Here is a 227,820-nt window from a genome sequence, read left to right on the forward strand (position 1 = left end):
TCGACCAACGCCTCCGCGAGGTGGGTGGGCACGGGACGCCCGAGGGCGGCGGCGAGGTGGGCGGAGACCTCCGGCCGCTCGAGCGGCCCGAGCACCACCGGCGCCCGGTGGCGGCGCAGCGCGGCGACCAGCCGCCGCAGCGCCGGGGACTGCGGCCAGGAGCGGTGCGCTACGACGACGTGCGCCTCCCCCGACTCCGTGAGCTCCCGCAGCCAGTCGAGCGCGTCCTCGCCCAGCTCGTGGGCGTCGTCGGCGAGCACCGCGCACCTGGCCGGCAGCGCCTGCAGGTCGTCGTGCGCCCCGCGGACCTCTAGCCCGCCCGACCGGTACGCGGCGGCGAGCTCGGCGAGCAGCGCGGTCTTGCCCGAGCCCCCGGGACCGGTGATGTCCACCACCAGCCGCTCGTCCGGCCGGCCGGCCGCCTGGCTGCGCAGCGCGGCGACTGCGCTGCGTGCGGCCGGCGACGGCCCTCCGGGGCGCGGCACGGTGTCCACCGGGCTCATCCGGCAGCTCCGTCGGACGACGTGGTCGCGCCGTCTTCGGACGGCGCGGTCGAGGTCCCTCCGGTCGGCTCGCCCGTCGCGCCCCCGCCGCCGTCCGGTGGAGGCGTCTGCTCCGCCGGCGGCTGGTCGATCGTGTGCGTCGGCTCGGGTGTGGGCTCAGGGGACGGAGTCGGCGTCGGCTCGGGTGTGGGCTCGGGGGACGGAGTCGGCGTCGCCTCCGGCGTGGGTGTCGGCGGATCCGTGGTGGGCGGCGGGGTCGTCGGCGGCTCGGTAGTGGGGCCGGCGCTCGGCGACGACGGCTTGGTGGTCGGCGTCCCGCCGTTCGCCGTCGCCCCGTCCGTCAGCTGCCCGGTCGCCGGGCCGCTCGGCGCGAGGTCGCCGTCGGCGCTCGCCTCCTGGGGCGTGCCGGTGCTCTGCGGGGCGTCGGTGGTCGGGTCCTCGGCCTCCTTCGTGCGGTCCTCCCGCTCGGCGGCCCCAGAGGTGCGCTTCGACGAGCCGGTCGTCTCATCGGAGGTGGGCGCCTGCGCGGCCGCCGCGCCCGGCGCCCCCTGTCGCAGCTCCTTCAGGGGAAAGGTGCGGTCGAGCGCCTCCTGGATCGCCGTCGGCGCCTCGCCGGCCACCGCCGTCCCGAGGGTCAGGCCCACCACGACGGCGGCGACGGCGGCCACCCGCCTGCCGGCCCGGCGTCCGGGATGGTCTGGCTGCTGCGGCATCTCGAACGTCGTCCGGCCGCGCGCGAAGGCGGCCACCTCGACGTCCGGGGCTGCGGGGGCGTCGTGCCCGTCGCCATCGGCCGCGACCTGGCCGCCCGGGACGGCGACGAGGGTCGGGGCCTGGGATGCTTCGGCCGCCGCGGCCAGGGGCGCGGCAGCGGCCAGCGCCGCACCGAGGGAGATGCTCGCCTTGGGGTCGGCGTCGATGGCGATCGGGCGGCCGAGCTCCTCGGAGAGCACCTGCGCCACCAGTGGGATCCGCGAGGAGCCGCCGATGAGGAGGATGGTGCTGAGGTCCTCGGGGTCCAGCTCCGCGGTGTCCAGCGCATGCCGGAGCATCCCGACCGTCTCCCGCACCGCGGGGCCGATCATCGCCTCGAGCTCGGCCCGCACGATCCGGACCTGGCCCTGCGCGCCGGGGACCAGCACCGGCACGCTGGCCTCGACGTCGTCGGACAGCGCCTCCTTGGCCTCCGTGCACTCGCGCCGCAGCCGGGTCAGGGCGAGGCGGTCGTCGGGGTCCGTGGGGTCCAGGCGGGCGAGCGGCTCGCCCACGCTGGCGGCCACGTGCGTGAGGACGGCCTCGTCGAAGTCGGCGCCGCCGAGGCGCTCGATCCCGTCCGGGCGGCCCAGGATCTCGAAGGCGTCCGGGCCGGTCTTGCGCAGGAGCGCGACGTCGAAGGTGCCGCCGCCGAGGTCGTACACGGCGATGGTGGCGCCCGTGTCCACCCGCTCCTGCGAGGCGTAGTGCAGGGCGGCCGCCTGCGGCTCGTTGATGAGCTCGGCGTCGGCGAGACCGACCGCGGCGAGCGCCTGACGCACGAGGGAGAGCTTGTAGGGCCCCCAGCCCGCGGGGTGCGCGACGGCGATCGCGTCGGGCGGCGCGCCCTCCTGCTCCCCGGCGCGGTCGACCACCCACCGGGCGATCGTGGCGAGGATGTCCTCCGGCGCGACGGCGAGGTCGCCGACCATCACCGGGACCGGGTCACCGATCCGCCGCTTGAACTCCCGCACGACGCGGTCAGGCGCGGCGGTGCCGCGCCGTTCCGCCGCGTCGCCGACGAGCACCTGGCCGTCGGCGCCGACGAAGACAACCGACGGCACGCTGGCGGCGCGAGCGCCGAGGTGGAGGGACTGCGGGGGCGTCGCGTGCCCGGAGGTCTGTCGGGCCACGGACGCTGCGACGAAGCTCGTGCCGATGTCGATGCCCAGCGCGTAGGACATGGACCCCCATCTTTCCCCTGGTCCGCACTGACCGGGCCTGGCCCGGGACATTCAGGCTACGTCGACACGTGTCGCGCGCACACCCGAGATCGGGGGGTGAAGGGCGCACATATCGGACGCTTTGGGAAGCGGAAGAATGCCGTTCGGAAATATCCGCAGGTAGCCCGCGTTACGGACATGTTTCGCGGCCATAACCTTCTTGTTACGGCCCGGAAATTTTCACCCCTACCGGGCGGCAGGGTGAGTTAGGGGTCACCCCTCGGGGCACCGCGGCCCGGTTACCTAGGCTGGCGGCGTGACGACGCTGCTCCTCGCCTCCGCCTCGCCCGCCCGCCTGAGCACCCTGCGCTCGGCCGGCATCGAACCGCTCGTGGCCATCTCCGGGGTCGACGAGCCCGCCCTGCTCGCCGCCGCGGCCGACGACGCCGCACGGAGCGGCAGAGGCGCCGTCCCAGCCGCGGAGCAGGTGCTGCTCCTCGCCCGGGCCAAGGCCCGGGACGTCCGGGCCGGCGCGCCCGAGGCCGGCCAGGCCGACCTGGTCCTCGGATGCGACTCGATGCTCGAGCTCGACGGGCCCGGCGGGCCCGAGGTGCTCGGCAAGCCGGCCGACGCGGCCGACGCCGTGGCCCGCTGGCGGCGCATGCGCGGGCGCGCCGGCGTCCTGCACACCGGGCACTGGATCATGCGCACCGGGGACGCGACCGAGGTGGGGGCGACGTCGTCGACCGTCGTGCGCTTCGCCGACCTGACCGACGCCGAGATCGACGCCTACGTCGCCACGGGGGAGCCGCTCGCGGTGGCGGGCGCGTTCACCGTCGACGGGATCGGCGGGCCGTTCGTCACCGGCATCGACGGCGACTACCACGGCGTCGTCGGCGTCAGCCTGCCGTTGCTTCGCGAGCTCCTCGCCGACCTCGGCGTGGCGATCACCGACCTGTGGTCGCCCCGGCTCAGAGCCGGGCGATGACGTCGTCGAGCATGGCCTCGGTCAGCTTCCCGGTGAAGGTGTTCTGCTGGCTCACGTGGTAGCTGGCCAGCAGCCGCACCTGGCGCCCGTCGGGCGTGACCAGGTCCGCGCGGGCACCGTGACCGAACCGCGGCTTGGGGCGGGGCACCGTCCATCCCAGGCGCCGGGCGCTCGCCAGCGCGGCGTCCCACCCTATCGCCCCGAGCGCCAGCATCGACCGCAGGCCGGGCGCCGCCAGGGCGAGGTCGCGGTCGAGCCACTGCCCGCACGTCGCCCGTTCCTCCGGGGTGGGCCGGTTGGCCGGCGGCGCGCACCGCACGGCAGCGACGATGCGTACGCCGCGCAGCTCCAGCCCGTCGCCACTGGCCCGGCTGGTCGCCTGGGTCGTGTAGCCGGCCCGGTGCAGCGCGGCGTAGATCCAGTCCCCGCTGCGGTCGCCGGTGAACATCCGTCCGGTGCGGTTGGTGCCGTTGGCGGCCGGCGCCAGGCCGACGACGAGCACCTGGGGTCGCGGGTCGCCGAAGCCGGGGCCCGGCCGGCCCCAGTACGGCTGGTCGGCGAACGACGCGCGCCGGCCGGCAGTGGCCACCGCCTCGCGCCACGCGACCAGCCGGGGGCACGCCCGGCACACGGACACCCGGGCGTCGAGGGAGGCGACGTCGGCCGCGGTGGCGGCGAGGGCGGCCACCTCCCCCGCGCTCGTGGCGACGGGCGTTCCCGGCCCCGCGGGGTCGCCCGGCCAGCCGGTGCCGGGCGGCACCGGCGAGGGGAAGCGCTGGCCGGTGATCGGGTGCGGGAGCTCGGGCTGTTCGGGCACGCGGCCATCCTCCCAGCCGCTCCGTTTGTACCGGTGCTACAACGACACCGGCGATGTGACGCGTCGCACGCCCGAGAGTTGTCGGGACCCCACAACCGCCGCCGAGGCCCGTTGGCAGGATGATCAGACTTGAGCGGCGCGGGCAGGTCGGAGTGGGACCAGCCGGGCACACCCCGCTAACGTGGCCCGGTCGGGCCGCGCGATCGCGCGTACCCGACGCCTGCCGCGCGGCCCCCCGGCCGCCCAGGCACCGAAGAGCCCGCACCGGCGGGCCCGAGAACCAGGAGCGTGGAATGACGGGCACCTCGAGGCAGCCGGGCAGCACGCGGCGGCTGACCAAGGTGCTCATCGCCAACCGCGGGGAGATCGCCGTCCGGGTGGCCCGCGCGTGCGCCGACGCGGGCCTGGCCACGGTCGGGGTCTACGCCGACTCCGACCGCGACGCCCTGCACGTCAAGCTCTGCGACGAGGCCTACGGCCTGCAGGGCCAGCGCGCCGCCGAGACCTATCTCGACGCCGGCAAGCTGCTCGACGTCGCACGCCGCAGCGGCGCCGACGCCGTGCACCCCGGCTACGGCTTTCTCTCCGAGAACGCCACGTTCGCCCAGGCCGTGCTGGACGCCGGCCTGGTGTGGATCGGTCCCCCGCCGGCCGCCATCGACGCCCTCGGCGACAAGGTCACCGCCCGGCACATCGCCCAGAAGGTGGGGGCGCCGCTGGTGCCCGGCACCCCCGACCCGGTCGCCGACGCCGACGAGGTGCTCGCCTTCGCCGACGCGCACGGGCTGCCCGTGGCCATCAAGGCCGCGTTCGGCGGCGGCGGCCGCGGCCTGAAGGTGGCGCGCACCCGCGAGGAGATCCCCGAGCTGTTCGACTCCGCCGTCCGCGAGGCCACGGCCGCCTTCGGGCGCGGTGAGTGCTTCGTCGAGCGCTTCCTCGACCGGCCCCGGCACGTGGAGACCCAGTGCCTGGCCGACGAGGCCGGCAACGTCGTCGTCGTCTCCACCCGCGACTGCTCCCTGCAGCGCCGCCACCAGAAGCTCGTCGAGGAGGCCCCCGCGCCGTTCCTCACCCCCGAGCAGGAGGACCGGCTGGTGCGCGCCTCGCAGGCGATCCTGCGCGAGGCGGGCTACGTCGGCGCCGGCACCTGTGAGTTCCTCGTCGGCCAGGACGGCACCATCTCCTTCCTCGAGGTCAACACCCGGCTGCAGGTCGAGCACCCGGTCAGCGAGGAGGTCACCGGCATCGACCTGGTGCGCGAGCAGCTGCGCCTGGCGGCCGGCGAGGAGCTCGGCTACACCCAGGTCGCCACGCGCGGGCACTCCATCGAGCTGCGCATCAACGGCGAGGACCCCGCTGCCGGCTTCATGCCCGCCCCCGGCACCATCGCTTCGCTCACCTGGCCGTCCGGGCCGGGCGTGCGCGTGGACAGCGGCGTCGTCGCCGGGGACTCCATCTCCGGCGCCTTCGACTCCATGCTCGCCAAGATCATCGTCACCGGCGCCACCCGCACCCAGGCCCTCGAGCGCGCCCGCCGGGTGCTGCGCGAGACGGAGATCGTCGGCCTGCCCACGGTGCTGCCCTTCCACCGCTCGGTGCTCGGCGAGCCCGACTTCGTCGCCGCCGACGGCCCCGAGAGCTTCCGGGTGCACACCACCTGGATCGAGACCGACTACGCCGAGAAGCTGCGCCAGCTGCCCAAGGCCGCCCCGGTGGCCCCGGCGCCGGCGCCCGCCGAGGAGGCCGGCGAGGCCACCGAGCGGGTCGTCGTCGAGGTGGCCGGCAAGCGCCTCGAGGTGGTCATCCCCGCCGGCCTGGGCATCTCCACCGGGCCGCGCGGCGCCGCCCGCCGGCCCGGTCGCCGGGCCGCCGCCCGCTCCGCCGGCTCGGCCGGGACCAATGGCGCGGCGCTGTGCTCCCCCATGCAGGGCACGATCGTCAAGGTCGCCGTGGCCGACGGCGAGCTGGTCGCCGAGGGGGACCTGGTCGTGGTGCTCGAGGCCATGAAGATGGAGCAGCCGCTGGTCGCCCACCGTGCGGGCCGGGTGCACGGCATGGCCGCCGCCGTGGGGCAGAACGTCGCCACCGGCGCGGTCATCTGCCAGATCGACCCGCTCGACGACGAGGCCTGACGGGCAACATCCGCCGCGGCAACGTCTGAGGGCCTCCAGCGCCGCGACCCCCCGAAGCCCTCCGACCCGACGCTCCTCCACGCGAGCGAGGCCAGGGACCTGGCGAGCCGATGCCCAGCACCACCCGCGTCCGCGCGGATCGCGCCACAAGCGGGGCCCATGGGACGTGGCGGCGGACGGCGACCTGCGCGGACGCCCCGGCACACAGTCACACCAGCACCACTTGCGGCGCGATCCGCGCGGCCCGGGTGTGCGAGGCTGGGCCGGTGACCCTGCACCGCCCACCCGACGCCCGGGTGCACCGCCAGCCCGGTGACGGCTGGGTGGAGTGCGCCTGCGGCAACCAGCACTGGGGGCTCAACGGCGCCGCCGGCCTGCTGCTGTGGCGGAGGGGCGCGGCCGGCACCGAGCTGGTCCTCCAGCACCGCGCGCTGTGGTCCCACCACGGCGGCACCTGGGGCCTGCCGGGCGGGGCGCTGGGCGACGGGGAGTCGCCGGTGCGCGGCGCCGTGCGCGAGGCGGCCGAGGAGGCCGGCGTGGTGCCCGCGTCGCTGCGGGTGCGGGCCTCGCGGGCGCTCGCGCATCCAGACTGGGCGTACACCACCGTCCTGGCCGAGGCCACGGCCCCGTTCACGCCCCATGTGGCCGACCCGGAGAGCCTGGAGGTGCGCTGGGTCCCCCTGGCCGACCTCGAGAGCTACGAGCTGCTGCCGGCCTTCGCCGCCGCCCTGCCCGAGCTGCGCACCATGCTGCGGCGCCTGGTGCTCGTGGTCGACGCCGCGAACGTGGTCGGCTCCCGCCCCGACCGGTGGTGGGCCGACCGGCTGGGCGCGACCACGCGGCTGCGCGACCACCTCGCCGCCCTCGCCGGCGCGGGGCTCCCGGCCGGCGACCTCAACCTGCCCGGGCAGCGCTGGTACCCGGAGATCGTGCTCGTGACCGAGGGCCAGGCGCGGGGCGTCGAGACCGCCGACGGCGTGCGGGTCGTCGCGGCCCAGGGCAGCGGCGACGACGCCGTCGTCGCGACCGTGGCCGAGGCGCTCGACGGCGGGGACGGCGCGGCGCACCTGCACGTCGCGGTCGCCACCGCCGACCGTGAGCTGTCCCGGCGGGTCACGGCGCTCGGCGCGCGCACCGTCGGCCCGCGCCTGGTGCGCAACTGATCACACACGCCGGGCGCTCCCCGCTGGGTCCCGCGCCCGCCCCTTAGGCTGTCGGCCATGACCGAGCGCACTGCCTGGGCCTTCGGGCTGGCCACCATCACCGACTCCGGCGACACCCTCGACGTCTGGTACCCCGCCCCCGCCCTGGGCGCCGCCCCGGACGGCGCCGAGCCGCCCGCCGGGCTGGCCGGCGCCGAACGCGCCGACGCCGTCCGCCAGGTCCGAATCGCGGTCGTGCGCACCGAGATCGACCTCGACGCCGCGCCCGCCTCGACCGCCGACGCCTACCTGCGCCTGCACCTGCTCTCGCACACGCTCGTCGCGCCGAACAGCATCAACCTCGACGGCGTCTTCGGCGTGCTCCCCAACGTCGTGTGGACCTCCGCCGGGCCGTGCGCGGTCGAGGGCTTCGAGGCGACCCGGGTGCGCCTGCGCGCCGAGCTCGGCCACGTGACGGTGCACGGGGTGGACAAGTTCCCCCGCATGGTCGACTACGTCGTCCCGGCCGGCGTGCGCATCGCCGACGCCGACCGCGTGCGCCTCGGCGCCCACCTGGCCCCGGGCACCACGGTCATGCACGAGGGCTTCGTGAACTTCAACGCCGGCACGCTGGGCCGCTCCATGGTCGAGGGCCGCGTCTCCCAGGGCGTCGTGGTCCACGACGGCGCCGACATCGGCGGCGGCGCGTCGATCATGGGCACCCTCTCGGGCGGCGGCAGGCAGGTGATCTCCGTCGGGCCGCGCTCGCTGCTCGGCGCCAACGCCGGCCTGGGGATCTCCCTCGGCGCGGACTGCGTCGTCGAGGCGGGCCTGTACCTCACGGCCGGCACCAAGGTGGCGGTGCTGAGCGGCGGCGGCACGCGCCCGGAGCGGGGGCAGATCGACGAGCCGCCGGTCGTCTCCGCCCGCGAGCTGTCCGGCCAGGACAACCTGCTCTACCGCCGCAACTCCCTCTCCGGCGCCGTCGAGGCGATCCCGCGCAAGGGCACCGGGGTGGAGCTCAACGCCGCCCTGCATGCCTAGACACCCCCCGCGAGCGTCCCGGCCCGGCCGAGCCCGGCGCACCCGCACCGGCCGGCGCGCCGGGGCCGTCCCGCGCACGTCCGCCCGCGCGCACGGCTGCGCCGGCACCGCCGTCGCCGTCCTCGTCGGGCTCGGGCTCGCGATCACCGCGGTGGTCCTGGCCCTCAACGCGCTCGTGACCTCCCCGGCGTCGGGCGACTGCGTCGTGACGCTTCAGGACGGCTCCCAGCAGACCCTGGAGGCGGACCAGGCCGACAACGCCGCCCTGTTCGCGGCCGTGGCCGCGCACCGCGACCTGCCCGCGCGGGCGGTGACGATCGCGATCGCGACCGCGCTGCAGGAGTCGAAGATGCGCAACATCGACTACGGCGACCGCGACTCCGTCGGGCTCTTCCAGCAGCGCCCCTCCCAGGGCTGGGGCACCGTGGAGGAGATCATGGACCCGGTCTACTCCACCAACGCCTTCTACGACGTGCTGGTCACGGTCGAGGGCTGGGAGGACCAGGAGATCACCGACGCCGCCCAGGACGTCCAGCGCTCGGGCTTCCCGGACGCCTACGCCCAGCACGAGACCCGCGGCCGGGCGTTCGCCACGGCCCTGACGGGCTACTCCCCCGCGACCCTGACCTGCCATCTGGCCCCCGTCGAGGAGGCCACCGCTGACGGCGCAGCGGCGGCCGGCGGGGACGGCGCGGCCGTCGCCCCGGTCGCCGGGGCCACGCCACCCGCCCGCCTGGCCACCATCCAGGCGCGGCTGCAGCGCGACTTCGTCGAGATCTCCTCCCAGGTGCTGCCCGCCGGCGTGCTGCAGGTGGACGCCACCTCCCTGCCGCCGGGCCGGGACGCCGCGCCCGAGCGGCGCGCCTGGGCGGTGGGCCACTGGGCGGTGGCGACGGCGAGCGCCACGGGCGCCCGGGTCGTCGCCGTGGACGGGCGGGTCTGGTTGCGCGACGCCGGCGACGACGCCACCTGGCTGCCGGTGGCCGACGCCGGCCTGCCGGCGGGGCTGCGGACCGCCGTCGACGCCGCCGGACCCGGTGCCGTGCTCATCGGCTGAGCCGCCGTCGCCGGACGACGACCCTCCGGCGACCGCGAGGTGCCGCGCGCCGGCGGCCTCCCAGGTGGCCACGTCGCACGACGGAGTCACCCCACCAGCTCCGCGGCCACCTGGACCGCCGTCAGCAGCCCCACGGCCGCGAGCAGCACAGCGAACGCGGCCGTGAGGACCTGGGGCCGGGCCCGTGCGGAGACGCGCGCGCCGAGCTGTCCGGCCAGCACGGACGCGGCCGCGAAGGCGGCGACCAGCGCCCAGTCCACGTCCGCACCGGCGCCGAGGCGGGCCCCCAGGCCGACCGCCGAGCTGACCGCGATGACGAGGAGCGAGGTGCCCACCGCCTCGCGCGTGCGGAACCCCAGCGCCAGCGTCAGCGCGGGCACCACCGCGAACCCCCCGCCCACGCCGAAGAACCCGGTGAGCAGCCCCACGACCGCCGCCCAGAGCACCACACGCAGCGCACGCCGCCACGCCGGACGCCGGAAGAGCCGGGCGTCGGGCGCTGGGTTCCCGCCCCGCGCCCGGCGCAGCATCAGGATCGCGACCACCATGAGCAGAGCCGCGAACCCGGCCATGAGCACGATGCCGTCGAGCAGCAGGGACAGCATGGTGCCGCCGACGGTGGCGGCGACCGCCAGGACGGCGAAGACCGCGCCCTCCCGCCATCGGACGTGTCCGGCGCGCACGTGCGGCAGGAGCGAGGTGGCGGACGTGGCGCCGACGATCACCAGCGAGCTCGCCGCCGCCACGTGGGGGTCCTGGTCGAGGAGGTAGACGAGGGCCGGCACGGTGAGGACCCCGCCGCCGCCGCCGAGGGTGCCGACGACGAGCCCGACGACGACGCCCACGATGACCGGCAGCGCGAGGGTCTCCAACTTCGGGCCCTTTCTTTGGGGGAGGGGCGCCCGGCCGGCGGGTGGCGGCGGGGACGGCACCCCGGGCGTGGCTATCCTGCCGAGGAGGAGGTGGCCCGTGGACGCATCGCCCACGACCGGAGCAGGCGCGATTCGGGTGCCGAGCACGGCGTACCTGATCAAGTCGGCCGAGGCGGTGAACCGGCAGCACATCGACCGCATCCTGCGCTCCAGCCCCCTGACGGTGACGCAGTGGGTGGCGCTCGGGGTGCTCGAGCACCGGCCGCTCTCCTCCGCGCAGCTCGCGCGCCGCTCGTTCGTCACGCCCCAGAGCGTGCAGGACGTCGTGAAGGCCCTGGAGACGAAGGGCTTCGTCGAGCGGCGCCGCAGCGACGTCAGCCGCCGTGAGCGGCTGATCTCCATCACCGAGAGCGGCGTCGCCGCCCTGCGCGCCGTGGAGCCCGACATGGCGACCCTGGACGCGGCCATCACCGCCGACTTCTCCGACGCCGAGGTGGAGATGTTCCGGGCCCTGCTGGTCCGCGCCCGCGCGTCGGCGTCCACCTTCGCCCCGGGGCGGCGGAGCGAGGTCCCGATCGGCGCGGACGGCGTCGGCGAGCCCGCCTGAGGCCACGTCAGCGAGCCGGGACGGGCCCGCCGGCGTCGGCGTGGCGGAGCGCGCGGACGGCCTCGGACCCCGCCCGAAAGGGGATGACGTCGAGGTCCGCCGGCACCAGGTAGTGGCCCCCGAACTCCGCCCGCCCGGCCTCCCACACCGATCGGGGACTGTTGCCGGGCACGAGGTGGTGCAGGGCGAGGGCGCGCGCCCCGGCCCGGGTGGCGACACGGACGCAGTCCTGCACGCTGGTGTGGGAACCGAGATGGTGGTCGACGGCGGCCCGCACGGCTTCCTCGGGCACGCCGGGCCGGTCCCGGTGCACCCAGGCGGTGTCGATCGCCTCGTGCAGCAGCAGGTCCGTGCCGCGGGCCAGCCGCACGAGGTTCTCGCACGGCGCCGTGTCCCCCGAGATGGTGACCGAGCCCTCCGCGGTGTCGAACCGGAACGCGAACGCCGGCGCGATGGGGGCGTGCCGGACCAGGGTCGCGCGAACCGTGACCAGCTCGTCGGCGTACACGACGAACGGTTCCATGTCCGGCGTCGGGGCGTCGTTCGGGTGGAACCCCGAGCCCGCCGGGATCTGGATGTCCCCGGGGTCGAAGTACTCGTAGGGCGACGGGCACAGGGTGTCGAAGATGCGGTCGTTGAGGTCCGTCGCGAAGGCCTGCATCAGGGCGGCGAACGTGGCCGCCGTCCCCGGCGTCGGCGCCTCGGGGCACAGGGGCCGGGGCGCCCGGCCGGCTCGGGGGGACACCGGTGGCAGCGCCCCACGGTCGCCCGGACCGAGGATCTTGATCCGCTGCCCGGCCCGGAGCTCGTACAGCCCGAAGACCGCGAGGGAGCCGAGATCGACGACGTGGTCGGAGTGCAGGTGGGTGAGGAACACCGCCCGCACCGACGCCAGCGGCACCTCGGCGCGCATCAGCTGCTCCCACGCCCCACGACCCAGGTCCACCAGGTAGGCGGCGTCGCCGACCAGCACGGCGGTGGCGATGCCCGCGCGCGGGGCTGGACCGCGCCACCACATCGGCCCGCCCGCCGTCCCCAGGGTGACGACGCGGGGGTTCAGCCCCGAAGTCGTGCCGTTCTGTGCCATGTCGTGCTCCTCCTGCTCCTCGTGAACCTCCGCGGCCGGGACGACGCGGCGGCGGTTCCGCCCGGACCGCCGACGTGTCGTCGCTCAGGCCCGCGCGGCGGTCGGCTCGGCGTTCGGCCCGGCCGTCGGCGCGACGCCGGGTGCCGGCTCGTGCAGCGTCGCGCGATAGGACTCCCGCGCGCGGTAGAGGCAGAAGCCGCTGACGATGCAGACGGCGATCATCATCGCCGCGATGTAGGACGGGTCGCTCCCGCCGCCGAGCGCGAGCAGGCTCGCCGCGCTCAGCGGGGCCAGTCCGGCGCCGAGCGTCGAACCCAGCTGGTAGCCCAGCGAGGCACCGGTGTACCGGGCGCCGGTCCCGAACGCCTCCCCCATGAACGCGGCCATGGGGCCGTACATCGAGGCCTGGATGATCGGGTTGCCGATGATGAAGGCCAGGAGGATCAGCACCGCGCTGCCAGAGGCCAGCATCTGGAGCATCGGGTAGGCGAACAGCGCTCCGGCCACCGCACCCGAGATCATCACCGGTCGCCGGCCGACCTTGTCCGAGAGGGCGGCGAACGTCGGGATGGTGAAGATGTGCAGGAGCGTGCCCACGGCGTGGAACAGCAGCACGGTGGTGCGGTCGGCGCCACCGACCGTGACCGCGAGGGTCACCGCGAAGGTCGCCAGCAGGCTCTGGAAGAGGAACGCCGCCGAGCTGCCCAGGGCCAGGAGGGCCACGCTGCCCCGGTGGTGACGCAGCACCGTGAGGATGGGAACCTCTCGCTTGCCCGCTGCCTGCGCCTTCTCCTGCTGGGCCTTCTCCTGAGCGAAGACGGGGCTCTCGGACACGCTCATGCGGACGAACAGCCCCACGACGAGGAGGACCGCGCTGAGGAGGAACGGCACGCGCCACCCCCAGCCGAAGAACTGGTCCTGCGGCAGCGTGGAGAAGCCCGTCATCACCAGGGTGGCGAGCAACGCGCCGGAGGGTCCGCCCATGTGCGTGACGCTCGCGGCGAACCCGCGGCGCCCGGACTCGGAGTGCTCGAGGGTCATCAGGGCCGCGCCGCCCCACTCCCCGCCCACGGCGACGCCCTGGAGCAGGCGGAGGAAGATGAGCAGCAGCGGCGCCCAGTTGCCGATCTGGTCGTAGGTGGGGAGCAGGCCGATGAGTGTGCTGGCCACGCCCATCAGGGTCATCGTGATGACGAGCATGGACTTACGGCCCACACGATCGCCGAAGTGGCCGAAGATGACGCCGCCGAGCGGGCGGGAGACGTAGCCGATCGCGAGGGTCCCGAAGGACGCGATGGTGGCCACGGCGGGGTCCATGTTGGCGAAGAACAGGGGCCCGAACACGAGGCTGGCCGCCAGTCCATATAGCAGGAAGTCGTAGTATTCGACGACGCTGCCGAGGTAGCTGGAGAACAGGACCCGCCGGCGGTGCGCCCTGATCTCGGCCTCCGTCGTCGGGATGGTGGTGGAGGGAGAAGTCCTCATCGAGACGTTTCCTATCCTCGGGTCGGGCGAATGCGCAGATGGTTGACGGAACTGCCTGCTGGAGCCGGTACCGCGCAACGCCGCGCCCGTCGTACCGGGGTGGTCGGGGAGGTCCTGACCGGCTCTGGCCTCGGACATCCACCGTTCTCAAGAGTGAGGCACGCCACTGCCGGCAGTCAAGAGAATCGATCAGGTTTCCTTATTACGGCTGGGCGGTCGTTCGTGCGTGCGTGGTCCCTCGCGAGCGCGGGCCGGCGCCGCCGGTCCGGGGTCGTCAGGTCACGACAGCCGCTCGAGCACCATGGCCATCCCCTGGCCGCCGCCGACGCACATGGTCTCCAGGCCGATCGCCCCGTCACGCAGCTGCAGGGAGTTGAGCAGGGTGGCGGTGATCCGCGCGCCCGTCATCCCGAACGGGTGCCCCAGCGCGATGGCACCCCCGTGGACGTTCAGCCGGCCCTCGTCCACGCCGAGCTCGCGGGCCGAGGCGATGACCTGGGCGGCGAAGGCCTCGTTGATCTCGACGAGGTCCACGTCGGCCAGGCTCATCCCGGCGCGGGACAGCGCCTGCCGGGTGGCCTCCACCGGTCCGAGGCCCATGACCTCCGGGGACAGGGCGCTCACCCCGGTCGAGACGATCCGGGCGAGCGGCGTCAGCCCCAGGTCGGCCGCCCGCGTGTCGCTCATGACGACGAGGGCGGCGGCGCCGTCGTTGAGCGGGCACGCGTTCGCGGCGGTCACGGTGCCGTCCGGCCGGAAGGCCGGCTCGAGCCGGGACACCGCCGCGAGGGTGGTGCCCGGCCGCGGGCTGTCGTCCGCGGCGACGACGGAGCCGTCGGGCAGGGACACGGGCGTGATCTCGCGCGCCCACACCCCGTCGGCGGCGGCCTGCTCGGCGCGGTTCTGGCTGCGCACGGCGTAGGCGTCCTGCTCCGCGCGGGAGACGCCGGCCACCTGGGCCACGTTCTCCGCGGTGAGCCCCATGGAGATGTAGACGTCCGGCAGCTCACCGCGCTCGCGCGGGTCCTGCCACCGCGCCCCGTCGGCGGCGGCGGCCGCGGTCCGCGCCTCCGCGGCGGCGAACACCGGGTTCTTGGTGCCGGGCAGCCAGTCGGCGGTGCCCTTGCCGAACCGGCTCACCGTCTCGACGCCTGCGGAGACGAACACGTCCCCCTCCCCCGCCCTGATCGCGTGGAGCGCCATCCGGGTCGTCTGCAGGCTTGAGGCGCAGTACCGGTTGACCGTGGCACCCGGGACGGTGTCCAACCCGGCCAGCACGGCGACGACCCTGGCCATGTTGTAGCCCTGCTCCCCGCCGGGCAGCCCGCAGCCGAGCACGAGGTCGTCGATCTCGGCCGGGTCCAGGGCCGGGACCTGGTCCAGCGCCGCCCGGACGACCTGGGCGGCCAGGTCGTCCGGGCGCACGTCCCGGAGCGATCCCTTGTTGGCCCGCCCGATCGGGGACCTGGCGCCGGCGACGATGACGGCCTCCGGCATGGGTGCTCTCTCTCCGCTGTGACGGGTCAGCCGACGAAGGCGCTGATGCCGGTGATGGCGCGCCCGACGACGAGCTGGTTGATCTCGTTGGTGCCCTCGAACGTGTAGATGGCCTCGGCGTCGGCGAAGAACCGGGCGACGTCGGTGTCCAGGGTGATGCCGTTCCCGCCGGCGAGCTCCCGTGCCAGGGCCACCGTCTCGCGGGTGTGGCGGGCGATCCAGCCCTTCGCCAGGGCGGCGTCGGCGTCCCGGTAGCCGCCGGCGTCCTGCAGCTGGCTCAGGCGCACGGCCATGCCCAGGGAGGCGGTCAGGTTGCCCAGCATGGTGGCGAGCTTGTCCTGGACCAGCTGGTACCCGGCGATGGGCCTGCCGAACTGGCGCCGGGCGGCCGTGTAGCGCACCGCCGCCTCGTAGGCGCCGGCCTGCGCACCGGTGGCCAGCCAGGACACGTCCGCGCGCATCGAGCGGAGCATGCGGTTGACGTCCTTGAAGGAGCCGACGTTCTGCAGCCGCCGGCTCTCGGGCACCCGGACGCCGTCGAGCGTGATGTGCCCGTTGTTGACGATCCTCAGGGCCATCTTGCGCTGGATCTTCTCCACGGTGACCCCGTCGGCGTGCCGGTCCACCAGGAAGGCCTTGACCTGCCCGTCCGCCTCGTCACGGGCCACGACGGTGATGAGGTCGGCGTACTCCGCGCCGCCGATCCACCGCTTCGCGCCGCTGATCACCCAGCCGTCGCCGTCGCGGCGGGCCGTGGTCTCCAGCCCTCGCGCGACGTCGCTGCCGTGGTCGGGCTCGGTGAGCGCAAAGACGCCCTTCGTCGCCCAGCTCCGGACGCCGGCGTCGAGCTCCTCGACCTGCTCGGGGCTGCCGCCGAGCAGGATGCTGTTGCGGAACAGGGTCGCCTGCGCGCCGTAGAAGACGCCCACGGAGACGTCGGTCCGGGCCAGCTCCAGCATGCGGAAGCCCTTGTACAGGGCGCTCGGCTCACCGGCCAGCTCCGGCGGCGCCATGAGCTCCAGCGCCTCCAGGGGCTGGCGGATCTCGTCCGGGAACTCCGCCCGGTCCCAGTAGTCGTTCACCAGAGGCTTCACGTCGCGCTCGAGCACGGCGTGCAGCCGGGCCAGCACCGTGCGCTCGGCGTCGCTGAGGAGGGCCTCGTAGTTGTAGGGGTCGATCCCGGCGTACAGCCGGGTCTCGTGGGCCGTCGCTGTCATCACTCCCGCCTCACTCGTAGAACCGGAACAGGGTCGTGGCCGCGACGGCCGGCTTGCCGCCGCCCTCGACCTCGACGACGTTGTCCAGGGTGATCTGGAAGCCGCCGGGGACCTCGGCGACGTCCCTGACGGTCGAGCCCATGCGCACCCGGGAGCCGACCCTGACCGGGGACGGGAACCGGACCTTGTCGAGGCCGTAGTTGACCTTGGTCCGCACCCCGTCCACCTGGAGCAGCTCCTCCGACATGGGGATCATCAGCGACAGGCTGAGGTACCCGTGGGCGATGGGCGCCCCGAAGGGACCGTCCTTGGCACGCTCGGGGTCGGTGTGGATCCACTGGTGGTCGTCGGTGGCGTCGGCGAAGAGGTTGACCTGGTCCTGGGTGATCTCGCGGTAGGCGGAGAAGCCGAGGTCGGTCCCGGCCAGGCCGGGCAGGTCCTTCAGGCTCACGGTGGTGGTCATGCGGTCTCCTCGAGGGTAGTGCGGATCAGGTGCTTCTGGAGCTTGCCGGTCGCGGTGCGCGGGAGCTGGTCGACGAACACGACATCCTTGGGGATCTTGTAGCGGGCCAGGCGACCCTCGAGGGCGGCGACGACGTCCTCGGGCGTGAGCCGCGCCCCCTCCGCGAGGACGACGTAGGCGTGCCCCACCTCGCCCCACCTGGGGTGGGCGACCCCGATGACGGCGGCCTCGGCCACGCCCGGGACGTCCAGGAGGGCGTTCTCCACCTCGGCCGGGTACACGTTCTCCCCGCCGGAGATGAACATGTCCTTCAGGCGGTCCTTGATGTAGACGTAGCCGTCATCGTCCACGGTTGCCAGGTCGCCGGTGTGGTACCAGCCGTCGACGATCGCCTCCGCCGTCGCGTCCGGGCGGTTCCAGTACCCGCGCATGACGTTGGGCCCCTGGGCGATGACCTCCCCGATCTCGCCCGGTGCGACGTCCGTGCCGTCGGGGCGCACCACGCGTCCCTCGACCCAGAAGTGCGGCCGGCCGGCGGAGCCCGACTTACGGAAGGCGTCCTCCGCCAGCAGCAGGAAGATGCCGGGCGCCGTCTCGGTCATGCCGAAGCCCTGCTGGACCGCCACGCCCCGCTCCGCCCACGTGCGGAGCATCCGGTCCGGCAGTGGCGACCCGCCGACGAGGACGTTGCGCAGGCTGGTGAGGTCCGTGCCCGCGAAGTCCGGGTGCAGCGCGAGGGCGTCCATCATGGCCGGCACGGCGAACATCGAGGTCACGCGCTCCGCCTGGATGGTCCGGAGCACGGCCTCCGGCTTGAACGCGTGCTGGATGATGACCTTCCCGCCCTTGAGGAACGTCGGCATCGTCATGGTGTTCAGGCCCGCGACGTGGAACAGCGGCGCGACGGCGAGCATCACCTCGTCGCGGGTGAAGTCCGTGTCGACGAGCGCCTGGAAGTACTGGAACGTCAGCGACCCGTGGGTGTGGGTGGCCCCCTTGGGCCGGCCGGTGGTGCCGGAGGTGTACATGATCATCGCCGGGTCGTCCCACGTGGTCGGCTCGTCGATGACGTCGGTGCCGGCCGCGGCGATGACCTCCTCGAGGGCGAGGGCGCCCGGGGCGCCCGCCGCCTCGCCGTGCTCGACGGCAACCCACGTGTGCACCGCCTCCAGCCCCGCGAGCTGGGCCGCGTGCCCGGCGTGCTCCGGGCCGTAGACGACGACCGACGCGCCCGAGTCGGCCAGGATGAACTCGACCTCCCGGACGGCGAGCCGGGCGTTGACGATCACCCAGACGGCACCGAGCTGGCCACAGGCGAAGAAGGTCTCCAGCAGGGAGGGGTGGTTGAACCCGACGTAGGCCACGCGGTCGCCCTTGTGCACGCCGGCCGCCCGCAGCGCGTTGGCCAGCTGCCGGGTGCGTCGTTCGACGTCGGCATAGGTGTCGACCCGGTCCCCGTAGACGAGGGCGGTCCGCCGGGCCCCGTTCTTGACCCGCCGGGCGGGCCAGGACCCGATGCCGAGATCACGCACGGCTCTCGACCTCCTCCGAGCTCCCGGCCGGCGGCGTGTCCGTGCCCAGCCCGAGCAGCCGCGCGGCGTTGTTCTTGAGGATCTTCGGCCGCACCTCGTCCTTGATCTCGAGCGCGTCGAAGTCCCGCATCCACCGCTCCGGCGTCAGGAGCGGGAAGTCCGAGGCGAAGAGCACCTTGTCCTGGAGCAGGGAGTTGGCCTGCTTGACCAGCGCGGGCGGGAAGTACTTTGGCGACCAGCCGGACAGGTCGATGTAGACGTTGCCCTTGTGGGTGGCCACCGCTATCGCCTCGTCCTGCCACGGCACGGAGGGGTGGGCCATGATCAGGTCCATCCGCGGGAAGGTGGCCGCGACGACGTCGAGCAGCATGGGGTTCGACAGCCCCAGCTTGATGCCGTACCCCCCGGGCATCCGGGCGCCGATGCCGGTCTGCCCGGTGTGGAAGATGGCCGGCAGGCCGTACTCCTCGATGACGGCGTAGATGGGGAAGTACCGCTCGTCGCCGGGGTCGAAGTCCTGGAGCGAGGGGTGGAACTTGAACCCGCGCACGCCCAGCTCCTCGACCTGCCTCCGGGCCTTGTCCGCCGCGCCGTCCGCCTTGGGGTCGACGGACCCGAAGGGGATGAGCACGTCGTTGTTGCGGGCGGCCCCGGCGGCGATCTCCTCGGTGCTGTTCGGCGCGTGCCCGAGCGCGGTCGTCGCGTCGACGGTGAAGACGACAGCGGCCATGGAACGTTCCCGGTAGTACTGCGCCGTCTCGTCGATGGTCATCCGCTCGGTCGGCGCCTTGAAGTACTTGGCCGCGGCGTCGAGGACCTCGCCCGGGAGCGAGAGGTGGCCGTGGTGGTCCTTCTCGACGTGCACGTGCGTGTCGATCGCGACGACCCGGGCGGCGTCGACGGCGCACTCGTAGCGGGTCATCGCTGCTCGGCCTTCTGCTCGCTCCGAGGCTGGGCCTGCTGGGCCGCCGCCGGGCCTGCCTTGTCCGACGGGGGCTGCGGCACGGGCTGGCCCACGGTCTGCAGCGCCTGGCCGAAGAGGGAGTCGAAGCCCTCGGTGAGGTCCTCGTAGGACCAGCCGCCGTCCTGGAAGGCGGTGACCACCTCCTGCGGGTGCGACCACAGCGCCAGCCGGTCCCCGCCCACCCCGACCGCCTGCCCGGTGATGCCGGCCGCGGCGTCGGAGGCGAGGAACGCGACCACGCCGGCGACGTCGTCGGGGGTGCCGAAGCCCAGCACGCGCCGGGCGAACGGCGGCATCTGCTCGCCGCGCGCGGCGGCGTCGACGAACTGCTTGAAGAACGGCACGGTCTCCGTCATCGCGGTGGCCGCCACGGGGATCACCGCGTTGGCGGTGATGTTCGCCTTCTTCAGCTCCAGCGCCCACGTGCGCACCATGCCGACGATGCCGGCCTTCGCGGCGGCGTAGTTCGTCTGCCCGAAGTTGCCACGCTGGCCCGTCGGCGACCCGATGCAGATGATGCGCCCGCCCTCGCCCTGCTCGCGCAGGTACGTCGCGACCTCGCGCACACAGGTGAAGGTGCCGCGCAGGTGGACGCCCACGACGGTGTCGAAGTCCTCGTCCGACATCTTCCACAGCACCGTGTCCCGCAGGACGCCGGCGTTGGACACGAGCACGTCCAGCCGCCCGAAGCTCTCCACGGCGGCGGCGACCAGGGCCTTGGCCGTCTCGGCCGGGCCGACTGGCGCCACCACGGCCGCGGCCTTGCCCCCGGCCTCGGTGATCGAGGCGACGGCAGCGTCGGCGGCGGCCTGGTCGACGTCGTTGACGACGACGCTCGCTCCTTGGCGAGCCAGCTCCTGCGCGTACGCCAGCCCCAGCCCACGACCGCTGCCGGTGACGATGGCGACCTTTCCGGTCAGGCTCATGTTCACTCTCCTCGTCCTCTTCGACGTCGCCCGCAGCGACCGCGGCGTCACCCTCGAGCGCCGGTGAGCCCATGTGACCACAGTTCATTGTGATCGTCAATCATTGATCTTCTCAACGGAGGGTGGCAGGATCTCACCATGCAGCCGTCAGAGGTCCTCGTCGCCGAGGAGACGCCGTTCGACAACATCGGCCTCCTCCTCTCCCTGGCGAGCGCCCAGGGCGTGGCCGCGGCGAACGCCGTGCTGCGCCCCCGGGAGCTGTCCTCCCGGTCGTACTCGCTGCTCGAGCTGCTGCACCACGCGGACGCCGTCAGCCAGCGCGGCCTGGCCGACGCGCTCCGGCTCGACCCCAGCCAGATCGTCTCGCTCGTGGACGGGCTCGAGCGGCGCGGGCTCGTCGAGCGCCGCCCGAACCCGGACGACCGCCGGCAGCGGTCCGTGGTCCTCACGGACGCGGGCCGGGACGTGTTCGGGGAGGCGCGCACGCTCGTCGCGGAGTCGCTCGACGAGGTGCTCTCCGGCCTGTCCCCCGAGGAGCGCGGTACGCTGCGCGCCCTCCTGCAACGCGTCGTGCGGCACGGTGCCGCACGCCCCGACAACGCCAGCTAGCGGCCACCCCGGTCGCTCGGAGAAAGGTTGACGCGATGCGCACGAAGACGTGTGTTCTCTCGGCCGGGCTGCTCCTCGCCGTGGCCGCGTGCTCCACCCCCGGCAACGGCGGCACGGCCGACGGCCAGGACGACGGCGGCGAGGCCCCCGGCGGTGGGGGCGGCGGGACGACGGAGATCACGGTCGGCGTCCTGCCCATCGTCCCGACGGCCGCGCTCCAGCTCGGCATCGAGCAGGGCTTCTTCGAGGAGCGCGGCCTGGACGTGACCCTCGAGACGGGGCAGGGCGGCGCGGCGCTGGTGCCGGCCGTCGTGGCCGGCGAGCTCCAGTTCGCCACGTCCAACCCGTTGTCGATCATGGTCGGGCAGTCCACGGGGCTGCCCGTCGAGGTGGTCTCCGGGTACGCGCACGCCAAGCCCGAGGGCGACGACATCACCGGCGTCTTCGCGATGCCCGACAGCGGGATCGCCTCGCCGGCGGACCTGGCGGGCAGGACCGTCGGCGTCAACACGCTCGGCGGCCAGGGCGACGTCACCATCCGCGAGGTGGTGCGCCAGGCCGGCGGGGACCCGGACAGCATCCAGTTCGTCGAGCTGCCGTTCCCCGACATGCCCGCGGCCCTCTCGGGCGGGCGGATCGACGCCGCCTGGGTGCCGGAGCCGTTCCAGACGGTCGTGCAGGACAACGGCGCCCAGCTCGTGACGTGGAACTACCAGGAGGCGGCGCCGGGGCTGCAGACCCTCGTGATGGTCACCAGCTCCCAGTACGCCCAGCAGGAGCCCGACGTGGTCGAGGACTTCGTGGCCGCCGTCGAGGAGTCGACGACCTACGCGCAGGAGAACCCCGACGAGGTGCGGGCGATCCTGCCGGAGTTCCTCGAGATGGACCCGGCGCTGGCCGAGCGGGTGCTCATCGAGGACTTCGACGCCCAGCTCGACCCCGAGCCGCTGCAGCGCCTCGCCGACCTCGCCGAGGAGGACGGCCTGCTGGAGCAGCCGGTGGACCTGGAGGAGTTCCTGCCCCAGCAGTAGGGCGGAGGCTGCGCGGCCTGGCGGACAGAGGATTCGGAGCTGCCCCGGACGTCTTGCGGAGGCCGCCGGCCGGGGGCCGCAAGGGCCGCAGGGACGCACCCCGGACGTCTGGCAGAGGCCGCAGGCCGAGGGGTCGCAGCCCGCAGGGACGCAGGCAGAAAGGAGACGGCGACCGCCGCGGGGCGGTCGCCGTCTCCGTTGTTGCTCGTGCCTAACCGGCGTTCGTGCCTACCGGCCGGTGTCCCGGTCGCGGCCCGGGCGCCGAGCCTCCGGGCCGCGGGCGGGCCTCAGCGCTCCCCGATCGGCACGTACGGCCGCTCGGGCTCGCCGGTGTAGACCTGGCGCGGACGGCCGATCTTCGTCGTCGGGTCGGCGATCATCTCGCGGTACTGGGCGATCCACCCGGGCAGGCGGCCCAGGGCGAACAGCGGGGTGAACATCTGCGTCGGGAAGCCCATGGCCTTGTAGATCAGGCCGGTGTAGAAGTCCACGTTCGGGTAGAGCTTGCGCTCGATGAAGTAGTCGTCGTGGAGGGCGATCTCCTCCAGGCCCATGGCGATCTCAAGGAGCTCGTCGTTCTTGCCCAGCCGCTCGAGGACGTCGTGGGCGGCCTCCTTCACGATCGCCGCCCGCGGGTCGTAGTTCTTGTAGACCCGGTGGCCGAAGCCCATGAGCCGGACGCCGTCCTCCTTGTTCTTGACCTTCGTCATGAACTGCTCGACGGTGTCCCCGCCGCTCTGGATGCGGCTGAGCATCTCGAGGACGGCCTCGTTCGCGCCGCCGTGCAGCGGGCCGGAGAGGGCGCCGACGCCGGCGGCGACGGAGGCGTAGATGTTGGCGTGCGAGGAGCCCACCATGCGCACCGTGGAGGTGGAGCAGTTCTGCTCGTGGTCCGCGTGGAGGATGAGCAGCATGTCGAGCGCCTTGACGATGGCGGGGTCGACGTCGTGGCGCTGGTAGGGCAGGCCGAAGGTCATGCGGATGAAGTCCTCGATGTAGGACTTCGACGCGTCGGGGTACAGCAGCGGCAGCCCGGTGGCGCGCTTCGCGATCGAGGCGATCATCGTGGGGACCTTCGCCATGAGGAGCACCGTGGAGAGCTCCATCTGGTACGGGTCCTTGGGGTCCAGCGTGTGCTGGTAGTAGGTCGCCAGCGCCGAGATGCCCGACTGCAGGATCGCCATCGGGTGGCCGTTGGCGGGGAAGGCGGTGAAGAACGCCTTGAAGTCCTCGTGCAGGATCGTGTGGCGCTTGATGCGCCGGGTGACGGCCTCGAGGGTCTCCGCGTCCGGCAGCTCGCCGTAGATCAGCAGGTAGGCGACCTCGAGGAAGGTGGAGCCCTTCGCCAGCTGGTCGATCGGGTACCCGCGGTAGCGCAGGATGCCCTTGTCGCCGTCGATGTAGGTGATCGCCGACGTCGTCGACGCGGTGTTCATGAAGCCCGGGTCGAGCGTGACCAGGCCGGTCTCCTTCAGCAGGGAGGAGATGTTGATCCCGTCGTTGCCCTCGACCGCCTTGACTCGGTCGAACCGGAGCGCCTTGCCGTCCACCTCGAATGTTGCTGCCGCGCTCTGCTCGGCGATCGACATATGTGTCCCCTCCTCGGGATGATGTTGGGCCCTCGGTCCGAGCGCCTCGTTGCGTCTCCCGGAGCGCCCGTGCGGCTCCGGGAGAGGGTGATCCGTCACACAAAGATAGGCCATGCGGGCGGCAGACCGAGACCCTTCCCAGCCAGCGGACCCGCATCGCGGCATGACGGCTTCCACAATATCGGGCAAAATACGTCGGTCGTCACACGGGTGGACGGCGGCGCAGCCCAAGCTCGGCGGGGCGCCTCCCCCCGGGCAGGGCGGCACGCCCTGAGGCCAGCGGGCCGCCGTCGCGCAGCCGGCGCACGGCGGTGGCGATGCGCTCGTCGGTGGCGGTCAGGGCGATGCGGACGTACCCCTCCCCCGCGCCGCCGTAGAACGTTCCCGGCGCGACGAGGAGCCCCCGGTGCGCGAGGGCGTCCACCAGGTCCCACGAGCCGACCTCCGGCCGCCCGGCGGCCCGCACCCACAGGTACAGGCCGGCCTCGCTGGCCGGGTCGAGCTCGAGCCCGGCGCCCCGGACGGCCGCCAGCAGCGCCTCGCGGCGAGCCCGGTAGCGCTCCCGCTGGGCGGCGACGTGCGCGTCGTCGGCCAGGACGGCCGCCATGGCGGCCTGCACGGGGGCGGGCATGATCATCCCGGAGTGCTTCCGCACCTCGGTGAGCGGCTTGACGATCGCCGGGTCCCCGGCGACGAACGCGGCCCGGTAGCCGGCGAGGTTCGACTGCTTGCTCAGCGAGTACAGCACCAGCAGGCCGCCGTGGTCCCCTCCGCTGACGCGCGGGTCGAGGAGCGACGGCACGCCGCCGGTCGCCCAGGGCTGGGCCCAGGGCAGCTCGGCGTAGCACTCGTCGGAGGCCACGACGGCGCCGCGCTCCCGAGCCCAGGCCACCACGGCGGCAAGCTGGTCGGCACTCAGCACGTGCCCGTCGGGATTGCCCGGGGAGTTCAGCCACACCAGCCGCGCGCGGTCCGGCCAGGTCGCCGGGTCGGCGTCGACGGCGACGGGCGTGGCTCCCGCCAGGCGCGCGCCGACGTCGTAGGTCGGGTACGCCGCGCGGGGATGCAGGACGACGTCGCCCTCCCCCAGGCCCAGGAAGGCCGGGAGCAGGGCCACCATCTCCTTGGAGCCGAGCGTCGGCAGCACGCCGTCGGTGCTGAGACCCGGCGCGCCGCGGCGGCGGGCGAACCAGGCCACGACGGCCTCGCGCAGCGCCAGGGTGCCGACCGTGAGCGGGTATCCGGGTGCGTCGGCGGCCGCACGGAGCGCGTCCTGCGCGACGGCGGGGGTGGGGTCGACCGGGGTGCCGACGGAGAGGTCGACGATGCCGCCGGGGTGCGCCGCGGCGCGCGTCTTGGCGGGCGCCAGGGAGTCCCAGGGGAAGTCCGGCAGCGCCCGGCCGTACAGCGGCACGCGCTCAGGCCTGCGGCGGCAGGGCGGCGATCATCGGATCGTCCTTGTCGATGACGCCCATCTTGGCGGCGCCACCCGGCGAGCCGAGGTCGTTGAAGAACTCGACGTTGGCGCGGTAGTAGTCCGACCACACCTGGGGCAGGTCGTCCTCGTAGAAGATGGCCTCGACCGGGCACACCGGCTCGCAGGCGCCGCAGTCCACGCACTCGTCGGGGTGGATGTAGAGCGAACGCTTCCCCTCGTAGATGCAGTCGACGGGACACTCGTCGACGCACGCCCTGTCCTTGACGTCCACACAGGGCTGGGCGATCACGTAGGTCACGGGAACATTCCTTCCTCTCACGGCGCGGCGGCGCCTATGGCGACGTCGGCCTTCAGTATCCCGCAGTCCTGCGGAGAGCACGAACCCGGCCGGGGGGCGGGACGCGGACGGCTGCGGAGCGCGGGTCCGGTCCGGCGCGCCGCCTGCCACCGCGGGTTGCGCCCGGCACGGGGTCCTGGGGCAGGCTCGGTCCGTGACGACGGAACATGGACCCGACCGGCCGCCCGCGCTGCCGTGGATGCGGTGGCGCGTGGGCGAGCGGGTGGTGGTGCGCTACCGGGTGGAGGGCGGCTTCTCCGACGCGCTGGGCGACCTGGTCGAGATCCGGCCGGACGGGGTGGTGGTGCGCACCCGCCGGGGCGACGTCGAGGTGCCGGCGGCCGTGATGGTCACCGGCAAGCGCGTGCCGCCACCGCCGTCGCTCTAGGGCTCAGGCCGGGACGTCCGCCGGCGTGCCGAGCGCGGCCAGCGCCTCGCCCGTCAGGCGGTAGGTCGACCACTCCTCCTGCGGCCGGGCGCCCAGCGACTCGTAGAAGGCGATGGACGGCGCGTTCCAGTTCAGCACGCTCCACTCCACCCGCGCGTAGCCGCGCTCCACGGCCAGCTCGGCCAGCGTGCGCAGCAGCGCCTTGCCGAGGCCCCGGCCGCGGGCCTCCGGCCGGAGGTACAGGTCCTCGAGGTAGATGCCGTGCACGCCCTCCCACGTGGAGTAGCTGAGAAACCACAGGGCGAAGCCCTGCACCTCTCCCCCGTCCTCGGCGACGTGCGCGAAGACGGCCGGCGCCTGCCCGAAGAGGGCGGCGTGCAGGCCCTCGGCGGTGAGCTTCACGGCGTCGGGCTCGCGCTCGTAGGTCGCGAGGTCCCTCACGAGCTGGACGATCGCCGGGACGTCCTCCGGCGTGGCGCGGCGAATGGTCATGGCCGCACCCTAGACGACGGCGCCGGACCGGTCCGGGTCGGCCCGCGGGCGCCGGCTCGGTCCGGGGTCACCCCGCAGGCGCCGGCTCGGTGCTGGGCGACGGGCTCGGCGCGGGCTCCGGGGTGGCCGACGGCTCCTCCCCGCAGACGACCTTGTGCCACGGCTGGTACGTCCAGGTCCACTTCTGCGTCTCCGGCGCCTGCCCGGCCCGCGAGCGCTCCCGGGTGACGGTCACGGTGAAGCCGGGCTTGCCGCCGGACTCGGCGACGCAGCCGTCGGCCGGGTTGTAGACGGTCGTGGGCTGGGTGATGTTGTAGTGGTCGGACGTGGTGATCTCGACGTCCCAGACCTTCGTGCTCCACAGGCGGGTGTGCACGCGGTCGGAGGTCACCCAGGCGTGGATGAGGATCCCGTAGTCGGTGTTGTTGCGCCAGACCATGTCCGTCTGGCCCTCCCACAGGGTCGCCTCGCGGCCGGCCGGGTAGCGGTCGAACCACCGCGAGTGCGGCTTGTGGGTGACGTCGTCCATGCCGGAGATGAGGCCGACGTTGAACAGGTTGGCGGACAGCTGGGACAGCCCGCCGCCGAGCGCCGTGGTGGAGAAGCCGTCCTCGACGACGCCGGAGGAGACGAAGCCGTTCGCCTCGGTGATCGGGCCGAGCGCCTCGAGGAGGGAGAACTCCTCGCCGGGCATGACGACGATGCCGGTGACCTTCTCTGCGCCGACCTGCAGGTTGCGGGTACGGACGGGGTCGTAGGGCATCGGGGTAGAGAAGTCGGCGATGATCTCCTTCACGCCCAGAGCCTCGGCCTCCTCGGTGGTGAAGTCGGGCTCGGCGTCCACCAGGGCCACCTCGGCCGTCCGGTTGCTCGAGGTGCCCGCCTCGGTGACCGCCGCGGCGAGCTGGTCCGGGTCCAGTCCCCTGCCGTAGGTGGCCGGCACGATCTCCGGCTCGGCATCGGCGTTCAGCACGATCTTCGCGTCCTCGCCGGCGACGCCGATCTCCGGGTTGGCCGCCCGGACGGCGTCGGACAGCACCTTGCCGTCCATCTGCAGCCGGAGGGTCTCGCCGTCCGGCACGAAGCTGGCGGCCGAGGCGAGCGCCTCCGGGGTGAGCTCGGCGAGGTTGCCCTCGACGCTGACGGCCACGGGGGCCGACACGAGAGGCTGCGCCAGGTTGGTCAGCGCCTCGTTCACGGCCTCGGAGCCGATGGTGGGGGCGACCTCCTCGGTGGGCAGCTGCAGGGGGCGCTCGGCGGAGAGCCACTCCTGGGTGACGAACGCCTGCGCCGCGTCGCGGTCCACGGCCTTGCCGGGGGCGGGCTCGGTGACCTCGGGCGTGGCCCCCTCGAAGGCGATCGCGCCCTGGACCGGTGCGACTTCCAGCTCGCTCGCCGCGCTCTCCAGCGCGCCGGCCAGGGCGGCCTCGTCCACCGTGGAGACGGCGGGCACCTCGCCCAGCCCGAACAGCCGGCCCCAGACGACGGTGGGGTCGAGGGTGAAGCCGGTGAGCCCGTCGAGAGTGGCGTCCACGTCGAGGGCCAGCCCCGTGGAGGCCGGGTCGATCGTCGAGATCGTCTCCCCGCCGATGGAGACCGGCACCGGCTCGGTCTGGAGGGACGCCAGCTCGGTGGTGAGCGTCTCGCGCGCCTGCGCCTCGGACTGCCCGCCGATCGGCACGCCGGCGACGACCGTGCCGCTGGGGACGCGGCCGCCGAGGAACCAGGCGGCGGCGACGTAGGCGACGGCGACGACGGCGACGACGGCCGCGGCGATGACGAGGCCGCGCTTGCTGCGCCTCGTGGGCTGCTCGGCGTCGAACTGGTCCAGCGGGGAGCCCAGGGCCATCGCTTCCTCCTGCTCCGGGCTCAGCCGTTCGGTCGGGTCGCCGGCGGCGGCGTGCTCGTCACCGGACCACCGGGCGGCTTCGGGCTCGGGGTGGGCCCAGGACCACGCCTGCGTCCCGGCGTCCGCCGGGTCCGCTGTGGCCGGGCCGGCAGCGGGCCCCGCGGCGCGGTCCGGCTCGGTCACGGGCTCATCCTCGGGGCGCAGCACGACGGTCTCGTCGGCGGCCGGGGATCCGGGCGCGGCGTCGTCCCCCCGGAGCGCGGCCTGCGAGACGGGCGTGGTCTTGTCGGCAGGCGTGGTCTCGTCGGCAGGCGTGGTCTCGTCGGCAGGCGTGGTCTCGTCGGCAGGCGTGGTCTCGTCGGCAGGCGTGGTCTCGTCGGCAGGCGTGGTCTCGTCGGCAGGTGTGGCGGCGGCGTCCGGTGTGGCGGGCGCGGCGACGTCGTCGGGCTCCTCGCCGGCACGCGGCCCGTCCTCGGGGCCGGTGCCGGGGTCGGGCACCGCGGCCGTCTCGTCACCGCGGCGCGCGGCGAGCACGGCTTCGAGGTCGGCCATGGCGCCGGACCGCTCGGCGCCGCCGTCGCCCTCCCGGGCGGACGGGCTGCCGTCCGGCTGCGACTCCCGGCCGGCCTTGAACTCCTGTGCCACTCGCTGCCCCTTCATCCCCCGCTACGTGCCCAGGCGCACGACCTCAGAATGGTAAGGCGATCCCGGCCCACGATCGGGTCGTACGCGGACCGAAACCGTTTTGTGACCGTGTTGCCGCGCACACGGCACCGGCGGGACGCCTCACTCCAGCGGTCTGATGCGGCCGAGGTGGTGCACCAGCGCCCCGGTGCCCGTGCGCCCGAGCGTGGCGGCGAGCACCTCGCCGACGACAACGTCGTGGTCCCCCGCGGTGCGGATCCAGGCCGTGCGGCACTCGACCCAGCCCTGGGCGGCGTCGATCAGCGCCGCCCCGGTGTGCGGGCCGCGGTGGTGCGGCACCCCGATGAGCTGGCCGAACGCTGGTCGCCCCGGCATCGCGAGCCGCTCGGCGGCGACGGCGGCGGAGGCGTCCACGATGCTGATCGCCCAGTGGTCCACCTCGTCCAGCGCCTCACGCAGGCGGGCGTCGGTGTAGACGCAGAACAGCACCATCGGCGGCCGCAGCGAGACCGACGCGACCGCCGTCGCGGTCATCGCGAGGTCGAGGCTGCCGCTACGCAGGGAGACCACCGTCACGCCGCCCGCCAGGCGGCCCATGGTCGCGCGATAGCGCTCGACCAGCTCCTCCTCGGGCGGGCCCGCCGCCACGGGATCATTCATCGCCGACGGCGCCCGCCCGGCCGTGACGGCGCGCGGCCCCGGCGGGCCGGTCGGCGTACCAGGACGGCGGCGTCAGCGCGACGAGCGCCGTGACCAGCGGCAGGCCGATCAGCCACCCGAAGCTGATGGGCTCGTCGGTGACGAGCACGTCCCCGCCCGGCCCCAGGTACGTCATCGCCTGGCTGGCCAGCAGCCCGGCGAGGCCGTAGGCGACGGCGCCAGGGGCGTCGCCCGTCGCGCGGGCCGCCACGGCGCCGACGGCGACCGCCACCAGGGCGAGCAGCAGCCCGGCGGGCAGGTCGTACCCCTCCCAGCGGTGCACCAGGGTGCCGCACACGGCGACCACCAGGCCGAGGAAGCCCGAGGCCAGCAGCAGTGGCGTCGAGCCGGGAGGTTGCGTCCTGCTCACCCAAGCATCGTGCCACCGAGGAAGGCCGCGAGGCGCGCGGCGCCGGCCCGCCCGGCGAGCCGGTCCTTGACGTCCAGGCCCGCGAGCCCGACGACGCCCAGCGGTCCGTACCGCTCGGACAGCGGGATCGGATCCGTCCAGGCGTGGTGCACGGGTTCCACCGTCAGCTCCTCGACGCGGTCGAAGCCCGGCGCCAGGTGCAGGCTCGCGGTCCCCGTCAGCGGCAGCAGCAGCCCGTTGGTGACGGCGTACCAGCCGTGCGCCGGCGCGTCGCGGTCGTGCTCGTCCCGCTCGACGAGGTGGACGTTCTGGACCTGCGTCCGGTGGGCCCGCAGCGCGGCCACGACGGCCGGCAGCACGGGCGTGGTGTCGATCGTCAGGTCCACCTTGGACGGCGGGTACACCAGGGACGGCATCTCGCCGTCGGCCGGGATGGTGGCGAGCGCGTCGCCGCGCACCCCGAACAGCGGCCTCCGGGCGAGCACCTGCTCGAGCCAGCGCAGCGCGGCGCGGAACCGGGGCTCGGACTCGACCACCCACACCACCACGGGCACCTGCCACGGCTCGGTGCCGACGAGGGGGTCGTCGGGCGCGTCGAACGGCGCGGCGTCCCCGGCCAGCTCGACGGCCCGCATGGTGACCTGGTGGGCGTGCACGTGGTCGGGGTGCCCGTAGCTGCCGTGCGGCTCCTCCGTGACGACCACCTGCGGGCGGGTCCGGCGCACGAGCGCGGCGAGGAGCCGGGCGGCCACCTCGACGGGGACGTTGCTCAGCGCGTCCGGCCCGGCGTCCGGGAGCGGCCCCGCGACGCCGGTGCGCAGCCACACCATGCCGGAGTCGGTGAACCGGGCGGGGCGCTGGCCGGCCAGGCCGGGGAGCCGGTCGAGGAAGACGGGCGCGCGGGCGCCGAGCCGGGCGCACGCGCGCGCGAGCTCACGCTCGCGCTCGTGGGCCAGTGCGACGTGGTCACCCTTAAGGTGCATCAGCTCGCGCGGGATGACGTCGCCGAGCTCGCCGCGCGTGGCCGTCACCACGGTGACCGGCACCCGGGCGCGGGCGGCGGAGGCGAGGAGCCCGCCGGCGCCGAGGGTCTCGTCGTTCGGGTGCGCGAACACCCCAAGCAGTCCGCCTGTCGCGACCCCATCATCACGTGTCGACGTCATGCACCCATCATTGCCCCTCGCGGGCACCGCGCCAGCCGATCGGCGGGGCGTGTCCGCACGGACCGATCGGACCCCGCGCCGTGGCCGCGTCCCCCGCCGCGCCCGTCCGTCCCGCCGCGCCCCGTAGGTTCCGCCGTGGCCGCGTCCCCCGCCGCGCCCGAAGGTCCCGCCGCGCCCGTCCGTCGCGCCCGTTCGTCGCGCCCGTTCGTCGCGCCAACCGCCGAGGGCCCCTCGACACCTCGACGGCGCCTCCTGGTGGCCCTCGGCGAGTCGAGGCGCCCTCGGTGGGACTGCGCCGGGGCGCACGACGGCCCGCCCCTCGGAAGCCACGACGGCCCGCCCCTCGGAAGCCGCGACGGCCCGCCCCCGAAGGGGCGGGCCGTCGTCGAGAAGGCGTGCGCCGGACGGCGCCGGGACCTCAGACCGACGCGGTGGCGCGGCGGTTGCGCGAGGCGACCTTGTACCGCTCGTTGGAGTCCAGGATGACCTTGCGGATGCGCACCACCTCGGGGGTGACCTCCACGCACTCGTCCTCGGCGGCGAACTCCAGGGACTCCTCGAGGGTGAGCTTGCGCGGCGGGACGAGGCTCTCGAAGTTGTCCGCCGTGGAGGAGCGCATGTTCGTCAGCTGCTTCTCCTTGGTGATGTTGACGTCCATGTCCTCGTTGCGGGGGTTCTCGCCGACGACCTGGCCCTCGTACACCTCCGAGGTCGGCTCGACGAAGAAGGAGCCGCGCTCCTGCAGCTTGATCATCGCGAAGGGCGTCACCGCGCCGGCGCGGTCGGCCACCATCGAACCGGTGGAGCGCATCTCGATCGTGCCCTGCCACGGTTCGTAGCCCTCGTGGATCGAGGAGGCGATGCCGGTGCCGCGGGTCTCGGTGAGGAACCTGGTGCGGAAGCCGATGAGCCCGCGGGCCGGGACGACGAACTCCATGCGCACCCAGCCGGTGCCGTGGTTCGACATGGTCTCCATGCGGCCCTTGCGCTGGGCCATGAGCTGGGTGACGGTGCCGAGGTACTCCTCGGGCACGTCGATGGTCATGCGCTCCATCGGCTCGTGCTTCTTGCCGTCGATGGTCTTGGTGACCACCTGCGGCTTGCCGACGGTCAGCTCGAAGCCCTCGCGGCGCATCTGCTCGACGAGGATGGCCAGGGCCAGCTCGCCGCGGCCCTGGACCTCCCAGGCGTCGGGCCGGTCGGTGGGCAGCACCTTGAGGGAGACGTTGCCGATCAGCTCGCGGTCGAGGCGGTCCTTGACCTGGCGGGCGGTGAGCTTGTGACCCTTCACGCGGCCGGCGAGCGGGGAGGTGTTGATCCCGATGGTCATGGAGATGGCGGGGTCGTCCACGGTGATCAGCGGCAACGGGCGCGGGTCCTCGGGATCCACCAGGGACTCGCCGATGGTGATGTCCTCGATGCCGGCGACGGCGACGATGTCGCCCGCGCGGGCGCTCTCGGCGGGCACCCGATCGAGGGCCTCGGTGCGCAGCAGCTCCGAGACGCGCACGGTCTTCATCGTGCCGTCCTGGCGGGCCCAGGCGACGGTCTGGCCCTTCTGCAGCTCGCCGTTGTGGATGCGCAGCAGCGCGAGGCGGCCCAGGAACGGCGAGGCGTCGAGGTTGGTCACGTGCGCCTGCAGCGGCGCGCCCTCGTCGTAGGACGGGGCGGGGATCTTCTCGATGATCGTCTCGAACAGCGGCTCGAGGTTCTCGTCCTCGGGCAACGCGCCGTCGGCGGGCTGGGTCAGGCTGGCCCGGCCCGCCTTCGCCGAGGCGTACACGACCGGCACGTCGAGGATGGCGTCGAGGTCGATGTCCGGGACCTCGTCCGCCAGGTCGGACGCCAGGCCCAGGAGGAGGTCCTGAGCCTCGGAGACGACCTCGCTGATGCGCGAGTCGGGGCGGTCGACCTTGTTGACCACCAGGACGACCGGCAGCTTCGCGGCCAGCGCCTTGCGCAGCACGAACCGCGTCTGGGGCAGCGGCCCCTCGGAGGCGTCGACGAGCAGCACGACGCCGTCGACCATCGACAGGCCGCGCTCGACCTCGCCGCCGAAGTCGGCGTGGCCGGGGGTGTCGATGACGTTGATGACCAGGCCGTCCTCGAGGCCGGCGGCCTGCGCCGCCGGGCCGCGGTAGTGCACCGCGGTGTTCTTCGCGAGGATGGTGATGCCCTTCTCGCGCTCGAGGTCGCCGGAGTCCATGGCACGCTCGTCGACGTGCTGGTGCTCGCCGAAGGCACCGGACTGCCACAGCATGGCGTCCACCAGGGTGGTCTTGCCGTGGTCGACGTGGGCGACGATTGCGACGTTGCGCAGATCCGAGCGCACAGGCATACGCAGAGCTCATTTCATCAGTGAGGGCGGGGCTGTCCGCTCACGGCGACGCGACGCATCTGCCCGGGCGGGCCGGGCGCCGGAAATGGCACCGATTGGCAATTCTACCGGGCACATGCCGTTTCCCGGCACCCCCGGCCGTCGCTGTGTGCCCAGGTTCACGCCCGGGCCCCGCGTTTCCGAGCTCCTGCGGGCGCGGCGACCGGCCCGGTCACACCGGAACGGCGGGGCGCGCGGGGACGCCACGGCGCCCGGTGCGCCCGCGACGACGCGGCCTTTTTCGGGCCCGACGCCGCCACAGGTCCGGCCGTGACGGAATGGTGCTCGGCGGCTCTTGACGAACAATTGGCTCATGGCTCCGACCGTCGTCTTCCGTCCCACCTCCAGCCGCGTCTACGCCGTCGTCTGCTGGGTGGTGGCCGCCGTCGTCCTCGGGGCGTTCGCGGCCAACGGGGGGCCGGCCGAGCTCATCAGGTACGGCGCGCTCCCGCTGGCGCTGGCGACGTTCGGCTGGGCGGTGTTCTGGCAACCCCACGTCACGGTGCGCGACGCCGGTGTGGAGGTCGGCAACGTCTTCAGCACGGTTCACCTGCCCTGGACGGCGATCCGCGGGGTGGAGACGCGCTGGGGCCTGAAGGTGCTGACGAGGACGAAGGGCTACGCGGCGTGGGCGGCCCCGCGCGCCGGCCGCAGCCGGCTCCGCAGCCGGCAGGAGACCGACGCCGCGGCTGCCGGCCGGCCGACCTGCGGCGCCTCCCCCGGCGGTGACGTCATCCGCTCGAACGGCGACGCCGACACGGTGGCGGCCTTCATCGACGACCGGCTGGGGCAGGTGAGGGACCCGCAGGGCCCGGCGGCCGGGACGCCCGGCGCCGCACGGGTCACCGGAATGGGGCCCATCCCGGGCCGGGACGTCCCGGGCCCGGACGGCGTGCGGGCCAGCTTGAACACGCCGGCGATCGTGCTGATGGTTGGCAGCATCGCCCTGGCCGTCCTGAGCTGGGTCCTGGGCTGACCGCCAACCCGTCATGAGCCCGATCGGCGAGCCTTTGTCAGGCTATTCCTGACGAAGTCCCACCGGTGGCGCGACCCAGGGCCCCGTCTGGAGAACTCCGATGGCCACCCGCGGTCAGCGCAAGCGGGCGCCTCCGGAGTCAGCCGGCGGCGGCGAAGCCCCAGTTCTCCGGCCGGGTGCTGCTGAGGCCGGTGGCGCCGAAGTTGGCGAGCTCCGCCGTCGTCGCAACCAGCTGCGGGCGCTGGTACAGCGGCAGCGTGTGCGCCGAGGCCCAGATGAGCTCATCGGCGCGGTCCGCCAGCCTCAGGCGCTCCTCCTGGTCGGGCTCGGTGGCGATCTGCTCGATCAGCGCGTTCAGCTCGGGGTTGTCCAGCCGCGCGTAGTTCAGCGGCGCCATCTCCGGGTCGCCGTAGACCGCGGCGAGGCCCTGGAGCGGGAACGGCGAGCCGTACCAGCTGAAGGCGATCATCTCGAACGCCCCCGCGCCGAGGGTCTCCGTGAACGCCGCCTCGGCGACGTGGTCGAGCTCGACGTCGACGCCGACCTCGCGCAGCTGCGCCTGGACGAGCAGGGCCTCGTTCTCCGAGACCGGGACGCCGGAGAAGACGGTGAACCGCACGGTCAGCGGCTCGCCGTCGCGCTCGCGGATGCCGGTGGCCTCGTCGAGCTCCCAGCCGGCGGCGTCGAGGTCCGCGGCCGCGCGGGCGGGGTCGTAGGCGTAGTCGCCCGCGTTGTCCTCGTAGCCCTCCTGCCCGCGCATGAACACGTGGTTGTCGAGGACCATGTGCAGCTCCTCGGGCAGGCCCGCGAGGCTGGAGGCGGCGATGGCCTCCCGGTCGACCGCCCGGACGATGGCGCGGCGCACCTCGGGCTCGGCGAGCGCGCCGGCCGTGGTGTTGAAGGTCAGGTGGCGCCAGTCGGTGCCGGCGGCCTGGCGGACCTCCGCGCCGGGGACCGCCCGGGCGAGCTGGTAGGCGTTGGGGTCGGCGCCGACCTCGAACACGTCGAGCTCCCCGTTCTGGAAGGCCGTGGCCGTCGCCTCGGCCCTGAGCGCGCGCATCTCGATGGCGTCGAGCATGGGCTCGGGGCCCCACCAGTTCTCGTTGGGCACCAGGGTGATGGCCTGCTGGGCCTCGTCGATCTCCTCGACGGCGAACGGCCCGGTGAACCACTCCGCCGGGTACTCCGCCCAGCCGGCGTTGAACGTCTCGGCGTCCTGCACGCCCTCGGCGGGGAGCACCGTGGAGAGCATCGCCTCCCAGTCGGGGAAGACCGCGGCGAAGGTGACCACCACGTCGAACTCGGTCTCGCCCTGGGCGACCGACTCGACCTGGGAGAAGGCGGCGGGGTTGGCGCACTGGAACTCGGCCGACCCGCTGCACGCCGCGACCGTGGCGGCATAGTCCTCCCAGGTGATGGGCTCGCCGCCGTTCCACACCGCCTCGGGGTTCAGGTGCAGCGTGACCACCTGACGGCCGTCGGTGACCTCCTCCTCCACGCCGGCGAGGTAGTTCTCGTTGGGCGAGGGCACGCCCTCGCCGTCGAAGTCCCAGTTCGTCACGCTCAGCGGCCCGCGGACCTCGTTGAAGGAGGGGTGGGAGCCCGCCGTGTGGAGGGGGTTCCACTGGTCGGGCAGCTCCCCGACGGCGCGGCGCAGCACGCCGCCGGGCTCCATGTCCTCCCGGGCCGTCGCGTTGACCTCGAAGAGCTCCCCCTCGCCGTCGAGGACGACGCCGGCGGAGGGCCCGGCGGTGGAGCCCGGCCGGCTCTGCCGCTCGTCAGGGTCGGCGCTGCACCCTGCCAGCGCCAGCGTGCCGGCGACGGCCAGCGCCGCCAGGCTCATCATCTTCCGCACGTACGTCCTCCGCATGCCCATGGGGGCGCCCGCGACCGGTGGAGGCCGGCCGCCGGACATTCCCCGGGGGCTACTGAACCACTGTGTGCCCCCTGGACGGGGGACGCCCCGGCGGGGCGTTGTGCCGCGTGGCGCGGTCGGCGCGGTGAGGCCTCACCGGCGCCGGCGCACGGGGCCGGTGGCAGGGGCAGCGTACCGGTGACACGGGGATATCAGCTCGGACCGCCACCGGATCGAGACGCGTGGCCCCCGAAGAGGCTTCTCGCTCCGCTCGGGCACGACCCCGCGCGGTCACGACCCCGCGAAGCGCTTCGCCCGGTGCCGCGCCCGGGCTCAGCGCTCCGTGTGGTGGCAGGCGGCCTCCTGCCGCTCGCCCACCGCCCGCAGCGGCGGGTCGGCGGCGCGGCACGCCTGCTGCGCCGCGTCGTCGAGGCGGCGGAAGAGCGGGCAGCGGGCGCGGAAGCGGCACCCCGCCTTCGCGGCGAGGGCCGCGTCGTCGTCCGGGAGGACGATCCGCGGCCGGTGCCGCTGCGCGGGGTCGGGGACGGGCACGGCGGAGAGCAGCGCCCGGGTGTAGGGGTGCGCCGGCCGGTCGAACACCCGGCGGACCGGCCCGGCCTCGACGATGCGGCCGCGGTGCAGGACGGCGACCCGGTCGGCCAGGTGGCGCACGACCGGCAGGTCGTGGGAGACGAGCAGGTAGCTCAGGTCCAGCCTGGCGCGCAGGTCGGCGAGCAGGTTGACGATGCCCGCGCGGACGGAGACGTCGAGGGCGGAGACCGGCTCGTCCAGCACGAGCAGGCGCGGGGAGAGCGCGAGGGCCCGGGCGACGGCCACCCGCTGGCGCTGCCCGCCGGAGAGGTGCCGCGGGAAGCGTGCGGCGAGCTCGGGGCCGAGCCCGACCAGGTCGAGCAGCTCGGCCACGCGGCGCCGGGTGCCGGGCCAGGTCCGCCGGTCGGCGCGTAGCGGCTCGGCGACCAGGTCGTGGACCGTCATGCGGGGGTCGAGCGCGGCGTCGGGGTCCTGGTGCACGAGCTGGACCTCACGGCGCAGCTCGCGGCGCGAGGCCCGGGTGAGGCGGGCGACGTCGGAGCCGAGCACGGTGATGGTGCCGGCTTGGGGGGCGCGCAGCTCGAGGATCTCCCGCGTCGTCGTCGTCTTCCCGCTGCCGGACTCCCCCACCAGCGCCAGCGCCTCGCCGGCACGGACGTCGAAGCTGATGCCGTCCACCGCGGTGACCGCCCCGGCGCGCCTGCGCCGCGGGCCGCGAACCGGGTAGTGCCGGACGAGACCGGTCACCCGCAGCACCTCCTCCCGCTCCTCGCGCGGTCCGCGCCGCGCGGGCGCGGTGGGCGCCGGGGCGGGGAAGAGGTCCTCGGGCGCCGCACCCGCCGTCTCCGTGAGCCGGTGGCACGCCGCCCGGCGGCCGGACCCGCCCGGCTCGTCGGGCACCGGCGCGAGGGACGGCTCCGCCTCGCGGCAGGTGTCGGTGGCCAGGGGGCACCGGGGCGCGAAGGGACACCCCGGCACCTGGTCGAGCGGCGACGGCGGCGCCCCCTCGACCGGGGTCAGCACCGCCGCCCCGGGCCGGGGCAGCGCACCTACCAGGCCCAGGGTGTAGGGCATACGGGGCCGGGCGAGGATCTCCGCCACCGGCCCCACCTCGACGACCCGGCCGGCGTACATGACCGCCACCCGGTCCGCCATCGACGCGACGACGCCCAGGTCGTGGGTGACGAGCACCAGCGCGGCGCCGGTGGCGTCGCGGGCCGCCCGCAGGGCGTCCACGACCTGCGCCTGGACGGTGACGTCGAGCGCGGAGGTGGGCTCGTCGGCGACGATGACGTCCGGGTCGTTCGCCATCGCCATGGCGATCACCACCCGCTGCCGCATGCCGCCGGAGAGCTCGTGCGGGTACGCGCGCGCCCGGTCCTCCGGCCGGTCGATGCCGACCGTCGCCAGCAGCTCGACGGCGCGCCGCCGGGCCGTCGCCCGGGGCACCGGGCGGTGGGCCCGCAGCGCCTCGACGATCTGGTCGCCCACGGTGTGCACCGGCGTGAGCGCGGAGAGGGCGTCCTGGAAGACCATGGCCAGGCGGGCGCCGCGCACGGCGGAGAGCGCGGCGTCGTCGCGGCCGACCAGCTCCTCCCCCGCCAGGCGCACGGAGCCGCGCACCCGGGCCCGCTCGGGCAGCAGACCCAGCAGGGCGAGCGCGGCCGTCGTCTTGCCGGCGCCGGACTCCCCCACCACCGCCAGCACCTCGCCGGCGTGCACGGCCAGGTCCACCCCGCGCACGGCGTGCACCTCGCCGTCCTCGGCGGGCAGGCGCACGTCGAGGCCGGCGACCTCGAGCACGGGGGCGCTCACGCGCGGCCGCCCTCGGCCGGGTCCAGCGCGCCGCGCAGGCCGTCGCCCACGAGGTTCACGCACCCCAGCAGCGCCACCAGGGCGGCCGCGGGGGCCAGGAAGACCCACGGGAAGGTGGTGGCGGTTCGCTGGCCCTCCGCCAGCAGGGTGCCGAGGGAGGTCTCCGGCGCCTGCACGCCGAAGCCGAAGTACGACAGCGACGTCTCCGCCAGCACCGCCGAGGCCACCGCGAGGGTGGCGTCGACGACGAGCAGGGAGGCCAGGTTGGGCAGCACGTGGCGGGCGATGATCGCGGCGGCGGGCACGTTCATGTACCGCGCCGCCGCCACGTAGTCGAGCTCCTTCAGGCTCAGCGTCATGGCGCGCACCACGCGGGCGGAGAGCATCCAGCCGAACCCGCCGAGCACGAGGACGAGCAGCCCCACCGAGCCCGGCTCGCCGCCGGCGCGCACCGTCAGCACCGCCACGAGGATGTAGCCGGGCACGACCAGCAGCAGGTCGATCACCCACAGCACCACCCGGTCGAGCAAGCCGCCGCGGTAGGCCGCGACGGTCCCGACGACGGCCGCGACCGCCGTCTGCAGGGCCCCGGCCCCCAGGCCGACCAGCAGCGAGGTGCGCAGGCCCTCAAGGGTCAGCGCCAGCACGTCGCGGCCGGACTGGGTGGTGCCGAGCCAGTGGCCGGCGCCCGGGGGCTCGAGGAACGCCGCGGTGTCGACGGCGCGGTGGTCCCACGCCAGCACGGCCGGCCCGGCCGCGGCCACGGCGGCGAGGGTGAGCAGGCCGAGCAGCCCCGCCGTCGCCGAGCGGTCCCGCAGGAACCGGCGCGCGACGACGCGGGCGCGGCCGGCACGCCCGGGGGGCGGCGGGACCGGCGCCAGCGGCGGAAGGGGCGCGGTCACGGCAGCCGCACCCGGGGGTCGAGGGCCGCGGTGAGGAGGTCCGAGAGCAGGGCGCCCGCCAGGACGCACACCGCGCCGAAGGCGGCGACCGCGACGGTGCCGTGGACGTCCTGGGCGGCGATGGCCTCCACGGCGTAGGCGCCCATGCCGTGCCAGCCGTAGACCAGCTCGATGAAGGCCGACCCGAGCACGAGGCCGGCCACCGAGAAGGCGAGGTAGGTGCCGGTGGGGATCAGCGCGGTGCGCAGCGCGTGGCGGCGCACCGCGGTGCCGCGCCGCAGCCCCTTGGCGCGGGCCGTGCGGACGTAGCTCGCGCCGACGGTGTCCAGGACCAGGTTGCGCTGGACGCGCGCGAAGAACGCCGCCTGCCCGGCGGCGAGCGTGAGCGTGGGCAGGAGCAGGTGCTGGAGGCGGTCGCCGAGCGGGGCCAGCGGCCCGTCCCCGTGGCGGCCGGTCTCCCCGAGGAACTCGAACAGCTGCACCCCGGCGGCCTGGTTCGCGCGCACCGCGAGGATCTGCAGCACCACCGCGAGCACGAGCGTCGGGGTGGAGAGGACCACGAGGGACGCGATGGTGACCGCCCGGTCGGCGGCGCGCCCGTGCCGGGCGGCCGCCCAGGCGCCGAGCGCCACACCTGCGACGGTGCCGAGCACGCAGCCCAGGCTCACCAGCCGCAGCGACACCCACACCCGCGTGCCGACCTCCTCGTTCACGCTGCCGCCCGCGGGGGTGCGGCCCCAGTCCCAGTCGGTGAGCACCCCGCCGAGCCAGGCCAGGTACCGCTGGGCCAGCGGGACGGCGTCGCTGAGGTTGTAGGCCCGCAGGGTGGCCTCGACGGCGGCCGGGTCCAGGGGCGGGTTGCGCAGCTCGTAGAGCGAGCGGGGGTCGAGCGCGGTCGCGGCGAGCGCGTAGGCGAGGGAGACGGCCAGCACCAGCAGCACCGCGTAGCCCAGCAGCCTGCGGGCGAGGTACCGGAGCATCGACCGCCCTCCGTGGGTCCCGGGACGCCCGCCAGGTTACATGCCGGTGGCGGTCCGGAAGCCGACCGGCGGCGGCGCCGTGGCGGCCGGGCGCGAGCAGGCCCCGGTCCGGCTCACGCCGGCCCCGGGGCCTGCTGGGGACGGCGCCGCCTCAGCGCGCCGGTCGGGTCAGTTCACGTCCTGCGGGCCGGCGAGCTCCAGCTCCAGGCTGGCGCCCGGGATGGCCGCGAGCAGCTCGCGGGTGTAGGCCTGCTGCGGCCGCTCGAAGACGTCGTCGGTCGTGGCGTGCTCGACGATCCGGCCCTTCTCCATCACCGCCACCGAGTCGGCGATCTGGCGCACCACCGCCAGGTCGTGGGTGATGAACAGGTAGGTCAGCCCGAGCTCGGCCTGCAGGTCGTTGAGCAGCGTGAGGACCTGCGCCTGGACGAGCACGTCGAGGGCGGAGACTGCCTCGTCGCACACCAGCAGCTTGGGCTGCAGCGCCAGGGCGCGGGCGATGGCCACGCGCTGGCGCTGGCCGCCGGAGAGCTCGTTCGGGTAGCGGCGCATGGTCGACTTCGGCAGGGCGACCATGTCCAGGAGCTCGGCGACCCGGTCCGCGCGGGACTTCTTGTCACCGATGTCGTGCACGCGCAACGGCTCCTCGATCGTGCGGAAGATCGAGTACATGGGGTCCAGCGAGCCGTACGGGTTCTGGAAGATGGGCTGGACCTGGCGACGGAAGTCGAACAGCTCGCGCTTGCCGAGCCTGCCGACCTCGGTGCCCTCGAAGATGACCCGGCCGTCCGTGGGCTCGAGCAGGTTGAGCATGATGTTCGCGACCGTGGACTTGCCGGACCCCGACTCGCCCACCAGCGCCATGGTGCTGCCGCGCGGGATCGCGAAGGAGACGTCGTCGACGGCCTTGAAGGTCCGGCCGGCGCCGGGCACGGCGCCGCGCAGGTGGAACTCCTTGGTCAGGTTCTCCACCTCGACGATGTGGGGGGCGCGGGCGGCGGCCTCGACGTCGGCGAGCAGCTCGGGGCTGTCCTCGCCGCGCTCCTTGGCGCTCTGGATGCGCCGGGAGGCCAGCGACGGCGCCGAGGACACCAGCCGCTGGGTGTACGGGTGTTGCGGGTCGGAAAGGATCCGCCGCGCCGGGCCGGACTCCACCACGCGCCCGCGGTGCATCACCACGAGGTGCTCGGCGCGCTCCGCGGCGAGCCCGAGGTCGTGGGTGATGAACAGGACGGCGGCGCCGAGCTCCCGCGTGAGGTGCTCGAGGTGGTCGAGGATCTGCCGCTGCACGGTCACGTCGAGCGCCGAGGTCGGCTCGTCCGCGATGAGCAGCTTGGGGTGCGAGGCGAGGCCGATGGCGATGAGCGCGCGCTGGCGCATGCCGCCGGAGAACTCGTGCGGGTACTGCTTCGCGCGGCGCTCGGCGTCGGGCAGGCCGGCCTGGGAGAGGACCTCGTGGACCCGGTCCTTCGCCTCCTTGCGGTCCATGCCGTTGGCGACCAGCGCCTCCTTGACCTGGAACCCGATCTTCCACACCGGGTTGAGGTTGGACATCGGGTCCTGGGGCACCAGGCCGATCTCGCTGCCGCGCAGTGCCTCGATCTCCTTGCGGGAGGGGTGGGTGATGTCCTTGCCCATGAACTTGATGGACCCGCCGACGACCTTGCCGGTGCCCGGCAGCAGGTCGATGACGGCGTGCGCGGTCGTGGACTTGCCCGAGCCCGACTCGCCCACGATGGCCACGGCCTGGCCGGGGTAGACGGTCAGGTTCGCGCCGCGCACCGCGGGCACCATGCCGGTGCTGGACCGGAAGGCGACCTCGAGGTCGCGGATCTCGAGCAGCGGCTGGCTCGGGTCCACGGCGGTGGACACTGCGGTCGTCGTGTTGCTCATCGCGCACGCACCTTCGGGTCCAGGGCGTCACGCACGGCGTCACCCATCATGATGAAGCCCAGCACCGTCAGGGCCAGGGCACCGGCCGGGAAGAACAGCACCGCCGCGTTCGACCGCAGCGACTGCTGGGCCATGGAGATGTCGCCGCCCCACGAGACGATCGACGGCGGCAGGCCGATGCCGAGGAAGCTCAGCGTGGCCTCGGCGACGATGAACGTGCCGAGGGACACCGTGGCGTAGACGATGATCGGTGCGGCGGCGTTGGGCAGGATGTGCCGGGCCAGAGCGCCGAACTTGCTCACGCCGAGGGACTTGGCGGCCGTGACGTAGTCGTTGTTCTTCACGCTCATGACCGAGCCGCGCGTGATGCGCGCGATCTGGGTCCAGCCGAACGAGGCGAGCACCGCGACCACCGTGAGGGTGTCCCGGTTCTCCTGGAACAGCTGCATGATCACGATGGCGGCGAGGACCAGCGGGATCGCGAAGAAGATGTCGGTGAGGCGCGAGAGGATCGTGTCGAACCAGCCGCCGAAGAAGCCGGCGATCGAGCCGACGACCACACCGATGATCACCACGGCGATGGTCGTCAGCACGCCCACGCTCACCGACGCACGGGCGCCGTAGATGACCCGCGAGTAGATGTCGCAGCCCTGCCGGTCGAAGCCGAACGGGTGGCCGGGCGACGCCTCGCCGAAGCTGTTGCCCAGCTCGCAGAAGCGCGGGTCCTGGGAGGTGAACAGGCTCGGGAACGCCGCGAGCGTGCACACCAGCACGATGATGACGGCCGAGACCCAGAACAGCGGGCGACGGCGGAGCTTCTGCCAGGCCTCGCTCCACATGCTCGACGGCGCGCCGGTGTCCGACACGGCGTCGACGGCGCCGAGGCCGGTCTCGTCGAGCTGGGCGAAGAAGTGCTCCTGGTGCCGGCGGACGGCGAGGGGCTCGGGCCCGCGGCCGGGGCCGGTGTGGACGATGTCAGGCATAGCGGATCCTCGGGTCCAGGACGGCGTAGAGCAGGTCGACCACCAGGTTCGCCACGATGTAGATCAGGACGAGCACCGTGGTGAGGGAGACGACAGTCGCGGACTCACCCTGGAGGATGGCCCGGTACAGCGTCCCGCCCACGCCGTTGATGTTGAAGATGCCCTCGGTGACGATGGCGCCACCCATGAGGGTGCCCAGGTCGGCGCCCAGGAAGGTGACGACCGGGATGAGGGAGTTGCGCAGCACGTGGACGGTGATCACGCGGGGCCGGGACAGGCCCTTGGCCGTCGCCGTGCGCACGTAGTCCGCCGTCATGTTCTCGGAGACCGAGGTCCGGGTCAGGCGCAGCACGTAGGCCAGGGAGACCGCGCCCAGCACGACGGCGGGCATCAGCAGGCTCCGGAACGTGGGGTCGCCGCCCACCGTGGTGGGCAGCAGGCGCAGCTCCACGCCGACGACGAACTGCAGCACGAAGCCGATGACGAACGTGGGGACCGCGATGACCAGCAGGCTGAGCACCAGTGCCGTGGCGTCGAAGATGCTGCCCTTGCGCAGGCCGGCGACCAGACCGAGGATCACGCCGAAGATGGCCTCGAAGACCAGCGCCATCAGGGCGAGCCGGAACGTGACCGGCAGCGCCTCCTTGATGACGTCGAAGACCTCGCGGCCGGAGAACGTCACGCCGAAGTCCAGCGTGAAGATGCCCTGCAGGTACAGCAGGTACTGCACGATGAACGGCTCGTCCAGGTTGTAGCGCTGGCGGATCTGCGCCTGCACCGCCTCGGGCAGCCCCCGGTCACCACCGAGCGCGGCCACCGGGTCGCCGGGCAGGGCGAAGACCATGAAATAGATCAGCAGCGTGGCCCCCAGGAACACAGGGATCACCTGCAGGACCCTGCGCCCGATGTACCGGAGCATCAGGTCGCCTCCTCGTTTGAGTTCACTTACGACAGACGGGTACGGCTCGTTCGCGGCCGGTCCACTCACCGCGTCCCGCTGGCAGGCTCACGTCGATCGGTCGGTCAGGTTCTCACGGCCGGACGTGCGTCGCGTGCGCGCCGTACGACTTTACGCCGTCACGCACAAAACACGAACACGGGATAAACCACGGTGGGGTTCTCGCCCTGGAAAAGGACGGGGGCGGGACCGCGAGGTCCCGCCCCCGTCCGTCAGGCGAGGAGAGCTAAAGGAAAGCTCACTCCGCCTTGGTGATCTCGTGGAAGATCGGCACGCTGTTCCAGCCGAACTCCACGTTGTCCACCGTCTCGGCGGAGCCGCCGGTGACGTTGGAGTACCACAGCGGGATCGCGGGCAGGTCCTCGAAGAGGATCTCCTGCGCCTGCTGGTACTTCGCGTTGGCCTCCTCGACGGACGGCGCCGCGTTGCCCTCGGTGATCAGCTTGTCGAACTCCGGGTTGGAGTAGTTGCCGTCGTTGGAGCCGGCGTTGGTGAAGTACAACGGGCCGAGGAAGTTGTTCAGGCCCGGGTAGTCCGCCTGCCAGCCGGTGCGGAAGGCGCCGGTCATCTTGTCGGCCGTCACGTCGGTGCGCAGGTCGGCGAAGACGGCGTAGGGCGTGCCCTCCGCCTCGATGCCGAGGACGTTGCGGAGGGAGTTCACCGTGGCGTCGACCCAGGCCTGGTGGCCACCGTCGGTGTTGTAGGCGAGGGTGAAGGTGCCCTCCCACGGCGAGATCTCGTCCGCCTGGGCCCACAGCTCCTTGGCCTTCTCCGCGTCGTACTCGAGGACCTCGGAGCCGGAGATCGAGTCCGACCAGCCGTCGATCACCGGGGAGGTGAAGTCGGAGGCCGGGGTGCGGGTGCCCTGGAAGATCGTCTCGGTGATCTCCTCGCGGTTGATCGCGTGGGAGATCGCCTGACGACGGAGCTTGCCCTCCTCGTCGGGCCCGAAGTGCGGGAGGTAGCCCGGGATGGTGAAGGACTGGAAGACGGCCGCCGGCTGGTTCACCGCACGGTCGCCCAGCTCCTCCTCGAAGTCGGCGAAGGCCGAGTCCGGCACGGCGTCGAGCACGTCGAGGTTGCCCGAGAGCAGGTCGTTGTACGCCGCGTCCTGCGTCTCGTAGAACTTCAGCGTCACGCCGCCATTCTGCGGCTCACGCGGGCCCTCGTAACTCTCGCTCGGGACCAGCTCGATCTGGACGTTGTGCTCCCACGCACCCTCGCCGGCGAGCTTGTACGGGCCGTTGCCGATCGGGTTCTCGCCGAAGGCCTCCGGGTCCTCGAACGCCGCCTCGGGCAGCGGGAAGAAGGCTGAGTAGCCCAGGCGGAGCGGGAAGTCGGACTCCGGCTGGTTCAGCTTGACCGTGAAGGTCGTCTCGTCCACGACCTGCAGGCCGGTGAGCTCGGAGTCCTCCTCGTACGAGAAGCCCTCGATCGGCTCGAAGAAGTAGCTCGACAGGTGGCCGTTGCTCAGCAGCGCGCCCTGGTTCCAGGCGTCGACGAAGCTCGACGAGGTGACCGGGGAGCCGTCCGAGAAGGTCAGGCCCTCCTTGATGGTGATGGTGTAGTTCTGGTTGTCCTCGGTCTCGATGGACTCCGCGACCGCGTTGTGCGCGGCGCCGTCGGCGTCGTAGTAGACGAGGCCCTCGAACACGAGGTCGACGATCTTGCCGCCGCCGACCTCGTTGGTGTTGGTCGGGATCAGCGGGTTCTGCGGCTCGTTGCCGTTGGCGACGACGACACCGGTGCTGGCGCCGTCGGCGGCAGCCCCCTCGGTGCCCTCCTCCTCGGCAGCACCGCTGCCGCACGCGGCGAGCACGAGCGATCCGGTCAGGATCGATGCGGCCACGCCAGCCATACGCCTGGTCTTCAATGTTCCTCCTGATGAGTGAGCGGTCCGCTCGTTACCCCGGCACCGGACACGCAGTGTCGGCGGTACTGCGGCCGTCGCTGGCGCGGGTTTCCGGAACTCTAGGTCCCGGACCCGTTAGGAGGGAAATGTCTCACCGATTTGTTACGGGATCGTTATTGCCTGCGGCGTGCCGGAATCGGCAGCCCGCCGCGGTCCGAGAATGCCGGATTCCTGCCGTTTCTGGCCCGGTGTCTCCGTAATGACGCCTCGCCCGGGTCCGGCCCCAAGGCGCACCGGAGCGATCGGCGGCTTCCCGGTCCCCCGCCGACCGCTGCGTCCCGGACGGCGCACGACTGAGGCGCGGCGCGGCCCACGCATGGGTGAGGGGCGGGTCAGACCCGCCCCTCACTCCATGACCGAGGTCAGCCCTTGGTGACGTTGTACAGCAGCGGCACGCTGTTCCAGCCGAACTCGACGTTGTCCACGCCCTCGGCCCAGCCGCCCGTGGCGTTCTGGTACCACAGCGGCAGCTGCGGCAGGTCCCGGAAGAGGATCTCCTCGGCCTGCTGGAGCAGCTCGATGGCCTCGTCGCTGCTGGCCGCGGTGTTCGACCGCGTCACCAGGTCGTCGAACTCGGGGTTGGAGTACCAGGTGTCGTTGGATCCCCCGATCGCCGCTGTGGTGAACACGGGCGCGAGGTAGTTCGCCAGGCTCGGGTAGTCCGCCTGCCACCCCGCCCGGAAGGCCCCGGTGATCCGCTGGTTGTCGCGGGCGTCGAGGAACTCGGAGAACTGCGCGTACGGCTCGAGCTCGGCGTCGATCCCGAGGGTGTTGCGGAGGGAGTTGTTGACGGCGTCGACCCACGGCTGGTGGTCTGCGTCGGTGTTCGTTGAGATGGTGAACGTGCCCTCCCAGGGCTGGATCGCGTCGGCCTGCGCCCAGAGGTCCTTCGCGAGGTCCGGGTCGTACTCGAGCACCTCGTTGCCCGGGATGGAGTCCGAATAGCCCTCGATCACCGGGGAAGAGTAGTCCGTGGCGGGCGTGCGGGTACCGAAGAAGATGGCCTCGGTGATCTCCTCGCGGTTGATCGCGTGCGAGACGGCCTGGCGGCGCAGGCGGCCCGCCTCGCCCGAGAGCTGCGGCACGTACGCCGGGAAGGCGATCGTCTGGTTGAGCGCCGCGGGCTGGTTGACCGAGCGCCCGGCCAGCTCGTCCTCGAAGGTCTGGAACACGGAGGCCGGCACCTCGTCGAGGACGTCGAGGTTGCCGGAGAGCAGGTCGTTGTACGCCGCGTCCAGGTTCTCGTACATGCGGACCGTCACCCCGCCGTTCTGGGGCACGCGCTCGCCCTGGTACTCCTCGTTCGGCACGAGCTCGATCTGCACGTTATGCTCCCACGCCCCCTCCCCGGCGAGGCGGTAGGGGCCGTTGCCGATGGGGTTCTCGCCGAAGGCGGCCATGTCCTGGAACGCCGCCTCGGGCAGCGGGGAGAACGCGGTGTAGCCGAGCCGATGCGGGAAGTCGGACTCGGGCTGGTTCAGCGTCACCGTGAAGGTGCGGTCGTCGACGACCTGCAGCCCCGTGAGCGGGGAGTCCTGCTCCGCCGAGAAGCCCTGGATGGAGCTGAAGAACTCGATGTTCGCCTGCGCGTTGCTCAGCAGCGCGCCGAAGTTCCAGGCGTCCACGAAGCTCGACGCGGTGACCGGCGAGCCGTCGGAGAAGGTCCACCCCTCCTCGAGCGTGATGGTGTACGTCTGGTTGTCCTCGGTCTCGATGGACTCGGCCACCTCGTTGCGGACCGCCCCCTCCGCGTCGTACTCGACGAGCCGGGAGAAGAGCAGGTCGACGACCTTGCCGCCCTCCACCTCGTTGGTGTCGGTGGGGATGAGCGGGTTCTGGGGCTCGGTGCCGTTGACCGTCACGACCGCGTCGCCGCCGCCTTCCCCGCCGCCAGCTCCCGCGTCGTCCGCCGGTTCCTCCGCGCCGCACGCGGCGAGGGCGAGCGACCCCGCGAGGATCGATGCGGCCACGCCGGCCATTCGCCTGGTTCTCAACGTTCCTCCTCGTGGTGAGCGAGACGCTCCCGGGAGGAGAGATGCGGGCACGCGAAGGCATCGCCGACCCCGGTTCCGGAAAGGCGCCCGGTCCGGAAAAACGATAGGCAGGCGGCTTCGCCAAAATCCGGCGGACGGGTAATCGTTATGGACTCGTAATTCGAACGCGACCGGTTATTAAGTGGCCGCGTGGTATAGCGCGGAATGGTCGGATCAGGGCGCGCCCGGTCCCCGTACGTCAACCGCGCCGGCGCAGCGCCCACGAGAGGGCCAGCACGACGACGACGCCGAGGAGCTGGCCGCTCAGGATCACGCGGTTGAGGTCGAGCGCGGGCTGCCACGAGACCGCGCCGTCCTTGATGACGTAGACGCCCACGGGACGGGCGCGGACGGCGAAGCCCCCGCCCCCGCCGGACCCCTCGCCCGCGTGGGCGGGGCCGTGCGCTCCCGGCCCCGTGGCCGCCGCACCCGTCGCGGGCTCGTCCTCACCGGCGCTCTCGCTGCCGAAGCCCATGCCGCTGCCGCCCATCACCTTGGCGACGGGGATGACCGTCACGCCGTCACGCTCGTAGGGCTCCCCGAACACGCGCCGCACGTGCAGCGCCTCCCGGGCGGTCTGAGTGGGCAGGTCGATGTTGCCGCTGGTCTCCATGGCTGCCTCCTTCTGCGACACGGCCAGCCTAGGAGGACCCCTGAGTCCGCGGCGACGGCGCTCGACGGGCCCGGCCGCGTACGGCCGCTGCCGGCTACCGCGGCCGCACCTCGAAACGCCGGTTCGCCAGGCTGGGGTTGCGCTCGCGGACCTCGTGCACGCGTGCGGCGGTGAGCTCCGCGACGGCGACGCCCGGCTCCTCCGCCAGGGCGGCCAGCACCTCGCCGGTGGGGTCGGCGATGAGGCTGTGCCCGGAGCGGTGGGCGCCCGTCTGCCCGCTCGCCAGCACGTACACCGTGTTCTCGATCGCCCGGGCGCGCGCGAGCGTGACCCAGTGGTCCACCTTGCCCGGACCGGCCACCCAGGCCGCGGGCACGGCGAGCACGTCGGCCCCGGCGTCGACAAGGAAGCGAGCCATCTCGGGGAACCGGAGGTCGTAGCAGGTCATCACGCCGACGCGGAGGTCCCCGAGCTCGATCACCAGCGCCTCCGGCGAGTGGGCGGCGAGCCTGTCCGACTCCCGGTCGCCGAACGCGTCGTAGAGGTGGACCTTCCGGTAGACACCGACGAGCTCCCCGCCCTGGTTGACCGCGACCACGGTGTTGGCGGGCTTGTCCGCGCCGTCCGGCAGCCGCTCGGTCATCCCCGCGAGGACCGCCACGCGGTGCTCGTGGGCGGCGCGCGCCAGGCCGGCGACGAACGGCCCGTCGAGCCGTTCCGCCTCGGCCCGCAGGCCGGCCGCGGTCGGCCGGGGCTCCCAGGACATCGTGTACTCGGGCAGGACGACGAGCTTCGCTCCGGACCGCGCCGCCTCGGCGATGCGGCCCTCCGCCGCCGCCAGGTTGGCGGCCTTGTCCGTCGTGGCGCTCAGCTGAGCCACCGCCACCAGTGTCATCTCGTCCCCTGTCCGCGCGACCGACCGATGGACCGACTCTGCCACGTGGTGGGGACCTCCAGGTCGACCGTGCCGGCACGGGCCCCTCCCCCGCTCGCCTCCCGGCTGCCGCGCGGCGGGCTCGTCACCGCGCCCGGGCGGTCACGTCTCACCGCGACGCGGCGCACCCCGGTCGCTAGCGTGGCGTCGCATGACTCCGGCTAGCCGCGCCGCCGACGCGCTGATCAGCTTCTACCAGCACCGCATCTCGCCGAGGAAGGGCTGGAGCTGCGCGCACCGGGTCGCCCACGGCGGCCCGTCCTGCTCCGCCGCGGTCCGTCAGATCCTCGGCACCCGGGGGCTCCTGCGCGGCACGGTACCCACCATGGCCCGCTTCCTCGCGTGCTACCGCGCGGCCAGCCTCCTGCTCGCCACCCGTACAGACGTACGCGGGGTGTGCTGCTGCGGCCCCATCCCGATCCCGTTCCGCTTCTAACCGCCGGGTGATCTCGCCCTTCCGGGCGATCCCACCGGCCCGCGTACACGGATCAGGGAGCCATCAGATGCTGTGAACGCAGGACGCGGTGCCGGTGACGGCCGGCGGCTGCCTCAGCCCGCAGGGCATCTAGTTCAGGTAGTCATCCGCCTGCAGTATTGCGTGGATGAGTTGATCCGTCGTGGGTGCTCCTGCGATGCCGTCGGGTGTCACGTAGACACGGCATGGCAGCCCAGTGTCCGGGCAACAATGGGTCAAGAGGCAGTCTCCGGGACAGGGAAACGGATCGTGGCCGTTGATGCGGATCGTCGGTGAGCCGCGGAAGTTGATCGACCGAGCCTGCTCGTTGGTGGACACGCGCACGAGATCGACGGGCTCGTCGCCAAGGCCACAGTTCTCCAGCACGTGTGCGAGGCGCGAGAGCGCCACCGTCCAGCTCGGGCAACCGTCGATGTAGAGCAGCTCGATGTTCACGAGCGAGCAGTATGCACCGATCGGCATGCGCATGCGCGTGGGCCCGCCCTGGGGTCCACGTACGCCGTCAGGTGCAACGCGCCGGACGCGGCGAGGTCCAGATCACGCCACCGTCGGACAGGGCAACAACCCGCCGCAGCAGAACACCGTCACCTACCGGTGCGGAAGACCTCCGGAACGGCAGGTCTGAACGGCATCCACCTGAACGAACTCCGCCACTTCCATGCGTCCGGCCTCATGGCCGCAGGATGCGACGTGGTGGCCGTCGAGAGGGCACTGGCACAGGCGTCAGCCACGTCACGCTCAACACCTAGCTCCTCAGACGTTGAAGCGGAACGATTCCGGAGGGTTTTGGCTGTTTTCGGTCATCGTCGAACGACGACGAAAACATGCTCTGACCTGCAGAAACGTGAGTATCGGACCGTTGCGTCTCGTTGGCGGTCAACGGGCTCCGCCGGACTTCTTGCGGACTGTTTGCGGACTGCTAGGTGTCGGCTCGCCCGGTGACGGTGGCCTCGATCCAGGCAGGGGCACGGCGAACGTCCACGAAGCGAGCAACTCGAGTCGGTCGTCGCCAACGAGGCACACGCTGTCGACACGAGGCCCAGGGGTTCGCCGATGTTCGGGTCACGCCCGGGACGCCGCCGGCGTCCAGGACGTTACCCGAGCCAGCGTCGCCATCGAGAGAGCTCGGGTTCACGCGCTGGCTCCTCGCCGAGCGCGCGGGCGGCCTCGGCGACGTCGTCGGCGGTGAGGGTCGTTACGTCGGCACGGTCGAGCGAGTCCACACTCCGATCCTCGTCGCGTGTCAGACGCAGCGCCTGGCGGTTGAGCGCCTGCTCGAACAGCGTGCGGGCGAAGCGCGCGTTGCCGGACTCCTCATCATGGCGGAGGCCACCGAGGATGCGGCGGAGCGTCGCTTCGGCGCCAGGCTCTAGCGCGTACTCGTGCTGAATGAGGATGGTTGCGAAGATCGCCTCGAGCTCGTCGGTCGAGTAGTCGGGGAACCTGATCTCGCGAGCGAAACGAGAGCGGAGGCCAGGGTTCGAGAGCAGGAACGACTCCATCAGCCGGGGATAGCCGGCGACGATCACCACCAGGCGATGGCGGTGATCTTCCATGCGCTTGAGCAGGACCTCGATCGCCTCCGGTCCGAAGTCGGGCCGTCCGTCGCCCTCCGGCGCCAGCGAGTAGGCCTCGTCGATGAACAGGACGCCGTCGAGCGCCCGGCGGATCACGCGGTCGGTCTTGATCGCGGTCGCACCGACGTACTGCCCAACCAGAGCGGCCCGATCGACCTCCACCAGGTGCCCCTTCTGCAACAAGCCGACCGCCCGGTACATCTCGGCCAGGAGCCGCGCCACCGTGGTCTTGCCCGTGCCCGGGTTTCCGAGGAACACGAGGTGCTGGGTCGTCGCCACCTCGGGCAGGCCGTGGATCTTGCGGCGCGCCTGCACCTGCAGGAAGGCGACAAGCGCCTGCACCTGCTCCTTGACCGTCTCCAGTCCAACGAGCCCTTCGAGCTCCGCCTGCACCGCCGAGAGCGGCCGAACCGGTCGGGGGCGGCCGCCCAAGTGGTCATCCCCGCCCCGCAGACCGGGCCGCGGAAGTTGATCGCCCAGGCGGCCCACAGTCTCACGAAGGTCGTCGAGTGGCTTGCGGTTCGAAGCCATGCGGAGAGCCTATCTGGGCCACGGACGCGGAGGGTCGGTTGGGCGGCGGCCTGAACCGTCCCCGGATCCCCTGTCGGTCTCATGCGGGCCGGGACCGTGCTGGCCTGCCGGGTCGTCGAGCCGGACCCGTCGTGCCGGCGGTGCGGCTGCGAGGGCACGCCGTGTACCCGGCCACCCCTCCGACACCGCCGGTGGGTACGCCCATTTAGGGTCCTTCCATGGAGGCCATTCCGCTCACCGCGCTGCTCCCCGAAAGCCTCGACCCGAAGGCGTACAAGGTCCACTTCGCTGTTTGGAATCAGATCAAGCATCCGATTGACGTTCTCGCGACCAACCAGGAGGAGTGGCAGGGGTGGAACTCGTGGCGAAGCGTGAAGGACGACTTCAACCGCGAGTTCATCTTCTCGGTCGCTCAGGACAAGCACGACGCGACGCTCTGGCTTTTCGGCGGGATCTGGGAGGTTCTGGAGCGCAGGCACGAGCAGCAGGCGCACTCTTACACTGTGGCCCTGCGTGAGGACCTCATGGGTGCGTTCATCCGCCGCCTCTACATCCGCCACAAGCGGTCCGGCAGGAACATTCGCCGCACCATGGAGTCGGTGCTACCCACGATGACGGTCTCGTCGATCGTTGAGGAGCCGTTCGCCGGTGATCCTTTCCCGGGTCACGATCGGATCAATCACAGCCTCGCCGACCTACAGGCTGTCGTGAGTCAATCTCGGGCTGACTGGCGCATCGCGCTGGAGAGCATGAAGGGCGTCTACGTTATCCACGACAAGGAGACTGGGCAGCGGTACGTCGGCTCCGCGTACGGCGACACCGGCATCTGGCAACGCTGGGTGACGTACGCGGCCACGCTGCACGGCGGCAACATCGGTCTGAAGGAACTTGTCGAGGAGAGGGGTGAGGAGTACTACCGGACCAACATGCGGTTCGCGCTCCTGGAATACTGGTCGATGCGAACTGACGACTTCCATGTCCTCGAGCGTGAGTCGTACTGGAAGGACGTACTGCATGCGCGGTCGCTGGGTCACAACAAGAATTGACGTGCTTGCTGCCGAGCCAACGCCGAAAGACATGACCCAGGGTTTAGTGCATCGCTAAGTGACCGCGTGAGCTGTCCCTTTCCACGCCACAGGGTCACGTCACAGACGTCCAGTCGGTAGGACCGAGCCTGGAGATTGCGCTCAGAGACAGCCTGATCGAGACCAATAACGGTGAAATTATTGCGGACTCAGCGCGGACTGAGCGCCCCACCTCTCTGACCTCGGCAAACGCACTGGTTCACCACATTGAAGCGGAACGATTCCGCCGGTTTTTGGCTGGTTTCGGTCATCGTCGGTAGACGACGAAAACATGGTCTGACCTGCAAGAACGTGACTATCGGACCGTTGGGTCTCATCGGCGGTCATCGGCCTCCGCCGGACTTCTTGCGGACTGTTTGCGGACTGCTACGTGTCGGCGCGCTCGTTGATTACGCCCTCGATCGATCCAGGCCGGATCGGTCACTTCCAGCGAGAGCCAATCCGGGAGTCCAGCTCTCCCAAGTCAAGCCGATCGACGGATCTGCCTGGCCGCTCGACCGCCCGTGCCTGGATCATCGCCTTCTGCTCCTCGGAGACCTCGATCGGCGCCGACTCGATCGTGCTCTCGACGTACTCCACTAACTCCAGGCGCTCATCGAGGCCCGTAGCCTCGACAAGTAACTGCAGCGGGGGCTTCACCAAGCGTTGAGGTTATCCGTCCGCTGCGACATCCCGGCGGCAGCTGCCGGTCGCCGGCCAAGCCCCCGTCGCCAGGCTTCGTGCGATGGGCCATCCAGTCGCTCGCCGAGGCGCGCCAGCGCATCGTCGACGTGCGCGAGGAAACCGAGCGCGAGCGTGCCGAGCTCGAAGCACGCATCGCGGGGTCGCATCCGCGACGCCGAGCGCGGTGACGTGCGCGCCTACAACGCCGCGCTCACTGCCGGCTGGTCAGCGACCGAGCTGCGCAAGATCGAATTCCCAGAGCCGGAGAAGAAGAAGCGCGCCGCACGCGCACGGCGGCGCACGACTACAACGACCGAGACGAACGGCACCACCTCTCAGCCAATCACTGAGAGCAGCACACAGAACACGGGGGACACCGACCATGAGCGAGTCACCAGCTGAGTCCACGATCGCCGAGGCGATCGCCTCACGACCATCCACCGGGAGACCAGCCCCTCCTCCACCACGACGACGGTCGACGTAGGCCGCGGCATGCCCATCCCACTCGACCTCGACGACGAGTCCGATGAGTGAGCAGCCAGAAGCTCTCGCAGCTCGTCAGGCAGCCGTGGTCGCCGGCGCCATCCCCTACCGCCTGGAGTACGAGCCGAGCGATGACCAGGTGGCCATCGCCACCATCACCGACGGCCAGCTCGGACCCGTCGCCGACGTCAGCTGGGACTCCGACGCCGGCAACGACGCCATGCACGCCCGTTGGATGGCCGGACGCATCTCTCGCGCCTTCGCCAGGCGTCGACAACTTCGTCCCCGTCACCTACGGACCCCACGCCAACGAGCGCGCGGCCTCCTGTGCGGCGCGTTCGCCGAGTTCGGCAGCGCACACCTCGGGATCGCGGTCGACCACGAGGCCAACACTGCCCGGGTCATCGACCCCATCCTCGGCCCCGCTGATCAGACCTACGAGCTGGTGCCGCCCGCCGAGTTACATCGCCTCTGGGGTGCCGGCTCCCGCAGCCTCTCGCGAGGACCTGCTGCTGCGTTACGAGCCGCACCCGGCCCCCACCTATCCCCCGGCCTCCGACCGTGTCGCAAACACGATCGCGACCACGCTTCCCTCAGCGCGCCAGACAGAGGCGCGGGCACTGCTCGAGGACCTGACTCGACCGAAAACCGAGCACCGGACTGAGATCCCCTGCGGCGCTCCACGCCGTCAAGGCCACAGCTCCGGTGGCGCCATTAAGGACCCGCGGCTGATTGAGATACTGGTTCACGCCAGGCGGTATCCACGTCGGGTGTTCCCACGGAGTGTCGTCGGGACTCCTACTCCTCGAGCGGCTCGTTCATTTCAGTCAGGAAGGACCGGGCAAAGTCCATCCACTCCTGAGGAGTCGCGCCCTCCACCGATATCTCGAGGTACTCCCCCGGAGTCAGCCCTCTTGGCGCAGGGTTCAGTGGGCCACGGTCGTAGCCGTCGAACGGTGAGGTGCTCTTCACCGCGAAGAGAATCTCCCGCGCCTGAGACGTCCGGCCGTCGGCGGAACCACCGACCTGGAACGTACGGAAGATCTGGGTGTCCCTCGCGGGCGGCCACGTCCGCCACGCACGGTAGAAGGCTCCCTCCCACTCGTGATGGGCCCAGCGCCAGGGGCCTTTGAAGCCGACGGCGGCGAGGCCGGCAAGCAGTCCTTCTGCGGTGTTCTTGAGCTTCTGCTGCTTGTTCACATCGGGCCCTTCGGGGTTTTCATGAGCCGGCCGGGGGTGAGACTAGTGGTCCGTGTTTGAAGTGTTCTTACGGTTTGCCTTCTTGAGGATCTCATCAGCGGGCCTGGTCCAGACGAAGGGGTGGCATCGGTCGTTCCAGCCGTTGATGAAAACGCGGATCTTGGTGTTGAGATCCTTGACCGAGGCGAACGTGCCGCGGTGGATGGCCTGGCGCTCGATGATCCCGAACCAGACCTCAACCAGGTTCAGCCAGGACCCGGAGGTCGGGGTGAAGTGCACCTGCACGCGCGGGTTCGCGGCCAGCCACTTGCGGATCTCGATCCGTTTGTGCGCGGCGTAGTTGTCCATCACCAGGTGCAGCTCCTGGTCGGGGTAGGCGCGTGCGACCTGCTTGAGGAACGCGAGGAACTCCTGGTGGCGGTGGCGCGGCTTGCACGCGGCGGTGACCTTGCCGGTCGCGATCTCCAGCGCCGCGAACAGCGTCGAGGTCCCGTGCCGGACGTAGTCGTGGGTCCGCCGGGCGGGCAGACCCGGCTGCATCGGCAGCATCGGCGCGGTGCGGTCCAGAGCCTGGATCTGGGACTTCTCGTCCACGCACAGCACGACCGCGTTCTCCGGCGGGGCCAGGTACAGCCCGACCACATCGGTGACCTTCGCGACCAGCTCGGGATCAGTGGAGAACTTGAAGGTCTCCTCGCGCCAGGGCTGGACCCCATAGTCGCGCCATGCCTTGGCCACCGTGCCGTTGCTGATTCCCAGGTGCCGGCCCAGCAGCCGGCTCGACCAGTGCGTCACCCCGTACTTCTTCGGCGGCGGGGCGAGCGTGACCGAGACGATCTGACGATGGTCGATCTTCCGCGGCCGCCCCGAGCGCGGGTCGTCCTCCAACCCGGTGAGGCCCTCGCGCGCGTACCGGCCACGCCAGTCCAGCACCGTCGGGCGTGACACCCCGACCTTGTCCGCGATCGCGGTGTTCGACACCCCCTCCGCGGCCAGTAGCACGATCCGCGCTCGTTGGGCGAGCCCGGCCCTCTCACTGGAGGACCGGGTCAGCCGCACCAACTTCTCCCGGTCGCCATCCCGCAGTGCCAAGGCCGGGGCAGGTCGATTCGCCATACCCCATGCTCCCAGCAAGGCAACCGTAAATCTACTAACTACACACGACACTAGGACGAGCGTCGTGGGGTCGACGTCGTCTCGCGTTCTCAGTGTCGGGAGGTGGGAGTGGTCGACCTGGCCGGGGTCGAACATGGAGGCGGCAAGCATCTGCACCTTGGCCTGCTCAACGGCGGCGGCTACGGACTGGGCGGAGGCAAGTGCGGCGTAGAACGATCGCGCGAAGACAACGGCGGCCGTGTCGTCAATCGTGTCCGACATACCGATCACCACAGGGACCGTCTGCAGGAGGTCGTCTGCGCCCTCAAGGCTCTCGCATGCGTTCAAGACGACCAGACGAGGTGGTTCGTCCGTGGCTCCCAGAAGTTGTGCGAGGAGGGTGAAGTCGACGTCCTGCCCGTCGGCTTCGCCGGCATCGTTCTCCATCCAGACGCCGAACGCGTCAGCGTGGCCGGAGAAGTGCACGACATGGGGACGGTGGTCGTTCAATCCGTCAGTCAGGTCGCCGAAGGTTGCGGCGGGTGCGTGTTCCACGACGACGAGATCGCGGTACTTCGAGCCGCGCAACCCCTGCCTAACCTGTCGCACCTCCTGGTCAACGCGGAGCCATGCGCCTTGTTCGACGACCATCCCGTCGGGGCTCGTCACGGTGTTCGTGGTGGCGTCAGGATTCGACGTCAGGTAAAGCACTCGGAGCTGCTCGGGAGCCGGCGGGACAACCTCGACGTACCGGATAGCCGGCACCGGCGTGCTCGCCTTCGCAACAGCGCGTGCGTGGCTGAGCTCCTCGCGCCTTCGCTTGGCGTCGTTGCTCCGCTTAATGTTGTCGGCAGACTTCTGCTCCGATGCCTCAGCTGAACGCAGCGAGGTCGACTTCGTGGCGATCGTCTTCTCGATGGCCGCCATTTCCTTGCGCGCCTTGGCGACCTTGCTCTCAGCGGTGTCTGCCTTCTTCTCCTCGCGCTCGGCCGCAGCCAGCGACGACCGGACCGTGGAGGCGCTCTTGGAGCGCGCCGCCATTTCACGCTTCTTGCGAGCCGCCTCGCGCGCCGAGGTCGCGATCTTGCCCTGGGCAGCCACGATCTTCGCGTAGCCCGCCTTCTTGCCTTCCAGGGTCGCGATCTCCCGTCGGAGAGTGTCGCTTCGTGCCATCAATCACACCCACCTTTGCTGGTCAGAGACGGTATCGCCGCGATCGGCGAATTCGTCACCGCCGAGATGCCGCCCTAGGTCAGGATTTAGTTTTCTTCATCGGCTCTCTACTACCCGCAGGTGGCCCTCGCGGATGGCGGTTCGGTTTCCGGAAGAACCGCCGACCAACAGCGGCGTCAGGCCCATCATGTAAGCCTGAACTTCAGCCGGACTCAGCCCCAGATCCTCCGCAATAGTCGTTGGGCCGCGGTGGCTGTCGCGCAATTGTTGCATGACCTTAGTGAGCAGCATCGAGTTCTCGTGAGGGATCCCGTACGGCTCGCCGCGGCGATAGCCAAGGCGCGACAGGTCTACGCACACTGTGCGGTACGCCCACTCTGTCATCAATCCAAGCTCGTTCGCGCGATGCGCCATAGCCATCGCCGCCACGCTCCAGCGCTTCTTTGCTTCGATGACCTGGCGCACCGAGGCGTTGTTGAGTCCCTGAGCCAGAACGCCTGCCCTGGGCATCAGGAACGCGGCAGCGAACCGATTGGCCTCAGCCTCCGCGTCTGGCCCGTTGGGAACCCTGTCCTCACCGTGGAGGACCAAGTGACCGAGCTCGTGAGCAGCGTTGAAACGACGTCGCTCTCCCGACTTCTCACGGCTGAGCAGAATGAATGGCTGCCCGTGCCAACTCAAACAGAAGGCGTCCAAATCCTTGGTGTCGTCAGTCAGTGAGAAGACTCGAACGCCATGGGCCTCAAGCAGATGAACCATGTTGGCAATGGGTTGCTCCCCGAGCCCCCAGCGCGCCCGTACTTCCTGAGCCGCTAATTCGGGGTCTCGCCCGGTCAGGGAGGGCACATCTGGATCCGGAAGTGTAAACCTCTGCTCGATCCACTCATTGATGAGGATTGCGATGCGTCCAGAACTCAACCCGCGGTCCCGGGTGCGCGCCGTCATCTTGCTCAGTGCCCGAAAACTGACGGACTCGACGGGAATCTCCTCGAGGTCGTCGGCGGTAAGGAATGCCTCTTTGACTCCAAGGGCGTCGGCCAGCGTTTTCAGCGTCTGCGGAGCAGGGTCCTGGTGTTGATTCTCGTAGCTTGAGAGACTCACTCGGCTAAGACCGGTCTCGGCAGCAAGCCTTGTCAGTGTCCAGCCACGGCGCTTACGGGCAGCCGCCAATCGTGTGGGATTCAGCATGAGATCTGTCGTCCGCTCAACTAGCGCAGCGCGACTTCGACGTTGTACGCGTCGCCGCCGGACGGCGGCTCCTCGACCGTGACGGTGGGCAGCGGGTCCTGGCGCGAGATCTGCGGGAGGAGAATCCGCTCGCCCCAGTCGATGATGAGGCCATTCGCGATCGCAGTGGGCAGCGAGAGTTCGGCGTAGATGGTCTCGTCCGTCACTCGTTGGAGGAGGAACCAGGTGTTCTTGAGGTCAACAGGGTTGACCGCATAGTCGGGGCCGAGGTCAAGCACGCCCTGGTCGGCGTTCTGCTTGACCGCCAGCGATGTCAGGTCACCCTTGGGATACTTGGTCGACGGCTTCATCCCTGGGATGTCCACGCCGGTGAACACATCGCCCGAACTTGTGACAATGGAGAAAGCGCCGCTCGGGTGGATCGTCCGGCAAAAGTGCTTGGAGTTGTCGAACCCCCAGTTGAGCGGAACTAGCTCCTCGCGAACGTAGCGCACCGTCTTCGCATACCGCGTCGTGCCCTCTGCGGTCGGCGGCTCGAGACCGGTAGTCAGCTTCGCCTCGGCATCGGCGCGCAGCAGGGCGCGCACGAGCAGGTCCGAACTGAGACCGAGCTGGTGGAGACGACCCTCGGCGGCGTTTTCGATCGCAACTACGGTCATGATTCGGGCTCCTGGTGACGGGGAGGTCTTGACGGAACAGTACCTCATGGGAGGTCGCGAATCGTTAACCTGTCCCCGGCGTGTTGACGAGTGCTGCTGCCCCCATCAAATCTGGACGGTTCTGCGCGATAGGTCGCGATGGCGATCCAGGGGAGAGGGCAGCCCGCGCCGCGTACGCCGTGGCCGTTAGACGAACCACCAGCGGACGCTCGCCACGCCAAGAGGTGGCGTCGCCGGTCGAACGTCCCGTAAGACCCGACCGGCCGCGCGTCCCGCTATGGGGCGACGTACGGGGCCTGGTCTGCGTCCGATGCTCCTTTTGCTCGGTTCGTGAAGGAGCTCATCCTCAGCGGCCTGACTGTCACCGATCCGCTTCTGCGCTCTCGCCTGACTGCAATGCCCGATCTCCAGTTCTCACTGGGAAATCGTTGGCTCTCGACGGCCCCCACAATCTGGTCCCACCTACTACTTCGCGGCCCGTCTCAGGCCCTCCCCATCGAGCGGTACGCATGCTACGAAGGACGTAGATGGGTCGCCCGTGATCGGGCGGCCCACGCGGCATTTCTGGGGGTCCGTTGGATGTCGACGGACGTTCGCGGAGGTGGTGGTCCGGGTGCATGGCGGGGTGAAGTTCTACCGCGGCGCGGCGAGGGCCGCCCGGGCCTACGTCGAACGCGATCGGTCCCGGGCAGACGACTACTACCTCGGTGAGGGAACCGGCGTCGCCGAGCGATTCACCGCGACGCCGGAGGACGTCGAGCGCGCGGGTTCGATGGACGGCGAGACCTATGAGCAGTGGGTCGCCGGCATCGACATCGACACCGGCCGCCCGAAGGGCTGGGTCCGCAAGGACGCGCGCGCTGCGGTTCGTCGAGGTCACCGTCAACGGTCCCAAGACTTGGTCGCTGGCCGCTGCGCTTCATCCAGAGGTCTCTGCCGCGCTCGACGCCGCCCAGGACAGGGCCGCCGCGGAGATCGTCGTCTGGGTCGCCCAGCATGCGACGACGCGGGTCGGGCCGCGCGGGCGGCAGGTGCAGGTCCCGGTCGAGCGGATCGAGGCCGCGGTCATCCGGCACTACACCTCCCGTGCCGGCGACCCTCACCGGCATCTTCATCTCCAGATCAACGCCCGCGTCTACGCGGCCGGTGCCTGGCGCGGTATCCACTCCGTCGGAATCCGCGACAGCATCGAGGCGATCAACGGCATCGGCCACGCCGCGGTCGCGACCGACCCGCAGTTCCGATCGGTGCTCGCGGCGCACGGGTTGGTGCTCGAACCGGAGACGAACGAGATTCGCCAGCTGATCCCATACGTCGGGGCGTTCAGCGCGCGTACCGCGCAGATCCGGCGGAACGTGGACCGCTACGAAGGCGACTGGCGCAGAAAGCACCCCGGCGAGGAGCCAGGTCCCGGGCTGCGCGAGGTGTGGGACCGGCGGGCGTGGGCAGAAGCCCGCCCCGACAAGGTCGTCCCGAAGGACGGCCGGGAGCTCGTGGCCCGCTGGAACGGCGAGCTGCGTGCGCTCGGCTACCGCGACCCCGCGAAATCCGTTCCGCCGGCAGGGCCACGCCTAGGTTGGATCGACCGCGATGTCGCAGCAGACCTTGTCGTCTCCATCCTCGGGGCGAAGAGGTCGGCATGGAACACCGCGGACATCCGCGGGAAGACGGAGGTCCTCCTCGCACAGACCTGTCTACTCGCCGACCCGGCCGCGCGAGCCGAGCTCGCCGAGGACATCACCGCCCGGGCCGCCACCCGGTGCGTCACGTTGCTCAACCGGCCCGATGTGCCAGTGCACATCCGATCATTGAGCTCACCGCAGGTGCTCGAGGTCGAGGCCGACATCGTTGCCCGGATCGCACGCAGGGCGGCTCAGCCGGCTCGCAGGGTCCGCGTGGGCGGACGCGGCGTGGTCGCGATCGACCCGTCCCAAGCCGTCGTGGCTGGCGCCCTGGCAGGCGACGGACCACTCGTGGTGGTCGAAGGCGCCGCGGGTGCCGGAAAGACCACCACGCTTCGGTTCACTCGGGAGCTGCTGTCCCTGCGAGGCCATCGGCTCATGGTGGTGACGCCGACGTTGAAGGCCGCCGAGGTCGCAGCCGCAGAGACCGGCGCTGACGGTCACTCCGCCGCCTGGCTGATCTACCAGCACGGATGGCGCTGGGACGCCGACGGCCAATGGGCCCGCCAGCCGAACCCAGCGCTCGATCCGAGCGCCCGGCTCCGGGCCGGTGACCTGCTGCTCATCGACGAGGCCGGGATGCTCGACCAGGACACCGCCCGGGCGCTGCTCACCATCGCCGACGAGACCGGCGCACGCGTGGCGTTCGTCGGAGACCGGCACCAGCTCCCCGCCGTCGGGCGCGGAGGCGTCCTCGACCACGCGGTCTCGTGGGCGCACCCGACCGCCGTCGTCACCTTGGAGAAGGTGCACCGATTCACGGACCCCGGCTACGCGACGCTGAGTCTGCGGATGCGTAACGGTGACGACCCCGGCGGGGTCTTCGACGCCCTCCACCGCCGCGGACACATCGTGATCCACGCCTCCGACGTCGAACGCACTGCCGTCCTCGCCGACGCCGGCGCTAATGGGGATCTCGTTATCGCCGACGCGCGCGAACAGGTCGCCGAGCTCAACGCCGCCATCAGACACCACATGCAGCGCGACGGGAACGCCCGCCGGGAGGTCACCACTGCTGGCGGCGATCGGATTGGGGTCGGGGACCGGGTCGCGACCCGACGCAACGATCCCGGCCTGCAGGTCGTGAACCGCCAGACCTGGACCGTCACCGGGATCGGCAAGGACGGCAGCCTCCTCCTCCACGGCCGGGGACGGGACCGCGAGATCCCGGTCACCTACGCGACACGGTTCGTCGAGCTCGCCTACGCCACCACCGTCCACGGCGCCCAGGGCAGCACCGTCACGAACGCCCACGTCGCCATGGGCGAGCACACCGGTGCCGCGTCGGCGTACGTCGCCATGACCCGCGGCCGGCAGACCAACGTCGCTCACCTTGTCGCCGAGAATGTCGACGTCGCCCGGAACCAGTGGATCGAGATCTTCAATCGCGACCGCGCCGACCTCGGACCCGCGCACGCGCGCCGCCAGGCACGCGACGCGATCGATCGCTACGGCCCCCAGCGCTGGCATCGGCCTGTCCCGGCGGCTCGCGATCGCGGCCTCAGGCTCTGACCTGACGGCGCCCTCCGGCCCCGGCCGGGCGGGGCCAGGCGATGCCGATCTCCGCTGCCATCCGCGCGTTGATCCCGGCGGGGTCGAGCGGTGGATCCTCACGGGAGGCCCCACCCTTGGCCTCATCGATCAAGGGCTGCCACGCCGCGCGGACCGAGTCAGGAAGGTGCATGTTGGGCCAGGCCTCGACCAACAGGGCGGCGTCAACTGTCTCCAGGAGCATCTCGTCGAGGCCGCGGCACAACACCAGCTCGTAGAACTCGATCCGCTCTCTCGAATCCGAGAGATCCCAGATCTCCTTGCCGTCCGCGTATCCCATGAACGGGAAGACCTGGACGCGCGAGAAGCACAACGGCACCGGGACCTGCCACAGCCGGTTCGGCACCGCAAAATACGCGAGTACGGGGTCCTCGACGTAGACGAACTCGACCCGGCGCTTCAAAGCGAGCTCCGCGTCCGCAGCATCGAGCAACCGCTCGACCACCTCCAGCGTCGGTGACTTCCGGCGCGACTCGTACTCCGACACCGACGACTGCTGGGTTCTCGCCAGTTCCGCCAACCGGCGTTGCGACAAGCCCGCCGCCCTGCGGGCGGACTCGATCACGGTCATCGATTCCATGCGTCAATGATCGCCGATCATCGATCGGTGCGCGATGCACACCTCCTTGTTGAGGTCGGAGACACCGGCCCGCGACCCAGCCGGGTCACCTACACCGAGGAGCACTAGCCATGACCACATCACCGACTAACCCCGTCGACAACCGTCCCATCAAGAACCCCGGCGACGAGATGCTCACCCTCCAAGAGGCTTGCGCCTTTCTCCGCATCCCCGAAGGCACCCTGCGCTACTGGCGCCACCTCGGCGCCGGACCGCACAGCTTCAAGATCGGCCGCCACGTCCGCTACTGGCGCGCCGACCTCATCCGCTGGCTCACCGATCAGGCCAGCCGTCCACAGAACCACCGCTGACGCCCCCTGCCCTCCGATCTCGCAGGAACCATGGAGTCATCCCGGAAGGAGCATCATCATGGCGGGGAACATCGCCAAACGGGCCAACGGCAAGTGGCGGGCGCGGTACCGCGACGAGGCGGGCAAGGAACACTCACGGCACTTCGATCGCAAGATCGACGCGCAGCAGTGGCTGGATCGCGTCACCTCGGCGGTGGTCACCGGCACCTACGCCGATCCCCAGGCCGGAAAGATCACATTCTCGGCGTTCTTCGGCGAGTGGTCGGCCCGCCAGGTCTGGGCGCCCGGCACCGTGCTCGCAATGTCGCTGGCGGCCAGATCAACGCCCTTCGCGGGGAAGCCGATAAGTCAGGTCCGCCGCTCGGACGTCGAGGCCTGGATCAAGCAGATGAACGCTGCCGGCCTCGCCCCCGGCACGATCAAGACCCGGTACGTCAACGTCAGGTCGGTGTTCCGCGCCGCCGTCAAGGACAGGGCGATCGGCTCCGACCCGACGGACGGCGTACGCCTCCCCCGTCGACGTCGCGCGGACGTCGCCATGTCGATCCCCACCCCGGAGGAGGTGGGACAGCTCATGACCGTGGCCGACGAGCGGTTCCAGCCATTTGTCGCCCTCTGCGCGTTCGCCGGCCTGCGGCTCGGTGAAGCTGCCGGCGTTCAGCTTGGCGACGTGGACTTTCTGCGAAAGACCCTCAAGGTCTCCCGCCAGGTCCAGCGACTCAACGGCGGTGAGATCGACGTCCGAGCGCCCAAGTATGGCTCCGAACGCGTCGTCTACCTCGCCGACAACCTCGTCAACGTGCGCGCCAAGCACGTCGCCAAGTACGGCACGACGGGCAAGAGTCGCTGGCTCTTCGCCGGCGAAGAGGAGGGCCCGCCGCACCAGAACACCGTCGGGCACTGGTGGCGAAAGGCGCTGCGCGACGCCGGGCTCTCCGGGATCAAGCTGCACGACCTACGGCACTTCTACGCCTCCGGGCTGATCGCGGCCGGGTGCGACGTCGTGACCGTTCAACGCTCCCTCGGCCACTCGAAAGCGACAACGACCCTCAACACCTACGCACACCTCTGGCCCACGGCCGAGGACCGTACAAGGAAGGCAGCGGAGTCGATCATGTCCGCGTCACTCGACCCACCTGCCGCGATGCTCGACAAGGTGGCTATGGAAATGAGGGAGTGAGCCGCTAGACCATTTGGGAACAGGTCTGTCGGCGCTCCCCACTACAGTCGTGCCATGCGTCGCGGATACGTCGAGGCACACGTTTAGTTGCGAGAGTCCTTCGAGGTGGCTGCGGGCTGGCTCGGGGCACACCCGACGCTGATCGCATCATCAACACGCGCCATTGAGGCGTCTCGTTGGCTTGAGTCCGCACACATCTCCCTCGGCACTACATCGAACCGTCACTCGCGCTTTGAGGCCAGGCCGCGAGGCGCGGTCATCGCGTGGTGCCTAGACCTTGACGAAATCCTTGACCTCGAATTACACGGTCAGGTTGTCAGCGTTGCCGTCGTGCGGGCGCACACCTCGCACGCACCTGGGTCGCGCATGGGGCCGACCAGCTCGGCGGTAAGACGATCGAGCCCGTCAGTGAGGCCTCTGCGGCCATCAAGAGGATGGTCGAGGGCATCTCCCCTACTTCCGGCGCGCAACCAAGGCCTGGCCGACAGCAGGGAACGAGCGATGGCGGTGCAGGCCCTCACATTTATGCACGCGCACGGAAACCAACTCGTCCCGGAACAACTAATCGTTGAGGCCTTTCGGAACGGTTGGCCGCGACAGAGCCCGCTAGAGTTCGCGGAACTGGCATGCAGTATCAATAACGGCAAGCGCCTGCGATTCCAGACCCCGGTTGCGGCCGGCAATCCTCACGGAGTGGGCGAGCCTGTGACGGTCGGGCTGCCCGTCCGAAAATGCCCGAATACGGGCTAATCGCCTAACCCCCACCCTTCAATGAGTGGTTCATGCTATCCCAACCAAGGTCCGTGAGGCTTGGCGTTGAGCTCGGTGGCTATATACTTCCCGCGTGATTGTCCGGGCGCGGTGAACTCTTCCCAGACGGTAGGCGGACAGGCCGCGTAGTAGTGCTCCTTGCCGTCGGGGAACCGCACCAGAATGGTCTCCATCTCGGGCAGGTAGGCCTCGGCGATGATACGACTAGAACCGCCGACAGTTTGCCAATCGATCATGGTTCCTCCGTGTTGTAGGTGCCTCGCCATGAGGCGAGCGCGAGGTTGAGGTCGGGGACGTCAGGAGTTGCCCGCCAGGAGTTCAAGTCAGGGTCGTGGGCATCGGGGAAGGGATCGGGAGCGTCGACCAGACACCGCGCCGGAAGAGCGAGAGATTCTCCGGTGACAATGGCCTCACCGGTTCGCAGGGATGGTAATACGGCGGCGAGTCCAGTGACGCTGTCGGGGAGTGCGGCGCGGATCTTGGCCTGATCCGAGGAATTGCTTAGACGTAGAGCGATGATTGTCCCGCATTGCGCGAGTGCTGTGTCGGGCAGCTCGGAGGGCCGTTGGGTGACGAGCATGAGACCGACTCCGTACTTGCGTCCTTCACGGGCGATACGGTTGGCCGCATCGCGAGCCATGGCGACGGCACTGTCGCCGAGGTAGCGGTGCGCCTCTTCCAGAACGACAAGGAGGGGCCGAGGCCGGCCGATCCCGACACCGCCAGGTGGCGTGCGGACGGCGGCCTCGAAGAGCAAGTTCAGAACAACACCAATGGCCAGCTCACTCGCCTTTGCAGGTACCCCGCTGAAGTCAAGAATCGAGATCGGCCGCTCTCGACCTAGCCAGTTGGCGAGTTCCTCGACCAACGGGTCCGAGCCCGCCGGGTCGCCTAGTGGTTGCAGCAGGAACGCGAGGCGCGGATCCAACAAACTGAGCCGTAGAAGCTCTGGTGCTGAGCCGTGTAAACCGTGGAATGGTCCTTTGAATGGCGCAGCGCTTCCCGACCCATAGGTCTCGAATCTCGCGGGCGTCAGGCTCGCCGGATCACCGGGATCCTGTTCAGCAACCGTGTCAGGGTCGGTCTTGACCTGCCGCGTCTCATTGTTCTCGTAGTCCAGCTGATGCCATACCTGCTTGATGTCGAACGGGATGGGAGTGTCTGCGGTGACCGCCGTGGGTTCAAGATTCAGCCAGGTCGCCGCAGCCGCGAACTCTCTGCGAGCGGCGGCGACGAAGCCGGCGAAGTTTGTGCGCGTTGTCGGTCCGGAGGTGGTGCCGATTAGTGCAGCCAGGATGTCGTCGGCCGGGAGCGCCCAGTACGGGACGCGCAAACCCTGGTCGCCGCTGCCGAGGACCGACCGGATGGAGGCGTGTCGTTCGAAGGCGGTTGCATACTCGCCGTGAGGGTCGATCACGACGATGTTGCCCGCCTGCCAACCCTCGGAGGCGAACCCTTGCAGGAGCGCAGCGACACTGCTGGTCTTTCCGGAGCCGGTTGATCCGACGATCGCTGAGTGGCGGGTGACAAACCTGGCAGCGTCGAGGCTGACTGGCACGTCCTCAGCAGCGGAGAGCCGCCCGAGCCGAATGCGATCGGTCCCTGACGGCGGGAAGACGAGTCGGAGATCGTCGGGTGTCGAGAAGTGGACCGCGTCGTCCAAACCAGGGTAGGAGCCCACGCCACGTTGAAACCGGCCGGTGCCACGGTCAACCTCACCTAGCAACTCGATCTGCAGCCATCGTTCACCTACCTGGATCGCCTCGGTCGGTTTGGGAGGGCCGCTGAGTTCGGCGATACCGAGCATGCTCACCTGTCCGATGAGGTCGACTGGGCCTTGAGGAATTCGTACGAGGGACCCGATCTGTCCGATGGATTGCAGTCGTCCTCGGTAGATCGGCGCCACGCCCGCCAGGCCGGTATCGAGTGCGACTGTGACCTGGGCGCCCAGAACATGACGTACTCGGCCAACGCAGGTCGGGTCGATCTCAGGCATCCGGAGCCACCGCCTTGGCGAGCAACTCGGTGAGACGTTCCTCCAATTCCGCCCTGGGTGGCGAGCTCCGAGCGAGGAAGCGGCTGAGCTTGGAGAAGTCCCCCAGCTGGCACGTACCCTCGTACCAGAGGTCGTCGGGCGCCCGGTCGTCCCCGGTCCAACTGGCGCGTAGGCCACCTAGTATCGCCTCGGTGGGGCTTACGACTTGCAGGTTGGGTGTCACGGCCGCGACAGAAGCCAGCGTCTCGGGGATCGTGGAGTAGCAGAAAGCGACGAACTCGGATCGGGGCCGGCGTCGGGCTGCGTCGAAGATGAGTTCGTTGAGGTGCTCGTCGCCAAAGGCGTAGCCGCTGAGAAGCATGAGCGTCTCGGGTTCGTTCACGGCTCGCCGTAACCGGTCCTGAAGAACCACGAAGGGGACCCTGCGTGATTCGTCGTACTTAGCATCGGATGGGTAGATAGCTGCTGGCTGGATGCCAGGGACCGGTGCACCCAATCTGATCACCGACGGATGCGAGTCGGTGTTCCAGGACCAGTGCACCGAGCCGTGCAACTTCCACAGACGGACCATGAACGCAGGTAGACCCGATGCCGCCCCGGAGGCTGTCGCCTCGACGAGATCGCTGCGGAAAAGCGCCCGCAGAGCGCCCACGAACCCATCGAAGTAGGGGACACCGAGACTCTCCATTGCTGTCTCGAGCAGTAGGTCATAGTTGACGGTGAAGATCTCGACCGGGTGGTGGTAGTCAGCCCGGGCAGCCCATGCCGCCAGGCGGATCATCGGTGCTAGATCAGCGGCCTCTATGTCAAGCTTTGCCACGATCTGTCGACATATCTCGACATCAAGGCCATTGGCGGCCTGGGCGGTCAGCCCGTCCAGTTTCTCCGAACTGCCGTCTAGGAGGGCTGCCAGGCGGCGTAGGCGACTCAGAACCTGTTCCAGGCTCCGTCCCTTCATCAAGAGTTCGAAGGCAGCCAACTGGTCGCCCTTGAGCGTCTCGCGCAGGTGAGTTTCTAGGCCCTTGACGTCCGGCAGGCCGCACGACCGTGAAGCCCCTGCCCCAATGAACAGGCACACGTGCCGCGAACGTGATGCAAGCTTCTCGTTAAGGGCGTTGGCGAATCTGAGTACGTCGTGATTAGTCATGGTGGATCACGAATGACAGAGAACCGCCGGTAACCGGGACTCGCGCGCCCGCGGTGTCGACGCCCCTGAAATCTGGGGTCTGGCAGCGACTGGAAACCACCCGTCGTTTCTGGCCTACTTTTCAACCGTCGCCGACAGAGGCCTATGCGACGGCCGAGAGTGAGGCGCCGGTTCGTGCTCGGTCCAGGTGGTCGGCCATCCACCGTGTACTGGTCACGACCGACGATCGAGCAGTCTTCGTGATCTCGCGTAAGTGGTCGAGCGCGTCGGGTCAGCGTGAAGCGGTCCATTTGTGCGGCGCGTCGAGCACGCAGGACCTGCGCCTTGCCAGCTGCCGAAGGGTCACGGCGCAGACATGCCTACCGATAGCCCCGAGCGGTGGGAATGGCCCTGAACAGCCCGTTCGAGCTCATCCTGCTTGAGATTCTTGCGGACTGTGTGCGGACTGAGAGTCGCTAGCACGCCTCTGACCTGCACAAACACACCGATTCAGACGTTGAAGCGGAACTCCACCACGTCGCCGTCCTGCATGACGTAGTCCTTGCCCTCCATGCGGACCTTGCCGTGCGCGCGCGCCTCGGCGACCGAGCCGAGCTCCACGAGGTCGTCGAAGGAGATGACCTCCGCCTTGATGAACCCGCGCTCGAAGTCGGTGTGGATCACGCCCGCGGCCTGCGGCGCGGTCCAGCCCTGGTGGATGGTCCACGCGCGGGCCTCCTTCGGCCCCGCCGTCAGGTAGGTCTGCAGCCCCAGGGTCTTGAAGCCCACGCGCGCCAGCTTGTCCAGCCCGGCCTCGTCCTGGCCGGTCTCGGCGAGCATCTCCGCCGCCTCGTCGGGCTCGAGCTCGACGAGCTCCGCCTCGAACTTCGCGTCCAGGAAGATGGCCTCCGCCGGCGCGACCAGCTCGCGCAGCTCGGCCTGCATCTTCTCGTCTTCCAGCCCGGCGTCGTCGGTGTTGAAGACGTAGATGAACGGCTTGGTGGTCATCAGCTGGAAGGTCGCCAGGACGTCGGGGTCCAGGCCCGCCTGCTCCGCACCGGCCGAGACGAGCGTGCCCTCCTCGAGAAGCTTCATCGCGCCCTTGGCGGTCTCGAGCACCTCGGCGTCGGTCTTCCGGCCCCGGACCTCCTTCTCCAGGCGCGGGATGGCCTTCTCCAGGGTCTGCAGGTCGGCCAGGACCAGCTCGGTGGCGACGGTCTCGATGTCGTCCTGGGGGTCGACCTTGCCCTCCACGTGCACGACGTCGGGATCGTGGAAGGCGCGGGTGACCTGGCAGATCGCGTCGGCCTCGCGGATGTTGGCGAGGAACTGGTTGCCCAGCCCCTCCCCCTCCGAGGCGCCCTTGACGATCCCGGCGATGTCGACGAAGGAGACGGTGGCCGGGACGACCCGCTCGGAGCGGAACAGCTCGGCGAGCTTCTGCAGGCGCGGGTCCGGCAGCGGCACCACGCCGATGTTGGGCTCGATCGTCGCGAAGGGGTAGTTCGCCGCGAGCACCGTCGCGCGGGTCAGGGCGTTGAAGAGGGTGGACTTGCCGACGTTGGGCAGTCCGGCGATTCCGATGGTGAGGGCCACGTGGGCCGAGTCTACGTTGCCCGCGGTCGCCGCCCCCGGCCCGGGCCTGCCGATCGCGCCACACCGGACGCCCCGCGCTGGGATGTGGGTGCGCGGTGCGATGGTGCACGCATGGAGATGACGTCGGTGCTGCTCGTGCTGTTCGGGATGGTCGTGGGCGCGGTGACCGGGTTCGCCGTCGCCGCGGCCCGCCGCGGGATGCAGCAGGCGTCGGCCGCCGGCGAGCTCGGCGACCTGCGCGCACGCGCCGCCGCCGCGCAGGCCCGCGCCGAGCGGCTCGCCGAGGAGGTGGAGGAGCTGCAGGAGCGCGCCCGGCGGGACAACGACGTGCTGCGCGCCCTGGCGCCGGTCCAGGCCACGCTCAACCAGGTGGGCGAGCACGTCGCCCTGCTCGAGCGGGAGCGGACCGAGCAGTACACCGTGCTGACCGAGCAGCTCCACCACGCGCGGCGCTCGGACGTCGAGCTGCAGCGCACGACGGCGGAGCTCTCCTCCGCGCTGCGGTCCACCTCCGCGCGTGGCCAGTGGGGCGAGGTCGAGCTGCGCCGGGTGCTGGAGGCGTCGGGGATGATGCGTCACGTCGACTTCGTCGAGCAGCGGTCGCTGGGGGCGGCCGGCGCCCCGGGCACCCGGCGGGAGGCCGCGGGCCGGCCCGACGTGGTGGTGCACCTGCCGGGCGAGAAGTACCTGGCGGTGGACGCCAAGGTCCCCATGGACGCCTACCTCGAGGCCAGCGCCCTCGGCGACCGCGCCACCGGCGAGGAGGCGGAGCGGCGCGAGCGGCTGCTCGCCGCACACGCGCGGGCCCTGCGGGCCCACGTCGACGCGCTCGCCAAGCGCCGCTACCACGAGCAGCTGCCCGGCTCCCCCGAGCTGGTGATCATGTTCGTGCCCTCCGAGGGGCTGCTCGCCAGCGCCCTGGAGGCGGACCCGACGCTGCTCGAGCACGCGCTGCGGCAGGGCGTGGCGCCCACGTCGCCGGCGTCGCTGCTGGCCCTGCTGCGCACGACCGCGTCCATCTGGTCCGCCGAGCAGGTCACCGCCGAGGCGCGCGAGCTGCTCGAGCTCGGGCGCACGCTGTACGAGCGACTGGGCGTGGTGGCCGGGCACCTCTCGGCGCTGGGCCGCTCGCTGCGCTCGAGCGTGCAGCACTACAACAAGACGGTCGCGTCGATGGAGCAGCGCCTGCTCGTCACGGCGCGGGACTTCGAGTCCCTCGCTGGCAAGGACCTCGAGGTCGAGCCGGTGGGCAACGACGACGCCCAGGTGCGGACCTTCACCGCGCCCGAGCTGGTCGCGCTGGACGAGCGGTCGGCCTGACCGCCCGGGCGCGGTGAGCTCGGCGCCGCAGAGGCGGCGGCTCAGGCCTCCGGGGCGGTGGCGGCGCGCTCCCGGCGGGCACGGTGCGGCCGGTCGGGTCGCTCGCCGGCGGCCTTGAGGTCGGCCCGGAGGTTCTTCGGCAGGGAGAACATGATGTCCTCGGTGGCCGTGCGGACCTGCTCCACGCCGGTGTAGCCGAGGGCCCTGAGCCGCTCGACCACGTCCCGCACGAGGATCTCCGGCACGGACGCGCCCGACGTCAGGCCCACCGTCGTCGCGCCCTCGAGCCAGGCGGGATCGATCTCCTCGGCCCGGTCGACCCTGTATGCCGCGCCGGCGCCCGACTCACGGGCCACCTCGACCAGGCGCACGGAGTTAGACGAGTTGGCGGAGCCGACGACGATGACGACGTCCGCGTCGGGCGCGAGCTTCTTCACCGCCACCTGCCGGTTCTGCGTGGCGTAGCAGATGTCGTCGCTGGGCGGGTCCTGCAGGTGCGGGAACCGCTGGCGCAGGAGGTTGACCGTCTCCATGGTCTCGTCCACGGACAGCGTGGTCTGGGAGATCCAGATGACCTTCTCCGGGTCGCGCACCTCGACCTTGTCGACCTCGTGGGGGCCGTTGACGACCTGGATGTGCTCCGGCGCCTCGCCCTGGGTGCCCTCGACCTCCTCGTGACCGTCGTGGCCGATGAGCAGGATGTCGTAGTCGCTGGTCGCGAAGCGGACGGCCTCCTTGTGGACCTTGGTCACCAGCGGGCAGGTCGCGTCGATCGTGGCCAGGTGCCGCGCGGCGGCAGCGGCCTTGACGGCCGGGGAGACGCCGTGGGCCGAGAAGACGACGCGCGCACCCTCGGGCACCTCGTCGGTGTCGTTGACGAAGACGGCGCCGCGCCGGCTCAGCGTCTCGACGACGAACTTGTTGTGCACGATCTCCTTGCGCACGTACACCGGCGCCCCGTACAGCTCCAGCGCCTTCTCCACGGCGTCCACGGCGCGGTCGACACCCGCGCAGTAGCCCCGCGGCGCGGCGAGCAGGATCCGCTTGCCGTCCGGCGCCGGGACGCTCTCGATCTCGGCCGGGAACGCCGAGGCGCCGGCCAGCGAGGAGGTCTGCAGCACGGCGGGGGCGGCGAGGGCTTCGGCGGAAGTCACCCGTCCAGAGTACGTGCGGGCCGAAATTCGGGCCATTCTCTGCGGTTGGGTACCACCGTGGCGTGCGTCTCTGCCCGGCCCCTAGGCTCTGCGGGACGACTGTGACGGAAGAGGTGGCAGATGCTGGAGCTTGAGGACGTCGACCTCGACGCGCTCGCCGAGGCCCTGGCGGACACCGCCTGGGACTCCATCTGGTGGTTCGACCCGTCCACGGGCGGCCTCGAGCTCCGCCTGTCCGAGGAGGAGCGGGGCGAGCTCCAGGAGCGCGGGTGGATCGAGGTGCACTCCATCGGTTCCTCGCAGGCGTACCGCGACATCGAGGACTTCGTCGGCGGCGTGGAGGACGAGAGCGCCCGCGCCCCGCTGGCAGACGCGATCCGCGGTGCGGGCGCCGCCGGCCGCTTCATGGACGCGCTGCGCGAGGCGCCGGAGCTGAGCGAGCTGTGGCGCCGGTTCTACGCCGACCGCATGCGGCGCCGGGCGCTCGAGTGGCTCGTCGAGGAGGGGGTCGTGGACGAGGGGGCCGCCGCCGCGGCGATCGCCACGCCGGCGCCGGCGTCGGCCGGTGTCACGGGCACGGGCGCCGGGACCGGCCCCGCCGGAGCTGCCGACGCCACGTCGACCGCCGGAGCCGCCGCGCCCACGGGGACGGCGACGGCCGACCTCCCGGTCACCAGCGGTACCAGCGCCGCCACGCCCGCCGCGCGGCCCGCCGAGCCGGCTCCCGGGGCGGGCGCCCGCCCCGTGAACCTGCTGGCGGGCCCGCCCCCGGTCCTGCTACCCGAGGACCATCCCGACGTGGCGGCGCGGGCGGCGCTGGGCGCCGGCGAGGGCGCGCGGGCCGTCGCCGCGAGGCTGCCCGCCTCCAGCCTGGCGTGGGCCACCCTCGCCCGCGCCGCGCTGGACCTGGGCGACGCCGTCACCGCCTACGCGTTCGCCCGCACCGGCTACCACCGCGGTCTCGACGCCCTGCGCCGGGCCGGATGGCGCGGGCAGGGCCCCGTCCCCGCGGGCCATCCGCCGAACCAGGGCTTCCTGCTCGCCGTGCTCGCGCTGGCCGACGCCGCCGCGGCGATCGGCGAGACGGACGAGGCTGAGCGGTGCCAGGCGCTGCTTCGGGACTGCGACCCCGGGGCTCTGTCGGTGCTGGCACCCGGCCGCTGAGCCCAGCGCACGGTGCCGCCTGTCGCGACGGCGGGGTCGGCGTCGTCGCCTGCTCGGCCGGGGGTCAAGAGCCCTTGACGTGCCGGCCCGTGCGGCGCCGCCCACGACCGTCGGCGGGCGGTGAGAGGGTGGGACCCGTGACCAGCGATCACCACACCCCTCCCCCGCGGCGGCTGGCCGCCCGGGCCCTGGAGACCACAGCCGAGAACCCCTGGCCGGTCCGGCTGCTCTCCTCCAAGATCAACGACTACATCGCCCGCATGTCGCCGCTGTGGGTCGAGGGGCAGATCGTCCAGCTCAACCGGCGCAACGGCGCCGGGATGGCCTTCCTCACGCTGCGGGACACCGACGTCGACATGTCGCTGCCGGTCGCGGTGCAGGCCCGCGTGCTCAGCGCCATGTCCGCCCCGCTGGAGGAGGGCGCCCACGTCGTCGTCCACGCCAGGCCGACGTTCTGGCCGAAGCGCGGGTCCCTGCAGCTCCAGGCCGACCAGCTGCGGCCCGTGGGGGTGGGCGAGCTGCTGGCCCGCATCGAGCAGCTCAAGCGCGTGCTCGCCGCCGAGGGCCTCTTCGCCGCCGAGCGCAAGCTGTCGCTGCCCTTCCTGCCCGCCTGCGTGGGTCTGATCTGCGGCCGGGAGTCCAAGGCCGAGCACGACGTCGTGGTCAACGCCCACGCGCGCTGGCCGGCGCTCCGCTTCGAGATCCGTGAGGTCGCGGTGCAGGGTGCGCACGCCGTCCCGGAGGTGCTGGGCGCGCTGCGCGAGCTGGACGCGGACCCCGCCGTCGAGGTGATCGTGGTGGCCCGCGGCGGCGGCGCCGTCGAGGACCTGCTCCCGTTCTCCAACGAGGCGCTCGTGCGGGCGGCCGCGGCGTGCCGCACCCCGCTCGTCTCCGCGATCGGGCACGAGACCGACAGCCCGCTGCTGGACCTCGTGGCCGACTACCGCGCCTCGACGCCCACCGACGCCGCCAAGCGGATCGTGCCGGACGTCGCCGAGGAGCGGCGCCGGCTCGACCACGCGCGGCAGCGCATGCGCCTGGCCGTCACCGGCCGCCTCGCCGCCGAGCAGCGCGGCCTGGACCACCTGCGCTCCCGCCCGGTGATCGCCGAACCCCACGCGCTGGTCACGGCCCGCGAGGAGGAGGTGATCCGGCTGCGCACGGCGGCCCGCCGCGCCTTCGGCTGGCGCGCCGACCGGGCCGCCGGCGAGCTGCGCGCCGCCCATGCGCACCTGCGCGCCCTCTCCCCGCTGGCCACCCTCGCCCGCGGCTACTCCGTGCTGCGCACCGGCGAGGGCCGGGTGGTCCGCGCCGCCACCGACGTCACCGCCGGGGAGCGTCTCCAGGCGCTGCTCGCCACCGGCCGCCTGGAGGTCGACGTCGTGTCCGCCGCGGAGGGGCAGCGCGCCGCCGGGCCGCAGCCCGAGGCGGATGTCCGGAGCCTCTGAAAGACTGGCCGGGTGAGCGAGTCGAACGAGGCCGAGCAGCCGGAGGTGTCCACGCTCTCCTACGAGGAGGCCCGGGACGAGCTGATCGAGGTGGTGCGCCGCCTGGAGGCGGGGTCGACCTCGCTGGAGGACGCCCTCGCGCTGTGGGAGCGCGGCGAGGCGCTCGCCGCCCGCTGCCAGGCGTGGCTGGACGGGGCCAGGGAGCGGCTGGACGCCGTTCGCGCCCGCACCGGCGACGGCGAGCCCACCCCCGCGGGCGGGCGCGGTGGCGCCCGGCCCGGCGCGGACGCCGAGCGCGAGGCCGCCCTCGAGGACGCCGCCGCCGGCGTGCCCGAGGAGCCCGTGCGATGACCGACGAGCACACCCCTCCGGAGCCCTCGGGGGCGCGGCCGGCGGCGGGCGCGGGCAACGCGCCCTCCGGGGCCCCCGACGAGGTCACGCAGCGCTCCGCCAAGGCCCCGGCCGAGCACGACCCGTTCCGGCCCGAGGGTGACCCCGAGCTGCTCCCCGGAGCGCCTGCGACGACCACGCCGGCGTACGGCCCCGGGCAGCAGCGCCTGCCCGGGGAGCACGACGACACCGCGGCGCTGGTCATCGGCGAGGCGCTGATCGACATCGTCGAGCGCCCCAGCGAGCAGCCCAGCCAGCACCCCGGCGGCTCGCCGGCCAACGTGGCCGTCGGCCTCGCCCGCCTGGGCCGCGAGGTGGAGCTGGTGAGCTGGTTCGGCGCGGACGACCACGGCTCCCTGCTGCGCTCCCACCTCGAGCTGGAGAACGTCCGGCTGTCCGCCGCCTCCGCGCGGGCCGGGCACACCTCCGTGGCCCGCGCCCGCCTGAACGCCGCCGGCGGAGCCACCTACGAGTTCGACCTGGAGTGGGCGCCGCCGGTGCCCGAGCCGATGGTCGACCCGCTGGTCGTGCACACCGGGTCCATCGCCGCGGTGCTGGAGCCGGGCGCCGCCACGGTCGCCGAGACCGTCGCCCGCTACCGCGGCACCGCCACGATCAGCTACGACCCCAACATCCGTCCGGCGCTCATGGGCGAGCCCGCCCGGACCCGCCCGGTCGTGGAGCGGCTCGTCGCCAGCGCCGACGTCGTGAAGGTCTCCGACGAGGACCTGGCCTGGCTCGCGCCCGGCCAGGACCCGCTCGAGGTCGCGCGGCGGTGGCTCGCCACGGGCCCGGCGCTCGTCGTCGTCACCCTGGCGGCGGACGGCGCGTGGGCCGTGACGGCGGGCGGCGTCGAGCTCGCCGTGCCGGCCACGCCCGTCGACGTGCTGGACACCGTGGGCGCCGGGGACTCCTTCAGCGCCGGCGTCATCGACGGGCTGTGGGCCGCCGGGCTGCTGGGCGCCGACCGTCGCGACCGGCTGCGCGAGCTCGACGCCACGACCCTGCGTCGCGTGCTCGAGCATGCCTCGCACATCGCCGGCATCACCGTCTCCCGCGAGGGCGCCAACCCGCCCACCAGGGCGGAGCTGACGGCGGACTGAGCCACGGGCCGCGCCCGGGCCGCCGTCGCCCCGCGCATGGGACGGCCCCGGCCGGCCGCCAGGTCCTGGCGGCCGGCCGGGGCCGTTCACGTTTGGCGGGCCCTCGTCGCCGGCACGGCATCGGCCCGCCGGCGGGGCATCAGCCGGCCATCGCCTCCTGCTCGCTGGCGCGGCGGCGCGCGCGCTCCAGCGCCCGCTTCCGGTGGTTCTTCGCGTCCTCCTCGATCTGCGCCGCCCTCGCCTCGTCGCGGGTGAGGTTCAGGCCCGACTCGGGATCGAAGACGTGGATCTTGTCGGGGTCGATCCACAGGTTGGCCACGTCGCCGTCGCGGATGGGGCTCATGGAGTCCAGCGCGATGACGAGCTGGGACCGCATGCCCTCGCCCTCCAGCTCGCGGTCGAGCTCGTCGAGCTGCTTGCGCACGCGCTCGTGCACCTCGTACGGCACGTATGCGTAGAGCACCTCGCCGAGCCACTCGGTGACGTCCACGTTCGCCTGGAACGTCACTCCCCGCGCCTTCCGGTCGGCGGCCATGCCGTCGGCGTCCTCGAAGTCGTCGGGGCGGATGCCGACGATGACGAGCTCGCGGTGGCCGACGGCCGCGCGCATCCGGTCCGTGAGCGGGACGTCGGCGATCGGCAGGTGGAGCGTGCCGCCCCGCACCTCGCCCGCCAGGAAGTTCATCGGCGGGGAGCCGATGAACCCCGCGACGAAGAGGTTCACGGGCTGCTCGTACAGGCCGCGCGGGCTCGCCACCTGCTGCAGGATGCCCCGCCGCAGCACAGCCACGCGGTCGCCGAGCGTCATGGCCTCGATCTGGTCGTGGGTGACGTAGACCGTCGTGATCCCGAGGTTGCGCTGCAGCCTGGCGATCTCGGTGCGCATCTGCCCGCGCAGCTTCGCGTCGAGGTTGGACAGCGGCTCGTCGAAGAGGAACGCCCGGGCCTCCCGGACGATCGCGCGGCCCATGGCGACCCGCTGGCGCTGGCCGCCGGAGAGGTTCGCCGGCTTGCGGTCGAGGTGCTCGTCGAGCTCCAGGAGCTTCGACGCGCGGCGCACCCGCCGGTCGATCTCCTCCGCGGAGAACTGCCCCTTCTGCAGCCGCAGCGGGAACGCGATGTTCTCGTAGACGGTCAGGTGCGGGTACAGCGCGTAGTTCTGGAACACCATCGCCAGGTCCCGGTCGCGCGGGGCCTTGTCGTTGACGACCTCCTCGCCGATGCGCAGCTCGCCGGAGGTGATGTCCTCCAGGCCCACGATCATCCGCAGGAGCGTGGACTTCCCGCAGCCGGAGGGGCCGACGAGGATGACGAACTCGCCGTCGTCGATGTCCAGGGAGACGTCGTTGACGGCCGGGAACCCGTCGCCGTACTGCTTGACGATGTGTTCCATCGTGATGGATGCCATGAGGGGCTCTCCTCCTTCTGGGTGCCGGGGCCGCTCAGCCCTTGACGGCCCCCTGGGTCAGGCCGGCCACGATCTGGCGCTGGAACAGCACGACCAGCACCACGACCGGGATGGTGACGACGATCGAGGCGGCCGAGATGGCGCCCGTGGGCAGCTCGAAGTACGACGAGCCGGTGAAGAACGCCAGCGCGGCGGGCACCGGCCGGGCGGCCGAGGTCGACGTCAGCCCGATGCCGTAGACGAAGTCGTTCCAGGCGATGAAGAACGCGATCAGGGCGGTGGTGAACACCCCGGGCGCGGCGAGGGGGACGATGGCCTTGCGGAACGCCTGCCACGGCGTCGCGCCGTCCACCTGCGCCGCCTGCTCCAGCTCCCACGGGATCTGCCGGAAGAACGCCGAGAGCGTCCAGATTGAGATGGGCAGGGTGAGGGACAGGTAGGGGATGATCAGGCCCGGCCAGGTGTCGTAGAGCCCGATGTTGCGCCACAGGTTGAACAGCGGGGTGACGATCGAGACGACCGGGAAGATCGACACCGCGAGCGCGGTGGTCAGGATGAGCTTCTTGCCGCGGAAGTCGAGCCGGGCGATGGCGTAGGCGGCGAACATGGCCAGCAAGGACGCGATCGCCGTAGCGATCAGGCAGATGCCGATCGAGTTGCGCAGGGCGGGGAGGAACAGGTCCTGTGCGGCGCCGGTGGGGCTGAGGATCTGCTCGTAGTTCTCCAAGGACACCCGCGGCGGGAGGAACGTGCCCGACCGGATGTCGCTGGTGGACTTCAGCGACGTCATGAAGATCGACAGCACCGGGAACAACGCGTACACGAAGACCAGGACCGCGATGACGGTCCACCAGACCTTCTGCTTGGTGGTCAGTCCGCGCATCACTGCCCCCTCGTGCTCGACAGGTCGACCTTGAACAGCTTGACGGCGGCGAAGGAGATGAGGATGACGCACAGGAAGAGCAGCACCGACACCGCGGAGCCGAGCCCGATCTCCAGGCGGCCGATGGACTGGCGGTAGGCCAGCAGCGAGAGCACCTCGGTGTTGTTGGCGCCCCGGGTCATGATGTAGACGTTGTCGAAGATGCGGAACGCGTCCAGCGCCCGGAACAGCACCGCCACCATGATCGCGGCCTTCATGTTCGGGATGATCACCCGCCGCAGCACCTGCCAGCTCGTGGCCCCGTCGACCTTCGCCGCCTCCTCCATGTCACCGGGCACCTGGGACAGCCCCGCGAGGAGCAGCAGGGAGATGAACGGCGTCGTCTTCCACACCTCGGAGGCGATGATCACGAACAGCGAGGTGCCCTGCTGCGCGAACCAGTTGAGGTTCTCGTCGATCCCCGGCACCCAGTCGAACCAGTTGTTGACGTAGCCCGAGGTGATGTCGAACGCGTAGAACCAGGCGAAGGCCGAGACCACGGTGATGATGCCGTAGGGCACCAGGATCGCGGTGCGGATGGGACCGCGCAGGCCCCTGATCGCCCGGTGCATCACCATCGCCAGCGCGAAGCCGAGGACCAGCTCGATGACCACCGTGACGACGGTGATGAAGACGGTGACCAGCAGGTCCCGCCACCAGATGGGGTCGCTGAGCACGACGCCGTAGTTGCCCAGGCCGATGAACTCGCGCCCCTCCGGATCGGTGAGCCGGTACTGGAAGAGCGAGTCGTACACGGCCTGGAGGATCGGGTAGAGCGTGACGGCGAGCATGACGACGAACGCGGGTCCGGCCAGCCACCAGCCCAGCCGGGCCTCGGACCGCGCCCGGTCGCTGCGTCTGGCTCGCTGCCTCGTCGGCACGGGCGCCCTGGCCGGGGCTACCGGCGGGGTTGCTTGAGTGGTCACAGCAGGCTCTCCCCTCGCAGCACGCTGGTGATGAAGTTCTCGGACCGCTCGGGCGTGGTCTCCGGCTCCACCTCGTCGGGCGGGTACCAGGTCTGCTGCAGACCGGAGGAGACCTCGTTGTAGTACGGCGTCTGCGGGCGCGGGACGGCCTGGTCGAGGGAGTCCCGGATCTCCGCGTACATCGGGTACGCCTCCTGCACCTCGGGGTCCTCGTACGCCTCGGTGTGGGCGGCCGGGTTGCCGTCGGTGACCATGTACTCGGCCTGGTGCTCGGGGCGCACGATGCACTCGATGGCCTCGTAGGCGAGGTCCGCATGCCGGCTGAAGGCGCCGACGCCGAGGGCGATCCCGCCGACCGGCGGCGCCGGCTCACCGCCCTCCACCACCGGGTACGCGGTCCAGCCGAAGTCGTCCAGCACGGCCTGGTCCACCGCGCCGCTCTCCACGGCGGTGACCGTGGAGGAGTACACGAACGGCCAGTTGACCATGAAGGAGCCCTGGTCGCCTTGGAAGAGGGTGAGCGAGGCCGGCTCGTCCTCCGTGGGCAGCCCGGGCCCGCCCACGCCCGTGTCCGCGATCTCGGAGATCACCGCGGCGGCCTGGCTCCCGGCGTCGGAGGCCAGGCCCAGTTCGAGGTCCTCGGCCGGAGACTCGGGGTTGGTGAGGATCTGCCCGCCCGCCGAGGCGACCAGCGCGTTGATCCACACGGTCAGCGACTCGCCGCGCTGGCCCTGCACCGCGAGCAGCTTGTCCTGGCTCTGGGCGGCGTCGATGAGCTGCTGCCACGTCACCGGCTGGGTCATGTCGAGCCCGGCCGCCTCCGCCACGGACTTGCGATACCACAGCAGCTGGGTGTTGGCCCAGAACGGGATGGCGACCAGCTCCCCCTCCCACGTGGCGCTGTCGACGGCGCCCTGCACGACGCCCTCTGTCGTGCTCCGCGCGACGTCCTCGGGCACCGGCGCGAGGAAGCCCGGCACCGCCAGCTCCGGCACGAACGGCGGGTCCAGGCTCATGATGTCGATCGAGGCGTCCTTCGCCGCCAGGCGCCGGGCGAGCTGCTCGCGCTGCCCCGCGGCGTCGCGCGGCAGCAGCGAGGTCTCGATGACGTAGGCACCGTCCGCCTCCTCGGTGCACGTCTGCGCCAGTCGTGCCTGTCCCCCGGCGTCGGGGTTGATGTACCACGTCAGCGTGGGCGGGCCCGCCTCCGCGGCGCACGCGGAGACGGACGCGGCCACCGCGAGCCCCAGGCTCGCCCCCAAGATTCGGCGTCGTCGCACGAGTCCTCCCAAATGTGGTGACGGGCTCAGCAAACCGCCCGAGCCCGGAGTCCGCATCTCGAACGACGACCGTCGTCCTCGGCCGGTACGGGAGAGCCCGGCCGGCGCGAGAAGATAGCCTCATGAGTACTTCCCTGACCCCCGCCCAGGCCTGGCGCCGCCTCCAGGAGGGCAACGCCCGGTTCGTCTCCGACGCCATGGAGCACCCCTCGCAGGGGGCCGACCGGCGCGCCGCCCTGGCCCAGGAGCAGCACCCCTACGCCGTGCTCTTCGGCTGCTCGGACTCCCGGGTGGCCGCCGAGATCATCTTCGACCAGGGCCTCGGCGACCTCTTCGTGGTCCGCACGGCCGGGCACGTCCTGGACACCACCGTGATCGGGTCCATCGAGTACGGGGTCGACGTGCTGGGCGCGCCGCTCGTCGTCGTGCTGGGCCACGACCGCTGCGGCGCGGTCGGCGCCGCCACCCAGGCGCTGCTGACCGGCCGCATGCCCACCGGGTTCGTCCGGGCGGTGGCCGACCGGGTGATCCCCTCGCTGCTGACCCGTGCCCAGCTGGGCACCGACGGGGACGGCGACGCCGCCGGCGCGGCGGCGGAGCGCGCGTCACGGACCCTGCGCCTGCCCGACGACGACACGCTGCGCCGCGAGCACGTGCGGGCCACCGTCCAGATGCTGCACGGCTACTCGCGCTCCCTCGCGGCCGCGGTGGCCGAGGGCCGCTGCGCCGTCGTCGGCGTGGAGTACACCCTCGCCGAGGGCACGGCGAGGCTCGTGGACCAGGTCGGCGACATCGGCTGACCGGTCGCCCGTAGGGACCCGACGGCCTGCGGAGCGGGCGCCCTCCCCGCCGAGGGCGCCCGCCACCGTCAGATCTCCACGCCCTCCAGCAGCTCGGTGACCAGCGCCGAGACGGCGGAACGCTCGGAGCGGGTGAGCGTCACGTGCGCGAAGAGCTCCTTGCCCTTGAGCGCCTCGACCACCGCGGCGACGCCGTCGTGGCGGCCCACCCGCAGGTTGTCGCGCTGGGCGACGTCGTGGGTGAGGACCACCTTGGAGTTCTGCCCGATGCGGGACAGGACCGTCAGCAGCACGTTGCGCTCGAGCGACTGGGCCTCGTCGACGATGACGAACGCGTCGTGCAGCGACCGGCCACGGATGTGGGTCAGCGGCAGGACCTCCAGCATCCCGCGCGCGATGACCTCGTCGAGCACCTCCTGCGCCACCAGGGCGCCGAGCGTGTCGAACACGGCCTCGGCCCAGGGGTTCATCTTCTCCGCCTGGTCGCCGGGCAGGTAGCCCAGCTCCTGCCCGCCCACGGCGTACAGCGGGCGGAAGACGACGACCTTGCGGTGCTCGCGCCGCTCCATCACCGCCTCCAGGCCCGCGCACAGCGCCAGCGCCGACTTCCCGGTGCCGGCCCGCCCGCCGAGCGAGACGATGCCGATGCCCGGGTTGGTCAGGTGGTCGATCGCGATGCGCTGCTCGGCGCTGCGGCCGCGGACCCCGAAGACCTCCCGGTCCCCGCGCACCAGGTGCAGCGCCGCGTCGGCGCCGCGGCGGGCCAGCGCCGAGCCGCGCGGGGAGTGCAGCACGACGCCGGTGTTCACCGGTTCCACCTCGAGCGCGCCCGGGGTGGCCAGCTCGGCCAGCGGCAGCGACTCGTCGGTCCACAGGGCGGCCATCTCGGACTCGGTGAGCTCCGCCGTCGTCATCCCGGCGTAGCCGGTGTCGACCACCTGCAGCGCGCGGTACTCCTCCGCGTGCAGCCCGACCGCTGAGGCCTTGACCCGCATCGGCAGGTCCTTGGACACCACGGTGACCTCGTGGCCCTCGGCGGCGAGGTTCGCGGCCACGGAGAGGATGCGGGTGTCGTTGTCCCCCAGCCGCAGGCCGGAGGGCAGCACCTGGTCGGAGGAGTGGTTGAGCTCCACGCGCACGGTGCCGCCGTCGTCGCCCACCGGGACGGCGTCGTCGAGCCGGCCGTGCTTGACCCGCAGGTCGTCGAGCAGCCGCAGCGCGGAGCGGGCGAAGTAGCCGAGCTCGGGGTGGTGGCGCTTGGCCTCCAGCTCCGTGACGACCACGACCGGCAGGACGACGTCGTGCTCGGCGAAGCGCAGGACCGCCCTGGGGTCCGACAGCAGCACGGAGGTGTCGAGCACGTATGTGCGCAGCGCGGTGCCCGCGGGCTCCGCCACGCCGAGCTCGGCGGCGACGGCGGCACCGGATGCTGTGGTCGCCGCGGCCGGGACGGCCTCCCGGTCGGCGTGCTGCTGGGCGCTGGTGGTGGTGGGCTTGCTGCTCACGAGCGCTCCCTCCGGCGCCGTGGCGCCGTGCTCAGCTGCGCCGGGCGACCGCGCGGGGCGCGACCGGCCAGGCGGTGGTGGGGGCGGCAGGCCGGCCCAGGAAGGACCGGCGGCCCCTCCCCGTCCGCAGCTGGCTGCTGCATGGGCTGACCTCCCGGAGGACGGCTGGTGTGCCGTCCGTCACGTCGAAACTACGTGAGTGACCCCTGTCGCCGCGCGCGACACACGCCGGCGCAGGCTGGCGTCCGGAAGAATTCACCTGCCGGTAACACGGCGGCCGCCCTCGCGCGCCCTCCCGGCCGCCCCGGCGGCGGCCCCGGTGGCCTCCCCGGCGCACGCCCGGGCCCCACCGCGAGGCGCGTGGTCACCGGCCGAGGCGGCGCTCGCGCTGGGCGTAGGCGCGCAGCGCGCGCAGGAAGTCCACCCGCCGGAAGTCCGGCCAGTACACCTCGCAGAAGTAGTACTCGGTGTGCACCGACTGCCACAGCAGGAACCCGCTCAGGCGCTGCTCGCCCGAGGTCCGGATCACCAGGTCGGGATCGGGCTGGCCCTTGGTGTACAGGTGGTCGGTGATGTCGTCGACGCCGATCTCGGCGGCGACCTCCTCGATGCTCTGCCCGGCGGCGGCCCGCTCGCGCAGCAGGGAGCGCACCGCGTCGGTGATCTCGTGGCGGCCGCCGTAGCCGATCGCGACGTTCACCTGCAGGCCGCCGCGACCCTCGGTGCGGGCCTCGGCCCGCCGCAGGCGCTCGGCGACGTCGTCGGGCAGCAGGTCGAGGGAGCCCACCACGCGCAGCCGGCGCCGGCCGGCGTCGGCCAGCTTGTCGACCGCCCCGGCGATGATCTCCAGCAGCTCGGCCACCTCGGCGGGGTCGCGCTCGAGGTTGTCCGTCGAGAGCATCCAGAGGGTGACGACGTCGACCCCGGCGTCCTCCGACCAGTGAAGCAGCTCGGTGATCTTGTCGGCACCGCGCCGGTGCCCGTGCGCGGCCGGCGCGCCGAGCTCACGCGCCCAGCGCCGGTTCCCGTCCAGGATGACGCCGACGTGGCGCGGGATGTTCGCCCGGTCGAGGTCTCGCGCGAGGCGTCGCTCGTAGAGCTGGTACAGCAGTTCCGGAGAACGCATCTATCCCTCGAGACCTACGACTGGGCGCCGTGGCGACGGCGTCGCCGCGCGCAGGGGGCGGACGCCTCCGCGACCTGCAGGGGGAGGTTACCGCGCGCCCGGCGCGCACCCTCGAGCCCGTCCGGCTCGGGCGTCTGCAGCGCGTGGCGCGGCGCCGAACCTACGGTAGCGTAGGTTTGCGTGCGCGCTCCTCCGCGCGGCGGCCCGCCCGGCGCGCACGACCCGCACCGACCGACCCGGAGGTCAGACATGGCGCCCGATCCCAGCCCGGCCACCGTCGACGGCGACGGGCCGGTCGAGGCCCTGGCCAACCTCGTCAAGCCGCGGCTGCGCGGGTGGATCCACGCCGGCACCGCACCCGTGGCGCTCGTCGCGGGCGTCGTGCTCGTCGCCCTGGCGCCCACCACGGCCGCCCGGGCCTCCACCGCCGTCTTCGCCCTGACCGCGGTCGTGCTCTTCGGCACCTCGGCCGTGTACCACCGCGGCACCTGGTCCCCCCGCGCGGCGGCGGTGCTGCGCCGGCTGGACCACTCCAACATCTTCCTGCTCATCGCCGGCACCTACACGCCGCTGGCTGTCCTGCTGCTGGACCGCCGGACCGCGACCGTGCTGCTGGCCGTGGTGTGGATCGGCGCCGTGCTGGGCATCGCCGCGCGGCTGGTCTGGCTCGCGGCCCCGCGGTGGGTCTACGTGCCGATCTACGTCGCCCTGGGCTGGGTGGCCGTGGGGTTCCTGCCGGCGTTCTGGCGCACCGGCGGCCCGGCCATCGTGTGGCTGGTGGCGGCCGGCGGCCTGGCGTACACGCTGGGGGCGGTGGCCTACGCGCTGAAGCGGCCGAACCCGAGCCCGCGGTGGTTCGGCTTCCACGAGCTCTTCCACGTCGGCACAGTGGTCGGCTACGGCTGCCACTACGTCGCGGTGTACCTCTCGGCCCACGGCGCCTGACGCCCCGGCCCCTGCCGGGGCGTCAGGCGGGGCACCGCTCCGCCGGCGTGAGCCGGACAGCCGGCCCCTCGCCGTGGTGGCCACCGAGGTCCCCGCTCGGCGTGGGCCGACCTCGGCGCCTGATCATCTCGCGGCCGGACCGGCGGAGGTGCCCTGGTCGCGCGAGCGCTTCGGGCCGGCGTCGTCCGCGTGGGTCCCCTCGCCCGCCGTCGCCTCCCCGCCCGGGGCGCCCTCGCCCGCCGTCGCCTCCCCGCCCGGGGCGCCCTCGCCGAACGACGGCGCGGCCGGCCCGGCCTCCAGCGCCGCCGGCCCGGCCGGCCCCGGCGGCTGGGCGTCGATGACGCGCGGGTCGTCCGCCGGCCCCTGCCGCTCCTGGGCGGCCTCCTCGGCCTGCCGGCGCAGCCGCTCGTTGTGGTCCACCTTCCGCATGTGCCGGTTCATCGAGATGAACAGCGGGATCACGATGATGGCGAGCAGGAAGAAGCCCCAGAAGAACCCCTCGATACCCGGGGTGACCTCCCACAGCTCCATCTCGGTGGGCTGGGGGGCGGGCGACTGGGCCGTGAGGGCCGGGAACGGCGTCATGCCCCCACCCTGCCATCCTCGCCGCCCTCGGCGTCCGCGCGGGCCCGCGCAGCGGCCCGCTCACGACCGGGCGCGTCGGCCTCCCGCGGCGCCCCGGCGTGCGGCAGCGGAAGGTCCGCGGGCCGGCCGCCGGCGACGGGCAGGCCCGACGTGATCACGCCGTAAAACAGGTCGTCCTCCAGGGCGTCGGCCACGGGCACGCGGGTGCGGGCGAGCTCGAACTCCTCGAACGGCCACACCTCCGCCTCGATGTCCCGCGGCACGGCGAAGAAGAACCCGTCGGGGTCGATCTGAGTGGCATGGGCCCGCAGCGCCTCGTCGCGGCGCGGGAAGTACGCCGCGCACTCGATGCGGGCGGTGGCCCGGCGCCGGGGCCGGTCCCCCCGCGCGGTCAGCCAGCCGTCGAACGGCGAGGCCAGCCCGCGGCGGCGCAGCTCGCCGTCCACGGCCTCGATGCGGGTCACGGAGAAGGACACGTCGTAGTAGAGCTTCTGCACGGCCCACGGCTCCCCCGCCTCGGGGTAGGCGTCCGGGTCGGCGGCGGCGTCGTAGGCAGCCACGGCCACCTTGTGGCTCATGATGTGGTCGGGGTGCGGGTAGCCGCCGTTCTCGTCGTAGCAGGTCATCACGTGCGGCCGGAACTGGCGGATCTGCCGGACCAGCGCCCCGACCGTGACGTCCAGGGGCTGCAGCGCGAAGCAGCCCTCCGGCAGCGGGGGCAGCGGGTCGCCCTCGGGCAGGCCGGAGTCGACGAAGCCGAGCCAGACCTGCTCCACCCCGAGGGCGGTGGCCGCGGCGGCCATCTCCCGGCGCCGGTAGCCGGCCATGTCCCGCAGGATGTCGGTCCGGCCCTCGAGCCTGGGGTTGAGGATGTCGCCGCGCTCCCCGCCGGTGCAGGTCACCACCTGCACCCGGTCGCCCTCGGCGGCGTACCGCGCCATCGTCGCGGCACCCTTGCTGGACTCGTCGTCGGGGTGGGCGTGCACGGCCATGAGCCGTAGCGCGTGATCTGTCAACTGCTCCTCCTTCACGTCCCCGCGGGCCGCGCCGGGCCGCCGGTGGCGTGTGGGCTCGGGAATACCAGGGACAATGGTCTCGCATCGACGGACCGTCCGCGACGCCCCGCCTGGGGCGAGCGCCGGTCCGCAGGAAGGACGAGCAGTGCCCACCAGCCCCGCAGCCCCCGGCTCCAACCGTCCCGGGGTCGACCCGGCGATCATGGCCGCGCGGTACGGGGGCGCCTCCGGCGGGCGCCCCGTCCTGGCGCTGGCCGTCGCCGCAGCCGTCCTCCTCGCCGTCGGCGCCCTGGCGCTGCAGGTGGTGAGCCTGTCCAGGCCCGGCGTGAACATGGAGAACCTCGGCTTCACGGTGCACGACCCGACCCGCGCCACCGTGCGGTTCAACGTCATCGCCGAGCCGGGCAGCACCGTGCGCTGCACGCTGACCGCCCTCAACGAGGGCTTCACGGAGGTCGGCTTCCGGGAGGTGGTGGTGGGTCCGGTCCGCGAAGAGATCACCAGCCACCAGGCCGACGTGACGACGACGGAGCTGGCCACCACGGGCAGCGTGACGAGCTGCGAGCTCGTCGAGGAACCCTGATCCAGGCGGTCTGGCGCAGCGGCGCCGGGCGACTGTGGCGCGGTTCTCCCGAGCCGGGCGGCGCGGTTGGGTATACTGGTTGCTTTACACGCCGCCCCGGAGCGGCGCGCGAGGTTCGAGCGCCCGGGCGGAGACATCCCCTAGCCTCGGCCGCACGTGCGTCCGGGGCTTGACCATTTTGTGGAGGAGGAGCCGTGACGCAGGCGACCACCACCTGGCTCACCCAGGACGCGTACAACCGACTGAGCGCTGAGCTTGAGTACCTGACGACCAAGGGGCGCGCGGAGATCGCGCAGAAGATCGACGCCGCGCGCCAGGAGGGGGACCTCAAGGAGAACGGCGGCTACCACGCCGCCCGCGAGGAGCAGGCCAAGCAGGAGGGCCGCATCCAGCAGCTCACCGCGCTGCTGCGCAACGCCCAGGTCGGCGAGGCCCCGGCGGACGACGGCGTCGTCGAGCCGGGCATGGTGGTCACCGCCACCATCGCCGGCAAGGAGCGCACCTTCCTGCTGGGCTCGCGCGAGGCCGCCCCGGGGCTGGACATCGAGGTCTACTCCGAGCACTCCCCGCTGGGCGCGGCGCTCGTCGGCAAGACGTCCGGTGACACCGCCAGCTACGAGGCGCCGAACGGCTCGCGCATCGAGGTGAAGATCGGCGAGGTCAAGCCCTTCCAGGGCTGAGCAAACGACGGCGGCCCGCTCCCGACGAGGGGGGCGGGCCGCCGTCGGCGTCCGTGGCCCCGGACGGGCCGGGCCGGCGGCGTAGGGCGGGACGGGCCGCCGGGGGCCAGGCGTCAGGGCCGGACGATCGTGTAGCCCCGGCGCCGCAGCGCCTCCAGGACGCTCTCGCAGTGCTCGGGACCCTTGGTCTCCAGCTCCACGGAGATCTCCACCTCGTCCACGCCCAGACCGGCCGCGGTGCGGCTGTGCTCGACGTTGACGACGTTGCCGCCGCTGGCGGCGAGCTCGTGAAGCAACGCCGCGAGGCTGCCCGGGGCGTCCTGGACCAGCACCCGCATCTGCAGGTAGCGCCCGGCGGCCGACATGCCGTGCCGGATGATGCGCAACAGCACCAGCGGGTCGACGTTTCCGCCCGAGAGGATGACGGCCACCGGGCCGGCGAAGGCGTGCGGGTCGGCGGCCACGGCCGCGACCCCCGCCGCGCCGGACGGCTCGACGACGAGCTTGGCGCGCTCCACGACGTGCAGCACCGCGCGGGAGAGCTGCTCCTCGGTGACGGTGCGCACCTCCCTGGCGTGCTCGGCGACGAGCCGGAACGGCACCTCCCCCGGCATGCCGACGGCGATGCCGTCGGCCATGGTGTGCAGGCCGGTGCGCGGCACCGGGCGGCCCTCCGCCAGCGAGGCGGGGTAGGCGGCGGCCGCCTCGGCCTGCACGCCCACGACGGCCACGCCCGGGTCGACGGCGTGCACGGCGGCGGCGACGCCGGCGAGCAGCCCGCCGCCGCCGGTCGGGACGACGATGGTGCGCACGCCCGGCACCTGCTCGAGGATCTCCAGGCCGATCGTGCCCTGCCCGGCGACGATGTCCGGGTGGTCGTAGGGGTGGATGAACGCCCGGCCGGTCCGAGCCACCTCCTGCGCCGCGGCGTCCAGGCAGGCGGTGAGGTCCTCCCCCGCCAGGACCACCTCGGCGCCGTAGCCGCGGGTCGCCGCGACCTTGGGCAGCGCGGCGTCGACCGGCATGAAGATCCGGGCGGAGATGCCCAGCTCGCGCGCCGCGAGCGCGACGCCCTGGGCGTGGTTGCCTGCCGACGCGGCGACGACGCCGCGCGCCTTCTCCTCCGCGCTCAGCCGGGTCATGCGCACGTACGCGCCCCGGATCTTGAACGACCCGGTGCGCTGGAGGTTCTCCGTCTTGAGCCACACCGGGGCGCCGACCAGGCCCGAGAGCGTCGTGGAGTGCTCCACCGGGGTGCGGTGCACCACCGGCTCGAGGACCCGCGCCGCGTCCTGGAACGTGGCCAGGCCGAACGCCGCGCGGACGCTCATCGGTTCCCGTCCGGCGCGCCGGGCTCACCGGCCCGGTCGGCGGCCTCGCCGCCCCGCGCCGCGGCCTCGCCGCGCCCGAAGGTGGGCGCCTGAGCGTCCAGGTCCTCGAGCATCCCGACCTCCTCGCCCATGTGGGCGTAGTCCTCCTCGATGGCGGAGGTGACGGCGCCGGGTGGACCGCCGGGCCGGTTGAGGTCCGTGGCGAGCTGGGGGTACTTGTCGTGGCCGTGCAGGTAGAGCACCACGGTGTTCAGCACCGCGACCACGGGCACGGCGAACAGGGCGCCGAGGATGCCGGCGATGCCGGTACCGGCGGTCACGGCGAGCAGGATCGCGATGGGGTGCAGCGCCAGGGCGTTGCTCTGCAGCCAGGGCTGGAGCAGGTTGCCCTCGATCTGCTGCACCGCCAGCACGATCAGCAGCATGATCACGGCGGTCACGAGGCCCTGGTCCACGAGGGCGACCAGCACGGCCACCGTCCCCGACAGCAGGGCGCCCACGATCGGGATGAACGCGCCCAGGAAGACCAGCACGCCGATCGGCAGGGCGAGTGGGATGCCGAGGATGATCGCGCCCAGGGCGATGCCCACGGCGTCGACGAAGGCGACGAGGATCTGGGTGCGGGCGTAGCCGCCCAGCGTCACCCACGCGCGGATGCCGGACTCGTTGATGCGCTCCCGGGCCGTGCGCGGGGCGAGCCGGACGAACCACTGCCAGATCCGCCGCCCCTCCTTGAGGAAGAAGAAGAGGCAGAACACCGCGATGAGCGCGCCGGTGACCACCGTCGTCACCGAGCCGGTGACGTTGGCGACGCCGGAGACCAGCACGTCTGAGTTCGCCCGGACCTGGTCGGTGAGCTGGCTCATCCACTGGTCGATCTGGTCCTCGGAGATGCCCAGCGGCCCCTCCGCAAGCCAGGCCGTCAGCTCGTTGAAGCCCTGCACCGCCCGGTCGGCCAGCTCGCCGAAGCCGTTGTAGATGGAGCGCCCCGCCAGCACGAGCAGCCCACCGACGAACACGACCGCCGCGAGGATCGCCGTCAGGGAGGCCAACGCCCGCGGGAAGTGCAGGCGTCGGCGCAGCCAGCCCGCGAACGGCTCCAGCAGCACCGCGAGGAGCAGCGCCGCGAGGAACGAGACGACCACGGTCTGGAACGTGATGACGGCGTAGACGACCGCCGCGCCGGCTGCGACGATGACCAGCACGCGCCACGACCAGGCGGCCATCGCCCGGACGGACCACGGCACCGCCTCGGCGGGGTCCGTCCGGGTGCGGGCGGAGACGGCGGCCCGCTCCGTCCCGCGGCGGGCACGGACGGAGTCGCCCTGCGGGGGCTCCTGGCGCGTGGCGCTCAGGCGGGCGAGCCAGGAGGCGTTGAGGTCGGGCATGTCCCCTCGATCGGGTCGGCGTGGCGCGGAGATCCTGTGGTCACCCTACGGCCCGGACGCCGTGAGATCCTGGCCGGCGCCCGGGGAAGAACCGCGCGGCGCGCGGCGTTGACCTCGCCGGACGCACGTAGGAGGAGAAGCGATGTTCGGACTTGGCCGCAGGACCCAGATGGTGACGCCGCACGAGGCCCTGCCGGGCCGGCCGGCGCCCGCCTTCGCCGTGCCCCGCACCCACGAGGTGCTCGGCACCCCGCTGCAGGGGCCGTGGCCGGCGGGCGCGGAGGTGCTGTACGTCGCGATGGGCTGCTTCTGGGGCGCCGAGCGGATCTTCTGGCGGCTGCCCGGGGTCGTCTCCACCGCGGCCGGCTACCTCGGCGGCTACACGCCGAACCCCACGTACGAGGAGGTGTGCACGGGCCTGACCGGGCACACCGAGGGGGTGCAGGTGGTCTACGACCCCGCGCGGACCTCCCCCGAGCTGCTGCTCAAGGCGTTCTGGGAGAACCACGACTCCACGACGCCGAACCGGCAGGGCAACGACATCGGCACGCAGTACCGCTCGGGCATCTACTGGACGACCGCCGGCCAGGAGCAGGCGGCCCGGGCCACCAGGGACGCGTTCCAGGAGGTGCTCACCGAGCACGGCCACGGCACCATCTCCACCGAGGTCCGCCCGTTCGCGGACGCCGACGGAGAGCGCGGCGCCGGGCCGTTCTACTACGCCGAGGACTACCACCAGCAGTACCTGCACAAGAACCCCAACGGGTACTGCAACCACGGGCCGAACGGGATGACGTGCCCCGTGGGGCTCATCCCCGCCCAGCACGTCGCGCCGGCGCAGGTCGACGTCGCCCCGCCAGCGGCGGGCTGACCGGAGGCAGGGCGCGGCCGGCTGGCTGCCGCGACGGCCGGGGTTCGGGGGACCGCCGCTCGATCCCGGCGACGACGGAGGCGTCGTCGGTGACGGCCATGCGGAAGACCCGCACGCCCCGGCGCGCCAGCCCCTCCATCCGCTCCACCCGGCGGGCCACGGCGCGCACGGCGAACCCTGACCGGGCCCGAGCCCTCGTGCGTGCCGCCGACACCAGGCGCAGGCCTCCCGCCCCGGCCACCGCCGGCGCGGACGGGGCGGCATCGAACGTAGGGTGGCGACAGCCCGGCGGCCGTCGGGCACACCGAGACGAGAGGACGCCATGAGCGAGCTCCCCAGCGCCAGCGGCGGCTTCGGCGACAAGCCGGAGCTGACCTTCCCCGCCACCCCCGCCCCGGAGGGCCTGCAGGTGCAGGTGCTCGAGCAGGGCGACGGCGACGCCGTCCGGGCGGGTGACACCATCGTGGTGCACTACCTCGGCCAGACCTGGGGCGGTCACGTCTTCGACAACTCCTACGACCGGGGCGACACGATCTCCTTCCCGATCGGGATGGGCGTGGTCATCGGCGGGTGGGACGACGGCCTGGTGGGCCAGCAGATCGGCTCCCGTGTGCTGCTGTCCATCCCGCCGGAGCACGGCTACGGCCCGCGTGGCGTGCCCCAGGCCGGGATCAAGGGCACCGACACGCTGGTGTTCGTCGTCGACGTGGTCGGGGTCGAGTAGCCACCACCGGCGAAAGTGCGGCGGCCGCCCCCGAGGGGACGGCCGCCGCTTCTCGTCTGACGCGAGGTCAGTCGCTGCCGCGCAGGATGGCCAGCAGACGCAGGAACTCGATGTACAGCCACACCAGGGTCACGGCCAGGCCGAAGGCGGCGGACCAGGCGAAGCGGCCCGGGATCCCCTGCTCCACGCCACGCTTGATGGCGTCGAAGTCCATGATCAGGCACAAGGCCGCCAGCCCGACGGCGAACAGGCCAAGCAGCAGGCCGAGCGGGATGCCCATCAGGGTGGCGCCGCGCAGCCCCCACGGGTCGCCGGTCACGCCGGTCCACATCAGCACGATGTTCACCAGCGAGAAGAGCGCGTAGCCGACGAGCGCGATCAGGACGAACTTGGTGAGCTTGGGCGTGACGCGGACCTTGCCCGAGCTGAACAGCAGGAGCGCGGCCACGAAGGTCGCCATCGTGCCGAGCACGGCCTGGAGGACGATGCCCTCGTAGCTGGCGCTGAAGACGGCGGAGATCCCGCCGAGGAAGAGGCCCTCGGCGACTGCGTAGCCGAGGATCAGGCCGCGGCTGGGCTCGCGCTTGAACGCGTTGACGAGGCCGAGCACGAGGCCGACCAGGGCACCGCCGATGGTGAGCGCCATGTTGGCGCCCATGACGACCCAGTTGAACGCCGCTGCGACCACGATGAGGCCGAGGACCACCGCCGTCTTGACGATGACGTCGTCGTAGGTCATGCGGCCGGTGTCCGCCGGGGCGGCCGCCGGGCGCCGGTAGGCGGCCTCGAGGTCGTCCGCCCGGCCGGCCGATGGCTGCTGGTAGCCGTACGGCTGCGAGGGGGCGTAGGGCTGCTGGCCTGCGTAGGTGGTCCCCGCCTGACCACCAGGGGTGTAGCCGGGGTAGGTCGGGTAGCCCTTCGGTGTCCGCTGCGCGTTCTTGCCGAAGTAGGGACTGCTTTCGAAGACGGGATTGCTCACGGTGCTGCCTCCTGGTCGCGACCCGTCGTCCGTGGCCGGACGGGGCCGTTGTCGCTGGCCGATCCTCATCGTACGGGCGTCAGGTCCCGCCGAAGAAAACTCCTGCTACTGGCATAACGGGACGATATAGGCAGAAGTTCCCGGCGCGCCGCTCGTCGCCGACGGGACGAACGTGCCGGTCCGCCCGGATCGCGCCACAAATGGTGCTGGTGTGACTCCGGCACAGGCGTCAGCGCAGATCGCCGTCTGCCGCCGCGCCCCACGCGCCCCTTTTGTGGCGCAATCCGCTCGCGAAGTGCGGGCCGGAGCCGCGGGTGCCGTGCCACTCCTCGCCGGCGCGCCTCGCCGGCCGATGGTGGTTCCCCGCGGGGCGTCGCCTACTCCCCGACGGCCGTCCTCTACTCCCCGAGGATGAGGAGCCTCCGCTCCGCGACGGAGCCGGACCGGGTCCCACAATCACCCCCAGCGCCGATCCCTTCGCAGGTGGCAGGGCCATAGCGTGGCCACAGCACGCCGGTTCAGTGCCCTGCGGCACACCGCACTGCCCACCAGGAAAGGTCCCCATGATCGAGGCGCACGACCTCACCAAGCGCTACGGCGCGAAGACCGCAGTCGACCGCATCAGCTTCACCATCCCGCCCGGCACGGTCACCGGCTTCCTCGGCCCGAACGGCGCCGGGAAGTCCACCACCATGCGGATGATCGTCGGGCTCGACAGGCCGACGTCGGGCACGGTGACCGTGAACGGCAAGCCGTACGCGCAGCACCGCTCGCCCCTGACGGAGGTCGGCGCGCTGCTCGACGCCAAGGCGGTCCACCCCGGTCGCAGCGCCCGCTCGCACCTGCGGACCCTGGCCGCCACGCACGGCCTCTCCTCGAGGCGGGTGGACGAGGTCATCGAGATGACCGGGCTGCGGGCCGTGGCGACCAAGCGCGTCGGCGGCTTCTCCCTCGGCATGGGTCAGCGCCTGGGCATCGCCGCGGCCATGCTGGGCGACCCCCGCACGCTCATCCTCGACGAGCCGGTCAACGGGCTCGACCCCGAAGGCGTGGTGTGGGTGCGCACCCTGGTGCGCCACCTGGCCGGCGAGGGCCGGACCGTCTTCCTCTCCTCGCACCTCATGAGCGAGATGGCGCAGACGGCGGACCAGCTGCTCGTCATCGGCAAGGGCCGCATCATCACCGCGGGCCCGGTGCAGGACGTCATCGACGGCGCCACGGCGACGACGGTGCGGGTGCGCTCCCCGCGCGCCGCCGACCTGGCCACGCTCGTCCAGACGGCCGGGGCCACCGTGTCCTCGACCGAGGCGGGCGTGCTGGAGCTGCGCGGCGTCACGGCCGAGCAGGTGGGCGAGCTGGCCGCCGTGCACCAGATCGTCCTGCACGAGCTCACCCCGCAGCGGGCGAGCCTGGAGGACGCCTACATGAGCCTGACCCAGGACGCGGTCGAGTACCGCACCGAGACCACCCCCGTCGCTCTGGAGGGCGAAACCCGATGACCACCGACACGACCACCGCGCCCGCCGTCCGCGAACGGGCCGCCCGCCGGGAGCCGCTCGGACGCCTGACCTTCGCCGGCGTCATGCGCGGCGAGTGGATCAAGCTGCTCTCGCTGCGCTCCACGTGGTGGACGCTCGGCATCACCGTCGCCGTCATGGCGCTCCTGGCGCTGGCCCAGGCCGCGTCCGTCGGGTTCCTGCTCGAGGACCCGAACACCCTCGGCGGCGCGGAGCTCCACGGGGCCGAGCTCGTCATCGGCGGCTACCAGTTCGGCATGGTGACGATCGCCGTCCTCGGCGCGCTGCTGATCACCGGCGAGTTCACCTCGGGCATGATCCGCTCCACCTTCGCCGCGGTGCCCACGCGCCTGCCGGTGCTCGCCGCCAAGGCCCTCGCGCTGGTCGTGGTGACCGTGGTGGTCAGCGTCGTCAGCCTGGCCGCCGCCTACCTCATCAGCATGCCCTTCCTCGGCGACCACGACCTCGTGCCGGCGCTCGACGACCCGCTCACCTGGCAGGCGTTCGGCGGCATGGCGTTCTTCTTCGTGGCCAGCGCGCTGGTCGCGCTGGGCCTGGGCGCCGTCCTGCGGCACACCGCGGGCACCATCACCGCGGTGCTGGTGCTGCTCATGCTTCTGCCGATGATCCTGCAGTTCGTCAACATCGAGTGGGTGCAGGACGCCCTGAACTACCTACCCCTGCCCGCCGCCATGGCGTTCCTGGGCATCAGCGAGTTCTTCGGCGCCAACGACGCGCTCAGCGCCTGGCAGGGCGTGGCCGTCGTCGGCGCCTACGCCGTGGTCGCGCTGGCGGCCGGGGCGATCGCGCTGCGCAGGCGCGACGCCTGACCACGAGCGCCGGTCCGCGCCGCCGGGCGCCGCGGGAGCTCCCCGTGGCGCCCGGCCGCCGGCCCCGCGGACCGGATGGCCGACCCCGGTGCTGAGGGCGCCCGGGAGCCGGCCGCGCCCGGGAAACACCGAAGGCGCCGGCCCGCCGGGCCGGCGCCTTCGCGCGCGAGGTGCTGGTTACTGCTTGCCGGACGGCTGCTTGCCGCCCTGCAGCACCGCTGCCTTGTCGCCGGTCGGCGCGGGCACGGGCTTCTTGCCGGAGGCCACGGCCTCCTCCCAGGCGGCGCGCGGGGTGGACAGCGCGCTCAGGGAGACCAGCTCGCGGCGGAAGAAGATCGCCTCGGTCCAGTCGGAGAGGATGCGGACCTTGCGCTCGAAGGACGGCATGGCCATCACGTGGTAGCCGCGGTGCATGAACCAGGCGAGCGGGCCACGGAACTTGTAGCCCTTGATCTGGGCGACGCCCTTGTACAGGCCGAGCGAGGCCACCGTGCCGACGTTCTCGTGGCGGTACTCCTCGGGCTGCTCGCCCATGAGGACGTGGGCGAGGTTCTTGCCGAGCTGCTTGCCCTGGCGGACGGCGTGCTGGGCGGTGGGGCCGCAGTACTCCCCCGGGCCCTTGGTGAGGTCCGGGACCGCGGCGCAGTCGCCGGCGGACCAGGCGCCCTCGACGACGGTGCCGTCCTCCCTGACCACCTGCAGGGCGGCGTTGACGCGGACGCGGCCGCGCTCGTCGAGCGACAGGTCGGTGTCGCCGAGCATCGGGTTCGGCTTCACACCGGCGGTCCACACGATGGTGTCGGCCTCGAACTTCTCGCCGGTGGACAGCTCGACCTTCCCGTCGACGCAGGAGTTGAGGAAGGTGTTGAGGTGGATCTCGACGCCGCGCTCGCGCAGCTGCTCGAGGGCGTAGCCGCCGAGCTCCTCGCCCAGCTCGGGCAGGATCCGGCCGGCGCCCTCGACGATGACGAACCGCAGGTCCTCGGGCTCGATGGAGTCGTACTCCTCCGTGGCCGCGCGGGCCATGTCCTCGACCTCGCCGATCGCCTCGATGCCGGCGAAGCCGCCACCGACGAAGACGAAGGTCAGCATGCGCTTGCGCTCGTCGGCGTCCCAGGTCGAGGCGGCCATCGCGAGCTGGTTGAGCACGCGGTTGCGCAGCGCGGTGGCCTCCTCGATGTGCTTGAAGCCGATCGCGTTCTCCGCAAGGCCGGGGATGGGCAGGGCGCGGGCGACGGAGCCGACGCCGACGACGAGGTGGTCGTAGGTGACCTCGTAGGCCGGGTCGTCGGTCAGCGGCTTGATGACGGCCTTGCGCTCGGCGTGGCGGATCTCGACGACGTTGCCGTTGAGCACCGAGGTGCCCTTGAGCTCGCGGCGCAGCGAGGTCACGACGTGGCGCGGCTCGATGGAGCCGGCCGCGGCCTCGGGCAGGAAGGGCTGGTAGGTCATGTAGGGGCGCGGGTCCACCACGGCGATCTCCGCGTCGGCGCGGCCGAGGTGCTTGCGCAGGGTGGAGGCGGTGTACAGCCCGATGTAGCCACCACCGACGATGAGGATCCGGGGCGTGCGGCCGCCGTGGATCACCGGGCGCGCGTCCTCCGAGCGCGGGGCGAGTGCCTTGGCGGCGTAGGCGCCGGCACCGGCGAGAGCGGCCACGGAGGTGGTGACGGCGGCAGTGCGCAGGAAGGAAGCCATGCGGCCATCGTAGGAGCCGTCCGGAGGACCCTCTAGGCGGAAACGGGCGAAACGGGCCGTGACGCTCGCCACGGTTGCTGACGGCCGGTCAGATAACGGCCGGCTCGCGGTGGCTCCTCGGGCCCGACCTGGGGAGACACGTGCCCCCAACGGGATTCGAACCCGTACTGCGCCGGGTTTAAGCCGGCTGCCTCTGCCAGTTGGGCTATGGGGGCGCGGCCGCATGGTCGGACCAGGTCCGCGCACCGTCCGGGCGCCGCCCATCCATCCTGCCGCATGCCCGGGGTGCGCGGCGCGCGGCCGCGCCCGCGTGGACGACGGCGCGCTCAGGCGGCGACCGACAGGGCGATGCCGTCGAGGATGTCGTGCTCGCTGGTCACCACGGTCGCCAGCGACCCGCCGCCGGCGGCCACCTCGGCCTGGACGCGGGTGATCACCTCCGACCACACCAGCGCGCCGGCCCCGATGACGTCCACGCGGCCGGGGTGCATGAACCCCATCGCGGCACGCTCGGCGTGGTCCGCCCCGAGCAGCGCGGCGCATGAGGCCAGCACGGTGGCCACGGGCAGCGCCGCGCCGTCGATGGCGTGCGGGTCGTAGGCGGGCAGCCCCAGGGCGTGCGCGGTCACCGTGGTGACCGAGCCGGCGAGGCCGACGAGGGTGCGCGCCCGCCCCAGCGGGACGACGGCGGCCGCGGCGTCGAGCATGGTGCGCACGTCCGCCCGGGCCGCCTCCTGCTGCGCCTCGCTGGGCGGGTCGTCCAGGAGGTGCCGCTCGGTGAGCCGCACGCACCCGACGTCCATCGAGTACGACACCAGGGGCACGCCGTCGCCGAGCACGAGCTCGGTCGAGCCGCCCCCGATGTCCACCACGAGGTACGGCCCCGGCCGCACGGCGGGGTCGATGACGCTGGCGGCCCCGGCGAAGCTCAGCGCCGCCTCCTCCTCGCCGGTGATGACCTCGGGCTCGACGCCGAGGGCTTCGCGCACGCCGTCGACGAAGTCCTGGCGGTTCGCGGCGTCCCTCGTGGCCGACGTCGCCACGAAGCGGGTGCGCTCGACGCCGTGCTCCTCACAGAGCCGCGCGTAGCCGCGGGCGGCGTCGAGGGTGCGGGCCAGGGCCGTCGGGTCCAGCCGGCCGGTGCGGTCCACGCCCTGCCCGAGCCGGACCACCTCCATGCGCCGCAGGACGTCCGTCAGCCGCGGCGAGGAGCCGGCGGGCCCGACGTCGGCGATGAGCAGGCGGATGGAGTTCGTCCCACAGTCGATGGCAGCTACCCGAGTCACGGGACCACCCTGCCACGGCCCGGTGGCGCGGCCGCGCGGGCGCCGTCCGCCGTGGGCAAGGTCACCGGCGGCCGGCAGAGCCCGGGCGGGCGGCCTCCGCACGCGACCCGCACCGCGGGCGCCCGCCGGCCCAGCGTGCGGTGCTCCTAGGGTGGGGACCATGAGCGAGCAGGCCGCCGTCACGGCGCTGGAGGGGTCCGGGATCGGCTTCGAGATCACGCGGCACGGCCGCGTCTCCTCCCTCGCGGAGGCGGCGGCGGCGCGCGGGGTGGAGCCCTCGGCGATCGTCAAGACGATCGTGGTGCGCCGCGGCGAGGGCGACTATCTCTTCGTGCTGGTGCCCGGCGGGCGGACGATCTCGTGGCCGAAGCTGCGCTCGCTCCTGGGCGTCAACCGCATTTCCATGCCCGACGCCGCCACCGCCAAGGAGGTCACGGGCTACGAGCGGGGCACGATCACGCCGTTCGGCGCGACGACCGCGTGGCCGGTGATCGCCGACGCGTGCATCGCCGGCACCGTGTCGATCGGCGCGGGCGCCCACGGCGTCGCCGCCACGGTGGACGCGGACGAGCTGGTGCGCACGCTGGACGCGCGGGTGGCGGACGTCACCGAGCCCGAGGGCTGATCCTCCGGCGAGCCCGCCGAGGGCCTGGGGTCAGCAGGAGCAGCGGCGCGGGCTCCACATGCCCTCGAGCAGCCGCAGCGTCTCGTCACCGAAGGGGTTGATCCCCTCGCCGACGGCGAGCGTGTGCCCCAGCAGGGCGTGCAGGCACTTAACGCGGGTGGGCATGCCGCCGGCCGAGACGCCGGCGATCTCCGGGACCTCGCCGAGCTCGGCGCGCCGGGCCAGGTAGTCCTCGTGCGCGCGCCGGTACCGCTCGGCCAGGTCGGGGTCGGTGCCCAGGCGCTCGTTCATCCCCTCCATCACGTGCTCCGCCTCGAGCGTGCTGACCGCCTTCACGGCGGGCGGGCAGGTGAGGTAGTACGTCGTCGGGAAGGGCGTGCCGTCGTCGAGCCGCGGCGCGGTGCGCACCACCGTGGGCCGGCCGCACACGCAGCGGGCCGCGATGCCGACGACGCCGCGGGGCACGCGGCCGAGCTGCTCTTCCAGCACCTCCAGGTCACGCGCGGTGACGGTGGTGTCCACGGTTCTCCTCGTGCTCGACGTCCCGGCGCTCCACCCTAGGTCACTCCGCCGGCGCCCCCGGGTCCACGGGCGCCACCGGAGCCGCGGGCGCCGACGGCCCCGCGGGCGTCTCCGGCTCGGCGGGCACCGTGAGGCCCGAGGGGTCCTCCTCGCCGGTGGCCGAGCGGCCCGCCACGTTCACCGAGTCCCACGCGGCGAGGTACCACGGCGTCGCCGCCGCCCGCGCCGCGGCGCGCTCCTCGGCCTCGGCCTCCGCCTCGCTCTCCCCGCCGGTCACGGTCTCGGGGTCGACGACGACGTACGGGGTCTCCCCCGGCATGACGTAGCCGAGCCGGTCGCGCGCCTGGGACTGGACGTACCGGGGGTCCTGCCACAGCGCCAGCTGCTCCTCGAGCTCGCCGTTGCGCTCGGTGGCCTCGGCCACCTGCGCGTTGAGGGTGCGCAGCTGCTCCTGCTGGGCGACGGCGAACCGGAGCGTGGGCGCCAGCACGGCGAACGCGACGAGCGCGACGATGAGCAGGCCCAGGGCCCGCAGGGAGATGGCGGGGCTGGGCGCGTCATCGTCGCCCACCGTGAAGACGACGGCGCGACGCTCCCCCGAGGCGCCGGTTGCGGAGCCGGTCCGGCGGCCGCGCGGAGCGGTCGTCCCGCCGCGGGCCGGGGTCCCCGCCCTCCTGGTGCCGGCCCCGGCGGACGCGCTACCGGCGGCCGGGCTCTTGCGGGTCGACGCCGCCTTGGCCGCGGGCGTCGTCCTCGCGGTGCTCGCGCTGCCGGCGGGACGTCTCGGCGCGCCGGTCGCGTCACCGCCGGCCGCGGGCTTCGGCTTGCCGTCCGTCGCCCTGCCGCCGGCCCGGGCGGCGCTCCCCCGCCCCGGCGCACCGGCCTGACGGGACGCGCGCCCCGTGCGGGGCGCGGTCGGACGGCGGGCACTCATAGTCCTCATCGTCTCCCATGGCGCCCGGATACGCCGGGAGCCGCGGGGCGTGAGTCTCACACCCCGCGGCTCCTGGCTGCGGTTCCTGCGGCTGCGGTTCCTGCGGCTGCGGTTCCTGCGGCTGCGGGGCCTAGCGGGCCGCGCGCGGGAAGGCGCTGCGGCCGGCGTACACCGCGGCGTCGTCGAGCTCCTCCTCGATGCGCAGGAGCTGGTTGTACTTGCTGATCCGCTCGCCGCGGGCCGGGGCGCCGGTCTTGATCTGCCCGGCGTTCACCGCCACGGACAGGTCGGCGATGGTGGTGTCCTCGGTCTCGCCGGAGCGGTGGGAGACCATCGCGGTGAAGCCGTTGCGCTGGGCGAGGGTGACGGCGTCGAGCGTCTCGGTGAGGGAACCGATCTGGTTGAGCTTGACCAGCAGGGAGTTCGCGGCCCTGAGCTCGATGCCCTTCGCGAGGCGCTCGGGGTTGGTGACGAACAGGTCGTCGCCGACGATCTGCACGCGGCTGCCGACCTCGGCGACCAGCTGGGCCCAGCTCTCCCACTCGTCCTCGCTCAGCGGGTCCTCGATGGAGACCAGCGGGTAGTCGGCGATGAGACGCTCGTAGTAGGCGATCATGTCCGCCGGAGAGGTGGCCTTGCCCTCGAACTGGTAGGCGCCGTCGGAGAAGAACTCCGTGGAGGCGACGTCCAGGGCCAGGGCGATGTCCTCGCCCGGCTTGAAGCCGGCCTTGTCGATGGCGACCAGGATGAGGTCGAGCGCCGCGCGGTTGGACTCGAGGTTCGGGGCGAAGCCGCCCTCGTCGCCCAGGCCGGTGGCCAGGCCGCGGTCCTTGAGCACGGACTTCAGCGCGTGGTAGGTCTCCGCGCCCCAGCGCAGGGCCTCCTTGAAGCTCGGGGCGCCGACGGGGGCGACCATGAACTCCTGGATGTCCACGTTGGAGTCGGCGTGGGAGCCGCCGTTGAGGATGTTCATCATCGGCACGGGCAGCAGGTAGGCGTTCGGGCCGCCCACGTACCGGAAGAACGGCAGGCCGGCGGACTCGGCGGCCGCCTTGGCGACGGCGAGCGAGACACCGAGGATCGCGTTGGCACCGAGCTTGCCCTTGTTGGCCGAGCCGTCCAGGTCGATGAGGGTCTGGTCGATGATCCGCTGCTCGGTGGCGTCGAAGCCCAGGATCTCCGGGGCGACCGTGTCGATCACGGCGTCGACCGCGTTCTGCACACCCTTGCCCAGGTAGCGGGACTTGTCGCCGTCACGGCGCTCGACGGCCTCGAACGCGCCGGTCGAGGCGCCGGAGGGGACGGCCGCCCGGGCGACCGTCCCGTCCTCGAGCGCGACCTCGACCTCGACGGTGGGGTTGCCGCGCGAGTCGAGAATCTCGCGGGCGCCAACGGCCTCGATGCTGGCCACAGGGGACTCCTTCATTCGGTGGGAGTGGTACCCGCCCACGGTAGTACGGGCATTCCGGGACAGCGAGGGACCATTCGGCCCGCCGGAGCATCGCGGCGGTGTGACCGTGGACACCTCAGCGGGCGAGAAAGGTGGGCACCACCGCGCGATGGCCGGGCACCTCCGCACGGCTGTCGGGGCACCTCCGGCGCGGCTGTCTGGGCGCCTCCGCGCGACGGCCGAGCCGCGTCCGCGGGCGAGATCCCGCGCCAGCGAGCGGCGGGAGGCCGGGCATGGATCGGTGGCCGCGCCGAGCGGGGCGGCCCGGGTCAGCCTTGTTACGGCGCGGCGATCCAGTCGTGCTCGACGGGCGTCACGACACCCTGGACGGCCTCGCCGTAGCGCGGGTTGACCTCGATGTCCGCCTCGTTCATCGCCGTCGAGAGCTTCTCCCCCACGGCCGCCGCGTCGGGGCTGGACTGCAGCTCGGTGACGCCGAAGAGGTAGTGCCCCAGGTCGATGAACGCCTCGGAGAAGCCGTCCTCCGGGACCTCGGCGCCCTGGAGCGCCGCCTGCTGCTCGAAGAGGCCGGCGACCTCCTCGTCGGTGTAGGCGATGCCGTGCTCGGGGCCGACCTCCTGGAAGACCTGGGCCAGCATCAGGGTGGTGAGGACGGCGGACGGCGCGGTGTCCTGGCCGGTGAGGGCCTCGAACTCGAGCGTGGCGTCGCTGAGCTCGCTCTCCGTGATCCGCACGCCGTTGATCACCCCGGCGGTGCCCGGCTGCGCGGAGCAGCCGGCGACGGCCCCCGCGGCGGCCATGATCCCGAGGACGGCGACAAACCTGGAGCTGCGCGTTCCCACCGGTGAACCTCCGAGTTCTCCCGGGGCGCCTGCGCTCCGGGCTGGCTGTGCTGTGACCCGGGTCCCATCGTAGGGGTAGCCGGTGCGCCGCCCGGGACGTCGGTCCTGGTGGGGCGCGGCACCGCAGCCTCCCCCGGTGGGTCACGGACGCGATCAGCGCCCCCGCTAGGAGGCTGCTGAACAAGACGGCGTTCTTGTACCCGCGTGAGCAGAAGCGTGGGCGGGCAGGTCGCCTCACGGCCGTCTCGCGGCGGTCACAGCGCTGGGCTGGACGTCGAGGTCGGGCCTGCCCGTCGGATCCATGATGCGCCTGGCGGGCCCGTGCGGGCCGGGGCGGTGGTCCAGCCGTTCAGGCCGTGGCCACCACCCAGGCCCCGGCGGTGCGCTGCAGGCCAAGGGTGAGCAGCCGCTTGAGGTTGATCGCGGCGGCGCGGTGGTGGAGCCAGTGGTCGTTCTTGGCGATCCCGCGGTAGCGGACCTTGCGGTTGCCGCGGGTGAGCCAGGCGATGGAGCGTTCGACCATCGGCCGCCAGGTGCGGTAGGTCTGCTGGAACTCCGGCTGCTGGGCCCGGGCGCGGTGGGCGCGCTGGAGCGCCTCGTGGGGGTGCAGGTCGAGCTGGCGGCCTCTGGTCGAGGTGGTGCAGCGCGCCCGGAGCGGGCAGCCGCGGCAGCCGGCCCCGAACGTCACGCGGTTCTTGGGGCTGATCTTCCGGGTCAGCCCGTTCGGGCAGGTCACGGTGCCGGCGGCCGGGTCGACGGTGAAGTCCTCGAGCGTGAACCCGCCCGGGATGGCCGGGCGCAACGGCCAGGGCTTGATGATCGCCGTGTGCCCGGCCGCCTCCAGGGCGGCCAGCGCCTCGCCGGTGCCGTAGGCGGAGTCGGCGAGGACCTCGACCGGGACCTGCGCGACGACGGGCGCCTCGCCGGCCTCCGTGGCCTCGAGGCTCGCGGCGCTCTCGGGGTTCTCCGGGCTCGCGGCGCTCTCGGGGTTCTCCGGGCTCGCGGTGCTCTCGGTTGTCTCGGGGCTCAGGGTGGTGTCGGTGGCGAGCAGGTCGATGCCGACCGCGCCGTCGGCGGACTCGGTCCCGGCGGCCTTGGTCAGCTTGGTGGTGGTGATCAGCCCGGTGGCCGGCTCCACCACGACATGGGCCTTGAACCCGTTACGGCGCTGATGGACGGTCTTGTGGGCGTGCCGGGTCTGGGATCGACGGTGGAGATGACCCGGTCGTAGGCCACCTTGCGGGCGATGCGCCAGCGCCCGTCGGTGCCGTCGCTGCCCTCGGCGGGCTCGACGTCCTGACCGGCGACCACCGCCAGCAGCGCCACGACCTGCGCCTGGTCCTCGGGCAGCGAATCGACGTCGAGGTGGTCCAGCAGCGCCAGCGCGTCGGTGACCAACGCCGAGACGAGCTCGTCGCGGGCGGCCGGGTCGTCCCAGGCGATCCGTGGCTTACCCGGCGAGCTGTAGTCGTGCCGGGTGCAGTGCGCGGCGACCGCCTTCTTGCCGCCGGTGACCTCGCGGGCGACCCGGCGGATCGCGGCGATCAGCTGGGTCACGGTGTCCTGGGTGGCGACCGCGTCCTCCAGCACCGTGGAGTCCAGCGCCCGCTGGGTCTTGCCCGTCAGGATCCCGGTCTCCATCACCACCGCGTTCACGGCCTCGAAGATCCGGTACGGCCGCCGGCTCGCGGCGAGGCGGCGGCACCAGTACGTCAGCGTGGTCGGATGGAACGCCGGCGCCTGCACCGGCAGACCGCACGCCGCCTTCCACCGCAGGTCGAACGTGACCGCCTCGGCCGCCTCCCGGTCCGAGAGCCCATTCAGCGTCTGCAGCACCAGCACCGTGGCGACCACGTCCGCCGGCACCGACGGGCGCCCGCGCGCCGAGCGGAACAGGTCCGCGAACAACTCCTCCGGGAACAACGCCAGCCGGTGCTCGGCCAAGAACGCGTACACGCTGCCCGGCTCAAGCAGCTCACCGGCCATCGACTCCGCGTCGAACAGATCCCGCTGATCTCTCGCTCGCCCCTGCATGCCCCAAGCGTTCCCGAACCGCACACCAAGACCGGGCAGGGACACGCATTGTTCAGCAGTCTCCTAGATGTCCTGCGCCAGAAATGCACTGGATAAGTCGTAGACTGGGGTATGCCTCGTTCTGGGCGTCCCAAAGCCGAGTTGGTCTTGTCCGCTGACGAGCGCGCGCAGCTGGTGAGGTGGTCGCGCCGGGCGAAGTCCTCGCAGGCGCTGGCGCTGCGGGCGCGGATCGTGCTGGCATGCGCGGAGGGCTTGGACAACAAGACGGTTGCGGCGCGGTTGGGATGCGCGGCGGCCACGGTGGGCAAGTGGCGGGCCAGGTTCGTCGAGCAACGCCTCGATGGGCTCGGTGACGAGCCGCGGCCGGGACGGCCCCCGGTGATCAGTGCCGACCAGGTCGAGGATGTCGTGGTCGCAACCTTGGAGTCGACGCCGAAGAACGCGACGCACTGGTCGCGGGCGAAGATGGCCGAGCGCACCGGGCTGAGCAAGTCCACGATCGGGCGGATCTGGAGGGCGTTCGACCTCAAGCCGCACCGGGCCGAGGGGTTCAAGATCTCCAACGACCCGCTGTTCGTGGAGAAGGTCTACGACATCGTGGGGCTGTACCTCAATCCCCCCGAGGCCGCGGTCGTGCTGTGCGTGGACGAGAAGTCCCAGGTGCAGGCGCTGGCCCGGTCCCAGCCGGCGTTCCCGATGATGCCCGGCATGCCCGAGAAACGCACCCATGACTACGTCCGCCACGGCACCACCAGCCTGTTCGCGGCGCTCAACATCGACGACGGCACGGTGATCTCCAGCCTCCACCGGCGCCACCGGGCGAGCGAGTTCAAGAAGTTCTTGACCAAGATCGACGACCAGATCCCCGACGATCTCGACGTGCACCTGGTCTGCGACAACTACGGCACCCACAAGCACCCGACGGTGACGAAGTGGCTTGAGGCGCACCCGAGGTTCCACATGCACTTCACCCCCACCTACTCCTCCTGGATCAACCAGGTCGAGCGGTTCTTCGCCTACGTCACCGCCGACCTCCTCCAGCGATCCGACCACCGCAGCGTCCAGGCCCTCGAGGCCGACATCCGCACATGGGTCAAGGCCTGGAACGAGGACCCCAAGCCCTTCGTGTGGACCAAGACGGCCGAACAGATCCTCGACTCACTCCGAAGACTTCTTCAACGAACTACTGGCGCAGGACACTAGAAGAAGATCAACGTGTCGAGGATGGATGCCGACGAAGATGATCGCCACCCTCTTGATCGGCCCCCAGGTGAAGCCGTTGGCGGTGCGCAGGCGCTGGTTGGTGGTGCGGTACGCGAGCACCGCCGCGGACAGGATGATGGCGTCGCGGATGGGCGTCCGGTCGCCTACTTCGCCGCGGTGCCCACCGCCGCTGCTGCGGCGACGGAGCCGCCCAGCACGCCGTCGATGAGCTCGCCCACCCACTCCATGAGCGCGACGTCCTTGAGCGGCTTGCCGCCCAGCCGCGCCGTCATCGGGTAGGGCACCAGGACGGCGCGCACCGCCGGCTTGAGCACCGTGCCGGGGTAGAGCCGCTTGAGCCGCAGCTGGGCGGACTCGGCCAGCTCGACCGGCGCGAACCGCACGTACTTGCCCTGCGCGGTGATGTCCGTCAGCCCGGCCGCGCGGGCCTTCTGCCGGAGGGCGGCGACGGCGAAGAGCCGCTCGACGGGCTCGGGCACCGGGCCGTAGCGGTCGGTGAGCTCCTCGCGCACGGCGGCGATGGCGGCGTCGTCGCCGGCCGCGGCGATCTTGGCGTAGGCCTCCAGGCGCAGCCGCTCGTGGGCGATGTACTCGTGCGGCACGTGGGCGTCGATGGGCAGCTCGATCTTGACGTCGACCTTCTCGGTCTCCTTCTCGCCCCGGTACTCCGCGACGGCGTCGGAGACCATCCGCACGTACAGGTCGAAGCCCACCCCGGCGATGTGTCCCGACTGCTCGCCGCCCAGCAGGTTGCCCGCGCCGCGGATCTCCAGGTCCTTCATCGCCACCTGGATGCCCGCGCCCAGGTCGGTGTGTGCGGCGATGGTCGCGAGGCGGTCGTGCGCCGTCTCGGTGAGCGGCTTCTCCGGCGGGTAGAAGAAGTACGCGTACGCGCGCTCCCGGCCGCGGCCCACGCGCCCGCGCAGCTGGTGCAGCTGGGACAGGCCGAGCTGGTCGGCCCGGTCGACGACAAGGGTGTTGGCGTTGGAGATGTCCAGGCCGGTCTCGACGATGGTGGTGCACACCAGGACGTCGAACTCCTTGTTCCAGAAGTCCTGGATGACCTTCTCGAGCTGGTGCTCGTTCATCTTCCCGTGCGCCACCGCCACGCGGGCCTCGGGCACGAGCTCGTTGATGCGGGCGGCGGCCTTGTTGATCGACTGCACGCGGTTGTGGACGAAGAACACCTGGCCCTCGCGCAGCAGCTCCCGGCGGATCGCGGCGGCGACCTGCTTCTCCTCGTAGGCGCCCACGAACGTCAGCACGGGGTGCCGCTCCTCCGGCGGTGTGGCCAGCGTGGACATCTCCCGGATGCCGGTGATGGCCATCTCCAGGGTCCGCGGGATCGGGGTGGCGGACATGGCCAGGACGTCGACGTTCGTGCGCAGCTGCTTGAGCGTCTCCTTGTGCTCGACGCCGAAGCGCTGCTCCTCGTCGATGACGACCAGGCCCAGGTCCTTGAAGTGCACCTCGCCGGTGAGCAGGCGGTGGGTGCCGATGACGACGTCGACGGTGCCCTTGCTGACGCCGTCGCGCACGGCGGCGGCCTCCGCGTCGGTCTGGAACCGGGAGAGCGCCTTGACGGTGATCGGGAAGCCCGCGTAGCGCTCGGAGAAGGTGTCCAGGTGCTGCTGGACCAGCAGCGTGGTGGGCACCAGCACCGCGACCTGCTTGCCGTCCTGGACGGCCTTGAAGGCCGCCCGCACGGCGATCTCGGTCTTGCCGTAGCCGACGTCGCCGCTGATGAGGCGGTCCATCGGGGTGGGCTTCTCCATGTCCGCCTTGACCTCGTCGATGGTGACGAGCTGGTCGGGGGTCTCCATGTGCGGGAAGGCCTCCTCCAGCTCGCGCTGCCAGGGGGTGTCGGGCAGGAAGGCGTGGCCCTTGGTGGCCATGCGGGCGGCGTAGAGGCGGATGAGCTCGGCGGCGATCTTCTTGACGGCCTTCTTGGCGCTGGCCTTCGTCTTCGCCCAGTCCGAGCCGCCCAGCTTGTTCAGCGTGGGCGCCTCCCCGCCGGTGTACTTGGTGACCTGGTCCAGGGAGTCGCTCGGGACGTACAGCCGGTCGCCCGGCTGGCCGCGCTTGGAGCTGGCGTACTCGATGACGAGGTACTCGCGGGTGGTGGCGTCCCGCCCCGCGCCGACGGTTCGCTGGACGAGCTCGACGAACCGGCCGACGCCGTGCTGCTCGTGCACCACGTAGTCCCCGGCGCGCAGCGCGAGAGGGTCGACGACGTTGCGGCGGCGCGAGGGCATGCGGCGCATGTCCCGGGTGGAGGTGCCGGCGCGGCCGGTGATGTCGGCCTCGGAGAGCAGGGCGAGGCGCAGCCCGGGCGCGACGAAGCCACGGCCGCTGCTCGCCGTCGTCACCAGCACGACGGAGGCCGGGGGCTCCTCGGCGATCTCGTCGACGATGCGGGCGGGCACGTCGGCGGCGGTCAGCTGCTCGGTCATGCGCCGGCCCGGGCCGGGGCCCTCGGTGGCCAGGATGATCCGCCAGCCGTCGTGCACGAGCTGAGCCAGATCCTTCAGGGCCTTCTCGACGTCGCCGTTGTAGCGCTCGACGTCCCGGGCGCCGACCGCGAGCGCCGATCCTGCCGCGCCGTCGCCGTCGCCGTCGGCGTCCTCGTCGGCGAATTCCGCGAGGCCGGCGTCGGTGGGCAGCGAGGACAGCGACCACCAGCCGAGCCCGCGGGTGAGGGCGAGCGCCCGGGCCTCGGCGAGGTCGGCGAAGGAGGCGGCGCGCAGGTCCAGCGGGGTCTTGCCGCCCTGGGCGGCGGAGGCCCAGGCCGCGGCGAGGAACTCCTCGGTGGTGGAGACGAGGTCGTGGGCGCGCCGGCGGATGCGCTCGGGATCGGAGAGCGCCACGAGGGAGCCCTCGGGCACGAGGTCGAGGACCGGCTGCATGCCGTCCACGAGGGCGGGCGCCAGGGACTCCATGCCCTCCACCGCGATGCCGTGCCCCATCTTCTCGAGCATGTCCGCGGCGCCGGGCAGGTCCTCCACCAGCGCGAGCGCGCGGGCGCGGACCTTGTCGGTGAGCAGCAGCTCGCGGCACGGCGGGGCCCACAGCCCGTGCCCGGCCAGCTCGAGGGAGCGCTGGTCGGCGACGGCGAACCAGCGGATCTCCTCGACCGTGTCACCCCAGAACTCGATGCGCATGGGGTGGTCCTCGGTGGGCGGGAAGACGTCGAGGATGCCGCCGCGCACGGCGAACTCCCCGCGCCGCTCCACCATGTCCACGCGGGTGTAGGCCGCGGCGGCCAGGTCCGCGGCGACCTGCTCGAGGTCGACCTCCTGCCCCACCTCCAGGGACACCGGCTCGAGCTCGCCGAGGCCCGTGACGACCGGCTGCAGCAGCGCGCGCACCGGCATGACGAGCACCCTGATGGGCCCCGACTGCCCGCCCGCGGTGGGGTGGGCGAGGCGCCGGAGCACGGCCAGGCGCTTGGCGACGGTGTCGCTGCGCGGCGACAGCCGCTCGTGCGGCAGGGTCTCCCAGGCGGGGAAGACGGCGACGTCGTCGTCCGGGAGGTAGTTGCGCAGGGCGGTGGCGGCCTCGTCGGCCTCCCGGCCTGTGGCGGTCACGAGGACCACCGGGCGGGCCTTCTCCCCCGTCGTGATCTCGGTGACCAGCGGGGCCCGCACGCCCAGGGCGGCGGTGACCTTGACCTCGGGCGCGAGCACCGGTTGGTGCGCCAGCTCCACGGCGGAGGCGACGGCCGGGTCGGTGCGCAGCAGCGGGAGCAGTCCGGTGAGCTTCATGGGTCCTTCACGACGGCAGGCGGCAGGGGCGCGCTCGGCGTCTCCGGACGGCCGGGACAGGCAGCACGCAAGCCCCGCATCCGGGAGGAGGCGGGGTCCGCGACGAGTCTACGTTCGGCACGGCGCGGCCACATCCGGCCGTGTCGAAGGGCACATGCGGAGGGCAGATGGAGAACACCGGTGCTGCTCCCGCGGTGGTCGCTGTTACCACCGTGGGCGGCACGACGAGCAGCATGAACCACAGCGGGATGATCGAGGCGCGCACGGCCAGGCAGCCGAGGCTCACGGCCCATTGACACCCCTCTCCAGGCTCCAGAGAATTCCTGTGCCAGGGCAGAACCGACTAGGGCGTGTCTCCCAATAGTCGAGCCGTTGGGCTGAAACGCTGCGGTGGTGTCACGTTATGCCGTGCTGACGGATGCCCAGTGGGAGTTGATCGAGCCGTTGATGCCGTCCTCGGAGGGCCGTCGGGGACGGCGGTTCCGGGACCACCGCGCGGTGGTGGAGGGCATCGTCTACCGCTACCGCACCGGGATCGCCTGGCGGGACCTGCCCGAGTGCTTCGGCCCGTGGCAGACGGTGTGGAAGCGGCACCGCCGCTTCAGCGGCGACGGGACCTGGGACAAGATCCTCACCGCCCTGCTCGCGCAGGCGGATGCGGCCGGACTGGTCAACTGGGAGGTGTCGGTGGACTCCACGATCAACCGTGCCCACCAGCACGCCACGAACCTCCCGAGGGACACAGGGGGAGCTGTCGAATTACATGAAACCCGGCGAGGAGCCGCCTGATCACGCCATCGGCCGCTCCCGCGGCGGACTGAGCACGAAGATCCACCACGTCTGCGACGGCAACATGCGCCCGCTGGTGATGGTGCTCGGACCCGGGCAGGGCGGGGACTCGCCAATGTTCGAGCACCTGATGAACTCTGTGCGCGTGCCCCGGCTGGGTCCTGGGCGGGCCCGGACCACGCCGGTGCGGGCCCTGGCCGACAAGGCCTACTCCTCCCGGGCGAACCGGGCGCTGCTGCGCCGGCGCGGCATCCAGGCCGTCATCCCCGAACGCTCCGACCAGATCGCCAACCGCAAGCGCCGCGGTTCCAAGGGCGGCCGGCCCGTCACCTACGACGAAGAGGCCTACAAGCGGCGCAACGTCGTCGAACGCTCCTTCAACGTCTTCAAGCAGTGGCGCGCCCTGGCCACCCGCTACGACAAGCTCGCGCTGACCTACCGCGGCGGCGTCGTCCTGCGAGCGATCACCATCTGGCTCAACGCATTAAGAGACACGCCCTAGTGCGGTCGACCCGTTCGGCGGCTCTTCGGGTGTCTGCACGGTGCCTCATGGGAAGAAGGTCCAAGATGCCGCAGTTCATGGACGTGCACACCCACATGGTCGGAGTGACCGCCGAGGAGCTCGCCGCGGCGCACCAGGCGGACGTGGAGATCCAGGGCGACGAGGGGGTCGATTTCCAGCACGCGTGGGCAGATCCCAGGACCGGACATGTCTTCTGTCTGTCCGAGGCTCCAAGCGCCGACGCCGTTCGGCGTATCCACGAGCGGACCGGCCATCCCGCCGACGAGGTGCACGAGATCACCGTGACGGCATGACTACGCTCCGAGCGCCCGGGGCACCGTCACGACGACTGCAGGAGCGCGGCCCTGCTGGACGGACGGGCGGGTAGCTGCCCCCGCCCGCCCGGCAGCGACCCTCGTGGCCGCGGCGGCACTGCTCGGCGCTCGCTCGTCAGCTCGCGGCTCCCAGTTCCTGGAAGGTGCTCGGCGCGGACTGGCCCTCGGCGACGCCGCCCCAGACGGACCGGGCGCCGCTGTCGCCGACCCGGTAGACCTGGAAGCCCGCGGCGAGCGCGGCGACCAGCGCAAGGACCGCGACCAGGGTGCTAACGCCCCGGCTCGCGCGGGCCGCCGGGCGGTAGCCCGTGCCCGTGAGCCCCTCGCGTGCCGGCTCCCCCGCGGCCACCGGACCGCGCCGTGCCGCGCCGACGGGGGCGACGGCCTGGTGCGGCGCCCGGCGGCGTTCCCTCCGGTCGACCACGACGAGCAGCCAGAGCAGCACCGCGAGAGGCAGCACGTACCAGAACAGCTGCTGACCAAGGGCCTGGTGCGCACCGTCCGGCGGCCCCACACGCCGCATCAGCGCCAGGCCGCTCCGCGTCGCCACCGGGATCACCGCCAGCGCCGCGGTGGCGAGCAGGGCGACGACCGGGGCGTAGGGGCGCCTCCATCGCGGCACCGCCGCGACGGCGATGGTCCCGACCGCGGCGAGCGGGATCAGCACCACCACGGCGTGCACCACGAGGACGTGCAGTGGCAGACCCTGGACGACGTCGAACATGTCAGCCCCTCTCGGTCGTCCTGGGATACGCGCTGAGCCGCTGGTGGGATTGGGTGGGCTCTGTCGGCATCACCGGCGCGCCTGCAGATATCACGACTCGCACGACGCCATGGTGCTCGGTAGGCAGTACACACGACGAGACGTCCCGGGGAGATCAAGCCACCGCTCGGCTGTCAGGGCCGGCGCGGCGTCCCGGTCAGGCGTCCTGGGTGGCGAATTGCGTCTCGTAGAGGTCCGCGTACAGCCCGCCGGCGGCGAGAAGCTCGGCATGCGTACCTCGCTCGACAACCCGACCGGCGTCGATGACGGCGATCGAGTCCGCCTTGCGGACGGTGGACAACCTGTGCGCGATCACGATCGAGGTGCGCCCGATCATCGCCGAGTCCAGCGCGAGCTGGACCGCCGCCTCCGACTCAGAATCTAGGTGCGCCGTCGCCTCGTCCAGCACCACAACGCGCGGGGAACGAAGTAGCAACCGAGCGATGGCGACCCGCTGCTTCTCGCCGCCGGAGAGGCGGTGGCCCCTGTCACCGACGACGGTGTCCAGCCCCTCGGGCAGCCGCTGGATCAGCCCTTCCACGTGCGCGGCGCGAAGGGCGGCATGGAGCTCGTCGTCAGTGGCATCGGGGTGCGCGTAGAGCAGGTTGGCGCGGACGGTGTCGTGGAAGAGGTGGGCGTCCTGTGTCACCACGCCCACCGCCTCGTGCAGGCTCGCCTGCCGGACGCGGCGCACGTCCATCCCGCCCACGAGGACCGTTCCCGAGGTGGGGTCATAGAGCCGGGCGACCAGGGTGGACAGGGTCGTCTTGCCGGCCCCGGAGGGCCCGACGAGGGCCAGCATCGACCCGGCCTCCACGGACAAGCTGATGCCCCGAAGGACCTCCCCCGATGACGGAGCCGCGGGGAGGGCCGGGTCGGGCTGGCCGTCGAACCGGCCGTTCGAAGCGTGGACGACACGGGTGCCGCCCGCCGCGGGCTGAGACGTCGCCGTGCCTCCTTCCAGAGAGCGAAGGCCCACCTTGTCGGCGGCGGGGTAGGCGAAGTGGACGTCATCCAGCTCGACCGACAAGGGCCCCGGCGGGAGGTTGACGGCGTCGGTCGCGTCGGTGATGAGCGGTTTGAGGTCGAGCACCTCGAAGACGCGCTCAAAGCTCACGAGCGCGCTCATCACGTCGACCTGGACGCTACTCAGGGCCGTGACAGGTCCGTACAGACGGCCCAGCAACCCGGCGAACGCGACGAGCGTGCCGACCGTGACCTCGCCCTCGATCGCGAGCACGCCTCCGACCCCGTAGACCAGTGCCGTCGCCAGCGACGCCATAGCTGCTAGCGCGGCGAAGAAGACACGGCTGGACATGGCGGTCCGGATACCGATGTCCCGTACGTCGGCGGCCTTGGAGCCGAACTCCGCCTGCTCTTGCTCAGGTGTGCCGAAAATCTTGACGAGAAGCGCGCCTCCGACATTGAACCGCTCGGTCATCCGGTTCCCGAGCTCGGCATTGAGCTCCATGTCACGGCGGTTGAGCGCTGCCAGGCGGCGTCCCACGCGACGTGCGGGGAGCAGCAGCGCCGGCACCACCAGCAGCGCGACGAGCGTGATCTGCCAGGAGAGCACGAGCATGGTACCCAGCACCACCGCCACGGATATCACGTTGGAGACGACGCCGGAGAGCGTGGTGGTAAAGGCACGCTGGGCGCCGATCACGTCGGAGTTCAGCCGGGTGACGAGCGAGCCGGTCTGGCTACGGGTGAAGAAGGCGATCGACTGCTGCTGCACGTGAGCGAAGACGTCCGTGCGAAGGTCGTAGATGAGGCCCTCACCGATGCGCGCCGAGAACCACCGTTGAACCAGGTTCAGCGCGGCCTCCGCGACGGCGACCACAGCCACCAACCCCGCGAGCAGGACCACCAGCCTGCGGTCACCCCGGCTGACGCCGTCGTCGATGATGCGCTGCAGCAGCAGCGGCGTGGCCACTACGAGCAGGGCGCCAAAGACTACCAACAGCAAGAAGGCTGCTATCTGGAAGCGGTAGGGCCGTGCATACTCCATGACCCTCCGGGTGGTCCCGAGCTTGAGCCGGTGGTCCTTGATCGAGGAGTCTTGCCGCAGGGTGCGCGCGAAGCCGCCGGGCCCACCCATGTGGCCCCCGCCCATGCCCCCCACACTCATCGTTTTCCTCCTCCCGGCCTCGCGGGTTTGACCCGGTATCCGCCCGGCCACTCACGCGGTCCGCAAGAGAGATCTTGCGGATTGCTTACGGGCGCCGGCGCGTCAAACCCCCCGATGGTACGTCTGGCGGTGGGCACCCTTGCGCCCATGGACTTGACGCTGATCCTCGCTGCGGCGGGCATCGGGCTTGTGGTCGGCCTCACCGGGATGGGGGGCGGTGCCCTGATGACCCCGGTGCTCGTGCTCTTCTTCAACGTGCCGCCGCTGGCGGCCGTCTCGAGTGATCTGGTTGCCAGTGCCGTGATGAAGCCCGTCGGGTCCGTCGTGCACCTGCGTCATGGGACGGTGAACCTGCAGCTGGTGAAATGGCTGTGCGTCGGTTCAGTGCCGGCAGCCTTCCTCGGAGTCATCGTGCTCAAGCAGCTCGGGACCGGGGAGTCGGTGCAGGAGATCATCAAGACGGCTCTGGGTCTCGCGTTACTGATCACAGCCGCGGGGCTCACCGTCAGGGCCTACCTCCGGCTCGTCGAGAGAGCTCGACGCCGTGACGGGACGGCGCCCGCCCTGCCCCAGGACCGACCTGAGGTCCGGGTCAGAATCCCGACCACGATCGCACTGGGGGTCACCGGAGGCCTGATAGTCGGCATGACGTCCGTCGGCTCCGGCTCCCTCATCATCATCGGCCTGATGATGCTCTACCCGGGCCTGAAGGCGAGCCAGCTCGTGGGGACCGACCTCGTCCAAGCGGTCCCCCTGGTTGCGGCTGCTGCTCTGGGCCACGTCCTGTTCGGCGACTTCGACCTGGGCGTGACGCTCCCGCTGCTTATCGGCAGCATCCCGGGCGTGTACCTGGGTGCACAGCTTTCTTCCCGGCTCACTGGCGGGTTCATCCGTCGGGCGCTGGCGTTCGTGCTCCTCGCCTCCGCGCTGAAGATGCTCGGCGTCGGCAACGGGGCGACGGCGGGGGCCCTCCTGCTTGCCCTGCTGCTCGGCCCGTCGCTGTGGATGGTGGTCAGACGGCGGCACGGGTTCCCGGCGCTGGCCGTCACCGAGAAGCGCAGCTCGCAGGCGCAGCGAGCAGGGGTGGCGCGATGAGCAAGGCGGTACCGCTCGCGCTGCCCCGGCACGTTCTCCGGCCGGAGGAGCTCGCCGTCCTCGAGCTGATGCTGGGAGGACTGCTCGCCCCCGCCGATGCCTACTGCCTACCCGGTCAGGGGCCGGCGGACTGGCCGGCGCATCCGACTCTGCGCGTGCCGCCCGAAGTCGCCTCCCGCGCCACGCTGGCCGGCGGCCTGCTCCTCACCGACCCTCAGGGCACTCCTCTCGCACAGCTCCGGCCGACCGCCACCGCTCATGAGGACGGCGAGGTCTGGCTGGCGGGGCAGGCCGCGCGCGAACGCCGCGCCGAGCACGGCCCGGCGCGGCGTCGACGCATCACCGCGCCGGTGCCGTCCGAGCACGAACGACCCGCGCTGGTGGCCATCTTTCATGCAGAACCCACCGGGCCACAGGTTTCGGAACTGAGCGCGCACCCCGGAGTGCGCAACGGTCGCGTGCTCGTGGTGCTCGTGGCACTGGCGGGGAGCCCCGAGGAGCAGCGGGCCCCGGCCGTGCTCGCCACACTCGATGCCTCGATGACGCACCTGCCCGACGCAGAGGTCCGGCTACTCGTCGTCCCGGCCGAGGCCGCCGCACCCACGGTCCTGAAGCACGTGCTCACCCGTCTGGCGCACGGCGCGCAGGTGCTGACCTTTCCGACCCCGTCGGCCACGCCGCACGGGGCCGCAACCGAGGGGACCGTCGTTCTGCTGACCGGGTTGTCCGGCTCAGGGAAATCGACACTCGCGCGGGCGGTGTCCGACGAGCTCCGTACCAAGACGGACCGGTGTGTCACGCTCCTGGACGGCGACGAGGTCCGCCTCATGCTGAGCTCGGGTCTCGGATTCTCGCCGGCCGACCGTGAGCTCAACGTCCGACGGATCGGCTGGGTGGCCGCCCTCGCGGCCCGCCACGGTGGGATCGCGCTCTGCGCACCAATCGCCCCTTACGACGCCGTGCGCCAGGAGGTTCGGGCGATGGCCGAGGAGGCGGGGCGATTCCTCCTCGTGCACGTGGCGACACCCCTCGAGGAGTGTGAGCGGCGTGACCGCAAAGGTCTGTACGCCCAGGCTCGCGCCGGGCTCATACCCGCGTTCACGGGCGTCTCCGACCCGTACGAGGAGCCGGGCGACGCCGATCTGGTGATCGACACCTCCGTCACCACGGCCAAGGATGGCGCGCGACTCGTCACCGAACGGGTGCTCCAGCCAGCGCGGAGGTGAGCATCACGTGTCGGTTTTCGAGTTGCGGACACATGTTAACTGCTGGACGCTCGTCGACACCTGACGTTTATCACAAGGGACCTAGGAGCAACCCATGAGACGCGCCCTGAACTTGCTGGCCACCGCGACGACGATTGCCTGCGCCCTGTCCGGAGGCGTCGCCGCCGGCGCCGCGAAAGACCCCGTCACCGACGCCGTCAGACTCCGCTTCGACGACACCTCCTCCGAGCTCGGTGCCGCCCAGATGGCGGCGACGAACCGCGGATACGCGGAGGTTCGCGCGGAGGTACGCACGTTGAACGGTGGCGCGATGGTCTCCGCGGCTGCGCGTGACGGGCAGGGGCACGCAGTCCGCTTCCCCGCGGCCGGGGAGGATCCCTCCCCGGTGGCCGTCCTCGGCATCTGGAACACCACGAGCGATGACGCGCTCAGCCCGGGAGCGCGTAACTTCGCCTTCGGAGCCGACTTCCGCCTTGATGGGACCCTCGGCGCCTCGGAATTCGACAACGGCGACAACCTCGTCCAGCGCGGGCTCGCCGACGACGCCGGTCAGTACAAGATCGAGATCGACAAGCGGGTGCCGGCATGCTCGGTCGCCGGAACGGCCGGTCATGTCACCGTACGTTCCGAGGTGACCGTGAACACTGAGGGCTGGTATCGCGTGAAGTGCGAACGCTCGGGCAGCACGGTCTCCATCGCCGTCGGTGAGTACGGGCCAGACGGCTCCGTCAGCATGACGAAGAACTCCGTCGAGGCACCCACGGGGCATGTCGCAACGGCGAGCCCGTCCACGCCCATGACGGTCGGCGGAAAGATGACCCCGACGGGCGAGATTGCCACGTGGTCTCCGGACCAGTTCAACGGGCACGTCGACAACGTGTTCCTCCGCATGGACGGCTGATGCGGGACGGCCGTGCGAAGGATTGATCAAGGCCAACGCCACTCAGCGCGAGGTTGCGCTCGGGACCCCTCCGCGTCGCGTCCTTCTCATGCGGAGCGTTGAGTCCGGGGCAAGGGTGGCCCAGGGAGCCACGCTGCGGCCGCGGGGCGCGCGCGACCAAGCCTGGCGCGACCGGGGAACGCCTGAGATCAACCGGCGCACCGCCTCCGGACCGAAGACCTGCCGGGCCGGCGGGCTCTCCCGCCGTGTCCATGCTGACTGCCCGACCGGTCGTGGCCCCGTGCGAAGTTTGGCCGGCCGTGAGGCCGAGAGGCAGGAGCTCCTGAACAGTGGCTTGGGCGGCCGTGCAGTCGGGGCTGTGTACCCCAGCTCCCCATCGGCCGGCCCGGCTCGCCATGCCCCGAGGGCCTCGCGGCCCGGATTCCTCGACCGGCAACTCGACGTCGACGTCGCGGCTCCTACCGATCGCTGAGCCCGGGCAACCGAAGATCGGGACGCAAGACAACCAGCCCCACAAGCTTGAAAGGCTCGATGAGGTAGCGCGACGCCAGCCGTCGCGGGTCAGCGAGCAGCCGGTACCCCCACTCCAGACCGACCCGGCCCAGCCAGCGTGGCGCCAGATGCTGCGTGCCACCGATGTAGTCGATGCAGCCGCCGACGTTGGCGACCGTCTTGCCGACGAGCTCCCCGGAGTGCTCGAGGATCCATGCCTCCTGCCGGGGCATACCCAGTCCGACGATGACCAGGTCGGCCTTTCGCAAGGCGTCTCCCAGGGAATGCTCCTCCTCGGGGTCCCCCTGCCAGCGGAAAGAGAACCCGTCGAACGGCATCCAGGTGACCGCGGGGTGCTTCTCCCGAACCGCGGCGTAGGCGAGCCGGGAGGACTCGGGAGCCCCACCCACCGCGGCGATGGTGATGTCCGTCTCCCGGTCGAACAGGGAGAACAGCCAGTCGGTGCTGCCTATCCGGGTCGCCACCGACAGCCGGCGGCTCCTCAGCCGCGCCAGGAGCCAGATCGGCCAGCCGTCGACGATTACCCAGTCCGCCCTGCGGCAGTACTGCCGGAAGGTGGCATCTGACAGGTAGAGGTACAGGCCGTGCAGGTTGAGGTTGCCGATGACGAACGGCTCTGGGCCGCGATCGGTGTGCGCCACGATGCGGTCCACGACATCGGCCGACGTGCGGGGGTGCACGGGAATTTCGAGCACCGGAAGCCGAACCGAAAGCTCCATCGTCGACCGCCCTCACCGAGCGGGGGCCGCGGTGGCGGTGAGGTCGAAGCTGGCGTCAGGTGTGTTCCGGTAGTTGAGGTGGACCGAGGCGGTGACGACATTCTCCCCGGCGACGAGCAACGAGGCGGGCACCTCGAAGGTGACCGGCGAAGCGCTCGCCGTGCTGGTCCGCCGGGCCGAGTTCGCATAGGTGTTGTGCCCGATCGTTCCGGTGGTCATGTTCGACCGCCCCACCTCGGTGCCGTTGACGTAGACCACCACCCCGTCGTCGGCCACGGTCTGGAGCGTCACCGACCCCACCGCGCCCGGGTCACGAACCGTGAAGGAACGGCGGAAGTAGCTCACGATCGGTTGCGTCGTGCCGTCGGGGACGTCGATGTTCGTCGCCACGCCCGCTGACCCGAAGCCCAGCACGGCCGGGCCCGTCGACCAGGCCGAGTCGTCGAAGTCAGCCCCGGTCCATCCGGCGGCCGGCGCCTGGCTCTGGTACCACCACCGCCACTCCGACCCCGCAGCGATGAGCTCGGGCGAGACCGGCTCCGGCTCCGGCTGCGTCGTGCCGTCGTCGGGCACCGCGGTGGCGGTGAGGTCGAAGCTGGCGTCAGGTGTGTTCCGGTAGTTGAGGTGGACCGAGGCGGTGACGACATTCTCCCCGGCGACGAGCAACGAGGCGGGCACCTCGAAGGTGACCGGCGAAGCGCTCGCCGTGCTGGTCCGCCGGGCCGAGTTCGCATAGGTGTTGTGCCCGATCGTTCCGGTGGTCATGTTCGACCGCCCCACCTCGGTGCCGTTGACGTAGACCACCACCCCGTCGTCGGCCACGGTCTGGAGCGTCACCGACCCCACCGCGCCCGGGTCACGAACCGTGAAGGAACGGCGGAAGTAGCTCACGATCGGTTGCGTCGTGCCGTCGGGGACGTCGATATTCGTCGCCACGCCCGCTGACCCGAAGCCCAGCACGGCCGGGCCCGTCGACCAGGCCGAGTCGTCGAAGTCAGCCCCGGTCCATCCGGCGGCCGGCGCCTGGCTCTGGTACCACCACCGCCACTCCGACCCCGCCGCGATGAGCTCGGGCGAGACCGGCTCCGGCTCCGGCTCCGGCTGCGTCGTGACCAGCGCGAGCGCGGGAGTGCTTGCCGATCGGTTGCCAGCACCGTCCACCGCCCGGACGAAGAAGCGGTCCGCGTCGTCGCGCGGCACTGCGACGGTCGTGGCGTCGGTGACGGCGATGACCCGGTCGTCCCGGAGAACCTCATACCGTGCGCCGCCCCCCACACCCGTCCAGCTCAGCGTCGCCGATGCCCCGTCCTGGGCGACTACCCGCAGGTTCCCGGGCCGGCCGGGTGCCGTGGCGTCCACCTGGGGGAACCGGACGAAGCCACCCGCCCACGAGTTGCCGTTTGCGGTGCGCACGCCGGAGAAGTCGCCGCCTGCCCAAACCGTGCCGTCCGCCGCGCCGAGAATGGCCCACGCCCCGCCCCCCCCGCTGCTGATGACGGGGTTGAACTCGGGCAGGACCTTGCCGGTGTCCGCGTCCCACGCGCCGAACCACCCGATCTTGTCGGCCTGTGTCCAACCGGCCCCCGGTCCGCTGCGCGACCACGTGTACGTGTCGGAGTAGTTCCACTGGTTGCAGTGGCACCCCGCATAGACGACGCCGCGGTCGTCGTCGATGGCCTGGAAGTCCCCCCTGTCGTGGGTGATGTTCCCGGACAACCGCTCGAAGGTCTCTGTCGAGAATGTGAACAGCGAGTGCTCGGAGCCCCCGGACCACACCCGGTCGTCGACCTGCTTGATCGCCTGCTGGTAGTTGCCGGTCGCCTGGCGCTCGGGCCGGAAGTCGCTCCACACCGGCGCCCAGGTCGGCGAGGCCAGCGGGGCGCCCGGCTGGGTCAACACCGCGGCGGCGCGGTATGTCGGCGCGCCTTGCGACGTGCCGAAGTAGCCCCCGGCGTACAGCCGCGTGCCGTCGTCTGACGCATCTACCGAGACCACGGTGCCGTTGAACTCCGGGTTCCACTGCCCGTCCGGGGTGCCGTTCGCGACCGAGACGCGAGCGGCGCTGCGCGCGTACACCGACGCAGCTTGGGAACCGCCGGACAGGTGAGTGAAGGCGCCGCCGAGGTAGACCCAGTCCCCGTCCACCGACAACGTCCGCACCTGCACGGACCCGCCGGTCAGCCGGTTCTCAAGGTTCACGCGCCAGCCGCCGATTGTCGTCCCGCTGAGCGGGTCGAGGGCGACGAGGCCGGCCGCGGGCGCGCCGTTGGCCTGGGTGAACTCACCGCCGACGAGGAGCTGGCCGTTGGGCAGCGCCGCCAGCGCCTTCACGATCCCGTTGACGCCGGGGGTGAAGCCTCGGATGAACTCGCCGGTGGTCGCATTGAACGCGGCGAGGTAGGACTGCTCGACCCGGTTGGTCCCGGTGGCGTTGGCGCCGCGCTGGGCGAACTGGAAGTTCCCGCCGACATACATGACATCACCGATCTCGGCGAAGGCCTGCACCTCAACATTGCCCTCACCGGTGGAGACGCCGTTCGCGTGGCCCGTCACGCCCCAGGGGCTGGCAATGGCTCTCGAACTTGCCATCGGACGGTTCTCGCTCTGGGCCGTCCCCGAGTCCGGGATCGCCGCGAACTGGAGGTCCTGGGACCTCAGCTGCGGACGGATGAACATCTGGGCGAACGGGCGCGCGCTGCCGCCGCCGTTCGTGGCGGACCAGAGGTAGGTCGACGCCGAGTTCTCACCCGTGACCTGGGCCCCGTAGGCCATCCCGCCCGTCCACCGCTGCGCGCTGGTGTACGTGGTCTCTACCCGCGAGTAGGCAGTGTCGGCGCCGAAGCTCGCCGACTGGCCCCCGTCCACCCGTTGCCCGTCGAAGGACGACCAGGCCAGGGGGTGGCCCGCGCCGATGGTCCAGGCCCAGCGGTCGCGGCTGGTGAAGGCGAACCGCACCTCCTGCCACTGGCTCCCGGCGGCGTCCCTGGCCCGCTTGATGCGGATGCCGTCCGTCAGGGAGTCGACCCTCTCACCGCCGAGGAGTGCGTCCACGGTCTTCGAGGGCAGCTGCGCGGTGTCGATCGAGGCGGTCCCGCCGGTGAGCAGATCGCCGGCGTCGCCCTGGCCCTCGTAGTAGGCCTGCCAGCCCTCCCGGCCCTCGCCGATGAGGACCCAGCCACCGCCATCGGTCGTCATGTCGCAGTAGAACTGCTGGGGCGCCTGCAGCTCCGGCGTCAGCAGCCAGTAGGCGCCGTCGGCGGCCGTCGGGTTGAGCTGCTTGACCTCCCAGCACGAGGCTGCGGCGCGGTCCGGGGCGCCTCCGTCGAGGACGACGTCCGCGGCTGCCGACGTGGACAGCAACACGGAGGAGAGGACGATTGCGCCGGCACTTGCGGCGGCGAGAACTTTGGCACGCATCGGGGCTCCCGGCGGGTCAGTGGAGGAGTCTGACCCCGGCTCCACCTCGAGCCGGGGATCGTTCGGCCGACGCTAGATGCGGGCCCTCACCGGCCGAAGGTCGATGACCGGCCCTTGCGGGATGACTGCGGACCCGTTGCGGTCCGCCATGCAGTGACCGGTCATTACTGTCCGGAAAACACCCCGTTGTTGCCGAGGAGGCTGGGCGATGCTGGAACCTCGCCGGACCACACGCGTGCTGAATGGTCGTGGCGGTAGCCCGCTGGACGAGCTCGTTCGTCAGCTGTGGTTGCCCGCTGTCCGGACGGGGCACGCCCGCGTCGTCGTCAACCCGCGCCGGGACCCGAGGTGGACGACGGTGGAGCGCTACCTCGCTGTGCCCAGCGCGCGGCCCAGGTTGCTGGTCGCGGCAGATCGCCCGGCCGTCACCGCCGCCGCGTTCGTCACCTACAAGCGGCTCCGCTCACGGCGTACCCGTTGGGCGCGAACCGGCTACGGCGCGCTGGCACGCACGGGTCTGCTTGGAGGCGCTTCCGCGCTCGAGGTACAAGTCCTCAGCTCCGCGGCGCGGGACGGGACGGCTCCGGACCTGCCCCTGCGATCGATCGGCCGAGAGCTGGGACTTCCGAGGCTGCGTCCCGCGATCGGCGTGCTCGGTGGCAACCGCAAGGTGACCCTCCAGCTGTTCGACGCCGATGGCGAGCCGGTGGGATACGCCAAGACGTCCTGGAACCGCACCACCGCGGACCTGGTGCGGGCCGAGACCGAGGCGCTCCGAGCCGTGGCCTGGCGCACCGGCCGGATCCGGGTGCCGGCCGCGATCGGCGCCGGCGAGTGGGCGGGGCGGCCGTTCGTCGTCACGGCGCCGCTGCCCCGTTCGGTCCGAGCGTTGTCGGACCCGGCGGCGCTCCCGGGGCCGGACACCCTCGCTGATCTGATGCCCGTGCACCGGACGGGCGAGGTCATCGGCACGGGCCATGCTCTCGCGGTACGCCGCCGCCTGGACGCCCTGCCACACGAGGCCGGTACCGAGGCGCTGCGTGGGGCCGTCGAACGGGCGTGGGCAGCCCTCGTCCGGCGCCAAGCGGTGGCGGGGATCGCGACGCGCTGGCACGGCGACTTCGTGCCGTGGAACCTCGCGCGCGAGGGTGCGGACCAGCTGTGGTGCTGGGACTGGGAGTCCTCCGAATCAGACGCCGTGGCCGGTCTGGACGCCGTGCACTGGAACGTCAGCATCCGTCGCGATCGGTCAGCGGGGCCCATGGCACACTTGCCGGGCGCGCTGGCCGCTGCACAGGACCACCTGCGCGCTGCCGGAACGCCCATGGCCAGCTGGCCGGACGTCGCAGCGCTGTACGCCGTCGCGCTGACGGAGCGGGTGTGGACCTACGCGGCTGGCTCGGACGGATGGTCCGACGGGTCGATCACGCCGGGGCAGCTCGTCGAGCTACTGGACGGGGCAGTGGCCAACCTCTGAGACCGGCGTCACTGGTCCGGCTCGACCGGCGGCGCCCGGCGACCTCGTGCTCGATCATCCCGTGTACTCCCACACGCGGACGTAGTCGACGTCGAGGTGCGCCGGCATCTTCGTCAGCTCTGGGCGCTCCGGGTCGGTGTAGCCCATCCACTCATGACCCATCTGGGTGTTGATACGGATGTTGACCCCGGCATCGGTGAACGCTGTGCGGAACCAGGGGTTGTCCGCCGCGGCGGGCGCCCACATCAGCTGGCCGTCGAGGTAGAACCGCATGCCGTCCGGCGTCCACTCGAGCGCCCAGGTGTGGTAATCACCGTCGCTGACGATGTCACCGGCCTTGTGCTCGATCCTGCTGGTGCCGACCTCATGGTTGGTCGACTCGTGGACAGCCATCGAGTAAATGCCGGCGGGGTGCACGTCCTCCCGCTCGTGGGGATCGCCGATGGCCTCCATGATGTCGATCTCACCAGGCCCTGCGGAGTCACGCAGCCAGAAGGCGGGCCAGACGCCCTTCGAGGCACCTTGTCTCACGGGTAGCCGGGCGCGGATCTCCCACCGACCGTATTTCTGGGAGAACGTGCCGATCGAGTCGATGTAGCCGGTCTCGAAGTGCCGCGGCCGCTCGGTGCCCATCACGGGTGCCGGGAGCCGGTCGGTGGTGATCCGCAGGTGGCCGTCCTGGACAGTCACCTGGTCGGCCTCGATCACCGCCTCGTCGTGGGACAGGCGGGTTTCGTCGCGCACCCGCCACCTGGACGCGTCCACGCCTGTCCCGCTGAACTCCTCACGCCAGACCGGCTGCCCCCACCCTGCTAGGTAGGCGTTACCCTCCGACGTGCCCGCGAGCGCGAGTCCACCGGCCACAACCGTCGCGGCAGCCACCACGACCCGGACATGGAGGCGCCCGCTGCCGCGCCGCTTCGCACTGCCGCGCGTCAACGGGAGCACCTCACAGCTTTCCGCCACGCTCTCGCCCCCTCCTCCGGTCGACGCTCACCCGGCGTGCTGTCACGTACCCCGAGAAGGGGATCAGCGGTCGTCGTCCCATCCGAGCGGAAAGCCGACCAGGGACTCCAGCTCGGCGTTGTGCGGGGCGAAGAACTCGGCGAGCTCTCTCCGGACCTCCACCGGCATGGGCGCGCGTGTGCTCGCATTGAACGTGCGGGTGGTCGGCAAGGTGAACGACGGCAGGGACAGGAATGCGGTCACACGGTCGAAGGTCCGCTGGACGTCGGCATACAGGTCCTCCGCGCGCAGCACCAGGACTTGCTCGGCAGGGAATTGTGCGTACCAGTTCCGCAGCTGCGGGACGTACACCCCCCGCTGACGGTAGCTGTAGTAGTCGAAGGCAGGGCTGTAGTACCCCGGGTCGGCCAGCATCCGTTCCAGCTCACCGGCGGTGCGCTCCTCCTCACGGGCCAGCGCCTCCGGGAAGGCGAGCGGCTCGAGCCCGTTGCCGACGCGCTCCTGGTAGTGCGACCACGCACGCTCGACCGGGTCACGCAGCAGGAGAATCGCGCGCACCTCGGGTGCGAGCTCACGGACACGCTGCGCGATCCGCGGGTCCCAGACGTAGTACGGGGAAGCCTCACCGCTCAGCACCCGGTATCCCGTGCGCCGACGCAGGAGCGCCCGGTAGGATTCCGAGGGGAAGTGCGAGCGGTACCACCTCTCACCGCGGCCATAGTTCCGGAAGAAGTAGTCGGTGCTCTTAACGCCGCGTACCTGGGGGAAAAGGCCCCTGATGCCGGGGTGCATCAGCAGGTAGTTGAACATGGACGTGGTCCCGCCGCGCTTCGTCCCGATGACGAGGAAGTCGGGCACCGGTCGTGACGACGCCGTCAGCATCGCGTACCGGCGCGTCACCCCGTTCGCCGCGTCCTTGGCCCATCGCGGGGCGCGGTCCTTCATTCCAAAAACAGCTGCAACCACGACGAACGTCCTTTCACGTGTACTGACGAGGGATGAGGCGTCACTTCCGGCCGGTGAGCACCCTGAGGTCGGCCAGGTGCAGCCGGCGGCGGTCCTTCACGAACCACAACAGGAGGAGGACCCCGGCCCCGGCCGCGGCCGCGGCCAGCGCGCCCAGCGTGTTGCCCAGCAACCACACCGAGATGCCGGCCGGCAGCCCGGCACAGACCGAGGCTAGGCACAGCACGTAGCCGATCCGCGCCACCTGCGCCCGGACTCCGACGAACCTCCACACCTCGGCGGACGCCAGCAACGCGTCCGCAAGCATGCTGAAGGCCCAGACGGCGGCGGCACCAGCGATCCCGAGGACCGGGATGAGCAAGAGGTTCCCCAGCACGTTGACAGCGAGCACCAAGGCCTTGTTGGCAGCGGCCCACCCGCTCCGCCCGCTCATCAAGAGCACCGAATGGATGTTGCCCGCGCACAGGGTGAGGAGCACGCCCACACAGAGTATGCGCAACGCGGAGGCTCCCCCGTCGAAGCCCTCACCGAACAGGGACAGCACAGTCGGGGCGAACACGGCAAGGAGGATGTAGACGGGGGCGCTGAAGAGCATCAACCATGTGGCCGCCACGGAGTACAGGTCCTGCACGTCCTGGGTCCTGTCTTCGTGCAGGAGGTCACTGATGCGTGGCGCGACGACCACCCGCAGCGCGGTGTCGACGATGAGGCCGGCCATCACCACGCGGCTTGCGGCGCCGTAGACCCCAGCGGCCGAAGACCCGGCGATCGCACCGACGAGGATGACGTCCAGCCACAGGATCGACTGCTCGAGCCCTGCCGATATCGTTCTCGGGAGGGCGAATCCGAACACGGCCCGGACCGTGGACCTGTCCGGTACCACACGGCCCCGCTGACCGTGTTCGTGGCGCCGCACCTGGCTCCGCAGGACGACCAGCGCAACGGCGAGCACCGGGACGAACGGCAACGCCCACCCGGCGGCGGCTCCGACCGCTCCGGTTCCCGCAACGACGGCCACCCACACGGCCACCGGCCGCATCGCCGGGAGGGCGACGTTGCCCGCCAGCACGTAGGCGCGCACGCCACCCAGGCCCCGCGTGGCCGAGAGTGCCACCATCGTGACCGCCCCGGCGGGAAGGAACCAGGCGACGATCTCGATCGCCTCGCGCAACGAGGGCGGGGCCGTGCGGTTCGCACCGAGAACGTCTTCCACCAACAACGCCGCCCCGGTGCCGATGAGCGTGCCCGCCACGACCACGGGCAGCAGCAGCGGGAGCAGCGCGCCGCGGATCCGCCGCGGGTCGGTGCGGACGACGCGTGGCAGGTACCAGACCGCCGCTGAATCCATGCCGAGCTTGACCAGGCTGAGCGCGATCATGAAGACGCCCATAGCCTGCAGTACGACGCCGGCCCCTCCGTCCCCCAGGAGTCGTCCGAGGATAACCGTGAGCACGAAGCCCATCAGCGCGCTGAAGGCGGCACCGAGAAATGAGACGGCGCCACCACGGGCCATCTTTCTGGCCTCGGCGGCGCTGCCCTCGGCGGTCATCACCACGGTGCACTCCCCGGCTCACGCGGACCCACCAAGAAAGGGCAGATCAACGAAATGTCGGCTCTCGTTCGGGCCTGGCGGCACGACGGACGCAAATAGCATTCCGCTGTCGGGCGCTCGCCCGTCAGGAACCGCACACTATGACCTCGAGGGCGACATGACTCCCGTATTGGCGAACGAATCGCAGACAAAGAGGGTCAGGCGTGCGGTGCTCGCCGTGCTCCTGGTGTGCCTGGTGCTCGCCGGAGCGGTCTGGGCGGTAACCCGGGGAGGGGGAACCGGCGACGCCGCAGCGGGCCTTCCCGGGCCTCGCGAGTCGGCCGAGGAGCCGGCCGGGGAAGCCGACCCTCCGGCCGACCCCGCGGAGGACGCATCGGCTTCGCTCCAGCCGGTTGCTCCCGCCGACCGGGTGACGCCGGACGTCCCGGATCCCCGCGTGACGGACCCGGGCCAGGGAGACGCCGCAGCACCGATCGTCGTCGGCGAGCATCTCCGGGTGCTGAGCCAGGTCCAGAGCCGCGAGCTCGGGCCCGAGGAGGACATTCCCGCGGCGGACCAGGCCGAGCTGGAGGCGACCGCCACCGGCAGCGCCCTCGACGCCGCGTTGGCCGCCCGGGCGGAACTCCGGGACAACGGATGGACACAGACCGGTGAGCCGGAGATTCTCAGCAGCGAGGTCATCGAGTCGGCGCTGTCCGAAGACCCCCCGCGCGTCGTCCTCGGCGCGTGCGTCGACTCCTCCAAGGTCCAGGTCACCGACGCCGCCGGGCAACCCCGACGAGATCCAGCGGCCGTCCGTCCCACCACGAACATCTTCACGCTCGTCTTCGTCGACGGCCGCTGGCGACTCGGCGACCTGACCTTCCCGGACGACCCCGACTGCTGAACCTACGCGTGGGAGGTCGCGGTGCGGCATCGTCGATGCCGACCGTGCGCGGTCACGCAAAGCGCGCAGCGCCACCTGGCGGGCACAGCGGCGCGAGCGGTGACCGGCGTCAACCCCGGCGCCAGCACAGGCGTGGGGGCGCGACCGGCGTCGCTCCGGCGGCGGCCACACGCGCCGGCATCGGCGGAGATGCCACCGACGCCGGTCCGCCCGCGGCCTGCCCGGCCGGTCCCTTCACCTGCTGCGGTCGAGGATCTTCGGAGATCTGGCCTTTCCGGATTCGCGCGCGCCCTCGGTGGCGCTGACCGCGCCCGGGGTGCTGGCGGGTCCCTCGGTGCCACTGGCACCGTCCTCGGTGCCGCTGCGCCGACGGGAGCCGCGCCGCCTGACCACGACCGAGCCAACGACCGGTGCCTTGACGTCGTTCATCTCGGCGACGATCCGGGCAAGGTCGGACGCCGTCGTCCGGTCGCGCTCCACGACGAGCACCACGGCATCCGCGATCCGCCCGATGGCGAGCATCGTCGAGGTTGGGGCGTCGGGGAGCAGCGCGATAACGAACCGTTTCGTCGCCGCGGCGTGGGCGACGCGGTGACGCAGGGCCGCCGCGACGTCACCGTCGGCGGCGCCCTCCTCATTGGAGCCCGCCGACGACACGACGACGCGGCCGGGCACGACGAGGCCACCTCCGCCACGGAGCTCGGGCCTGAAGGTGTTCGCGGCCACCCGGAGCTCCGCGGCGGCTTCCTGCCCCGGCGCACCGAGAACGAGCTCGATGTCGTACCCGTCCTGCGCCATCGCGGTCGCTAGTCCGGCGGGCACCTCCAGATGACCGGCTCCGGCAGATGCGTCAAGGGTCACGAGCACCCGCGGGCTGCCGACCTGCGCCATCACCCGTTCACGGGCCTCCCGGAAGGAGGCCATCGCGCCCTCGGGCTCGCCGTCGTGCGCGGCAAGTTCGGCGAGGACCGGTGCGTGGGTCGCAGCCACCACCGCGCCGCCGTCGCGGACCCTGCGGTCCAGCGCACCCGCGACGAACGCCAGCACCAGACCGATCACCAGCCCACTGGCGACCCCGCTGGAGACCAGCAGCACCGGGTTCGGCTCGTACTCCACGTCGCTGCCGGTGGACGGGCTCAGCACCGTTCCGCCGGTGGTGTCGACCTGTTCCAGCTCGGCGCTTCGCAGCATGAGCTTGTCGATCTCCGCGGTGATCAGCTGGCGGTCGCTGTCTGCCTGGACACTCTCGCTGCTGCCGGGGGCCGCAGTCGCGAACCTCGTGTTGGCTTCGAGGAGCTGCGGGCGCAGTTCCTCGAGCCGGTCGGTGATGCCATCGAGCATAGTTTCCAGACGCTGGCTGGCTGTTTCGCCACGGTACGAGAGGTAAGCGGCTGCGACGGCGTCGGCGCCCTCGCGCGCGCTCTGCGGCGAGTCGGCCGTGTAGCTCACCAGCAGGACGGTGGCCTCCGCCGTCGTGGTGATCTTCGTTCCGGCACGCAGCTCCTCGGCACTCTGACCGGCACCGAGGAGCTTGGACGCCTCCTGAGCCACCACGAAGGAGCCCGCGACCGCTGCCTCGGTGCTGAGGTCGACGAGTCCCGAGGCCGACCGGCCCGGGTTGAACGGGTCGGTGGAAATCACGTTCATGTTCACGGTGGTCGTCGCCGTCACTCGCGTCGGGAGAATCTCGAGCACGGCAACACCCGCGAGGACACCGAGAAGTGTGCAGAGAGCGATCACCGCCCACCGTCTCTTCAGGACGGTGGCGTAGTACCCGATGCCGATGGAGTTGATTGCAGCATCCTGGGACATGGGCTCTAACCCCTTTGATCGGTACGGAGACCCGCTCGGTCGTCATGCGCGTCCGGATATGAGTTGCAGCATCGTATGGTTCGCCAACGCGGCGGCAACGCGATTTCGCGCTCGGATCCGCAGGGATTCTTGCTGGTTTCCCGCACGGGAGCCGCAGGCTCCGCAAACCCGGTGACCGGGCGCCCGAAACGCCTCCGGACCTGCTTCCCAGGCCCTACCGTGCGGGCATGACGCCCACAGACACAGCGCCCCCTGGCGGCTTCCCGATCCCCGTCGGCGCCATCGACGTGCTCCACGACGCCGCGTACCCGGCACCCAACTCCGCCGGCCGGCTGAGCCTCCTCGTCACCGTCAACGGACGCCCGATCGGAAGTGTGCTGCTCGAGGGGCTCGGGGAGGAACCCGGCCACGAAGAGCTGCGCGACGTGTGCCTGCGCCAGCTTGCCGGCCACGTCCGCCAGCTGGTCGGTGCGGGCGACACGCCGGGCCCTGCCGCGGATGGGACGACCGATGAGCTCCTCCGCGCGCTCGACCGTGCGCGGCCACGCAGGATCTTCTCCAGCGCGACCCCCGTGACCGTCGTCGTCTGCACGCTCGGACGGGACCCGCGCCTCCCTGAGACCGTACGGTCCCTGCTCGCGCAGACTCATCGCCACCTCGAGCTCTGCATCGTCGACAACGACCCGGCCTCCGGCGGCACACAGGCCCTGCTCGCCGGGATTCAGGACCCGCGGCTGCGTACCATCAGCGAACCGCGCCGTGGCCTGTCCGTCGCCCGCAACTCGGGCCTGGCCGCGGCGTCGCACAGCATCGTCGCGTTCACCGACGACGACGCCGTGCCGGACGCGGACTGGCTCGCCGCCATCGTCGCCGTATTCGACGCCGACACGGAGGGCAACGTGACCGGGGTGACGGGGTTGGTCCGCGCGGCTGAGCTGAGCAGCCCGGAGCAGCTCTGGTTCGAGGCCTACGGCGGCTTCGACAAGGGCTATGAGCCACGCATCTGGTCGTGGCGCACCCGGACGGCCTCGGTCTCGCACCTGGGCACCCCGGCCCCACGGGGACCGTTCTTCCCGTACACGACCGGGAAGGTCGGGTCCGGGAACAACATGGCCTTCCGCACTCGTCGCCTGGTGGAGTTAGGCGGGTTCGACGTCGCCCTCGGTGCGGGCAGCATCGCGCAGGGCGGCGAGGACCTGGACATCTTCACCGAGGTGCTCCTCGCCGGGGACGTCATCGTCTACACGCCCGACGCCTTGGTGTGGCACTACCACCGGCGCACCTACGCGGAGCTCCGCACCCAGATGATCGGCAACGGGGTCGGGATGGGGGCGGTCATCACCAAGCAGCTGCTGCGCGGCCCCGCGCACGCCGCCCGCCTCGCCAAGAACGCCCCGGTGGCGTTGCTCCACCTGCTCGATCCACGATCGGCACGCAACGAGGGCCGCGGCCCGGACTACCCCCGCGACCTGGTGCTTACGGAGCTGCGGGGCCTGCTCGCCGGCCCGTACCACCTCGTCAGAAGCCGGTACGCCGCGCGCCGGCGTGGCTTGCGGTACGCCAGGTAGCCCCCGCGCATGGTCACGAACCCTGGGCGCCACGCCCACCGCGGTGCCCCCGTACGGCCGGCGTCCAGCGGCCCGGGCCCGCTGGACCGCCGAAGAGCGGCCGACCTGCCGGCTTGGCCGTTCGCCGTGCCGTTCGTCAGTTACGGACTGTGCTGGTTGCTCGGTCTGGGCGACATGATCTGGATCCTTGCCGCCCTTCTCATGGCCATGGCGCTGTCGCGCGCCACCGATGTCCGGGTACCCCGCGGCTTCGGCGTCTGGCTCCTCTTCCTCGTGTGGATGGTCCTCTCGGCGACGCAGCTGGACAGCGGCGAGCGGTCGATCGGCTTCGTCTACCGCGCTCTGCTCTACGTCTCGGCCACGGTCGCTTTTCTCTATGCCTACAACGCCCGTGCCCTGACGATGCGATACGTCTCGGGCGTTCTGACCGTCTTCTGGCTCACCGCGGTGGTCGGCGGATACGTCGGCATCATCACGCCGCTGCTCACGGTCCATACGCCGTTGAGCTACATCGTTCCCGACGCTTTGCAGGCCAACGACCTGGTCCGCGAGATGGTCGTGCGACGCGTGACGCAGTTCGAGCCGGCCTCGTGGGCCCCCCTGGACCCCCGGCCGAGCGCACCGTTCCTCTACACGAACAACTGGGGCAACGCCTACTCCCTGCTCCTGCCGTTCGTCATCGTCCACCTCAGGCACGTACGCGGCCACCGGCGCTTCTGGCCCCTGGCGCTCTGCCTCCCCGTCTCCTTCCTGCCTGCCTTCCTCACCCTGAACCGCGGGATGTTCCTTGCCTTGGGTGTCGGCGCGGCATACCTCACGCTCCGCGCGCTGCTCGGCCGGAACCGCACCATGCTGCTCACTCTGGCCGCCCTCGGCGGCGTCGCCGCCGTGGCTCTCGCGGTGCTGCCGGTGGCCGACCGGCTGGAGGAGCGGGTGACCGTCAGCAGCACCACCGAAGACCGCCTCACGCTCTACGCCGAGACGATCGATCGGGCTCTTTCCTCCCCCTTGCTGGGCTACGGCGCGCCGCGCCCGTCCGAGAATCCCTTCCTTGACTCGGTGGGGACGCAGGGGCAGTTCTGGATGGTCCTCTTCGCGCACGGGTTCGTCGGGGCAGTGCTGTTCATGAGCTGGCTGCTGATGCTCATCAGGGGATCACTGCGCCATTCGGACGTCGACGCCCTGGCTTTGAGTGCGGTCCTCGTGATGGCGGCCCTCGAGGTCCTGTACTACGGCATCCTGGCGACGGGGATGGTGCTCGTGATGGTGGCCGGCGCCATGGCGTTGCGGCGCGAACCCGCCGCGCCGACGTCGACCAACTCACCGACGCAGCTGCGCACGATACTGCGTCGGTGAGCGCCGCCTTTCATCGGGCCACCACCATCCCCGCACCGACGGTGCTGTTGGTCGCCTCATCGACGAGGACGAAGCCTCCGGTCTGGCGGTTGCGGTGGTAGTCGTCCACCAGTAACGGGCTGGTGGTGCGCAGCGAGACCCGGCCGATGGAGTTCATCCCCAGCTGTTCCGCGCCCTCGTCGCGGTGCAGCGTGTTGACGTCCAGGCGGTACTGGAGGTCCTTGACCACAGCGCGAGCCGATCGTGTCGTGTGCTTGACGGCCAGTCGCTGCCCGGGCTCCAGCGGCTTCTCCGCCATCCAGCACACCATGGCGTCGATGTCCTGGGTAACAGTCGGCTGGTTGTGCGGTCTGCAGATCATGTCGCCGCGCGAGATGTCGATGTCGTCGGCGAGGCGAACCGTCACGGACATCGGAGCGAAGGCCTCGGCGACCGGCCCGTCAGCGGTCTCCACGGAGACCACCTTGCTGGTCAAACCGCTCGGGAGCGCCATCACCTCATCCCCCACCTTGAGGATGCCGCCCGCCACCTGGCCGGCATAGCCGCGGTAGTCCCGATGCCGGGACTGCTGCGGGCGGATGACGTACTGGACCGGGAACCGTACATCGACGAGGTTGCGGTCGCTGGCCACGTGGAGTGTCTCGAGATGATGCAGAAGCGAGGTCCCCGTGTACCACGGCATGTTCTCGGACCGCTCGACCACATTGTCTCCCCGCAACGCGGACAGCGGGATGGTGGTCAGGTCCGGTACGTCGAGCTTCGTAGCGAAGTTGGCGAATTCTTCCCGAATACGCTCGTACACCGTCTCCGAGTAGTCGACCAGATCCATCTTGTTCACCGCAAGAACCAGGTGCGGGACTCGGAGCAGTGAGACGAGAAAGGCGTGCCGCCTGCTCTGCTCGACCAGCCCCTTGCGGGCGTCGACGAGAATGATCGCCAGGTCGGCGGTAGAGGCCCCCGTCACCATGTTCCGGGTGTACTGGATGTGCCCTGGGGTGTCGGCGATGATGAACTTGCGCCGAGGCGTCGCGAAGTAGCGGTAGGCGACGTCGATCGTGATGCCCTGCTCCCGTTCGGCCCTGAGGCCGTCCGTGAGCAGCGCGAGGTCGGTGTAGTCGTCGCCCCTGTCGCGGCTGGTCGCCTCGACGCTCGCGAGCTGGTCGTCGAAGATCGCCTTGGAGTCGTAGAGCAGGCGCCCGATCAGCGTGCTCTTGCCGTCGTCGACGGATCCCGCGGTAGCGAACCGGAGCATGTCCATCAGAAGTAGCCCTCCCGTTTACGGTCTTCCATGGCCGCCTCGCTGACACGGTCGTCGCCCCGTGTGGCGCCCCGCTCGGTGATCCGGGTGGCAGCGATCTCCTCGATCACCTTCCCGTACGTGTGCGCATCCGAGAAGACGGCGGCCGTCAGCGTCGCGTCGCCCACCGTCCTGTAGCGGACGCGTGCCGTGAACACCTCCTCGCCCTCCCGTGGTGGGCACAGCTCGCTCGCTCCGAAGACCATCCCGCCCCGCATGAACACCTCGCGATCATGGGCGAGGTAGATGGAGGGGACCTCGATCGACTCGCGCTCGATGTAGTGCCAGATGTCCAGCTCGGTCCAGTTCGACAGGGGGAAGACACGGATGCTCTCGCCCGCGTTCACGCGGCCGTTGTACAGGTTCCAGAGCTCCGGGCGCTGGTTCTTCGGGTCCCACTGGCCGAAATCATCACGGAAGGAAAAGACACGCTCTTTCGCGCGTGCCTTCTCCTCGTCCCTGCGGGCACCGCCGAGCAACGCGTTGAACCCGTGTCTCTCCGCGATGTCGAGGAGCACCGGGGTCTGGATGCGATTTCGTGAGCCCGACCGTTCTTCCTGGACGAGCCCCTGGTCGATGGCCGCCTGGACCGAGCCGACCACGAGCTGGACGCCCAATCGCTGGACCTGCCGATCTCGGAACTGCAGCACCTCGGGGAAGTTGTGCCCGGTATCGATGTGCACGACCGGAAAGGGTATCCGTGCCGGCCAGAAGGCCTTCTGCGCCAGGTGCAGCATGACGATGGAGTCCTTGCCGCCCGAGAAGAGGAGAGCGGGCCGCTCGAGCTCCGCGGCGACCTCCCGGATGATGTAGATCGACTCCGCCTCGAGCATGGACAGCTGGCTGATCGAGTATCGGGGGACTCCGATCTCGGTTCCGGTGGCGGCCATCGCGGTCCCTCCCTCGCACGGTGCGTTCTTGAGCGCTGTTGGGGGCGACCCATTGGGGAACATGAGCGGACGCTACGACCGGAGCCGAGGGAGGAGGCTGCGTTCGAGCGGCCCAGCACCGCAAGAGAGCCGCAAGATCCGATTGCGGTCGAGCCGGATCAGTTTCGCAGAGCGGCCAGCAGCGGCTCCGCGAGCGGAGTGCGGCACACCAAGAGGTCCGGGAGGTAAGGGTCAGCCCGGTTGTAGGCGAGGGCACTGCCGTCGAGCCTGCTCGCGTGCAGACCCGCCCGCCGCGCAACCGCCACGGGCGCCGCGGAGTCCCACTCGTACTGACCGCCGCTGTGCAAGTACGCGTCGACGTCGCCGCGTACCACAGCACTGATCTTGTACCCAGCCGATCCCATCGGCACGAGCTCGACCCCGGGTTGCCGCTCAAGCAGGCGAGCCTCTTCCGGAGGCCGGGTGCGCGACACGGCGATCCTGAACCTCCCTGGAGGGACGGGGGGTGGTTCGATGGGATTGCCGGTACCGAGCACCTCACCCAGATCCGGGAGCGCGACGGCCCCGGCGACGAGCTCCCCCGCAGCCCATAGCGCCACGTGCACCGCCCAGTCTGCCCTCCCCTCGGCGTACTCGCGTGTGCCGTCCAACGGGTCGATGATCCAGACGCGCCGTGCCCGGAGACGACTCGGCCCGTCCTGTGCCTCCTCAGAGAGGATGGCGTCGGACGGTCGCCGATCGGCCAGGGCGCCAGCGAGGTACTTCTGGGAGCCGCTGTCACCGGCCTCCTTCAGCGCCTTGCTGCCCAGACCTCGGGCGCCGGCCCGTTCCCGTATCTGGCGAAGCCGGTGACCCGCGGAGTCGGCGAGCTCGGCGGCGAGAACCGCGTCATCCAGGTACACATCCATCGAGGCTCTCCTCACCGCGGTGCCGGTTGGTCCAGTCGCGATTGTCGACGGGATCGGTCGTACACGGGCCGGATTCGCGGGGTCCGGGGTGAACCCGGTCCGGAAGGTAGATCTGTCCGGCTCGCCGCCAACCCCTGGGTCCAGGCCGCGCTCACCCCGTTCACCCCCGCGAGTAATCCCGTTTACCTGGCAGACACCTCGCGTTTCAGCCGCCCGTCATCCGCACAGGGCTGAAACGGACGCTCGGGTCGCTGGTTGCCTGGGTGGAGTTCTAGACGCCCGACCTGTATCGGGCACATCCGGAGCGGGAGGGCTCACATGGCCGTGCGGACGGAGGACCTTGTCCAACCGAGTCTGACGCAGGTCGGCGTGGTTGCGCTCGGGACACCAGGAGTGCTAGGCACCCCTGGACCGCTGCAGCCGACCCGAACCGGAATCCGCGGCCTGCTCAGCGAAGTACTCGCGCAGATCAGCCGAGCCCGCGCACGCTCCGCGCCGCCCCAACTTCGGAGATACCAGGTCCGTGCCCTGGCGCTCGACGCCTCGACGGCCTTCGCCGCTGTGGTTGTGGTGGGCGCCGTCATGCAGCCCGAAGCGAACGTCATCCCGGTCGCCGGGGTGTTCGCCCTGGCCTTGGCCTTGTTCGTCGCCGCACATGGCGGCTACGCGGCGGCGACCATGGGAGCGGGCACCGACGAGTTCTGGGCGGTCCTCCGGGGCGGAGCTTTCGTCGCCCTGGCGCTGCTGGCGGTCGTACACCTCACCGGCGACGCCGTTCCCGTGCACGCGCTCGCCGGCGCACTCCCCCTGGCCCTCGGCGCCATCACGGTCGCCCGCCTGGTGCAACGGGCAGTGGTCCGCCAACGCCGCAGGAATGGCCTACTTGCCCTCCGCACCGTCGTCGTGGGCGAGCGGGAGCACCTCGAGCCGCTGCTGGCGAGCCTGCTGGAGAGCCCGGCCGAGGGCTTCTCCGTCGTCGGTGCATGCATGCCCGTCAGGCACGACGGGACTGACAGCGAGGCACCACTGACCGTGCCCACCCTGGGCGGGCTGGACGACCTGCCGCGCGTGGTGCGCGAGACAGGCGCCGAGATAGTGATCGTCGCCTCCGGATCCATGACCGCATCTGAGCTGCGCCAGCGGTTGTGGTCGCTGGAGGGCGCGAGTGTGCGGCTCATGCTCTCACCCAACCTGCACGAGGTGGGCACGTCCCGGCTCCGCGTACGACCCGCCGCCGGTGCCGCTCTGCTCGAGGTGGCGCTCGACGCGCCGGGGCGACGCGTGCGCGCCAAGGCGCTGTTCGACCGCGTGTTTGGGGCCGTGCTGCTGCTCTGCGCCAGCACCGTTCTTCTTCCCGCCGCTCTCCTGGTTCGCCTCACGTCTCCCGGGCCTGCGTTCTTCCGCCAGACCCGCATCGGGGCGGACGGCCGGCCATTCACCATGTTCAAGCTCCGCTCGATGACCACCGATGCCGAGGCCCGGCTGGTCGAGCTCTCCGAGCACTCCGACGGGAACGGCACGCTCTTCAAGATGCGCCAGGACCCCCGCGTCACGCCGGTGGGCAAGGTCCTGCGCCGCTACTCCATCGATGAGCTGCCACAGCTTTGGAACGTCGTGCGCGGGGACATGTCCTTGGTCGGCCCTCGGCCGCCGCTGCCGGCGGAGACCGAGAAGTACGACGCCGCGGCTCACCGACGCCTGAAGGTCAAGCCCGGGCTGACCGGACTGTGGCAGGTTTCCGGTCGCTCCGATCTCAGCTGGGAGCAGTCGGTACGTCTCGACCTGCGCTACGTCGACAACTGGTCGGTCCCTATGGACCTCGCCATCCTCGTCCGAACGGTCAGCGCCGTCTTCGGCGGCCGCGGCGCCTACTGAACAGCACGAGGCCGCACGTGATCACGGATGCCATCGCCACGCCCGAGGCCGGGCCGGCTCAGGTCCCAGGTGCGGGTCTGGTTGGCCGAGAGCCGGAGCTAGCCTTCCTTGACGGGCGGGCTCAAAAGCTCCTTGCCGGCCGTGGGGCGGTCGTCGCGGTGGTCGGCGCCGCAGGCACCGGTAAGACGGCTCTGCTGCGCGAGGCGGTTGCGCTCGTTCGCCGCACGGTTCCGTCCGTCCGACACGTGCACATACCGGGTTCCCGCGTCGCCGCCCGTACGGTTCCGGCCATCGGTCGGGTGCTGGCGGGTGCCGTGACCGGCCCTGTCTCGCCCTCTGCACGCATGCTGGAGGAACTGATCGACGGCGAGACCGCGGCGTCATATCCCGAGCGTCATCTCCTCCGGTCGACACTCGACATCGTGCGGGTCGCGACGCACCAGCGGCCGCTGCTGATCACGATCGATGACGTCGAGCTGTCGCACGAGCGCGTCGCAGAGGTCTTCGCACCGTTGGCCGCGGGCATCGTGGACCTTCCCGTGCTGGTCGTGGTCACCGCTGCGGCCCCTCCCGGTCAGGAGCAGAAGATGCCGCCCGCCGGAGGTGGCCTCTGGGTGCACCCGCTTCGGCCACTGGTGCCCGCTGCGGCGGCAGCGGCTGTGCGGTTCCACTCCGATGTCCCCGTCCCCATCTCCGTCGCGCGCACGATCGCCCGCCTCACCGGCGGCAATCCCGGCGATGCCGCACAGGTCTGCGCGATGCTCACCTCCGAGCAGCTCAGCGGTCACAGCCCGCTGCCCGCTCAGCTGCCTGGCACCGACTTCTCGGCACGGCTGTACCGGCCATGGTGGGCGACCCTGCCGCTCGAACATCGCACCCTCGTCCTGGCCGCGGCCGTCTCGGTGGACGCGCCGCTGCGCGTCCTCGAGCGCAGCTGCAGTGCTCTGGTCAGCGATGTCGTCGGCCCCGACGGTGACGCTGCTCTACGCTGTGCCAACAACCGCGTCGTGCCGAACGACCCACGCATGGCTTCTGCAGTCCTCGCGCTCACTCCTGCCCGCGAGCTCGACCGGGTTCACCAGGCGCTCCGCGGCCATGCTCCAGAAGATTCGCTGGAACAGAGTTGGCATACCGCGTGCCTGGCCGTCGAAATCCACACCGCTGACGCCGAGAGCCACCCGCGGACATTCAGGGGCATCGCCGAAGCATCGCGCCAGAGACTTGAGGCCGGTGACGCGTTGACGGCACTCCGGCTCACCGAGGTGGCGTCGGGCCTAGAGGCCACCGACGCTGAGAGGTACGAGTTCACGATGACCGCCGGGGTGGCGGCAATGTACGCAGGCCACCCCGGTGAAGCCACACGACTGCTGGCGCACGCGGTCTTCGCGGCCAAAGAACACCAGCTGTACCGGGCGGTCGTGCCGTACCTGATTGCGCTCACGCTCCGTGACGGCGCCGTGCCGATCGCCATCACCGATACGGCGGTCGCCGAGCTGCAACGGACCGACGCGAGGGCTGCCGCCTCGGTTGCAGCTCTGGCCGCGCGGCTGTGCGCACGTCACCTCGACGGAGCCAACGCGAGAGCGCGGCTTGAGCAAGCAGAAGTTCTTGTGTCCCGCGCCGAGGGCGAGGCCGAGAACGCGGGGGCCACTGCCGCTCCGGCGGAGCACGCGCAGCTCGCCATGGAGCTCGCTGTGACACGGGGCCTGGTCCGGGGGTCCGCCGCACCGGAGGCAACCTGCCGTCCTCTCCCGGCTCTCACGGGTGCCCTCCCCGGCACCGACGTGATGGGCTGGGCTCTCGCGGTAGACACCGTGGCCATGCTCGTCCGCGCTGGCCAGTGGCTTCGTGCACGGACGTGGCTCGCCGACCTGGACTTCCGCTCCCGCGGCTGCCAGATGCCGCTCGTCGCGGCTGAGGTCACGGTGCTCGGACTGCAGCTCCACCTGTCTACGTGGGAGCTCCACCGAGCGGAACAGATCACCGACGAGATCGGCGAAAAGCCGGTGCACCTGCCCGTCGGCGGTGTCGGCCTGGCTCACATCGCCCGGGTGCTGAGGCTGCGAGGCCGAGTCGCAGATGCGGCCGCTGCGCTGGATGACGCCCAGCACCAGGCGCGCTCGCACCCGGAAACCTCGGCGGTCGCCAGGGCCGTGCGTCACGAGTACGCCGAGCGCGCAGCTGCCGGAGGTCACTTCCAGAGCGTTACGGAACAGTTCACCGACATGCTGGAGCGCAGCCGCCTCACTGGCGATGCCAGGACGGCGGCGCACCTCGGTCTGCTTCATGCCCGGTGGCACGCGCTGGAGTGCCCCTCGGTCGAGTTCGCCGCTGCCGGGGCTGTGCGAGGTAGCAGCGGCGTATTCGAGCGGCTGCTGCTCGACGTCCTAGGTGCCCCGGTGGAGCAAGTCGTCGCGACTGCGGCCGCCGCGGCAGCAGCAGCGTGCGAGCACCTCTTTCCGGGGCAGGCAGCAGGCGTCCTGGCGTGCGCCGAGGCGCGCATCGCTCAGCTCACACCCGAACAGCATGGAGAGCAGGCGGCACGGCTGGCCGGCGCGGGCGCACCCATCAAGCGGGACGCCCACCGACGGCTGCTGCTCGCCCGGACCAGCGAGCTCTACCTCCTCAGCGGAGCCGCCGACCTGGGCGCAGCGGCGGACGCCCGCTCCATCAGCTTCGCCACGCCAGCGGCCGACACGAGCGAGAACGTCGCCCTGACGGCGAACGAGCTACAGATCGCGACCCTGGTGCGGGACGGTGCCTCCAACAAGGAGATCGCCAGCGCCCTGTACGTCTCCATCCGAACGGTCGAACTCCGGCTGACCAACGTCTACCGCAAGCTTGGCATCCGGTCGCGGAAGGAGCTGCGGGACCTCAGCCCGCTGCACCTCGCGCAGCCCATGCCGACCTCGTCCTCCAGTCGTGACGGCGTGACGCCTATACGGTGTGCAGCCGCTGCTGCGCCTTCTCCAACCCCAGGGTGAGGACCTCCTCGACCGCGTCGGCGGCCTCCTCCAGGGTCACCGCGAGATCGGCGCGCTCCGACGGGGGGAAGTCCCGCAGCACGTAGTCCGCCGGGTCCATGCGGCCCGGCGGGCGACCGATGCCGACGCGGAGCCGGAGGTAGTCCTTCGTGCCGATCGCGGAGGAGATGGACTTCAGCCCGTTGTGGCCGCCCTCTCCCCCACCGAGCTTCAGGCGGAGGGTGTCGGCCGGCAGGTCGAGCTCGTCGTGGATGACCAGCAGCTCGTCGGCCTCGATGCCGTAGAACTTCGCCAGCGCGCCCACCGGTCCGCCGGAGACGTTCATGTAGGAGCCGGGCTTGGCCAGGATGACCCGCGGGCCTGGCGCGCCGCCGGGCAGGATGCCGAGGCGGCCGTCGAGCACCTGCGCCCGGGCCTTGTGGGCGGTGAAGGAGCCGTTCATCCGGCGCGCGAGCACGTCGAGCACCATCTGGCCCACGTTGTGCCGGTTGCCGGCGTACTGCGGTCCGGGGTTACCCAGACCGACGACGAGCCACGGGCTCATGCTCCTCCTTCGAGTTCCGGCACGACGAAACGGCAGCGGCGGCCACCGGCAGCGGCCGCAGCCCGCCGCGGGCCGGCGCACATGGACGTCGCGCCCAGGCCGTTCCGGCCTGGGCGCGACGGTCGATCCTCGTGAGGCTCAGGCCTCGGCGGTCTCCTCCGCGGGCACCTCGCCGAGGTCCTCGGCGGAGACGCGCGGGACGGAGATGACGACGACGATCTCCTCCGGGTCGTCGTCGATGGTGGCGTCCTCGGGCCGCGGGATGTCGGCGACGCGCACGAGCGCACCGTCCTCCAGACCGTCGATCGGCACCGGGACCACCTCGGGGATCCGGGTGGCCGGGACGGTGACCCGGAGGGTCTGCAGCTCGATCTGGTGGATCGTGCCGGGGAAGGACTCGCCGGTCACGTGCACCGGCACCTCGACGGTGACCCGCTCGCCCTGGCGGACGACGACGAGGTCGAGGTGCTCGATGGTGCGGCGCACCGGGTCGCGCTGGACGTCCTTGACCAGGGCCAGCTGCTCGGTGCCCTCGATGTCGAGCGTGATCAGCGCGTTGGCGTGGTCCTTCACGACCAGGAAGGTCTCGTGGGAGGGCAGCGCCAGGTGCTGCGGCTCGGTGCCGTGCCCGTACAGGACGGCCGGGATGAGGCCGGCGCGGCGGGTGCGGCGGGCGGCACCCTTGCCGAACTCGGTGCGCCGCGTCGCGGTGAGGTTCAGGTTGTCAGCCACGGGGGTCTCCTTGGGGCAGGTGTTCTCGTAGGGCGGTGGGCCTCAGCGTGGGACGTCGTACGGACGGCGCGACGAGGCACCACCGCGTCGATCACGGATCCGGCGGCACTGTACGCACCGGGGGCGTGGAGACCACGTCCGGCGGCACGTCCGGCGCCAGGGTCAGCGTGCTGGCCCGTCCGGCGTCCCTCGCCGAGGCAACCTGAACATATTAGCCGCATCGGGCGCCTGCCGGAAACCGCGGCGCCCCGGCGGGACGGCGGAGGAGAGCGACGTCACGTGCAGGCGCACCGGGCCGCCTCCGGTCCCTCGATCCGGCCCCTTGCGTCCCGTCGCACTCCGCCGGGAGACGCCCTCCGCACCTCCTCCGCCGGGAGACGCCCTCCGCACCTCCTCCGCCGGAGACGCCCTCCGCACCTCCTCCGCCGCAAGACGCCCTCCGCACCTCCTCCGCCGGAGACGCACTCCGCACCGAGACCTCCGTAGACAGTGCCGCAGCGCTCGGCGAACCGGTGGCTCCCCGGGCGCGATGCCATGCATTCACCGGGCGGGCATTATCCCGGCACGCGCCATGACCACAGCGAACAGCTCCCTGTCGTAGGCCTCGCTCCAGGTCCACCGCACCAGGCCGGAGACCAGCGGACGAAGCCGATCCTCCCGACGCTTCTCCTGCCAGACGGTGTCCGAGGGATCGGTGTCGCGCGCGACACCGTCCCGCTGATACTTGGCCCTCCCGTCGAACTCGCCGATGAGCCGCAGGTGGTTCCACCAGAAGTCGCAGCGGCCGACGAACCCGCCGTCGTCGAAGAACTTTGCTGCAGCTCGGGGATCGGCAGGCGCAGCTCGTACATGCGTGCACGGCTCAGCGACTCCCCCACCGACTCGGAACGGCCGTCGGCACGCTCGACGACGTGGCGAGCGGCCCTGAACCCACGAGTGCCGCGCAGCCTCTCGAGTTCCTCCCACAGGTCCAGTTCGGTGCACCGGTTCACGGCGAGAGCGAAGTCGGCAGCGGCGAGCCCAGAGGCGAAGGAACGCGTGCGCGCCAGGTCGAGCACAGTACGCGCGACATTGGTCACCGCGATGTCGGCGGCCTGAACGGTGCGGGGCAGCTCACGGACACCGTGGCGGAAAATCATCCCGGTCGACCGGCCCCCCGAGGCCAGCGGCTCCACGACGTGGACGCGATCCGGCCACGGGCCGATGACAGGCAGCCCGAGCAGCACCGCCGCCGACTCGTGCGAGAGCACGGCCGTCGTCCGCATCATCGACACCGTCGCCTCGACGAGATACCGGTATCGGGCCGCCGGGCGGGAGGCGGCCCACGTGCTGGCGGCCACGTAGGCCCCACGCCGCACCCGGACGAGCGCCGGCGAGCGCCCCGGATCCACCACTCCACCCGGGTCCGCGCCCGGGCCACCGAGGTTCCGCGTAAGAACGAGGTCCTCTCCGCGCTGTCGGCCCATGGCCGGAACTCTGCTTCTTCCCGCACCCGCGCACCGCCCGCCGGTGCGATCCCTGTGGACGAGCGGCAGCTTCCGCGCGTCTGGGGAGCGCTCCGTGGGTCCGTGTTCCGTCCGCGAAGGCGCCCATCCACCGCCACAAGACTCGTCGAGTGCGGCAGCCACAGCAGTGGCGATCAACGCGTTCTGTGGCAGTCACTTCGAGCTATAGCTGTCGATGTGCGTGCGCACCGACCCGTGAGCGGACCGCGTTCGGACGCGCGGGCGTGCTGGCCATGCCGGCCCGGGGCGTGCTGGCCATGCCGGCCCGGGGCGTGCTGGGGGCGCTCATCATGCCGGCCGGGAGTGGCGCCCGAGCACGCAAGGGTGCCCCGGCCGTTCCCGGCCGGGGCACCCCTGGAGCAGGCCGAGGCGCCCCTGGAGCAGGGTCAGGCGTTCCCGTCGAACAGCGACGTCACGGAGCCGTCGTCGAAGACCTCACGGATGGCCCGCCCCAGCAGCGGGGCGATCGGCAGCACGGTCAGCTGCGGGAACCGCTTCTCCGGCGGGATGGGCAGGGTGTCGGTGACGATCACCTCGCGCGCGCCGGACTCGCTGAGCCGCTGCGCGGCCGGGTCGGAGAGCACGCCGTGGGTGGCGGCCACGATGACGTCGGACGCCCCGGCGGCCAGCACCACCTTGACGGCCTCCGAGATGGTGCCGCCGGTGTCGATGAGGTCGTCCACCAGCACCGCGGTCTTCCCCTTGACGTCGCCGACCACCCGGTTGGCCACGGCCTGGTTGGGCCGGGTGATGTCGCGGGTCTTGTGCACGAACGCCAGCGGCACGCCGCCGAGACGCGCGGCCCACTGCTCGGCCACCCGGATGCGCCCGGCGTCGGGCGAGACCATCGCGGCGTTGCCGGTGTCGATGCGGCTGCGGACGTAGTCGGTGAGGATCGGCATGGCCCACAGGTGGTCCACCGGTCCGTCGAAGAAGCCCTGGGACTGCGCCGCGTGCAGGTCGATGCTGAGCAGCCGGTCGGCGCCGGCCGTCTTGAACAGGTCGGCGACCAGGCGCGCGGAGATCGGCTCGCGCCCGCGGTGCTTCTTGTCCTGGCGGGCGTAGGGATAGAAGGGCGCCACCACGGTGATCCGCTTGGCGGAGCCGCGCTTGAGCGCGTCGACCATGAGCAGCTGCTCCATGAGCCACTGGTTGATCGGCGTGGTGTGCGACTGCAGCACGAACACGTCCGAGCCGCGGACGGACTCGTTGAACCGGACGTAGATCTCACCGTTGGCGAAGTCGTAGGCCGTGGTCGGCAGCAGCTCGATGTCGAGGCAGCGCGCGACGTCGGCGGCGAGCTCGGGGTGCGCCCGCCCGCTGACCAGCACGAGTCGCTTCTCGCCGGAGGTGATGATCCCCGTCATCGGTTGGTGTCCCCTTCTGCGGTGGTTCCCGGGACCTGGTGGTCGCGGGGCGTGCTGATCTCGGGCACGGCGCGGGCGCGTTCGGCCAGCGCCTGCTCGGACAGGCCGGCCAGCGCCGGCTGCACCGGCGCCCCGTCCTGCACCTGCTCCGGCGAGCCCGTGCCCGGCTGCTCCGCCGCGCCGTCCTGGCCCTGCCCGGCGGGCGCGTCGGTGCCGAGCGCCCGGGCGGCCGCCGCGGCGGAGTCCGTGCCCGGCCGGCGGCGCAGGACCCAGCCCTCGATGTTGCGCTGCGGCCCGCCGCTGATCGCCAGCGCGCCCGGCGGGACGTCCTCGCGCACGGTGGTGCCGGCGCCGGTGTAGGCGCCGTCGCCCACGGTGACCGGGGCGACGAACATGTTGTCCGAGCCGGTGCGGGCGTGCGCGCCGATCCGGGTGCGGTGCTTGGCCACGCCGTCGTAGTTGACGAACACGGAGGAGGCGCCGATGTTCGTGCCCTCGCCGATCTCGGCGTCGCCCACGTAGGTCAGGTGCGGCACCTTCGCGCCGGCGCCGATCTGGGCGTTCTTGACCTCGACGAAGGTGCCGATCTTGCCCGCGGCGCCCAGGTGCGCGCCGGGGCGCAGGTAGGCGAAGGGGCCCACGGAGGCGCCGTCCTCGATGACCGCACCGGACCCGTGCGTGCGCACCACGGACGCGCCGGCGCCGACGCGCACGTCGGTGAGCGTGGTGTCCGGGCCGACGGTGGCGCCCTCGCCGACGGTCGTGGCCCCGTGCAGCTGCGTGCCGGGCAGCAGGGTGACGTCGCGGGCGAGCTCGACGTCGACGTCGACCCAGGTGCTGCCCGGGTCGACGACGGTCACGCCCTCGCGCATCCACCGCTCGAGGGTGCGGCGGTTGAGCTCGGCGCCGAGCGCGGCGAGCTGCACCCGGTCGTTGACGCCCTCGACGAGCACGGAGTCGTCGACGGAGATGGCGCGCACGGGGAGTCCCCGGCGGTGGGCGAGCGCGACGACGTCGGTGAGGTACACCTCGCCCTGGTCGTTGTCCTGGCCGACGGCGCCCAGGGCCTCGCGCAGCACGGCGGCGTCGAAGACGTAGGTGGAGGTGTTGATCTCCGTGATCGCGCGCTGCTCCTCGGTGGCGTCGCGCTCCTCCACGATCCCGACGACGGCGCCGCCCTCGCGCAGCACGCGGCCGTAGCCGTAGGGGTCGGCGACGGTGGTGGTCAGGACCGTGACGGCGTTGCCGTCCTCGGTGTGCGCGCGGAGCAGCTCGGCCAGCGTGCCGGCGTCGAGCAGCGGGGTGTCGCCCGCCATGACGAGCACCGCCCCCTCGAGCGCGCGCCGCTCGTCGCCGCCGTCCGCCACGGAGGCGCCGCGCACCGCGGCATCCAGGGCGCCGAGCGCGCAGGAGACGGCACGTCCGGTGCCGGGCACCTCGTCCTGGTCCACGACGAGCGCGTCGGGGTCGACGGCAAGCGCGTGCTCGGCGACCCGGTCGCGCTCGTGGCGCACGACGACGGCCAGCCGTGCCGGGTCGACGCCCCGGGCGGCGGTGAGCGCGTGGCCCAGCAGGCTGCGTCCCCCGATCCGGTGCAGCACCTTGGGGGTGCGCGACCTCATCCGGGTGCCCTCGCCTGCGGCAAGAACGACGACTGCAGCGGGACGAGTCAGGCTCACGCCGGCTCCCTCGGGGATCACCGCCCGGCCTCGTTCCGGGCGTCGTGCAGCGTCCACTCTAGCCCCGCGCCGCGACGCGCCCGGGTGCGGGGCCATGGCGCCCCGGGGCCAGCAGGCCGCTCCGCCGCCCGGCAGGTGACCAACGACACCCGGCCCGCCGGGTCCGGCTCCGCCCCCAGGATTCGAACCCGGACCGCAAGGCACCAAAGGCCTGCGTGCTGCCGTTACACCAGGGCGGAACGCGCGCGTGCGCCCATCCAGTGTGCCAGCCCGTGGCGCGGGTGCCGAAAAGCGCCGCGGTGCCGCCGCGGGCGGCGGCCTGCCGGGGGGCTGCGGGCTGCCGGCGGCGGCGGCCTGCCGGGGGCGGCACGGCATGATGGGGCCGTGGCCTTGGAGAACAGACGCGCGACCCGCGTCCGCATGACCGGCAGCGAGCGGCGCGAGCAGCTGGTCGCGGTGAGCCGCGCACTCTTCGCCGAGAAGGGGTTCGAGGGCACGTCCGTGGAGGAGATCGCCGCCCGGGCGAAGGTCTCCAAGCCGGTGGTGTACGAGCACTTCGGCGGCAAGGAGGGCATCTACGCCGTCGTCGTCGACCGCGAGGTGCAGCGCCTGCTGGGCATGCTCACCGAGCAGCTGAGCTCCGGCGGTCACCCCAAGATCGTCGTCGAGCGGGCGGCCCTGGCGCTGCTGGACTACATCGAGGCCAACACGGACGGCTTCCGGATCCTGGTGCGCGACTCCCCCGTCGCGCAGGCGACCGGCACGTTCTCCTCGCTCATCGGCGACGTGGCCACGCAGGTGGAGCACCTGCTCGCCGAGCAGTTCCGGGCCCGGCGGCTCGACCCGGCGGCGGCGCCCATGTACGCGCAGATGCTGGTCGGCCTCATCGCCCTGACCGGTCAGTGGTGGCTGGAGGCCCGTCACCCGAAGAAGACCGAGGTCGCCGCGCACATCGTCAACCTGGCCTGGAACGGCCTGAAGGGCCTCGAGCGCGATCCCCAGCTGGGCTCCCTCGACAAGCCCTGACCCCCTCCCCGCCCTCCCGCGAGACGTCAACTCCTCCCCGAGACGTCAGCCCGTCCCCGAGCACTGCCCCGGCGGTGCGCCGAGCACACCCGGGACGCAGCGGATCTGTGTCGCCGGCACAACCGACGAGCCGGATCGTGCCACCGCCCCGGCCCGCAGGACGGTTCTCGGACATGCCTCTCCCTACGGACGCGCGGGCCCCGCCTCCGCCGACGGTATCTCGATGTCGAGTAATCTCGGAGGATGAGCGCAGCGGAGCCGAGGGGGCGCCCCGACGGCGTGGAGCCCCCTGCCCGCGACGGCGCGCAGGACGAGGTGGACCGCATCGTCGCGGCCTGGCAGCGCGAGCGTCCGGACCTGCAGCCCATGCCGCTGCACGTCTTCTCCCGCGTCTCCCGGCTCGCCCGCCACCTCGACCTCGCCCGGCGCGACGCGTTCACCGAGCACGGCGTGGAGCCGTGGGAGTTCGACGTGCTCTCCGCCCTGCGCCGGGCCGGGGAGCCCTACGAGCTCACGCCCGGCCGGCTCATCGCCGAGACGCTCGTCTCCTCGGGCACCATGACCAACCGCATCGACCGCATGGTGGCCCACGGCCTGGTGGTCCGCGCGGGCGACAGCACCGACCGGCGGGTGGTCAAGGTGCGCCTGACGCCCGAGGGCAAGGCCCGGGTCGACGCCGCGATGTCGGCGCTGCTCAACAGCGAGCGCGAGCTGCTCGCCGCCCTCGACCCGGGTGAGCGCGCCCAGCTCCGCGACCTGCTGCGCACCCTCCTGCTGCCCTTCGAGGGCGCCTGAGTCAGGCCTCGGCCACCTCGGCGGCGGCCAGCCACTCCTCCTCCAGCGCGGCGTGCTCCTCCTCCGCCGCCCGCGACTGCTCGGCCAGCCCGGGCAGCTCGGGCACCCGCCCCGGATCTGCCGAGGCGGCCGCCAGCTCGGCGTGCAGCGTCTCGATGCGCGCGGTGAGCCTGGCGAGCTGACGCTCGAGCCGGGCCATCTCCTTGCGGGCCGCGCGCTGCTCGGCGGGGCTCACGGCCGGCGCCGCGGCGCCCGCGGCGGACGCCGCGCCGGCGTCAGAGCCCGCGCCCGCCGCGGACGCCGGGCCGGCACCGCCCGCACCGGCCCCGCCCGACGCGCCACCGGCCGCCCGGGCGGGCACCTGGGCCTCGCGCTCCCGGCGCAGCTCCAGGTACTGGTCGATGCCGCCGGGCAGCCCGCGCACCTTGCCGTCGCCGAGCAGGGCCACCTGGTGGTCGGTGACGCGCTCGAGCAGGTACCGGTCGTGCGAGACCACCACGAGCGTGCCCGGCCAGCCGTCGAGCAGGTCCTCGACGGCCGCGAGGGTGTCGGTGTCCAGGTCGTTGGTCGGCTCGTCCAGCAGCAGCACGTTCGGCTCGGCCACCAGCAGGCGCAGCAGCTGCAGCCGCCGCCGCTCGCCGCCCGAGAGGTCGGCCACCGGCGTCCACGCCCGCTCCCGGGTGAACCCGAGCCGCTCGACCAGCTGGCCCGCGGTGAGCTCCTTGCCGCCCACCTCCACGCGGCCCTTGACCTCCTCCACGGCCTCGGCCACCCGCAGGTCCGCGACGGCGTCGAGCTCCTGCGTTTCCTGGGACAGCTGGGAGACCTGGACGGTCTTGCCGCGCTTGACGCGGCCGGAGGTCGGCTGCTGCGTGCCGGCGAGCAGCCGGAGCAGGGTGGACTTGCCGGCGCCGTTGACGCCGACGATGCCCACCCGCTCCCCCGGCGCCAGGCGCCAGGTCACGTGGTCGAGCACCGTGCGCACGGTCGCGCCGTCCCCTGCGCCGGCCTCGCCGGGCCGCAGCGGGTACGTCACCGTGACGTCCTCGAGGTCGAGGACGTCCTTGCCGAGCCGGGCCGTCGCCAGGCGCGTGAGCGCGAGGCTGTCGCGCGGCGGCGGCTCGTCGGCGATCAGGGTGGCGGCGGCGTCGAGCCGGAACTTGGGCTTGGACGTGCGGGCGGGCGCGCCGCGGCGCAGCCAGGCCAGCTCCTTGCGCAGCAGGTTCTCCCGCTTCTCGGCGGCGACGGCGGCGGTGCGGTCGCGCTCGGCGCGCGCCAGCACGTAGGCGGCGTAGCCGCCGTCGTAGGTCTCCACGTGCCCGGCCACAGGGGCGCGGCCCGCGGGACCGTCGTGGCCGGGAACGACCTCCCACACCTTGGTGCACACCGCGTCGAGGAACCAGCGGTCGTGGGTGACCACGACGAGTGCGCCGCTGCCGCGGGCGTACCGGTCGTTCAGGTGCCGGGCGAGCCAGTCCACGCCCTCGACGTCGAGGTGGTTCGTGGGCTCGTCCAGGATGAGCACCTCCGCCGGCTGGGTGAGCACCCGGGCGAGCGCCACGCGGCGGCGCTGGCCGCCGGAGAGCGTGGCGACGTCGGCGTCGAGGCTCACGTCGGCGAGCAGCCCTTCGTGGATGTCGCGCACGGCCGCCTGGGAGGCCCACACGTGGTCGGCCACGCCGGGGTGGACGACGTCGCGCACGGCCGTCCCCGCCGGCAGCGCGTCGGCCTGGTCGAGGGCGACGACGCGGGTGCCGCCCGCGCGGGTGACCCGGCCGGCGTCGGGCTCGACCCGCCCGGCGAGGAGCCCGAGCAGGGAGGACTTCCCGGCGCCGTTGCGGCCGAGCACGCCGACGCGCATGCCGTCGTCCAGGCCGAGCGTGACGTCGTCGAGCAGCGGGCGGGAGCCGACGACGAGGCGCAGGCCCTCGGCCCCGAGCAGGTGTGCCACTAGCGGTCACCGCACCGAACAGACATGGCGTCCATCTTCCCAGGCCCAGGCGGCGCGCGCCGCAACGGGGCGGCGGCTGTCACCCATGTCACGCGGCCCGCCGGGCCCTGGGGCAGCGTCCGCGTCAGCGGGCGGCACGTCGGCGCCCGGTCACGACCGGCCGACCGCCGGCTCCCGACGTCGGCCGCCGGCCCGGCGCCCACCGGTGGGTCAGCGCCGCGTGTGGACGTGCTCGAGCACGCGCGCGCCCGGCACCGGCCCGGTGACCGTGAGGATCTCGGCGGCCACGTCGGCCGCCCGCATCACGTCCGCCACGCTGAGGGCGTGCGGGGCGTCCATGGCGAGGGCCGCCACGGTCGGGCCGGAGCCGGAGACCACGGCCCCCAGGGCGCCCGCGCGGTCGGCCGCCGCCAGGACGTCGCCGAGCTCGGGGCGCAGCTCGAGCGCCGCCTCCTCCAGGTCGTTGGTGAGATGGCGGGCCAGGACCAGGGGGTCGGCCGAGAGCAGCGCGGAGAGCAGCTCGGGGCCGATCGGGGGCGCCGCCTCCGCGGCCGGCGCGCTGGCCCGTCCCGAGCCCGCACCACCCGCACCCCCGGGGGTCGGCAGCTGCGTCACACCGGCGATCGGCGCGCCGGCCGCCGTGCCCGCACCACCGGCAGCGCCGCCGCCCGCGGCGCCCACGACGCCGCCGGGAGCCGCGCCGGCCGTCGTCGAACGCTCGGCACGAGGCGCCCGGCCCGCCGTCGCCGAGCCCTCCCGCGGGCGGCCGTGCCCGCGCAGCTCGTCCATCTGGCGGAAGACCGCCGGGGTGGACAGGCCCTCCTGCTGCACCGCCAGCACCCAGTGGTAGGTGCCGCGGCTCATGACGGGCGTGAGCAGATCGCCGCGGCCGACGCCCATCGCCGACATCCCGGTGAGCGCGAACGGCACGTCGGCGCCGAGCTCGGCGGCCAGCTCGACCAGCTCCTCGCGGCCCAGGCCGGTGCCCCACAGCTGGTCGCAGGCGAGCAGCGTCGCGGCGGCGTCGGCGGACCCGCCGGCCATGCCGCCGGCCACCGGCACCTGCTTCGTCAGGGTGAGGTGGACGCCCGCCTCCACCCCGCTGGTCTCGCGCAGCAGGCTGGCGGCCCGCACGGCCAGGTTGGTCGCGTCGGTGGGCAGGTCCGTGCCGCGACCCCGGATCTCCAGCGTGATGTCCTCGGCCGGGCGCGCCACCACGTCCTCGTAGAGGGAGACGGCCTGGAACAGCGTCGAGAGCGGGTGGTAGCCGTCGCGGCCCGGCGGTCCCGCCCGCAGCGCAAGGTTGATCTTGCCCGGCGCGCGAACCTGGACCTTGGACGGTGTCACCGGCTCAGCGTGCCAGAGGTACCCCCGGGGGCGCCCGCCGGGCGGTGCTCGGCGATGCGGGCGAAGTCCTCGACGGTCAGCCGCTCCCCGCGCAGGCCCGGGTCGAGCCCGGCCGCGCGCACCGCCTCCTCGGCGGCCGCCGGGCTGCCCGCCCAGCCCGTCAGCGCCGCCCGCAGCGTCTTGCGGCGCTGCGCGAAGGCGGCGTCGACGACGGCGAAGGTGGCCTCCCGGCCGGCGGCGGAGGCGGGCGGCTCACGGCGGGTGAGGCGCACGAGGGCGGAGTCGACGTTGGGCACCGGCCAGAAGACCGACCGCGACACGGTGCCGGCGCGGGCGGCCGCCGCGTACCAGGCGGCCTTGACGGACGGCACGCCGTAGGTGCGCGAGCCGGGCGGGGCGGCGATGCGGTCGGCGACCTCGGCCTGGACCATGACGAGCACCTCGGCCAGGCTGGGCAGCCGCTCGAGGAGGTTCAGCAGCACCGGCACGGCGACGTTGTACGGCAGGTTGGCGACGAGCTTGGCCGGGGCCACGGCGCCGGCCGGGGCCAGGGCGGGCGGTGCCGGCAGGTCGCCGGGGCCCGCGACGGTCATGGCGTCGGCGCGCAGCACGGCCAGGCGCTCCGCCGCCTGGGGCATGCGCGCGGCCACGGTGGCGGGCAGCGCCTGGGCCAGCGGCGGGTCGATCTCGACGGCGACGACGTGCGCGCCGGCCTCCAGCAGCGCCAGCGTCAGGGAGCCCAGGCCGGGGCCCACCTCCAGGACGACGTCGCCGGGCTGCACGTCGGCGGCGCGCGCGATGCGGCGGACGGTCCCGGCGTCGTGCACGAAGTTCTGCCCGAGGGTCTTGGTGGGCCGCACGCCCAGGGCCTCGGCGAGACGCCGCACGTCGGCCGCTCCGAGCAGGCCGGTGGCTGGCGGGGCGTCGTGGGTCACGGCCCCGAGCCTAACGGCGCGCGCGGGGCCTCACGTCCGTGAGGCCCCGCGCGCGGTGCCGGCCGCGGCCGGCGGGTGGTCCGGGCTCCGCTCAGAGCAGGCCGAGCTTCTTGGCGCAGGCCGGCCACTGGCCCCAGCCCGAGCGGGCCTGGAGCGCCTGGGCGCGCTGGGTCTGCTCGGCGGGCGAGGCGTCGGAGGGCAGGCCCGAGCCGCCCACGGACTGCCAGGTGCTGACGGAGAACTGGTACAGGCCGTAGTACAGCCCGTTGGCGCTGACCGCCCTGGGGTTGCCGCCGGACTCGCACTGCGCGAGCCGGGCCCACACGTCCCCGCCGGTCGTGGCGGCGGGGGCGGGCGCGGGCGCCGCCGTCGAGCCGCCACCGGCGGCCTTCGGGGCGGCCTTCGGGGCGGCCTTCGGGGCCGGGGCGGGCGCCGGGCGCTCCTTGGCGCCCACGGCGACGATCTCGTCGACCGGCGCGGTGGTGACCTCCTCGTGGGTCTGCTCGGCGCTCACCTCCTGCCCGTCGACCGTCACGGTGACGAACGTGCGGGTGCGCTCGCCCGGCGCGCCCTCCTGGACGACCTTCTTCTCGCCCTCGTAGAGGTTCGCGTCCTCGCGCTCGACGCGCTGGAACTCCACCGGCTCGGTCTCCGTGCGCTCGGCGCGCACGACGCGGGTGACGACGACCTGCGCGGTGCCGTCGTCGCCGGAGCGGACCTCGACGCGGTCGGACTTGCTGGCCTGCACGCCGGCCGCGGCGAGGGCGTCGGCCACGTAGGCCGCGCCGTCGAGCTCGACGCGCTTGGTGGCGCCGTCCGCGACGACGTCCACGGAGCCGTCCACGACCAGCGGCAGGCCGAGGGCCTGGCGTCCGCCGTCGAGCGACCGGGACGCCTGCACGGAGACCTCGCGGCCCGTCGCGAACAGGCTGTTGACGACGTCGCCGGAGGTGGCGGCGGTGGTCCAGATCTCCCGTTCCTGCCCGTCGATCTCGACGGTGACCTGGCGGGCGGTGCGCAGCACCACGTCGTCGCCGTCGCTCAGGGCGGTGTCGGGCGCCGGAGCCAGCAAATCGTGCTCGCCGACGACGATGCCCTGCTCGGCGAGCAGGCCCTCGACGGAGCCGGCGAAGGTGCTGAAGGAGTGGGTCTGGCCGTTGATCTCGAGGTCCACGCTCTTGTGGGCCTGGGCGGTGGCGGCGCCGCCGGCTACGAGCACGGGCACGATGCCCAGGGCGAGCCAAGGAAGGAGGCGGCGACGCTTGCGGCCGACGGCGTCGGCGCTGGGGTTGGTGGCGAATTGGTCGGTGGTGTGGTTCGCGCTCACGTGGGTCCTTCGACGCAGCGTCCGGGCACAGGGCGACGCCGCGCCGCGGCCGGGGGGCCGCACGCCCGTGGGCGTCGCGCGACGACCGGTCTGATCCGGCTGTCTGTCCGGGCGCGTGACGCCCGCGGCCCGAGGTGGACCGTCTGGAACCGTAACCGAATCGTGACCTTCGGTCCACGTGTTCCGGCTCACGATTTCCGGATACGGCGTGTACTGGCCGGGTCGAGCCCCGTCGCGGTGCTAGGCGGGCGCGCCGTCGCCCGCGCGGCCGCCCGAGCACGTCGGGCGTGCGGCCGCGCGCGAGGGGACGCCGCGCGGAGGGCGGCGGCTCAGTACCAGCCGACGCTCTGGGAGTGGCTCCAGGCGCTGCACGGGGTGCCGTAGCGCCCGGCGATGTAGCCCAGGCCCCAGGTGATCTGGGTGGCGGGGTTCGTGGCCCAGTCGGCGCCGGCGGAGGCCATCTTCGAGCCGGGCAGCGCCTGCGGGATGCCGTACGCGCTCGAGGTGGGGTTGTCGGCGTAGACGTTCCAGTTGGACTCCTTGGTCCACAGGCGGTCCAGGCACGAGAACTGGTCGGCGCCCCAGCCGCGGGCCGCGGCGAGGTCGCGCCCGATCGCCCGGGGGTCGCCGCCGGTGTACGACCCGGTCGCCGCGGCGGCGACGGGGGTCGGGGCCGGCTCCTCCTTCGTGCCGACGAGCACGACCTCGTCCACCTTGACCGCGGCCACCACAGAGGCGGCCAGCTCGCGGGAGATCTCGGTGCCGTCGGCGGCGCGCTTGACGGTGTAGGTGTTCGTCGAGACGCCGTTGACACCCTCGGTCTGCACCTTCCGCTCGCCGGCGGGGAGGGTGTCGTCCTCCTTCTCGATCGTGGCGAACTCCTCCACGGTCTCCTCGGTGACGTGCTCGGACGTCACGCGGGTGACCTCGACCTGTCCGCCGTCGGGGACGGCGCCGGACAGCGGGGCGGAGACGATGTCGTCGGCGTCGACGACGACGCCGGCCTCTGCCAGCGCCTCGCCGAGGGTGGCGGCGGAGGTGATGACCTCGTGGGTCTCGCCGTCGACGGCGACCGTGAAGGTGCGGGCACCGTCGGCCTCGAGCGTGGCGCGGCCGGCCGCCTCGGAGCGGGAGACGCTGTCGCCGGCGCGCAAGGCGAGCGTGCCCGCCTCGGCGGCGGAGATCTCGCCCGGCGCGGCCTCGGCGGTGTCGGCCGCCTGCGAGACGGTGAACGCCCCGGTGCCGACGACGACCGCGCCGAGAACCCCGGCCCGCAGCGTGTGGACGGCGGGCACGGGGAGCCCCAGGGGCCCGACGGCCCCCGGACGCGGCGCGACCCCGGCAGCGGCCTCCGCCTCCCGGGCCGCGCGGCGCGAGCCGGGCGCGGGGGCGCTGAGCACGGGCGCGGGGGCGGTGCTGGGCGCGCTGTGGCGCCCGGAGGTGTGTCGTGCCACGAGGTGTCCTGCCTTGGGAGGGAGACGGTCCGGAATGGACCGTAACCGATTCGTGACAAAGCACAAAACCCGGGCGACAGATGTTGGGGACGTGAGGTCGTCCACACCGGGGCGTGGCGACAGGTCGCGGCCCGGGCCGCACGGCGCCTACCAGGTGCCGTAGACGGCGTCCGTGTTGGCGGTCAGCAGCCGGCAGGTGTCCTCGAGGTCCCGCCCCAGCTGCTCGGCGATCGTGCGCACGGTCAGCGGCATGACGTAGGAGGCGTTGGGATGCCCGCGGAAGGGCATCGGCGTTAGGTACGGCGCGTCGGTCTCGACCAGCACCAGCTCGGGCGGCAGCTCGCGCAGCGCGGCACGCAGGGCGTCGTTCGCCCTGAACGTGACGGGGCCGGCGAAGGACGCGTACCAGCCGTGCTCGGCGCAGGTGCGGGCGAGCTCGACGTCGCCGGAGAAGCAGTGGAACACGGTCCGCTCGGGGGCGCCGTCGGCCAGCAGCGTGGCGACGACCTCGGCGTGCGCGTCCCGGTCGTGGATCTGCAGCGGCTTGCCGAGCTCCTTTGCCAGCGCGAGGTGCTCGCGGAAGGCCCGCACCTGGTGCGCCCTGCCCTGCTCGCCGGTGCGGAAGAAGTCCAGGCCGCTCTCCCCCACCGCGACGACGCGGGGGTCGCGGGCCAGCTCGGCCACCCGCCCGATCGCCTCGTCGAGGCTGAGCCGGTGGTGCGGGCGCACTGCCGGGTCCAGCCCGTCCGGGGCCACCTCGCGGACCCCGGCGTGGAGCGGGGCCTCATTGGGGTGGATGCCCACGGCCGCCGCGACCTGCGGGTGGGCGTGCGCCAGGGCCACCGTGCCCGCGAGCGCCGGGACGTCGCAGCCCACGGTGAGGATGCGCGCGACGCCCGCCTCCGCGGCCCGGGCGACCTGCTCCTGGGTCGTCAGCGGCGCCTCGCCCGGCGGCAGGGCGACGTCGAGCTCGTCGACGGGCGTGCCGTCGCCGTCCAGGATCGGCAGGTGCGCGTGGTTGTCCACCACCGGCGCCGGCAGGGCGCCGGGCGGCTCCGGCCAGCCGCGGTGCGTCCTCTTCGCCCCCATCAGCCCTGCCGCAGCCGCGCCAGCTCGGCGTCCACGACGTCCTCGTCGAGCTTGGTGAACACCGGCTTCGGCTTGGCCACGGGGGTGCCCGGGGTGACCGGGCGCGAGCCCCAGACGGGGAAGCCTCCCTGGCCGCCGCGGCCATAGTCGCCGGTGATCACCGGGTAGGGGCCACCCCCGTCGAGGTCCTCCACCTCCTGGATGCGCGGCATGGGCGCGACGTCGCCCGGCCCGCCCAGCACGGCGTCCACCGCGTTGGCGGAGTGCGGCAGGAAGGGGCTGAGCATGACGTTGAGGTCCGAGACGGCCTGGGCGAGGGTGTGCAGCACGGTGGCGAGCCGCTGGCGCTGCTCGGGCGCCTTGAGCTTGAACGGTTCCGTGCGGGTGACGTAGGTGTTCGCCTCGCCCACGAGGCGCATCACCTCGGCGAGGGCGGCGCGCTGGCGGTGGCCCTCGATGAGCTCGCCCACTTCTTTGAAGCCGCCGCGGACGGCGTCGGTGAGCGCGACGTCGATCGGCTCGGGCTCGCCCGGGGTGGGGATCTCGCCGAAGTTCTTGGCGATCATCGCCGCCGTGCGGTTGACCAGGTTGCCCCACCCGGCGACGAGCTCGCCGTTGGTGCGCCGGACGAACTCCGCCCAGGTGAAGTCCGCGTCCTGGGTCTCCGGGCCGGCGGCGGAGATGAAGTAGCGCAGGGCGTCGGGCTGGTACCGCGAGAGGACGTCGCGCACGTAGATGACCACGCCGCGGGAGGAGGAGAACTGCCGGCCCTCCATGGTGAGGAACTCGCTGGAGACCACCTCGGTGGGCAGGTTCAGCCGGCCGTACCCGCCCGGCTGCCCGCCCCGCGACCCCTCGCCGTTGTAGCCGAGCAGCTCGGCGGGCCAGATCTGGGAGTGGAAGACGATGTTGTCCTTGCCCATGAAGTCGTAGGACAGCGCCTCGGGCTCGTTCCACCACTTTCGCCAGGCGTCGGGGTCGCCGGTGCGGCGGGCCCACTCGACGGAGGCGGAGAGGTAGCCGACGACGGCGTCGAACCACACGTACAGGCGCTTGGTGGGCTGGTCCTCCCAGCCGGGCACGGGGATCCCCCAGTCGATGTCGCGCGTCATGGCGCGCGGCTTGATCTCCTCGAGGATGTGCTGGCTGAACTTGATGACGTTGGGCCGCCAGGTGCCCGACGCGGCGCGCCCGTCCAGCCAGGTCCCCAGCGCCTCCGCGAGCGCCGGCAGGTCGAGGAAGTAGTGGTTGGTCTCGACGAACTCCGGGGTCTCGCCGTTGATCTTGCTGCGCGGTTCGATCAGGTCCGTCGGGTCGAGCTGGTTGCCGCAGTTGTCGCACTGGTCCCCGCGCGCGTCAGGGTAGCCGCAGATGGGACAGGTGCCCTCGATGTAGCGGTCCGGCAGCGTGCGCCCGGTGGAGGGGCTGATCGCGGACTGCGTGGTCCGCTCGACCATGTACCCGTTGTCCCGCACGGTGCGGAACATCTCCTGGACGACGGCGTAGTGGTTGCGCGTGGTGGTGCGGGTGAACAGGTCGTAGCTCAGCCCCAGCGCGACGAGGTCCTCGACGATGAGCCGGTTGTTCCGGTCCGCGAACTCCTTCGCCGTGACCCCGGCCCCGTCCGCCGCGACGAGGATCGGCGTGCCGTGCTCGTCGGTGCCCGAGACCATCAGGACGTCGTGGCCCGCCATGCGCATGTAGCGGGAGAAGACGTCGGAGGGCACACCGAAGCCGGCCACGTGGCCGATGTGACGCGGCCCGTTGGCATACGGCCACGCCACGGCGGAAAGGATGCGGGTCATGGGGCAAGAGTAGTTCGCGGCCGCTGCGCGCCTGTCGCCCGCAGCGGCCGCGCCTCGCTGCCCGGCCAGGCGGGGCCGCCCGGCCAACCGGGGCTGCCCGGCCATGCCGGCCCCGTGCGCGCCGGTGGGGCAGCGGCGCTCCCGGGGACGCCGAGGTAGAACTGCTCGGCCGAGGTAGAACGGTTCGGCCGAGGTAGAACTGCACGGAGTTCTACCTCGGCCGAACCGTTCTACCTCGCCGGTCGGTGAACCTTGTCATACGGTGCGCGCGGGCTAGTCGGAGGAGGGGCGGATGACGGAGCCGGACGGCGACCGGGCGGCGCGCGCCCGCTCCGCCCGCGTGGCCGCGCTGGTGGGCGTCGGCGTGATGGCCGCGGTGGACGAGATCGTCTTCCACCAGCTCCTGGCGTGGCACCACTTCTACGACCGGGCCACCCCCGACGTGGCGCTGCTCTCCGACGGCCTGCTCCACGGGGCCGAGCTGGTCATGCTCGTCGCCGGCATCTTCCTCACCGCCGACGTCGCTCGCCGCGGCGCCCTGGTGCCGGGCGCCGCGTGGGGCGGGTTCCTGCTCGGCGCCGGCGGGTTCCAGCTCTTCGACGGCGTGGTCAACCACAAGGTGCTGCGGCTGCACCAGATCCGCTATGACGTCGAGCTCCTGCCCTACGACCTGGCGTGGAACCTCGCCGCGGTGGCGCTGCTCGTGGTGGGCGCCGCGCTGCGGTGGCGGGCCGCCCGCCCCGCGGCCGGGTAGCGCGTGCACGCGCCCTGGTGGCCCGCGGTCGCGCTCGCTGCCGCGCTGCTCGGCGCGTACGCGGCCGCCCTGCGCGCCCGCCCGCCCTCGCTGCCGGGGTGGAGCCGGTGGCGGACGGCGGCGTGGGCGGCGGGCGCGCTGCTCGCGGGCCTGGCGCTCGCCCCGCCGGTGGCCGGCCCCGCCCAGCACGACCACCGCGTCCACATGGTCCAGCACCTGCTGCTGGGCATGTACGCCCCGCTCGGCCTGGTGCTCGGGGCCCCGGTCACGCTGCTGCTCGGCTCCTGGCGCACCGCCGGGCGCCGGCTCGCGCGGGTGCTGCGCTCCCCGCCGGCACCTGCTGAGCCATCCCGTCACGGCGGCGGTCCTGAACGTCGGCGGGATGTTCGTGCTGTACCTCACGCCCCTGTTCCCGCTGAGCCTGCATCACGCCGGGCTGCAGGCGCTGGTGCTGGTGCACTTCCTGCTCGCGGGCTGCCTGTACGCCTGGGCGATCGCCGGCCCGGACCCGGCGCCGCGCCGGCCGGGCATGGGCACGCGCGTGGCGGTGCTCGTCCTCGCCGCCGGCGCGCACGCCTACCTCGCCAAGCTGCTCTACGCGCGGGTCGCCGAGTCGGTGCCCGAGGGCCACGACGGCGCCGCGGAGGCGGCGGTGTGGATGTACTACGGCGGGGACGTGGCCGAGGTGCTCCTCGCCGTCGCGCTCTTCACGTCCTGGTACCGACGCGACGCCGGGCGCCGCGGGATTTGGGAGGATGGTGCCAGGAGCCCGGCGGCTGCCGGGCAGTCATCTGGAGGGACACCGTGACCACCGAGACCACCGAGAAGACCCGGGCGCTGATCCTCGTCGACGTCCAGCCCACGTTCTGCGAGGGCGGGGCACTGCCGAGCGAGGGCGCCAACGCCGTCTCCGAGCGGGTGGCCCGCTACACCGCCGCGCACCGCGGCGAGTACGCCTCGGTCATCACGACCCAGGACTGGCACATCGACCCGGGCGACCACTTCTCGTCAGCCCCGGACTTCGTGGACACCTGGCCGCCCCACGGCGTCGCCGGCACCGCCGAGGCGGAGCTGCACCCCGCGCTGCAGGGTCTCGAGTTCGACGCGTCGGTCAAGAAGGGCATGTACGCCGCCGCGTACTCGGGGTTCGAGGGCGTGGACGAGGAGGGCCGCACGCTCGCGCAGATCCTGCGGGCCGCCGGCGTGCAGGCCGTCGACGTCGTGGGGCTGGTGGAGTCCCACTGCGTCAAGGAGACGGCGCTGGACGCCAGGAAGCTCGGCCTGGAGACCCGGGTGTTCACCGACCTGACGGTGCCCGTCAGCCCCGAGCTCGGCGCGAGGGCACGGGAGCAGATGACCGCGGCCGGGATCGAGCTGGCCGAGTCCGGGCAGGACTGAGGCCCGGCCGCGCCGCCGAGGCGCGAGGCGCCCGGCGCCGCCCCCGGCCGGACGCCGCCCGGGCCGCGGGCGGCTCACCCGGCCCGGCGGCTCCCCCGGCCGGACGCCGCTGCGGCGCCGGCTCACCCCTTGCGCTGGAGCGCGGCCTGGTACAGCTCCCGCTTGCTCAGGCCGGTGCGGCCGGCCACCTCGGCGGCCGCGTCCTTGAGGCGCGCGCCGCCGTCGGCCAGCGCCAGCACGGCGTCCACGTGGTCCTCCACCTTCTCCACCGCGGGCTCCGCGCCGGCGACGACGACGGTGATCTCGCCGCGCACGCCGTCCTGGGCCCACGCCGCGAGCTCGGCGAGGCGGCCGCGGCGCACCTCCTCGTACGTCTTGGTCAGCTCCCGGCACACGGCGGCGGGGCGATCGGCGCCGAACGCCCGCGCCATGTCGGTCAGAGTGCCCGCGAGGCGGTGCGGGGACTCGAAGAAGACCATCGTGCGCGGCTCGGCGGCGAGCGCCCCCAGCGCCCGGGCCCGGTCGCCGGGGCGGCGGGGCACGAACCCCTCGAAGCAGAACCTGTCGGTCGCCAGCCCGGAGATCGCCAGCGCGGTGAGCACCGCCGAGGGGCCGGGGGCCACGCTCACCCGCACGCCCTGCTCGGTCGCGGCGCGGACCAGGCGGTAGCCGGGGTCGGACACGGACGGCATGCCGGCGTCGGAGACGACCAGGACCCGGGCGCCGTCGCGGGCGGCGCGGACCAGCTCGGGGGCGCGCTCGTGCTCATTGTGCTCGTGGAAGCTGAGCAGCCGGCCGCCCACTCGCACGCCCAGCCGGCCGGCGAGGGCGCGCAGCCGGCGGGTGTCCTCGGCCGCGACCACGTCCGCCTCCTCCAGCGCGCGGCGGAGCCGTGGCGGGGCGTCGGCGGCGTCCCCGATCGGGGTGGCGGCCAGCAGGATGACGCCCGGCGTCATACCGGAGGCGGCGGGCGCGTGCTCGTCCCTCCCGTCGTCGTCGCGGTCGCCGTCGCCGTCCCCGTCGCCGGCCACGTTCTCCGGCTCGAGCTCCGGTCCCGGCTCCCACTGCGGCCCCGGCCCCGGCTCCGGCTCCGGACGCACGCTCTCGGGATCGACGTCGCTGCTCACCCGGCCAGTCTCCCCCACCGGCGCCGCCGCCGACGACGCCAATCCCCCGGGGCGCCAGGGCGCCCGTGCCTAGACTTCCCAGGTGATCACGTCCGGGCCGTCGCCCTCCGCGGATGCGGGCACGGATTCCCCGGCACCGGCCGACGCCGTGCCCAGGCCCGCCCCGGCGACGGCGCCCCACGGCGCCCGGGAGGTCGAGGACGACCTGCGGGCGCGCCTCGGGCTGCGGGCGCTCGGCGCCCGCCTCGACCCCGCGGCCGTGCTCTGGGGCTGGCTCGGTCCGCTGCTCGTCACCGCGGTCGCGGCCGTCATGCGCCTGGTGGGCCTCAACCACCCGGGCCGGCTGATCTTCGACGAGACCTACTACGTCAAGCAGGCGTACTCCCTGCTCACCCTGGGCTACGAGGGCCAGTGGGCCGAGGACTCCGACCCGGCCTTCGCCCGCGGCGACTACTCGGGCCTGTCCACGGAGGCCGACTACGTCGTCCACGGGTCGGTGGGCAAGTGGATGATCGCGGTGGGGCTGCGGCTGTTCGGCGCCGACAACGGGGCGGGCTGGCGCTTCTCCGCGGCGATCGTCGGCACGCTGTCCGTGCTGCTCCTGGCGCGCCTCGCCACCCGGATGTTCGGCTCCGCCCTGCTCGGCACGACCGCCGGGCTGCTGCTCGCCATCGACGGGATCCACCTGACGGAGTCCCGCACCTCCCTCCTCGACATCTTCCTGATGTTCTGGGTGCTGGTCGGGTTCTGGTGCGTGCTGCGGGACCGGGAGGCGAGCCGGGCCCGCCTGGCGCACCGGACCGCCGCCGAGATCGCTGCGGACGGCGCCCTGGCGGGCCGGTGGGGTCCGCGCCTCGGCGTGCGCTGGTGGCTCGTCGCGGCCGGCGTGGCGATGGGCCTGGCCACGGGCGTGAAGTGGTCGGGCCTGTACGCCGTCGCCGTCTTCGGGGTGATGGTGTTCGTCTGGGACACCTGCGCCCGGCGGGTGGTGGGCGTGCGCACCTGGCTCGGCGGCGGCGTCCTTCGCGGCGGGATCCCCGCGTTCCTCGCCCTGGTGCCCACCGCGGCGCTGACCTACCTGGCCACCTGGCTGTCCTGGTTCGTCCACCCCGGGGCGTACCGGCGCCAGTGGGCGGCGGACCTGCGCACGGCCGGCGAGGCGGTCCCGCGCGACTGGCTGCCGGACGCCCTGAACTCCTGGTGGGAGTACCACCTGGTGATGTGGGACTTCCACAACGGCCTGGACTCCGAGCACGCGTACGAGGCCAACCCCGCCGGGTGGCTGCTGCAGCTGCGCCCGACCTCCATGTACTGGCCCGACCCGGGCCCGCCCCCCGAGGCCTGCGGGGCGGATCGCTGCGTCGAGGCGATCCTCGCCGTGGGCAGCCCCGTGGTCTGGTGGTTCGGCGCCGCCGCGCTGGTGCTGCTCCTCGTGCTCGCCGTCCGCTCGCGCGACTGGCGCGCCTGGGCCGTCCTGGCCGGGTACGGGGCGATGTACGTGCCCTGGCTCGGGTACGCCCACCGCACCATCTTCACCTTCTACTCCGTCGCCTTCGTGCCCTACGTCGCCCTGTGCCTCACCCTCGGCCTCGCCTGGGGGATGGACCTCCTCCGCCCGCCCCGGGCGACGGCGGACCCGGCGGCCGCGGGCGGGCCGACCGGGGCGGAGGCGCCTGGCCCCGGGCCGTGGGACGACCCCGTCGGGTCCGCCGCACCGGAGGAGGGGGCGCCTGGCCGCGGGCCGTGGGAGGTTCCCGTCGGTGGCGCCGCACCGGAGGAGGGGGCGGCGGGCCGCGGGCCGTGGGAGGTTCGCGTCAGGCCCGCCGCACCGGTCGCGCCCGAGGAGGGGGCGCCGTCGTCGCCCCCGACCGCGCGAGCCGCAGGCCGCGGGTGGCGCGCGAGCCTGCGGTTCCTGGTCTCCGACGACGGCGAGCCGGAGCTCGCCCCGCGGGCCTGGCTGCTGTGGGGGATCGTCGTGGGGCTCGCCGTCGTCGCCGCCGTCTTCTTCTGGCCGGTGTGGACGGGCCAGACCATCCCGTACGAGGCGTGGCGGCTCCGGATGTGGCTGCCGAGCTGGATCTGAGCCGGCAGGCGCCTCGGCCCGGCAGCACACCGGGCCGGGAGACGCGATACTGGACGCCCCTCACACGAAGGAGAGCTCGCCATGGGTCGAAGCGTGCGCGGCGCGCGTGTCCTGGTCACCGGCGCCACCCGCGGCATGGGCCGGCTCTTCGCCGAGCGGGCCGCCGCCGAGGGCGCGGCGGTGCTGGTGCTGTGGGGCCGCGACACCGCGGCGCTCGACGAGGTGGCCGGCGCGGTCGCCCGCCCGGGCCTGACCGTGCGCACGGACGCCGTGGACCTCGACGACCTCGACGCCCTGGACGCCGCCGCCCGGGCCCTGCTCGCCGAGCTCGGCACCATCGACGTCCTCGTCAACAACGCGGGCGTCATCACCTCCAACGCCTACTTCTGGGAGCTGCGGCCGGCGGAGACGACGCACACGCTGCGCGTGAACACGGTGGCCCCCATGCGGCTGGTCGGCCACTTCCTGCCCGGGATGATCGAGGACGCACCGCGGGCCAAGCGGATCCTCAACGTCGCCTCGGCCGCCGGGATCGTGCCCAACCCCCGCATGAGCGTCTACGCGGCCAGCAAGGCCGCGATGCTCACGTGGTCGGACACCCTGCGCCTGGAGGTCGAGCAGGCGGGGCACCGGCACGTCGCCGTGACGACGTTCAGCCCGGCCTACGTCGGCACCGGGATGTTCGCCGGCACGCGGCGCATCCTGCTGACCCCGGAGCTGACGCCCGAGCGCGCGGTGGACCAGGCCTGGCGCGCGCTGCTCGCCGGCCGGGCGAACGTCATCACACCTCCCACGGTGCACGTGGCGCGCGCGGCCCGCGGCGTGCTGCCGCCCCGGGCCTGGGACCGGCTCGCCCGGTTCTTCGGCGTCCACCGGTCGATGGACGGGTTCACCGGCAGGCGGTAAGCCCGACCGGCGGCGAGGCGGTGGGAGGCGCCGCCCCGCCGAACCGGCCCGCGGGGGCCGGCATGTGCGACTCAGCCCGCGGGGCGCCGGCGTGTGCGACTCAGCCCGCGGGGCGCCGGCGTGTGCGACTCAGCCCGCGCGTCAGGCCCTGGTCACCCACACCGCCTCTGCGGCGGTCAGCCCGACCTCCCTCGTCCCGGGCCGGCCGGCGACCTCGAGGGTGAGCGTGCCCGCGAAGTCCTTGCGCGCGAGGACGCGCAGCTCGGTGTCCAGCGTGACGCCGAGGTCCGCGAAGTAGCGCAGCACCTGCGGGTCCGTGTCCGAGATGCGCGCGACCCGCACCGTGCCGTCCTCCACCAGGTGCAGCGGCGTGGCCGGCGGGGCGGGGACCTCCCCGGCCGGCGTGGGGATCGGGTCCCCGTGCGGGTCGCGGCGCGGGTGGCCGAGCCGGGCGTCGAGGGCGTCGACGAGCCGATCCGAGACGGCGTGCTCGAGCACCTCCGCCTCGTCGTGCACCTCGTCCCAGGCGTAGCCGAGCTCGGCCACGAGGAACGTCTCGATGATGCGGTGCCGGCGCACCATCGCCAGCGCGGCGGCGCGCCCGGGCTCGGTCAGCTCGATCGCGCCGTACCGGGCGTGCGCGAGCAGCCCGGAGGCCGTCAGCTTCTTGACGGCCTCGGAGACCGTGGACGGGGAGAAGCCCATCTTCCGGGCCAGCAGCGTCGTGGTGACCGGCTCTGCGGACCATTCCTGCGCCGTCCAGATCACCTTGAGGTAGTCCTGGTTGGCGGCGGTCAGCTCCTCGGTCACGGCGCACACGCTACGCGAGCGGGGCCGGCGCGTGGGCGTCCCGGCGACCGCAGCGGCGCAGCAGCCCCCGGGCCGGCACCAGCAGGTACGCGGCCAGGAAGCTCACGCCCTGGGCGAGCACAACCATCGGGCCCGAGGAGGTGTCGAGGTAGTAGCTGGCGTAGATCCCGACGACGGCGCACGCGGCGGCGAGGACGGGCGCCAGCACCAGCATCCGGCCGAAGCGGTCGGTGAGCAGCCGCGCCGTCGCACCCGGGATGATCAGCATCGCCACCACCAGCACCACCCCGACCGCCTGCAGCGCCACCACGACCGTCAGCGCCAGGACCGCGAGCAGCAGCGCCCCCAGCCGACGCGGGTTCAGCCCGACGGCCTGGGCGTGGGTGGTGTCGAAGGCGTAGAGCGTCAGGTCCCGGCGCTTGAGCACGAGCACCGCCAGGGTGACCGCCCCGAGCAGCACCACCTGCAGGAGGTCCTCCGGCGAGACCCCGAGGAGGTTGCCGAACAGGATGTGGTTCAGGTCCGTCTGGCTCGGCGTGACGGAGATGAGCACGAGGCCGAGCGCGAACAGGACGGTGAAGACCACGCCGATGGCGGCGTCCTCGCGGATCACCGACCGGTCGCGCACCTCCCCGATCAGCGCCACCGCGAGCAGGCCGAAGACCAGCGCCCCGGCGGCGAAGGGGACGCCGAGCACATAGGCGAGCACGACGCCGGGCAGCACGGCGTGGGAGACGGCGTCGCCCATCAGCGACCAGCCGATGAGCACCAGCCAGCAGCTCAGCACCCCGCACACCACCGCCGCCAGCACGCTGACGGCGAAGGCGCGCTGCATGAAGCCGTAGGCCAGCGGCTCAGCGAGCAGCTCTATCACGGGGCCACCTCCTCGGGGCGGGCGTCGGAGAGGTCGACCCCGAAGGCTCGGGCGAGATGCTCGGGCCGGAGTACCTCCCGGGGCGCCGCGTGGAGCAGCACCCGCCGCTGGAGCAGCAGGGCGTCGTCGCACAGCGTGTCCAGGGACTGCAGGTCGTGGGTGGACACGAGGACCGTCCGGCCGTCGGCGGCGAGCTCGCGCAGCAGTGCGGTGATCGTGGCCTCGGTGCGCTTGTCGACCCCGGCGAACGGCTCGTCGAGCAGCATCACCTGCGCGCCCTGCGCGATGCCGCGGGCGACGAACGCCCGTTTGCGCTGCCCGCCCGACAGCGCGCCGATCTGCCGGTCGGCGAGCGGGAGCAGCTCCACCCTGTCCAGCGCGGCCTCGACGGCCTCCCGGTCCTGCCGGTGCGGACGGCGGGTGAGCCCGAGGCGGCCGTAGCGGCCCATGAGCACCACGTCGCGGACGCTGACCGGGAAGGTCCAGTCGACGTCCTCGCTCTGGGGCACGTACGCGACGGCGCCGCGGCGGCGGGCCTGCTCGGTGCCGGCGCCCAGGATCCGCACGGTGCCCCGGGCGGGCCGGACGAGTCCCATGACGGACTTCAGCAGGGTGGACTTGCCGGAGCCGTTCATCCCCACCAGCCCGGTGACCCGCGCCGGCGGCAGCGCGAAGGTGACGCCGTCGAGGGCAGTGACGGCGCCGTAGCGCACGGTCAGGTCGGTCACTTCCAGCGCCATCGTGGCAGCGCGCCCGCCGGCGGCCGGCGTCCCAACCGCCCCGGGCGCGGCCGGGTCCCCGCCGGGCGCGGCCGGGTCCCCGCCGGGCGCGGCCGGGTCCCCGCCGGGCGCGGCCGGGGCGACGGAGGTTGTCCGGTCCGTTGGGAGCCCGGGTGGCACGGGTCTGCTCATCGGTCCTCCTCCGCGCCGGTGAGCCCGGCCACGATGGTGCGCGCGTCGTGGCGCAGCAGGTCCAGGTAGGTGGGCACCGGGCCGTCCGGCTCGGAGAGGGAGTCGACGAACAGCACGCCGCCGAAGCGCGCGCCGGTCTCGGCGGCGACCTGCCGCTGCCCCTCGTCGCTGACCGTCGACTCGCAGAAGACGGCGGGCACGTCGTCCGCCCGCACGCGGTCGATGACGGCCGCCACCTGGCGGGGGGTGGACTGCCGCTCGGAGTTGACCGGCCACAGGTACGCCTCCTCCAGCCCGGCGTCGCGCGCCAGGTAGGAGAAGGCCCCCTCGCAGGTGACCAGCACCCGCTGGTTCGGGGGAAGCTCCGCCAGCTCCTCCACCAGCTCGGCGTGGAGGGCGTCGAGCTCGGCGGCGTAGGCGTCGGCGTTTGCGGCGTAGTCGGCGGCGTGAGCGGGATCGAGCCGGGTGAGCGCCGCGGCGATGTTCTCCACGTAGACCTGCCCGGCCACGGGCGACATCCACGCGTGGGGGTTGGCCAGGTGCGCCTCGCCGGCGATGGGCAGCGGGTCGATGCCCTCGGACAGCACCGCGTGCGGCGCGTCGACGTCCGCGATGAACTGCTCGAACCAGGCCTCCAGGCCCAAACCGTTGTCGAGCACCAGATCGGCTCCGGCCGCCCGGGTCAGGTCCGCCGGCGTGGGCTCGTAGCCATGGATCTCGGCGCCGACGTCGGTGATCGACTCCACCCGGACGTGTTCCCCCGCGACGTTCCTAGCCATGTCCGCCAGCACGGTGAAGGTGGTGAGCACGAGCGGGCGCCCGTCATCCGCGCCGTCCGTGGCGGGCGTCCGCCCGTCGGCGGGCGGGGAGGCGACCGCGCAGCCCGCGAGGAGCGCCGCGACGGCGAGGCCGACCGCGGGAGGCCGGGCCCCCCTCCGGCGCCGATCTAGGTGCCCCTCACCGCGACGTTTCGGCATACCGAAACTCTAGGGCTCTGCGCACAGGCCGACAACGGCGCGTGCACCAACGGAGCGCCAGGCCGGGCGGCCGGGCCCACCCGGCGGACGTCGAGGCGTCAAAAATGCGGCGCGTCGGCGTCGGCGTCGGCGTCGGGAGCGTGCAGGCGTGCAGGCGTGCAGGCGGTGTGCAGGCGTGCACGCGTCGCGGCGTCGAGCGCATGCAGGCGCGCGCAGCGGGCAGGCGTCCCGCGTCGATACGTCAAGAGGAGCAGGCTTCGGAGCGCCGCGGCGTCGAGACGTGCGGGCTTCAAGGCGTCGATTGGGGTTACTTCGTCAGACTAATATTCCTGACGGAGTTTCCCCAATGAGCCGGGCAAGGCCGCGGGCCGGGCAGAGCCGCGGGCAGAGCCGCGGGCCGGGCAAGGCCGCCGGCCGGGCCGGGCACGGCGCCGAAAAAGGGCCGCGGGCCCGGCAAGCGCCGCGCGCCGAACCCGCGGCGCCGCCGACCGGCGAACCGTCAGGCCATCGGGTCGGCGATGCCCACGTAGACCGTCTCGAGGTACTCCTCGATGCCCTCGTGCGCGCCCTCGCGACCGACGCCCGACTGCTTGACGCCGCCGAAGGGCGCGGCCGGGTTGGAGATCACGCCCGAGTTCAGCCCCAGCATGCCGGTCTCGAGCACCTCGGCCATGCGCAGCCCGCGGTCGAGGCTGCGGGTGAAGACGAAGGAGATGAGCCCGTACTCGGTGTCGTTGGCCAGGCGAACCGCCTCGTCCTCGTCGCGGAAGGTGGTGATGGAGACGACCGGGCCGAAGATCTCCTCCCGGTGCAGGCGCGCGCCCGCGTCGGCGCCGGTGAGCACCGTGGCGGGGTAGAACCAGCCGGGCGCTTGCGGCACCTCGCCGCCGTGGAGCACCCGCGCCCCGTGGGCGACGGCGTCGTCGACGAGCTCGGCGACCTTGTCCCGCTGCTTCCGCTCGACCAGGGGGCCGAGGGTGACGCCGTCCTCCACGCCGGGCCCGGCCTTGACGCCGCGGACCTTCTCCAGCAGCTTCGCGGTGAACTCCTCGGCGACGTCCTCGTGCACGAGGAACCGGTTGGCCGCCGTGCACGCCTCCCCGCCGTTGCGGAACTTCGCCGCCATCGCCCCGGCCACGGCGGCGTCGACGTCGGCGTCCTCGAACACCAGGAACGGCGCGTTGCCGCCGAGCTCCATCGAGGTCCGGAGGACCTGGCCGGCGGCGTCCGCGAGCAGCGAGCGGCCCACCTCGGTGGAGCCGGTGAAGGACAGCTTGCGGGTGCGCGGGTCCCGCAGCAGCGGGCCGGTGGTCGCGCCCGCCTCGGTGGTGGGAATGACGTTGACGACGCCGGCCGGCACGCCGGCCTCGGCGAGCACGTCCGCGAGCAGCAGGGCGGTCAGCGGCGTGAGCCTGGCGGGCTTGAGGACCACGGTGCAGCCTGCCGCGAGCGCCGGGCCGATCTTGCGGGTGGCCATGGCCAGGGGGAAGTTCCACGGCGTGATGAGCACGCACGGGCCCACGGGCCGCTTGGTCACCAGCACCCGGGACCTCCCGTCGGTCGCCGGGTTGTAGCGGCCGGAGACGCGCACGGCCTCCTCGGAGAACCACCGCAGGAACTCCGCGCCGTAGGTCGCCTCGCCGCGGGCCTCGGTCAGCGGCTTGCCCATCTCCAGGGTCATGAGGAGCGCGAAGTCGTCCGCGCGCGCGGTGACCGCCTCGAAGGCGCGCCGCAGGATCTCGCCGCGCTCGCGCGGGGCCGTGCGCGCCCAGGCGGCCTGGGCCCGGTCGGCGGCGTCGAGGGCTGTCAGGGCGTCCTCCGGGGTGGCGTCGGCGACGGTGGTGAGCACCTCTCCGGTCGCGGGGTCCTCGACCTCGAACCGGCGCCCGCCCGCGGCCTCGCGCCACTCGCCGTCGATGAACAGGCCGGTGTGCAGCGCGCCGAGCAGCGCCTCCTGCCGATCGCGGACGTCCTCGCCGCGCTGGGTCGTGGTGGTCACGTCTTGTCTCCTCTCGACGTTCCCGAGGCTACGCCGCGGCCCCGCCCGGGGCAGGCCGGCAGGCACCAGGGAACGGCGGTGCCTGTCCGTCGCTCGGTCGGGGACCCCGCCGAGCAGCAGGCGCAGCGCCGGCGCGGCGCGCCGCCCGGGTCCCTGGGCGGGCGGCCGGCGGGCCGCCTGACGCCCCTTCGGCGGCCCGCGGAACCTTGGCCTCGCGGCCGTCCGGTCGGGCCCGTGGCCTCGCCACCGAGGCCCAGCGACCCTCAGGCGAGCGCGGCGGAGCCGGGGAAGAACGACACCGGGCCCGCGACCACCACCTCGACGACCTCCTCCGCGGGCAGCGGGCCCTGCGTCCGGCACTGCACGGCCACCTCGGCGCCGCCCGGGCCGGCCACGGTCAGGCGCACCGTGGCGTCGTGGCCGTAGAACGTCGTCCCGAGGACGCGGGCCCTGACACCGCCGCGGCCGGCTCCCACGATGTGCACCTGCTCGGGGCGCACCGCGACCAGCCCGGGCCCGTCCGCACCGCCGTCGCCGCGCAGCAGGGCCAGGCGGCCCAGGGCCGTCTCCGCGACGCCGCCGCTGACCTCGGCGGGCAGCACCACCGCCTCCCCCACGAAGGTCGCCACCTCCAGGTCGGCCGGGGCCCGGTAGAGCTGCTCGGGAGCGGCGCACTGCACCACCCGGCCCGCCCGCATCACGGCGACCAGGTCGGCGACGCTCAGGGCCTCCTCCTGGTCGTGGGTCACGAGGACCCCGGTGGCGCCGGTCTCGTGGAGCGCCGCGCGCACGTCCTCCCGCACGGCCGCGCGCAGCCCCGCGTCCAGGGCGGAGAAGGGCTCGTCGAGCAGGACGACGTCCGGGTCAGGTGCCAGCGCCCGGGCCACGGCGACGCGCTGCTGCTGCCCGCCGGAGAGCTGGGCGGGCATCCGCTCCCCCAGGTCGGCCAGGCCCACCAGGGCGAGGAGGTCCCGCACCCGCTCGCGGCGGCGGGCGGCGTGCCGGCGCGGCAGCCCGAACGCGACGTTGTCGGCCACGGACAGGTGCGGGAACAGCGCGCCCTCCTGGGGCACGACGGCGACGCGGCGGCGCTCCGGCGGCAGGCCCTGCCGGCCGGCGGTCACCACCCGGTCGCCGATGCGCACCTCGCCCGCGTCGGCCTCCTCGAAGCCCGCCACCACCCGCAGCAGCGTGGTCTTGCCGCACCCGGACGGGCCGAGCACGGCGGCCAGCGCCCCCGACGGCACCGCGAGGTCGAGCCCCCGCAGGACCTCGGTGACACCGAAGGACTTGCGCAGGCCGCGGACCTCGAGGCGTTTCACGTCTCCCCTCCCGTCTCCGCGCCCACCAGCGTGGCGGTGTCGTCGGAGACCAGCCTGGCCTGCACGCGGGTGAGCACGAAGGTGGGCACGGCGGCCAGCAGCACCAGAGTGACGGCGTAGGGGGCCGCCGCCGCGTACGCCCCCACGCCCGTCTCCGTCCACAGCCGGGTGGCGAGGGTGTCCACGCCGGTGGGGCGCAGCAGGAGGGTGGCGGGCAGCTCCTTCATGACGGTGAGCATGACCAGGGCGAACCCGGCGGCGATGCCGGGCCCAGCCAGCGGCACGGTGACCCGGCGCAGCACCGCCAGCGGCCGGTGGCCGAGCGAGCGGGCGATCTCCTCCATGCTCCGGGGGCTCTGCGCCACCGCCGAGCGGACCGCCCCGATCGCCGCCGGCATGAACAGCACGGCGTACGCGAGCACCAGCAGCGGCGTGCGCTGGTAGATCGGCTGGGCGTAGCGGGCCCCGAAGAAGACCAGCGCCAGGGCGACGACGATGCCGGGCAGGGCATGCCCCGCGTAGGTGGCGTGCTCGACCAGGCGCCCGCCCCGGTGCGGGAAGCGGGCGGCCAGGATCCCGACCGGCACGGCCAGCGCCGTCGCCGCCACCGCGCCGAGCAGGGCGACCCACAGCGTCGCCGCACCGGCCGGCACCAGCCGCTCGAGCTCGACGCCGGCGGAGCGGCCGCGGGTCACCCAGTAGGCCAGGACGGCCGCGGGGTAGCCCAGGGAGACCGCGGCGACGGCGCCGGCCCCCAGCAGCGCCAGCGGCCTGCCGCGACCCAGCCGGACGGTGCGGGGGCTGCGCGCCGAGCCGCTGCCCAGCCGGGCGTGCTCGGCCCGGCCGCGGCTGCGGGCCTCCGCCACCGTGATGGCGACCGTGAGGACCACGAGCACGAGGGACAGCACCGCCGCGGGGGTGCGGTCGAACGAGGCCCGGTAGGAGGTGTGGATGACCCGGGTGAAGACGTCGTAACGCAGCAGCGACGGGGTGCCGAAGTCGCTGAGCGCGTACAGGGCCACCAGCAGCGCGCCGGCGGCGACGGCGGGGCGCACCTGCCGGGCCGTGACGGTGAGGTAGGTGCGCCAGGCGCCGCGGCCCAGCGAGCGCGCGACCTCCTCCAGCGCCGGGTCGCTGCGACGCAGCGCGGCGGCCACCGGCAGGTAGACGTAGGGGTAGGTGCAGGCGGTGAGCACCAGCCACGTGCCGAAGAAGCCGGCGACCTGCGGCACGACCGACACCCAGGCGTACGCGGCGACGAAGCTGGGCACGGCCAGCGGCAGGGCCGCGACCACCGCCCACGCCCGGCGGCCGGGCAGGTCCGTGCGGGTGGTGAGCCAGGCCAGGCCGAGCCCGACGACGACGCTCGCGGCGGTCACGGCGGCCGCCAGCCCGAGGCTGCGCAGCACCAGCCACAGGGTCCGCTCGCGCCACAGCGTGTCCCACACCGCGGGCCAGCCCGCCTCGGCGGTGCGCACCACGAGATAGCCGAGGGGCAGCAGCGCCACGACGACGGCGAGCGCGGCGGGCACGAGCAGCACCGCCGGCGGGCGCCGGCCGGCGGCGCGGGGTCGGCGCCGCGGGCGGGCGGCGGCCACGGTCATGTCAGGTCAGCCCGACCTCGTCCAGCAGCACCAGGGTCTGGTCGAGGGACTCGAGGTCGTTGAGGTCGATGCTCAGGGTCTCCCCGAGGGGCTGGACGTCGTGCCGCGTGCTGGTGATGCCCTCGACCACCGGGTACTCCGCCGTCTCGTCGGCGAAGTACTGCTGCGCCTCGTCGGAGAGCAGGTACTCCACCGCGGCGACGGCGGCGTCCTCGGCGTCCGAGCCCGCCAGCACGCCCGCGCCGGCCACGTTGACCAGGGCGCCGGGGTCGTCGCTGCTGAGGTAGCGGATCCGGGCGTTGACGGCGTCCGCGCCCTCCTCGGCGACCTTCTCGTACCAGTAGTAGTGGTTGATCAGCCCGACGGCGACCTGCCCGCTGTCGACGGCGTCCAGCACGGCGACGTTGTTGTCGTAGCCCTGCGGCTCCAGGGCCGCGAACCGCTCGAGCCACTCGCGGGCCCCGTCCTCGCCGCGCTCGACGCGCAGGGCGGTGACGAAGGCGTGGAAGGAGGCGTTGGTGGGCGCGTAGCCGAGCCTCCCGCGGTATTTCTCGTCGAGGATCTGGTCTATGCCGGTCATCTGCTCGACCTCGGGCGCCTGGGCCGGGTCGTACGCGAGCACGCGGGCCCGCGCGGAGGTGGCCACCCACTGCCCGTTCGCGTCGCGGTACTCCCCCGGCACGAGCTGCAGGACGTCGTCGGGCAGCGGCGCCAGCCGGTCCGCGCGGGCCAGCGCCCCGAGGGCGCCCGCGTCCTGGGAGAAGAACAGGTCGGCGTCGGTGTTCTCGCCCTCCTCCAGCAGCTGGGCGGCGAGCTCGCTGGTGCCGGCGTACCGGACCTCCACCTGGGTGCCCACCGCCGCCTCGAGCTGCTCGAGCAGCGGCCCGACGAGGTTCTCGTTGCGGCCTGAGTAGATCGTCAGCGTGGCGCTCTCCCCGGCCGGGGTGGTGCCCGCCGTCCCCGGGGTCGCCTCGGGCTCGCCGCTGCCGCAGGCCGCGAGACCCGTGACGGCGGCGAGGGACGCCGCGAGGGCGGCAGTGCGACGGCGGGCGGTCGTGCGGGCCATGGGCTCTCCCCGGTGCCGACGGGGCGGTGCGCCCCGATCCTGCCCGGGACAATATGAGGTAAGGCTCACCTAAGCAAGAAGTTCGGGCGCCTGGTTTCCGGCAACGACGAAGCCCGGGACCCTGCGGGTCCGGCCTCCCGGTACGTCCTGCGACTTCGGTGGAGCTAGGGGATTCGAACCCCCGACCTTCTCGCGGTCGGCGAGACGCCTCTCCACCCAGCCAAGGCGGTTGGTCTCGTTATCTCAGCGAGCCAGAAGCCCCGCGATTCCGAGGATCTTCAAGCCCTGGCGTCGGCGACGCTACGAGATCTCCAGTGCCCGAACCGCCCACTGGATCGTTTGGACGGATTCCGTCGATTCATGATCGGGCCCTGACTGCGCAGATGCGCAACCCGTCGCCTACAGAGGCAACAGCATGGCCCTCCTCGAGCAGAAGGGGCCTTGTTGTTACTCGACCAGCACTGGGGTTGGTCGTTGCGCCCAGTGCTCGCGCCCGGAAATCTGCCGGGTGGCCTCGCGCGAGCGGTGCGCGCTGACGGCCGGCTGGCCGACAACGTGCGGGACGCCTTCGTCGCCACCTACGTCCGGCCGGACGGCCTGATGACGAGCGACGCGCAGACCGCTACGCCCTCGGCCTGGCCTTCGACCTCCTACCGGAGGAGGACCTGCGGCGCCGCGCCGGGGCACGCTGGCTGAGCTGGTGCAGGAGGACGACAACCGCATCGCGACCGGCTTCGTCGGAACCCCGATCATCACCGACGCCCTGACCCTCACGGGCACACAGAGACCGCGTACGACCTGTTGCTCGAGGACGAGTGCCCGTCCTGGCTCTACACGGTCAAGGAGGGTGGCACGACGATCTTGGAGCGCTGGGACAGCATGCGCCCGGACGGTTCGGTCAACCCCGGCGAGATGACTTCCTTCAATCACTACGCCCTGGGTGCGGTGGCCGACTGGCTCCACCGGGTGGTGGCCGGTCTGGCGCCGCTCGAGCCCCGGGTACCGCCACGTCCTTGTCCGCCCCCGTCCGGGAGGGACCTGACCTCGTCCCAGGCGGTGCACGAGTCGCCCTACGGCAGGATCGCCGCCGGGTGGCATCTCAAGGGACCGAGCTCGTGGTCGAGGTGGACGTGCCCACCGGCGTGCGGGCCACCGTCGACCTTCCGGGAGAGGACGTCGTGCAGGTGGAGTCTGGGCAACACCGCTTCACGGCGACCTGGTCGGCCTCTCGCGCACCGGCCCACTCGACTCCCGAACGATGAGCTCGGGCTCGAAGACCACCTGCTCCGGCCCGTCCTCGGACCGCAGCAGGAGGTCGGCGGCCGTCCATCCCATCCGGTGCATCGCCTGGCGCACCGAGGTCAAGGGCGTCATCAGCTCAGCGGAGTACTGGATGTCGTCGTACCCGACGAATGCCATGTCCTCGGGGATCGACAACCCTGCGCGACGGGCGCAACGCATGGCCCCCAGGGCCGTCAGGTCGTTCACGCAGAAGACGGCGGTGGGCCGCGACGCCTCATCGAGGTCGAGGAGCCCTTCCATGGCGACGTCCCCGGCGGCCGCGTTCAGCGCCGGCATCGGAATCTCGAGCAGCCCGTCGGCGGGGTCCAGCCCCGCCGACTGGAACGCGGCCACGGCGCCGTCGCGGCGGTCGACGCACTGCTGGATCGACAACGGGCCGTTGAGGAAGGCGATACGGCGATGACCTCGTTCCAGCAGGTGACGCACGGCGAGCGTCCCGCCAGCGACGTCGTCGACGGAGACCGAGGAGACATCGCCGGCCTGGCTGCGGTAGTCCAGGAGAACCACCGGCACGCCGTGGCGGCGCAGCTTGTCGATGTTCCCTCGCGTTCCCCGCGACGGGCTGACCAGGACGCCGTGGACGCCCTGCTCCTCGAAGAGCCGCAGGTAGCGCCCCTCGCGTTCTGGGTCACCGTCGGAGCTGGACAGCATGAGGGTGAAGTCCTCGGTCGCCAGCCGGTCCTCGATGCCACGCGCCATTTCAGTGAAGAAGGGGTTGGCGATGTCCAGCACCACCGCACCCACCGTTCGAACCTTGCCCTCCCGGAGCTGCCGGGCGGAGGCGTTCCTGACGAAGTTCAGCTCCTCGATCACCGACAGCACACGCTCACGGGTCGCCGGGGAGACGAGGGCAGGGCGATTGAGGACGTTGGACACCGTCCCGACCGAGACCCCGGCCGTCTGCGCCACATCGCGGATCCCTGCCCGACTTCCGTTCGCAACCATCCGCTACCTCCCCGCGATGCTGCCCGTCGTCCGAGCGTAGGTCCTGCCGGTTGCGTCGCGTCGGACAGCAGGGCTGTTGACGGGCTACCAGCACACGCCTAGTATCAAGTGAATCGGTTCAAACCGCCACGTGTGGCACCCCGTACGACTCGACGGAGAGTTAGAGATGGTTGATGTGAACACCAGGCCCGCCGTCCGCGACGACGTGGTGCGGGCGCTACGGCACCAGACGATCGAGGTGCCGTCGTGGGCGTTCGGCAACTCTGGCACCCGGTTCAAGGTCTTCGCCCAGCCCGGCGTGCCGCGGGACCCGTACGAGAAGATCGCCGATGCCGCCCAGGTGCACCGCTACACGGGTGTCACCCCTCGCGTCTCGCTGCACATCCCCTGGGACCTCGTCGACGACTTCGCCGAGCTGCGGCGCCACGCGGAAGACTTGGGGGTGAGCCTCGGAGCGGTCAACTCCAACGTCTTCCAGGACGACGAGTACATGCTCGGCTCGCTGTGCAATCCCGACCCACGCGTGCGCCGCAAGGCGGTGGACCACCACCTGCAGTGTATTGAGATCATGCGGGCGACCGGGTCGACGGATCTGAAGATCTGGCTCGCCGACGGACTGAACTACCCCGGCCAGGACGACCTGCGGGCGCGGCAGGACCGGCTAGCCGAGGGCCTGGCCGAGATCTACGCCGCCCTCGACCCCGAGCATCGGCTCATCCTCGAGTACAAGTTCTTCGAGCCGGCGTTCTACGCCACCGACATTCCCGACTGGGGCACCTCGCTGTTGCACTGCATGGCCCTGGGCGACCGGGCGAAGGTCGTGCTGGACACCGGACACCATGCCCCAGGCACCAACATCGAGTTCATCGTGGCCCAGCTGCTGCGGGTCGGGCGCCTGGGCGCGTTCGACTTCAACTCCCGCTTCTACGCCGACGACGACCTCATGGCCGGTGCCGCCGACCCGTTCCAGCTGTTCCGGATCATGAACGAGATCGTCGGCGCCGGGGCGCTGGACGCGGCCTCGGGCGTGAATTTCATGCTGGACCAGTGCCACAACATCGAGCCGAAGATCCCCGGCCAGATCCGTTCGGTCATGAATGTCCAGGAGGCCACCGCCAAGGCCCTCCTCGTCGACCGCGAGGCGCTGGGGGCGGCGCAGCAGGCCGGTGACGTGCTCGGCGCCAACGCCGCCCTGATGGACGCCTACAACACCGACGTCCGAGGCCTCCTCGCGGCGCTACGCGACGAGCAGGAGCTGGACCCCGACCCCATGGCCGCCTACGCGGCGTCCGGCTACGCCGAGAAGATCGCCGCCGAGCGCGTCGGTGGCAGCCAGGCCGGCTGGGGCGCCTGACCGCGCCGACCACCACCGTCCACCCCTTCCACGCGAAGCAGCGTCTCGAAAGGCAGCACAGTGACGAACCCTGCGGTCACCAACCTCCTCGCCCGCTCCAACCGCCTGGGCGCGGACCCCCGCAACACCAACTACGCCGGCGGCAACACATCCGCCAAGGGCACCGAGAAGGACCCGGTCACCGGTCAGGACGTGGAGCTCGTCTGGGTCAAGGGCTCGGGCGGCGACCTGGGCACCCTGACCGAGTCCGGCCTGGCCGTGCTGCGCCTGGACCGCGTCCGCGCCCTGGTGGACGTCTATCCCGGCATCGACCGGGAGGACGAGATGGTCGCCGCCTTCGACTACTGCCTGCACGGCAAGGGCGGCGCCGCACCCTCGATCGACACCGCGATGCACGGGCTGGTCGACGCCGCGCACGTGGACCACCTCCACCCCGACTCCGGTATCGCCGTGGCGACCGCCGCCGACGGCGAGCAGCTGACTCGGGAGATCTTCGGCGACCGCGTCGTCTGGGTGCCCTGGCGCCGGCCCGGCTTCCAGCTCGGCCTCGACATCGCCGCCATCAAGAAGGACAACCCCCAGGCGATCGGCTGCATCCTCGGCGGACACGGCGTCACCGCCTGGGGGGACACCAGCGAGGAGGCCGAGGCTCGCTCCCTGGAGATCATCCGCTCCGTGCAGGCCTACATCGACGAGCGCACCGGAGCCCTGACAGCAGAGGGGGTCCACCCCTTCGGCGACGTCCGCCCCGGCTTCGAAGCCCTCCCCGAACACGAGCGGCGCGCCCGGGCCGCACGCCTGGCACCGACCATCCGCGGGCTGGCCTCCACCGACGCCCCGCAGGTCGGCCACTTCACCGATTCCGACGTCGTCCTGGACTTCCTCTCCCGCGAGAAGCTGGCCCCGCTGGCCGAGCTGGGCACCTCCTGCCCGGACCACTTCCTGCGCACCAAGGTCAAGCCGCTCGTCCTCGACCTGCCCGCCACCGCGCCGATCAAGGACGTCCTGGCCCGCCTGGCCGAGCTCCACCAGGCCTACCGCGCCGACTACGCCGCCTACTACCGGCGCCACGCCCAGCCCGACTCGCCGGCCATGCGCGGGGCCGACCCGGCCATCGTGCTCGTGCCCGGCGTGGGCATGTTCTCCTTCGGCAAGAACAAGCAGACCGCCCGCGTGGCCGGGGAGTTCTACGTCAACGCCATCAACGTCATGCGCGGTGCCGAAGCCATCTCCACATATGCCCCGATCGACGAGACCGAGAAGTTCCGCATCGAGTACTGGGCGCTGGAGGAGGCCAAGCTCCAGCGCATGCCCAAGCCAAAGCCGCTGGCCACCCGCATCGCCCTGGTCACCGGCTCAGCCTCGGGCATCGGCCGCGCCACCGCCGAGCGCCTCGCCGCCGAGGGCGCATGCGTGGTCATCGCCGACCTCAACCTCGACAACGCCCAGGACGTCGCCACCGCCCTCGGCGGGCCGGACGTCGCGATCGCCGTCCGGGCGGACGTCACCAGCGAGGACGACGTCGCCGCCCTCATCGACGCGGCCGCCCTCGCCTTCGGCGGGGTCGACCTCGTTGTCAACAACGCCGGCCTGTCCATCTCCAAGCCACTTCTCGAGACGACGACGAGGGACTGGGACCTCCAGCACGACGTCATGGCCCGCGGCTCCTTCCTCGTCTCCCGAGAGGCCGCGCGGGCGATGATCGCCCAGGACATGGGCGGGGACATCGTCTACATCTCCTCCAAGAACTCCCTCTTCGCCGGCCCCAACAACGTCGCCTACGGCGCGACCAAGGCGGACCAGGCCCACCAGGTCCGCCTACTCGCGGCCGAGCTCGGCGAGCACGGCATCCGCGTCAACGGCATCAACCCCGATGGCGTCGTGCGCGGCTCCGGCATCTTCGCCGGCGGATGGGGCGCCAAGCGGGCCGAGGTCTACGGCGTCGAGGAGTCCGAGCTCGGCAAGTACTACGCCCAGCGCACCCTGCTCAAGCGCGAGGTCCTCCCCGAGCACGTCGCCGCCGCGGTCTTCGCGCTCACCGGACCCGACCTCGTCCAGACGACCGGCCTGCACATCCCGGTCGACTCCGGCGTGGCCGCCGCCTTCCTGCGATGACCACACGGCAGGACCCGGGCTCCCACCGCACGGCGGGCGCCCGGCCGGGCACGTACCTCGCGGTCGACCTCGGCGCGTCCAGCGGCCGCGTCGTCGTCGGCCGGATCGACCGGGGGGTCCTGGTCACGGCGGAGGTCGAGAGGTTTCCCAACGGTCCGGTGCCGGTCCGGGCGGGAGAGCGGACCGTCCTGCACTGGGACGTGCTGCGCCTGTACGACGGCATCCTCGCCGGCCTACGCAAGGCCGCGCGCGAGCACGGGCCTATCACCTCGGTGGGCATCGACTCCTGGGCGGTGGACTACGGCCTGCTCGACGCGGACGGCGCTTTGCTTGGCAACCCTGTCCATTACCGCGATCCACGGACCACGGGCGCCCCGGACCAGGTCTTCGCGCACGTTCCGGCCGAGCGGCTGTACGCCCGGACCGGCCTGCAGATCCAGCCGTTCAACACCGTTTTCCAGCTGGCCGCCGCCGCCGGCAGCGCGCAGCTCGCCGCGGCCCGCCGGCTCCTGCTCGTGCCCGACCTCCTCGGGTACTGGCTCACCGGGGCCGAAGTCGTAGAGGTCACCAACGCCTCCACCACCGGCCTGGTCGATCCGGCCACCCGGACATGGGCGCCGGACATCGTCGCCGTCGTCGCAGACGCCTTCGGCGTGCCCGTGGCCGAGCTAATGCCGCCGCTGGTGGAGCCCGGCACCGTCGTCGGCACCCTCGCGCTCGGCGACGCCCCCGCCGGCCTGGAAGGCACCCGGCTCGTGGCCGTCGGCTCCCACGACACGGCTTCCGCCGTCGCCGCCGTCCCGGCGCAGCACCCGAACTTCGCCTACATCTCCTGCGGGACGTGGTCCCTCGTCGGCCTCGAGCTCGACGACCCGGTCCGCACGGAGCAGAGCCGGGCGGCCAACTTCACCAACGAGCTGGGCCTCGACGGCACGGTGCGCTACCTCCGCAACATCATGGGCCTGTGGCTCCTCCAGGAGTCGCTCCGCACCTGGGCGGCGCAGGACGGCGCCGACCCGGACCTCGCGGGGCTGCTCGCTGCGGCGGAGGACGTGCCGGCCCTGCGGTGCGTCATCGACGTCGACGACCCGACGTTCCTGCCTCCCGGCGACATGCCGGCCCGCATCGCGGAGGCGGCCGGCCGCACCGGGCAGCCGGTGCCGACCAGTCGCGGTGAGGTCGTCCGGTGCATCCTTGACTCGCTCGCGCTCGCCTACCGACGAGCAGCGCGGGAGGCGGCTCAACTGGCCGGCCACGACATCGGCGTCGTGCATGTGGTTGGCGGCGGCGCCCGCAACGATCTGCTGTGCCGGCTGACCGCCGACGCCATCGGCCTGCCCGTCCTCGCGGGGCCGGCCGAGGGCACCGCAATGGGCAACCTCCTCACCCAGGCCGCCGCCATGGGCGAGATCGACGGCGGGCTGGAGAGCATCCGCCGCATCGTCGCCGCCTCCAGCCAGCCTCGCCGCTACGACCCCGCAGGCCCATCCGAGCCATGGGCGCAGGCCGCGCACCGGCTCGCCGCCCAGACCGTCAGCTAGGAGCAGCCAATGCCCATTACCCAGCCCTACCCCGAGCTCGACGAGCTCCTCGCCAGCATGGACGCCGGCGGCCAGCGCATCAGCGAGATCGGCGCCAGCGAGGCCGGCGCCGGCAACTTCTCCGTCCTCATCGGGTGGGACGTCGAGGTGCGTCGCAGATTTCCGCTGAATACATGGACCTGTGGCCGGCTCCCGCGTCGAGGGCCTCACCCGGGAGGAGACCGTTCGACGTCCCCACAACCCTCGTCTGACAACCGCTCCATGGAAGGCTGACTCGTGCGGATAGCCCTGTTCGCCACCTGCGTCGCCGACGCCATGTTCCCGCACGCCCCGGCGGCGACCGTCCGACTCCTCGAGCGGCTCGGGCACGAGGTGGCCTTCCCTCCCGGGCAGGCGTGCTGCGGGCAGATGCACGTCAACACGGGGTACTACCGCGAGGCGATGCCGGTGATCCGCAACCACGTCGGCACCTTCGCCCCGATCCTGGACGGTGAGTGGGACGCGATCGTCGCGCCGTCCGGGTCCTGCGTCGGCTCGACCCGGCACCAGCAGGCCATGGTCGCCGATCAGCAGGGCGAGCACGCGCTCGCCCGCGACGCGGCTGCCGTCGCCATGAAGACCTACGAGCTGTCCGAACTACTCGTCGACGTGCTGGGGATGAGCGACGTCGGGGCGTGGTTCCCGCACCGGGTCACCTACCACCCGACCTGCCATTCCCTCCGGCTCGTCAAGGTCGGGGACCGGCCGCTGCGGCTGCTCCGCGCCGTCGAGGGCATCGACCTGGTGGACCTGCCGGAGGCGGAGTCGTGCTGCGGGTTCGGCGGGACGTTCGCGCTGAAGAACGCCGAGACGTCGGCGGCCATGGTCGAGGCGAAGACCCGCAACGTCGTGGCCACGGGCGCCGAGGTGGTCACGGCGGGCGACTACTCGTGCCTGATGAACATGGGTGGGCACCTGTCCCGCGCGGCGACCGGGATTCACGTCGCGCACCTCGCGGAGATTTTCGCCGCCACCCGGGAGGAGCCGTGGTCGCCGGTGGTCCTGCCGGTGGACCGTCCGCGGAAAACCACGACGGCGCCCGCCGCCGTCGGCCACGCGGCCTCCGCGCCCGAGGGGCGCGCCGGCACGGCCCCGGCGAAGGGGGGCCAGGGATGACGACGTTCCTCGGCATGCCCTCGATCTCCCCACAGCCACCGACCCGGCCGGCAGACCCGCTGCGCTGGGGCCCGTCGTTCCCCGAGGCGGCCCACGAGACCCTGGGCAACGGTCAGATGCGGGCGAACCTGGCGCGTGCCACGCGCACCATCCGGGACAAGCGGCTGCAGGCGACCGCCGAGCTGCCGGACTGGGAGGACCTCCGTGAGGCGGGCGCCGCGGTCAAGGCCGAGGCGATGGCGCGCCTGCCCGACCTCCTCGTGCAGCTCGAGGAGAACGTGGTCGCCCGCGGGGGCGTTGTGCACTGGGCGCGGGACGCCGCCGATGCGAACCAGATCGTCACCGACCTGGTCCGGGCCACCGGCGAGGCCGAAGTGGTCAAGGTGAAGTCGATGGCCACCCAGGAGATCGGCCTGAACGAGCACCTCGAGGCCGCGGGTATCACGGCGGTCGAGACGGACCTGGCCGAGCTGATCGTCCAACTCGCCGGGGACCAGCCCTCGCACATCCTGGTCCCGGCGATCCACCGGAACCGGGAAGAGATCCGGGCGATCTTCGCCGCACGGATGGGCGGGGTGCCAGCGGACCTGAGCAACGACCCACGCGAGCTGGCCATGGCGGCCCGGGCACACCTGCGCGCAAAGTTCCTCGCCGCCAAGGTCGCGGTCTCGGGCGCCAACTTGGCGATCGCGGAGACCGGCACCGTGGCGGTGTTCGAGTCCGAAGGCAACGGGCGGATGTGCCTGACCCTGCCCGAGACGCTGATCACCGTGATGGGGATCGAAAAGGTCCTGCCCCGGTTCCGGGACCTGGAGGTCTTCACCCAGCTCCTGCCGCGGTCCTCCACGGGGGAGCGGATGAACCCTTACACCACGATGTGGACCGGGATCACCCCCGGCGACGGGCCGCAGGCCTTCCACCTGGTCCTCCTCGACAACGGCCGCACCACGGCCCTGGCCGACGAGGTCGGCCGGCAGGCGCTGCACTGCATCCGCTGCTCGGCCTGCCTGAACGTCTGCCCCGTCTACGAGCACACCGGGGGGCACGCCTACGGCTCGGTCTACCCCGGGCCGATCGGGGCCATCCTCACCCCGCAGCTGCGCGGCACCGGCAGCCGCGGCGCTCTAGATCAGCACGACCCCACCGCATCGCTGCCCTTTGCGTCCTCGCTGTGCGGTGCCTGCTACGAGGCTTGCCCCGTCAAGATCGACATCCCCACCGCCCTGGTCCACCTCCGCAACCGCCTCAACCAGGCTCAACAGCGCCGCCCGCTGCCCACCGGCTGGGACCTCGCAATGAAGGCGGCCAGCGCGACCATGTCCTCCGGACGGCGCTTCGGCCCGGCGGCACGGGCCACGCGACTCGGCCGGATCGCCGCCCGGAACGACCGCATCTCTCACCTGCCGCCACCACTGAACGGCTGGACCGACGTCCGCGACGTCCCGCAGCCACCGAAAGCGACCTTCCGACAGTGGTGGGCCCGCACCCACGGCGACGGTGAGCAGTGATGGACGCCCGCGAGGCGGTGCTCGCGCGCGTCCGCGGCGCGCTGGCCACGACCCAAGAGCAAACGGCTCCACCCGTCCCCCGGAAGTACCGCACACGATCGCAGGTAGCCGCCGGCTCGGACCAAGCCGTCGCCCTGCTCGTCGACCGGCTCCGGGACTACCAGGCCAATGTGGCGGTGTGCGCGGGTGGGAATCTGGTTCAGCTGCTGGGCGAGCTGCTCCGAGGACGAGCGTCCGTCGTGGTCCCGCCCGGCCTGCCGGCGGAGTGGGTGCGGGCGGCCGCGGTCATCGGTGCAGAAATCGGCACCGACACGACCGGTGCACCGCTATCGAACGAGGACCTCGACGCCGCCGGCGCCGTACTCACCGGCGCCCGCGTCGCCATCGCCGAGACCGGCACCATCGTCCTCGACGCCGAACCGGACCAGGGCCGGCGAGCCATCACGCTCGTGCCGGACCACCACGTGTGCGTTCTTGGGCGCGAGCAGATCGTGGCCACCGTCCCCGAAGCGATAACGATCCTGGGTCACCACCCCGAGCGGCCGCTGACCTGGATCGCCGGCCCAAGCGCGACAAGCGACATCGAACTGATTCGCGTCGAAGGCGTCCACGGCCCCCGCACACTCGACGTCATCATCACAACCTGAGCGAGCTCGAGCGGAAAGATTTGAATGACCTCGCCCGTTTATCGCTTCGCCTTCGGGGTGGCGGTGGAACCGGGGAAAGGCCCGCCTACACGCGGAGGATATAGAGCTGCTGATAAGCGGCTTGCCAGTGCCCGGCTCGTGGCCGTCGGTTCCCATGACACGGCCTCCGCCGTCGCCGCCGTCCCCGCCGACCGGCCCGACTTCGCCTACATCTCCTGCGGTACCTGGTCCCTCGTTGGTCTCGAGCTCGAGGCGCCCGTCCACACAGAGGCCAGCCGCGCTGCCAACTTCGCCAACGAGCTGGGACTGGACGGCACCGTCCGGTACCTCCGCAACGTCATGGGCCTGTGGCTGCTGCAGGAATCCGTTCGTACCTGGCAGGACGAGGGCGAAGCTGTCGACCTTCCGGCCCTGATCACCGCTGCCGCTCGGGTGCCCGCCTTAGGGTGCGTGATCGACGTCGATGACGCGGCCTTCCTGCCGCCCGGAGACATGCCTGCACGCATCGCCGCGGCGGTGACAGGTACCGGGCAGCCCGTCCCACAGAGCCCCGCCGAGATGACACGGTGCATCCTCGACTCGCTTGCGCTCCCTACCGCCGATCCAAGCAGAGCGGCGCGAAGGAACGAGGCTCGAAGGTGCCGCACTGAACCGCCGCCCCCGGCGGTCCCCGCGCTCCCTCCCGCTGGGCAGCCGACTGTAACTACCGGATGCCATCGTCTGACTCGAGCCCTCTGCTCTCAACCAACGGGCACTTCGAGCGGTCCCAACGACGAGAACCAACGTCCACAACCGGCGCCCCATTGGTCCTGCGCTCGCTACGCACCTTGAGGACTGGTTCACATAGCGTGCCGACGATCCGAAGCCCTTGCGAGTTCGATCACAGTCTGCTTCAATCGTAGCAACCGGCCCGTGAAACGATTCAATGAAGACACGACGCATCCCCGACGCCCGGCGTATCACCGTCGAGAAGTACCGGGCGGGTCGGCACTGCTGGGCGAGGTGCGCGGCTTTCTCGGTCATCGAGATCACGACAACCATCCCGAGGGGCAACTGCCGGCCCCTCGTCACTGCTGACGAGAGAGATGGACCCCATGAGTACCGAACCCGGCAAGATTCAAGGTGAAGTTCGCTTCGGCAAGCGGGACCCGAAGAGAGCCGCGATGAGCGGCTGGATCGGGAGCGCGCTCGAGTACTACGACTTCGCGTTGTACTCGCAGGCTGCGGCGCTCGTCTTCCCGTCGATTTTCTTTCCGACCGGGAACCCGACCGTCGCGATCATCGCCTCGCTGGCGACCTACGCGGTGGGCTACGTCGCCCGTCCGGTGGGCGCCATCGTCTTGGGCGCGTGGGGGGATCGGCACGGTCGCAAGAACGTGCTCGTCTTCGCGATGCTGCTGATGGGCTTCTCGACCTTCGCGGTCGGGTTGCTGCCCACGTACCCACAGGTCGGTATCCTCGCGCCGACCCTCCTGGTGATCCTCCGCCTGATCCAGGGGTTCGCCGTCGCCGGCGAGCTCGGCGGTGCCAGCGCGATGATCGTCGAGCACTCACCCGACGCCAAGCGCGGCTTCTTCGCGAGCTTCAGTCTCCAGGGCACGCAGTTCGGCTCGATCCTGGCCACGGGGGCCCTGCTCCCGCTCGCCGCCCTGCTCCCGGACGACCAGTTCCAGGCCTGGGGCTGGCGCATCCCGTTCCTGCTCAGCGCGTTCGTCATCCTGGCCGGGTACATCATCCGTCGTCGCGTCCAGGAGCCCCCGGCGTACCTCGCGAAGTCGGGCGAGGTCAAGGCGACGACGCATCGGTTCACCATCGTGGACCTCCTGCGCACCCACCCGTGGGTCCTGGTCCGTTGCGTCCTGATGACCTTCACCAACGTGATCGGCATGGCGACCCTCGTCTTCGGCGTGGCCTACGCGACTCAGGAGGGCTACGGCATCGGCTTCTCCACCAGCGACTTGCTCTGGGTCACCCTCGTGGCCAACATCACCGCGGTGGTGATGATCCCGTTCTTCGGGGCGCTCTCCGACCGGATCGGTCGGCGGACGCTCATGGTGACCGGCGGGATCGGTGGCGGCCTGCTGGCCACGGCTTACCTGTGGGCTATCGACCAGAGGAATCTGTTCCTGGTCTTTGTGTTCGTCGTCATCGTCCAGGGGCTCTTCTTCCAGATGTGGAACGCCACCTTCGCGACGTTCTTCCAGGAGCAGTTCCCGATGCGGATCCGCGTGACCGGGTTCGCGGTGTCGCAGAACGTCGGCCTCATGATCGCATCCTTCTTCCCGAGCATCTTTACGGCGGTCGCTCCTCCCGGCTCGACGAACGTCCCGCTCGTCATCGGGTCCCTCACGTTCGGCATCTGCCTCGTCGCGGCGCTGCCCGCCCTCCTGTCCCGCGAGACCAGGGGCAGGTCGCTCGAGGACCTCGAAATTCGGAGGCCCGGTTCGCACTCGTTCCGCATCGGCCGGGCCTGAGCTCGCCGTGGCCAAGGGAGCGGGTCGATCGGGCGTCGGTCGATGACTTACCGCACGAGCGCCGACTCGCCCCCTTCGGCCGGAGGAGGACGGACCACGATGCCGCTGGAGCGCTGATCGCGGACCCCTGAGTGGCCGGTATGCCTAAGGACGGCGTGGTGACGAGGGCAAGTGGAGAACGGTGATGTCAGAGACAGGCAAAGCGCCACAGGTCGTGTGGCCGGTGAAGCACAGTCCGCTGCTGCGGGCGCCGGAGCGGTTCGTCACGCGCGGGGAGCTCCAGGAACTCGTCCGCCGGTTGACGAACAATCTCGTCAACATAAAGGACGAGACAGGTCAGTTCCTTCTTCAGCTCGATGACGGGCGGGTCATCGACACCAAGGGCTGGGAGGGCTGGGAATGGACCCACGGCATCGGCCTGTACGGGATGTGGCAGTACTACGACCAGACCGGCGACACGTCGATGCGCGACATCATCGACTCCTGGTTCACCGCGCGGCTGGCCGAGGGCACCACAAAGAACGTCAACACAATGGCGCCGTTCCTCACCCTCGCCTACCGGTACGAGGAGACGGGTGATCGCACGCTGTTGCCGTGGCTCGACTCGTGGGCCGAGTGGGCGATGCGCGCCATGCCGCGCACCCCGCACGGCGGTATGCAGCACATCACACTGGCCGAGGAGAACCACCATCAGCTCTGGGACGACACGCTGATGATGACGGTCCTGCCGCTGACCAAGATCGGTCTGCTGCTCGACCGGCCCCATTACGTCCGGGAAGCGACCTTCCAGTTCCTTACCCACGTGGCGTACCTCATGGACCGGGAAACGGGCCTCTGGTTCCACGGCTGGACGTTCGAGGGCAACCACAACTTCGCCAAGGCCAGATGGGCGCGCGGGAACTCGTGGCTCACCATGGTGATCCCCGACTTCCTCGAGCTGATGGACCTGCCGGAGTCCGACCCAGTGCGCCGGTTCCTCATCGAGGTGCTCGACGCCCAGGTAGCGGCCCTCGCCGAGTTGCAGGACGACTCCGGGCTGTGGCACACGTTGCTCGACGACCCGTCGTCCTACCTCGAAGCGTCAGCGACGGCCGGGTTCGCGTACGGGATCCTCAAGGCGGTTCGCAAGGGTTACCTCGGTGGCGAGTACGCCCCGGTGACCGAGAAGGCAGTCCGGGCCATCATCGCGAATATCTCCGACGACGGCGAGGTGCAACAGGTCTCATTCGGCACCGGCATGGGCCCAGACCTGGACTTCTACCGGAACATCCCGCGCACGTCGATGCCGTACGGGCAGGCCATGGCCATCCTCTGCCTCGCTGAGTACATGCGCACCTATTACTGAGTCGCGGCTCAACCGCCGGTTCAACTCACGACTTCGATGGGAGGAAAGGCTGATGATTCTCGACTCATTCCGGCTTGACGGTAAGGTCGCCCTGATCACGGGCACGTCGCGTGGCCTGGGCCAGGGCGCGGCGGTGGCGCTGGCGGAGGCGGGAGCCGACCTCGCGCTGCTGGACCGGTCCCCCGCGCAGGAGACGGCCGACAAGGTGCAGGCGCTCGGCCGGCGGACCCACATGATCGAGCAGGACCTGCTTACGGCGACCCCGCAGGAGCTGGACGAGTCGATTCAGTCCGTGGTGGACGCGCTCGGACGGATCGACATCCTGGTGAACAACGCCGGGATCATCCGGCGCGCACCCTTGCTGGAGCACTCGGCGTCCGACTGGGAGGACGTGCTGGCGATCAACCTCGACGCCGTGTTCCACCTGTCGCAGGCCGCGGCCAAGCGATACGTGGCCCAGGGCGGCGGAAAGATCATCAACATCGCCTCGATGCTGTCGTTCCAGGGCGGCATCCTGGTGCCGGGATACACGGCGAGCAAGCACGCAGTGGCAGGGATCACGAAGGCGTTCGCCAACGAGCTGGCCGCACACGGCGTCAACGTCAACGCAGTCGCTCCCGGCTACATAGCAACTGAGAACACCGCGCCGATTCGTGCCGACGAGGCACGCGAGACATCGATCCTGGCCCGCATCCCGGCCGGCCGGTGGGGCACTCCGGAGGACCTACAGGGTCCGTTCGTCTTCCTGGCGTCGCCCGCCTCGGACTACCTCAACGGCGCCATCATCCCGGTCGATGGCGGCTGGCTGGTCCGCTGACTGACCCCCTTCACCGAGTCCAATACCAAAGAACTGGAGAATGCATCGTGAAACAGCGTTATGCGACCAGCCCCGAGCAGCTCACTCACTTCAACACCGATGACCTGCGAGAGCGGTTCCTCATCGAGAAGGTGTTCATCCCCGGCGAGGTGAACGCCGTCTACACCCACCACGACCGCATAGTGCTAGGCGGTGCGGTCCCGGCGGGCGAGGAGCTTCCGCTGCCGACGTTCGACGAACTGCGCGCGGAGTACTTCCTGGAGAACCGGGAGGTCGGCATCGTCAACGTCGGAGGTACCGGGACGGTGACCGCAGGCGGGCAGACGTACACCCTGCCCAAGGGGGCGTGCCTGTACATCGGCCGCGGCACCAGGGACGTCGTGTTCGCCGACGCCCCGGGCCCGACCGACGCCGCCGAGAATGAGGGAGGTGCGCAGTTCTACCTGTTCAGCGCACCAGCGCACGCCACCCACCCGACACAGCTCGTGCTCAAGGGACAGGGCACAGCGCGTGAGCTCGGTGACCAGCTCACCAGCAACCGGCGGACGCTGAACCAGTACATCCACCCGAACGGCATCCGGTCCTGCCAGATCATGATGGGCGTGACCGAGCTGCACCCAGGCTCGATGTGGAACACCATGCCCGCCCACACCCATGACCGGCGCACCGAGTGCTACCTCTACTTCGACGTGCCGGAGGACGCCCGGGTGATCCACCTGCACGGTGAGCCGACCGAGACGAGGCACCTGGTGATCGCCGACCGGCAGGCGGTCATCTCGCCGTCCTGGTCGGTGCACTCCGGGGTCGGCACCGCGGCCTACTCGTTCGTGTGGGCCATGGCGGGGGAGAACCAGTCCTTCGACGACATGGACCCCGCGCCGGTTACCGCGCTGCGCTGATTCCCAGAAAAAGGTTGGTCGGCGGGGGAGGCTCAGGGCCGCTGGTGCGGAATGGGCAAGGCGGCGCAGAAGGATGACGCGACTGCCGTGTCAGCAACGCCGCGCCGGCGGCCGGACCGCGTCGGCACCAACGACGATCGAGAGAACTACGCATGCCGGTCCATGACCATCCGTTCCGCCCCCGAGACCCGGTACGACGCGGTATCCCTCGGTGAGGTGATGCTTGCGCCTCGATCCCGGCGAGAGCAAGCCGGAGACCACAGAAGGCTCAGAGGGGCTAAGTGAGGACAAGAATCAATGAGAGACGTTTTCGACCGCGCACTGCCTGCCGGGCATGAGGCGCTCCTGTCCCGCCTGACCGAGCTGCGGCTGTTGCCGGTCGTCGTCCTCGAGGACGCCGACCGTGCCGCCGGGCTCGGGCGCGCACTCGTTGCGGGCGGGCTGCCCGTCGCCGAGGTCACGTTCCGCACCCCTGCGGCCGCCGACTCCCTGAGGGCCATGGTCGACGCGGGCCTGACTGAGTCCGACGGCGGCGGTCTCCTCCTCGGCGCGGGTACGGTCGTCACGCCCGAGCAGGTCGACTCGGCGGTAGCCGCCGGCGCGCGCTTCGTCGTCTCCCCCGGCCTGAGCCGGGCGGTTGTCGAGCGCTGCGCGGAGCACAACGTTCTCGTGCTACCCGGAACTGCGACGGCCACCGAGGTGCAGACGGCCCTGACGATGGGCCTCCGCGCCGTGAAGTTCTTTCCCGCTGGCACCTCTGGCGGCGCACCGGCGATTAAGGCCCTGAGCGGCCCATTCCCTCAGATGCGGTTTATCCCCACCGGGGGGATCACTGATGCGAACCTCGGGGACTACCTGGCCCTGCCTAGCGTTCTCGCTGTCGGGGGCTCGTGGATGGTCCCGGCCGCCGCGGTCGCCGCCGGCGACGTCGCCAGGGTCGAGGCGCTGACGGCCGCGGCTGTCCGCGCGTCGCGGGAGATTCGGCCGTGAGGACCCCGCCGGACACCGACCGGCTTCCGGAGGTTCTGTGCATCGGCGAGACGATGGCGATGATCACCTCGAGTGATGCCTCGCCGATCGCGACCGCGGAGACTTTCACGATCTCCCCCGGCGGGGCGGAGTCGAACCTCGCCCAGTACCTCGCCGAGCTCGGCGTGGCCACGGCCTGGGTCTCCGCGCTGGGGGATGACCCCCTCGGCGACCGGGTCGAGGCCGCGATCGCGGCCTCGGGCGTCGACACCCGCTGGGTCACTCGGGACCCGGACGCCGGCACCGCCGTCTACGTCAAGGACCCTGGAAGGGAGGTCTACTACTACCGCAAGGGCTCGGCGGCCTCACGGATGGGGCCCGAGCACGTTGCCGGCTGGCCGATAGAGACGGCGCGGTGGGTGCACGTCTCGGGCATCACCCCGGCGCTCTCTCCGTCCTGTCGGGAACTGCTGCCCGCCGTCATCGACGCGGCACGCGGGTTCGGGGCGGGTGTGTCCTTCGACGTCAACTACCGGCCGCGCCTGTGGCCAACGGCGGAGGCCTCCGCGACTATCCAGCCGCTCGCCGACCGTGCCGACGTCGTCCTCGTCGGCCGGGACGAGGCCCAGACGCTCTGGGGCACCGCGACCGCTGAGGATGTCGCCGCGCTCTTCCCGGGCGCCGGGCGGGTCGTCGTCAAGGACGGCGACGTAGAGGCCGTCGAGTTCGACCGCACCTGCGACCCCGAGGTCGTCACTCGGGTTCCAGCGCGGAGAGTGGAGGTCGTTGAGTCGGTCGGCGCCGGGGACGCTTTCGGGGGCGGGTATCTCGCCGGCCTCCTCCGCGGGGACACCGCCCAGGACCGCCTGGAGCTCGGTCATTCCCTCGCCGCCTGGGTCCTGGCATCCGCCACCGACTACCGGTCCGGCCACGGTCCGACCGTTCACCCCCGCTCGTGAGCCGATGCGCGGCTAGCTCAGGCCCCCGGCCGTTCCACTTGAGGCGTGCGACATTGCTCTTGGCTCAGCGGCTGAGTTCGTGCTGCCGCTGGTTGGTCTCACGGCTCCTGCGCGCCCTGGGCGCCTTCTTGCCGGCGCTCTTCACCGCCTCGGAGGGGTGCTTGCCCCGACTGATGTCGGCGGTCATCCGCGCGGCGATGGTTTCCTGGTCGACGCCGCGCCGCTCGAGGTCCGCAGCCAATGCCTCGCGGCGCTGGGCGCTGTCGTAGCCGTCCCTGCCAGCCTCTCGGGTAACGCCGGCGCGGGCCTCCTCACGCTCAGCCTGCGCGGCGGGTTTATCGTGCACGGCGGAGCCGGGCCCGGCGGCGGCGCTAGGGCGTGTCTCCCAATAGTGGGGCCGGTGGACTGAAACGCTGCGGTGGTGTCACGTTATGCCGTGCTGACGGATGCCCAGTGGGAGTTGATCGAACCGTTGATGCCGTCCTCGGAGGGCCGTCGGGGCCGGCGGTTCCGGGACCACCGGGCGGTGGTGGAGGGCATCGTCTACCGCTACCGCACCGGGATCGCCTGGCGGGACCTGCCCGAGTGCTTCGGGCCGTGGCAGACGGTGTGGAAGCGGCACCGCCGCTTCAGCGGCGACGGGACCTGGGACAAGATCCTCACCGCCCTGCTCGCGCAGGCGGATGCGGCCGGACTGGTCAACTGGGAGGTGTCGGTGGACTCCACGATCAACCGTGCCCACCAGCACGCCACGAACCTCCCGAGGGACACAGGGGGAGCTGTCGAATTACATGAAACCCGGCGAGGAGCCGCTTGACCACGCCATCGGCCGCTCCCGCGGCGGACTGAGCACGAAGATCCACCACGTCTGCGACGGCAACATGCGCCCGCTGGTGATGGTGCTCGGACCCGGGCAGGGCGGGGACTCGCCAATGTTCGAGCACCTGATGAACTCTGTGCGCGTGCCCCGGCTGGGTCCTGGGCGGGCCCGGACCACGCCGGTGCGGGCCCTGGCCGACAAGGCCTACTCCTCCCGGGCGAACCGGGCGCTGCTGCGCCGGCGCGGCATCCAGGCCGTCATCCCCGAACGCTCCGACCAGATCGCCAACCGCAAACGCCGCGGGTCCAAGGGCGGCCGGCCCGTCACCTACGACGAAGAGGCCTACAAGCGGCGCAACGTCGTCGAACGCTCCTTCAACGTCTTCAAGCAGTGGCGCGCCCTGGCCACCCGCTACGACAAACTCGCGCTGACCTACCGCGGCGGCGTCGTCCTGCGAGCGATCACCATCTGGCTCAAGGCATTAAGAGACACGCCCTAGCGGTCGCAGCGGCCTGGTCGGCGCGGTCGGCCTCGGCCACCAGTTGGTACGCCTCGGCCTCCTCCTCCCCCGCCGCCCGCGAGCGTTCCACCTCCGCGGCGCCGCGCTTCACCTCGGCGCGGGCCATGGCCTCGCGCACGGCCTCAAGCTCAGCGCCGGTGTTGTCGACGTCGATGCCGTAGCGGGTGCGGATTTCCTCACGGATGCGCTCTACGGTGCGGTCGGCCTCGGTTTCGGTGCCCGCCCAGGCGCGGGCGGTGGTGTAGGCGCGTTGAATGTCCTCCGGGCTCGCGTGGTCCCCAGCCCGGGCGGTGGACCGGGGCGAGGGCGGCGCGGGCAGCGGCCTGTTCGGCGCGGAGGCGCTGCCTGGGCGAGCAGCATCGCCGCACCCGCGATAGATGCCTTGCCGGCCGGCTTCGGACTCACGGGGCGGCGGCGCAGCTGTGCCGACTTCGCCAGCGCGTCGGCGGTCGCGGCGAGCGGGCCCGGCGTGGGCTCGACGCGGTGAGACCACGCAGCGAACGCGCCGGCGGTCTCGCGCGCGACGCGGGCCCAGGTGTCGCGGTCCTCGATTGGCACGGCGCGGAGGTGCTCGCGCAGCTGTGCGACCTCGGCGGCGTACTGCTCCCACAGTTCCGGGTCCGGCTCGCGTGTCTCCCGGCCCGGTGCCACCGGGCGGCGGTGCCGCTTGGCCGCCGTCCATTACGCGGCCGCGTCGCTCGCCGCGGTCGGGTTGTCGGGCCACGCCTCACGCAGCCGCGGCAGGGACAGGTCGCGGGCCAGGTGCCCGCCGCCGTACCAAATGGGCCGCTCACCGGCCTCGGGCCGGCGGGCGACGGAGTAGCCGGTGACGACGTCGGTCCGCCCGTCGGCGAACCGCGGCCGGAGAAGTACGCCGGCCCGGCGCATGCGGCGGACGAACTCGGCCTCGTCCGCGCTGGCCGTCGCGGACCCGGGCGAGCGCGTGGCGGGGCTGGTCGATGCGCAGCTCGGCACTGATCCGAGCCTGCTTCTCCCCCGCCGGCAACTGCTCCCACGGCACACCGGCGCCGCCCTGCCGGCGGGCGCGCTCGTAACGGCGGGCGGTCTCACAACAGGACAGAGGTCGTCGAGAAGTACCGGGCAGCCGGCAACTGAATGCCGGGACGCTCCGCTAACCAGGTAGACACCGAGGACGCTGACGATCTCGTTCGGGGCTCTTGACTCTGCGCGCCAGCGACTGGCCGACCTGCGGCCACCCGCCCGATGGGCAGCTAGAACTCGATCGGCTCGATGAGCTGCGGGCCGTTGTTCCGCACGTTCCCGACCGCCTTGCCGACCGGCCGCGGGACCAGGTGCGGCTCGGGCATCGCGGCGACCATCTCCCGCACGTCCGCCAGGTCGGTGATGCTCTGGTTCAGCCAGTCGGCGAGCATGTCCGCCGGCACGATGACCGGGGACCTGTCGTGCACGTGGCCCAGGGCGTCCGAAGCAGTGGTCGTCAGCACCGTGTTGGTCCACCGCCACTTGTCCGGGTGGTCATCCGGCAGCTCGGGGTCCTTCCACCACTCATACAGGCCAGCGAACGCCAACGGAGAGCCGTCCTCGGCATGCAGGTAGTACGGCTGCTTCTTCCCGCCCTCGAGCTTCTGCCACTCGAAGTACCCGTCCGCCGGCACGATGCACCGACGCCTGCGGCCGCGGCCTTGAACGACGGCTTCTCTGTGATCGTCTCCGACCGGGCGTTGATCAGCTTGTTCCCGATCGCAGGGTCCTTCGCCCACGACGGCACCAGCCCCCACCGGGCCGTGCGCAACTGACGGTGCGCCCGCTCCCCCGGCTCATCCTTTTCAGCCGCTCGAGCAACGATGCGCACGTTCTGCTGCGGGGACGTTCCACGACGGCTCCAGCTCCAGGTCGCGCACATCCTCGACGTGGAAGGCGTCGATCAGATCCGAATCCCGCCAGAAATTCGCGTAGCGGCCACACATGGCACCGAGTCTGCCGTCATGGCATCCCCTGATTGGGGTTGCACACACCGCCAGCTACAGCCGGCCGGGCTTCGGCGCGGCACCGGGCATCATTACCCCTCGTGCAGATCGAGCTGCTCTACGTGGACGGCTGCCCGAACTGACCAGTCGCTCACGCGCGCCGCGCCGAAGTCCTGGAGCACACCAGGTTGGGCGATGAGCCTTTCGAGCGGATCGCGGTGGCCACTGCGGAGCAGGCCGGGGAACCTTGAGCTTCCCGGTTCGCCAACGATCCGCATCAACGGTCACGACCCGTTTCGCAATAGCGACGACGACTTCAGCGCTCTAAAGGCCCGCGTCTACCTCACACCCGACGGCCCGGCGGGCGCCCCGACAAAAACCAACTGATCCACGCGATCATGCAAGCGACGGACTACCCCTCCTAGCCTCGGCCTTTCACGCCGGTCGCTGATGACACGGTGCCGGGATAGCGGAAAGTGCCCGTCTGGTGCGGAAAACTTGGGCTTGTCGAGAGTCCAGGTAGTCGCTCCAGAGAGGCACTTTCCGGGTGAAGCGTAACGGGTCGCTGCGACGGTTGAAGGTCAGCGCGGACGGCGAGGGCGTCGTGTCCCACGCCGGGGTGGGGATGCTGCGGGAGCTGGCCGGGTACACCGGCCTGGTCCAGGCGGTGGACGGCGCGCTGCTGGACACCTACCGGGGGGTGCCGATGCACGCGCCGGGGCGGGTGCTGACCGATCTGGCGGTCGCGGTCGCCGACGGCGCGGACGCGATCAGCGGGATCGCCGTCCTCGGGGACCGGCAGGACGTCTTCGGGCCGGTGGCCTCGATGCCGACGGTGTGGCGGGTGTTGGACCGGGTCGACGCCGACCACCTGCCCGCGGTGCGCGCGGCCCGGGCGGCGGCCCGGGAGCGGGCGTGGGCCGCCGGGGCGGGCCCGGACCTTTCCGAGGAGTTGCGGATCGACTTCGACGCCACGATCACCATCGCGCACTCGGAGAAGGAGAACGCCGCCGCGACCTGGAAGCGCACCTTCGGATTCCACCCGCTGCTGGCCTTCCTCGACCGCCCGGAGATCGCTGGCGGGGAGGCACTCGCTGGGCTGCTGCGCAAGGGCAACGCCGGGTCGAACACTGCCGCCGACCACGTCGCCGTGCTCCAGATGGCGCTGGCCGCGCTGCCCGAGCATGCCCGGCCCCGCCCCGGCGAGGCGGACGGTCCGCGGGTGCTGGCCCGGTCGGACTCCGCCGGCGCCACCCACACGTTCGCCGCCGCGTGCCGCGAGAAGGGGGTGGGGTTCTCCTTCGGGTTCCCCGTGGACTTCCGGATCAAGGACATCGTCGACGCCATCCCCGAGCGGTGCTGGCACCGGGCCATCGAGACCGACGGGCTGCGCGAGGGCGCCTGGGTCGCCGAAGTCACCGACACCGTCGACCTGACGGCCTGGCCCGAGGGCTCCCGGTTGATCCTGCGCAAGGAACGGCCCCATCCCGGGGCGCAGCTGACCTTCACCGACGTCGACGGCATGCGGATCACCGCGTTCCTCACCGACACCCCACCCGGCGTCGTCCCCGGGCAGATCGCCGGCCTCGAACTACGGCACCGTCAGCACGCCCGCGTCGAGGACCGCATCCGCCAGGCCAAGGCCACCGGGCTCCGGAACCTGCCGTGCCGGGCCTGGAACGAGAACAACGCCTGGCTCGAGGTCGTCCTGATGGCCACCGACCTGATCGCCTGGACCAAGCTCATCGCCTTCCCAGGCGACCCCGCGCTGGCCAGGTGCGAGATCGCCGCCTTCCGCTACCGCGTCCTGCACGTCGCCGCCCGCATCACCAAAGCCGCCCGGCAGACACGGCTGCGCATCGACGCCACCTGGCGCTGGGCCACCGCGATCGCCACCGGCTGGAGCCGGATACGCACCGCCTTCGGCTGACCGCCGACCCTGCCCCTCCGACCTAAAGGACCTCGGAACCCCGCCCACCCGGCGCGACAGCCGGGCCCTTCCAATGCCACGGCCTCCACCACGAGGCCAGAACCGGTCAAACCCGGCACACCGGACCACGCCCGCCGGCTGCATGAAACACCGAGGCTAGTGGCCCGTGTTTGAAGTGGTCTGACGGTTCGCCTTCTCGAGGATCTCTTCTGCGGTCTTGGTCCAGACGAATGGGTGGCAGCGGTCGTTCCAGCCGTCGATGAAGGCGCGGATCTTGGCGTTGAGGTCCTTGACGGAGGCGAGGCTGCCGCGGTGGATGGCCTGGCGCTCGATGATGCCGAACCAGACCTCGACGAGGTTGAGCCAGGACCCGGCGGTCGGGGTGAAGTGGACGTGGATGCGGGGGTGCTGCTCGAGCCAGGCGCGGACCTCGGCCTTGTTGTGGGTGGCGTAGTTGTCCAGCACCAGGTGCAGCTCGCGCCCGGTCCCGTCGTCGGGGTAGGCGCGGGCTATCTGCTTGAGGAAGGCCAGGAACTCGGTGTGGCGGTGGCGTGGCTCGCAGGCCGCGGTGACCTTCCCGGTCGCGATCTCCAGGGCCGCGAACAGCGTCGAGGTCCCGTGCCGGACGTAGTCGTGGGTACGCCGCTCCGGCAGCCCGGGCTGCATCGGGAGCATCGGCGCGGTCCGGTCCAGCGCCTGGATCTGGGACTTTTCGTCCACGCACAGCACGATCGCGTTCGCCGGCGGTGCGAGGTAGAGGCCCACCACGTCGGTGACCTTGGCGACCAGCTCGGGATCGGTGGAGAACTTGAACGTCTCTGACCGCCACGGCTGCACGCCGTACTCGCGCCAGGCGCGGGCGATGGTGGCGTTGCCGACGCCGAGGTGGCGGGCCAGCAACCGGGAGGACCAGTGCGTCGCGCCGTACTTCTTCGGTGGCGGCGCCAGCGTCAGCGCCACGACCCGGCGGTGGTCGACGCTGCGCGGCCGACCCGCCCGCGCCTCGTCCTGCAAGCCGGCCAGCCCCCTGGCGGCGTACCGCTGTCGCCACTCGAGCACCGTCGGCCGCGAGACCCCGACCTTCTCGGCGATCGCCGTGTTCGACAACCCCTCCGCCGCCAGCAGCACGATCCGCGCCCGCTGGGCCAGCCCCGCCCGCACCGAGGGGGACCGGGTCACCCGCGTCAGCTCCACCCGGTCGTCATCACGCAGCACCAATGCCGCAGCAGGACGATTCGCCATACCCCCATCGTCCCGCACCACCAACCGTAAACTAACTAACGACACGCTCCACTGGCTGGTTAGCTGGTGGCGAAGAACGCCTCCGTGCCGGTCCAGTCGGTCACGCGCCACACGCCGCCCTCCACCTGGTCGGCAGGGACCATGTGGACGAGGTTGCCGGAGGCGGTGGCCCCCTTGTACAGCTCGCCTGTCTCCATGAAGTTGTCCGGCGCGTTGTACACCGGCTCCGCGAAGACGTTGCCCTGGTTGCCCACGTAGGCGAACGACAGGTCGTAGTAGGCGGTCCCGGATGCCTCGCCGCCGTACGTGGCCGTCACGGGCACCATGACGTAGACGTGGCCGGGCTCCGGCGGCGTGGTGAGCTCAGGCATGCCGCCGTACCGCTCGAGCTCGTATTCGCGAATCTCGGGGGTGGCGTCCAGGTCGGTTGGCCCCAGCGTGACGGTGTAGTCCGCAATGGCGACGGTGGCACCGGCGGGGTACGGATTCTCGCGCGAACCCTCCGACGGAGCGGGCGGGGCCTCCGGCTCCGTGGGCTCCTCCTCAGGCTCTGTGGTTACTTCCTGCGTGCCCTCGCCCACGCGGGGAGGCTCGCTCGAGGAGCAAGCGGCGAGGAGGAGGGCGAGAGTGGCGGTGCTGGCGGCCGCGGCGTCGCGGATGCGCGTGGTCCTGGGTGTCTCTCTGTGGGTGGGTGGTGGTGGGGTACTACATGAGGGGGGCCCTACGCTGGGCTCCCCCCGTTGCGTTACTTCTCCCAGGTGGCAGCGACCATGTGGTGGAACTAGAGGGACTCGAACCCTCGACCTTCTCACGGTCGGAGGGACCTCCCGTCACCCAGCCAAGACGGCTGATCTGTTGTCTCAGCGAGTCAGAAGCCCGCGGAATCCCGCGGATCTCAAGGCTCTGGCGGTCAGTTTCGCAGACCGTCGCGATGTCGCGCAATCGCGCGTGATCCTGCTGGCTCGACTCGTGGCAGAACCGTGGCACGAGCTGATTCCGTGGCACAACCGTGGCACGAACTCGTCCGCCGTCAGAGGTCCTCGGCGTACACGGGGACATCGAGCAATCGCGGCCGCCAAGGTGGAGGCGGCCCAGATCTCCGAGGCCCTCGAGGCGATGGCCGTACGACCGACCTGAGTCCAGGGAGAAGGACGCTTGGACTGAGTGGCCGGGGCCCCCTGCCGGTGGATGTGGCCCCCAGAGTCAAGTTCGCCGCTGGGGATGACGGCGGCCACGGGAGATTCTCACTTCGGACGAGTGGTGCTGGCAGTCGCGACCGACGATTCCCGGATTTTACCCCGCAGATGTTCATCCACGCGCTGGTACGGTTCGAGCATGATCCGAAGCGAGGTCACACAAGACCCGCTTCTGCCTGCGAGCTACGACATCGTGTGGAGCGCGGGCGTGATCTTGGTCCTCGTCGTCGCAACCATCGCTGCAGTAATGCTGGTGCGCCACGTGCGCAACGAGAAAAGGCGACACAAGGTGCAGGTAGCAGCACCAGAGGCCGTGGAGCAGGTCCACCACCTCGCCCAGTTGCGTGACATCGGGGCCATTACCCCACAGGAGTACGAGGCGAGGAAGAACAGTTTTCTTGGGCCGATCTAGTCATAGCGTCACGCACTCGACTCGGTAGTGGGAGCGATGAACTCGCCCTTCTTCAAGCCCGAGAATCGACCTTCCGTCAGATCGGACGCGCGCAGGACAACAATGGAGCGCGCCGTCAGCCTGCCGCCCGGGGATGGCTCAGCGGATGGTGGATGGCTCAAGCCGTGGCGTCCTGTCCCGCCAGCGCGGCGGCCCTGCCGGCTTCGAGGCGGGGACCGGGACGCGGTACGGGGAGCAGGAGACGTAGTCCAGGCCGGCGTCGTGGAAGAAGTGGATGGATTCGGGGTCGCCGCCGTGCTCGCCGCACACCCCCATGTGCAGCTGCGGCTTGGTCGAGCGGCCGCCGGTGACGCCCGCGACCACGAGCGCGCCCACGCCGTCGGCGTCCAGCGTCTCGAATGGGGAGATGGTGGGCACGCCGTTCTCGAGGTAGTCGGCGAAGAACGCGCCCTCGACGTCGTCGCGGGAGAAGCCCCACGTGGTCTGGGTCAGGTCGTTGGTGCCGAAGGAGAAGAAGTCCGCCTCCTCGGCGATGCGGTGGGCGGTCAGCGCGGCCCGGGGCAGCTCGATCATGCAGCCGATCGGCAGGTCTAGCACCGTGCCGGCGCCCTGGCCGACCTCGGCGAGGATGCCCTCGGCCTCCTCCCGGACGATCTGCAGCTCCCGCACCGACCCGACGAGCGGCACCATGATCTCCGGCCGCGGGTCCTTGCCGGCCTGCCGCAGCTGCACGGTGGCCTCGGCGATGGCGCGGATCTGCAGCGCGAAGAGCCCCGGCACCTTCAGCCCCAGGCGGACCCCGCGCAGGCCGAGCATGGGGTTCTGCTCGTGCATGCGCCGCACCGCGGCGAGCAGCTTGCCCTCGCGCTCGTCGGCCTCGCCCCTGGCCTCGGCGAGCGCCACCCTCACGGACAGCTCGGTCAGGTCGGGCAGGAACTCGTGCAGCGGCGGGTCGATGAGCCGGATGGTGGTGGGCAGGCCGTCCATCACCTCGAGCAGGTCGACGAAGTCCTGTCGCTGCAGCGGCAGCAGCCTCTCCAGGGCCGTGTCCCGCTCGGCGGGGGTTCCCGCCAGGACCACGCGCTCGATGTAGCGGCGCCGCTCCCCGAGGAACTGGTGCTCGGTGCGGCACAGCCCGATGCCCTGCGCGCCACGCTCACGCGCGCGCCGGGCGTCCTCGGCGGTGTCGGCATTGGCGCGGATTCCAAGCCGGCGGCGATCATCGGCGTGGGTGAAGATCCGGTCGACGGCACGGATGAGTTCCTCCGTGTCTTCATCGATCTCGAGTGCGAGGGCGACGTCGAGTCCCTCGGAGACGTAGGTCATGACGGGGGAGTCGACGACCGGGACCTCACCGATGAACACCTCACCAGTGGAGCCGTCGATGCCAATGGTGTCGCCGGCGCGCAGGCTCGTACCGTTGACCGAGGCCTCACCCTTGGCGAAATCGACACGCAGCTCCTCGGCGCCGACGACGCAGCACGTGCCCATGCCACGGGCGACGACGGCAGCGTGGGACGTCTTGCCGCCGTGTGAAGTGAGCACGCCGACGGCGTCGACCATGCCCTGCAGGTCATCTGGGCTGGTCTCGCGGCGCACCAGGATGACGTTCGCGCCGGCCTCTTTGCGTGCCCTGGCTTGGGCGTTGTCGAAGACGATCTCGGCGACCGCGGCGCCCGGTGAGGCCGCAAGCCCCTTCGTGAGGAGTTGGCGCTCGGCAGTGGCGTCGAACACGCTGGGCTGGAGCCCGTCGCGCGACAGAGGACGTAGGGCTGGTGCCGCGGTGCGGCACCAGCCCTGAGTTGCCTTGTGCGGTGTCTTGGAGGATGCGCACGGGAAGGCCTACCGCCGCGGCCGCCGCCGGGCGAGGGGGCGCTGCTGCTCCCCTTGCTGAGCACCCAAGACGACGAGCGTCCCGGTCACCAAGGGAATCGCCCACTGCAGCGCCTTGAGCTGCTTCTGCACCGCCTTCAGCGAGGCCGAGGCGCCCGGCGACGGCTCCGTGGCCCCCATGGCCCCCTGCGGCGCCGGCCCGGCGGCGCCCTCACCACCTCGCTGCGCCTCCTTAGCCACCTTGGCGCCCAGCATCCCGCTGTAGGCCGTCATACCGGCCGCCACGACGGTGAGCACACTCTTGACGATCGTGTTCTGCATGGCCTCGGGCTGGCTCATCAACCGGGCCTTGTTACCGGCGATCAGGCCGACGCTGCCGATGACGTGGGTACCGATCGCCGCGGCGTTCACCGGGGCCCACATGCCCCACCCCTTCGAGGACAGCGTCAACCGCTCGTTGGGGTCCGCCGCGGCCGAGGCCGCGCCGTTGAGGCCGACCGCCCCCATGAGGGAGCCGCCAAACCACGCGTCCAGACCGAGATCGTGCATGCTCCGCACCAGCGTGTTGCGTTCAGACATGGGTCTTCACCTCGTCGTAGCGGGACAGGGAAACCGAGATCGTCGCCAGCCTCATCGATGCCGACACCCGTAGTGTTACCAGCCCGACGCCCGAGTGTCGCGGCAAGTCGCTCGCCAAACTCTCGTACGAGCGGGGTGTGCCGAATCACCTGCCGCCCTGCCCGCGCGCTGAGCCGCTCCGACACCTCCGGCTCCTTCGTGATGGCGACGAGCAGTGCTCGCGCGACACGAAGCCGGAAACCGGACACCCTTTCCTGCCGCACGCTGAGCAGCCGGCGGTAAAATTTGTGTCGCCCAGAAGTCGAAGCCGGTGAGCGATTTTGCACCGGCCCGCGGAGATTGGGGACGTCATGCCACAGGTCAAAGATCTGATGACGGAGAACGTGATCACCGTCGAACCGTCCACCACCATCGTCGACGCGGCCAAGAAGATGGTCGAGTCCCGGCACGGGCCACTCCCGGTCGTCGAGGGAGAGCGCCTGGTCGGCATCATCACCGACCGCGACCTGGTTGCTCGGGTGGTCGCCGAGGGACGTGACCCCACCGGCCTCACGGTCAACGACATCGAGACCCGCGAGCTGGTCACGATCGCGCCAGACGCGGACCTCGAAGAGGCCATAGTGCAGATGCGCAAGCATCAGCTGGATCGGCTGCTGGTCGTGGAGGGCGAGCGGCTCGTCGGAATCATTTCCGAGGCCGACCTTCCCGGCAAGGACGAGGTCCGCCCTGGGGGTGCTCCGTAAGTCGGCGCGAAGCTCGGGGCGCCGACCCGCCTGGCAGCAAGCCGTGCGCCTCAGCATCGTCAGCTATGAGCAGCCCGTCGGCCCCACCGACGACGAGGGCGAGTTCTCCCAGTTGGAGACCGACGGCGACACCGAGCTGTGGTGGCGGGACTTCGCCTACGACGGCGGCTCGGCGCGCAACCACGGCGCAGGGTTGAGCCCTCGCGACGGTGGTTGCCGCGGGCGGCCCAGCAGCCACGATGGGCGCATGGGGAAGTTGCACACCGCTGATGAACGCTCCCTGCTGCGCGGCCAGCGCGTGGCGCGGGCCCACGGCCTCTTCAATGTGCTGGGCGGCCTTTGGCCCATCATCAGCATGCGCAGCTTCGAGACCGTCTACGGCCCGCCAAAGCTGGACCGGTATCTCGAATACACAATCGGCGGCCTCCTGATCGCCAACGGCCTCACCCAGCTGCGCACCGCCCCTCATCCCCAAAGCGTGGCTCAGTCCCGGCGCATCGGCGTTGGCACCGCAGTCGCGCTCACAGCCGTCGACGTCGTCTTCGCGCCCCGACGGATCAGCCCCATGTACTTCGTTGACGCGGTGATGGAGGTCGGGTGGATGCTGGCGTGGGCGCGGACGGGCCGGATGCGCCCACAGCGCAGCATCTAGGAGCGTGGGTCAGTAACACGCCGGGCCTGGTCCGCTATTGACGGAGCTGCGGGCGGGAGAATCGGGGTGTGACGGGCGAGGACTACGGGGCGTTGTTCGAGGCGGAGCCGTTCCGGGTGGAGCGGGGCGAGGACGAGCGCGACGGCGGCGGAGCGGGGGTGGACAAGACATTCCGGGAGTTCGACCCGCACCAGGTGCTGTTACTGCCGCCCTCGCTCGATGACTGGCTGCCGGCGGACCATCTGGCCCGGTTCGTCGCGGACCTGGTCGATGAGCACCTGGACTTGTCCCGGATCTACGCCGCCTACCGGGAGGGGCGCGGGGCCCCGCCGTACGACCCGCGGCTGATGGTGCGGCTGCTGGTCTACGGCTACGCCACCGGGGTGCGCTCCTCCCGGGCGATCGAGCGGGCCTGCACCGACATCGTCGCCTTCCGGTGGCTCGCGGCCGGGTCGGCCCCCGACTACCGGGCCATCGCCCGGTTCCGCCGCCGGCACCTGGCCGCCCTGGCCAACCTGTTCCTCCAGGCGCTGGCGCTGTGCCAGGCCGCGGGGATGGTCAAGCTCGGCCGGGTCGCCCTGGACGGGACGAAGCTGCGGGCCAATGCCTCCAAGCGCAAGGCCATGTCCTACGCGCGGCTGACGGAGAAGGAGAAGATCCTCGCCCAGGAGGTCAGCGAGCTGCTGGCCGCCGCGGAGGAGACCGACAGGGCCGAGGACGCCAAGTACGGCAAGGACCGGCGCGGGGACGAACTCCCCGACGCGCTCGCCCGCAGGGAGTCGCGCCTGGCCAAGCTGCGCGAGGCCAGGCAGGCCCTGGAAGACCAGGCCAGGGCCGAGGCCGGCGCGAAGGCCGCGGAGAAGGCGCGCGAGCGTGGCGAGGACGAGGACACCGTCGCCGAGCGGGCCGCCCAGGCCGCCGAGCGCGCCACGCCGAAGCCGAAGGCGCAGCGCAACTTCACCGACCCGGAGTCGAAGATCATGCTCACCGGGGACGGGTCCTTCCAGCAGTGCTACAACGCCCAAGCCGTGGTCGACGCTGAGCATCAGGTCATCGTGGCCACCGACCTCAATGATTGCGCCGCCGACGTCGCCAACCTCATCCCGCTGACCGAGCAGGCGGTCGCGAACACCGGGCAGGTGCCCAAGGCCGTGCTCGCCGATGCCGGATACTGCTCGGCCGCCAACCTCGCCACCGCCGCCGAACTCACACAGCGGCAGGGCACCGAGTTCTACATCGCTACCGGGCGGCGCCGCCACGGCGAGCCCGCCTCGATCGCCCCGCGCGGGCCAATCCCGAAGAACGCCACGGCCAAGCAGCGCATGGCCCGCAAGCTGACCACGAAGACCGGCCAGGCGGCCTACGCCCGCCGCAAGGTCATCGTCGAACCCGTCTTCGGGCAGATGAGCATCCTCCAGGACGCCAAACGCCTGCTGCTACGCGGCCTCTACGGCGCCAAGGGTGAATGGTTCCTGCTCGCCGCCTGCCACAACCTGCGCAAGCTCCACCGCCACCTCGGCTCCGCCGGGCTCGCCGGCCTCCGCACCGCCTGACCGGGCCGGCCCACGGCCGGCCCAGGCGCCCGACAGCACCCCAGCGGGCCCCGCGGCCACGCACCGGCCGCGAACCGAGCGATGATCTCTGGCAACCGGACCCGCCACCGACGATCAGGCACACGCCGCCCTACGCGATCGCCCGCGCGCCATCGCACCGATACCGACCCGCGCTCCTAGTTCAGCGATAGACCTCCCCTGAGGTACGCCGGTCCGGAGCCCCAAGAGGCACCGACTGTGCGGCTTTGCCATGCTCACCACGTCAGCACACCTCAGCGACCAAGGAGGGGCATCGATGCCCAGGGGTGACGTGGAGACCTACCACCAGGACGGCCACTGGATGAACCGCCACGAGGGCACGGGCGAAGAAGCCTTCGGCATCAGCCGCACCAAGGCCGAAGCCGTCGCCGCCGGCCGTGGCGTGGCCCGGCGCGAGAAGGTCGAGCACATCAGCAAGGACCTGCACGGGCGCATCTCCGCGCGCACCAGCTACGGCCACGACCCCCGGAACATCCGAGGCTGACCATGGCCATCCGGGTCCCGCCGGACCTGCGCCCGCCCGTGGACGTCGCCCTGGCACGCACCGCGACAACCATCCCCGCCCCGGACTACCTCCCCGGTGGGTGCCTCTACGAGCCCAAGTGAGACGGGTTCCGGCTCGTGGTGGTCTGCGACGGCGAGCACACCACCTTGTGGTCCCGCCAGCGCAAGGACCTCACCCGGCACTTCCCCGACCTCGCCGCCGCGGCCGCCGCCCAGGTACCCTCCGGCTGCATCCTCGACGGCGAGGCCGTGGCATGGACGAACCGGCGCCTGGACTTCGGCGCCCTGCAGACCCGGCTGACCACCTCACCACGCGCCCTCGCCCGGGTGATCCGCCGCCACCCCGGCCTCCTACGCGGCCTTCGACATCCTCGCCGTCGCGGCACCGACACCCGCACACTGCCCCTGCACGACCGGCGCGCCCTCCTGAAGAACTCGCCGCCGCCTGGTCCCCACCGCTGAACCTCTCCCCCGCCACCACCGACTCCGACACCGCCCGCAAATGGTTCGAGGAGATGACCGCCACGGGCATCGAAGGCCTCGTCGTCAAGGACTCCGCCCAGCCCTACCAAGGCGGGCAACGCCAATGGATCAAGGTCAAACACCGCGAGACCATCGACGTCATCTGCGCCGCCGTCATCGGCGACATCACCCGCCCCACCGCACTCATCGCCGGACTGCCCATCGAAGGCGAGCTTCGCATCGTCGGCCGCACCACCCAACTCCACGCCACCACCGCCACCACGCTCGGCCGCCTGCTCCGCCCCCCACACACCCACCCGCCCTGGCCCGACCAGATCCCCCCGTCCACGGTCGACCGCTTCGCCCGTCATCCGGACCCGATCGACCTCACCCACATCGACCCCGTCGTCGTCGAGATCTCCACCGACGTCGCCTGGTCCGGGAACTCCTTCCGCCACTCCCTGCGCTACGTCCGCATCCGCCCCGAGCTCGACCCCGACGAGATAGAGCCTCCCGCCAGCCTCACCCACGCCTAGCCACCAACACCCGCCGGCCGCCCTCGCCCGGACTACATGCGGGGCCGTTTTCGGGCCGTGCGTGCGACCACCAACGGCATGGACGAGCGCACGAGCCCGCCGGACCCTGCCGTGACCAGTGCACCAACGCGTGGCTCCCCCTTCCTAAAGCGGCAAGAACTGCAGTCTGGTCAGGTGACACTTGTGCTGCCGGGGGCGGTGGGCGTTCAGCCTGGCCGCGGTCCGGCGCCGGCGGAGGTGCCCACGATGCGCTGGCGGACCCGCGTCGTGGTCCACCACACCGCCTGCTCGAGCGGTCCGCGGCTGAACCGTCGGGTCCACAGCAGCGCGAAGGCCACCACCGCGAGCACCTGGAGGCCGTACTCGGCGGCGTCGTGCTCGGGCAGGGACACTGCGACGAGCAGGAGCAGGTGGGCGGTGTAGAGGGTGAAGGTCATGGCACCCGCCTTGGCGAGCGGTGTGAGGAGCCCGCCGACCATCCGGCCCAGCAGGATCGCCCCGCCCAGCACGGCCAGTGAGGTGCCGATCGTGTACACCAGGTCCACCGGCGTGGTCGCGTGGGGCGCGAGGACCGCGAGCCACCACGGCGAGGACGTCGGGAGGGTCCCACTCGGCCCCCACACCAGCAGCTCGGCGTAGTCCTCGAGGCTCATGTTCATCTCGCCGAGGGCGTCGGCCTCGAGCTGGGCGCGCCCGCCCAGACCGTCCAGCAGGACCCAGGAGGCGGTCGAGGCGGCCAGGGCGAGGCCGACACCGATGGCCGTGATGCGCAGGACAACCCCGCGAGAAGACAGCCGGGACCGGCCCACCGCCATGCCGACGCACAGGTAGGCGACCCAGGGCAGCGCGGGGTACATCCCGGTGAGCAAGAGCTGTGTCGCCACGCCCGCCGGGTCGGCGAGGAGCTGGTCGAAGGTCGGGTTGACCTTGGGCCACGGCGGCAGGCCGGCGCGCCAGACGTGGCTCAGCACGGGGACGGCGACCGCCGAGAGCGCGCCCAGCAACGCCAGCCAGCCCACCCGCAGCCGCAGCAGCGGGATCGCCAGGACGAAGAGCACGGCGTAATAGGGCAGGATCACGGCGGCGGTGGGGAGCCGGACCACCGCGCCGAGCGCGAGCCCGACCGCGCCGATGATCAGCGCGCGGACCACCAGCGACACGGCCGCGGCCGTCCAGCGCCGTCCGCGCGGCAGCCGGTGACGCCCGCTGGCGAAGGCGATGCCCACGCCGGCGACCACGGCGAACAGGGCGGCGGACTTCCCGGCGGCGATGACCCAGGGCAGCGACATGTTCCCGTCGGGGGAGGCGGGGTCGAGGATGTGGATGGCCATCATGCCCAGCAGGGCGATGCCGCGGGCGATGTCGATGCCGACAAGCCTCCCGGTGGACCGGTCCTTGCTGGGCTCCTCGACCGCACCGGTCGCGGGATCGCACGCGTGCGGAATGTCCACGCCGACGGCCGGCGGAGCCCCAGGCTCAGGCCCGGCGTGCGGCCTGCTCGGCCCCTTGGTGGCGCCATCGGGCGGGGCCGGAGAACCGGTCCCCGCCACGCTGGCCGAGGTCGGATGCGGCCCCATCAAGGCACCACCTCCGGCAGGCCGATGCGGCCACACCCGCCGATGACCACCTCGATCCGCGGCCCTGCACACAGCTCCGTCATGGCTGCCCCCGTCTTCAGACTGTCGGCAGCCCAGCAGCGATCCCAGGAGCCGACATTGCCATCGCGGGATCCGACTCCATCACGCAGCCCCGACCGCGCGGCCCGGCGGACTGGGTGAAGGCAGGATGCAAATTGAGCATTAGGGGGTGAAGGGAGGGGTGACGGGAATTCGTACCCCCGCACGTGACGGGCAGTTCGGCCCGGGCCGCCCGCTCGAGGACCGCCGGTGAGTTTCACCCTGGACACCGGCCGCTTTCACGCCCATTCTGGAAGGGCGAGCAGCATGCCCCCGCTCAACCGTCGGCGCTGACATTGAGGGATCGGTCATGACCTACTCGACGCCGGAGACCGTGGTCTCCGGCGTTCCGTACCGAGTCATCGACGCGAACGAACGGGCGCCTGGCAGCTTGGACGCGTTCGTGGGCCCGGCGACGTTCGTCGTCCAGGGCAAGACTGGACAGCACACCGTCACCGGCGAGGGAACGGCTCGGGGCGACGCCGTCCGCTTCCACCAGATTCAGTCCGCGCCGTCGGCAAGGACGTTCGGGTGTGGCGCATCTACCACGGCCCGGACACCGGGCTGGTCGCCGAGCCGCTCGCCGAGACCGTCTGACGTGCCGATGGAGCGGCCGGCGCGGGCGGGTTCCCATTCTCGGACCCTTGGCCGGTATGGGCCTCCCACCGCGCCCGCACGTGCCCGGGACGTGCCGTTAGCTCGGGCTGCCTAGTTGCGCCGGCTCATGCCCGGCCCCTCACCAGGCGTCAGCAGGCGCGGCGAGGTGAGCCGTCGATGAACACCAATGAGGTGGCGTTGTCCCGCGCTGAGTGCCTGCGGTTGTTGCCCGTCTCCGGGCTGGGCTGGGCCGCATATGTCTGGTCCGGTCGGCCGCAGCTCGTCGCGGTGACCTTCGTCGTCCAGGCCGACGAGATCGTCTTCAGCACCGGCTACGCCGACCACCTGGCCGCCGCCGTGCAGGAGCCGGTGATGACCTTCGGCGTCGAATCGATCGATACCACGACCCGCACGGGGTGGTACGTGACGGTGACCAGTCGGGCGCGACTGATCGGAGACGACCTCGTCAATCCGGGCCTGCCCAGGTCGGAGTCCTGGCTGCCTGCCGGGGGGCACCTGGGCATCGGCCTACCACTCGATGCCGTTTGCGGCCGACGGCTCACCCCCCGGGGCCACGGACCGTTGCCCAGGCGCGGCACCGAGCCCGCTTGGCGAGAGCAATCGAAGCCTTTTCGGGCTTCCCGGGAGGAGGCGACGGCATGGCGTGGCGGCGACTGTACGGACGAGACATCGGCCTGCCGGGACGCGCCGAGGCCCTCAGTAAGCCCACCGACTGGCGCCCGGGAGCACTCGACCGGCTCGGCCTGATCCGGTGGCGCCCCGACCTGGACGTGCCCGTGCTGAGCCCCGTGACGGCCGACCCGACCGCTGCACGGTGGGTCATCATCGAACAGCGCCGGCCGGAGGCTGACCCCCAGTTGCTGGCCGCGGGTCTCTTCACCGACCGCCATCCCCGGCGTGGGAGCAGCTGGTCCGGCACGGCGGTGACCTGATCCTCGCCGTCCAGGACGCCGCCTCAGAGCCGGCAGGCGCGGGTTGGCGCCGGTGGCGGGTGGGGAGGGTGCGCGCCCACGTGCACCGACCCGCACCCTAGCGGCAAGTTCCGTCCCTTCCCCCGCCGGGCTCCGGACCGCTAGCCTCGTCCGCTCCAACCGCCGGTGCCGGCCCCGACGTCCGCGGGCGCCCCGGCCTCGTCCGAGGCCGAAGCCGGTGTGCCAGGCCTCGCGGCCCCAGTGGGCGCCGCAGTGCGCCGGCCGCCGGGCTTGTCAAGACCCGGCGCGCGCCGACCGAGCGAGGCGCCAGTACGCTTGCGGACGCGGCCCACACCCGGCGATCCATCGGAGGTATGTGGGCACGCGTGTCGCGGAGGACGGGCGGTCGTAATAGGAGGAGTTCATGCTCAGCACGCTCAGCGCTCCTCCACAGCAGCGTCCGCCATTGTCGGTCCTACGGCGGGTGGGCACCTGGACGGTGCACGACCCTGAGGACCTGGTTTCGCTTCGTCAGTCCGTTGTGACCGCGGTGCTCAGCTGGCGGGACGCGCACCACCGCAGCCATCCGGCACGCCAGGACCACCTGACGCTCATCGCCACCGAGTTGGCCACAAACGCCCTGAAGTACGGGGCGCCGCCGGTCATCACCTCCCTCTACCGCCAGCACGACGGCTGGCTGATCGACGTCGAAGACGGTCACGCCGACACCGCCCCGCTGCCCTACCCACCCGAACCAGGCCGACCCGGCCGCAACGGCATCCTCATCGTGAGCAAACTCAGTCGGCGCTGGGGCTGGTACGCACACCACGCCGACACAGCCCGCAAACACGTCTGGGCCTGGCTGCGCGACTAAGGAAAGCCGGCACACCCGGAGCCGGTTCGTGCCCGGTCACGTTGCCGTGGTCCAGTGCCCGCAATGGGCTCACGATGCGCGGCGGACCCACGTCGTGGTCCACCCACACCGGCGTGCTCGAGCGTCCGCGGCGAACGGTCGGGTCCACAGCATGGCGAAGGCCACGAGCGCGAACACCTGGAGGCGTACTCGGCGGCGCCGTGCTCGGGCAGGTCCCGCAGCCGCAGCAGCGGGATAACGGGAGGCGCACTCTTGCCCTCCCGTACCAGAGGCGACCGGCTGTAATCGCCAGTACCGTGCGGGGCGTCACGTCACTTACCTGAGGGGAGCGACCATGTCGAGCAACGCCGAGACCGGTGACATCACCGGCACCAAGGACAAGACGTACAACATCATCTGGTTCACTGAGGCGTGCCTGAGCAACGCCCTGCGCCTGGAGACCTATATCGCCGACGCCGAGCGCGACGGTGACACCGAGCTCGCCGAATTTTTCCGCAAGGCGCAGCAGGAGAGCCGCAAGGGAGCCGAGCAGGGGAAGCAGCTCCTCACTCAGCGCCTGAAGGGCTGACCAGAAGCGCCGCGATACCCGGTCGGTCTCATCGCACGGGGTGCACCGGTGACCACAGCCGGGGCGCCACCGGCTCGGCTGAATCCCGGTGGCGCCCCGGCCTGCGCGGCGCGGGAGACGCCGGTGGCTGCGGCCCGCCTCGCCACTGTCCAGGTGGCGTGCCGGGCCGTGCGAGGGGAGGCGGGGAGCGTGACCGGCTGCCGGGTCGCCCGTCGCGCGTACCAGCCGCGCGCACGGGCGGCCTGGCGGTCGAACCATGCCCGTACTGCGGCCGCCAGGAGGAGGCCGAGCAGATGGTCGAGCACGGCCACCTAACCCGGCCGGCCCTCGGCGACCTCGCGGCCGAGGAGGGGTACGAGAGGCTGGTCCCACTCGTGAGCGGCGAGCACCGCCAGCGGTGACAGGACGGGTGAGGAGCTGTCGCCGACCTCGTGACGTAGGTGCCGGTGAGCATGACGGCGGAGCCAGTGGGTCGTTGCCCCTGGTCCGCGCTCCCAGGCCGTGACGTCGACGAGCTCGGCGCCATCGCTGGTGGTGCAACAGAAACCGAAAGGGTCGAACCACTCACTCAGGCCCCAAGGGCCCACACGGCCGCCAACGTCCAGCCCCACCACTCGGAACACACAGCGACGCGGCCCAGGACCATCACCCAGGCCGCGCCACCCCGCCCGGCCCTCCCGAGGCGGGACGCCCACCCGAGACGAGGACACCAGGCAGACGCCCCTACACCCTCCGCCCACCTGGCGACCGGACGCCACCCCTCCGCAGGAGGTCGACGTCCAGGAAGGCGAGCACGCGGGCGAGGTCGTCGCGGGTGTTGCGTCGCGGCGGTCACGAACGGTGCCGGTTCCGCCAACGCGACCAGGCAGCCGAGAGCAGAGCGCCGAGCAGCAGGACCACACCTACGGACAGCAAGATGATCGCGGCCCGGTCGATCACGTCCACCGCTGGCCTGCCCCGACCCATCTCCGCCTCGAACGCCAGGGTGCCGTAACGGAACGACGCGCAGAGAAGGCCCGCCACGATTGCGGCCGTCGAAACCACGAAAAGCCAGAAGGTCACGCGGCCCGCGGATTTCCGCAATTACCGATCACGTTCGGCCATCGGCGCCTCCCATCGTCGGCATGGGGGCTTCGCAGACTCGGTGGGCAGTAAGGACGTCCGGCGTCCTTCGGCGCCGGACTTGCAGGCGGCGAAGGCGGTGAGCCACTCGCGGCGCACGGTCTGTGGCGGCGCGCCATGCCTTGTTGTTCTCGATGACCCGGCGGCGCTTGGGAAGCGCGCCTCCCGACCGAGGGCGGGCTGTCTCCGCTCAGTCGTCGACGAGGCGGACCAAGGGTGACAGGTCGGCAAAGGGCACGCTGCGCTCCATGCGATCCTCAGGCCGGGTGATGATCGCTCGAGTGCCGGTGTCGTCAAGCACGACACCGGTGAGGGTCCACGCGACCGGGTCGCCGAACAGATGGACGGGCTGGCCAAGGGAATAGATGCCGCGGCCGTGGATCGTCACCAGGACGCTGTTCACTGCTGATCCCCCTCTCGGGTGACCCGGAACCCGGCTCGGTTCAGTGCCGCTTCAACGTGTTCGGCGGGCGTCAGGCAGTCCGGGCAGACGATCTCGACCAGGACGTCGCCGTGGAACTTAAAGCTCCAGTTCTGCTTCCCCCGGTAGGGCCGTTGGCAGCGGGCGCACTTGCGGTCACGGAGGGCGGCCAGGCTGAGGGCAGGCATCGGCTACCTCCCAGGTCCGGTGGACCGGGTGACGTGGAAACGCCGTCATCGACGACGATCTCCACTTCAAGTCCGAGCCGCAAGCCCCCCGTCTTCCGGGGCCTGCCCCTCAGGTCCGCCACGCGGCGAGCCCTTCCCCGGTGCTCGGCGCAGCCGGCGACCCGGACGGGGCGGCCCGGGCCCGTCAAGCGACCATCGGCGCGGCGTTGTCATGCGCAGGGCTGCCGCCGGCGGGCGTGCCGGCGACGAGCCGGCTCTTGACACGTGCTGACCGCGCCTCAACGATCGTCGGCAAGGGGAAGGCCCCTCGCCCGACCGGCCGCGTGGACGCCCTCACACGAGTGCCGTGAGTGTGACGACGGGGTCTTCCCGCCAGACCTCGGCCCATGAGCCGGCATGCTCGCCCCTCATCCCGGGTCGGCCGGCCGGGGCCCTTCTCTGCCGTTGCTGACGGCGCCGGCGGAGGCTTACGGTCGGGGCGTCCCGCCCCAGGAAAGCGCGGTGGGCGCCGCAGCCAGCCCTGAGTCACGGCTGTGCCACAACCGGGAGAGGACGCTTCGTCTTGCGCAACCACCACTTCGGCCGGGAGCACACCCCCACACCGCAGAGCGCCGCCGGGTTCGGAGAGGATGACCAGCCGCGGACCGTCTGGGGCAACGACGTCGGGGGGGACGGGCCGGCCCGTCTCGTTGTGTCGGCGGGGCAAACCCGGCTGGTTCTTTCCGGCGAGCTGGACACCTCCTGCGCCGCGGAGCTGGCCGCGGCGGTAAACAAGGCCGTCGAGATCGGGCAGTTCCCGGTGCAGGTCGACGCCCGCCGGGTCACGTTCATGGATTCCTCGGCCCTGTCGATGCTCGCCTACCTCGCACACCGCACCGACAGCCGCTTGGCGATGATCCAGCCCCCGGACCTGGTGCGCTCCCTGCTCGAGGTGACCAGCATCGACGAGGTCGTCGACATCGTCGAACACGATCCCCGGGCACTCCCCCGCTGACAACCCTCGGGGCTTACGACCACAACGCTGGGCGGGCCACGCGCCCATCGTGATCAACTCGCCCGGGCGCTGCCGCCGGCGCAAGAGGAGAACTCCGCACACTCGAACCCATAGCAGGGCTGCAGCGGCCGACCCGCTTGGCCCCCGCCGATCCGACCGAGACCGCACGGCCACATCCAACGGGAGACCCGTCATGGCCATCGACTACGACGCACCGCGCAAGGGCGAAGAGGTCCTCGAGGAAGACTCGATCGAAGGGCTCACCGCCCGTAAGGACGCCAAGAGCACCAGCAAGATCGACGCCGATGACGAGGTAGAGGAAGCGGACGGCTTCGAGCTACCCGGCGCGGACCTGTCCGGCGAGGAGCTCACCGTCAGCATCCTGCCCCGCCAGTCCGACGAGTTCACCTGCCCGAACTGCTTCCTCGTCTACCACCGCAGCCAGCTCGCCTACGAACGCAACGGCCAACCCGTATGCGCCGAGTGCGCCGCCTGACCGACGCCGAGATGGTCCGTGCCGGTCGGCACAACGCCGCTAGGAGGTGCTGCGCAGCAGCCACCGTCCCGCGACGGCACTGCCGGCCAGGAACAGCACGGTTGCCACCCGCCGCCGGGCGGTGCGGCGCCGGCCGTGCCAGCCGCCGGAAACCTCCTGGTGACGCCGCTCGGTTGAGGCGTGATGGAGGTTGCCGCTGGACGGCGGCGCCGGCCGGTGGCGGGACAGATGAGTCTTGTCCACCATCGCCGCCATCATGGCTTCGGTCGCCGCGGGGGCGAGCCGGTGCTGGCGCACCATGGTGCGGGCCATGTTGCCCACCGCGACCTCGCGGCGAGGAGACCGCGCGAGGTTGACGATGCACGCGCCACCCGGGTGCGTACACCCGCGGCATGGCCACCGCCTTGCGGCCGGTGTAGTTGCCTGCGTGGTCGAAGAACGGCGTGTCGATGGTCGCCGGCAGGACGGTGCACACCTTGATCCCCGTCATCCCGGCCAGGCGCAGCTCCGATCGCAGGCTTACCGACAGGGCGCGGATCGCGGCCTTCGACATCGAGTACGCCGCGGTCTACGGCTGGGCACCTCGCCGACGATCGAGGAGACGTTGATCAGCACACCGGCCTCCTGGCGCCGCATCTGCTGCAACGCCGCCTGGGCCCCGTGGACGTATCCCATGACGTTGACGTCGATGACGCGCCGAAAGTCCTCCACCGGCACCCGAAGGAACGGCGCGAAGAAGGTCACCGCCGCGTTGTTGACCCACACGTCGATGCGGCCGAACTCAGCCACCGCACGCTCCGCCAGCGCCTGCACCGACGCGGATCGGTGACGTCGGTCGGCACGGCCAGCGCGCGGGCGCCGCTGCCGGCACTTGTCCACGACGGACCGCAGCACCTCCTCCCGGCGTGCCGCGACGACGGTCCCTGGCTCGCGAAGCGCAGCGCGGTCGCGCGGCCGATGCCGCTCGCCGCTCCGGTGATGACAACGACGGAGCCCCTCACGCGCACGGCGCTCTCCCATCGGGTCGTGCCCTCGCACGGTAGGCGCGAACGCCCGCTCCCGCGCTCGGGCCTCACGGCCGGTGCCCGCCGTAGAACCTTGCGCGGGCCGGCTGGGCTCGCCGTCCCAAAGTTCAGGTCTGGGCGTGGTCCCCGCCTCCACCCAAACCACTGCCGGTGACTTCTGCCGCGTCGGCGACGACGACGGCCACGTCGGCCGAACTGGTGGAACAGCCGCCGCTGACGACGCGCGCCGTTGTCGCGGACGAGTATCTGCTCCAGGCGGTCCTCCACAAGGGACAGGTCCCCGGGCTGGCCGGGGCCGGGCCAACGTGCCCCAGGAGCCTCTCCGGCACGACGGCGGTCTCCTCAGGCCGATGCTGGGACGGCTCGAGCAGCTGCCCGTCGAGGCCCGTCACGGGCCGCCTGCGGGGTCGCGCGCCGCGCGGGCCTCAGAGGCTCTCGATGACGGTGACCGCCTCCTGCGCCGCCCGGGCGAAGTCCACGCGCCGCGCGTAGTGGCGGCAGCGCGCCTGGACGAGCGGGTCGCAGACCAGCCGGTCGAGCACGAGCGCGGCCCGCTCGGCGGTGAACCGCCGCGGGTCCAGCCGTTCGGCGACGCCCAGCGCCCGCAGCCGGTTGGCGTTGTCCGGCTGGTCGTGGGAGAACGGCACGACGAGCTGCGGGATGCCCGCGGCCAGGCCCTGGGCGAGCGTCCCTATCCCGCCGTGGTGCACCACAGCAGCAGCGGGCGGCAGCAGCCGCCCAAGTGGCACCCACTCCAGATGGAGGACGTCATCGGGCAACGTGTCCGGCAGCTGGTGGCGGAACCTGGTGAGCAGGACCGTGCGCCGGCCGCGCAGACGGTTGGCCTTGACGGCTTCCGCGAAGATCCGCCTGCCGTGCACCATGGCGGAACCGAACGTGACGACGACGGGCGGATTCCCGTCGGCCAGGAACTCCTCGGCCTCACGGGACAGCGCAGCACCAGCGGCCCGGTCCTGGACGAACCCGGTCAGCCGGATGTTCGCGGGCCAGTCCGGCTGCGGCGGGGCGAACCAGTGGGGAAACAGGCCCAGTGCGCCGTCCGGAGAGTGGACCCACCTCCCGAGCACCCGCGACACCGGCGGCAGGCCGAGCTCGGCGCGGTATCGGTTCACCGCCGGGCCCACTACCCGGTCCGAGATCCGATCGAGCTGCTTCAGCCGCCAGGAATGAGCACGGACCGGGAGCCGGTCGGATACCTTCATCGGCCCAATCTCGGCATTGTCGTAGGCGCTCAGGAGGCCGGCGGGCTGCAGGTGAAGGGTGACGAGCCGGACGCCGAGCCGCTCCCGCGCGATGCGGGCACCAAAGGCCAGGATGGACGCGACGACCACCACCTCGGTGGTCTCCAGACGGCTCAGGTAGTCGTAGACCGGCCGCATCAGCGGCAGGATGGCCCGCCGCGCGACCATCACCGGCCCCTTCACGGGATGCCACAGGGCAGAGTCATCCATGACGCGGACAAACTGCTCCGTGGTCCCCAGCGCCACCAGCTCCAGGCCGGCACCCTCGACCGGCTCACGGTGGTACGGGCTCGTCAGGACCGTCACCCGGTGCCCACGCGCCCGGAGCGCGGCGCCGAGGGCGACGACCGGCAGCACGTCACCCGCGCTGCCGATCGCAGGGAGAACGACGTGCATAGACGCACCCTCCACCCGGCGCCCTCCGCGCGACCAGCGGCGGGCCCTCCGCCGCCCCCACGGCGGGGCTTCCGCTGCCCGTTCACCGGCCACCGGTCTTGGAATCAGAGGCGGATGTCGCCGGCCGAGAAGAGCTCGACCCACCCGCCGACCGCCAGCGCGCGCACCGCGGTGGCGAGCCGGTCGGCGGGCACGAGCAGACCGAGGTCGAGGCGGCCGGTGAGCTGGGCGACGTCGGCGATCGGGACCTGGAAGGCGCGGAACGGGCCCAGCGGCGGCGGCTCCCTCCAAGGGCGCGACCGGACGCCGGATGCCGCCGAGATGGGGCGTCTGGTCCAGGACATACCCGGGGGCGGCGAGCTCGCCGGCGCCGGCCGCCCACGCCGCGACCTTGTAGAAGCGCAGCGGGATCTGCACGCCGGTACTCCGGGTCGCCCTCATCGAGGACCGGGCCGGTGAACACGCTCAGCCGCCGGTCGTGGACGTCGGCGTGGGACAGGACGTGATCCTCCAGCCCGAGCCAGAGCTCCTTGGACTGGTTGAACTCGGCGGCCTGCGGGGCGGCGTTGGGGTAGACGAAGGCATCCGCGCTGGCCTGCTCGGCCGTCGCCCGATCCCCCCGGACCGGGTCACGCCGGCGCACGCGGTGGCCCCGGTCGAGGTCGTTGTCGGCGTAGAGCTCCGGGCCGGCCTGATCCCGGTCGCGCACGCGCGGTCGAGCCGCCAGTCATCGTCGCGGTCGACCTCCCGTAGCCCGGCACCGTCGATGTTGACCCCGGTGCTCACCGCAAGCCGGCGGCCCGTGTCCAGCAGCACGGTGAAGTGCGTGTAGGGCAGCTCGGTCACCGGGCGAGCAGTCCTCGGCCGGGGCAAGGGCACCTCGACGCCGAGGAAGTCCGACCGGTAGCCATCCATCGCGACCCGGCGGGGCTGCCCTCCGGGATTACCCAGGCGTTCCTGGGTGGTGGGCGCGTCGGTGGTCATGCCTCTCCTCCAGCTCGGCTTCGCGTCGACGGTAGGCGGGTGGCGTGAATAGGAAGTGACGCCGACCTCACATCGAGCAGGCGCAGCAGAGGGGAGGCCGGCCGCGCCGTCGTCCGGCGTGCAGTCTCAGGCAGCCGGGCTCGAGCGGGACGGCCAGACAACAACCCGCCGCGGGGCGGACGCAAACGAACGGTCCCGTCGCTCCTGCGCACGAGAAGCGGATGCGCGGCTCACAGGCCAGCGGTGCGGTACCACCACGGCAAGAAAGTCAACGAGCGCCTCCCGCGCGGGGCGCCACGTCGCCGGGCGCAGGCCTCCGCCTCACGAACCAGGTCCTGCGCTCGAATGTCGTGCAGTTCAAGCCACATTTCCACCAGAGTCTCCCTACCGTGAGCTGGTTCTTGGATGTGATCGAGCCGCCGGTACGGGAGGTCAGGATTCCTCCATCCATTCCAGACGGGCACGTCTTTCGTCATCTCTTCGACGAAGTGCTCGGACTGGTCTCGACGCTAACGCGACAAGCCGACTACCCCGTGAACGCAGCGGTACAGATAGCCCAGCAGGGTGGGAACACGAGACTCAGGAGGGACATCTGGGTGCGCGATTCCGTCAAGGGTGTCCCACATCCTTAGTTCTGGGACACACCTTGAGTGAGACGGCGCTGATGGGGTGCGGAGGATCGAGGGCGTGCGATGCTGGGAGGCGTGGGGATGGACGACGCCAACGAGGGCTCCGAATCCGGCGAATGCTGGGAGCACAAGTGGGTGCTCGAGGGAGCCAGCGTCTCCTCCAAAGGCTCGCAGATGAACTACGTGTGCCGCCGGTGCGGCGCCGTGATGGTCGATGCCAGCGCCGGCGGGGCCGACGACACACCCTGAGCCCGGAGACGGCTCATGGGGCATGGATGACGACAGCGACTGCCCAGAGCACATCTGGGGACTGAGCGCCGCTGTTCTCGCACGCCACGGCTGGCGCGAGTCGTGCATCACCGATGGCTGCACTAGCCTCGGTGTTTCATGCAGCCGGCGGGCGTGGTCCGGTGTGCCGGGTTTGACCGGTTCTGGCCTCGTGGTGGAGGCCGTGGCATTGGAAGGGCCCGGCTGTCGCGCCGGGTGGGCGGGGTTCCGAGGTCCTTTAGGTCGGAGGGGCAGGGTCGGCGGTCAGCCGAAGGCGGTGCGTATCCGGCTCCAGCCGGTGGCGATCGCGGTGGCCCAGCGCCAGGTGGCGTCGATGCGCAGCCGTGTCTGCCGGGCGGCTTTGGTGATGCGGGCGGCGACGTGCAGGACGCGGTAGCGGAAGGCGGCGATCTCGCACCTGGCCAGCGCGGGGTCGCCTGGGAAGGCGATGAGCTTGGTCCAGGCGATCAGGTCGGTGGCCATCAGGACGACCTCGAGCCAGGCGTTGTTCTCGTTCCAGGCCCGGCACGGCAGGTTCCGGAGCCCGGTGGCCTTGGCCTGGCGGATGCGGTCCTCGACGCGGGCGTGCTGACGGTGCCGTAGTTCGAGGCCGGCGATCTGCCCGGGGACGACGCCGGGTGGGGTGTCGGTGAGGAACGCGGTGATCCGCATGCCGTCGACGTCGGTGAAGGTCAGCTGCGCCCCGGGATGGGGCCGTTCCTTGCGCAGGATCAACCGGGAGCCCTCGGGCCAGGCCGTCAGGTCGACGGTGTCGGTGACTTCGGCGACCCAGGCGCCCTCGCGCAGCCCGTCGGTCTCGATGGCCCGGTGCCAGCACCGCTCGGGGATGGCGTCGACGATGTCCTTGATCCGGAAGTCCACGGGGAACCCGAAGGAGAACCCCACCCCCTTCTCGCGGCACGCGGCGGCGAACGTGTGGGTGGCGCCGGCGGAGTCCGACCGGGCCAGCACCCGCGGACCGTCCGCCTCGCCGGGGCGGGGCCGGGCATGCTCGGGCAGCGCGGCCAGCGCCATCTGGAGCACGGCGACGTGGTCGGCGGCAGTGTTCGACCCGGCGTTGCCCTTGCGCAGCAGCCCAGCGAGTGCCTCCCCGCCAGCGATCTCCGGGCGGTCGAGGAAGGCCAGCAGCGGGTGGAATCCGAAGGTGCGCTTCCAGGTCGCGGCGGCGTTCTCCTTCTCCGAGTGCGCGATGGTGATCGTGGCGTCGAAGTCGATCCGCAACTCCTCGGAAAGGTCCGGGCCCGCCCCGGCGGCCCACGCCCGCTCCCGGGCCGCCGCCCGGGCCGCGCGCACCGCGGGCAGGTGGTCGGCGTCGACCCGGTCCAACACCCGCCACACCGTCGGCATCGAGGCCACCGGCCCGAAGACGTCCTGCCGGTCCCCGAGGACGGCGATCCCGCTGATCGCGTCCGCGCCGTCGGCGACCGCGACCGCCAGATCGGTCAGCACCCGCCCCGGCGCGTGCATCGGCACCCCCCGGTAGGTGTCCAGCAGCGCGCCGTCCACCGCCTGGACCAGGCCGGTGTACCCGGCCAGCTCCCGCAGCATCCCCACCCCGGCGTGGGACACGACGCCCTCGCCGTCCGCGCTGACCTTCAACCGTCGCAGCGACCCGTTACGCTTCACCCGGAAAGTGCCTCTCTGGAGCGACTACCTGGACTCTCGACAAGCCCAAGTTTTCCGCACCAGACGGGCACTTTCCGCTATCCCGGCACCGTGTCATCAGCGACCGGCGTGAAAGGCCGAGGCTAGGTGCGCGGTGCGCGGCCGTATGCACAGCCGCCCCACGGCAGGGGCCCGCCGGACGGCACAGCAAACGCCACTTCGAACTGCGCCGGCTGCTCGACGGCGTTACCACCACGGCCGTCGGCCCCTCGACCCAGCCGCTCCCGTCCCGAGGGGCCGCAAACCAATGGCCCCCGCCGTGGATCCGCCTTCCTGCGACGTGCTCATTGCCAAGCCTTCGACCCCTCGGCGGGGGCGGTCTCAGCTGCGCTCCTCGACCACGTAGATCTCATTCGGTCCAGCGCCCGTGGTCTCGACGTGCACACGAGCCGCCGACTCGGCGTCCGGCGCGTCGACGAGGCACTGGACAACCTTGGCATCCCGGCTCACCCAGTACCTGAGGAACCTCACCCCGTGCTGGTCCTGCGCGGCGAGGTCCGCCTGGTGCGCCTCGGCGATCTGCTGGTCGCTCGGCATCTCGCCTTCGAACTTGTGCGTATCCATGAGGAGCGGCATCGAGTCGCCCCCTTCCGTGGTCGATCGACGCTACGCCTGTCGCCCACGCAGCGCCACGGTCACGGTTGACGCCGCGGCCGCGGGCGCCCGCCCACGACGGCTGACAGGCGTCTCGCATCCTTGGCAATGAGACGGCCCGGCGGTGAGACGCCTTCAATGGCCTTCATAGCTCAATAGCGGTTGTTTACTCGCGCTGACTGGCGACAGACGGGCGCCAGATCGACCACGACTGCGGGGATGGTTCAGCTATCCCCGGGCGTCGTGGAGCTCGAGACGCGGAGGAGCCCTGCCGGGGGAACCGGGGACGCCCGACCCCGCGGAGGTGCTGAGGTTCTTCACCCAGCCGCCGCAGTCCCTCAGACGGGCCACGCTTCTTGTCGGCCTGCGGCGTCCCAGAACATCCACTCGTACTGGGCGGCGCGGCGGAACGCCGCGTGCATGCGGCCGGCCGTCGCCTCCCCGGTGTCGGTGGGCGAGCCGGTCGACGATTCTCCGGGCGGTGCGGCTGGACTCGGTGCGCCTCGCGGACGTCCATGTCGCCCTGGCCGACATGGGCGCCGTCGGCCCCGATCGCCTCGACCAGGTCGGCCCGGTCGTTGATAAGCAGGGGCACGCCGGTCCCCGCGAGAGCCGCGCGCACCGCGCGGCCGAGCGCGACGAGCTCGGCGTCGGTGGCGGCGGGGTCGCGCAGCTGGACGGTGGTCACGCCGGCGGCGACGGCGGCCGCGACCGTGGCGGGCACGCCGGCCTCGCCGCACAGGGCGGTGTCGGTGACGAGGTAGAGGGACAGATCGAGCCGGGGGCGGCATGCGGGCGCACGCCGACCCGGCAGGGTGGTGGTCACGATGCTTGCTCCGGGGTCAGGAGAGGCGGGCGCGCTCGGTCAGTGCGGCGGGGGTGAGCAGGGCGAGCTCGTCGAGCAGGGCGACGGCGAAGCTGCCCGGCCCGCGGCTGCGCCCGGCGGCGGCCTCGGCGGCCACGGTGAGGGTGGCCGTGGCGGCCGTGGCCGCCAGCAGCGGGTCCTCCACCACGGGGCAGAAGGCGGCCATGAGGGCGCCGAGCGCGCAGCCCGCGCCGGTGACCTGGGTGAGCAGCTCTGTGCCGTTGCCGACTCGCACCACCCGCGCTCCGTCGGTGAGGTGGTCGACCGCGCCGCTGACGGCCACCACGGTGCCGTGCTCGCGGGCCAGCTCCGCGGCCGTGGGCAGCGCCGCCTCCGGGGTGTGCTCGCTGTCGGCGCCCTTGCCGCCCTGCCCGCCCGCCAGGCCGAGGATCTCCGAGGCGTTGCCGCGAATGACCGCAGGGGCCGAGCGGGACAGCAGGTCCAGCGCGACCCGGGTACGCCACGGCAGGCCGCCGGCACCGACGGGGTCGAGCACCCACGGTGTGCCCGCGCCGGCCGCGCCGGTGACCGCGTGCGCCATAGCGGCCACGGTCTCGTGCTGGGGTGTGCCGAGGTTGACGAGCACGCCGTGGGCGACGGCGGCGAAGGCGCCGGCCTCGTCGGGGTTGTCCACCATGGCGGGGCTGGTGCCGACGGCGAGCAGGACGTTGGCAGTCCACTGCGCGACGACGATGTTGGTCATGCACTGCACGAGCGGCGGGCGCTCGCGCAGCCGGGCCAGGGCGGCGCCCAGGTGCTCCGGCGCGATGTGGTGGTCGGACAGGGTGCTGGAAGGTGCGGACATCCGCGACGTTCCCTTCGCTAGTACGAACTAGATCAGGTTCAACGGGTGTGCTCTCAGCCGTGCGATGCACGGCACCCCGCGTCGGTAGTCACCCTACGCCCGCCCGGACGGCGGCCGAGATCGCCGGCGCGCGACGCCCGGACGGCCGCCCGGTGCCGCGGTGTAGCATCCGGCACGCAAGAGATGCGACAGGGGAGCGCCGCCGCGTGCGGTGGGCGCTGAGAGTGCGGCCAACCGCAGACCCTCGAACCTGATCCGGTTAGTACCGGCGAAGGGAGTCGAGTTCTCGGGGTGCCGGCGCGTGCCGGGACCTTCCCCTCCTGAGGAGCAGGAGGACCTTTCCGTGAGCGTTTCCACCTCGACCGCACGCGCCACCAGCTGGCGCGTGGTCGACATCGTCGTGGCCTCCGTGGTGGCGGTAGCCGTCGGGGTCGTCTTCTGGGGGTGGTCCGCCGGCTACGCCGGCGTCGCCGCCGCCACCGCGGCCTTCCCCCCGCTCGCCGGGCTCTACGGCGGCGGCTGGCTCATCGCCGGCGTGATCGGCGGCCTCATCGTCCGCAAGCCCGGCGCGGCCCTGTACTGCGAGCTGCTGGCCGCCGTGGTCGAGGGCTTCCTCGGCACGCACTTCGGCTGGACCGTCGTGATCTCCGGCCTCATCCAGGGCGCCGCCGCGGAGGTGGTGTTCGCGGCCTTCCGCTACCGGCGCTGGAACCTGCCCGTGGCGCTGCTGGCGGGCGCCGTCGCCGGCATCGCGATGGGGACGAGCGAGAACGTCCTGTACAACGTCGCCTGGGCATCGCAGTGGAAGGTCGTCTACGTGATCCTCGCGGCCGTCTCCGGGACGGTCCTCGCCGGCCTGCTGTCCTGGCTGGCCGTCCGCGCGCTGGCCCGCACCGGCGTGCTCACCGGTCTCGCGTCGCGCGACGCTGCGGCCGAGCGGGCGCTCTAGAGTGCCGCGCGCCGCGGCGGCCGGCGTCCGGCCGGCCGCGATCAGCGCCGCCGGGTGGGGGTGGCAACACGCCGGCCGGTCCCGCCCGGCGCTGCGGAACCTCGACCTCGAGATCCGGCCCGGGGAACGGGTCCTCCTCCTCGGCGCCTCCGGGGCCGGCAAGTCGACCCTGCTGCACGCCATGGCGGGGGTCCTCGGGGAGGACGATGGGCACGCCCAGTCGGGCCGGCTGCTCCTCGACGGCCGGCCCGCGGCGGACCAGCGCGGGCGGGCGGGCCTGGTGCAGCAGGACCCGGAGACCCAGGTGGTCCTCTCCCGCGTCGGCGACGACGTTGCGTTCGGGGCCGAGAACTTGGCCGTGCCGCGCGAGGAGATCTGGGACCGCGTGGCCGAGAGCCTGGCAGCGGTCGGCCTCCACCTGCCGCTGGACCACCCCACCGCCGCCCTGTCCGGCGGCCAGAAGCAGCGCCTCGCCCTGGCCGGGGTCCTCGCCATGCGCCCCGGCGCCCTGCTGCTGGACGAGCCGACCGCGAACCTCGACCCGGCCGGGGTGCTGCAGGTGCGCGACGCGGTCACCCGTGCGCTCGAGCGCACCGGCGCGACCCTGGTGGTCGTCGAGCACCGCGTCGCCGTGTGGGCAGACGTCGTCGACCGGGTCGTCGTGCTCACCCCCGACGGGGTGCTCGTCGACGGCGCCCCGCGGCAGGTGCTGACCCGTGCCCGGGCGCAGCTCGTCGGGGCCGGGATCTGGGTGCCCGGCCATGTCCCGGCGGTGCGGCCGCGCGCCGTCACCGCGGAGGGCTCTCCGGTGCTGCTCTCGGCCCATGACCTGGCGGTCTCCCGGGAGCCGGTCCGCCGTCGGCACCCGGCCGCGCCGGTGGCCGCGGGCATCGAGGCGCAGGTGCGTCAGGGCTGCGCGCTGAGCGTGACGGGCCCCAACGGCGTAGGAAAGTCCACCCTGGCCCTCACCCTGGCCGGCCTGCTGCCCGCCCGCGGCGGCTCGCTGGTCGCCGGGCCGCTGCTGCGCGAGCACGGCCCCGTCGGCGGCCAGGTCGCCGGGCCCACGCCGTCCGCCTGGAGCTCGGCCGAGCTGATCACTCGCATCGGCACCGTCTTCCAGAACCCGGAGCACCAGTTCGTCACCGGCCGCGTGCACGACGAGCTGGCCTTCGGCCCCCGGCAGCTCGCCCGGACCACGTCCCGGTGGCACCGGCGGGACGTCCCGCGCGACGGCGCCGCCCTCGGGGGCAGGGTCGACGAGCTGATGGAGCGACTGAGGTTGACACACCTCAGCGAGGCGAACCCCTTCACCCTGTCCGTCGGGGAGAAACGCCGGCTGTCCGTGGCCACGGTCCTCGCCGCACGGCCGGCCGTCCTGGTGCTGGACGAACCGACCTTCGGCCAGGACGCCACCACCTGGCGCGAGCTCGCGTCCCTGCTCACCGAGCTGCTGGACGCGGGCACCGCGGCCGTGTGCGTCACGCACGACGCCGAGTTCACCGCGGCGCTCGGCGGGGACCGCCTGCACCTCGCGCCCCGGGACGCGGCGGACCCGGCGCCGGTGCCGGAGGCGGCATGAGCGCCATTACCGAATCCTCGCCCTCCGCCCCCCGGGCGGCCGACCCGCCGAGTCGTGGCGCGGTGCCCCTGCTGTCCCGGGCCAATCCGCTGTCCAAGCTCGGCGCCGCGCTCGCCCTCACCGCCGCCATGGTGCTCACCGTGGACTGGGTCTCGGCCACGACCGCCCTCGTCCTCCAGCTCGCCGCGCTGCCCCTGACGGGCCTGACCTACCCCGCGCTGGCCCGGCGGGGCTGGCCCATCCTCGCCGCCGCCGTCATGGGCGGCTGGAGCACGGCGCTGCTGGCCGAGCACTCCGGCCCGACCGTGCTGGACCTCGGCATCGTTCGCCTCAGCGAGGGATCGCTCGCCGCCGGCACGGCGATCCTGCTGCGCGGGCTGGCCATCGCCCTCCCGGGAGTGCTGGTGCTCGCCTGCACCGACCCCACGGACCTGGCCGACGGACTCGCCCAGCGGCTCCGCGTGCCGCACCGCTTCGTCCTCGGGGCGCTGGCCGCCATGCGCCTGGTCGGCCTACTCATGGCCGAGTGGCACACCCTCGGCATGGCCCGGCGGGCGCGGGGCGTCGGCACGCACGCCGGGCCGTGGGGGCGGGGGGTCGCCCAGCTGGGGCAGGGGCTGGCCTTGCTCGTGCAGGCCATCCGCCAGGCCACGCGAAT

Annotated in this window: 198 protein-coding genes, 3 tRNA genes, 9 pseudogenes and 2 riboswitches (2 of these 212 only partly in view); of the genes and pseudogenes, 84 read left to right on the top strand and 126 right to left on the bottom strand. The window is 72.0% G+C overall.

The genetic code is table 11. The features are described from left to right. A protein-coding gene (locus tag ACF0H8_RS17335) for a LuxR C-terminal-related transcriptional regulator (protein ID WP_395290127.1) crosses the window boundary here: on the bottom strand, positions 1-503 show its beginning. Its footprint begins 2,071 nt before the window's first position; 503 of the gene's 2,574 nt are visible here — the first part of the coding sequence; it begins with the start codon at positions 501-503; its stop codon lies off the left edge, out of view. After that, positions 500-2,440, bottom strand: a complete 1,941-nt coding sequence (locus ACF0H8_RS17340; protein WP_395290128.1) for an Hsp70 family protein — start codon at positions 2,438-2,440, stop codon at positions 500-502. Before ACF0H8_RS17340 ends, ACF0H8_RS17335 begins: the two co-directional genes overlap by 4 nt. Positions 2,441-2,735: 295 nt before the next feature. Here ACF0H8_RS17340 and ACF0H8_RS17345 point away from each other — a divergent pair, with 295 nt between their 5' ends. Further along, positions 2,736-3,407 carry a Maf family protein gene (locus ACF0H8_RS17345; protein ID WP_395290129.1) on the top strand — a complete coding sequence of 224 codons (672 nt, stop codon included), beginning with the start codon at positions 2,736-2,738 and terminating at the stop codon, positions 3,405-3,407. Here the strand turns inward: ACF0H8_RS17345 and ACF0H8_RS17350 are convergent. Continuing rightward, complete coding sequence (locus ACF0H8_RS17350) at positions 3,391-4,224, bottom strand: uracil-DNA glycosylase (protein WP_395290130.1); 834 nt, start codon at positions 4,222-4,224, stop codon at positions 3,391-3,393. The two genes, ACF0H8_RS17345 and ACF0H8_RS17350, sit on opposite strands and share 17 nt — an antisense overlap. A 293-nt stretch (positions 4,225-4,517) precedes the next feature. Between ACF0H8_RS17350 and ACF0H8_RS17355 the strand changes: the two genes are divergently transcribed. The 4 genes from ACF0H8_RS17355 (at position 4,518) to ACF0H8_RS17370 (ending at position 9,599) form a co-directional block, all read left to right on the top strand. Beyond that, complete coding sequence (locus ACF0H8_RS17355; RefSeq protein ID WP_395290131.1) at positions 4,518-6,356, top strand: acetyl/propionyl/methylcrotonyl-CoA carboxylase subunit alpha; 1,839 nt, start codon at positions 4,518-4,520, stop codon at positions 6,354-6,356. A 266-nt stretch (positions 6,357-6,622) separates the two neighbouring features. Continuing rightward, on the top strand, positions 6,623-7,519 hold the full coding sequence (locus ACF0H8_RS17360; protein WP_395290132.1) for an NUDIX hydrolase: 897 nt from the start codon (positions 6,623-6,625) through the stop codon (positions 7,517-7,519). 57 nt (positions 7,520-7,576) lie between these two features. Beyond that, a complete protein-coding gene (gene dapD / locus ACF0H8_RS17365) occupies positions 7,577-8,542 on the top strand; it encodes a 2,3,4,5-tetrahydropyridine-2,6-dicarboxylate N-succinyltransferase (RefSeq protein ID WP_395290133.1) in 966 nt (321 codons plus the stop codon). After that, positions 8,535-9,599 (top strand): hypothetical protein, encoded by a 1,065-nt coding sequence (locus ACF0H8_RS17370; RefSeq protein ID WP_395290134.1) that lies wholly within the window; start codon positions 8,535-8,537, stop codon positions 9,597-9,599. The genes dapD and ACF0H8_RS17370 overlap by 8 nt, the downstream gene beginning before the upstream one ends. A gap of 86 nt (positions 9,600-9,685) precedes the next feature. Here ACF0H8_RS17370 and ACF0H8_RS17375 read toward each other — a convergent pair whose 3' ends face one another. After that, on the bottom strand, positions 9,686-10,471 hold the full coding sequence (locus ACF0H8_RS17375; protein WP_395290135.1) for a sulfite exporter TauE/SafE family protein: 786 nt from the start codon (positions 10,469-10,471) through the stop codon (positions 9,686-9,688). Between the two features lie 97 nt (positions 10,472-10,568). On the opposite strand from ACF0H8_RS17375, the gene ACF0H8_RS17380 reads away from it, so the two are divergent. After that, positions 10,569-11,078: a MarR family winged helix-turn-helix transcriptional regulator gene (locus ACF0H8_RS17380; RefSeq protein ID WP_395290136.1), complete on the top strand. Its 510-nt coding sequence runs from the start codon at positions 10,569-10,571 to the stop codon at positions 11,076-11,078. Positions 11,079-11,085: 7 nt separating this feature from the next. Here the strand turns inward: ACF0H8_RS17380 and ACF0H8_RS17385 are convergent, their stop codons facing one another. From ACF0H8_RS17385 to ACF0H8_RS17420, 8 genes are all read right to left on the bottom strand, one after another. After that, positions 11,086-12,165: an MBL fold metallo-hydrolase gene (locus tag ACF0H8_RS17385; RefSeq protein WP_395290137.1), complete on the bottom strand. Its 1,080-nt coding sequence runs from the start codon at positions 12,163-12,165 to the stop codon at positions 11,086-11,088. Positions 12,166-12,249: 84 nt separating this feature from the next. Continuing rightward, complete coding sequence (locus ACF0H8_RS17390; protein WP_395290138.1) at positions 12,250-13,650, bottom strand: MFS transporter; 1,401 nt, start codon at positions 13,648-13,650, stop codon at positions 12,250-12,252. Positions 13,651-13,929: 279 nt separating this feature from the next. Then, positions 13,930-15,147, bottom strand: coding sequence for an acetyl-CoA C-acetyltransferase (locus ACF0H8_RS17395; protein ID WP_395290139.1), 1,218 nt, complete (start codon positions 15,145-15,147; stop codon positions 13,930-13,932). 26 nt (positions 15,148-15,173) lie between these two features. Further along, positions 15,174-16,364: an acyl-CoA dehydrogenase family protein gene (locus ACF0H8_RS17400; protein ID WP_395290140.1), complete on the bottom strand. Its 1,191-nt coding sequence runs from the start codon at positions 16,362-16,364 to the stop codon at positions 15,174-15,176. Positions 16,365-16,374: 10 nt separating this feature from the next. Further along, complete coding sequence (locus ACF0H8_RS17405) at positions 16,375-16,827, bottom strand: MaoC family dehydratase (RefSeq protein WP_395290141.1); 453 nt, start codon at positions 16,825-16,827, stop codon at positions 16,375-16,377. Continuing rightward, positions 16,824-18,359, bottom strand: coding sequence for a long-chain fatty acid--CoA ligase (locus ACF0H8_RS17410; RefSeq protein ID WP_395290142.1), 1,536 nt, complete (start codon positions 18,357-18,359; stop codon positions 16,824-16,826). The genes ACF0H8_RS17405 and ACF0H8_RS17410 overlap by 4 nt, the downstream gene beginning before the upstream one ends. Beyond that, the gene (locus ACF0H8_RS17415; protein ID WP_395290143.1) at positions 18,352-19,281 is read right to left on the bottom strand and encodes an amidohydrolase family protein; all 930 of its coding nucleotides are present in this window, start codon (positions 19,279-19,281) and stop codon (positions 18,352-18,354) included. The genes ACF0H8_RS17410 and ACF0H8_RS17415 overlap by 8 nt, the downstream gene beginning before the upstream one ends. After that, positions 19,278-20,249 (bottom strand): SDR family oxidoreductase, encoded by a 972-nt coding sequence (locus tag ACF0H8_RS17420; RefSeq protein ID WP_395290144.1) that lies wholly within the window; start codon positions 20,247-20,249, stop codon positions 19,278-19,280. The genes ACF0H8_RS17415 and ACF0H8_RS17420 overlap by 4 nt, the downstream gene beginning before the upstream one ends. 138 nt (positions 20,250-20,387) lie before the next feature. On the opposite strand from ACF0H8_RS17420, the gene ACF0H8_RS17425 reads away from it, so the two are divergent. Further along, on the top strand, positions 20,388-20,858 hold the full coding sequence (locus tag ACF0H8_RS17425; RefSeq protein WP_395290145.1) for a MarR family winged helix-turn-helix transcriptional regulator: 471 nt from the start codon (positions 20,388-20,390) through the stop codon (positions 20,856-20,858). A 35-nt stretch (positions 20,859-20,893) separates the two neighbouring features. Further along, on the top strand, positions 20,894-21,889 hold the full coding sequence (locus ACF0H8_RS17430) for an ABC transporter substrate-binding protein (RefSeq protein WP_395290146.1): 996 nt from the start codon (positions 20,894-20,896) through the stop codon (positions 21,887-21,889). A 287-nt stretch (positions 21,890-22,176) separates the two neighbouring features. Here ACF0H8_RS17430 and ACF0H8_RS17435 read toward each other — a convergent pair whose 3' ends face one another. From ACF0H8_RS17435 to fdxA, 3 genes are all read right to left on the bottom strand, one after another. Next, entirely contained in the window at positions 22,177-23,478 is a 1,302-nt protein-coding gene (locus tag ACF0H8_RS17435; RefSeq protein WP_395290147.1) for a citrate synthase, read from the bottom strand. A gap of 202 nt (positions 23,479-23,680) precedes the next feature. Further along, on the bottom strand, positions 23,681-24,892 hold the full coding sequence (dapC, locus tag ACF0H8_RS17440) for a succinyldiaminopimelate transaminase (protein ID WP_395290148.1): 1,212 nt from the start codon (positions 24,890-24,892) through the stop codon (positions 23,681-23,683). 4 nt (positions 24,893-24,896) lie between these two features. Continuing rightward, positions 24,897-25,214, bottom strand: coding sequence for a ferredoxin (gene fdxA, locus ACF0H8_RS17445; protein ID WP_395290149.1), 318 nt, complete (start codon positions 25,212-25,214; stop codon positions 24,897-24,899). Positions 25,215-25,407: 193 nt separating this feature from the next. Between fdxA and ACF0H8_RS17450 the strand changes: the two genes are divergently transcribed. Beyond that, positions 25,408-25,641 (top strand): hypothetical protein, encoded by a 234-nt coding sequence (locus ACF0H8_RS17450; RefSeq protein ID WP_395290150.1) that lies wholly within the window; start codon positions 25,408-25,410, stop codon positions 25,639-25,641. Positions 25,642-25,644: 3 nt separating this feature from the next. Here the strand turns inward: ACF0H8_RS17450 and ACF0H8_RS17455 are convergent, their stop codons facing one another. The 6 genes from ACF0H8_RS17455 to typA all read right to left on the bottom strand — a co-directional run bounded on the left by ACF0H8_RS17455 (position 25,645) and on the right by typA (position 33,197). After that, on the bottom strand, positions 25,645-26,133 hold the full coding sequence (locus ACF0H8_RS17455; protein WP_395290151.1) for a GNAT family N-acetyltransferase: 489 nt from the start codon (positions 26,131-26,133) through the stop codon (positions 25,645-25,647). Between the two features lie 67 nt (positions 26,134-26,200). Further along, positions 26,201-28,627: a VanW family protein gene (locus ACF0H8_RS17460; RefSeq protein ID WP_395290152.1), complete on the bottom strand. Its 2,427-nt coding sequence runs from the start codon at positions 28,625-28,627 to the stop codon at positions 26,201-26,203. A 141-nt stretch (positions 28,628-28,768) separates the two neighbouring features. Then, positions 28,769-29,287 (bottom strand): flavin reductase family protein, encoded by a 519-nt coding sequence (locus tag ACF0H8_RS17465; RefSeq protein WP_395290153.1) that lies wholly within the window; start codon positions 29,285-29,287, stop codon positions 28,769-28,771. Then, the gene (locus ACF0H8_RS17470; protein WP_395290154.1) at positions 29,280-29,696 is read right to left on the bottom strand and encodes a hypothetical protein; all 417 of its coding nucleotides are present in this window, start codon (positions 29,694-29,696) and stop codon (positions 29,280-29,282) included. The genes ACF0H8_RS17465 and ACF0H8_RS17470 overlap by 8 nt, the downstream gene beginning before the upstream one ends. Beyond that, entirely contained in the window at positions 29,693-30,859 is a 1,167-nt protein-coding gene (locus tag ACF0H8_RS17475; RefSeq protein WP_395290155.1) for a PIG-L family deacetylase, read from the bottom strand. The genes ACF0H8_RS17470 and ACF0H8_RS17475 overlap by 4 nt, the downstream gene beginning before the upstream one ends. Positions 30,860-31,277: 418 nt before the next feature. Further along, entirely contained in the window at positions 31,278-33,197 is a 1,920-nt protein-coding gene (typA, locus tag ACF0H8_RS17480) for a translational GTPase TypA (RefSeq protein WP_395290156.1), read from the bottom strand. 352 nt (positions 33,198-33,549) lie between these two features. On the opposite strand from typA, the gene ACF0H8_RS17485 reads away from it, so the two are divergent. After that, on the top strand, positions 33,550-34,212 hold the full coding sequence (locus ACF0H8_RS17485) for a PH domain-containing protein (RefSeq protein ID WP_395290157.1): 663 nt from the start codon (positions 33,550-33,552) through the stop codon (positions 34,210-34,212). 139 nt (positions 34,213-34,351) lie between these two features. On the opposite strand, the gene ACF0H8_RS17490 is transcribed toward ACF0H8_RS17485, so the two are convergent. The 11 genes from ACF0H8_RS17490 to ACF0H8_RS17540 form a co-directional block, all read right to left on the bottom strand. Then, positions 34,352-36,058: an ABC transporter family substrate-binding protein gene (locus ACF0H8_RS17490; protein WP_395290918.1), complete on the bottom strand. Its 1,707-nt coding sequence runs from the start codon at positions 36,056-36,058 to the stop codon at positions 34,352-34,354. Positions 36,059-36,400: 342 nt separating this feature from the next. Next, a complete protein-coding gene (locus ACF0H8_RS17495) occupies positions 36,401-38,434 on the bottom strand; it encodes a dipeptide ABC transporter ATP-binding protein (RefSeq protein WP_395290158.1) in 2,034 nt (677 codons plus the stop codon). Beyond that, complete coding sequence (locus ACF0H8_RS17500; RefSeq protein WP_395290159.1) at positions 38,431-39,336, bottom strand: ABC transporter permease; 906 nt, start codon at positions 39,334-39,336, stop codon at positions 38,431-38,433. The genes ACF0H8_RS17495 and ACF0H8_RS17500 overlap by 4 nt, the downstream gene beginning before the upstream one ends. Continuing rightward, the gene (locus ACF0H8_RS17505; RefSeq protein ID WP_395290160.1) at positions 39,333-40,316 is read right to left on the bottom strand and encodes an ABC transporter permease; all 984 of its coding nucleotides are present in this window, start codon (positions 40,314-40,316) and stop codon (positions 39,333-39,335) included. Before ACF0H8_RS17505 ends, ACF0H8_RS17500 begins: the two co-directional genes overlap by 4 nt. Positions 40,317-40,484: 168 nt before the next feature. Further along, positions 40,485-42,209: a dipeptide ABC transporter ATP-binding protein gene (locus ACF0H8_RS17510; RefSeq protein WP_395290161.1), complete on the bottom strand. Its 1,725-nt coding sequence runs from the start codon at positions 42,207-42,209 to the stop codon at positions 40,485-40,487. Then, the gene (locus ACF0H8_RS17515) at positions 42,206-43,192 is read right to left on the bottom strand and encodes an ABC transporter permease (protein ID WP_395290162.1); all 987 of its coding nucleotides are present in this window, start codon (positions 43,190-43,192) and stop codon (positions 42,206-42,208) included. Before ACF0H8_RS17515 ends, ACF0H8_RS17510 begins: the two co-directional genes overlap by 4 nt. Beyond that, entirely contained in the window at positions 43,185-44,111 is a 927-nt protein-coding gene (locus ACF0H8_RS17520) for an ABC transporter permease (protein ID WP_395290163.1), read from the bottom strand. Before ACF0H8_RS17520 ends, ACF0H8_RS17515 begins: the two co-directional genes overlap by 8 nt. A 277-nt stretch (positions 44,112-44,388) precedes the next feature. Continuing rightward, positions 44,389-46,008, bottom strand: coding sequence for an ABC transporter substrate-binding protein (locus tag ACF0H8_RS17525; protein WP_395290919.1), 1,620 nt, complete (start codon positions 46,006-46,008; stop codon positions 44,389-44,391). A gap of 416 nt (positions 46,009-46,424) precedes the next feature. Further along, a complete protein-coding gene (locus ACF0H8_RS17530) occupies positions 46,425-48,056 on the bottom strand; it encodes an ABC transporter substrate-binding protein (protein WP_395290164.1) in 1,632 nt (543 codons plus the stop codon). 238 nt (positions 48,057-48,294) lie between these two features. After that, positions 48,295-48,708 carry a spore germination protein GerW family protein gene (locus ACF0H8_RS17535; RefSeq protein ID WP_395290165.1) on the bottom strand — a complete coding sequence of 138 codons (414 nt, stop codon included), beginning with the start codon at positions 48,706-48,708 and terminating at the stop codon, positions 48,295-48,297. A 94-nt stretch (positions 48,709-48,802) separates the two neighbouring features. Next, positions 48,803-49,588 carry a carbon-nitrogen hydrolase family protein gene (locus ACF0H8_RS17540; protein WP_395290166.1) on the bottom strand — a complete coding sequence of 262 codons (786 nt, stop codon included), beginning with the start codon at positions 49,586-49,588 and terminating at the stop codon, positions 48,803-48,805. Between the two features lie 205 nt (positions 49,589-49,793). On the opposite strand from ACF0H8_RS17540, the gene yidD reads away from it, so the two are divergent. After that, positions 49,794-50,078 carry a membrane protein insertion efficiency factor YidD gene (gene yidD / locus ACF0H8_RS17545; protein WP_395290167.1) on the top strand — a complete coding sequence of 95 codons (285 nt, stop codon included), beginning with the start codon at positions 49,794-49,796 and terminating at the stop codon, positions 50,076-50,078. Between the two features lie 129 nt (positions 50,079-50,207). Here the strand turns inward: yidD and ACF0H8_RS17550 are convergent, their stop codons facing one another. Together ACF0H8_RS17550 and ACF0H8_RS17555 are read right to left on the bottom strand one after the other, a co-directional pair. After that, a complete protein-coding gene (locus tag ACF0H8_RS17550; RefSeq protein WP_395290168.1) occupies positions 50,208-50,552 on the bottom strand; it encodes a thioredoxin family protein in 345 nt (114 codons plus the stop codon). Between the two features lie 659 nt (positions 50,553-51,211). Continuing rightward, the gene (locus ACF0H8_RS17555) at positions 51,212-52,225 is read right to left on the bottom strand and encodes an AAA family ATPase (RefSeq protein WP_395290169.1); all 1,014 of its coding nucleotides are present in this window, start codon (positions 52,223-52,225) and stop codon (positions 51,212-51,214) included. Between the two features lie 218 nt (positions 52,226-52,443). On the opposite strand from ACF0H8_RS17555, the gene ACF0H8_RS17560 reads away from it, so the two are divergent. After that, positions 52,444-53,271, top strand: coding sequence for a GIY-YIG nuclease family protein (locus tag ACF0H8_RS17560; RefSeq protein WP_395290170.1), 828 nt, complete (start codon positions 52,444-52,446; stop codon positions 53,269-53,271). Positions 53,272-53,730: 459 nt separating this feature from the next. Here the strand turns inward: ACF0H8_RS17560 and ACF0H8_RS17565 are convergent, their stop codons facing one another. Then, positions 53,731-53,952 (bottom strand): hypothetical protein, encoded by a 222-nt coding sequence (locus tag ACF0H8_RS17565; protein ID WP_395290171.1) that lies wholly within the window; start codon positions 53,950-53,952, stop codon positions 53,731-53,733. A 153-nt stretch (positions 53,953-54,105) separates the two neighbouring features. Between ACF0H8_RS17565 and ACF0H8_RS17570 the strand changes: the two genes are divergently transcribed. Then, positions 54,106-54,375 (top strand): hypothetical protein, encoded by a 270-nt coding sequence (locus ACF0H8_RS17570; protein WP_395290172.1) that lies wholly within the window; start codon positions 54,106-54,108, stop codon positions 54,373-54,375. Between the two features lie 879 nt (positions 54,376-55,254). Here ACF0H8_RS17570 and ACF0H8_RS17575 read toward each other — a convergent pair. The 5 genes and pseudogenes from ACF0H8_RS17575 to ACF0H8_RS17595 form a co-directional block, all read right to left on the bottom strand. Beyond that, on the bottom strand, positions 55,255-55,656 hold the full coding sequence (locus ACF0H8_RS17575; protein ID WP_395290173.1) for a hypothetical protein: 402 nt from the start codon (positions 55,654-55,656) through the stop codon (positions 55,255-55,257). Positions 55,657-55,698: 42 nt separating this feature from the next. After that, entirely contained in the window at positions 55,699-56,772 is a 1,074-nt protein-coding gene (locus ACF0H8_RS17580) for an IS630 family transposase (RefSeq protein WP_395290920.1), read from the bottom strand. Positions 56,773-56,916: 144 nt separating this feature from the next. Continuing rightward, positions 56,917-57,924: pseudogene (locus ACF0H8_RS17585) on the bottom strand (CHAT domain-containing protein); the annotation flags it as partial. Between the two features lie 96 nt (positions 57,925-58,020). Beyond that, on the bottom strand, positions 58,021-59,112 hold the full coding sequence (locus tag ACF0H8_RS17590) for a helix-turn-helix domain-containing protein (protein ID WP_395290174.1): 1,092 nt from the start codon (positions 59,110-59,112) through the stop codon (positions 58,021-58,023). Between the two features lie 20 nt (positions 59,113-59,132). Then, entirely contained in the window at positions 59,133-59,771 is a 639-nt protein-coding gene (locus tag ACF0H8_RS17595) for a hypothetical protein (RefSeq protein ID WP_395290175.1), read from the bottom strand. 788 nt (positions 59,772-60,559) lie between these two features. On the opposite strand from ACF0H8_RS17595, the gene mobF reads away from it, so the two are divergent. Then, positions 60,560-62,965 (top strand): MobF family relaxase, encoded by a 2,406-nt coding sequence (gene mobF / locus ACF0H8_RS17600; protein ID WP_395290176.1) that lies wholly within the window; start codon positions 60,560-60,562, stop codon positions 62,963-62,965. Here the strand turns inward: mobF and ACF0H8_RS17605 are convergent. Beyond that, complete coding sequence (locus ACF0H8_RS17605) at positions 62,955-63,584, bottom strand: helix-turn-helix domain-containing protein (protein ID WP_395290177.1); 630 nt, start codon at positions 63,582-63,584, stop codon at positions 62,955-62,957. The two genes, mobF and ACF0H8_RS17605, sit on opposite strands and share 11 nt — an antisense overlap. A 110-nt stretch (positions 63,585-63,694) precedes the next feature. Here ACF0H8_RS17605 and ACF0H8_RS17610 point away from each other — a divergent pair, with 110 nt between their 5' ends. Then, complete coding sequence (locus ACF0H8_RS17610) at positions 63,695-63,934, top strand: helix-turn-helix domain-containing protein (RefSeq protein ID WP_395290178.1); 240 nt, start codon at positions 63,695-63,697, stop codon at positions 63,932-63,934. A gap of 58 nt (positions 63,935-63,992) precedes the next feature. Further along, the gene (locus tag ACF0H8_RS17615; protein ID WP_395290179.1) at positions 63,993-65,114 is read left to right on the top strand and encodes a tyrosine-type recombinase/integrase; all 1,122 of its coding nucleotides are present in this window, start codon (positions 63,993-63,995) and stop codon (positions 65,112-65,114) included. A gap of 785 nt (positions 65,115-65,899) precedes the next feature. Here ACF0H8_RS17615 and ACF0H8_RS17620 read toward each other — a convergent pair. The 4 genes from ACF0H8_RS17620 to ychF all read right to left on the bottom strand — a co-directional run bounded on the left by ACF0H8_RS17620 (position 65,900) and on the right by ychF (position 70,603). Next, positions 65,900-66,121, bottom strand: coding sequence for a hypothetical protein (locus tag ACF0H8_RS17620; RefSeq protein WP_395290180.1), 222 nt, complete (start codon positions 66,119-66,121; stop codon positions 65,900-65,902). Further along, entirely contained in the window at positions 66,118-67,881 is a 1,764-nt protein-coding gene (locus ACF0H8_RS17625; RefSeq protein ID WP_395290181.1) for an ATP-binding protein, read from the bottom strand. Before ACF0H8_RS17625 ends, ACF0H8_RS17620 begins: the two co-directional genes overlap by 4 nt. Then, positions 67,874-69,028, bottom strand: a complete 1,155-nt coding sequence (locus ACF0H8_RS17630; protein ID WP_395290182.1) for an SIR2 family protein — start codon at positions 69,026-69,028, stop codon at positions 67,874-67,876. The genes ACF0H8_RS17625 and ACF0H8_RS17630 overlap by 8 nt, the downstream gene beginning before the upstream one ends. A 489-nt stretch (positions 69,029-69,517) precedes the next feature. Next, positions 69,518-70,603 (bottom strand): redox-regulated ATPase YchF, encoded by a 1,086-nt coding sequence (ychF, locus tag ACF0H8_RS17635; protein WP_395290183.1) that lies wholly within the window; start codon positions 70,601-70,603, stop codon positions 69,518-69,520. Positions 70,604-70,714: 111 nt separating this feature from the next. Between ychF and ACF0H8_RS17640 the strand changes: the two genes are divergently transcribed. Continuing rightward, the gene (locus ACF0H8_RS17640; RefSeq protein ID WP_395290184.1) at positions 70,715-71,923 is read left to right on the top strand and encodes a DNA recombination protein RmuC; all 1,209 of its coding nucleotides are present in this window, start codon (positions 70,715-70,717) and stop codon (positions 71,921-71,923) included. Between the two features lie 41 nt (positions 71,924-71,964). Here ACF0H8_RS17640 and ACF0H8_RS17645 read toward each other — a convergent pair whose 3' ends face one another. Further along, positions 71,965-72,996 carry a 4-hydroxy-3-methylbut-2-enyl diphosphate reductase gene (locus tag ACF0H8_RS17645; RefSeq protein ID WP_395290921.1) on the bottom strand — a complete coding sequence of 344 codons (1,032 nt, stop codon included), beginning with the start codon at positions 72,994-72,996 and terminating at the stop codon, positions 71,965-71,967. A gap of 201 nt (positions 72,997-73,197) precedes the next feature. Between ACF0H8_RS17645 and ACF0H8_RS17650 the strand changes: the two genes are divergently transcribed. The 4 genes from ACF0H8_RS17650 (at position 73,198) to ACF0H8_RS17665 (ending at position 77,182) form a co-directional block, all read left to right on the top strand. Continuing rightward, positions 73,198-74,241: a UPF0158 family protein gene (locus tag ACF0H8_RS17650; RefSeq protein ID WP_395290185.1), complete on the top strand. Its 1,044-nt coding sequence runs from the start codon at positions 73,198-73,200 to the stop codon at positions 74,239-74,241. Between the two features lie 137 nt (positions 74,242-74,378). Continuing rightward, positions 74,379-75,689, top strand: coding sequence for an exodeoxyribonuclease VII large subunit (gene xseA / locus ACF0H8_RS17655; RefSeq protein ID WP_395290186.1), 1,311 nt, complete (start codon positions 74,379-74,381; stop codon positions 75,687-75,689). Between the two features lie 12 nt (positions 75,690-75,701). Then, positions 75,702-76,040 carry an exodeoxyribonuclease VII small subunit gene (locus ACF0H8_RS17660; RefSeq protein WP_395290187.1) on the top strand — a complete coding sequence of 113 codons (339 nt, stop codon included), beginning with the start codon at positions 75,702-75,704 and terminating at the stop codon, positions 76,038-76,040. Then, a complete protein-coding gene (locus ACF0H8_RS17665) occupies positions 76,037-77,182 on the top strand; it encodes a carbohydrate kinase (RefSeq protein WP_395290188.1) in 1,146 nt (381 codons plus the stop codon). Before ACF0H8_RS17660 ends, ACF0H8_RS17665 begins: the two co-directional genes overlap by 4 nt. A gap of 139 nt (positions 77,183-77,321) precedes the next feature. Here ACF0H8_RS17665 and ACF0H8_RS17670 read toward each other — a convergent pair whose 3' ends face one another. From ACF0H8_RS17670 to ACF0H8_RS17685, 4 genes are read right to left on the bottom strand one after another with little or no spacing between them, the layout of a single operon-like run. Then, positions 77,322-78,590, bottom strand: coding sequence for an ABC transporter ATP-binding protein (locus ACF0H8_RS17670; RefSeq protein ID WP_395290189.1), 1,269 nt, complete (start codon positions 78,588-78,590; stop codon positions 77,322-77,324). A 34-nt stretch (positions 78,591-78,624) separates the two neighbouring features. Beyond that, complete coding sequence (locus ACF0H8_RS17675; protein WP_395290190.1) at positions 78,625-79,473, bottom strand: carbohydrate ABC transporter permease; 849 nt, start codon at positions 79,471-79,473, stop codon at positions 78,625-78,627. Then, a complete protein-coding gene (locus ACF0H8_RS17680) occupies positions 79,473-80,393 on the bottom strand; it encodes a carbohydrate ABC transporter permease (protein WP_395290922.1) in 921 nt (306 codons plus the stop codon). The genes ACF0H8_RS17675 and ACF0H8_RS17680 overlap by 1 nt, the downstream gene beginning before the upstream one ends. Positions 80,394-80,434: 41 nt before the next feature. After that, positions 80,435-81,775: an extracellular solute-binding protein gene (locus tag ACF0H8_RS17685; RefSeq protein ID WP_395290191.1), complete on the bottom strand. Its 1,341-nt coding sequence runs from the start codon at positions 81,773-81,775 to the stop codon at positions 80,435-80,437. A gap of 65 nt (positions 81,776-81,840) precedes the next feature. On the opposite strand from ACF0H8_RS17685, the gene ACF0H8_RS17690 reads away from it, so the two are divergent. After that, positions 81,841-82,518: a carbonic anhydrase gene (locus ACF0H8_RS17690; RefSeq protein WP_395290192.1), complete on the top strand. Its 678-nt coding sequence runs from the start codon at positions 81,841-81,843 to the stop codon at positions 82,516-82,518. A 68-nt stretch (positions 82,519-82,586) separates the two neighbouring features. Here ACF0H8_RS17690 and ACF0H8_RS17695 read toward each other — a convergent pair whose 3' ends face one another. Further along, positions 82,587-83,915, bottom strand: a complete 1,329-nt coding sequence (locus ACF0H8_RS17695; protein ID WP_395290923.1) for a PhoH family protein — start codon at positions 83,913-83,915, stop codon at positions 82,587-82,589. 472 nt (positions 83,916-84,387) lie between these two features. Continuing rightward, positions 84,388-85,149, bottom strand: coding sequence for an isoprenyl transferase (locus tag ACF0H8_RS17700; protein ID WP_395290193.1), 762 nt, complete (start codon positions 85,147-85,149; stop codon positions 84,388-84,390). 249 nt (positions 85,150-85,398) lie between these two features. Between ACF0H8_RS17700 and ACF0H8_RS17705 the strand changes: the two genes are divergently transcribed. Then, complete coding sequence (locus ACF0H8_RS17705) at positions 85,399-86,094, top strand: hemolysin III family protein (RefSeq protein ID WP_395290194.1); 696 nt, start codon at positions 85,399-85,401, stop codon at positions 86,092-86,094. A 123-nt stretch (positions 86,095-86,217) separates the two neighbouring features. Here the strand turns inward: ACF0H8_RS17705 and ACF0H8_RS17710 are convergent, their stop codons facing one another. Beyond that, positions 86,218-86,679, bottom strand: a complete 462-nt coding sequence (locus tag ACF0H8_RS17710; RefSeq protein ID WP_395290195.1) for a hypothetical protein — start codon at positions 86,677-86,679, stop codon at positions 86,218-86,220. Beyond that, a complete protein-coding gene (mca, locus tag ACF0H8_RS17715) occupies positions 86,676-87,695 on the bottom strand; it encodes a mycothiol conjugate amidase Mca (RefSeq protein ID WP_395290196.1) in 1,020 nt (339 codons plus the stop codon). The genes ACF0H8_RS17710 and mca overlap by 4 nt, the downstream gene beginning before the upstream one ends. 145 nt (positions 87,696-87,840) lie before the next feature. On the opposite strand from mca, the gene ACF0H8_RS17720 reads away from it, so the two are divergent. Then, the gene (locus tag ACF0H8_RS17720) at positions 87,841-88,278 is read left to right on the top strand and encodes a DUF4307 domain-containing protein (protein WP_395290197.1); all 438 of its coding nucleotides are present in this window, start codon (positions 87,841-87,843) and stop codon (positions 88,276-88,278) included. A 194-nt stretch (positions 88,279-88,472) separates the two neighbouring features. Then, complete coding sequence (gene greA, locus ACF0H8_RS17725; protein ID WP_395290198.1) at positions 88,473-88,958, top strand: transcription elongation factor GreA; 486 nt, start codon at positions 88,473-88,475, stop codon at positions 88,956-88,958. A gap of 113 nt (positions 88,959-89,071) precedes the next feature. Here greA and ilvA read toward each other — a convergent pair whose 3' ends face one another. After that, positions 89,072-90,289, bottom strand: a complete 1,218-nt coding sequence (gene ilvA, locus ACF0H8_RS17730) for a threonine ammonia-lyase (protein ID WP_395290199.1) — start codon at positions 90,287-90,289, stop codon at positions 89,072-89,074. Further along, entirely contained in the window at positions 90,286-91,677 is a 1,392-nt protein-coding gene (locus ACF0H8_RS17735) for an AI-2E family transporter (RefSeq protein WP_395290200.1), read from the bottom strand. Before ACF0H8_RS17735 ends, ilvA begins: the two co-directional genes overlap by 4 nt. A gap of 142 nt (positions 91,678-91,819) precedes the next feature. Between ACF0H8_RS17735 and msrA the strand changes: the two genes are divergently transcribed. Together msrA and ACF0H8_RS17745 are read left to right on the top strand one after the other, a co-directional pair. Then, positions 91,820-92,548: a peptide-methionine (S)-S-oxide reductase MsrA gene (gene msrA / locus ACF0H8_RS17740; protein WP_395290201.1), complete on the top strand. Its 729-nt coding sequence runs from the start codon at positions 91,820-91,822 to the stop codon at positions 92,546-92,548. 322 nt (positions 92,549-92,870) lie between these two features. Continuing rightward, positions 92,871-93,272: an FKBP-type peptidyl-prolyl cis-trans isomerase gene (locus ACF0H8_RS17745; RefSeq protein WP_395290202.1), complete on the top strand. Its 402-nt coding sequence runs from the start codon at positions 92,871-92,873 to the stop codon at positions 93,270-93,272. Positions 93,273-93,339: 67 nt separating this feature from the next. Here ACF0H8_RS17745 and ACF0H8_RS17750 read toward each other — a convergent pair whose 3' ends face one another. Next, positions 93,340-94,251, bottom strand: a complete 912-nt coding sequence (locus ACF0H8_RS17750; protein ID WP_395290203.1) for a Bax inhibitor-1/YccA family protein — start codon at positions 94,249-94,251, stop codon at positions 93,340-93,342. A gap of 563 nt (positions 94,252-94,814) precedes the next feature. On the opposite strand from ACF0H8_RS17750, the gene ACF0H8_RS17755 reads away from it, so the two are divergent. Together ACF0H8_RS17755 and ACF0H8_RS17760 are read left to right on the top strand one after the other, a co-directional pair. After that, on the top strand, positions 94,815-95,750 hold the full coding sequence (locus tag ACF0H8_RS17755) for an ABC transporter ATP-binding protein (protein WP_395290204.1): 936 nt from the start codon (positions 94,815-94,817) through the stop codon (positions 95,748-95,750). Next, entirely contained in the window at positions 95,747-96,598 is an 852-nt protein-coding gene (locus tag ACF0H8_RS17760) for an ABC transporter permease subunit (RefSeq protein WP_395290205.1), read from the top strand. Before ACF0H8_RS17755 ends, ACF0H8_RS17760 begins: the two co-directional genes overlap by 4 nt. Positions 96,599-96,775: 177 nt before the next feature. Here the strand turns inward: ACF0H8_RS17760 and ACF0H8_RS17765 are convergent, their stop codons facing one another. From ACF0H8_RS17765 to ACF0H8_RS17775, 3 genes are all read right to left on the bottom strand, one after another. Continuing rightward, positions 96,776-98,296 carry an NAD(P)/FAD-dependent oxidoreductase gene (locus ACF0H8_RS17765; RefSeq protein WP_395290206.1) on the bottom strand — a complete coding sequence of 507 codons (1,521 nt, stop codon included), beginning with the start codon at positions 98,294-98,296 and terminating at the stop codon, positions 96,776-96,778. Positions 98,297-98,437: 141 nt separating this feature from the next. Then, positions 98,438-98,511, bottom strand: a tRNA-Leu gene (locus tag ACF0H8_RS17770). Between the two features lie 111 nt (positions 98,512-98,622). Then, positions 98,623-99,582, bottom strand: a complete 960-nt coding sequence (locus ACF0H8_RS17775) for an exopolyphosphatase (protein WP_395290207.1) — start codon at positions 99,580-99,582, stop codon at positions 98,623-98,625. Positions 99,583-99,742: 160 nt separating this feature from the next. Between ACF0H8_RS17775 and ACF0H8_RS17780 the strand changes: the two genes are divergently transcribed. Then, complete coding sequence (locus ACF0H8_RS17780) at positions 99,743-100,207, top strand: aminoacyl-tRNA deacylase (protein WP_395290208.1); 465 nt, start codon at positions 99,743-99,745, stop codon at positions 100,205-100,207. Between the two features lie 30 nt (positions 100,208-100,237). Here ACF0H8_RS17780 and ACF0H8_RS17785 read toward each other — a convergent pair whose 3' ends face one another. Together ACF0H8_RS17785 and ACF0H8_RS17790 are read right to left on the bottom strand one after the other, a co-directional pair. Next, positions 100,238-100,729, bottom strand: coding sequence for a DUF501 domain-containing protein (locus tag ACF0H8_RS17785; protein ID WP_395290209.1), 492 nt, complete (start codon positions 100,727-100,729; stop codon positions 100,238-100,240). A 40-nt stretch (positions 100,730-100,769) separates the two neighbouring features. After that, positions 100,770-101,300: a septum formation initiator family protein gene (locus ACF0H8_RS17790; protein WP_395290210.1), complete on the bottom strand. Its 531-nt coding sequence runs from the start codon at positions 101,298-101,300 to the stop codon at positions 100,770-100,772. 1 nt (position 101,301) lies between these two features. Between ACF0H8_RS17790 and ACF0H8_RS17795 the strand changes: the two genes are divergently transcribed. Further along, positions 101,302-101,616 (top strand): hypothetical protein, encoded by a 315-nt coding sequence (locus ACF0H8_RS17795; protein ID WP_395290211.1) that lies wholly within the window; start codon positions 101,302-101,304, stop codon positions 101,614-101,616. A 177-nt stretch (positions 101,617-101,793) separates the two neighbouring features. Here the strand turns inward: ACF0H8_RS17795 and eno are convergent, their stop codons facing one another. The 4 genes and pseudogenes from eno to ACF0H8_RS17815 form a co-directional block, all read right to left on the bottom strand. Beyond that, positions 101,794-103,074, bottom strand: coding sequence for a phosphopyruvate hydratase (gene eno, locus ACF0H8_RS17800; RefSeq protein WP_395290212.1), 1,281 nt, complete (start codon positions 103,072-103,074; stop codon positions 101,794-101,796). Between the two features lie 317 nt (positions 103,075-103,391). Continuing rightward, positions 103,392-103,916, bottom strand: coding sequence for a hypothetical protein (locus ACF0H8_RS17805; protein WP_395290213.1), 525 nt, complete (start codon positions 103,914-103,916; stop codon positions 103,392-103,394). A gap of 349 nt (positions 103,917-104,265) precedes the next feature. Then, a pseudogene (locus tag ACF0H8_RS17810) lies at positions 104,266-104,814 on the bottom strand (transposase); the annotation flags it as partial. A 135-nt stretch (positions 104,815-104,949) separates the two neighbouring features. Beyond that, positions 104,950-105,950 (bottom strand): annotated as a pseudogene (locus ACF0H8_RS17815) (transposase); the annotation flags it as partial. A gap of 111 nt (positions 105,951-106,061) precedes the next feature. Between ACF0H8_RS17815 and ACF0H8_RS17820 the strand changes: the two are divergent. Continuing rightward, positions 106,062-107,153 carry an IS630 family transposase gene (locus ACF0H8_RS17820; protein ID WP_395289000.1) on the top strand — a complete coding sequence of 364 codons (1,092 nt, stop codon included), beginning with the start codon at positions 106,062-106,064 and terminating at the stop codon, positions 107,151-107,153. Here ACF0H8_RS17820 and ACF0H8_RS17825 read toward each other — a convergent pair. Beyond that, complete coding sequence (locus ACF0H8_RS17825; RefSeq protein WP_395290214.1) at positions 107,109-107,396, bottom strand: sodium:proton antiporter; 288 nt, start codon at positions 107,394-107,396, stop codon at positions 107,109-107,111. The genes ACF0H8_RS17820 and ACF0H8_RS17825 overlap by 45 nt on opposite strands. Then, positions 107,318-110,938 carry a transcription-repair coupling factor gene (gene mfd / locus ACF0H8_RS17830; protein ID WP_395290215.1) on the bottom strand — a complete coding sequence of 1,207 codons (3,621 nt, stop codon included), beginning with the start codon at positions 110,936-110,938 and terminating at the stop codon, positions 107,318-107,320. Before mfd ends, ACF0H8_RS17825 begins: the two co-directional genes overlap by 79 nt. A gap of 393 nt (positions 110,939-111,331) precedes the next feature. Here mfd and ACF0H8_RS17835 point away from each other — a divergent pair. After that, a protein-coding gene (locus ACF0H8_RS17835; protein WP_395290924.1) for an IS5 family transposase occupies positions 111,332-112,229 on the top strand; the annotation gives its coding sequence in 2 pieces (ribosomal slippage) (positions 111,332-111,667 and positions 111,669-112,229; 897 coding nt in all). 65 nt (positions 112,230-112,294) lie between these two features. Next, positions 112,295-112,543 (top strand): SCO4226 family nickel-binding protein, encoded by a 249-nt coding sequence (locus ACF0H8_RS17840; protein WP_395290216.1) that lies wholly within the window; start codon positions 112,295-112,297, stop codon positions 112,541-112,543. Positions 112,544-112,679: 136 nt separating this feature from the next. Here the strand turns inward: ACF0H8_RS17840 and ACF0H8_RS17845 are convergent, their stop codons facing one another. Further along, complete coding sequence (locus ACF0H8_RS17845) at positions 112,680-113,288, bottom strand: DUF2231 domain-containing protein (protein ID WP_395290217.1); 609 nt, start codon at positions 113,286-113,288, stop codon at positions 112,680-112,682. A 196-nt stretch (positions 113,289-113,484) separates the two neighbouring features. Continuing rightward, on the bottom strand, positions 113,485-115,458 hold the full coding sequence (locus ACF0H8_RS17850) for an ABC transporter ATP-binding protein (RefSeq protein ID WP_395290218.1): 1,974 nt from the start codon (positions 115,456-115,458) through the stop codon (positions 113,485-113,487). Positions 115,459-115,605: 147 nt separating this feature from the next. Between ACF0H8_RS17850 and ACF0H8_RS17855 the strand changes: the two genes are divergently transcribed. The 3 genes from ACF0H8_RS17855 to ACF0H8_RS17865 all read left to right on the top strand — a co-directional run bounded on the left by ACF0H8_RS17855 (position 115,606) and on the right by ACF0H8_RS17865 (position 118,680). After that, a complete protein-coding gene (locus tag ACF0H8_RS17855) occupies positions 115,606-116,553 on the top strand; it encodes a sulfite exporter TauE/SafE family protein (protein ID WP_395290219.1) in 948 nt (315 codons plus the stop codon). Continuing rightward, positions 116,550-117,779: an adenylyl-sulfate kinase gene (gene cysC, locus ACF0H8_RS17860; RefSeq protein WP_395290220.1), complete on the top strand. Its 1,230-nt coding sequence runs from the start codon at positions 116,550-116,552 to the stop codon at positions 117,777-117,779. The genes ACF0H8_RS17855 and cysC overlap by 4 nt, the downstream gene beginning before the upstream one ends. A gap of 94 nt (positions 117,780-117,873) precedes the next feature. Next, complete coding sequence (locus ACF0H8_RS17865; protein ID WP_395290221.1) at positions 117,874-118,680, top strand: hypothetical protein; 807 nt, start codon at positions 117,874-117,876, stop codon at positions 118,678-118,680. A gap of 458 nt (positions 118,681-119,138) precedes the next feature. Here the strand turns inward: ACF0H8_RS17865 and ACF0H8_RS17870 are convergent, their stop codons facing one another. Together ACF0H8_RS17870 and ACF0H8_RS17875 are read right to left on the bottom strand one after the other, a co-directional pair. After that, on the bottom strand, positions 119,139-119,888 hold the full coding sequence (locus ACF0H8_RS17870; protein WP_395290222.1) for a WecB/TagA/CpsF family glycosyltransferase: 750 nt from the start codon (positions 119,886-119,888) through the stop codon (positions 119,139-119,141). A 36-nt stretch (positions 119,889-119,924) separates the two neighbouring features. After that, complete coding sequence (locus ACF0H8_RS17875; RefSeq protein ID WP_395290223.1) at positions 119,925-123,329, bottom strand: fibrinogen-like YCDxxxxGGGW domain-containing protein; 3,405 nt, start codon at positions 123,327-123,329, stop codon at positions 119,925-119,927. Positions 123,330-123,537: 208 nt separating this feature from the next. On the opposite strand from ACF0H8_RS17875, the gene ACF0H8_RS17880 reads away from it, so the two are divergent. After that, positions 123,538-124,806: a hypothetical protein gene (locus ACF0H8_RS17880; protein WP_395290224.1), complete on the top strand. Its 1,269-nt coding sequence runs from the start codon at positions 123,538-123,540 to the stop codon at positions 124,804-124,806. Positions 124,807-124,860: 54 nt separating this feature from the next. Here the strand turns inward: ACF0H8_RS17880 and ACF0H8_RS17885 are convergent, their stop codons facing one another. From ACF0H8_RS17885 to ACF0H8_RS17895, 3 genes are all read right to left on the bottom strand, one after another. Beyond that, complete coding sequence (locus ACF0H8_RS17885) at positions 124,861-125,550, bottom strand: family 16 glycosylhydrolase (protein WP_395290225.1); 690 nt, start codon at positions 125,548-125,550, stop codon at positions 124,861-124,863. A 285-nt stretch (positions 125,551-125,835) separates the two neighbouring features. Continuing rightward, the gene (locus tag ACF0H8_RS17890) at positions 125,836-126,738 is read right to left on the bottom strand and encodes a sulfotransferase (RefSeq protein ID WP_395290226.1); all 903 of its coding nucleotides are present in this window, start codon (positions 126,736-126,738) and stop codon (positions 125,836-125,838) included. Between the two features lie 40 nt (positions 126,739-126,778). Then, positions 126,779-128,287 (bottom strand): oligosaccharide flippase family protein, encoded by a 1,509-nt coding sequence (locus ACF0H8_RS17895; RefSeq protein WP_395290925.1) that lies wholly within the window; start codon positions 128,285-128,287, stop codon positions 126,779-126,781. A gap of 439 nt (positions 128,288-128,726) precedes the next feature. Here ACF0H8_RS17895 and ACF0H8_RS17900 point away from each other — a divergent pair, with 439 nt between their 5' ends. Next, positions 128,727-129,176, top strand: coding sequence for a hypothetical protein (locus tag ACF0H8_RS17900; RefSeq protein WP_395290227.1), 450 nt, complete (start codon positions 128,727-128,729; stop codon positions 129,174-129,176). A 234-nt stretch (positions 129,177-129,410) separates the two neighbouring features. Here the strand turns inward: ACF0H8_RS17900 and ACF0H8_RS17905 are convergent, their stop codons facing one another. Then, positions 129,411-130,988 carry a hypothetical protein gene (locus tag ACF0H8_RS17905; protein WP_395290228.1) on the bottom strand — a complete coding sequence of 526 codons (1,578 nt, stop codon included), beginning with the start codon at positions 130,986-130,988 and terminating at the stop codon, positions 129,411-129,413. A gap of 227 nt (positions 130,989-131,215) precedes the next feature. On the opposite strand from ACF0H8_RS17905, the gene ACF0H8_RS17910 reads away from it, so the two are divergent. Together ACF0H8_RS17910 and ACF0H8_RS17915 are read left to right on the top strand one after the other, a co-directional pair. Then, positions 131,216-132,556 carry a glycosyltransferase gene (locus ACF0H8_RS17910; protein WP_395290229.1) on the top strand — a complete coding sequence of 447 codons (1,341 nt, stop codon included), beginning with the start codon at positions 131,216-131,218 and terminating at the stop codon, positions 132,554-132,556. Between the two features lie 201 nt (positions 132,557-132,757). Then, positions 132,758-133,912, top strand: a complete 1,155-nt coding sequence (locus ACF0H8_RS17915; protein ID WP_395290230.1) for an O-antigen ligase family protein — start codon at positions 132,758-132,760, stop codon at positions 133,910-133,912. 10 nt (positions 133,913-133,922) lie between these two features. Here the strand turns inward: ACF0H8_RS17915 and cysN are convergent, their stop codons facing one another. From cysN to ACF0H8_RS17930, 3 genes are all read right to left on the bottom strand, one after another. Continuing rightward, positions 133,923-135,170, bottom strand: a complete 1,248-nt coding sequence (gene cysN / locus ACF0H8_RS17920) for a sulfate adenylyltransferase subunit CysN (protein WP_395290231.1) — start codon at positions 135,168-135,170, stop codon at positions 133,923-133,925. After that, positions 135,170-136,099 (bottom strand): sulfate adenylyltransferase subunit CysD, encoded by a 930-nt coding sequence (gene cysD, locus ACF0H8_RS17925; protein WP_395290232.1) that lies wholly within the window; start codon positions 136,097-136,099, stop codon positions 135,170-135,172. The genes cysN and cysD overlap by 1 nt, the downstream gene beginning before the upstream one ends. Before the next feature lie 158 nt (positions 136,100-136,257). After that, positions 136,258-137,007, bottom strand: coding sequence for a 3'(2'),5'-bisphosphate nucleotidase CysQ (locus tag ACF0H8_RS17930; protein ID WP_395290233.1), 750 nt, complete (start codon positions 137,005-137,007; stop codon positions 136,258-136,260). Between the two features lie 318 nt (positions 137,008-137,325). Here ACF0H8_RS17930 and ACF0H8_RS17935 point away from each other — a divergent pair, with 318 nt between their 5' ends. Then, the gene (locus ACF0H8_RS17935; RefSeq protein ID WP_395290234.1) at positions 137,326-138,882 is read left to right on the top strand and encodes a sugar transferase; all 1,557 of its coding nucleotides are present in this window, start codon (positions 137,326-137,328) and stop codon (positions 138,880-138,882) included. Between the two features lie 17 nt (positions 138,883-138,899). Further along, positions 138,900-141,866 (top strand): AAA family ATPase, encoded by a 2,967-nt coding sequence (locus tag ACF0H8_RS17940; RefSeq protein ID WP_395290235.1) that lies wholly within the window; start codon positions 138,900-138,902, stop codon positions 141,864-141,866. Here ACF0H8_RS17940 and pth read toward each other — a convergent pair. From pth to ACF0H8_RS17970, 6 genes are all read right to left on the bottom strand, one after another. Next, complete coding sequence (gene pth, locus ACF0H8_RS17945; RefSeq protein WP_395290236.1) at positions 141,820-142,410, bottom strand: aminoacyl-tRNA hydrolase; 591 nt, start codon at positions 142,408-142,410, stop codon at positions 141,820-141,822. The genes ACF0H8_RS17940 and pth overlap by 47 nt on opposite strands. A 138-nt stretch (positions 142,411-142,548) precedes the next feature. Beyond that, positions 142,549-143,142 (bottom strand): 50S ribosomal protein L25/general stress protein Ctc, encoded by a 594-nt coding sequence (locus tag ACF0H8_RS17950; protein WP_395290237.1) that lies wholly within the window; start codon positions 143,140-143,142, stop codon positions 142,549-142,551. A 554-nt stretch (positions 143,143-143,696) separates the two neighbouring features. After that, on the bottom strand, positions 143,697-144,482 hold the full coding sequence (locus ACF0H8_RS17955) for a hypothetical protein (protein WP_395290238.1): 786 nt from the start codon (positions 144,480-144,482) through the stop codon (positions 143,697-143,699). Between the two features lie 551 nt (positions 144,483-145,033). Next, complete coding sequence (locus tag ACF0H8_RS17960) at positions 145,034-146,014, bottom strand: ribose-phosphate diphosphokinase (protein ID WP_395290239.1); 981 nt, start codon at positions 146,012-146,014, stop codon at positions 145,034-145,036. Continuing rightward, entirely contained in the window at positions 146,011-147,693 is a 1,683-nt protein-coding gene (gene glmU / locus ACF0H8_RS17965; protein ID WP_395290240.1) for a bifunctional UDP-N-acetylglucosamine diphosphorylase/glucosamine-1-phosphate N-acetyltransferase GlmU, read from the bottom strand. The genes ACF0H8_RS17960 and glmU overlap by 4 nt, the downstream gene beginning before the upstream one ends. Before the next feature lie 167 nt (positions 147,694-147,860). Beyond that, positions 147,861-147,932, bottom strand: a tRNA-Gln gene (locus ACF0H8_RS17970). Positions 147,933-148,113: 181 nt separating this feature from the next. On the opposite strand from ACF0H8_RS17970, the gene ACF0H8_RS17975 reads away from it, so the two are divergent. Beyond that, a complete protein-coding gene (locus tag ACF0H8_RS17975) occupies positions 148,114-148,719 on the top strand; it encodes a TetR/AcrR family transcriptional regulator (protein WP_395290241.1) in 606 nt (201 codons plus the stop codon). Between the two features lie 243 nt (positions 148,720-148,962). After that, the gene (locus ACF0H8_RS17980; protein ID WP_395290242.1) at positions 148,963-149,514 is read left to right on the top strand and encodes a MarR family winged helix-turn-helix transcriptional regulator; all 552 of its coding nucleotides are present in this window, start codon (positions 148,963-148,965) and stop codon (positions 149,512-149,514) included. Between the two features lies 1 nt (position 149,515). Here the strand turns inward: ACF0H8_RS17980 and ACF0H8_RS17985 are convergent, their stop codons facing one another. From ACF0H8_RS17985 to metG, 7 genes are all read right to left on the bottom strand, one after another. Then, entirely contained in the window at positions 149,516-151,465 is a 1,950-nt protein-coding gene (locus ACF0H8_RS17985) for an ABC-F family ATP-binding cassette domain-containing protein (RefSeq protein WP_395290243.1), read from the bottom strand. 210 nt (positions 151,466-151,675) lie between these two features. Beyond that, complete coding sequence (gene ispE / locus ACF0H8_RS17990) at positions 151,676-152,812, bottom strand: 4-(cytidine 5'-diphospho)-2-C-methyl-D-erythritol kinase (RefSeq protein WP_395290244.1); 1,137 nt, start codon at positions 152,810-152,812, stop codon at positions 151,676-151,678. Continuing rightward, on the bottom strand, positions 152,809-153,747 hold the full coding sequence (gene rsmA, locus ACF0H8_RS17995) for a 16S rRNA (adenine(1518)-N(6)/adenine(1519)-N(6))-dimethyltransferase RsmA (RefSeq protein WP_395290245.1): 939 nt from the start codon (positions 153,745-153,747) through the stop codon (positions 152,809-152,811). The genes ispE and rsmA overlap by 4 nt, the downstream gene beginning before the upstream one ends. A gap of 91 nt (positions 153,748-153,838) precedes the next feature. Beyond that, positions 153,839-155,074 carry a ubiquitin-like domain-containing protein gene (locus ACF0H8_RS18000; RefSeq protein WP_395290246.1) on the bottom strand — a complete coding sequence of 412 codons (1,236 nt, stop codon included), beginning with the start codon at positions 155,072-155,074 and terminating at the stop codon, positions 153,839-153,841. Positions 155,075-155,403: 329 nt separating this feature from the next. Continuing rightward, a complete protein-coding gene (locus ACF0H8_RS18005) occupies positions 155,404-156,528 on the bottom strand; it encodes a G5 domain-containing protein (protein ID WP_395290247.1) in 1,125 nt (374 codons plus the stop codon). A gap of 147 nt (positions 156,529-156,675) precedes the next feature. Next, positions 156,676-157,617, bottom strand: coding sequence for a TatD family hydrolase (locus tag ACF0H8_RS18010; RefSeq protein WP_395290248.1), 942 nt, complete (start codon positions 157,615-157,617; stop codon positions 156,676-156,678). Next, positions 157,617-159,422 (bottom strand): methionine--tRNA ligase, encoded by a 1,806-nt coding sequence (gene metG / locus ACF0H8_RS18015; protein WP_395290249.1) that lies wholly within the window; start codon positions 159,420-159,422, stop codon positions 157,617-157,619. Before metG ends, ACF0H8_RS18010 begins: the two co-directional genes overlap by 1 nt. Before the next feature lie 292 nt (positions 159,423-159,714). Here metG and ACF0H8_RS18020 point away from each other — a divergent pair, with 292 nt between their 5' ends. The 4 genes and pseudogenes from ACF0H8_RS18020 to ACF0H8_RS18035 all read left to right on the top strand — a co-directional run bounded on the left by ACF0H8_RS18020 (position 159,715) and on the right by ACF0H8_RS18035 (position 161,574). Continuing rightward, positions 159,715-160,176: a DUF2243 domain-containing protein gene (locus ACF0H8_RS18020; protein ID WP_395290250.1), complete on the top strand. Its 462-nt coding sequence runs from the start codon at positions 159,715-159,717 to the stop codon at positions 160,174-160,176. Between the two features lie 3 nt (positions 160,177-160,179). Beyond that, positions 160,180-160,497, top strand: a pseudogene (locus tag ACF0H8_RS18025) (cytochrome c oxidase assembly protein); the annotation flags it as partial. 19 nt (positions 160,498-160,516) lie between these two features. Next, the gene (locus ACF0H8_RS18030; protein ID WP_395290926.1) at positions 160,517-160,984 is read left to right on the top strand and encodes a cytochrome c oxidase assembly protein; all 468 of its coding nucleotides are present in this window, start codon (positions 160,517-160,519) and stop codon (positions 160,982-160,984) included. Next, positions 160,981-161,574, top strand: a complete 594-nt coding sequence (locus ACF0H8_RS18035; protein ID WP_395290927.1) for an isochorismatase family protein — start codon at positions 160,981-160,983, stop codon at positions 161,572-161,574. The genes ACF0H8_RS18030 and ACF0H8_RS18035 overlap by 4 nt, the downstream gene beginning before the upstream one ends. A gap of 122 nt (positions 161,575-161,696) precedes the next feature. Here the strand turns inward: ACF0H8_RS18035 and rsmI are convergent, their stop codons facing one another. Continuing rightward, a complete protein-coding gene (rsmI, locus tag ACF0H8_RS18040) occupies positions 161,697-162,530 on the bottom strand; it encodes a 16S rRNA (cytidine(1402)-2'-O)-methyltransferase (protein WP_395290928.1) in 834 nt (277 codons plus the stop codon). Positions 162,531-162,783: 253 nt separating this feature from the next. On the opposite strand from rsmI, the gene ACF0H8_RS18045 reads away from it, so the two are divergent. Together ACF0H8_RS18045 and ACF0H8_RS18050 are read left to right on the top strand one after the other, a co-directional pair. Further along, positions 162,784-164,784, top strand: a complete 2,001-nt coding sequence (locus ACF0H8_RS18045; RefSeq protein ID WP_395290251.1) for a phospholipid carrier-dependent glycosyltransferase — start codon at positions 162,784-162,786, stop codon at positions 164,782-164,784. 81 nt (positions 164,785-164,865) lie between these two features. Further along, the gene (locus ACF0H8_RS18050) at positions 164,866-165,690 is read left to right on the top strand and encodes an SDR family NAD(P)-dependent oxidoreductase (protein ID WP_395290252.1); all 825 of its coding nucleotides are present in this window, start codon (positions 164,866-164,868) and stop codon (positions 165,688-165,690) included. Positions 165,691-165,831: 141 nt separating this feature from the next. On the opposite strand, the gene ACF0H8_RS18055 is transcribed toward ACF0H8_RS18050, so the two are convergent. The 9 genes from ACF0H8_RS18055 to ACF0H8_RS18095 form a co-directional block, all read right to left on the bottom strand. Then, positions 165,832-166,500, bottom strand: coding sequence for a metal-dependent transcriptional regulator (locus ACF0H8_RS18055; protein ID WP_395290253.1), 669 nt, complete (start codon positions 166,498-166,500; stop codon positions 165,832-165,834). 10 nt (positions 166,501-166,510) lie between these two features. Continuing rightward, a complete protein-coding gene (locus ACF0H8_RS18060; protein WP_395290929.1) occupies positions 166,511-167,371 on the bottom strand; it encodes a metal ABC transporter permease in 861 nt (286 codons plus the stop codon). After that, a complete protein-coding gene (locus ACF0H8_RS18065) occupies positions 167,371-168,114 on the bottom strand; it encodes a metal ABC transporter ATP-binding protein (protein WP_395290930.1) in 744 nt (247 codons plus the stop codon). The genes ACF0H8_RS18060 and ACF0H8_RS18065 overlap by 1 nt, the downstream gene beginning before the upstream one ends. A 167-nt stretch (positions 168,115-168,281) precedes the next feature. Further along, entirely contained in the window at positions 168,282-169,262 is a 981-nt protein-coding gene (locus tag ACF0H8_RS18070; protein ID WP_395290254.1) for a metal ABC transporter substrate-binding protein, read from the bottom strand. Positions 169,263-169,761: 499 nt separating this feature from the next. Next, a complete protein-coding gene (locus ACF0H8_RS18075) occupies positions 169,762-171,261 on the bottom strand; it encodes an NAD-dependent succinate-semialdehyde dehydrogenase (RefSeq protein WP_395290255.1) in 1,500 nt (499 codons plus the stop codon). A 263-nt stretch (positions 171,262-171,524) separates the two neighbouring features. Next, a complete protein-coding gene (locus tag ACF0H8_RS18080; RefSeq protein ID WP_395290256.1) occupies positions 171,525-172,583 on the bottom strand; it encodes an ABC transporter ATP-binding protein in 1,059 nt (352 codons plus the stop codon). Next, entirely contained in the window at positions 172,580-174,187 is a 1,608-nt protein-coding gene (locus ACF0H8_RS18085; protein ID WP_395290257.1) for an ABC transporter permease, read from the bottom strand. Before ACF0H8_RS18085 ends, ACF0H8_RS18080 begins: the two co-directional genes overlap by 4 nt. A gap of 1 nt (position 174,188) precedes the next feature. Further along, on the bottom strand, positions 174,189-175,253 hold the full coding sequence (locus tag ACF0H8_RS18090; protein WP_395290258.1) for an extracellular solute-binding protein: 1,065 nt from the start codon (positions 175,251-175,253) through the stop codon (positions 174,189-174,191). Between the two features lie 159 nt (positions 175,254-175,412). Beyond that, a tRNA-Val gene (locus ACF0H8_RS18095) sits at positions 175,413-175,478 on the bottom strand. 576 nt (positions 175,479-176,054) lie between these two features. Between ACF0H8_RS18095 and ACF0H8_RS18100 the strand changes: the two are divergent. Next, positions 176,055-176,165, top strand: a pseudogene (locus ACF0H8_RS18100) (hypothetical protein); the annotation flags it as partial. Positions 176,166-176,459: 294 nt separating this feature from the next. Here the strand turns inward: ACF0H8_RS18100 and ACF0H8_RS18105 are convergent. Then, positions 176,460-177,464: a LacI family DNA-binding transcriptional regulator gene (locus tag ACF0H8_RS18105; protein WP_395290259.1), complete on the bottom strand. Its 1,005-nt coding sequence runs from the start codon at positions 177,462-177,464 to the stop codon at positions 176,460-176,462. A gap of 202 nt (positions 177,465-177,666) precedes the next feature. Here ACF0H8_RS18105 and rhaI point away from each other — a divergent pair, with 202 nt between their 5' ends. The 14 genes from rhaI (at position 177,667) to ACF0H8_RS18175 (ending at position 193,283) form a co-directional block, all read left to right on the top strand. Next, positions 177,667-178,854, top strand: coding sequence for an L-rhamnose isomerase (rhaI, locus tag ACF0H8_RS18110; protein WP_395290260.1), 1,188 nt, complete (start codon positions 177,667-177,669; stop codon positions 178,852-178,854). 60 nt (positions 178,855-178,914) lie between these two features. Further along, on the top strand, positions 178,915-180,969 hold the full coding sequence (locus ACF0H8_RS18115) for a bifunctional aldolase/short-chain dehydrogenase (RefSeq protein WP_395290261.1): 2,055 nt from the start codon (positions 178,915-178,917) through the stop codon (positions 180,967-180,969). Beyond that, positions 180,966-182,510 (top strand): rhamnulokinase family protein, encoded by a 1,545-nt coding sequence (locus ACF0H8_RS18120; protein WP_395290262.1) that lies wholly within the window; start codon positions 180,966-180,968, stop codon positions 182,508-182,510. Before ACF0H8_RS18115 ends, ACF0H8_RS18120 begins: the two co-directional genes overlap by 4 nt. Before the next feature lie 9 nt (positions 182,511-182,519). After that, positions 182,520-182,783, top strand: coding sequence for a hypothetical protein (locus tag ACF0H8_RS18125; protein ID WP_395290263.1), 264 nt, complete (start codon positions 182,520-182,522; stop codon positions 182,781-182,783). A gap of 3 nt (positions 182,784-182,786) precedes the next feature. Continuing rightward, a complete protein-coding gene (locus ACF0H8_RS18130) occupies positions 182,787-183,665 on the top strand; it encodes a (Fe-S)-binding protein (RefSeq protein WP_395290264.1) in 879 nt (292 codons plus the stop codon). Beyond that, positions 183,662-185,173 carry a lactate utilization protein B gene (locus ACF0H8_RS18135; protein WP_395290265.1) on the top strand — a complete coding sequence of 504 codons (1,512 nt, stop codon included), beginning with the start codon at positions 183,662-183,664 and terminating at the stop codon, positions 185,171-185,173. Before ACF0H8_RS18130 ends, ACF0H8_RS18135 begins: the two co-directional genes overlap by 4 nt. Continuing rightward, positions 185,173-185,820 carry a lactate utilization protein C gene (locus ACF0H8_RS18140; protein ID WP_395290266.1) on the top strand — a complete coding sequence of 216 codons (648 nt, stop codon included), beginning with the start codon at positions 185,173-185,175 and terminating at the stop codon, positions 185,818-185,820. The genes ACF0H8_RS18135 and ACF0H8_RS18140 overlap by 1 nt, the downstream gene beginning before the upstream one ends. 24 nt (positions 185,821-185,844) lie before the next feature. Beyond that, positions 185,845-186,651: an FGGY-family carbohydrate kinase gene (locus ACF0H8_RS18145; RefSeq protein WP_395290267.1), complete on the top strand. Its 807-nt coding sequence runs from the start codon at positions 185,845-185,847 to the stop codon at positions 186,649-186,651. Between the two features lie 263 nt (positions 186,652-186,914). Further along, positions 186,915-188,294: an MFS transporter gene (locus tag ACF0H8_RS18150; protein WP_395290268.1), complete on the top strand. Its 1,380-nt coding sequence runs from the start codon at positions 186,915-186,917 to the stop codon at positions 188,292-188,294. 223 nt (positions 188,295-188,517) lie between these two features. Beyond that, a complete protein-coding gene (locus tag ACF0H8_RS18155) occupies positions 188,518-189,639 on the top strand; it encodes a glycoside hydrolase family 105 protein (RefSeq protein WP_395290269.1) in 1,122 nt (373 codons plus the stop codon). Between the two features lie 52 nt (positions 189,640-189,691). Further along, the gene (kduD, locus tag ACF0H8_RS18160; protein ID WP_395290270.1) at positions 189,692-190,456 is read left to right on the top strand and encodes a 2-dehydro-3-deoxy-D-gluconate 5-dehydrogenase KduD; all 765 of its coding nucleotides are present in this window, start codon (positions 189,692-189,694) and stop codon (positions 190,454-190,456) included. Positions 190,457-190,503: 47 nt separating this feature from the next. Continuing rightward, positions 190,504-191,355 (top strand): 5-dehydro-4-deoxy-D-glucuronate isomerase, encoded by an 852-nt coding sequence (gene kduI / locus ACF0H8_RS18165; protein WP_395290271.1) that lies wholly within the window; start codon positions 190,504-190,506, stop codon positions 191,353-191,355. Positions 191,356-191,652: 297 nt separating this feature from the next. Next, the gene (gene eda / locus ACF0H8_RS18170; RefSeq protein ID WP_395290272.1) at positions 191,653-192,345 is read left to right on the top strand and encodes a bifunctional 4-hydroxy-2-oxoglutarate aldolase/2-dehydro-3-deoxy-phosphogluconate aldolase; all 693 of its coding nucleotides are present in this window, start codon (positions 191,653-191,655) and stop codon (positions 192,343-192,345) included. Next, positions 192,342-193,283 (top strand): sugar kinase, encoded by a 942-nt coding sequence (locus tag ACF0H8_RS18175; RefSeq protein ID WP_395290273.1) that lies wholly within the window; start codon positions 192,342-192,344, stop codon positions 193,281-193,283. Before eda ends, ACF0H8_RS18175 begins: the two co-directional genes overlap by 4 nt. Before the next feature lie 64 nt (positions 193,284-193,347). On the opposite strand, the gene ACF0H8_RS18180 is transcribed toward ACF0H8_RS18175, so the two are convergent. Then, a complete protein-coding gene (locus ACF0H8_RS18180) occupies positions 193,348-193,629 on the bottom strand; it encodes a hypothetical protein (RefSeq protein WP_395290274.1) in 282 nt (93 codons plus the stop codon). Positions 193,630-193,704: 75 nt separating this feature from the next. On the opposite strand from ACF0H8_RS18180, the gene ACF0H8_RS18185 reads away from it, so the two are divergent. Continuing rightward, positions 193,705-194,602, top strand: a protein-coding gene (locus ACF0H8_RS18185; protein WP_395290874.1) for an IS5 family transposase whose coding sequence is annotated in 2 segments (ribosomal slippage) — positions 193,705-194,040 and positions 194,042-194,602 — 897 coding nt in all. Because the reading frame shifts where the segments join, the coding sequence is not laid out codon by codon here. Here the strand turns inward: ACF0H8_RS18185 and ACF0H8_RS18190 are convergent. The 4 genes and pseudogenes from ACF0H8_RS18190 to ACF0H8_RS18205 all read right to left on the bottom strand — a co-directional run bounded on the left by ACF0H8_RS18190 (position 194,577) and on the right by ACF0H8_RS18205 (position 196,572). After that, positions 194,577-195,116 (bottom strand): hypothetical protein, encoded by a 540-nt coding sequence (locus ACF0H8_RS18190; protein ID WP_395290275.1) that lies wholly within the window; start codon positions 195,114-195,116, stop codon positions 194,577-194,579. The two genes, ACF0H8_RS18185 and ACF0H8_RS18190, sit on opposite strands and share 26 nt — an antisense overlap. A 188-nt stretch (positions 195,117-195,304) precedes the next feature. Further along, the gene (locus ACF0H8_RS18195) at positions 195,305-195,598 is read right to left on the bottom strand and encodes a hypothetical protein (protein WP_395290276.1); all 294 of its coding nucleotides are present in this window, start codon (positions 195,596-195,598) and stop codon (positions 195,305-195,307) included. Positions 195,599-195,855: 257 nt separating this feature from the next. Continuing rightward, positions 195,856-196,457 (bottom strand): annotated as a pseudogene (locus tag ACF0H8_RS18200) (SOS response-associated peptidase). Beyond that, the gene (locus tag ACF0H8_RS18205; RefSeq protein ID WP_395290277.1) at positions 196,432-196,572 is read right to left on the bottom strand and encodes a hypothetical protein; all 141 of its coding nucleotides are present in this window, start codon (positions 196,570-196,572) and stop codon (positions 196,432-196,434) included. The pseudogene ACF0H8_RS18200 and the gene ACF0H8_RS18205 overlap by 26 nt, the downstream one beginning before the upstream one ends. 547 nt (positions 196,573-197,119) lie before the next feature. Between ACF0H8_RS18205 and ACF0H8_RS18210 the strand changes: the two genes are divergently transcribed. Continuing rightward, the gene (locus ACF0H8_RS18210; protein ID WP_395288225.1) at positions 197,120-198,502 is read left to right on the top strand and encodes an IS1380 family transposase; all 1,383 of its coding nucleotides are present in this window, start codon (positions 197,120-197,122) and stop codon (positions 198,500-198,502) included. Between the two features lie 156 nt (positions 198,503-198,658). On the opposite strand, the gene ACF0H8_RS18215 is transcribed toward ACF0H8_RS18210, so the two are convergent. Together ACF0H8_RS18215 and ACF0H8_RS18220 are read right to left on the bottom strand one after the other, a co-directional pair. Beyond that, the gene (locus ACF0H8_RS18215; protein ID WP_395290278.1) at positions 198,659-199,744 is read right to left on the bottom strand and encodes an IS630 family transposase; all 1,086 of its coding nucleotides are present in this window, start codon (positions 199,742-199,744) and stop codon (positions 198,659-198,661) included. Between the two features lie 59 nt (positions 199,745-199,803). Then, positions 199,804-200,325, bottom strand: a complete 522-nt coding sequence (locus ACF0H8_RS18220) for a hypothetical protein (protein ID WP_395290279.1) — start codon at positions 200,323-200,325, stop codon at positions 199,804-199,806. A 754-nt stretch (positions 200,326-201,079) separates the two neighbouring features. Here ACF0H8_RS18220 and ACF0H8_RS18225 point away from each other — a divergent pair. Further along, positions 201,080-201,352, top strand: coding sequence for an SHOCT domain-containing protein (locus tag ACF0H8_RS18225; RefSeq protein ID WP_395290280.1), 273 nt, complete (start codon positions 201,080-201,082; stop codon positions 201,350-201,352). Between the two features lie 157 nt (positions 201,353-201,509). On the opposite strand, the pseudogene ACF0H8_RS18230 reads toward ACF0H8_RS18225, so the two are convergent. Both ACF0H8_RS18230 and ACF0H8_RS18235 read right to left on the bottom strand, forming a co-directional pair. After that, a pseudogene (locus ACF0H8_RS18230) lies at positions 201,510-203,083 on the bottom strand (putative PEP-binding protein); the annotation flags it as partial. Positions 203,084-203,194: 111 nt separating this feature from the next. Then, on the bottom strand, positions 203,195-203,764 hold the full coding sequence (locus ACF0H8_RS18235) for a hypothetical protein (RefSeq protein ID WP_395290281.1): 570 nt from the start codon (positions 203,762-203,764) through the stop codon (positions 203,195-203,197). 371 nt (positions 203,765-204,135) lie between these two features. Here ACF0H8_RS18235 and ACF0H8_RS18240 point away from each other — a divergent pair, with 371 nt between their 5' ends. From ACF0H8_RS18240 to ACF0H8_RS18265, 6 genes are all read left to right on the top strand, one after another. Continuing rightward, a complete protein-coding gene (locus ACF0H8_RS18240) occupies positions 204,136-204,507 on the top strand; it encodes a CBS domain-containing protein (protein ID WP_395289301.1) in 372 nt (123 codons plus the stop codon). A 43-nt stretch (positions 204,508-204,550) separates the two neighbouring features. Then, on the top strand, positions 204,551-205,159 hold the full coding sequence (locus ACF0H8_RS18245; protein ID WP_395290282.1) for a hypothetical protein: 609 nt from the start codon (positions 204,551-204,553) through the stop codon (positions 205,157-205,159). Positions 205,160-205,251: 92 nt separating this feature from the next. Continuing rightward, positions 205,252-206,712, top strand: coding sequence for an IS1182 family transposase (locus ACF0H8_RS18250; RefSeq protein WP_395290788.1), 1,461 nt, complete (start codon positions 205,252-205,254; stop codon positions 206,710-206,712). A gap of 295 nt (positions 206,713-207,007) precedes the next feature. Continuing rightward, positions 207,008-207,235: a DUF2188 domain-containing protein gene (locus ACF0H8_RS18255; protein WP_395290283.1), complete on the top strand. Its 228-nt coding sequence runs from the start codon at positions 207,008-207,010 to the stop codon at positions 207,233-207,235. A 137-nt stretch (positions 207,236-207,372) separates the two neighbouring features. Then, a complete protein-coding gene (locus ACF0H8_RS18260; RefSeq protein WP_395290284.1) occupies positions 207,373-207,717 on the top strand; it encodes a hypothetical protein in 345 nt (114 codons plus the stop codon). Positions 207,718-207,770: 53 nt separating this feature from the next. Beyond that, on the top strand, positions 207,771-208,253 hold the full coding sequence (locus tag ACF0H8_RS18265) for a hypothetical protein (RefSeq protein ID WP_395290285.1): 483 nt from the start codon (positions 207,771-207,773) through the stop codon (positions 208,251-208,253). 206 nt (positions 208,254-208,459) lie between these two features. Here the strand turns inward: ACF0H8_RS18265 and ACF0H8_RS18270 are convergent, their stop codons facing one another. Then, entirely contained in the window at positions 208,460-209,704 is a 1,245-nt protein-coding gene (locus ACF0H8_RS18270; protein ID WP_395290286.1) for a heparan-alpha-glucosaminide N-acetyltransferase domain-containing protein, read from the bottom strand. 999 nt (positions 209,705-210,703) lie between these two features. On the opposite strand from ACF0H8_RS18270, the gene ACF0H8_RS18275 reads away from it, so the two are divergent. From ACF0H8_RS18275 to ACF0H8_RS18285, 3 genes are all read left to right on the top strand, one after another. Beyond that, positions 210,704-211,294: a pyridoxamine 5'-phosphate oxidase family protein gene (locus ACF0H8_RS18275; RefSeq protein ID WP_395290287.1), complete on the top strand. Its 591-nt coding sequence runs from the start codon at positions 210,704-210,706 to the stop codon at positions 211,292-211,294. Positions 211,295-211,882: 588 nt separating this feature from the next. Continuing rightward, entirely contained in the window at positions 211,883-212,332 is a 450-nt protein-coding gene (locus tag ACF0H8_RS18280) for an ATP-binding protein (RefSeq protein ID WP_395290288.1), read from the top strand. 334 nt (positions 212,333-212,666) lie between these two features. Beyond that, on the top strand, positions 212,667-212,900 hold the full coding sequence (locus tag ACF0H8_RS18285; protein WP_395290289.1) for a hypothetical protein: 234 nt from the start codon (positions 212,667-212,669) through the stop codon (positions 212,898-212,900). An 831-nt stretch (positions 212,901-213,731) separates the two neighbouring features. Here the strand turns inward: ACF0H8_RS18285 and ACF0H8_RS18290 are convergent. The 3 genes from ACF0H8_RS18290 to ACF0H8_RS18300 all read right to left on the bottom strand — a co-directional run bounded on the left by ACF0H8_RS18290 (position 213,732) and on the right by ACF0H8_RS18300 (position 214,631). Further along, positions 213,732-213,962, bottom strand: coding sequence for a hypothetical protein (locus ACF0H8_RS18290; RefSeq protein WP_395290290.1), 231 nt, complete (start codon positions 213,960-213,962; stop codon positions 213,732-213,734). A 250-nt stretch (positions 213,963-214,212) separates the two neighbouring features. Then, the gene (locus ACF0H8_RS18295; RefSeq protein WP_395290291.1) at positions 214,213-214,425 is read right to left on the bottom strand and encodes a hypothetical protein; all 213 of its coding nucleotides are present in this window, start codon (positions 214,423-214,425) and stop codon (positions 214,213-214,215) included. Further along, complete coding sequence (locus ACF0H8_RS18300; protein WP_395290292.1) at positions 214,422-214,631, bottom strand: hypothetical protein; 210 nt, start codon at positions 214,629-214,631, stop codon at positions 214,422-214,424. Before ACF0H8_RS18300 ends, ACF0H8_RS18295 begins: the two co-directional genes overlap by 4 nt. 562 nt (positions 214,632-215,193) lie before the next feature. Between ACF0H8_RS18300 and ACF0H8_RS18305 the strand changes: the two genes are divergently transcribed. Next, positions 215,194-215,625, top strand: a complete 432-nt coding sequence (locus ACF0H8_RS18305) for an STAS domain-containing protein (RefSeq protein WP_395290293.1) — start codon at positions 215,194-215,196, stop codon at positions 215,623-215,625. Between the two features lie 193 nt (positions 215,626-215,818). Then, a complete protein-coding gene (locus ACF0H8_RS18310; RefSeq protein WP_395290294.1) occupies positions 215,819-216,121 on the top strand; it encodes a DUF4193 domain-containing protein in 303 nt (100 codons plus the stop codon). A 39-nt stretch (positions 216,122-216,160) separates the two neighbouring features. Here ACF0H8_RS18310 and ACF0H8_RS18315 read toward each other — a convergent pair whose 3' ends face one another. The 6 genes and pseudogenes from ACF0H8_RS18315 to ACF0H8_RS18340 all read right to left on the bottom strand — a co-directional run. Next, a complete protein-coding gene (locus tag ACF0H8_RS18315; protein WP_395290295.1) occupies positions 216,161-216,433 on the bottom strand; it encodes a hypothetical protein in 273 nt (90 codons plus the stop codon). A gap of 207 nt (positions 216,434-216,640) precedes the next feature. Then, positions 216,641-216,910, bottom strand: coding sequence for an SDR family NAD(P)-dependent oxidoreductase (locus ACF0H8_RS18320; RefSeq protein ID WP_395290296.1), 270 nt, complete (start codon positions 216,908-216,910; stop codon positions 216,641-216,643). After that, positions 216,862-217,413, bottom strand: a complete 552-nt coding sequence (locus ACF0H8_RS18325; RefSeq protein WP_395290297.1) for an SDR family NAD(P)-dependent oxidoreductase — start codon at positions 217,411-217,413, stop codon at positions 216,862-216,864. Before ACF0H8_RS18325 ends, ACF0H8_RS18320 begins: the two co-directional genes overlap by 49 nt. A gap of 158 nt (positions 217,414-217,571) precedes the next feature. Further along, positions 217,572-218,804: a glycosyltransferase gene (locus tag ACF0H8_RS18330; protein ID WP_395290298.1), complete on the bottom strand. Its 1,233-nt coding sequence runs from the start codon at positions 218,802-218,804 to the stop codon at positions 217,572-217,574. A gap of 104 nt (positions 218,805-218,908) precedes the next feature. Then, positions 218,909-219,148, bottom strand: coding sequence for a hypothetical protein (locus ACF0H8_RS18335; RefSeq protein WP_395290947.1), 240 nt, complete (start codon positions 219,146-219,148; stop codon positions 218,909-218,911). A 143-nt stretch (positions 219,149-219,291) separates the two neighbouring features. Beyond that, a pseudogene (locus ACF0H8_RS18340) lies at positions 219,292-219,513 on the bottom strand (DNA/RNA non-specific endonuclease); the annotation flags it as partial. A 967-nt stretch (positions 219,514-220,480) separates the two neighbouring features. Between ACF0H8_RS18340 and ACF0H8_RS18345 the strand changes: the two are divergent. Next, positions 220,481-220,666 carry a hypothetical protein gene (locus tag ACF0H8_RS18345; protein WP_395290299.1) on the top strand — a complete coding sequence of 62 codons (186 nt, stop codon included), beginning with the start codon at positions 220,481-220,483 and terminating at the stop codon, positions 220,664-220,666. A 282-nt stretch (positions 220,667-220,948) separates the two neighbouring features. On the opposite strand, the gene ACF0H8_RS18350 is transcribed toward ACF0H8_RS18345, so the two are convergent. The 4 genes from ACF0H8_RS18350 to thiM form a co-directional block, all read right to left on the bottom strand. Beyond that, a complete protein-coding gene (locus ACF0H8_RS18350; protein WP_395288225.1) occupies positions 220,949-222,331 on the bottom strand; it encodes an IS1380 family transposase in 1,383 nt (460 codons plus the stop codon). Positions 222,332-222,691: 360 nt separating this feature from the next. Then, positions 222,692-222,934: a DUF4242 domain-containing protein gene (locus ACF0H8_RS18355; RefSeq protein WP_395290300.1), complete on the bottom strand. Its 243-nt coding sequence runs from the start codon at positions 222,932-222,934 to the stop codon at positions 222,692-222,694. Positions 222,935-223,130: 196 nt separating this feature from the next. Continuing rightward, positions 223,131-223,790 carry a thiamine phosphate synthase gene (locus ACF0H8_RS18360; protein WP_395290301.1) on the bottom strand — a complete coding sequence of 220 codons (660 nt, stop codon included), beginning with the start codon at positions 223,788-223,790 and terminating at the stop codon, positions 223,131-223,133. A 16-nt stretch (positions 223,791-223,806) separates the two neighbouring features. Further along, a complete protein-coding gene (thiM, locus tag ACF0H8_RS18365) occupies positions 223,807-224,634 on the bottom strand; it encodes a hydroxyethylthiazole kinase (protein ID WP_395290302.1) in 828 nt (275 codons plus the stop codon). Then, positions 224,626-224,723, bottom strand: a riboswitch (TPP riboswitch). Its footprint overlaps the gene before it by 9 nt. A 91-nt stretch (positions 224,724-224,814) precedes the next feature. Then, a riboswitch (TPP riboswitch) is annotated at positions 224,815-224,928 on the top strand. A 49-nt stretch (positions 224,929-224,977) separates the two neighbouring features. Here thiM and ACF0H8_RS18370 point away from each other — a divergent pair. From ACF0H8_RS18370 to ACF0H8_RS18380, 3 genes and pseudogenes are all read left to right on the top strand, one after another. After that, on the top strand, positions 224,978-225,583 hold the full coding sequence (locus ACF0H8_RS18370) for an ECF transporter S component (RefSeq protein ID WP_395290303.1): 606 nt from the start codon (positions 224,978-224,980) through the stop codon (positions 225,581-225,583). 1 nt (position 225,584) lies between these two features. Then, a complete protein-coding gene (locus ACF0H8_RS18375) occupies positions 225,585-227,162 on the top strand; it encodes an ABC transporter ATP-binding protein (RefSeq protein WP_395290304.1) in 1,578 nt (525 codons plus the stop codon). Next, positions 227,159-227,820: pseudogene (locus ACF0H8_RS18380) on the top strand (energy-coupling factor transporter transmembrane component T family protein) (it continues 171 nt past the right edge of the window). The gene ACF0H8_RS18375 and the pseudogene ACF0H8_RS18380 overlap by 4 nt, the downstream one beginning before the upstream one ends.

The organism is Georgenia sp. AZ-5 (assembly GCF_043952095.1).
Classification (GTDB): Bacteria; Actinomycetota; Actinomycetes; order Actinomycetales; family Actinomycetaceae; genus Georgenia.

What these genes read in the sequence shown, in the direction of transcription:
- ACF0H8_RS17340 (WP_395290128.1), bottom strand. Translation starts at nt 2,440, where the DNA reads ATGTCCTACGCGCTGGGCATCGACATCGGCACGAGCTTCGTCGCAGCG.
- ACF0H8_RS17355 (WP_395290131.1), top strand. Translation starts at nt 4,518, where the DNA reads ATGACGGGCACCTCGAGGCAGCCGGGCAGCACGCGGCGGCTGACCAAG.
- dapD (WP_395290133.1), top strand. Translation starts at nt 7,577, where the DNA reads ATGACCGAGCGCACTGCCTGGGCCTTCGGGCTGGCCACCATCACCGAC.
- ACF0H8_RS17370 (WP_395290134.1), top strand. Translation starts at nt 8,535, where the DNA reads ATGCCTAGACACCCCCCGCGAGCGTCCCGGCCCGGCCGAGCCCGGCGC.
- ACF0H8_RS17385 (WP_395290137.1), bottom strand. Translation starts at nt 12,165, where the DNA reads ATGGCACAGAACGGCACGACTTCGGGGCTGAACCCCCGCGTCGTCACC.
- ACF0H8_RS17390 (WP_395290138.1), bottom strand. Translation starts at nt 13,650, where the DNA reads ATGAGGACTTCTCCCTCCACCACCATCCCGACGACGGAGGCCGAGATC.
- ACF0H8_RS17395 (WP_395290139.1), bottom strand. Translation starts at nt 15,147, where the DNA reads ATGCCGGAGGCCGTCATCGTCGCCGGCGCCAGGTCCCCGATCGGGCGG.
- ACF0H8_RS17400 (WP_395290140.1), bottom strand. Translation starts at nt 16,364, where the DNA reads ATGACAGCGACGGCCCACGAGACCCGGCTGTACGCCGGGATCGACCCC.
- ACF0H8_RS17405 (WP_395290141.1), bottom strand. Translation starts at nt 16,827, where the DNA reads ATGACCACCACCGTGAGCCTGAAGGACCTGCCCGGCCTGGCCGGGACC.
- ACF0H8_RS17415 (WP_395290143.1), bottom strand. Translation starts at nt 19,281, where the DNA reads ATGACCCGCTACGAGTGCGCCGTCGACGCCGCCCGGGTCGTCGCGATC.
- ACF0H8_RS17420 (WP_395290144.1), bottom strand. Translation starts at nt 20,249, where the DNA reads ATGAGCCTGACCGGAAAGGTCGCCATCGTCACCGGCAGCGGTCGTGGG.
- ACF0H8_RS17425 (WP_395290145.1), top strand. Translation starts at nt 20,388, where the DNA reads ATGCAGCCGTCAGAGGTCCTCGTCGCCGAGGAGACGCCGTTCGACAAC.
- ACF0H8_RS17430 (WP_395290146.1), top strand. Translation starts at nt 20,894, where the DNA reads ATGCGCACGAAGACGTGTGTTCTCTCGGCCGGGCTGCTCCTCGCCGTG.
- ACF0H8_RS17435 (WP_395290147.1), bottom strand. Translation starts at nt 23,478, where the DNA reads ATGTCGATCGCCGAGCAGAGCGCGGCAGCAACATTCGAGGTGGACGGC.
- ACF0H8_RS17455 (WP_395290151.1), bottom strand. Translation starts at nt 26,133, where the DNA reads ATGACCATTCGCCGCGCCACGCCGGAGGACGTCCCGGCGATCGTCCAG.
- ACF0H8_RS17465 (WP_395290153.1), bottom strand. Translation starts at nt 29,287, where the DNA reads ATGAATGATCCCGTGGCGGCGGGCCCGCCCGAGGAGGAGCTGGTCGAG.
- ACF0H8_RS17475 (WP_395290155.1), bottom strand. Translation starts at nt 30,859, where the DNA reads ATGACGTCGACACGTGATGATGGGGTCGCGACAGGCGGACTGCTTGGG.
- typA (WP_395290156.1), bottom strand. Translation starts at nt 33,197, where the DNA reads ATGCCTGTGCGCTCGGATCTGCGCAACGTCGCAATCGTCGCCCACGTC.
- ACF0H8_RS17485 (WP_395290157.1), top strand. Translation starts at nt 33,550, where the DNA reads ATGGCTCCGACCGTCGTCTTCCGTCCCACCTCCAGCCGCGTCTACGCC.
- ACF0H8_RS17490 (WP_395290918.1), bottom strand. Translation starts at nt 36,058, where the DNA reads ATGATGAGCCTGGCGGCGCTGGCCGTCGCCGGCACGCTGGCGCTGGCA.
- ACF0H8_RS17505 (WP_395290160.1), bottom strand. Translation starts at nt 40,316, where the DNA reads ATGCTCCGGTACCTCGCCCGCAGGCTGCTGGGCTACGCGGTGCTGCTG.
- ACF0H8_RS17510 (WP_395290161.1), bottom strand. Translation starts at nt 42,209, where the DNA reads ATGAGCAACACGACGACCGCAGTGTCCACCGCCGTGGACCCGAGCCAG.
- ACF0H8_RS17515 (WP_395290162.1), bottom strand. Translation starts at nt 43,192, where the DNA reads ATGCCTGACATCGTCCACACCGGCCCCGGCCGCGGGCCCGAGCCCCTC.
- ACF0H8_RS17520 (WP_395290163.1), bottom strand. Translation starts at nt 44,111, where the DNA reads ATGCTCCGGTACATCGGGCGCAGGGTCCTGCAGGTGATCCCTGTGTTC.
- ACF0H8_RS17525 (WP_395290919.1), bottom strand. Translation starts at nt 46,008, where the DNA reads ATGGCTGGCGTGGCCGCATCGATCCTGACCGGATCGCTCGTGCTCGCC.
- ACF0H8_RS17535 (WP_395290165.1), bottom strand. Translation starts at nt 48,708, where the DNA reads ATGGAGACCAGCGGCAACATCGACCTGCCCACTCAGACCGCCCGGGAG.
- yidD (WP_395290167.1), top strand. Translation starts at nt 49,794, where the DNA reads ATGACTCCGGCTAGCCGCGCCGCCGACGCGCTGATCAGCTTCTACCAG.
- ACF0H8_RS17555 (WP_395290169.1), bottom strand. Translation starts at nt 52,225, where the DNA reads ATGGCTTCGAACCGCAAGCCACTCGACGACCTTCGTGAGACTGTGGGC.
- ACF0H8_RS17560 (WP_395290170.1), top strand. Translation starts at nt 52,444, where the DNA reads ATGGAGGCCATTCCGCTCACCGCGCTGCTCCCCGAAAGCCTCGACCCG.
- ACF0H8_RS17580 (WP_395290920.1), bottom strand. Translation starts at nt 56,772, where the DNA reads ATGGCGAATCGACCTGCCCCGGCCTTGGCACTGCGGGATGGCGACCGG.
- ACF0H8_RS17590 (WP_395290174.1), bottom strand. Translation starts at nt 59,112, where the DNA reads ATGCTGAATCCCACACGATTGGCGGCTGCCCGTAAGCGCCGTGGCTGG.
- ACF0H8_RS17595 (WP_395290175.1), bottom strand. Translation starts at nt 59,771, where the DNA reads ATGACCGTAGTTGCGATCGAAAACGCCGCCGAGGGTCGTCTCCACCAG.
- mobF (WP_395290176.1), top strand. Translation starts at nt 60,560, where the DNA reads ATGAGCAGTGGGTCGCCGGCATCGACATCGACACCGGCCGCCCGAAGG.
- ACF0H8_RS17605 (WP_395290177.1), bottom strand. Translation starts at nt 63,584, where the DNA reads ATGGAATCGATGACCGTGATCGAGTCCGCCCGCAGGGCGGCGGGCTTG.
- ACF0H8_RS17610 (WP_395290178.1), top strand. Translation starts at nt 63,695, where the DNA reads ATGACCACATCACCGACTAACCCCGTCGACAACCGTCCCATCAAGAAC.
- ACF0H8_RS17615 (WP_395290179.1), top strand. Translation starts at nt 63,993, where the DNA reads ATGGCGGGGAACATCGCCAAACGGGCCAACGGCAAGTGGCGGGCGCGG.
- ACF0H8_RS17620 (WP_395290180.1), bottom strand. Translation starts at nt 66,121, where the DNA reads ATGATCGATTGGCAAACTGTCGGCGGTTCTAGTCGTATCATCGCCGAG.
- ACF0H8_RS17625 (WP_395290181.1), bottom strand. Translation starts at nt 67,881, where the DNA reads ATGCCTGAGATCGACCCGACCTGCGTTGGCCGAGTACGTCATGTTCTG.
- ACF0H8_RS17630 (WP_395290182.1), bottom strand. Translation starts at nt 69,028, where the DNA reads ATGACTAATCACGACGTACTCAGATTCGCCAACGCCCTTAACGAGAAG.
- ACF0H8_RS17640 (WP_395290184.1), top strand. Translation starts at nt 70,715, where the DNA reads ATGGAGATGACGTCGGTGCTGCTCGTGCTGTTCGGGATGGTCGTGGGC.
- ACF0H8_RS17650 (WP_395290185.1), top strand. Translation starts at nt 73,198, where the DNA reads ATGCTGGAGCTTGAGGACGTCGACCTCGACGCGCTCGCCGAGGCCCTG.
- ACF0H8_RS17665 (WP_395290188.1), top strand. Translation starts at nt 76,037, where the DNA reads ATGACCGACGAGCACACCCCTCCGGAGCCCTCGGGGGCGCGGCCGGCG.
- ACF0H8_RS17670 (WP_395290189.1), bottom strand. Translation starts at nt 78,590, where the DNA reads ATGGCATCCATCACGATGGAACACATCGTCAAGCAGTACGGCGACGGG.
- ACF0H8_RS17675 (WP_395290190.1), bottom strand. Translation starts at nt 79,473, where the DNA reads ATGCGCGGACTGACCACCAAGCAGAAGGTCTGGTGGACCGTCATCGCG.
- ACF0H8_RS17685 (WP_395290191.1), bottom strand. Translation starts at nt 81,775, where the DNA reads ATGCGGACTCCGGGCTCGGGCGGTTTGCTGAGCCCGTCACCACATTTG.
- ACF0H8_RS17690 (WP_395290192.1), top strand. Translation starts at nt 81,841, where the DNA reads ATGAGTACTTCCCTGACCCCCGCCCAGGCCTGGCGCCGCCTCCAGGAG.
- ACF0H8_RS17700 (WP_395290193.1), bottom strand. Translation starts at nt 85,149, where the DNA reads ATGCGTTCTCCGGAACTGCTGTACCAGCTCTACGAGCGACGCCTCGCG.
- ACF0H8_RS17705 (WP_395290194.1), top strand. Translation starts at nt 85,399, where the DNA reads ATGGCGCCCGATCCCAGCCCGGCCACCGTCGACGGCGACGGGCCGGTC.
- ACF0H8_RS17710 (WP_395290195.1), bottom strand. Translation starts at nt 86,679, where the DNA reads ATGACGCCGTTCCCGGCCCTCACGGCCCAGTCGCCCGCCCCCCAGCCC.
- ilvA (WP_395290199.1), bottom strand. Translation starts at nt 90,289, where the DNA reads ATGAGCGTCCGCGCGGCGTTCGGCCTGGCCACGTTCCAGGACGCGGCG.
- ACF0H8_RS17735 (WP_395290200.1), bottom strand. Translation starts at nt 91,677, where the DNA reads ATGCCCGACCTCAACGCCTCCTGGCTCGCCCGCCTGAGCGCCACGCGC.
- msrA (WP_395290201.1), top strand. Translation starts at nt 91,820, where the DNA reads ATGTTCGGACTTGGCCGCAGGACCCAGATGGTGACGCCGCACGAGGCC.
- ACF0H8_RS17745 (WP_395290202.1), top strand. Translation starts at nt 92,871, where the DNA reads ATGAGCGAGCTCCCCAGCGCCAGCGGCGGCTTCGGCGACAAGCCGGAG.
- ACF0H8_RS17755 (WP_395290204.1), top strand. Translation starts at nt 94,815, where the DNA reads ATGATCGAGGCGCACGACCTCACCAAGCGCTACGGCGCGAAGACCGCA.
- ACF0H8_RS17760 (WP_395290205.1), top strand. Translation starts at nt 95,747, where the DNA reads ATGACCACCGACACGACCACCGCGCCCGCCGTCCGCGAACGGGCCGCC.
- ACF0H8_RS17765 (WP_395290206.1), bottom strand. Translation starts at nt 98,296, where the DNA reads ATGGCTTCCTTCCTGCGCACTGCCGCCGTCACCACCTCCGTGGCCGCT.
- ACF0H8_RS17780 (WP_395290208.1), top strand. Translation starts at nt 99,743, where the DNA reads ATGAGCGAGCAGGCCGCCGTCACGGCGCTGGAGGGGTCCGGGATCGGC.
- ACF0H8_RS17820 (WP_395289000.1), top strand. Translation starts at nt 106,062, where the DNA reads ATGCCTCGTTCTGGGCGTCCCAAAGCCGAGTTGGTCTTGTCCGCTGAC.
- mfd (WP_395290215.1), bottom strand. Translation starts at nt 110,938, where the DNA reads ATGAAGCTCACCGGACTGCTCCCGCTGCTGCGCACCGACCCGGCCGTC.
- ACF0H8_RS17840 (WP_395290216.1), top strand. Translation starts at nt 112,295, where the DNA reads ATGCCGCAGTTCATGGACGTGCACACCCACATGGTCGGAGTGACCGCC.
- ACF0H8_RS17845 (WP_395290217.1), bottom strand. Translation starts at nt 113,288, where the DNA reads ATGTTCGACGTCGTCCAGGGTCTGCCACTGCACGTCCTCGTGGTGCAC.
- ACF0H8_RS17850 (WP_395290218.1), bottom strand. Translation starts at nt 115,458, where the DNA reads ATGAGTGTGGGGGGCATGGGCGGGGGCCACATGGGTGGGCCCGGCGGC.
- ACF0H8_RS17855 (WP_395290219.1), top strand. Translation starts at nt 115,606, where the DNA reads ATGGACTTGACGCTGATCCTCGCTGCGGCGGGCATCGGGCTTGTGGTC.
- cysC (WP_395290220.1), top strand. Translation starts at nt 116,550, where the DNA reads ATGAGCAAGGCGGTACCGCTCGCGCTGCCCCGGCACGTTCTCCGGCCG.
- ACF0H8_RS17865 (WP_395290221.1), top strand. Translation starts at nt 117,874, where the DNA reads ATGAGACGCGCCCTGAACTTGCTGGCCACCGCGACGACGATTGCCTGC.
- ACF0H8_RS17875 (WP_395290223.1), bottom strand. Translation starts at nt 123,329, where the DNA reads ATGCGTGCCAAAGTTCTCGCCGCCGCAAGTGCCGGCGCAATCGTCCTC.
- ACF0H8_RS17880 (WP_395290224.1), top strand. Translation starts at nt 123,538, where the DNA reads ATGCTGGAACCTCGCCGGACCACACGCGTGCTGAATGGTCGTGGCGGT.
- ACF0H8_RS17895 (WP_395290925.1), bottom strand. Translation starts at nt 128,287, where the DNA reads ATGACCGCCGAGGGCAGCGCCGCCGAGGCCAGAAAGATGGCCCGTGGT.
- ACF0H8_RS17905 (WP_395290228.1), bottom strand. Translation starts at nt 130,988, where the DNA reads ATGTCCCAGGATGCTGCAATCAACTCCATCGGCATCGGGTACTACGCC.
- ACF0H8_RS17910 (WP_395290229.1), top strand. Translation starts at nt 131,216, where the DNA reads ATGACGCCCACAGACACAGCGCCCCCTGGCGGCTTCCCGATCCCCGTC.
- ACF0H8_RS17915 (WP_395290230.1), top strand. Translation starts at nt 132,758, where the DNA reads ATGGCCATGGCGCTGTCGCGCGCCACCGATGTCCGGGTACCCCGCGGC.
- cysN (WP_395290231.1), bottom strand. Translation starts at nt 135,170, where the DNA reads ATGGACATGCTCCGGTTCGCTACCGCGGGATCCGTCGACGACGGCAAG.
- cysD (WP_395290232.1), bottom strand. Translation starts at nt 136,099, where the DNA reads ATGGCCGCCACCGGAACCGAGATCGGAGTCCCCCGATACTCGATCAGC.
- ACF0H8_RS17930 (WP_395290233.1), bottom strand. Translation starts at nt 137,007, where the DNA reads ATGGATGTGTACCTGGATGACGCGGTTCTCGCCGCCGAGCTCGCCGAC.
- ACF0H8_RS17935 (WP_395290234.1), top strand. Translation starts at nt 137,326, where the DNA reads ATGGCCGTGCGGACGGAGGACCTTGTCCAACCGAGTCTGACGCAGGTC.
- pth (WP_395290236.1), bottom strand. Translation starts at nt 142,410, where the DNA reads ATGAGCCCGTGGCTCGTCGTCGGTCTGGGTAACCCCGGACCGCAGTAC.
- ACF0H8_RS17960 (WP_395290239.1), bottom strand. Translation starts at nt 146,014, where the DNA reads ATGACGGGGATCATCACCTCCGGCGAGAAGCGACTCGTGCTGGTCAGC.
- ACF0H8_RS17975 (WP_395290241.1), top strand. Translation starts at nt 148,114, where the DNA reads ATGACCGGCAGCGAGCGGCGCGAGCAGCTGGTCGCGGTGAGCCGCGCA.
- ACF0H8_RS17980 (WP_395290242.1), top strand. Translation starts at nt 148,963, where the DNA reads ATGAGCGCAGCGGAGCCGAGGGGGCGCCCCGACGGCGTGGAGCCCCCT.
- ACF0H8_RS18010 (WP_395290248.1), bottom strand. Translation starts at nt 157,617, where the DNA reads ATGGGGGCGAAGAGGACGCACCGCGGCTGGCCGGAGCCGCCCGGCGCC.
- metG (WP_395290249.1), bottom strand. Translation starts at nt 159,422, where the DNA reads ATGACCCGCATCCTTTCCGCCGTGGCGTGGCCGTATGCCAACGGGCCG.
- ACF0H8_RS18020 (WP_395290250.1), top strand. Translation starts at nt 159,715, where the DNA reads ATGACGGAGCCGGACGGCGACCGGGCGGCGCGCGCCCGCTCCGCCCGC.
- rsmI (WP_395290928.1), bottom strand. Translation starts at nt 162,530, where the DNA reads ATGACGCCGGGCGTCATCCTGCTGGCCGCCACCCCGATCGGGGACGCC.
- ACF0H8_RS18050 (WP_395290252.1), top strand. Translation starts at nt 164,866, where the DNA reads ATGGGTCGAAGCGTGCGCGGCGCGCGTGTCCTGGTCACCGGCGCCACC.
- ACF0H8_RS18065 (WP_395290930.1), bottom strand. Translation starts at nt 168,114, where the DNA reads ATGGCGCTGGAAGTGACCGACCTGACCGTGCGCTACGGCGCCGTCACT.
- ACF0H8_RS18070 (WP_395290254.1), bottom strand. Translation starts at nt 169,262, where the DNA reads ATGCCGAAACGTCGCGGTGAGGGGCACCTAGATCGGCGCCGGAGGGGG.
- ACF0H8_RS18085 (WP_395290257.1), bottom strand. Translation starts at nt 174,187, where the DNA reads ATGACCGTGGCCGCCGCCCGCCCGCGGCGCCGACCCCGCGCCGCCGGC.
- ACF0H8_RS18090 (WP_395290258.1), bottom strand. Translation starts at nt 175,253, where the DNA reads ATGGCCCGCACGACCGCCCGCCGTCGCACTGCCGCCCTCGCGGCGTCC.
- rhaI (WP_395290260.1), top strand. Translation starts at nt 177,667, where the DNA reads ATGGTTGATGTGAACACCAGGCCCGCCGTCCGCGACGACGTGGTGCGG.
- ACF0H8_RS18120 (WP_395290262.1), top strand. Translation starts at nt 180,966, where the DNA reads ATGACCACACGGCAGGACCCGGGCTCCCACCGCACGGCGGGCGCCCGG.
- ACF0H8_RS18125 (WP_395290263.1), top strand. Translation starts at nt 182,520, where the DNA reads ATGCCCATTACCCAGCCCTACCCCGAGCTCGACGAGCTCCTCGCCAGC.
- ACF0H8_RS18135 (WP_395290265.1), top strand. Translation starts at nt 183,662, where the DNA reads ATGACGACGTTCCTCGGCATGCCCTCGATCTCCCCACAGCCACCGACC.
- ACF0H8_RS18140 (WP_395290266.1), top strand. Translation starts at nt 185,173, where the DNA reads ATGGACGCCCGCGAGGCGGTGCTCGCGCGCGTCCGCGGCGCGCTGGCC.
- ACF0H8_RS18145 (WP_395290267.1), top strand. Translation starts at nt 185,845, where the DNA reads ATGACCTCGCCCGTTTATCGCTTCGCCTTCGGGGTGGCGGTGGAACCG.
- ACF0H8_RS18150 (WP_395290268.1), top strand. Translation starts at nt 186,915, where the DNA reads ATGAGTACCGAACCCGGCAAGATTCAAGGTGAAGTTCGCTTCGGCAAG.
- kduD (WP_395290270.1), top strand. Translation starts at nt 189,692, where the DNA reads ATGATTCTCGACTCATTCCGGCTTGACGGTAAGGTCGCCCTGATCACG.
- eda (WP_395290272.1), top strand. Translation starts at nt 191,653, where the DNA reads ATGAGAGACGTTTTCGACCGCGCACTGCCTGCCGGGCATGAGGCGCTC.
- ACF0H8_RS18205 (WP_395290277.1), bottom strand. Translation starts at nt 196,572, where the DNA reads ATGTGTGGCCGCTACGCGAATTTCTGGCGGGATTCGGATCTGATCGAC.
- ACF0H8_RS18215 (WP_395290278.1), bottom strand. Translation starts at nt 199,744, where the DNA reads ATGGCGAATCGTCCTGCTGCGGCATTGGTGCTGCGTGATGACGACCGG.
- ACF0H8_RS18225 (WP_395290280.1), top strand. Translation starts at nt 201,080, where the DNA reads ATGATCCGAAGCGAGGTCACACAAGACCCGCTTCTGCCTGCGAGCTAC.
- ACF0H8_RS18235 (WP_395290281.1), bottom strand. Translation starts at nt 203,764, where the DNA reads ATGTCTGAACGCAACACGCTGGTGCGGAGCATGCACGATCTCGGTCTG.
- ACF0H8_RS18240 (WP_395289301.1), top strand. Translation starts at nt 204,136, where the DNA reads ATGACGGAGAACGTGATCACCGTCGAACCGTCCACCACCATCGTCGAC.
- ACF0H8_RS18255 (WP_395290283.1), top strand. Translation starts at nt 207,008, where the DNA reads ATGCCCAGGGGTGACGTGGAGACCTACCACCAGGACGGCCACTGGATG.
- ACF0H8_RS18265 (WP_395290285.1), top strand. Translation starts at nt 207,771, where the DNA reads ATGACCGCCACGGGCATCGAAGGCCTCGTCGTCAAGGACTCCGCCCAG.
- ACF0H8_RS18275 (WP_395290287.1), top strand. Translation starts at nt 210,704, where the DNA reads ATGAACACCAATGAGGTGGCGTTGTCCCGCGCTGAGTGCCTGCGGTTG.
- ACF0H8_RS18280 (WP_395290288.1), top strand. Translation starts at nt 211,883, where the DNA reads ATGCTCAGCACGCTCAGCGCTCCTCCACAGCAGCGTCCGCCATTGTCG.
- ACF0H8_RS18285 (WP_395290289.1), top strand. Translation starts at nt 212,667, where the DNA reads ATGTCGAGCAACGCCGAGACCGGTGACATCACCGGCACCAAGGACAAG.
- ACF0H8_RS18300 (WP_395290292.1), bottom strand. Translation starts at nt 214,631, where the DNA reads ATGCCTGCCCTCAGCCTGGCCGCCCTCCGTGACCGCAAGTGCGCCCGC.
- ACF0H8_RS18310 (WP_395290294.1), top strand. Translation starts at nt 215,819, where the DNA reads ATGGCCATCGACTACGACGCACCGCGCAAGGGCGAAGAGGTCCTCGAG.
- ACF0H8_RS18315 (WP_395290295.1), bottom strand. Translation starts at nt 216,433, where the DNA reads ATGGCCCGCACCATGGTGCGCCAGCACCGGCTCGCCCCCGCGGCGACC.
- ACF0H8_RS18330 (WP_395290298.1), bottom strand. Translation starts at nt 218,804, where the DNA reads ATGCACGTCGTTCTCCCTGCGATCGGCAGCGCGGGTGACGTGCTGCCG.
- ACF0H8_RS18335 (WP_395290947.1), bottom strand. Translation starts at nt 219,148, where the DNA reads ATGTCCTGGACCAGACGCCCCATCTCGGCGGCATCCGGCGTCCGGTCG.
- ACF0H8_RS18345 (WP_395290299.1), top strand. Translation starts at nt 220,481, where the DNA reads ATGCTGGGAGGCGTGGGGATGGACGACGCCAACGAGGGCTCCGAATCC.
- ACF0H8_RS18355 (WP_395290300.1), bottom strand. Translation starts at nt 222,934, where the DNA reads ATGGATACGCACAAGTTCGAAGGCGAGATGCCGAGCGACCAGCAGATC.
- thiM (WP_395290302.1), bottom strand. Translation starts at nt 224,634, where the DNA reads ATGTCCGCACCTTCCAGCACCCTGTCCGACCACCACATCGCGCCGGAG.